The sequence below is a fragment of the Streptomyces sp. NPDC050211 genome (assembly GCF_040656035.1).
Classification (GTDB): domain Bacteria; phylum Actinomycetota; class Actinomycetes; order Streptomycetales; family Streptomycetaceae; genus Streptomyces.
The window spans coordinates 56,878-287,563 of sequence record NZ_JBFALC010000003.1 but is presented as its reverse complement, the minus strand read 5'-3'; the positions used below and the strand labels follow the sequence as shown (position 1 = coordinate 287,563).

The following is a 230,686-nucleotide window of genomic DNA, read 5'->3' as shown; positions in this document are numbered from 1 at the left end:
CCAGGGCGTTTACCGGGCCTCCCGGAGACCTACTCTGAAGATATGGGAGGGCCTTCAGACCCACACGAGGGGACACCCGAGGGCGGCCCCGGAGGTGGCGAGGACGAGTACCGGTCCGTCGTCTTCGACGAATCGTTCGTCAGGGCTGCCCGCCTTCAGGAGTTCTCCGCACAGGAGCGCATGGCCGACCACGCGCCCGCCGTACGGCGCCGTCCGCCAGTGCGCAGGGGCGGCCTGTCCCGGCAGGCGCTGATCCTGGTCCTGCTGATCGCGGTCGCCTTCGGCACCGCGATCTACATGGGCGTCCGACACCCCTACCAGACCCCGCAGGCCCGGCAGCCCGCCGAGCCCCTGCGGATGACCGTCATCCCGCTCGCCCCGCAGGGCAAGGTGCCCGGCGCCGCCGATCCCGAGGAGCTGTTCGCGCGCAGCCCCGCCGCGCAGTACCGCGTCGGCGCCGAAGGCATACCACTGCCCGCCACCCGGCGCACCGAGCACTTCTCGGACAGCCAGGTCGTGAGCGCCCTGAACACCGCCAAGGACTACCTCGTCCGCTCCTCCCTCTACCCCGAGGTGCTCACCGGCGGACAGATCCGGCCCGTGCGTGTCCTGGTCGCCCCGGATCAACTCGACCAGTTCGACCAGAGTTTCCGGCAGCCGACCGCCGACGGCAGGCATGCGCCGACCGGATGGCTGGTTCGCTTCGACCCGAACAGGACCGAGCTGGCCGACGACAAGATCCGCGTCCAGGGCAGCCTGCACGCGGCCGAGGCCGACGCGTCCACGCTCGAGGTCACCTCGGACCACACCTTCGTGTACGCGCTACGGCCCACCGGCGCCGGCGAGAAGGCCGAGGCGTCCCTGTTCACCGTCCGCCGTGAGCTGCACTTCCGCTTCGACCGCGACGACCTGCGCCTCCAGCAGGCCCAGCTGGCCGTCTCCTACGTCCAGGCCGGGCCGGTCTCCTGCGCCGGCGACTCCACCAACCATCTGCGCCCGCTGCTGGCCGGCCAGACCGCCAAGGGCGGCGCCCCGGCCGGCACGGACCCCTACGCCACGGGCAGCGCGACGGCGCTGTGCGGGACGCTGGCGCAGAGCGCGCAGCCGAAGGTGTGAACAACCGAAACCTGCTCCCTCCGTGACGTCAGCGGTTGTCGCCGTCCCGGCCCGTGCTGTCGTCGCCGTCCGGGCCCGTGCTGTCGTCGCGCGGCGGCTGGTCCTTCGGCGTGGACTCGGCCGAGCCGCCCGCCGGGCCGGTGAAGCCGCTGAAGCCGCGGCGCACCCGGCCGCCCAGGTCCCCCGCCCCGCCGGCGAGATCGCTGACCAGCTTCATCAGCGGGTCCTTGGAGGTCTTGACGTGCGTGGCGTAGTGCGACGCCGAGTCCCGGAACGAGTCCGAGACCGAGGTGTCCTTGTCCTCGCTGCGCCGCGGGTAGTGGCCGTCCATGATCCGCTGGTAGTCGCGGGACTCGGACCACTTCTTCAGCTCGGCCGCCCGGATGGTGGTGAAGGGGTGGGAGCGCGGCAGCACGTTCAGGATCTTCAGCACGGAGTCGCGCAGGTCGCCGCCCGCCTCGTACTCCTCGGCCTGCTTCAGGAACGCGTCCACGTTCATCTCGTGCAGGTGGTTGCCGCCGGCCAGCTTCATCAGGCCGCGCATCGAGGCCGTGAGGTCCTGGCCGACCAGCAGACCCGCGCGGTCCGCGGACAGCTCCGACTTGCGGAACCATTCGCGCAGCGCGGTCACGATCGCCATGATCGCCAGGTTGCCCAGCGGGATCCAGGCGACCCTGAGCGCGAGGTTGGTCAGGAACAGCAGGATGGTCCGGTACACGGCGTGGCCGGACAGGGCGTGGCCCACCTCGTGCCCGATGACCGCCCGCATCTCCTCCTCGTCGAGCAGCTCGACGAGGCCGGTGGTGACGACGATGATCGGCTCGTCCAGGCCGATGCACATCGCGTTCGGCTGCGGGTCCTGGTTGACGTACATCGGCGGGACCTTCTCCAGGTCCAGGATGTAACAGGCGTCCCGCAGCATGTCGTTGAGGTGGGCGAACTGCTGGTCCGAGACGCGCACCGAGTCGGACAGGAACAGCAGCCTGAGGCTGCGCTCGGGCAGCAGACCGCTGAGCGCCTTGAAGACCGTGTCGAAGCCGCTCAGCTTGCGCAGCGCCACCAGGGCGGAGCGGTCGGCCGGATGCTCGTACGCACGCGAGGAGATTCCAGGGAAGCGCCTGCGCTGCCTGCTCGGCACGTTCTCGTGCCCGTTGTGCTCGTGGCCGTCGGACATGTCTTCCCCCATGTGCGTGTGTGTGGCCCTTTGCGGACCCTTGTGCGGCCCTTTGCGCCCCCGAAGCAGTGCCCAGCCTAGGCGGATATACCGTGGACGGGCAGTACAGCGAAGGAGTCCGTCATGGAGCACAGCCCCGCGTCCGCCTGGCTCGCCGGAGCCGCGAACGCCGCCGAACAGCAAGGGGCGGGGAATCTGCTCCGGGTCGTACTGATCGTGATGGTGCTGGGCTGTGTCCTGACCGCGTGGTTCCTGCTGCGGGGGTACAAACAAAAGGACGACTGAGACGGCCGCGAAGTTCCTTCGTCCGGTCTGCCGCGTACCGACGGCGGAGTCGGCGTGAGGGCCGCCGGGCCGCCCGCTTACGATGGGCCGACATCTTTATCCCGCCCACACCGGATAGGTACTGCCGAAGATGAGCTTCCACAGCACCGCAGCCCAGTTGGTCACCCTCGCCGCCGAGGGCGAGGAGCACGGTGGCGACCACGAGAGCCTCAACGCCTATCTGACCGGCGGCGGCGCGCTCTTCATCCTGCTGCTCCTGCTGTGGATCACCACCCGCTTCAACCGCGACCGCTGAAGCCTCCGGCCGGAGTCCTCAGGACGGGCCGGTAGGGTCTGCACGCATGGGAGAGCAGGACATGCCTACCGGCCCGACGAACGCGGGCAAGCGCCGCCTCGGCGTCATGGGCGGGACGTTTGACCCGATCCACCACGGTCACCTCGTGGCGGCCAGCGAGGTCGCCGCGCAGTTCCACCTGGACGAAGTGGTGTTCGTGCCCACCGGCCAGCCATGGCAGAAGAGCCACCGCAAGGTCTCCCCGGCCGAGGACCGCTATCTGATGACGGTCATCGCGACCGCCGAGAACCCGCAGTTCTCGGTGAGCCGTATCGACATCGACCGCGGCGGGCCGACGTACACCGTCGACACCCTGCGCGACCTGCGCGCGCTCAACCCCGACACGGACCTGTTCTTCATCACGGGCGCCGACGCCCTCGCCCAGCTCCTGACCTGGCGGGACACCGAGGAGCTGTTCTCCCTCGCGCACTTCATCGGGGTCACCCGGCCCGGCCACCATCTGACGGACGCCGGCCTTCCGGAGGGCGGTGTCTCTCTCGTGGAGGTTCCCGCTCTGGCCATCTCGTCCACCGATTGCCGTGCGAGAGTCGCCAAGGGAGACCCCATCTGGTACATGGTGCCGGACGGAGTCGTGCGCTACATCGACAAGCGCGAGCTGTACCGCGGCGAGTGAGCCGAGAGGGGCACCGGTGAACGACCGATACGACGCGGGGTACCCCGGCGATCACGGCGACCAGTACGAAATCGTCGGCTACGACGAGTACGGCCGGCCGATGTACCGGCAGATCCCGGCCCAGCAGCTCCCGCAGCAGCAGTCGTACGACCCGTACGCACAGCAACAGCAGGGCGGCCAGCAGGGCTACGGCTACGACCCGTACAGCACGGGCCAGCAGCCGCCGGCGCCCTCCTACGACCCGTACGACACCGGCGTGCAGCAACCGGTTCCTCCCTATGACACCGGTTCACAGCAACCGGTTTCGCCGTACGACCCCTACGACACCGGTCAGCAGGCGCCCACCGCCTCCTCCTTCGACGCCTTCGGCAACCGCGGCCGAGGGGGCACCGGAACCGCCCCGCCGTACGACCCCTACGGCCAGGCCGCGACCAGCGGCCGGCAGCCGCGCGTCGAGCAGCGCACCGCCGAGCAGACCGCCTACATCCCGCAGCAGGCCGGTCCGGCCGAGCACGAGGCCGCCGCCTCCGCGCAGCCCGAACGGGACTACCACGAACGGGACTACCACACCGAGCAGTTCGCCTTCGTTGAGGAGCCCGACGGCGAACCCGAGGACGTCATCGACTGGCTGGCGTTCACGGAGAACCGCACCGAGCGCCGTGAGGAGGCCCGGCGCCGCGCCCGTAGCCGGGTCGTCGCCCTCGTCGTCGTCCTCGCCATGGTCGCGGTCGGCGGGGTCGGCTACCTCTGGTACGCGGGCAAGCTGCCCGGCCTGTCCTCCTCCGACGACTCGAAGACGGGCGAGGCGACGGCCGTGGGCGCCCAGAAACGGGACGTGATCGTCGTCCACCTGCACGACACCAAGCAGGGCGGCACCGCCACGGCGCTGCTCGTCGACAACACGACCACCAAGCAGGGCACCACGGTGCTGTTGCCCAACTCCCTCGCCATGACCGGCGACGACGGCACCACGACCACCCTCGCCAAGTCCGTCGAGGACGACGGCTCCTCCGGAACGCGCGACGCCCTCGACACCGTCCTCGGCACCCAGATCCAGGGCACCTGGCGGCTGGACACCCCGTATCTGCAGAACCTGGTGGACCTGGTCGGCAACATCGACGTCACCACCAACACCGACGTGCCCGACCCCGACGCCAAGAAGAAGGGCGCCGCGCCCCTGGTGAGCAAGGGCGAGGACCAGACCCTCAGCGGCAAGATGGCCGTCGCCTACGCCACCTACCGCGCCTCCGGCGAGGCTCAGAACGCCCAGCTGGAGCGGTTCGGGCAGGTCATGCAGGCCGTGCTGCGCAAGCTGTCCTCCGACGCGACGGCGGCCACGACCACCGTGCAGACACTGGCGCAGATCCTCGACCCGTCGCTGACCGACAAGGACCTCGGCACCTTCCTGGCCAAGCTCGCCGACCTCGCCAAGGGCGGCGACTACAAGACGGCGCTGCTGCCCGTCCAGACCGACGGCACGCTCAGCGCGCAGGCGAGCGACAGCGTCGTCAAGGACGTCCTCGGCGGCACCGCGAAGAGCCCCGACAAGGACGCGGCCGTCCGCGTCTCCGTCCAGAACGCCAGCGGCGTCAAGGACAACACCGAGAAGGCCCGCGTGGTGCTCCTCAACGGCGGCTTCACCTTCCTGGAGGGCGGTACGCCGTCCGGCGCCCAGGCGGCGTCCAAGGTCACCTACACCGATGCCGCCGACAAGGAGAACGCCACCGAGGTCGCCAAGACCCTGGGCCTGCCCACCAGCGCCGTCACCAAGGGCAAGGGATCCTCGAACGCGGACGTGTCGGTGGTGCTGGGCCAGGACTACGAGTGATCCTTTAATCACGTGGGGTGCCGTCGGCGGTCGTGAGACCCTTGATGTCAAGTGACCGCCGACCGAAAGCCACGTAGTGACCGCGACTGACCGCTCCACCGAGCTCATCAACACCGCCGCGCAGGCGGCCGCAGACAAGCTCGCCCACGACATCATCGCCTACGACGTCAGCGATGTGCTGTCGATCACGGACGCCTTCCTGCTGGCCTCCGCGCCCAACGACCGCCAGGTCAAGTCGATCGTCGACGAGATCGAGGAGCGCCTGCAGAAGGAGCTCGGCGCCAAGCCGGTGCGCCGGGAGGGCGACCGCGAGGCCCGCTGGGTCCTGCTCGACTACGTCGACATCGTCGTCCACGTCCAGCACAGCGAGGAGCGGGTCTTCTACGCCCTGGAGCGGCTGTGGAAGGACTGCCCCGAGCTCGAGCTGCCCGCCGACGCCAAGGCCACCCGCGGCAAGGCCGCCGAGCACGCCAAGCTGCAGGCCGAGGAGGACGCCGCCGAGTTCGGAGGGCTGCGGTGAGCGCCCCCGCCGACTCGAGGCCGGGCCGGGGCCGCCGCGTCATCCTGTGGCGGCACGGCCAGACCGCGTGGAACGTGGAGCGCCGCTTCCAGGGCACCACCGACGTCGCCCTGACCGAGGCAGGCCTCGCCCAGGCCCGCCGCGCCGCCCGGCTGCTGGCCTCCCTGCAGCCCGCCGCGATCGTCGCCTCGGACCTGAAGCGGGCCGCCCACACGGCCGCCGAGCTCTCCATGCTCACCGGCCTGGACGTGACCCACGACGAGGGGCTGCGCGAGACCTACGCGGGCGTCTGGCAGGGACTGACGCACGAGGAGATCATCGCCCGGCACGGCGAGGAGTACGCCGCGTGGAAGCGCGGTGAGCCGGTGCGCCGCGGCGGCGGCGAACTGGAGACGGAGGTCGCCGACCGCGCCGCCCCCGTCGTGCTCCGGCACGCCGAGAAACTGCCCGACGACGGCACGCTCGTGGTGGTCAGCCACGGCGGCACGATCCGCACGACCATAGGCCGTCTCCTCGGCCTGGAGGCCCACCACTGGGAGAGCCTCGGCGGCCTGTCCAACTGCTGCTGGTCCGTCCTCGGCGAGGGCGCCCGCGGCTGGCGGCTGCTGGAGCACAACGCCGGGACGCTGCCGGAGCCGGTGCTCGGCGACGACGACTGAGCCCTGCTCCAGGGCTCGTGACCCGGATTTCACTTTCCGGCAGGTCGCAGGCTAAAGTTCTTCTTGTTCGCCCCGCCCAGCTGGGGCAACACCAGGGGCTATAGCTCAGTTGGTAGAGCGCCTGCATGGCATGCAGGAGGTCAGGAGTTCAATTCTCCTTAGCTCCACAGCAAGGTCCCGTCCGATCGAGCCGATCGGACGGGACCTTTCCGTTGTGCGGGTCGTGCGGGTCGTGCGGATCTAGCGGGCCATCTCCTGGTGGTACAGGCTGCGCAGTCGGCTGCGGGCGCGGGTGAAGGCGCTCTCCGCCGATTTGTGGGTGATCCGCAGGGCGTGTGCTGTCTCGGCGTTGCTCAGGCCGCGGGCGCGGGCGAGCAGAACGTCGCGCTCACGGGTGCCGAGGGCGGTGGTCTGGGTCAACAGCCAGGCGCCGGCGGCCCGTTCGCAGACCCCGTGCTCGATGTCGGAGCCGGTTTCCGGCGGCCGGTGCAGGGTGCCCACCCGGCCGGCCAGCCGCCCGTCCCGCTGGACGCCGCGCTGGTGGTCGACGCACAGGCGCAGCGTGATGGTGGTGAGCAGCGCGGCGACCCGGGACTCGTCGAGGGCCTCGAAGGTCGCCGCCCGGATCATGGCCTCTTGGACACAGTCTTCCGCGTCCGCCGCGCGGCCGAGTCGGCTGGTGGCCAGCCGAAGCAGGCGCTCGCGCTCGGCGAGCACCAGGGTCCAGCGTGTTTGGTGAACTTCTTCCATGGAACGGTGGTGCAACGTGCGCGTCACTGCAGCTCCCCCTAGCCGAGGTCGTTGTGGCTGCAGCCAGCTTTGTCGGGGGCGGTGAGGCAAAGCTTGACGCGTTCATAGGACGAGTGGTCCGGAGCCGCGACCACGTATAGTCGAAATCAAGAAATGCCCAATCGAAACGAGCTTCGTTCACAGGAGTGGAGCAGAACGCTTCGGTTGCTCAATGTTCTGAGACAGCTCGCACACGGGGGAGTGGGCAGGCGTGGCTTTTGTGCAGTTGCAGTTGTTAGGGCCCATGGAGTACTGGGCTGAAGGAAAACCAGTGGAACTGGGGAGGGCCAGGCAGCGTTCCATCTTTGCGATGCTCGCGGTCAGTGCAAATGAAGTAGTCATGCCCGACGAGCTGATCGACTGGGCATGGGGTGCAAATCCTCCACGATCGGCGCGGAACATGATCCATTCCTACATTTCTCGACTGCGGGGGGCACTGGAGGAGACCGCCGACGGCGCGGGGGCCAAGGTGTGCCGTCGCCACGGCGGATATGTGCTGGAGGTGGACACCGAAGCGGTCGATCTGTACCGCTTCCGGCGGACCGTCGCGGCCGCACGGGCTGCGGGGACGGACACCCGCGCGATGGTCTCGCTGTTACGGGAGGCGCTCGGGATCTGGAGCGGGCGGTCCCTCGGCGGGGTCGCCGGGGACTGGGCCGCGCGGACCCGGCGGTTGCTCGAACAGGAACGGCTGTCGGCCCAGGTCGAGTGCCACGAGGGCGAGCTGCGGCTGGGCGGCCACGTCGGGCTCATCGACGAGCTGCACTCGCTCGCCGCTGAGCACCCGGACAATGAACTCGTCATCCGCAACCTGATGACCGCGCTGTATCGTTCCGGCCGCCGTGCCGAGGCGGTGGAGGCGTACGCGGCGCTGCGCCGCCGCCTCGCCGACCAGCTGGGGGTGGATCCGGCCCACCAGACGAGGGAGCTGCACGCCCGCATCCTGAGCGCAGACGCGGAGATCGGGGTGTGCGAGCCGGACACGATCACGGCCCCGTCGGTGCCGTCCGTGCCCCGCCAGCTGCCGCGCGGCCCCCGCTGCTTGGGGCGGGAGCAGGAGCTGGCGATGCTCGACAGCTTCGTCACCGCCGTCGACGGCCAGCCCGTCATCCGGGTGATCGAAGGGCCGCCCGGCATCGGCAAGACGGCCCTCGCGGTCCAGTGGGCGCACCGGGTGGCCCATCGCTTCCCGGACGGCCAGATCTTCGTCACCTTGCACGGCAGCCGCAGGACCGATGCCCGAGACGGGTGCGAGCACCTGGTGGGCCGGGCAGGGCCGCCCCGTGCGGACACGGTGCTGTCGACAGCCGAGGCGGCGTGGGGCCGGGCGGCGCCCCAGGCCCGGCCCGGTCCGGCCCAGGCCGTCCGGTCGGCGACGGGGCGGGACGGCGCGCCGTCCACCGACGACGTGCTGCGGTTCGTGCTGCCCAGCCTGGGCGTGTCCGTGCCGCGGGGAGAGGCCGACCTGCGCGGGCTCTACCGGGACGCCATACAGCATCGGCGGGTTCTCGTCGTGCTGGACGACCTGGCCTCGCCCGAGCTGCTGGCGGCGCTGCAGCCGGGCGCGCCCGCCGGTGCCTTCCTCGTCACCACCCGGGACGCCCGCCCGCTCGCCGGGCTGGGTGCGCTGCGCACCGTACGGCTGCGGGAGCTCAGTGACCAGCTGGCCCAGCGGATGCTCGCCGGGATCCTGGGGGAGAGCCGGGTGGAAGCCGAGCCAGGGGCCGTCGCCCAGATCATCGAGCTGTGCCGCCGCACCCCGCGGGCGCTGACCATGGCGGCGGAACAGGCGCTGGTCCGGCCGCGGCTGCCGCTCGCCGACCTGGCGGCAGCCATGGCTGCCCGGGCGCAGTGAGCCCGGGCGTCAGCGAGGCGCGGCCGCCAGGGCGTCGAAGAGGGTGCGCAGTTCGGTGATGCTCGCGTCGAGGGCCTCCTGTTGGTCCTCGGCGCGCACCACGGCCATCGCCGTCTCGCACAGGCCGCCGTACAGCAGGTGGGTGAGCGCAGTCACGGAGTGCGGTGCGATGTCACCGCTCTCCGCGGCGCGCCGGACGCCTTCCTGCATCATCTTCAGGCAGTCGGAGTTGATCTCCCGCATCTCCTCCGTGCCGAGCGCGCCGGGTGCGTCAAGCAGGTTGATGCGCTGCACATCGGGGTCGAGCACTTCGAGGAGGAAGGCCCGCGACCCGACGAACACGGCCTCCCAGGAGTCCGGTTTCGCCTCGCTGTAGGCGCGGGCCACGATGCGCGCCAGGCGGGTCTGTTCGCGCTCGTACACGGCCCGGAAGAGGTGCTGCTTGCCGGAGAAGTGGTGGTAGAGGGCGCCCTTGGTGACATGGGCGGCCTCCACCACGGCGTCCAGTGAGGTCGAGTTGTATCCGCGGTCGGCGAACAGCGCTCGGGCGGCCCGCAGCAGTTCCTCGATAGTGCTGTCGGACCGTTCGCGCTGCGTCAGACGTGTTGTACGAGTCGTGGGCATGTTCACACTTCCCGGATCGGACCCCGCTTGAGCTGGTCTTCCTAGGCTACACGCAGTTCCATTCCGTCCGTACGTATGTGTTCTGGCCCGTTCTGGACGCGGATCAGGGGGCACTCACCCGCGCCGCGAACCGGAGCACCCGGTTCCAGGCGTCCGCCGACTCCTCGGCATAGGTGTCGCGCTTGGCGTCGAAAAAGCTGTGCGGGGTGCCCGGGTAGGTGACCACCTCGTGGTCCAGGCCCGCCGCGGCGAGGGCCTCGTCGAAGGCCCTGACATGGGACAGCGGGATCCCCGGGTCGTCCCCGGCCATCAGTGCCAGCACCGGCGCCGCCAGCTCCGCGGCCCGGCTCGTCGGGCCGGGTGAGCCGTCAGGGCCGTCCGCGGGCCAGCAGTAGAACCCGATCACGCCGGCGAGATCGAAGCCCCCGGCCGCCGCCATCACGGCGAGCCGGCCGCCGATGCAGAACCCGATGGTGAGGACGGCGCGCGCGGCGCCGCCCTCGTCGGAGCGCAGGTGCGCGATGCCCGCACTCAGGTCGGCGTAGAGCTCGCGCGGACTCAGCTTGGCCATGTGCTCGGTGTACCGGAAGTCCTTCTCCCGTTTTCCCACGCCTGCCGTGCGCCCGTAGTAGTCGATGACGAGCGCGCGGATGCCGTTCTCCGCGAAGCGTTTGGCCAGCTCCGTGTAGAACCCGTACAGACCGCGTACGTCGGGCAGGATCACGATCGCCGTTTCGGTGCCGCCGGACGGGGCGGCGGTGAAAGCGGCGAACGTATTGCCGTCCGGCGCGGTCAATTCCATATATCGGCTCTCGATCGCGGCATCCGGAATTTGCGGCACCGGCGGTACGGCGTCTTCGTCAAAGCACATGGGCGGGGGATCTCCGTAGTTCTCGGGCTGTTCTTGGTCCCTGGTCGATTCGGTGTGCCGGGCGCGTTTGGTCGTTCGCTTTTCTACGAATACTGGGAACCGAGTTCCTCCAGAGTGAACGGAACCCGGAACGGAGGCACGCTCACGCCCTCGATCCGGTACCGGTTCCACAGGTCGAGCTCCGTGATCCGCCCCGCGGCGTCGCCCTCGGCCGTGCGCAGAACAACGCCGGCGCTGCGGTCACCGACGAAGCGGGTCAGCTCCTCGTGCGCCTCCAGTCGTCCGTACCAGCGGTAGTGGCCGTCCAGCGGCTGGAACTGGCCGATGAGCCGGACCCTGATCCGGAACTCGGCGCGGTCCTCCACGACCAGCACCGCCGGGCCGTCGTACCCGTCATCCTCCACGGTCAACTTCCCTTTCTCTAGTCGTCCTTGAGCCAGCCGGCCTCGCGCCAGACCTTCTCGGACCTGCCGCCGATCAGGCCGATCGACTTGTAGTAGGGGGCGATCCGCTCGGCCCCGTAGGCGCCGTTCACCTTTCCGGTGGGGTTGTTGCGGCCTGCTTCGACGGCCACCTTGGGGTCGAGGCCGGCCCGCTCGTACATCAGCGGGTTGTAGCGGTCCCGGCGGACCGACTTGACCACGCCCGCCAGGAAGTTGCGCAGCATCTCCAGGCGCCGCTTCGAGAGCGTCGGCACGAACCGCTCCAGCTCGGTGCGGGCGAAGCTGATGTGCCGGGCCTCCTCCACGACATGGATGCGGGCTACGGTGCGGACCAGGGGCTGGACCGTCTCGTCGGCCGCCTGCTCGCGCTGGAAGCGGTCGAAGAACTCCTCCGTGAGCAGCAGCATCGCCCACAGCGCGGGTACCGGTGCGAACGTTTTCAGGAGCAGGCCGCTGCGCTGGGTCTTCGGGTGGACGGGGTAGAACTCCGAGCCGATCTTCTCCACCAGCCGGGCGAACATGATCATGTGGCGCACCTCGTCCGCCACCTCCGTCAGTGCGAACTGCACCTGCGGGCTGGTGATGTCCCGCTTGTACGCGTACCGCGACACCAGGTGCAGCAGGATGTGCTCGGTCCACACACCCGCGGCGAGCGACGACGCCAGCTCCTCACGGCTGAGCAGCAGCTTCTGCTCGATGCTCAGGGAGTCGTACAGCTCCGTCCCGTACAGCGAGATCCGCTTCTCGGGCAGGAACCACTTGCCCTCCTCCAGCGGGTCGTCCCAGTTGACGTCGACACGTGGGTCGTACGAATGCTTGGCCGACGCGATGAGGAGCTGTGCGGCCTTCTTGGTCTGGCGTGCGGCCGGGTCCTGGTCCCGGCGGCTGGGGCGGTCGGTTGCGGTGGTCATCACGACTCCTTGTCCTGTGCTCGATGAGTGCTTTCCAGGTGTGCGGCCGGCCGGTCGGTGTCCGCGGAGACGAGTCGGTGCACGTCGACCGTGATCTGCTCGCGGACCGGGCGGCCGGCCAGGATCTCGACGACGTACCGTGCGGCGAGTACGCCGAACTGATCCGAGGCGTAGACGAGTTGGGGGACGCTGTACTCCGGTTCCGAGCGGTGCGCCTGCACGTCGGCGATCAGGTCGGCCGGGACGATCTCGCGCGGGATCACCTTCAGCAGCAGCGTCCACAGCGCCCGTTCGACGATGTCCGCTTCGGTGATCACGCCGGCGAGCGGGACCGGTTCGGTGCGGTAGTCGTAGTACCGCACGTGCTGGGTGCCCGAGAGGTCGTAGCCGGAGATCACGGGCAGGCCGCGGCGCGCCGACTCGACGTGCAGGGCGTACTTGGCCCGCCAGCCCGAGACCGTGGTGACGTCCACACCGTCGACGACCGCGTCCACCCCATCCAGGAGCGGACCCGCGTCGTCGGGCCGGACACCGGCCGTGTCGACCCGGGTCTCGGCGAAGGGGTTGACCGCCCTGACGCGCTCGGCCGCCACCTCGGCCTTGTTACGGCCGATGTCCGCGTACCTGGCGCTCTGCCGGTTGAGGTTGTTGAGCTCGTACTCCCCGGGCTCGGCGAGGACGAAGCGGCCCATGCCCAGCCTGGCGAGCGGTTCGACGACCGCGCCGCCCGTGGAACCGCAACCCGCCACCAGAACCGTGGCGGTGCGCAGCCGCTGCTGCACGGCGTCCGGGATCAGGCCGCGATTGCGTTCCGTCAGGGCGCGGTAGTACGCGTCCGGATCCCCCGGAACGCCGGCCGGGAGCGGCCGGGCAGGCGGGGCCGCGGCGGTGGTGGTGCTGCTCATATCCGCACCCTCCGGATCTCTCCTCCGACCCGGCCGACCAGCTGCTGGAAGCCGGCCAGGGGATTCGTCGCCGTCAGGGCGTGCCGGAGCCAGTGGACGAGCCGGTCCAGTTCCTCCCCCCGCGGGACACGCGCCACGAACGGCTTGACCACCGCGCGTTCCACGTAGGCCGGGAAGAGCAGGTCGTCCTCGGGCAGCGAGGGGCGAGTCCCCTCGATAACGGTGATGTCCCTCAGGCTGCGCGTCAGACGCCGAACGCCCAGGCCCTCCTCCCCGTCGCCGACCAGGAACGTCGGCTGGGGCGTCAGGTCGCCGAGGACCGTGTAGAAGCCGAGCATCAGCTCCAGCGACAGGCGCAGCCGCCGTTCGGGCGAGGTGTCGCGCTCGGAGGCGCGCTGCATCAGACGCTTGATCTCCCACACCTCGTCGGTGGTGACCGGATCGTCGAGCGGTATGTGGTCGAAGAGGTTGATCCGGTGGGCCACTTCGCAGGGGAAGGGGGCACGGTCCGGGTGTGTCACCGGCAGCGGTGTGCTGTCCGCCGAACCGGTGATCGACACATAGCGCAGGATCGCGCCGGTCGACTCCTCCAGGCCGATGACATGGATCTCCTCGCCGTGTTCCGCGCTGCGCGGTTCCGCGAACAGGCCGCGTGCGAAGGCGACCCGGTCGCTGGCGAAACGCGAACGCAGGTACTGGGCGAGCCGGAACCCGTAGATCACCAGCTGGTAGCGCTCGGGCAGCCGGGACTGTGGCACCGCGAGCACCGTCAGACCGTCCGGACGGCGGGCCAGGTACAGCGGATCCGTCTGGTCGGCCAGGCCCTTGAGGCTCATCCGGTCGTGCAGGGCCAGGACGTGGGCGACGTACCGTTCGCGGCGGGCGTCGTCGGTGCCCTGCGCCGCCGTGGCGGTGACGGTTTCGCCGGTCACGGCTGCCTCCTTCGGTTCGGGACGCGGGCCGGGGTCTTCAGGGCCCGGGGCGCGGGGTCCGGCACCGGGGCCAGCGCGAGCCGCGTGCAGCGGGCCGCGGAGGCCACGGTGGCCTCGATGAACGACGCGGCCGAGGACGCGGCGGCGGCCCGCGCCCCGGGCGTCGTCATCCGGTCGCTGCGCGGCGCCGTCCTCACGACCGCCGCCCGTACAGCGCACCGGTGATCGCCAGCGCCAGGACCTCCGGCGTGCCCTCGTAGATGCGGGCGCCGAACGACTCGCGGACCAGCTTCTCCACGCCGTACTCGCGGCAGTAGCCGCGCGCCCCGACGATGGACATGGCCTCCTCGGACACCTCGATCGCCGCGCGGTCGGCGAACATCTTGGCGACTGCGGGGCCGTAGACGGGGGCCGGCAGCATGTTGTCCGCCTGGTGGGCCGCCTGGAGGTAGAGCAGCCGCGACGCCTCGATCTTCGTGGACATCTCGGCCAGCTTGCGGGCTGTGAACTGGTGCTCGTACAGCGGCTTTCCGGCCTGTACCCGCTCGCCCGCCCACTCCTTGGCGATCTCGAAGGCGCCGCGGGCGACACCCGTGGAGATCGCGGCGACGATCGAACGGGCCTGGTTGGACTGGACGGTGAGGTAGTTCCAGCCGCCGCCCTCGCCGAAGACGATGTTCTCCTCGGGCACCCGGACGTCCTCGAAGGTGAGGGTGGTGCCCAGGCAGGCCCGGTAGCCCATCTTGTCGGCGACCGCGCCGCGCGTGACGCCCTCGCTGTCCAGCGGCACGATGAACACGGTCAGTCCGGTGGCGCCCGGGTGGCCCTCGATGTTGGCGAAGACGGCCGCCCACTCGGCGACCTTGCCGTTGGTGATGAAGCGCTTGACGCCGTTGAGGACGAAGTGGTCGCCACTGCGGCGGGCCGTCATCACGTCCTCGGCCAGCTCGGTGTGCTCCGGTATCAGCAGGTCACAGCCCGCGATCTCCTCGGTGATGGCGTTGCAGGCCAGGACGGGCGAGTCGCCCAGGAAGGGGGGCAGGAACCGGGCCTGGAGCTGCTGGTCGCCGGAGAACAGCACGGACGTCTGGCCGAGCAGCGACGCGCCGAAGATCAGCGCCGTGCTCGCGCAGACCGACGCGAGCTCCTCCATGGCCACGGCCACACCGAGCACACCCATGCCGCGGCCGCCGAACTCCTTGGGGATGGTCAGGCGCAGCAGCCCCAGTTCGTGACCCGCCCGGACGGTCTCCCAGTCGAAGTCGTCGGCGGGGGCGAGGTCGTTGTCGAGCACCCGCGGTTTGACCACGGTCCGCGCGAACTCGCGCACTTCGTCGCGGAGTTCCTCGACTTCGGGAGGCAGCTGGAACAGCGACGGCATCGCCGCGGCGTTGAGGGCGCTCAGGTCGGACAGGGTCGGGGCGTTCGGGACGGCGGTTGTGGTGGTCGCGATCACTGGGTCGGCTTTCTGTGTGACGGATGGTCGGGTGGTGACGCGGGCAGGGCGCGTCCGTCAGGCAGTGGCCGACGGCAGCGCGAGACGGGCGTACTCGCGGCCCAGCACCGGCATGAAGTCCGCCAGTTGACGCACCTTGGCGACGGGGCCCTTCACGACGAGGCTGCGGTCGACGATCGCGCGGGTCACGCCGAGCTGCCCGAGGAGGACGGAGTGCAGCGCGTCCGCCCGCACCTCCAGACGCAGACTCGCCGGGTGCGGCGCGCCGTCGTGCACACCGTCGGAGTCCAGCAGGAAGGCCGTGTGGTCGGCGTCGGCCGTCTGGGGCCGGGTGAGGACGAACTGGAAGGAGAAGTCGCGCTCCTTGAGCAGGGTGGCGAACTCGCCGTCTGCGGCGGCCGCTCGGAAGGCGTCGATGAACAGCTGCGGGTCCTGGACGGTCACAGTCGTGCTGCCTTTCGTGTCGGAGGCTCGGTGGGTGCCGGATGAGGCCGTGGGGCGGTGGCCGGCCGGTCAGTTGTGGGACAGTGCGCCGACCGCGGTGTCCACACCGTGCGGTGCGGCTTCGGCGAGGATCAGGTCGGCCGCGCGCTCCGCGAGCATCACCGTGGGCGCGTGGGTGTGGCCGCGTGGCAGGGACGGCATCGCGGAGGCGTCCACGACCCGGAGCCCTGCCACGCCCCGCACCCGCAGCCGTGGATCCAGCACGTCGTCGGGGCCCGGTCCCATGGCGCAGGTGCCGACCGGGTGGTAGAGGGTCTCCGCGTGTGCACGCACCAGGGCCCGCACCGTGCGCGGGTCGGGGTCGAGGGCGCCCGGCGTCAGTGGCTCACCGAGCCGCTTCGCCAGTGCGGGCCGGGTCAGCACGTGCTGGGCCCGGTGCACCCCCTCGGTCAGGACGCGCAGGTCGTCCCCGTCCGGGTCCGACAGATACCGAGGATCGATCACCGGGTGCGCCGACGGGTCGGTGGAGGCGAGCAGGACTGCGCCGTGGCTGCGCGGCCGCAGCAGCACCACGCCCAGCGTGACGCCGTGCGTGCGCGGCGCCCGTCCCTGGTCGAGGAACGGCACCAGCATCCACACGAACTCCAGGTCGGGCGCCGGGAGTCCGTGGTCGCTGCGCAGGAACGCCACGGCCTCCGCGAGGTTGGACGTGAGCCGCCCGCGCCGGCCGCGCAGGAACTCGGCGATCTCACCCTGGGGGTCCGTGACCCCGGGCGTCACCGGGCCGTGCGCGTCGAACGCGAGGGGAACGTAGAGGTGGTCGGCGAGGCCCAGCCCGACCTTGGGAGCGTGGGCGTGCACCGTGATGCCGTGCCCGCGCAGCGCGTCCGCGTCGCCCACGCCCGAGAGCATGAGCAACTGCGGGGACCCGATCGCGCCCGCCGCGAGGATCACCTCGCCGTCGGCGCGCAGCTCGGCCGGCCCGTCCGGGCCGGTCCAGGCCACGCCGACCGCGCGCCCGCCCTCGATCAGGATGCGGTCGACGCGGGCGTCGGTGACCACCGTGAGGTTCTCGCGGCCTCCGGCGGACCGCAGATACCCGTCCGCCGCGCTCCACCGACGTCCGCCGCGCTGGGTGGCCCGTACCGGTCCGGCGCCCTCCGGTTCCAGCGGGTGCCCGTCGTCCAGCGAGGGCAGCCCCGCCTCGGCACAGGCGGCCAGGAACTCGGCCGTGGCGGGGCTCGGGTCGCGCAGGTCCTCGATACGGATGGGCCCGCCGGATCCGTAGTCGCCGCCGCCGGACCGGTCCTCGGCCCGCAGGAAGTACGGCAGCACCTCCTGAGCGGACCAGCCCGTGCACCCCTCGGCCCTGGCCCAGCCGTCGAAGTCCGCCCGGTGCCCGCGGGTCCAGATCTGGGCGTTGAGCGAGGACGAGCCGCCGAGTGTACGGCCGCGTGGCCAGCGCAGACTGCGCCCGTCGAGCTCCGGCTGGGTGGTCGTGCGGTAGTTCCAGTCGGCCGACGTGCCGAACAGGGCGGGAAACGCGGCCGGGATGCTGATCTCGGCACGCCGGTCCGGGCCGCCCGCCTCGATCAGCACCACCCGGCCGTCGCAGCCGGCGCTGAGCCGGTCGGCCAGCACACAGCCGGCCGATCCCGCGCCGACCACGATGTAGCGCACGGTGTCCTCGCTCATCACGTCCCCGCGCGGTCGTTGATCCGGGTGCTGAGGGCCTTCACGATCTCTGCGGCGAGGGCGGCGTGCCCCTCGATCGTGAAGTGGATGCCGTCGGCGCTCATCAAGTTGGGGCGCAGCCGTACCGGGTGCTCCCACATCTCGATGAGGACGGCGCCGTGCCGCCGTGCCACCGCCCGGATGCGGTCGTTGAGGGCGGCCATGCGGTCGCTGAAGACCGCCAGTTCCGGGACCGTGTCGAAGACGTTGGCCACGGTGAACGCGAAGATGTCCGCACCCTGCGCGCGCAGCGCCGCGTAGATGGCGTCCAGGTCGGACTCGACGCCGTCCAGGTCGGGCTCGCTGTCGAACAGGTCGTTGCCGCCTGCCGCGACGTTGACCAGATCCGGCCGGAACGCGAGAACCTGCTCCAGCTGCTCGGCCCGCACCTCGCTCGTGCGCTTGCCCATGACCCCGGTGTTCAGATAGCCGAAACCCGGCTTTCCGGAGCCGAGCGCGGCGGAGATCCGCTCCGGCCACGGCACCTGGGCATAGCCCGGACTGGGGTCGCCGAGACCCTGGGCGAAGCTGTCTCCCAGCACGGCGAGCCGCTGCCACGGGGCGCCGCGCAGGAGGCGTACCGAGTCCTCGTGGGAGAGGACCAGTGGGTCGTCCGCCTCGCGCTGCAGATCGTGCGTTGTCATCTTCTCCTGGCCGCCTCTCTGGCTGCTCACGGGTGGGTCACGCGGCGTCGCTGGGCGCCGCCGCCTGCTGCTCTACGAAGTCCTCGATGTCCTTCACCGTGGTGATGTCGCGCCCGGCGCCCGGGCTGGGGTTCACGAGCGCGAACTCCTGCTCGATGCGGAGTGAGAGCTCGATGACGGCGAGCGAGTCGTAGCCGAGCTGCTCGACGAGGCGGTCGTCGGACTGCGCCTCGCGAGCGCCGAGCGGGCTCATCTCGCCGACTATCTGCCTGACCTTCGCGCGCAGTGTGCTGCTGTCCATGTCCTGTGCGTCCTCTTCTCTTTTTCTCTTTATCGCTGCTGATGTCCGTGTGGGCTTTCCGACGGTCCCTCAGGCCGCCGCGGCCCGGATCGGGTGCGGCGCGCTCCAGCGCTCCTCGTAGGCATCGAGCGCCTTGTCCACCGCGAGGTCCCAGGACAGGCCGGCCTTCTCGACCAGGTGCTCAAGGCCCACCAGGCGCAGCTGCTTGACCAGGCGTTCCCGGGCGATCTCGACGCTGCCGCGCAGCTGCGTGGCCCGGCTGAGCAGGGCCGCGCGGATCGTGGGCACCGGGTTGTGCCGTGAGGGGCCGATGAGCACCCAGGCCGCCGCGCCGAGCGATTCGAAGTGAGCGTCCTCGATCACCTGGGCGAACCCGCCGGCGACCCCGTCCTGCGCGGCGCGCAGACCGAAGGAGACGTGGCGCGACTCGTCGCGGGTCACGTTCGTGAGCCCCTCCTCCAGCGCGTCGAGCTTCAGCCGCTTGGCGAGGAAGCGTGTGGTGCGCAGCGCTGTCGCGGCGAGCACGCCCTCGGTGATCAGGTGGTAGTAGATGAGCGCCCGGTACCAGGAGTCCCGGTCCTCGTGGTTGGCGCGCACCGCGTCGGTGACCCGGGTGAGTTCGGGGGCGAACACCTCGGCATAGTCCGCGCCGTCCTCCGCCTCGTCGAGGGCGGTCCGACAGGCGTCCTCCAGGTAGGTCTGGAAGAACCGCACATGCCGTGCCTCGTCGGCCAGCTGGGTGCACAGGAAGATGCGGTCGTCCTCTGTCGGCGGGGCGTCGATCAGCGAGCCCAGGGTGTGGGTGACGGCCACCTCACCCACCTCGAGCTCGGCGAGTGAGCCGAGCATCTGGGAGCGCGAGAAGGGGCTCAGCTTGTCCCAGGTCGCCGCGTCCCGTGCGGGGTCGACCTGGGCGACGGCCCACTGCTGGCGCTCCCAGCGGCGGTAGAGGTCCGCGGAGCCGGCGAGCCGGCCGCGCTGTTCTGCTGTGCTCTCCGCGGCCGTCTCGGTGACGTCGAGGACGAGCCCGGCGGTCGTGGCGGTCATATCGCTGCCCCATCCAGTTGTGCTGCGGTCGGTTCGGTCAGGTGCTGGTCGAGGTGAGTCGTGTGCAGTACGTCGCCGAGTGGCGCGCCCTCGCCCGCCTGGCGCCAGAGCAGCCGGCGGCGCGGCTTGCCGCTGGAGGTGCGCGGAATGGTGCCGCGCCGGGCCCGCACCACGGTCACGGAGACCGAGGTGTCGAGCGCGGTGCGCAGCACGGCGGTGACGGGCTCCAGCCAGTCGTCGCCGGCGGCCTCCACGACGACGACGGCGCCGGACTGCCCGCCGCGGGCGCCGAGCGCCACGGCGCAGCGGCCCGCCGGTACCCCGGGCAGCGCGTTGAGCGCCGCCTCCAGGTCCTCGGCGTGCACCTTGCGGCCGCGGACCTTGAGGCTGTCGCCCACGCGTCCGACCACGTACAGCTCCCCGTCCAGCAGGAACCCGGCGTCGCCGGTGCGCAGTCCGTGCTCGGTGAAGGGCGCGCCGGCCGCGGGATCGGGCGACTGGTAGCCGTCGGCCACCGACGTCCCCCGGACCCGGATCTCGCCGAACGTGCCGTCGGGCAGTGGTGCTCCGTCGTCGTCGACGACATCGACGGCGGTTTCGGGCACCGGGGCGCCGCAGGAGGTGATCCAGCGGGCGGGGTCCTCAGGCCGGTCGACACCGAGGACGCCCGAGCCGACGACGGTCACGGGGGCGCCGACGGCCGGCGGGCCGTCGGGCCGGACGATGCGCGCGCCGACGCCGGGACGGACGCCGGTGACGGCGAGGGTCGTCTCCGCCATGCCGTAGCACGGGGCGAAGGCACGGGAGTCGAAGCCGTACGGGGCGAGCCGCGCGGCCAAGTCGGCGGCGACCCGCGCGTCCACGCGCTCGGCGCCGCTCATCGCGACCCGCCAGGTCGAGAAGTCGGTGCCGCGCAGCTCCTCGTCGCGGACGCGGGACGTGGCGTATCCGTAGCCGAAGTTGGGAGCGGTGGTGATGGTCACCCCGTGCCTGCCGTGGCAGTCGAGCCAGCGGGCCGGGGAGCGGATGAAGTCGACCGGGCTCATCAGCCACAGGTCGATCTGGGCCACGACGGAGCCGAGGAACGTCCCGATGAGGCCCATGTCGTGGTACAGCGGCAGCCACGACGAGCACGAGTCCTCGCCCGTCACGCCGAGCCAGCCGTGGATGGCACGGACGTTGGCGGTGAGGTTCTCGCCGGTCACCCGGACGCCCTTGGGGGTGCCGCTGGAGCCGGACGTGAACTGCAGCAGGGCGAGTTCGGCGTCGCGGCGGTCCAGATCGTCGGCGGCCGGCAGCGTGTCGGGGCTCGGGAGCACCAGGGGGGTGCCCGTCCCGGCCTTGGCGCACGCCGTGGCGGCGAGCGGTGCGAGTGCGTCGTCGGTGAGTACGGCGGCCGGGGCTGCGGTATGCAGCACGGCTGCCGCGTGGTCGGTGAACGCGTCGTGGCCTGCGAAGGAGACGGGCGAGGCGATCGGAGACGGGGTGGCCCCCGCGTACATCGTGCCGAGGAAGGCCGGGACGAACGTCTCGGGCTCCTCGATGAGCAGCGACACGACGCCCTTCGTGACCCCGTTCGCGTGCAGGAAGGCCGCCGTGCGGCGGGCGGCCGAGGCGATCTCTGCGTACTGGCGCAGGTGCCAGTCGCCGTTGCGGTAGTGGTGGATTCCGCGCTCCGGCGCGGGGGAGTCAAGCCAGTCGAGGACTGAGTTCATCAATTCCCCTCATCGGTTGGGCAGTTGAACGGTCCGATGTGGCTGCGACCGCGGCGGCGGTGCGCTGCCGACTGCCTGCTGCCCCCAGGCGATGGGTTCTCGTCCTGTGTTACGGGCTGGTGGACGTCCCCCCTCGCGGCAATCGCCGATTCCTTCGAAAATCTCCGGCGAGCGCTGTCGGGTACGGCGGCTCGGCGTCGCTCAGGCGGGCCTGCTCCCAGCACATTCGGCGGGGCCGCGGACTCCGAGGAGGCCGCGGCCCCGCCGGGACCGGCCGCGGCCGCGGGGGAGGAGACCGCGACCGGCGTCAGGGGATCTGGACGGTCAGGCCCGGTCCACCGCGGCGGCGCCGCCGGCGGACGGGCCGGCCGCCTCGGCCTGCTTCGCGGCGGCCTCGGCCTGGGCCTTCAGGTAGGCCTGGATCTGCCGCTGGGTCTCGGCGATCTGCGCCATCGACGACTTGGTGAACAGCCAGAACGCGGGGACCGCCGCGGCGGCGATGAAGATACCGGCGAGCAGGAAGGCGTCCAGATAAGCCTGCGGCTTGCCCAGATCGTTGGCCGCGAACACCGCCGCCATCGCGGCGACACCGACCGACCCGCCGAACTGCCGCGCGGTGGTGTTCATACCGGTGCCGGTCGCGAACTTCAGGGGGTGTACGGAGATGGAGGCCGCGGTCGTGACGCTGGTGAGCGCCGCGCCGAGCACCGCCCCGCCCACTGCGCCGTACGGCAGCCAGAAGGACCAGAACTCCGGCTCCGCGCCGAGACCCTGGTAGGCCCAGATGCTCAGCCCGAGGAAGACGAGGGTGCCTACGAGGACCACGGGACGCTGCTTCTCCGGTGGTACCCGGCGCCCCACTGCGATCGCGGCGACGGCGGACAGCACCGCGCCGGGCGTGACAGCGAGACCGGCCTTGAGTACCGAGTAGTGCCAGATGGTGGTGAGGTACAGCGGCCCGGACAGGAACCAGACGAACAGGCCCGCACCGAGCAGGAACGACGTGAGGTTGGCCGCCGCGAACATCGGCGTGCGCCACAGCTCGGTCTCCACCGCCGGGGCAGAGTGCTTGCGGGAGCGCAGGAGCGAGTACGCCACGAACACGACGCCGGCGCCGATCCACGCCCACGTCTGCCCCGCGTCCCAGCCCCAGTCGCCGCCCTTCGTGAGCCCGACGACGATGCCCGCGAGGCCGAGGGTGACGGTCGCGGTGCCGATGAGGTCGGGGAGCTTGGAGTCGGTGGCGGGCCGGTTGGGCAGGCGCAGCGCGGCGGCGATCACGGCGAGGCCGATCGGGACGTTCAGGATGAACACCGAGCGCCAGCTGATCTCGCTGACGAGCAGTCCGCCGATGGACGGTCCGGCGGCCGCGGCCATGGAGCCGGCCGCGCCCCAGATGCCGATGGCCTCAGCCCGTTTGTGGGCGGGTGTCTCGGCGAGGACGAGGCCGAGCGCGGCGGGAATCATGCCCGCTGCGCCGATGCCCTGGATCGCGCGCGCCGCGATCAGTAACTCGACGTTCGGCGCGACGGCGCAGAGGAGGGACGCGGCGGTGAACAGGGCGAGCGATCCGAGGAACAGCTTGCGCCGCCCGAGTACGTCGGCGAAGCGGCCCGCCGGTGTGAGCAGTGCCGCGAAGAGGATGCCGTAACTGGTCACCACCCAGGTCAGGTTGGTCAGCGATTCTTCCGGAAAGTCCTCGTGCAGGGTGGGGAAGGCCACGTTCACGATCGTCGTGTCGAGGAAGGCCATGAAGGTCGCTGCCGAGGTCAGCAGCAGCGTCTTCCCGGCGCTTGACCCCTCGGTGCGGCCCGCGGGCGTTGCTGAGGTCACTGTGGATCCCTCCAAGAAACATTCTTTTGGTATGTGAGTACATACCGTAGGTATGTGGCTGTCAAGTGGAACCCCACGCACACGGAGTTGCCGATCCGTCACGGGGGTGTGCGCGTCCTGGCGCGTAACCCCTGTGGAAGGGAGCACGACGCAACGAGCGATGTGACCGACAGGAGTCCCGTGTGAACACCACTCACACCGCGCACGTCACTGGGCCGGTTCGCCACCATGCGGCCCTGCTCGGCATCGGGGCCTACCGGCCTCGTCGGATCGTCACCAACGAGGAGATCTGCGAGACCCTGGACTCGACGCCCGAGTGGATCCGGCGGCGCAGCGGCATCAGTACCCGCTGCTTCGCCAAACCCGACGAGACGCTGGTGGAGATGGGCACTACCGCCGCCGGCAAGGCGCTCGCCGACGCCGGTGTCGCGCCGGACGAGGTCGACCGGCTGTTCGTCGCCACCATGTCGGACGTCGGCACATGGCGCGAAGGATCAGGTCCGGGCCCAGGGGCCGGTGACGACTCGGCGGCCGTGGAGATCGCCCGCCGGCTCGGCTTGCGGACACCTGCTGTGCAGGTGAGCGCCGCGTGCGCCGGCTTCACGGTGGGCCTCGCCCTGGCCGCCGCGTCCATCGCGGCGGAGGAGGCGCGCACCTGCCTGGTCGTCGGCGTGGAGCGGATGTCGGACATTCTCGACCCGCGGGACCGCTCGACCGCCTTCCTGTTCTCGGACGGGGCGGGCGCGGCTCTGGTGGGGCGCAGCGGCGAGCCGGGCATCGGACCGGTGGTGTGGGGAACGGACCCGGAGCTGCGGGACGCCATCACTGTGCGGACGGAGCCGGAGCAGGCCGGCCCGATCATCCGGATGCAGGGCTCGGCGGTCTTCCGGTGGGCCGTGACGCACCTGCCGGAGGTCGTACAGGAGGTGCTCGCCCGGTCGGGGCTCGGCCCTGCCGACGTCCAGGCCTTCGTGCCGCACCAGGCGAACCTGCGCATCATCGAGGCGGTCGCGCAGAGCGTGGGCTTCCCCGGGCACGTCGTCGTGGCGCGCGACGTCGTGGACCAGGGCAACACCTCGGCGGCGTCGATCCCCCTCGCACTCGACCGGATGCGCACGTCCGGGGCGCTGCAGAAGGGGGACCTGGCGGTGCTCGTCGGCTTCGGGGCGGGGCTGACCTACGCGGGGACGGTGGCACGGATGCCGTGAGCACAAGATCCAGATCCGGAACCACACCTCCCGCCTCACCCCTTGTCGTCCCTGTGACCCAGCAGCGCCCGCAGGGTGTCCGCCTCCGGCACTCCGAGGGGCTCTGCCAGGCGCAGGGCGCGGCGCCACGGGCGGTCCGGGCGGCCGTGCTCCGGGGCCGTCTCGGCGGCGCGGCCCCAGGACAGCAGCGCCCGCACCTCCCCCAGCGGGCTGCCCGACGCGTGGTACAGGGCGGCCGCCCGCCGGTACCCGGCGATCGCGGCCGCGCACCGGCCGGCCGCGAGCGCGCAGTCCGCCTCCGACTGGAGCGTCTGCGCCCTGGTCAGGCCCATGTCGCAGTCCTGCAGGATGCGCCGGGTGAGCCGGGCGGCCGCAAGCGCCTCCTCGTACAGGCCGAGTCGCACATACGCCGCCGCGCACTCGGCCCGGGCGCGCGCCGACCCCTGCCGGTAGTGGATCTTCTCCGTGATCAGCAGCGCCTTGCCGAAGTTCCGCATGGCCAGGTCCGTGTGCCCGGCCGCGGCCTCGACGCTGCCCAGCAGGATCAGGCAGTCCGTCTCGATGCGCGGATCGGACAGGTGCGGGATGGCGACATGGGCCTCGCGCGCGGACGTCACGGCACGGGCGTGTGCGCCCAGATCGCCGGCGAGCGCGGCCTGGCAGGTCAGTGCGATGGCCACGCCCTCATGGAAGCCCACCTCACGGCTGACCCGCATCGCCAGATCGCACCACTGCCGCGCCTCCGCGTGCCGGCCCAGGTGACGTAACGCCAGCGCGATATAGCCGGGCAGCCGGATGTGCCCGAACCGGGAGCCGGCCTGCTCCGCGAAGTCGAGCGAGCGCCGGTAGCCGTGCAGCGCCGACCGCAGATCACCGGCGTCGTAGGCGTTGCGCGCCAGCCGGCCCCAGGCGTTGGCCTGCCCCGCCGTGTCGCCGAGGCTCTCGTGGATGCGCAGCGCTGCGCGCAGATACCGGTTCGCCGGTTCCAACAGTCCCACCGACCAGTACGAACGGCCGAGGACCGCGAGGGAGAGCGCCTCCCCGGCCCGCCATCCCGCGTCGCGGCTGACGGCGAGTGCCTCCCGGGCCCGCTCCCGCTCGCTGAGGTACCGGCCCTCCCGGTACCGCGAGTCGGCGACGTTGAGCAGCATCGCCGTGTTCGCCCGCGGGTTGCCCGTCTTGGCGGCCGCGCTCTGGGCCGCCTCCACTGCCGTGGCCCAGTCGTCGCCGCCCGGGTGCAGCCGGATGAAGCCGAGCATCGCATCGGCCAAGCGCCAGCTCGCCGGGCCGAGCCCCAGCTCCGAGGCGCGCTTTATGGCCGCGCAGATGCCGGCCTTCTCGCGGTCGAGCCAGGCGATGTCGAAACCCGCGTCCCGCAAGGTACCCCCGTCCGCCTCCGCACCGGATGCCGGGTTCGGGGTCACCTCGGGGAGGGCGTCCCTCGCCCCGTCCGTGGCGGTGGGCCGCGGCCCGAGGGACGTCACGGCCACACCCCGGTGCACACCCGACATCTGGATGCCGTTGGCGAGGCTCGCCCGCTCCACCCCCTGGCGGTACCACTCCAGCAGCCGCAGAAGGACGTCCCGGCACACCTCCCAGGGGTCCTCGTCGGCCGCGCGGCCCGCCGCGTACTCCTTGACCATGTCGTGCATCCGGTAACGGCGCGGGGCGTACTCGGCCAGCAGGTTGGCCCGTACCAGTGCCCCGATCCGCTCCTCCAGGCCGGCGAACGAGCAGTCCGCCAGCGCCCCCACCGTGTCCCGGCCGAATTCCGTGCCGGGCACGATCCCCAGTTGCCTGAACAACTCCCGCTGCTCCGCGCCGAGTTTCCCGTACGACAGGTCCAGGGCCCGCCCCATCGCCGCCCGCGCATCGGCGCCGTCCGTCATCGGGACCTGCGCGAGCACCTGGCCCAGCTGCTCCTTGGGGCGGCTCGCGGCATAGGCGCCGTTCAGCCGCACGGTCAGCGGCAGCCGCCCGGAGACCTGTACGAGCCCGGCCGCGGCGTCCGGCTCCCTGGCCACGCGCGCGCTGCCGACCAGCGATTCCAGCAGGGCGAGAGCCGCCTCGTGGTCCAGGACGTCGAGAAGTACCTCGCCGGCGAAGTAGGTGGCGGTCAGTCCTGGCATCCGGTCGCGAGAGGTCACCACGACCGCGCTGCCGTCGACGCTGGGCGGCAGCAGATGCCGTACCTGCTCCGGTCCCGCCGCATCGTCCAGCACGATCAGGACGCGCCGGCCGACGAGCAACGTGCGGTAGAGCGCGGCCCGTTCGTCGAGCCCGAAGGGGAGGTCGGCGGCCGACAGGCCCAGCGCGAGCAGGACCCTGGCCAGCGTCTCGACGGGTTCGATGGGCGGCAGATGCCGGTCGTGGCCGCGCATCTCCACGAAGAACTGCCCGTCCGGGAACGACGCGCGGGCGCGCTCCGCCCATCGCAGCGCCAGGGTCGTCTTGCCGGCCCCGGCGATTCCGCTGACCACGGCGAGGTTGCGGCCGTGCGACGAGGCGGTCGGCGCCGTCGGCTGCGCCGGCGCCAGCAAGGCGTCCAGCTGCTGCAGTTCACGCTCCCGGCCCACGAAACACCCGGCGACGGCGGGCATCCGTAACTGCTCGCGGGCCTGCGCGGCGACGGAGCTCGTTGTGCGCCCGGCGCCGCGCCCCTCGTGCTGCAGCAGCCGCTCACCGGCCTGGCGCAGTGCGTCGCCCGGCCGCGTCGACAACTCGCGGGCGAGGCGCGCCCGGATCGCTCCGTACGCGCGCAGCGCCGCCGCGGAATTGCCGCTGTCGCGGTGGGCGAGGATCAGACGCAGCGCCAACTCCTCGTCGTACGGCCGCTCCTCGGTCAGCTGCTGCAGCTGTGGCAGGATCTCCTGAGGCCGGCCGAGCCGCAGCTGCGCGTCGAACAACTCCAGGAGCGCGGCCCGGCGTTCGTCCTCCAGCAGTGTGCGCAGCGACTCGACATGGGTGCCTCCCAGGTCGCTGAGCGCGGATCCCGACCACTGCGCAAGCGCCGACCGCAGCAGCGTGGAGCGCTCCTCGTCGTCCTGGGCAGCGGTTGCCTGCGCCGCCAGATCCCGGAAGCGGTACAGATCCACGGCCGACGAGTCGACTCTCAGCACGTACCCCCCGGCCTGGGACGCCAGGACCGGTTGCCCGGGCGCGGTGCCCAGGACCTTGCGCAGCCGGGTCGCGTACCCCGCCAGCGCGTTGCGTGCCTGCCGGGGCGGGCGCTCGTCCCATACGAGTTCGGCGAGCCGCTGGCTCGGTACCACGTTGTTCACATCGACCAGAAGCATTCCCAGCAGGCTGCGCTGCCGCGCGTGCCCGATGTCCAGTTCACGATTGTCCGAAAACGCCCGTACAGGTCCCAGCACTCGCAGGTCGATCACGCTGTGTCCCCTCGGTGCTTCTTGTGTGCCCGATTTGTGTGCCCGATTCAAGGATTCTGGTGCACTGGGGAGGGCGTACAAAGCTCTTTCTGTTCGGTATGACGAACGTAACCTTCATCGCGATGAGTGATGAGCGGGTGCCCGATCTTGTTCGGTAGATCGTTTCCGCGCGGCTTGAGTCACTCGGGCCTTCGTGGCGTATACCTCTGTGGTGGCGCCTTGGCGTGCGGGTACGTGCCGGCGAGGACGGGCCGCGGTGAGTGCCGTGTCCGGACTGGTACTGAGGCGTCGCTGACCGTATTGGTCCGGCCGTGGCAGAATCAAACGGCCGGAAGGGGGCGCGGCCCGACGGGAGGGAGCCAGTGATGCCTGCGAGCATCCGTGAGGCGGTCGGTGACCACCTCGACGCAGCGATGACTCGGGACACGGTGACCCGGCTCAGCTGCCCTTCCTGCGGTTCCCTCCATGTCGCTCAGGTTCTCGGCGACAACGGCGGAATTTCCTACGTGTGCACGGCCTGCGGCCACAGCTGGAGCTGATCGATGGGTGCACACAGGCGAAAGTGCGACTGGTGCGGCAGCGGGACGCCGATCGTCCGCGACATGGAGCCGGTCAATCCCGACTACCAGTACTGGTGCGAGGAGTGCGCGCGGGCGCTGATCATAAAAGGCGACCCCATTGAGACCTACCGTGAGCTGGAGGGCGAGCCGATCTACGGTCGGCTCCTGGAGGAGCACTGCACACTCAAGCGGTTCTACTCGTTCGTCACGGCTTGACGCCGTCGGCCCTGCTGTGACCGGGCTCTGGGCCGACGGAAACGATTTGGTGTTCCCCCCGGTGGACCGTGTAATGTTGTCGTCGCCGCCGGGGGAAACCGGCACGAGGGCGACGCGGGGCTATAGCTCAGTTGGTAGAGCGCCTGCATGGCATGCAGGAGGTCAGGAGTTCAATTCTCCTTAGCTCCACAGAAATCGAGGGCGGGCCATCCGATCGGATGGCCCGCCCTCGTCGTATCTCCCTGCTCAGCGGCCCAGCGCGCGGCGTCCGCGGCCCTGGGACAGGACCGGGAGGTTGCGGGCAGGCGCCTTGTCGCGCTGGGACTCCTCCTCGATTCGCAGGGCGAGGGCCGGGCAACGGCGCACCGCACGCACCGCCTTGGCCTCCGCGTAGCGCGGCACCTGGGCCTGCGCGACGGTCGGGAAGCCGTCCGCGCCCAGTTCGAAGACCTCCGGGAGGATGTCCGCGCACAGGCCGTGGCCGCGGCAGAGCGTCCAGTCGACGTAGATCTTCTGGCGGCTGGGGCCGTTCTCCTCGGACTCGCCCCCGCCCGGCAGGCCCGTCGGGGTCCTGCCGCCCTCGAAGAGCGGCAGAACGCCCTCCACGGGCCTTCCGCAGCCGTTTCCGAGGACGTGCGCGGCGAGGTCGTCGGTGAAGGCCTTGACGGTCGACTCGAGGAACATCGCGGAGCCGTCGGGGTGGGAGCACGCGCCGCGCCGCTTCACGTTCTTGGCGACCTGCTTGAGGGCCTCCAGGGCGGCCGGACCGCCGCCGTTGAGGATGTCCTCCATGCCGCGCGCCGCGGCCGGCAGACCGAGGTAGCAGGGACCGCACTGTCCCGCGCTCTCCTCGGCCAGCCACTGGGCCACGCGCAGCGACTCGCCCAGCGGGCAGGTCTCCTGGCTGATCGGCAGAATGGCGCCGGCGCCGAGCGAACCGCCCACCGCGTCCAGCGAGTTGCGCGAGACGATCGCCTCGTTGACCGTCGCGGCGTCGATCCACTTGCCGTGGTAGCCGCCGGTCAGCACGCCCTGCGGGACCGGCGGGGCGCCGGCGAGCTGGAGGACGTAACGCAGCGGCACTCCGGTGGGGACCTCGATCACCATGGGGCGGGCTACTGCGCCGGAGACCGTGAGCATGACGGTGCCGGGTTCGTCGTACAGGCCGGTGTTGCCGTAGCGCTCGGGGCCGATGCGGGCGGCGATGGCGAGTTGGGCGAACGTCTCGGCGTTGGACAGCAGGGTGGGTGCGCCGCCGACGCCGTTCTGGGAGGCGCTGACCTTGCGGCCGGGCGGGATCGCCGGGCCGCCGTCGATGGACCGGATCAGCGACGCTGCCGCTCCGGTGACCATCCGTACGGGATTGCGCTGCACGCGCGCGCGGAGCGCCGACCTGCGGCCGTTGCTCAGTCCGCGTTCGGCGAGTGCGGCTTCCATGGAGCGCTGGGTGGACTCCCGGGTGACCCCCACCACGAGCGTGCGGGCACCCAGGGCCTCGGCGCACAGCAAGGCGCCGTCCAGGATCAGATGAGGGGCACGGTTGATGAGCACCGTGTCCTTGCGGCAGGCCGGTTCGTCCTCGCTTCCGTTGACGACGACGACCGGGCGCACACCGCGCTTGATCGCCGCCTCGGCGACCGAGCGCAGCTTCTTGTGGAAGGGGAAGCCCGCGCCGCCGCGGCCCTTGAGGCTGATGTTCTCGGCGAGCTTGGCGAGTTGCTCGCCGCCCATGGGTTCAAGCGGCCCGTGCACCTTCAGGTGCATGGGCAGATCAAGTCTTTCGACAAGGTCGAAGCCAGACGTGAGCTGCGGAAGGCCGACCACGCGGACTTCGGGTACGTCGGGCAGGGCCTCGTTCACCTATAGCCTCCGGAAGGCGTGTTCCAAGGTTCGCCCGGGCCCGGTGAGTCGAAGTCGTACGAATCGCCGGGCGTTGGTTCATTGGCGGGACCGCTGTTGTACGTGTCATCGGGGTCGTACGTGCCGTAGGGGGTGTTCGTCTCACCGGTGTCGTACACATCACTCTGGCCGTACCCGCCGGTGTCCGGATTGCTATAGGCCGGGATGTTGTATCCCGTGTCGGTGAGCGGGTCGTACGCCGACGGGGGGGCCTCGCCGACGGGCGGCGGCATCGGGATCGGCCAGCTGCCCGAGGTGCTGCCGCCGCTGTCGACGCGCGGGATCGCCTCCGTGGCCTGCATGTCCAGCGGCAGATCCATGCGAGCGGTCTGGTCGGCCGCGTACGACTGCTGGGGCTGAGGGCGCGGGGGCGTGACGGCGCGGTAGGCGGCCGCGAAGCCGTTCGCGGGCTCCGGGGCGGGCTGCTCATACAGCGGCGCCGTGGGGGGTGCCATACCGGGGGTCATGCGCGGCTGGGGGCCCGTCGCGTCGGCCCGCTCGTAGCCGGGGAGGGTGGCGCCGCCGGCGACCCGGGCGCGGCTCTCCTCCAGGTTCTCGCGGCCCGGCTTCTCCTCGGTGCCGAGGAGTGCGGCGGCCTTGTCCATGACCTGGCGCTTGACCGGGCGCGGTGCCGCGCGCAGAGCGAGGGCCGCCATGACGCCGAGCACGCAGAGCGCGTACATGACCGTGAAGATCGGGCTCTTCACCGCGCGTCCCGCGTACAGGCCGTGCACCAGCGCGGCGCACCAGGCCGGATAGGCCAGCATGTGCATCGCCCGCCAGCGAGCCGCGATCGGTGCCGGGGACGCGAATCGGTTGCGCAGCGCGCCGGTGATCCCCACGAAGATCATGAGCTGACCGGCCAGCGTGCCGAGCCCGATGAGGGCGCCGCCGCCCTGGACTTCGTCGCCGCCGGAGAACACCAGCGCGAAGGGGATGAACACGGCGATCCAGCCGACGTGGTCGAGCGCCAGCTTCACTCCGATGTGCAGCAGCAGGAACGCGATCGAGCCCACGGCGGTCACCCGGTGGATGCCCTGCGCGATGATCCGCTGCCTGGTGTTGAGGATCATCCGGTCCTGGGCGACGAGGCCCCAGATCACGGAGCAGGTGAGCAGGACGAGCGTCAAGACACCCGCCCCGAAGTTGAGGAAGTCCTGGAGCCAGAAGCCTCCGTACACCACGACGAGGGGTATGGCCAGCAGAAAGACAGCCGATGCCACCCCATAGGCCGACCGGCCTGTCTGGGGGATCGAGCTGTTACTACGACGAGGGTTCATGGGGGCAACTCCGAGCGGTTCGGGAAAGCGGTCCCGCTGCCGCACTCTAAGTCCACTTCAAACTGACCGGTACGCCGTTTGAGTTATTGCGTTGTTATCTACGGGCCCTGCGGGGCCTGTGTTGTCCATTAGCGACTGTTACGCCGGGTAATAGTTGAACCTTGTTCAGCTTTTCGGAATCTTCACAAACGGCTGTGAGGCGTCAGTGTGCCCCATGGAAGCCCGTCGCGGCCTCCTCGGCGGCTGCGGTACCCTGACGCCATGCGTGCCGTACGCCTTCTGCTTAGCGAGCCGCGCTGATCAGTCCCGACCAAGGCGAGACCTGGTGGTCGGAATCGGCGCGGCGTCCCCTCCTGTGCGAGGGGATTTTTCGTTTCTTGAATGTCGCCGCTGGCAGAGACGATCGATGGAGCTTTGAGGATCATGAGCGAGACGAACCCCGCTGCCGCCGCCGAGGTGGCCGCGCCGCACCGCTACACCGCGGCCCTGGCCGCGGAGATCGAGGCACGCTGGCAGGACTTCTGGGACGCCGACGGCACCTACGCGGCGCCGAACCCCAAGGGTGATCTGGCGGGCGATGCCGAACTGGCCGCCAAGCCCAAGAAGTTCATCATGGACATGTTCCCGTACCCCTCCGGTGCGGGCCTGCACGTCGGTCACCCCCTGGGCTACATCGCCACCGATGTGTTCGCCCGGTTCCAGCGCATGACCGGCCACAACGTCCTGCACACCCTGGGCTTCGACGCCTTCGGCCTGCCCGCCGAGCAGTACGCCGTGCAGACCGGCACGCACCCGCGCGTGTCCACCGAGGCCAACATCGAGAACATGAAGATCCAGCTGCGCCGGCTGGGCCTGGGCCACGACAAGCGCCGGTCGTTCGCCACGATCGACCCGGACTACTACAAGTGGACCCAGTGGATCTTCCTGCAGATCTTCAACTCCTGGTACGACGACGAGGTGCGCAGGGCCCGCCCGATCGCGGAGCTGGTCGACCGGTTCGAGAGCGGTGAGCGCGCGCTGCCCGGCGGGCGCTCCTGGAACGAGCTGAGCGCCGTCGAGCGCGCCGACGCCCTGAGCGAGTACCGCCTGGCGTACGCCTCCGACGCGCCCGTCAACTGGTGCCCGGGCCTGGGCACCGTCCTGGCCAACGAGGAGGTCACCGCCGACGGCCGCTCCGAGCGCGGCAACTTCCCCGTCTTCAAGGCCAAGCTGCGCCAGTGGAACATGCGCATCACCGCCTACGCCGACCGGCTGCTGGACGACCTGGACGCGCTGGACTGGCCCGAGGCCATCAAGCTGCAGCAGCGCAACTGGATCGGCCGCTCCGAGGGCGCCCGCGTCGACTTCCCCATCGACGGCGAGCGCATCACGGTCTTCACGACGCGCCCCGACACCCTGTTCGGCGCGACCTACATGGTGCTGGCTCCCGAGCATCCGCTGGTCGAGAAGTTCACGCCCCAGGAGTGGCCCGAGGGCACGCACCAGGTGTGGACCGGCGGCCACGCGACCCCCTCCGAGGCCGTCGCCGCGTACCGCGCGCAGGCCGCCTCGAAGTCCGACGTCGAGCGGCAGGCCGAGGCCAAGGACAAGACCGGCGTCTTCATCGGCGCGTACGCCACCAACCCGGTCAACGGCGAGCAGGTCCCCGTCTTCATCGCCGACTACGTGCTGATGGGCTACGGCACCGGCGCGATCATGGCCGTTCCGGCGCACGACGGCCGTGACTTCGAGTTCGCGCGCGCCTTCGAGCTGCCGATCAACTGCGTGGTCGAGCCGACGGACGGCCGGGGCACGGACACCTCCGCGTGGGACGAGGCCTTCGTGTCGTACGACGCGAAGATCGTCAACTCCACCGGTGACGGTGTCTCCCTGGACGGCCTGGGCGTTGTCGACGCCAAGGCACGCATCACCGAGTGGCTGGCGCGCAAGGGCATCGGCGAGGGCACGGTCAACTTCCGGCTGCGCGACTGGCTGTTCAGCCGCCAGCGCTACTGGGGCGAGCCCTTCCCGATCGTCTACGACGAGGAGGGCATCGCCCACGCGCTGCCCGAGTCGATGCTGCCGCTGGAGCTGCCGGAGGTCGAGGACTACTCGCCGCGCACCTTCGACCCGGACGACGCCGACACCCAGCCCGAGACGCCGCTGTCGCGCAACGAGGAGTGGGTCAACGTCACCCTGGACCTGGGTGACGGCCGCGGTCCGCGCACCTACCGGCGTGAGACCAACACCATGCCCAACTGGGCCGGTTCCTGCTGGTACGAGCTGCGCTACCTGGACCCGCACAACAGCGACAAGCTGGTCGACCCGGAGATCGAGCAGTACTGGATGGGCCCGCGCGAAGGGCAGCCGCACGGCGGCGTCGACCTGTACGTGGGCGGCGCCGAGCATGCCGTACTGCACCTGCTGTACGCGCGCTTCTGGTCCAAGGTGCTGCACGACCTGGGGCATGTGTCGTCGGCCGAGCCGTTCCACAAGCTGTTCAATCAGGGCATGATCCAGGCCTACGTCTACCGCGACAGCCGTGGCATCGCGGTGCCGGCCGCCGAGGTGGAGGAGCGCGACGGCGCGTACTACTACCAGGGCGAGAAGGTCTCCCGGCTGCTGGGCAAGATGGGCAAGTCCCTGAAGAACGCGGTCACTCCGGACGAGATCGCCGCCGAGTACGGCGCCGACACCCTGCGTCTGTACGAGATGGCGATGGGCCCGCTGGACGTCTCCCGGCCGTGGGACACGCGCGCGGTGGTGGGCCAGTTCCGGCTGCTGCAGCGGCTGTGGCGCAACATCGTCGACGAGGCGACCGGTGAGGTCACCGTCGTCGACGCGGAGCCCGACGAGAACACCCTGCGCGCCCTGCACAAGGCCATCGACGGAGTGCGCGGTGACCTGGAGGGCCTGCGGTTCAATACCGCCATCGCCAAGGTCACCGAGCTGAACAACTACCTGACCAAGGCCGGAGGTGCGGTGCCGCGGTCCGTCGCCGAGCCGCTGGTGCTGCTGGTCGCGCCGCTGGCCCCGCACATCGCCGAGGAGCTGTGGCGCAGGCTGGGCCATGAGGACTCGGTGGTGCACCAGGACTTCCCGGTCGCCGACCCCGCGTACGTCGTGGACGAGACCGTGACCTGCGTGGTCCAGGTCAAGGGCAAGGTCAAGGCCCGCCTGGAGGTCTCGCCGGCCATCTCCGAGGAGGAACTGGAGAAGGTCGCGCTGGCGGACGAGAAGGTCGTCGCGGCGCTGGACGGCGCGGGGATCCGGAAGGTGATCGTGCGGGCGCCGAAGCTGGTGAACATCGTTCCCGCGTAGGCGTCGTTTCCGCGCAGGTGTCGTGCCGGGTTTGTGCCTCCGGCTAGGGGTGGTCCCCTACGGGCAGGTTCGGGGTTTTTCTGGAACTCCGGGCCTGCCCGCTGCGTTTACCGTTGAAGAGTGGCGCGGCGTGAGTGCTGGGCCCGTCCGGAGGAGGAGCGTCGTGGAAGCAGTCGTCGCAGTTTTCGCCCTGCTCTTCGTGCTCTTCCTGGGACTCGGCGCCTACGCCACGGTGAAGGCTGTCGGCGCGGCCAAGCGCGGCGTGGACCGCACCCTCACCCAGGCCCGCCGCACGGTGGAGGAGCACACCCTGCGGGCCAAGTCCTTCGCCCAGATCGGCCCCGCCGGCGAGATCGCCCAGCTCCGGCTGAAGCTGCGCACCTCGATGCGCGCCACCCAGGACGCGCTGCACGCACGCGTGGCGGAGGACGAGTCCCTCAAGGAGTCCATCGGCCTCTTCGAGCGCCTGAGCGTGCACGGCCATGAGCTGGACGACGACCTCAAGCGCCTGGAGTCCGAGCCCGACCGGGCGACCCTCGCCGAGCGGCTGCCCGCGCTGCGCGAGCGCACCAAGCGCATCATCGACTCGGCGGACTCACTGCGCTGGGCGGCCCGGGACCGGGCCCACCGCTTCGCCGACGACGACCTGGACTCGCTCAGCACCCAGATCGACGTGGAGACCGGCGCGCTGCGACACTGGACCACCTCGGAACCCGCGCCGCCGCCCCCGTGGCCCGAAGCGCCCGCCGCCGAGAGCCCCGCCGCCCAGCAGACCTGGCCGGAGACACCCCGGTCGGAGCCGGCCGAGGAGAAGCCGGCACGACCCGCCATCACCCCGCCGGCCCCGCGTCCCACGTATCCCTGGCAGAAGAAGCCCCGTCCCGAGAGCACCACTTGATCCGGTTCCGGCCGGCCCGGGTCAGCGGGGCCGGGCTGCCGCCAGGGCGCTACGCCAGGTAACCTCCAGCTCATGTCCCGCCATGTCGCGATCGTCACCGATTCAACGGCCTACCTGCCGCCGCGGACGATGGAGCGCCACGGCATCACATCGGTGCCCCTGACCGTCGTCCTCGGCGACCGGGCACTGGAAGAGGGCACCGAGATCTCCACCCGTTCCCTCGCCCAGGCGCTCCAGAAGCGCCGCCCCGTCACCACCTCACGCCCCAGCCCCGAGCTGTTCGCCGAGACCTATCGCAGGGTCGCCGAGTCCGGGGCCACCGGCATCGTCTCGCTGCATCTGTCAGCCGAACTCTCGGGCACGTATGACGCGGCGCTCGTCGCGGCGCGTGAGGCGCCGGTGCCGGTGCGGGTCGTGGACACCGGGATGGTCGCGATGGCGCTCGGGTTCTGTGCGCTGGCCGCCGCCGAGGCGGCGGAGTCCGGCGGCACGGTGGACGAGGCGGTCACGGCCGCGGAGAAGCGGGCCGCGGGCACGTCCGCCTACTTCTACGTCGACACCCTCGACTATCTGCGCCGTGGCGGCCGGATCGGCGCCGCGCAGGCCCTGCTCGGGTCCGCGCTGGCGGTGAAGCCGTTGCTGAAGCTGGAGGGCGGCCGTATCGAACTCCTGGAGAAGGTACGGACGGCGTCGAAGGCCATCGCCCGCCTCGAGGAGATCGTGGCCGACCGGGCGGGCGGCGCCCCAGTCGACATCGCCGTCCACCATCTGTCGGCCCATGAGCGTGCGGCGGCATTGGAGGACCGGCTGCGGGCGCGGGTGCCCGGGCTCGCCGACCTGCATGTGAGTGAGGTGGGGGCGGTGATCGGGGCGCATACCGGGCCCGGGTTGCTGGGGGTTGTGGTGTCGCCGCGGTGACGTCGGCTGCCTCACGCGTGTGGGTGATGGAGTTATCCACAACTGGGCGGTAATCCCCGGAATTTGACCAAGATCATCGCGAGCGGGCCGGGCTGCCCGATCCTCGTCGCATGGCACTTCGATCACGTTCACGCGCAGCGATTGCAAGCAGCGGTCCCGGCCGCGGCCCCGCCTCCGACGGCCGCACCCGCCATCGCCGCCGCCCTTATCCGCGGAGCCGGTCCCGGTACCGATACGCGTCGGCGGAGGAGCTTCGCCGACGCGCGGAGGTTCTGTTCGGCGAACGGGCTGTTCGGCGGCGGGAGTTGGGAGAGGGGGCGGCGAGTCGGGACGAGGAGGCGGCGGGCCGGGACGAGGGCGTGGGCGCCCCTGATGTCCCGTATGCCGAACCTCATATCCCGTACGCCGACATGGATGTCGGTGACGATGTGCCGCCCGTCGGCGGAGGAGGCGGCGACGATGCCCCGCCCGCTGCCGCGGACGTCGATGGCGGTGCCCAGGCCCGGCACGGCGCGAGGGCTTGGCGGGGGCGGGTCGGGCTGGTGTTGCGGGAACGGATGCCGGTGTGGCTGCAGGCGCGGTGCGGGCTGGAGCGCAGGAGCGTGGTCGCACTCACCGCGCTGCTGGTCGTCGCCGCGGCCTTCGCGGTGCAGCACTTCTGGACCGGCCGGACCCAGCCCGTGCGCCCGCCCGAGGTCGTACAGGCGGCGGCTCCGTTCGCGGCAGAGGCGCAAGCGGAAGGCGAGCCGAGCAAGGCTCCCGGCGGCCCCACCGCCGGAGGGACCGCGGCGGCCGAGATCGTGGTGGACGTCAGCGGCAAGGTCCGGGAGCCCGGAATCCAGCGGCTGCCCGCGGGTTCGAGGGTCGTCGACGCACTCCGCGCGGCCGGCGGGGTGCGTCCCGGGACGAACACCGACGGTCTCAATCGCGCCCGCTTCCTCGTGGACGGGGAGCAGGTGATCGTCGGCGCTACTGGCGCGGCCCCGGGCCCGGTGCCGGGCGGCTCGGTCGGCTCGGCCGCGGGGGCGGCTCCCGCGGCTCCGGTCTCGCTCAACACCGCAACCGTGGAACAGCTCGAAACCCTGCCGGGCGTGGGACCGGTGCTGGCGCAGCACATCATCGACTACCGCACCCAGCACGGCGGCTTCCGCTCGGTGGACCAGCTGCGCGAGGTGAACGGCATCGGTGACCGCCGCTTCGCCGATCTACGGGATCTCGTACAGCCATGAGTGCCACCCGTCGGCCCAGCGCAGCCACCCCCGACATCTCCGACGAGGCCGGCGTCGCCGGTCCCCGCGCCTCGGTGCACACCGCCTCCGGCAACCGGCTCGGCGCTGCCCACCCCCGACAGGAAGGACCGACGGACCTACGACTTGTTCCGCCCGCGCTCGCTGCCTGGGCGACGGCCGCGCTGGCGCTGGACGCGCCGCCGGAGTGGATCATCGGGATCACGGGAGTGTGCCTGGTCGCGGCGGGTGTGCTGGTGACGATACGGCGACGATGGTCCCGCGTCTCGGTCGCCGCGGTCCTCCTCTGTGTCGCCGCGGGCGCGGCCTCCGCCGGGCTGCACGGGGCCGATCTGCGGCGCGGGCCGGTGCCCGGGCTGGCGCGGGAGTACGCGACCGTGACGGCCGAGGTCGAGGTGACCGCCGATCCCCGGCTCACCCGGCCCCGGATCAGAGGGAACCACGCGGCGCCGAGTGCCGTGCTGATCGGCGCGGACGTGCGGCACGTCGAGAAGGCGGACGGGACGGCGGCGGAGACGCGGGCACCGGTGCTGTTGATCGTCGACGCGGGGCCACGCCCCACCGCCGAGGGGCCGAAGGCATCGCCGTGGCTGCGGCTGCTGCCCTCCACGCGGCTGCGCGTCACCGCACGGCTGGCCCCTGCCCTGGTGGGCGGGGACCGGGTCGCCGCCGTGGGGCGGGTGCGGGATCAGGCGGTGCCGTGGGTCGTGGGGGAGCCGTCGGCGGCGCAGCGGTTCGCGGGGCGACTGCGGGCCGGGCTGCGGGAGGCCACGGACGGGTTGCCGGCGGATGCGCGGGCGCTGTTGCCGGGGCTGGTCGTCGGGGACACCGCACGGATCACTCCGGAGCTGGACGAGGCCTTCAAGGAGACCGACCTCGCGCACACGCTCGCCGTCTCCGGAAGCAACCTCACGATCATCCTCGCCCTGCTCATCGGACCGCCCGGGCTGGCGCAGCGCGTCGAGCGGCGCGGACTCGCGCCCCGCTTCGGCATCCCGCTGCGGACGACCGCGCTGTTCGGCGGCGTGCTCACGCTCGGGTTCGTCGTGGTGTGCCGGCCTGACCCGAGCGTGCTGCGGGCCGCGGCCTGCGGGGCGGTCGTGCTGCTCGCCCTCGCGACCGGACGCCGCAGATCGCTGATCCCGGCGCTGGCGACGGCCGTCCTGCTGCTGGTGCTGTACGACCCGTGGCTGGCCCGGAGTTACGGCTTTCTGCTGTCCGTGCTGGCCACCGGCGCCCTGCTTACACTCGCGCCCCGCTGGAGCACCGTGCTGCAGCGACGCCGGGTGCCGCCGCGGCTCGCCGAGGCGCTGGCCGCTGCTGCCGCCGCTCAGGCGCTGTGCGCGCCGGTCGTCGCGGTGCTGTCGGCAAGGGTGAGCCTGGTGGCGGTGCCGTGCAACCTGCTGGTGGAGTTCGCGGTCGCACCCGCGACGGTGCTGGGCTTCGCCGCGCTGGCGACGGCGCCGGTGGCGATGCCGGTGGCCGAGGCGCTTGCGTGGTGCGCGAGTTGGCCGGCCGGGTGGATCGCGGACGTGGCCCGCACGGGAGCGGCGCTGCCCGGGGCGGGCGTGGACTGGCCGGGAAGCTGGACCGGGGCGGCGCTGCTGGCGCTCGTCACCGTGGTGGTCCTGCTCGTCGGCCGCCGGCTGCTGCGGCATCCCTGGTGGTGCGGTGCCTGCGGGGTGCTGCTTCTGCTGGCGGTCGTGCAGCCGCCGCCGCTGGCCAGGGTGATCACGGGTTGGCCACCGCCGGGCTGGCGGATGGCGATGTGCGATGTCGGACAAGGGGACGCGCTGGTGCTCGCGGCGGGTGAGGGCGCCGGTGTGGTCGTGGACGCCGGGCCGGATCCCCGGCTGGCCGACCGCTGTCTGCGCACACTCGGCATCACCCGGGTTCCGCTGGTGATCCTGACCCATTTCCACGCGGATCACGTGGCCGGTCTGCCCGGGGTGCTGCACGGGCGGGCGGTCGGTGCGATCCAGACGACGGGACTCGAAGAGCCGGAGGACCAGGCGGAGTTCGTACGGAGAGAGGCCGCGGCGCGGCGCATTCCAGTGACGAGAGCCGTCGCCGGGGAACAGCGGCGCAGCGGGGCGCTCAGCTGGCAGGTCGTCTGGCCGCCACCGCATGCTGCGTCGGTACCGGACACGGAGGGGCCGAACGACGCCAGTGTCAGCCTGCTCGTCCGGTCGGCGGGGCTGCGGCTCCTGTTGCTCGGCGACCTCGAACCCCCGTCCCAGCAGGCGCTGCTGAGGTCACCGGCGGGGGCGTGGCTGGGTGGCGTGGACGTGCTCAAGGTGGCCCACCATGGCTCCGCCTATCAGGATCCGGAGCTGATACGCCGGGTCGCGCCGCGACTGGCGTTGATCTCTTGCGGTCGGGACAACCCGTATGGGCACCCAGCACCAGGTACGGTCGCGGCGCTGCGGGCGCAAGGAGCGGTGGTGCTGCGGACGGACGAGGACGGGGCCCTGGCTGTCGCGGGTACGGGCGGGGAGCTGCTCGTGGCGCGAGACTGAGGGCATGAATTCCGCAGAGGTTGATGCCTATCTCGGTCGCCTGGGAGTAGAGCGCCCGGCGTGGCCCACCGTCGACGTCCTGCGCGAGCTGCATCTGCGCCATCTGCAGAGCGTTCCGTTCGAGAACCTGTCGATCCATCTCGGCGAGGAGATCGTGCTCGAGGAGAAGCGGCTGCTGGACAAGGTGGTGGGGGTGCGGCGGGGCGGGTTCTGCTACGAACTCAACGGGATTTTCGGGGCGTTGCTGACCGCGCTGGGATACGACGTCACGCTGCTGGCGGCCCGGGTGTACGGCGACGAGGGGCTGTTGGGGATCCCGTACGACCATCTCGCGCTGAAGGTGCGCACGGTGGACGGGGGTGAGTGGCTGGCCGACGTCGGGTTCGGGGCGCACAGTCACTATCCGCTGGCGTTCGAGGCGCGGGCGGAGCAGAGGGATCCCGGGGGAGTCTTCCGGATCGTCGAGGCGGGGCCGGATGCGGCCGGGGTGCGGGGTGATGCGGCCGGGGCGCCCGATCTGGACGTCGTCCGGAACGGCAGCCCGCAGTATCGGCTGGAGATGCGGCCGCGGGTGCTCGGTGACTTCGTGGCCGGGGCGTGGTGGCACAGCACGTCTGCGGCTTCCCACTTCGTGCGGTCGCTGGTGTGCTCGCGGGTCACGGAGGACGGCGGGAGGGTCACGCTCAGCGGGCGGGCGCTCACGGTGACGGCGGGGGACGGGGCGCGGGAGGTGCGGGAGCTGGGGTCGGATGCGGAGGTTCTTGCGGCGTATCGGGAGAGGTTCGGGATCGAGCTGGCTGCTGTGCCGGTGGTTCGGGGGGCCGGGCGGGAGGGTTGACCTGGTGCTTCGGGGGGCGGTCGGGAGGGTGACCTGGTGCTTCGGAGGCGGGGTGGGTGGCGGAAAATGGGGGCGTGAGTGATGTGAGACATGTGCTGGTGCTGCCTGACCGGGATGCCGCGGAAGAGGTGGTGGAGGCGCTGGGGGAGCGGTTCGGGGTGCGTGAGGAGCCGCAGGTGGTGCGGGATGCGTTGGCCGGTGAGGACGATGCGGAGGATGCGCAGTGGCTTGTGGTTCTGCGGGATGAGGAGGGGCGGTTGGATGCGGGGGAGTTGGATGCGTTTGTGGGGGAGTGGGAGGGGTGGCGAGAGGAGCCGTGACGCTGCGCTGCGGTGCCGGGTAGTGCTGGGCTCGCTTTGAGGGGTGCCCGGCGTTGGGGCTGGGCGGGGGTGGGTCGCGCAGCCCGGCGCTTGCGGGGTGCCGCCTGCGCCCACCCGTGCCGCCCCAGGCGGCACGCATGCCCGCAGCTTGGCTGCTCCCCCCCTTGTCAGTGGGGCGTGACATGCTTGGCGTGATGGCCAGGAAGAGTGTTGATGATGACCCGCTCGTGCCTGTGACGCTTGCTGTGGGGCAGGAGGATCTTCTGCTTGACCGGGCTGTGCGGGAGGTGGTGGCTGCGGCGAGGGCTGCTGATGCCGATACGGATGTGCGGGATCTGACGTCGGACCAGTTGCAGCCGGGGACGTTGGCTGAGTTGACGAGTCCGTCGCTGTTCGCGGAGCGGAAGGTCGTGGTCGTACGGAATGCGCACGATCTGTCCGCGGACACGGTCAAGGACGTGAAGGCGTATCTCGGGGCGCCCGCCGAGGAGATCACGCTCGTGTTGTTGCACGCGGGCGGCGCCAAGGGCAAGGGACTGCTCGACGCCGCGCGGAAGGCCGGGGCGCGGGAGGTCGCGTGTCCCAAGATGACGAAGCCGGCGGACCGGCTGGCCTTCGTCAGAGGTGAGTTCCGGGGGCTCGGGCGGTCGGCCACGCCCGAGGCCTGCCAGACGCTCGTCGATGCCATCGGGAGTGACCTGCGGGAGCTGGCCTCGGCCGTCTCCCAGCTCGTCGCCGATGTCGAGGGGACCATCGACGAGGCGGTGGTCGGGCGGTACTACACCGGGCGGGCCGAGGCCTCCAGCTTCACCGTCGCCGACCGCGCCGTGGAGGGGCGGGCCGCGGAGGCGCTGGAGGCGCTGCGGTGGTCGCTGGCGACCGGCGTGGCTCCGGTGCTGATCACCAGCGCGCTCGCCCAGGGCGTACGGGCGATCGGGAAGCTGTCCTCGGCACGCGGCGGCCGGCCGGCCGATCTGGCGCGTGAGCTGGGCATGCCGCCGTGGAAGATCGACCGGGTGCGCCAGCAGATGCGCGGCTGGACTCCGGACGGGGTCGCCGTGGCGCTGCGGGCCGTCGCGGAGGCCGACGCCGGCGTGAAGGGCGGCGGGGACGATCCCGAGTACGCGCTGGAGAAGGCGGTTGTCACGATCGCGCGGGCCGCTCGGTCCAGGGGGCGAGGCTAGCCCGAAGAGAGGAGAATCGGGCGTATCAGCCGTAGATCGCCGATATGACGGAAAGGTGGCATCTGTCATGGCTGAACACCCGCACGCAACTCTCGTCCGCAAGGGCTACGAAGCCTTCATACGCGGTGACATGGACTCCCTGCGTGAGCTGCTGACCGCGGACTGTGCGCACCATGTCCCCGGAAGTCACCCGCTGTCGGGCGACTTCAAGGGGCAGGATGCGGTCATCGACATGTACGGCCGCCTCTTCCAGGAGACGGGCGGCACGATGCAGGTCGAGCTGCGCAACATCCTCGTCGACGGCCGCGGGCACGCCGTCGCCGTGCATCACTTCAGCGCGGACCGTCAGGGCAAGCACATCGACGAGGACGGCGCCATCGTCTTCCGGATCGTCGGAGACAAGGCCAGCGATCTCGACGAGTGCGTCTCGGACATCGACAAGTCCAACGACTTCTGGACCTGACCCAGGCACACCAAAGGCCCCGCCGCCCGCCCTGGGGAAGGGCGAGGCGCCGGGGCCTTCGGTTCAAGACGGTGAGCCCGTACCCGCGTGGCGAACGCAGGCCGCGTACAGGCTCGGGGTGCCGGACGGGAGCGGATGAGAGAGGGCCCGCTCGATTCCCTCCGGCGGTCAAATCAAGTGTCAGCCCTTGAGGGACGCGACCTTGGAAGCCAGCGCCGACTTCTTGTTGGCGGCCTGGTTCTTGTGGATGACGCCCTTGGAGACGGCCTTGTCGAGCTCACGCGCAGCAGCGCGCTGGTACTCGGTGGCCTTCTCGACGTCACCCGCGGCAGCTGCCTCACGGGCCTTGCGGATCGCGGTCTTCAGGGAGGACTTGACGGCCTTGTTGCGCAGCCGGGCCTTCTCGTTGGTCTTGATCCGCTTGATCTGGGACTTGATGTTCGCCACGAATGAGCCTCTACAGGTTCTGGCGCGGGGCCGCAGGGGTCCCGCACCGATGATTTTCTTGGGGTGTGCCTCGCGCTGAGAGGGCATGAGACACAGCCACCCAGACTACCAGTGGCCCGGCCCACGGCCCAAAACGGTGTCCGGTCGCCGCCCGTGGGACCATGGAGCCTACGTATCGATCCGACCCGAGGCATAAGGCGCCTCAAGAGACAGGACCCTGCGTGCCCGCGACCCCTAACAATGTGCCCGAGCCGAGCCGTACCGCCCCGGCTCTGATCCGCAATTTCTGCATCATCGCGCACATCGACCACGGCAAGTCCACGCTCGCCGACCGGATGCTCCAGCTGACCGGGGTGGTCGAGCAGCGGCAGATGCGTGCTCAGTACCTCGATCGCATGGACATCGAGCGCGAGCGCGGCATCACGATCAAGTCCCAGGCGGTGCGGCTGCCGTGGGCCCCCACCCACGACAAGAGCAACACGCACATCCTCAACATGATCGACACCCCGGGGCACGTCGACTTCACCTACGAGGTCTCGCGGTCGCTCGCCGCCTGCGAGGGCACCGTCCTCCTCGTCGACGCCGCCCAGGGCATCGAGGCCCAGACCCTCGCCAACCTCTACCTGGCGATGGAGAACGACCTCAAGATCATCCCCGTCCTGAACAAGATCGACCTGCCGGCCGCCCAGCCGGAGAAGTTCTCCGAGGAGCTCGCCAACCTCATCGGCTGCCAGCCGGAGGACGTGCTCAAGGTCTCGGCGAAGACCGGCCTGGGCGTGGACGCGCTCCTGGACCGGGTCGTCCGAGACGTCCCGGCGCCGGTCGGCGTCAAGGACGCCCCCGCCCGCGCGATGATCTTCGACTCGGTCTACGACTCCTACCGGGGCGTGGTCACGTACGTCCGCGTCATCGACGGCCAGCTCAACAAGCGCGAGCGCATCAAGATGATGTCGACCGGCGCCACCCACGAGCTCCTCGAGATCGGCGTCTCTTCCCCCGAGATGACGCCCGCCGACGGCATCGGCGTCGGCGAGGTGGGCTACATCATCACCGGCGTGAAGGACGTCCGCCAGTCCAAGGTCGGCGACACCATCACCAGCAAGGACAAGGGCGCCACCGAGGCCCTCGGCGGGTACAAGGACCCCAAGCCGATGGTCTTCTCCGGCCTCTATCCGCTGGACGGCTCGGAGTACCCCGACCTCCGCGAGGCCCTGGACAAGCTCCAGCTCAACGACGCCGCCCTGGTCTACGAGCCGGAGACCTCCGCGGCCCTCGGCTTCGGTTTCCGCGTCGGCTTCCTCGGCCTGCTGCACCTCGACGTCATCCGTGAGCGCCTGGAGCGCGAGTTCAACCTCGAACTCATCGCCACCGCGCCCAACGTGGTCTACCGCGTGATCATGGAGGACGGGAAGGAGCACACGGTCACCAACCCGAGCGAGTTCCCCGAGGGTAAGATCGACAAGGTCTTCGAGCCGGTCGTGAGGGCCACGATCCTCGCTCCCAGCGAGTTCATCGGCTCGATCATGGAGCTCTGCCAGACCCGCCGCGGCACCCTTCTCGGCATGGACTACCTCTCCGAGGACCGCGTGGAGATCCGCTACACGCTTCCCCTCGCCGAGATCGTCTTCGACTTCTTCGACAACCTGAAGTCCAAGACCCGCGGCTACGCCTCTCTGGACTACGAGCCCACCGGCGAGCAGGACGCCTCGCTGGTGAAGGTCGACATCCTGCTGCACGGCGACCGGGTCGACGCCTTCTCCGCCGTCACCCACAAGGACGCCGCGTACGCGTACGGCGTACGGCTCGTCGCCAAGCTGCGCGAACTCATCCCGCGCCAGGCCTTCGAGATCCCCATCCAGGCCGCCATCGGCTCCCGGGTCATCGCCCGCGAGACCATCCGCGCCATCCGCAAGGACGTCCTCGCCAAGTGCTACGGCGGTGACATCTCCCGTAAGCGGAAGCTGCTGGAGAAGCAGAAGGAGGGCAAGAAGCGGATGAAGATGGTGGGTTCCGTGGAGGTTCCTCAGGAGGCCTTCATCGCCGTTCTGTCCAGCGACGAGAACGCCGGATCGGGCAAGGGCAAGAAATAGCCACCTGTCACCCGCGAAAATTGGGGCTCGTCGCGTCACAGCGCGACGGGCCCCTGTGCGTCCGTACGGTCGCCCGATCGGGGAAGTGACAGGCCGCAGCCCCTTACGCACCGGCCGGTCGCGCTCTACTCTGATCTCTGCTCGGTAGTTACTCGCGAGTTAAACAACCGATCTGCAACCGCTCGTGAGTGAATCAGCAGCAGTGAAAACAGCCGCAATGAGCCAGCCGCGCAGCCGCGGGCCCCGGAGGATGTCGTGAGCGACACACAGACTTTGATCGAGAACCGTCCGCCGTCCGTGGCGGGCCTCTTCCTGGAGCGCGTGGCCGCCACGCCGGATGCCGAGGCCTACCGCTATCCGGTACCGGCCGCGTCCGGGCAGGGCCCGGACGACTGGAAGTCGCTGACCTGGGCGCAGACCGCCGAGCGGGTCAACGCGATCGCCGCCGGACTGATCGAGCTGGGCGTGCAGCCCGAGCAGCGCGTCGCGCTCGCCTCCGCCACCCGGATCGAGTGGATCCTCGCCGACCTGGGCATCATGTGCGCGGGCGCCGCCACCACCACGGTCTATCCGCAGACCAACGCCGAGGAGTCGGCGTTCATCCTCGCCGACTCCGGCAGCCGGGTGCTCATCGCGGAGAACGCCGAGCAGCTGACCAAGGCGCGCGAGAAGCGCGCCGAGCTGCCCGAGCTCACCCACGTCGTGGTCATCGACCCGGAGGGTGTCGAGACCGGCGACTGGGTGCTCACCCTCGCCGAGCTGGAGAGCCGGGGCGCGGCGTATCTGGAGAAGAACCCCGACGTGGTCACGGAGCGGGTCGGCGCGATCACCAAGGACCAGCTCGCCACCCTCATCTACACCTCCGGCACCACCGGCCGGCCCAAGGGCGTCCGCCTCCCGCACGACAACTGGTCGTACATGGCGAAGGCGATCGCCGCGACCGGGCTGATCAACGCCGAGGACGTGCAGTACCTGTGGCTGCCGCTCGCGCACGTCTTCGGCAAGGTGCTCACGTCCGGCCATATCGAGGTCGGGCACGTCACCGCCGTCGACGGCCGGGTCGACAAGATCATCGAGAATCTGCCGGTGGTGAAGCCGACGTACATGGCGGCGGTGCCGCGGATCTTCGAGAAGGTCTACAACGGGGTCGTGGCCAAGGCCCGTGCGGGCGGTCCCGCCAAGTACAAGATCTTCCAGTGGGCCGCGGGGGTCGCCCGCGAGTACGCCAAGGTCACCCAGGACAACTTCCGCCGCACCGGCAACCACTCCGCGCCGTTCGGGCTCGCCGCCAAGCACAAGGTCGCCGACGCGCTCGTCTACGCCAAGCTGCGGGAGGCCTTCGGCGGCAATCTGCGGGCCTGCGTCTCCGGCTCGGTCGCCCTGGCGCCGGAGATCGGGTTCTTCTTCGCCGGCGCCGGCATCCACATCCTCGAGGGCTACGGCCTCACCGAGTCCTCCGCCGCGTCCTTCGTGAACCCCGGCGAGGCCTACCGCACCGGCACGGTCGGCAAGCCGCTGCCCGGCACGGAGGTCCGGATCGCCGACGACGGCGAGATCCTGCTGCGCGGCCCCGGCATCATGGAGGGCTACCACGGGCTGCCCGAGAAGACCGCGGAGGTGCTGGAGGCGGACGGCTGGTTCCACACCGGCGACATCGGCGAGCTGTCGCCCGACGGGTACCTGCGGATCACCGACCGCAAGAAGGACCTGTTCAAGACGTCCGGTGGCAAGTACGTCGCGCCGACCGAGGTCGAGGGCAGCTTCAAGGCGGTGTGCCCGTACACCTCGAACATCGTGCTGATCGGCGCGGACCGGAACTTCTGCAGCGCCCTCATCGCCCTCGACGAGCCGTCGATCATGGCCTGGGCGAAGGACAACGGCCTGGAGGGCAAGTCGTACGAGGAGGTCGTCGCCGCGCCCGCCACGGTGGCCCTCATCGACGGGTACGTGAAGGAGCTCAACGCAGGGCTTCAGCGGTGGCAGACCGTGAAGAAGTTCCGGCTGCTGCCGAGGGATCTCGACGTGGAGCACGGTGAGCTGACGCCGAGCCTGAAGCTGAAGCGGCCGGTTGTCGAGCGGGAGTACAAGTACCTCATCGAGGAGATGTACGAAGGCTCTCGCGAGGCGTAGCGCGGGAGCGGAGGGGTTGTGGGGGACTGCTTGCGGCTGCGGGTTCGTCGTGGCTGGTCGCGCAGTTCCCCGCGCCCCTCTAGGTCAGTTGACGCGGCCCTGGTTTACCAGTTGGCGTAGCTCCACTACCTGCCTCAGCAGGCTCGCCTTGTCCGGGGGGTTCTCCCCCGTCAAGTGCTCCTCGAGTACGGCCAGGCGTGCGCCCATTTCTCCGCTCAACTTCTCCAACTGCCGGTTCTTTCGGTGCAGGTCCAGGAAGACGCTCACCTTGGCCCGTAGCACCCAAGGATCGAACGGCTTCGTCAGGTAGTCCGCGGCGCCGGTCGCGTAGCCGCGGAAGGCGTAGCCGGAGTCGTCCTCCGCGCCGGTGAGGAAGATGATGGGGACGTCCTTGGTCTGGTCGAGCCGTTTGATGTTCGCGGCGGTCTCGAAGCCGTCCATGCCCGGCATACGGACGTCGAGGAGGACGAGGGCGAACTGCTGCCGCAGCAGTGCCTTCATCGCCTCCTCGCCCGAACGTGCCCGGACGAGCGGTTCGTTGAGGGACCCCAGGACGGCCTCCAGCGCTATCAAGTTGTCCTCCATGTCGTCCACCAGGAGGATGTTCGCGCGCTCGCCGGTCGTTACCTCAGCGCTCATGATGACTGTGCCTCACTCAGTGGTCGGCGGAACCGCGTCCTCCCTTGCCGGGTCCGGTTCCGGTACTGCTGTCCCCGTATCAGTGTCGGTGTGCTGCGCGTCCGTGCCCTCCGGATCCAGGAGGGCGCAGACGACGGTCAGCAGCTGGTCGACGTCGACGGGCTTGGGTACGTAGCCGTTGGCGCCCCGGGCGATGGACTTCTCGCGGTCTCCCGGCATCGCCTTCGCGGTCAGCGCGACGATGGGCAGGCCCGTCCAGCGGGGGGTGCTGCGGATGACGGCGATGGTCTCGTAGCCGTCCATCTCCGGCATCATGATGTCCATCAGGACGAGTTCGACGTCCGGGTTGCGCTCCAGGGTCTCGATGCCCTCGCGGCCGTTCTCCGCGTACAGCACCGGCATCCCGACCCGGCCCAGCACATGGGTGAGGGCGAAGACGTTGCGGATGTCGTCGTCCACGATCAACACCCGCCGTCCGGGCAGGACTTGACCCGCGCGACCGGATTTCCACTCCTCCAGTTTGGTGGGTGCCGGCCAGCTGTCGTCGGGCTCGTGCGCGGTGTACGGCTCGGCCGACAGCTGCTCGGGCACCGGCAGCGGGCGCTGCTCGAGGACCGGGCCGGTCGCCGAATGGCCGGGGCTGACGACCGGGACGTACAAGGTGAAGGTGGACCCCTTGCCGGGTTCGCTCTCGGCGGCGATACGGCCGCCCAGCAGGCCGGCGATCTCGCGGCTGATCGACAGTCCCAGTCCCGTGCCGCCGTACTTGCGGTTGGTCGTGCCGTCGGCCTGCTGGAACGCCTCGAAGATCACCGGGAGTTTCTCCGGCGCGATGCCGATGCCGGTGTCCGAGACGGCGAAGGCGATCACCTCGTCGGTGTCGCGGACGTAGTGGTGCTGGGGGTCCTTGACCCGGCTGACGCGGAGTTCGACCCGGCCGGTCGCGGTGAACTTGATCGCGTTGGAGAGCAGGTTGCGCAGGATCTGCTGCAGCCGCTGCTCGTCCGAGTACATCTCGCGCGGCACGTCCTCGCCGACCGCCACCTCGAAGGCGAGCCCCCGGTCGATGGTCAGTGGGCGGAAGGTGGCGTGGACGTAGTCGAGGAGCTTGATGAGGGGGAGCTTCTTCGGGCGTACGTCCATCCTGCCCGCCTCGATCTTCGACAGGTCCAGGATGTCGTTGATCAGCTGGAGCAGATCCGAGCCCGAGCGGTGGATCGTCGTCGCGAACTGTACTTCCTGGTCGGAGAGATGGCCGTCCGGGTTGTCCGACAGCAGCCTCGCCAGGATCAGCAGGGAGTTCAGCGGGGTGCGCAGTTCGTGCGACATGTTCGCCAGGAACTCCGACTTGTACTGCGAGGAGGTGGCCAGCAGGGCGGCCTTCTCCTCCAGTTCGGCGTTCGAGCGCTGCAACTCGGCCTGCTGCTCCTGGAGTTCGTCCGAGCGTTCCTGGAGCTGCATCGCCAGCCGCTGGGACTCGCCGAGCAGGGACTCGGTGCGGGAGTTGGCGATGATGGTGTTGATGGCGACGCCGATGGTGTTCACGAACTGGTCGAAGAACGCCAGGTGGACGTCGGAGAAGCGGGAGAAGGAGGCCAGCTCGATCACGCCGAGGAGTTTGTCCTCGAAGGGGATCGGTATGATGACCACGCTGGTGGGCGCCGCCTCGCCGAGCCCGCTGTTGATCTTGATGTAGTCCGGCGGGGCCTCCTCCACCAGGATCCGCTTCTTCTCGCGGGCCGCCTGCCGGACCAGGCCGTGTGTGGGGAGGCCACCGGTCTCGACGGTCGCGCCCTGTGCGGCGCCGTATCCGGCGATGAACGCGAGGCCCTTCGACGGGATGGTGGTGCGCAGCCCGGCGCCGTCCTCGTCCGGATCGGCCAGGTAGAAGGCGCCGTACTGGGCGTTCACCAGCGGGGTCAGCTCACGCAGGATCAGGTCGGCGACCTCCATCAGGTCGCGGTGGCCCTGCATCAGGGCGGCGAGGCGGGCCAGATTGGACTCCAGCCAGTCCTTGGCCCGGGTGGTCTCGCGGAGGTTGGCCACCATCAGGTTGATGTTGTCCTTCAGCTCGGCGACCTCGCCCTGGGTCTCCACGGTGATCGAGCGGGACATGTCGCCCTGGGCCACCGCGGAGGCGACCTCGGCGATGGCGCGGACCTGGGTGGTCAGGTTCGAGGCGAGTTCGTTCACGTTCGTCGTCAGGCGCTTCCAGGTGCCGTACACGCCCTCCACCCGTGCCTGGCCGCCGAGTTGGCCCTCGGAGCCGACCTCGCGGGCCACCCGGGTGACCTCGGAGGAGAAGGAGGACAGCGTGTCCACCATGGTGTTGATGGTGGTCTTCAGCTCCAGGATCTCGCCGCGGGCGTCCACGTCGATCTTCTTCGACAGGTCGCCCTGTGCCACGGCCGTCGCCACCTGGGCGATATTGCGGACCTGCGAAGTGAGGTTGTCGGCCATGTAGTTGACGTTGTCCGTCAGGTCCCGCCAGACGCCGGAGACGCCCAGCACCTGCGCGCGTCCGCCGAGCCGGCCGTCGGTGCCGACCTCGCGGGCCACGCGGGTCACCTCGTCGGCGAAGGCGCGCAGCTGCTCCACCATCGTGTTGACGGTGTCCTTCAGTTCGAGGATCTCGCCGCGGGCGTCGACGGTGATCTTCTTCGACAGGTCGCCGTTGGCGACGGCGGTGGTCACCTGGGCGATGTTCCGCACCTGCGACGTCAGGTTCAGTGCCATGAAGTTGACGTTGTCGGTGAGGTCTTTCCAGACGCCACTGACACCCCGCACCTGCGCCTGCCCGCCGAGGTTTCCTTCCGTGCCGACCTCGCGGGCCACGCGGGTGACCTCGTCGGCGAAGGCGGAGAGCTGGTCGACCATGGTGTTGAAGGTGGTCTTGAGCTCCAGGATCTCGCCCTTGGCCTCGACCGTGATCTTCTTGGACAGGTCGCCCTGGGCGACAGCTGTGGACACCAGCGCGATGTTGCGGACCTGCGAAGTGAGGTTGTCCGCCATGAAGTTGACGTTCTCGGTCAGGTCCTTCCAGACCCCGGACACGCCCCGCACCTGAGCCCGACCCCCGAGGTCTCCTTCGGTGCCGACCTCGCGGGCGACGCGGGTGACCTCGTCGGCGAACGCGGACAGCTGGTCCACCATCGTGTTCACCGTCGACTTCAGTTCCAGGATCTCGCCGCGGGCGTCGACGGTGATCTTCTGGCTCAGATCGCCGTTGGCGACGGCGGTGGTCACCTGGGCGATGTTGCGGACCTGGGAGGTCAGGTTCGAGGCCATGAAGTTGACGTTGTCGGTGAGGTCCTTCCAGACCCCGGACACGCCCCGCACCTGCGCCCGCCCGCCCAACTGCCCCTCGGTGCCGACCTCGCGGGCCACGCGGGTGACCTCGTCGGCGAACGCGGAGAGCTGGTCGACCATCGTGTTCACGGTGAGCTTCAGCTCCAGCAGCTCACCGGTCGCCTCCACCGTGACCGTGCGGGTCAGATCGCCGCGGGCCACCGCCGTGGTCACCAGGGCGATGTCGCGCACCTGAGCGGTGAGCCGGGACGCCATCGTGTTGACCGCCTCGGTCACATCCCGCCAACTGCCGGACAGGCCCGTCACTTTGGCCCGGCCGCCGAGCCGTCCCTCCGTGCCGACCTCACGGGCGACCCGGGTCACCTCGCCGGTGAACAGGGAGAGCTGGTCCACCATCTTGTTCACGGCCCGGCCCAGCCGCCGCAGATCACCGCGCAGCTGCCGGTTGCCGTCGTGCAGATCGACCCGCTGGGTCAGATCGCCGCCCGCCACGGCATCGAGCACGCGCGTGGCGTTCGCGGCCGGGGCGACCAGGGCGTCGAGCAGCTGGTTCACCTCGTTGACACGGGACGTCCAGTCGCCCTGGCCGGGGCTGGCCGAGAGGCGTTCGTCGAGCCGGCCGTGCCGGACCAGCTCGCGTCGTACGCGCTGAACCTCCGTGTTGAAGTGGTTGCTGCGGTCCATGATCTGGTTGAAGACGGCGGCGAGTTCGGCCACCAGGCCGCTGCCGTCGCCATGACCGGATTCCTGGCCGGATTCCGGCACCTTGGAGAAGTCCCCGTCGCGGGCTGCGGTCATCGCGGCGAGCAGAGGGCGCAAATCCGATGCTCGAATTTGTCCGTCTTCGAGCACACGCGTAGCACTGTTCTCACTCATGGCGGCCCACTTCGGTAACTCGGCGCTTATGGGCGTGGCCAGTCTGTCACTCTGTCCGCATCGACCGAGGTGTATTCGTCCGATCTGCTCGGGGAGCTGGACATGGGGGCCATTCCGATGCAACGGGAGACCGATCCCCGTGCCTCTGATGCACCTGCGCACGGGAGCGGGCACCGGAGCGCGGAGGTGAGTACGACCCTCTGCGGAAGCCCCCTCGCGCCCGGAGCCGCCCGCGCACTGCTGCACGCCGCACTCGCCGAATGGACCGAACTGAGCCTGCCCGGCACCGAACACGTCACGGAGCGGCTCGCCGACGACGCGGTGGTGGTCGTCAGCGAACTCGTCACCAACGCCGTCATCCACGCGGGCACCGACGTCGGGCTGGTGTGCCGGCTGGAGGCGCCGGCCGGCGACCTGGTCGTCGAGGTCACCGACCAGCACCCCTCGCGCGCCCCGCGCGACAGCGACACCGAACCGCCGTACGAGACACCGGAGTACGGCCGCGGCCTGCGCCTCGTCGCCACGCTCGCGGAGGACTGGGGCGTCACCTACCGCCGGGGCGCCAAGACGCTGTGGGCGCGGCTGCCCGCCGAGGCGGCCGGCGCGTACGCCGGGGAGTGCAGCCTCCGCGTCGCCGACTTCCTCGCCCCCGAACCGCAGCAGGCCGAGCGGGACCGGGAGTGGCTCAACCGCGGCGCCCTGTCCTTCCTCGCCGAGGCCTCCGACCTGCTCGCCGGACAGCTCGACGAGGATCTCGTCGCCGCGCTCACCGGACAGCTGATCGTGCCCAGGCTGGCCGAGTGGTGCGCGGTGTGGCTGGAGGACGAGGTCATGGGCCGCGGAGGCTGGTCCGAGGGCGTCGTCGGCACCGGCCCCCGGCTCGCCCGTGTCTGGCACAGCAGCGAGAACCGCATCGAGGAGCTGCGCCGGGCCCTGGAGAAGGACCCGCCGCGCGCCCCCGACCCGGTCCGCTCGGGCCCCGTCCCCTACCCCTGGCCCGGCGACGCGCTCGGCCCGCGCGCGGAGCACGGCTCGGCACTGGCGTACCGGCTGATCGCGGGCGGCCGTCCGCTGGGCACGCTCGTCATCGGACGGTCCGGGCTGATCCGCTTCCCCGACGAGATCACCGGGCTCGTCGAGGACCTCGGCCGCCGGGTGGCGCTCGCCATCGGCGCGGCCCGCCAGTACGCCCGCCAGGCCACCATCAGCGCCGTACTCCAGCGCGGACTGCTGCCCGGCGCGGTCGCGGAGATCCCCGGCGTGCACAGCGCCCTCGTCTACGAACCCTGCGACAAGGGCGGACCCAGCGGCGACTTCTACGACCTCTTCCCGGCCGGCGACGGCCGCTGGTGCTTCGCGCTCGGCGACGTACAGGGCAAGGGCCCCGAGGCCGCCGTAGTGATCGGCCTGGCCCGCCCGTGGCTGCGGCTGCTGGCCCGCGAGGGCTACCGCGTCGCCGACGTCCTCGACCGCCTCAACCAGCTCCTCCTCGACGACGCCACCGAGGCCGCGGACGCGGCGGCACGCGTGCTGGTCGCGGCGGGCGGCCGGCCCGACGACGGCCCGCAGACCCGCTTCCTCTCCCTCCTCTACGGCGAGCTGGCCCCCTTCGACGGCGGCGTACGCTGCACGCTCGCGTCCGCGGGCCACCCCCTGCCCCTCCTGCTCGGCCCGGACGGTTCCGTCCGCCCGTCCGCGCGCCCGCAGACCCTCCTCGGCGTCGTCGAGGACGAGACGTACACCAGCGAAACCTTTGAGCTGCGGCCCGGCGACACGCTGCTGTGCGTGACGGACGGGGTGACGGAGCGGCGCTCCGGCTCCCGCCAGTTCGACGACGGCGACGGGCTGGCGGAAGCGCTGGCGGGATGCGCGGGGCTCAGCGCGGAGCTGATCGCGGAGCGGATCCGGAGGCTGGTGCACGAGTTCGGCGGGCGGCCGCCGGAGGACGACCTGGCGCTGCTCGTGCTGCAGGCGGAGTGATCCGTACGGGTGCTGGACAATGGAAGGCATGCCTTCCGCACTCCCCGACGGCGAGCCCGTCCCCGACGACGGCGCGCTCCCCGCACCCGCGCTCGCCGACGCCGCCACCCGCCCCCTCGGGTTCTATCTGCACGTCCCGTACTGCGCCACCCGCTGCGGCTACTGCGACTTCAACACCTACACCGCGACCGAGCTGCGCGGCACGGGCGGCGTGCTGGCGTCCCGTGACAACTACGCGGACACGCTGATCGACGAGGTCCGCCTGGCCCGCAAGGTCCTCGGCGACGACCCGCGCGCCGTGCGGACGGTCTTCGTCGGAGGCGGTACGCCGACCCTGCTGGCCGCGGACGATCTCGTACGCATGCTGGGCGCGATCCGCGACGAGTTCGGCCTGGCACCCGACGCCGAGATCACGACCGAGGCGAACCCGGAGTCGGTGGACCCCGCCTATCTGGCCACGCTCCGGGAGGGCGGCTTCAACCGGGTGTCCTTCGGCATGCAGAGCGCGAAGCAGCACGTACTGCGCGTGCTGGACCGCACACACACGCCGGGACGCCCCGAGGCCTGCGTCGCGGAGGCCCGGGCGGCGGGCTTCGACCACGTCAACCTGGATCTGATCTACGGCACACCGGGGGAGTCGGACGACGACTGGCGGGCCTCCCTGGAGTCCGCGATCGGCGCCGGTCCCGACCATGTCTCGGCCTACGCCCTGATCGTCGAGGAGGGCACACAGCTGGCCCGGCGCATCCGCCGCGGCGAGGTTCCGATGACCGACGACGACGTCCACGCCGACCGGTATCTGATCGCGGAGTCGGTGCTGTCGGGGGCCGGCTTCGAGTGGTACGAGGTCTCGAACTGGGCGACATCGGACGCGGGGCGGTGCCTGCACAACGAGCTGTACTGGCGAGGGGCCGACTGGTGGGGCGCCGGACCCGGAGCCCACTCGCACATGGGCGGCGTGCGGTGGTGGAACGTGAAGCATCCCGGGGCCTACGCGGCGGCACTGGCCGCTGGCCGCTCGCCCGGCGCAGGGCGGGAGATTCTGACGGCCGAGGACCGTCGCGTGGAGCGGGTGCTGCTGGAGCTGCGCCTACGGGAGGGCGTACCGCTGGCTCTGCTCCGAGAGGAGGGCCGCAAGGCATCTCGGCGGGCGCTGGAGGAGGGGCTGCTTCAGGAACGGCCGTACGACGAGGGGCGCGCGGTGTTGACGCTTCGGGGGCGGTTGCTGGCGGACGCGGTGGTGCGGGACCTGGTGGACTGAAGCGAAGCCGCCCTACGCCGGTGCCGTGACGAAGTCGATCAGCTCCTCCACCCTCCCCAACAACTCCGGCTCCAGATCCCGATAAGACCGCACCCGCCCCAGAATCCCCTGCCAAGCCGCACCGGTGTTTTCCGGCCACCCCAGTGCCCGGCACACGCCCGTCTTCCAGTCCTGCCCGTGCGGCACCCTCGGCCACCCCGCGATCCCCAGTGACGACGGCTTCACGGCCTCCCAGATGTCGATGTACGGGTGGCCGACCACTAGGGCGTGCTCACTCGGCACCGACTCGGCGATGCGCCACTCCTTCGTGCCCGGCACCAAGTGGTCGACCAGTACCCCCAGGCGTGCGTCCGGGCCCGGTGCGAATTCGGCCACGATGGACGGTAGGTCGTCGATGCCTTCCAGGTACTCCACGACGACGCCCTCGATGCGGAGGTCGTCGCCCCAGACCTTCTCGACGAGTTCCGCGTCGTGCCGGCCCTCGACGTAGATGCGCCCGGCGCGAGCGACACGCGCGCGGGCGCCGGGGACGGCGACGGAGCCGGATGCGGTACGGGTGGGACGTACGGGACCGGCGGCGGGCTTGACCAGGGTCACGACTCGGCCCTCCAGGAGGAAGCCCCGTGGTTCCAGGGGAAACACGCGGTGCTTGCCGAAGCGGTCCTCCAGGGTCACCGTGCCCGCCTCGCAGCGGATCACCGCGCCGCAGAAGCCGGTGCCGGGTTCCTCGACGACCAGACCGGGGTCCGCCGGGACCTCGGGGACGGGCTTGGGCTTCTTCCACGGCGGGGTCAGGTCCGAAGAGTACTGGCGCATTCGGATGACGATAGGAGAAGCCGGAGGGGCGTGGTCACGACACGCCGAATCGGCGCGCGAGCGCGTTCCGCTGCGCGCGGACGAACGCCGCGTCCACCACCGCTCCGTGACCGGGCACATACAGCGCGTCCTCGCCGCCGAGGTCCAGCAGACGATCAAGTGCCGCGGGCCAGTGGGTCGGTACGGCGTCGGCGCCCGCCTGCGGCTCCCCGGACTCCTCGACCAGATCGCCGCAGAACACGACCTCCGGATCGCCGGGGATGAGGACCGCGAGGTCGTGGGCGGTGTGGCCCGGACCCACGTTGGCGAGGAGGACCTGCCGGCCGCCGCCCAGGTCGAGGGTCCACTCGCCGGAGACGTGATGGCGGGGCGGTGTGAGGGACACCACCGCCTCGTCCGCCGGGCCGGCGTCCAGACCGTGGCGTACCGCGTCCGCCCGCAGCTCCTCGCGCCCGGTGTGCGAGTACACCGTGTCGATGCCCACCGCGCCGTACAACTCCGCGCCCGCGAAGGCCCCCGCCCCGAAGACGTGATCGAAGTGTGGGTGGGTGAGCGCGAGATGAGTCACACGGTGGCCGGCGAGTTCCTGAGCCCCCGCACGCACACGTGCGCCCTCCGCGAGGCTCGACCCGGCGTCGATCACCAGAGCCGCGCCGGCCCCGACGACCAGCCCCACCGTGCAGTCCCAGACCGGCAGCCGGCACCGTCCCACCCCGGCCGCCAGCCGCTCCCACCCCAGCTCTTCCCAAGTCACGCTCATACGGCGACGCTAGCCGTACGACCCCGTCCTTGCCCCGTGAGTACCCGACCGCCGTACACTGGGCCGGGGAACTCTGGCACTCGGAAGCGAAGAGTGCCAGGCGAGGCGCCGAGAGGGACGACTTCTGGAGGTGTGCGCGAGATGCTGAGTGAACGCAGGCTTCAGGTGCTGCGCGCCATCGTCCAGGACTATGTCGGCACGGAGGAGCCGGTCGGCTCCAAGGCGCTGACCGAGCGGCACAACCTCGGTGTCTCCCCGGCGACCGTGCGCAACGACATGGCGGTCCTGGAGGACGAGGGGTTCATCGCCCAGCCGCACACCAGCGCCGGGCGCATCCCCACGGACAAGGGCTACCGCCTCTTCGTCGACAAGCTGGCCGGCGTCAAGCCGATGAGCGCGCCCGAGCGGCGTGCGATTCAGAACTTCCTCGACGGGGCCGTCGATCTCGACGATGTGGTGGCGCGGACGGTGCGGCTGCTCGCGCAGCTGACCCGGCAGGTCGCCGTCGTGCAGTACCCCTCGCTCACCCGCTCCACCGTGCGGCACGTGGAACTGCTCTCACTCGCTCCCGCGCGCGTGATGCTCGTGCTGATCACGGACACCGGGCGGGTCGAGCAGCGGATGGTCGACTGTCCGGCGCCGTTCGGCGAGGCCTCTCTCGCCGATCTGCGCGCGCGGCTCAACAGCCGGGTCGCCGGACGCCGGTTCACCGATGTCCCGCTGTTGGTCGAGGACCTGCCCGAGGCCTTCGACCACGAGGACCGCGGCACGGTCTCGACGGTGCTCTCCACACTTCTGGAGACCCTCGTCGAGGAGAACGAAGAGCGGCTGATGATCGGCGGCACCGCCAATCTGACCCGCTTCGGGCATGACTTTCCCCTCACGATCCGGCCGGTGCTCGAGGCGCTGGAGGAGCAGGTCGTGCTCCTCAAGTTGCTTGGTGAGGCCGGGGATTCGGGCATGACCGTACGCATCGGTCACGAGAACGCCTACGAGGGACTCAACTCCACGTCTGTCGTGTCGGTCGGCTACGGTTCGGGCGGCGAGGCAGTCGCCAAGCTCGGCGTGGTCGGACCGACCCGCATGGATTACCCGGGAACGATGGGAGCGGTACGCGCAGTGGCACGGTACGTCGGACAGATCCTGGCGGAGTCGTAAGTGGCCACGGACTACTACGCCGTTCTCGGCGTGCGCCGCGACGCGTCGCAGGAAGAGATCAAGAAGGCCTTCCGGCGGCTCGCACGCGAGCTGCACCCGGACGTCAATCCGGATCCGAAGACCCAGGAGCGGTTCAAGGAGATCAACGCCGCTTACGAGGTGCTGTCGGACCCGCAGAAGAAGCAGGTCTACGACCTCGGCGGCGACCCGCTGTCCCAGGCCGGCGGCGCCGGTGGCGCGGGCGGCTTCGGCGCGGGTGGCTTCGGGAACTTCTCGGACATCATGGACGCGTTCTTCGGTACGGCGTCCCAGCGGGGCCCGCGGTCGCGTACGCGGCGCGGCCAGGACGCGATGATCCGGCTGGACGTCGAGCTGGACGAGGCGGCCTTCGGCACGACCAAGGACCTCCAGGTCGACACGGCGATCGTCTGCTCGACCTGCAGCGGCGAGGGCGCCGCGCCGGGGACGAGTGCGCAGACGTGTGACATGTGCCGCGGTCGCGGTGAGGTGTCGCAGGTGACCCGGTCCTTCCTGGGCCAGGTCATGACGTCCCGGCCCTGCCCCCAGTGCCAGGGCTTCGGCACGGTCGTGCCGACGCCGTGCCCGGAGTGCGCCGGTGACGGCCGGGTCCGCTCCCGGCGCACCCTCACGGTCAAGATCCCGGCCGGTGTCGACAACGGCACGCGGATCCAGCTCGCGGGTGAGGGCGAGGTCGGTCCCGGTGGCGGTCCCGCCGGTGACCTGTACGTCGAGATCCATGAGCTGCCGCACGCGCAGTTCCAGCGGCGCGGCGACGACCTGCACTGCACGGTCACGCTTCCGATGACGGCGGCCGCGCTCGGCACCAAGGTCCCGCTGGAGACGCTGGACGGCCTGGAAGAGGTCGACATCCGCCCGGGCACCCAGTCCGGCCAGTCGATCCCGCTGCACGGCCGCGGCGTCACCCACCTCCGCGGCGGCGGCCGCGGCGACCTCATCGTCCACGTCGAGGTCCAGACCCCGAACAAACTCGACCCCGAACAGGAACGCCTCCTCCGCGAGCTGGCCAAGCTACGCGGCGAGGAACGGCCTACGGGGCAGTTCCAACCTGGGCAGCAGGGGCTCTTCTCGCGGCTGAAGGACGCCTTCAACGGGCGTTAGCTCTGGCATGCCGGTGGCCTATGCCAAGGGGAAGGCCGGATTCGGACTTGTTCGGAGGACGTGACAACATGCCGTCATGTCCTCCGCACTGACCGATCTCTTCCCTCATCCGATCGTGCAGGCCCCCATGGCGGGCGGAGTCTCCGTCCCGCATCTCGCTGCCGCCGTGTCCGAGGCCGGCGGGCTCGGGTTTCTGGCCGCCGGGTACAAGACCGCCGACGGCATGTACCAGGAGATCAAACAGCTGCGGGGCATCACGAGCCGCCCGTTCGGCGTGAACCTGTTCATGCCGCAGCCGGAGTACGCCGATGCCGCCGCCGTGGACGTCTACGCCCATCAGCTGGCGGGTGAGGCCGCCTGGTACGAGACCGAGCTGGGCGACCCCGACAGCGGCCGCGACGACGGCTACGACGCCAAGCTCGCCGTCCTGCTCGACAACCCGGTGCCGGTGGTCTCGTTCCACTTCGGCGTGCCCAGCCGGGACGTACTGGACTCACTGCGCCGCGTCGGCACCGTCACGCTGGTCACCGCGACCACCGCCGAGGAGGCCCTCGCCGTGCAGCGGGCCGGTGCCGACGGAGTGATCGTGCAGGGCGTCGAGGCGGGCGGCCATCAGGGCACGCACCGGGACATCCAGGAGACGGACGGCGCCGGCATCGGCCTGCTGTCGCTGATCGCGCAGGTCCGCGAGACCGTGTCGCTCCCGCTCGTCGCCGCCGGCGGCATCATGCGCGGCAGCCAGATCGCCGCCGCCCTGGCCGCGGGCGCCAGTGCGGCCCAGCTCGGCACGGCGTTCCTCGCCACCCCCGAGTCCGGCGCCAACGCCCTGCACAAGCAGGCGCTCACCAACCCCCTGTTCGTCCGTACGGAGTTGACGCGCGCGTTCTCCGGCCGCCCGGCCCGCGGCCTGGTCAACCGCTTCCTGCGGGAGCACGGCCCGTACGCGCCCGCCGCCTACCCGGAGGTCCACCACCTCACCTCGCCGCTGCGCAAGGCGGCGGCCAAGGCGGGCGACGCGCAGGGCATGGCGCTGTGGGCGGGACAAGGCCACCGGATGGCCCGCGAACTGCCCGCCGGACAGCTGGTGGAGGTGCTGGCCGCCGAGATCGCCGCCGCGAAGACAGCGTTGTCGGCCGCTCCGTCCATGGGAGGCGGTGCCTGATGACCGCCCCCGTCTTCGTGGTCGAGCACTTCGACGCGGGCAGCGGCGGGCGGTACGTCCTCGACGGCCCCGAGGGGCGCCACGCGGTCTCGGTGAAGCGGCTGCGGCCCGGCGAGGACGTGGTGCTCACCGACGGGGCGGGCCGCTGGGCGGAGTGCGTGGTGCTGGACACCGAGGGCAAGGACCGCCTCATCGTCCGGCTGGACTCGGTGGCCGAGCAGCCGCAGCCCGAACCCCGCATCACGATCGTCCAGGCCCTCCCCAAGGGCGACCGCGGCGAACTCGCCGTCGAGACGATGACCGAGGTCGGCGTCGACGCGATCGTGCCGTGGGCCGCCTCCCGCTGCATCACGCAGTGGAAGGGCGACCGCGGACTGAAGGCGCTGGCCAAGTGGCGGGCCACGGCGCGCGAGGCCGGCAAGCAGTCCCGCCGGGTGCGCTTCCCCGACGTCGCGGACGCCGCGACCTCCAAGCAGGTCGCGGCACTTCTCGCGAAGGCCGACTTCGCCGCCGTACTGCATGAAAGCGGCACGGAACCCCTCGCCGGTGCCGAACTGCCCGCCGAGGGTGAGATCGTGCTGGTCGTCGGGCCCGAAGGGGGCGTCTCTCCCGAGGAGTTGACGCTGTTCGCGGAGGCCGGTGCGCGGGCGTACCGGCTCGGGCCCAGTGTGCTGCGTACGTCCACCGCCGGTACCGCGGCGGCGGCGCTTCTTCTCGGCCGCACCGGCCGGTGGTCCTGAACACCCGGGAGTGGTCATGGAACTCGCTCAAGTACGGCTACTCGTCAGCGACTTCGCCGCGTGTTATCGCTTCTACTCCGAGGTCCTCGGGCTCAAGCCGCAGTCGGGGGCTGCCGAGGGGCCGTACGAGAAGTTCAGTCCCGCGACCGGCTCTGCGGGGATCGCGCTTCAGGACCGGGCGATGATGGCGGAGGTGCTGGGGGAGTTGGGCGACGCGGCGACTGGTCACCGTTCTCTGGTTGTCCTGCGCGTCGATGATCTGGACGCGTACTGCGAGCAGGTCGCTGCGCGGGGCGCCACGCTGTTGCACGGGCCGACTCATATGGCGGCGCGTATGCGTGTCGCGCATCTCAAGGATCCGGAGGGCAACCTGGTGGAACTTCAGGAGTGGCTGCTGCTGCGAACCTGAGCCAGGCTTCACTCGACTTCGACTAGGGGGAGGCGTGAGTGGCCGTATGCGCTCTTTCGTGTTGGGCGGGACAGTGGGAGGCTGCCGTCCATGGGGGTATTGCGGTGGGTTTGGGATCGTCCGCGCTGGGCGAGGGTCGTTGCCGTGGTCGGAGTCGTCGGGGTGGTCGTCGGCTGTGATCCGGCCGGGCTTAGTTCGGCGACGGTGGCTTACACGACCGACCAGACCGTCACCAAGGAACTGGAGCGGCAGAACGCGAAGGTGAGCTGGCTCACCTGTACGGCGTCCTTCGGGGATGGCAACAAGGCTTCTACGCCGGGGAGTTCGAGCCCGAGCGTGAACGCCGTCGCCAATGTCGACTGTCAGGGCCGCACCGACCAGGGGCAGGACATCACCGTCACCGGCAAGGTGACGCGGGCGGTCAACGGCAAGTGTGTACGTGGGGACCTCACGGCCAAGATCGACGGGAAGGAGTGGTTCCACGTCGAAGGGCTCGGCAACTGCGACGCGGCGAGCACTCCGCCGGTCAACAATCCGCAGCAGCCCGGGGCCACGGTCACGGTCACCGAGACGAAGACGCTGTGGTGCAAGGAGCAGCCGAACTGCTGGCCCGAGGGCAAGTGAGCCATGGTCGCGCGGAGCGGGCAAGTGATCCAAAGGCCTGTCCAGCGGCGCCGCGCCTGCATAGGGTGATCGGGTGACAGAGCCCGCATCCGCCGCGTATCTCCGCTTCCCGCACCTGCACGGCGACCTGGTCGCCTTCACCGCCGAGGACGACGTCTGGCTCGCGCCTCTCGACGGCGGCCGGGCCTGGCGGGTCAGTGCCGACAATGTGCCGGTCACCCTGCCGCGCATCTCGCCCGACGGTACGACGGTGGCGTGGACCTCCACCCGCGACGGCGCCCCCGAGGTGCACATCGCCCCCATCGACGGCGGTCCCGCCAAGCGCCTGACGCACTGGGGCAGTTCACGCACCCAGGTACGCGGCTGGACCCCCGACGGCCAGGTCCTCGCCATCACGACCTACGGCCAGGCCAACCTCCGCCGCAGCTGGGCCCACGCCGTCCCGCTCGACGGCGGACCGTCGACCGTCCTGCCGTACGGCTGGGTCGGCCATGTCGCCTACGGCCCGAGCGCGGTGCTGCTGTCCTCGCCGATGGGGCGGGAGGCGGCGTGGTGGAAGCGGTACCGGGGCGGTACGGCGGGCAAGTTGTGGATCGACCGTGGCGCCGAAGGTGAAGAAGGTGCCGGGGAGTTCGTACGGCTGCATGAAGACGTCGACGGCAACATCGAGTACCCCGTGTGGGCGGGGGAGCGGATCGCGTTCCTGTCCGATCACGAGGGGGTCGGGGCGCTGTACTCCTCCCTCGGGGACGGTTCGGATCTACGGCGGCACACTCCCGTCGACGGCTTCTACGCCCGGCATGCCTCCGGCGACGGCACCCGCGTCGTGTACTCCTGTGCCGGTGAACTCTGGATCCTGGACGACCTCGACGGCGCCGAGCCGCGCAAGCTCGACATCCGGCTCGGCGGGCAGCGCACCGACCGGCAGCCGTTCCCGGTGAACGCCTCACGGTGGTTCGGGTCGGCGTCCCCCGACCACACCGCGCGCGGCAGCGCGGTCGCGGTGCGCGGCGCCGTGCACTGGGTCACCCACCGCTCGGGACCGGCCCGCGCGCTCGCCGCCGAACCCGGCGTACGGGCCCGGCTGCCGCGCACCTTCCGCGCGGAGGGCGAGGAGTGGGTGGTGTGGGTGACGGACGCCGAGGGCGACGACGCCCTGGAGTTCGCGCCGGCGACCGGCCTGGCTCCGGGGGCGACTCCGCGCCGGCTCGCCGCCGGGCAGCTCGGCCGCGTGCTCGGGCTCGCGATGGCGCCCGACGGCAGCAGGGCCGCCGTAGCCTCGCACGACGGACGCGTGCTGCTCGTCGAGCGCGAGACCGGCGAGGTCCGCGAGGTCGACCGCAGCGAGGACGGCGACGCCTCCGGGCTGGTCTTCTCGCCCGACTCGGCATGGCTGGCCTGGTCGCACCCCGGCCCCCGCCCGCTGTGCCATCTCAAACTCGCCAACACCACCGACCTGTCGGTCACCGAGGCGACCCCGCTGCGCTTCCAGGACTACGCGCCCGCCTTCACCCTCGACGGCAAGCACCTCGCCTTCCTGTCGACGCGGGCCTTCGACCCGGTCTACGACGAGCACGTCTTCGACCTGGCCTTCGTCGTCGGCTCCCGCCCGCACCTGATCACGCTGGCCGCGACGACCCCGTCCCCGTTCGGCCCGCAGCGGCACGGCCGTCCCTTCGACGCGCCGGACAAGGACGAGACCCCGGACAGCGAGGGCGCCCCGACCACCCGCGTCGACCTGGAGGGGCTCGCCGACCGGATCGTGCCGTTCCCGGTGGAGGCCGCCCGCTACTCCGGGCTGCGCGCCGCGAAGGACGGCGTGCTGTGGCTGCGCCACCCGGTGCGCGGGTCGCTGGGTGCCACCCGGGCCAACCCGGACGACCCCGACCCCAAGTCGGAGCTGGAGCGGTACGACCTCGTCCAGCGGCGCCTGGAGCATCTCGCGGACGACGCCGACCACTTCCGGGTCAGCGGCGACGGCAAGCGGGTCCTGCTGTGGTCCGACGGCCGGCTCAAGGTCGTCCCCAGCGACCGGCGCGCCGCCAACGACGACGAGAGCGACACCAACATCACCGTCGACCTCGGCCGCATCCGCCAGACCGTCGACCCGGCGGCCGAGTGGCGGCAGATGTACGAGGAGAACGGCCGCATCATGCGGGACAACTTCTGGCGTCCCGACCTGGGCGGCACGGACTGGAACGGCGTCCTCGACCGCTACCGCCCCCTCCTCGACCGCGTCGCCACCCACGACGACCTCGTCGACCTGCTGTGGGAGGTGCACGGCGAGCTGGGCACCTCGCACGCGTACGTCATGCCGCGCGGCGGCCACGGCAGCGGGGACCGGCAGGGGCTGCTCGGCGCGGACATCTCCCGCCATGCGGACGGCAGCTGGCGCATCGACCGGATCCTGCCCTCCGAGACGTCCGACCCGGATGCCCGAGCCCCGCTCGCCGCGCCCGGCGTGGCGGTGCGCGCGGGCGACGCGATCGTGGCGGTGAACGGCGTCCCCGTCGACCCGGTGACCGGGCCCGGCCCCCTCCTCGTCGGTACGGCGGGCAAGCCGGTCGAGCTGACGGTGTCGCCCTCCGGCGGCGGCGAGCCCCGGCACGCCGTCGTCGTCCCCGTCGCCGACGAGGAGCCGTTGCGCTACCACGCCTGGGTCGCCGACCGGCGGGCCTACGTCCACGAACGTTCCGGCGGCCGTCTCGGCTACCTCCACGTCCCCGACATGCAGGCGCCGGGCTGGGCCCAGATCCACCGCGACCTGCGCGTGGAAGTAGCCAGGGAGGGGCTCGTCGTCGACGTCCGGGAGAACCGGGGCGGCCACACGTCCCAGCTCGTCGTCGAGAAGCTGGCCCGCCGCATCGTCGGCTGGGCCTCCCCGCGCGGCATGCGGCCGTACAGCTATCCCGAGGACGCCCCCCGTGGTCCCGTCGTCGCCGTCGCCAACGAGTTCTCCGGGTCCGACGGGGACATCGTCAACGCGGCGATCAAGGCGCTGGGGATCGGGCCGGTCGTCGGTACGCGTACGTGGGGCGGCGTGATCGGCATCGACAACCGGTACCGGTTGGTCGACGGCACGCTCGTCACTCAGCCCAAGTACGCGTTCTGGCTGGAGAACTACGGCTGGGGCGTGGAGAACCACGGGGTGGATCCGGACGTGGAGGTGGTCCAGCGCCCGCAGGACTACGCGGCGGGGAGGGATGTCCAGCTGGACGAGGCGGTGAGGCTGGCGCTGGCCGCACTGGAGGAGACGCCGGCGAAGGTACCGCCGAGCCTGCCGTGAGCCGGGGTGGGGGCTGGGCAGGGGTGGGTCGCGCAGCCCGGCGCTGACGGGGTGCCGCCTGCGCCCACCCGTGCCGCCCCAGGCGGCACGACTGCCCGCAGCTTGCGCAAGGTCTCCGACGATACGATGCCCACGTAAGAGATCACCCAGCGTGAGGAGGCACACGCATGGCAGGGGAACCGCAGGACGACTGTCTGTTCTGCAAGATCGTCGAGGGGCACATCCCGGCGACGATCGTCCGAGAGACGGAGACGACCGTCGCGTTCCGGGACATCAACCCCCAGGCGCCCACCCACGTCCTGGTGATCCCGAGGGCGCACTACCCCAGCGCCGCCGAGCTGGCAGCCGCGGAACCCATGATCGCCGCCGACATACTCCGCGAAGCGCACGCGGTCGCCGACGAGGACAAGCTGGAGAGCTACCGCATCGTCTTCAACACGGGAGCCGGCGCCGGCCAGACCGTCTTCCACGCGCACGCCCATGTCATGGGCGGTCGCGGCATGCAGTGGCCGCCCGGGTAACTCACCGTGTCCGTACGTGAATTGGTGGTCCTCGGCACGGCCAGCCAGGTCCCGACCCGGCACCGCAACCACAACGGCTATCTGCTCCGCTGGGACGGCGAGGGCATCCTGTTCGACCCGGGCGAGGGCACCCAGCGCCAGATGCTGCGCGCCGGGGCCGCCGCCCACGACCTGAACCGGATCTGCGTCACCCACTTCCACGGCGATCACTCCCTGGGCCTCGCCGGCGTCATCCAGCGCATCAACCTCGACCAGGTGCCGCACGAGATCACCGCCCATTACCCGAAGTCGGGCCAGCGCTTCTTCGACCGGCTGCGCTACGCCACCGCCTACCGGGAGACGGTCCAGCTCACCCAGGCACCCGTGGCCGCCGACGGGGTGCTTGCCACCACCCCCGCCTACACGCTCGAAGGGCGCAAACTCTCCCACTCCGTCGAGTCCTACGGCTACCGCCTCGTCGAGCCCGACGGGCGGCGGATGCTCCCCAACCGGCTCGCCGCGCACGGCATCAAGGGCCCGGACGTGGGCCGCATCCAGCGCGAGGGCGCTCTCGGAGGTGTCACGCTGGAGGACGTCAGTGAAGTCCGCCGCGGACAGCGGTTCGCGTTCGTCATGGACACCCGGCTGTGCGACGGGGCGTACGCCCTCGCCGAGGGCTGCGACATGCTCGTCATCGAGTCCACGTTCCTCGACGAGGATGAGCAACTCGCCGTAGAGCACGGCCATTTGACGGCCAGTCAGGCGGCGCGGGTGGCGAAGGAGAGCGGCGTACGGCATCTCGTGCTCACCCACTTCAGCCAGCGGTACACCGAGCCCGACGAATTCGAGCGGCAGGCGCGGGCCGCCGGGTTCGAGGGGGAGCTGACCGTGGCGCACGATCTGCTGAGGGTGCCGGTTCCGAAACGGCGATAAAACGCCCGTACGATATTTCGATGCCCCTCCCCACAGCGGAACTGCACCTCCACATCGAAGGCACACTCGAGCCCGAGCTGGCCTTCGAGCTCGCCGCGCGCAACGGCGTCGAGCTGCCGTACGCCGACACGGACCAGCTCCGCAAGGCGTACCAGTTCGAGGATCTCCAGTCCTTTCTGAACCTGTACTACGAGCTCATGGCCGTTCTGCGGACCGAGCGGGACTTCGAGGATCTCGCCAACGCCTACCTCGCGCGTGCCGCCTCGCAGGGTGTGCGGCACGCGGAGATCTTCTTCGACCCGCAGGCGCACATCGCGCGGGGCGTGGGCATGGGCACGGTCGTCGAGGGGCTGTCCCGCGCGCTCGACCTGAGCGTGGAGGCGCATGGCATTTCCACGCAGCTGATCATGTGCTTCCTGCGCGACGAGTCCGCCGAGTCGGCGATGGCGACGCTGGAGGCCGCGAAGCCGTATCTCGACCGGATCGTGGGGATCGGGCTGGACTCCGCCGAGGTCGGGCATCCGCCGGTGAAGTTCCGTGAGGTGTATGAGGCGGCGGCGGAGCTGGGGCTGCGGCGCGTCGCGCATGCGGGGGAGGAGGGGCCGCCGGAGTACATCACCGAGGCGCTGGACGTGCTGGGCGTCGAGCGGATCGACCATGGGCTGCGGTGTATGGAGGACCCGGTCCTCGTCGAACGGTTGGTGCGTGAGCGTGTGCCGCTGACTCTGTGTCCGCTCTCCAATGTCCGGTTGCGCACGGTGGACGTCCTCGCCGATCATCCGTTGCCGGCGATGCTCGATGCGGGGCTGTTGTGCACGGTCAACTCCGATGATCCGGCGTACTTCGGTGGGTATGTGGGCGACAACTACGATGCGGTGCGGTCGGAGTTGGGGCTTGGGGAGGATCGGCTGCGGGAGTTGGCGCGTAACTCGTTCCTCGCGGCGTTTCTTGGGCACGATGAGGAGCGGCGGGCGGGGTATCTGGCGGAGGTCGCGGCGTACGAGTTTGGCTGAGCGGGCTGGTTTGCTGCGGGCCGGTGGGGGTTGATCGCGCCCACGCGGCGGTAGCCGCAAATTCAACACAGCCCCGCGCCCCTAAAGGGGCGCTGTAGTCATGCTTACTCGACTTCATAGGAGCCGCCCTGTGGACCTCTCCATCACCGACGTGCGCCTCACCCCTGTCCTCGTTGCCGACCCGCCCCTGCTGAACACCCAGGGTGTCCATCAGCCGTACACGCCCCGGTTGATCGTCGAGGTCGTGACCGGTGATGGGATCACGGGAGTCGGCGAGACGTACGGCGACACCAAGTACCTGGAGCTGGCACGACCCTTTGCCGAGAAGCTGATCGGACGTCAAGTCTCCGACTTGAACGGGCTGTTCACGGTCGCCGACGAGGTCGCCGTCGACCAGTCGCGGGTCTCCGGGCAGGTCGACGTCGGCGGGCTGCGGGGTGTCCAGACCGCTGACAAGTTGCGGTTGTCCGTCGTCTCCGGCTTCGAGGTGGCCTGTCTGGACGCGCTCGGTAAGGCGCTCGGGGTGCCGGTGCATGCGCTGCTCGGCGGGAAGGTGCGGGACGCGGTCGAGTACAGCGCGTACCTGTTCTACAGGTGGGCCGATCATCCGGAGGGAGTGGCCTGCGAGAAGGACGACTGGGGGGCCGCCGTCGATCCGGCCGGGGTGGTCGAGCAGGCCCGGGTGTTCAAGGAGCGGTACGGGTTTACGTCGTTCAAGCTCAAGGGGGGTGTTTTTCCGCCGGAGGAGGAGATCGCGGCCGTACGGGCGCTGGCGGAGGCGTTTCCCGGGCATCCGCTGCGTCTCGATCCCAACGGGGCCTGGTCCGTGGCGACTTCGCTGACGGTGGCGGAGGAGGTGGGGGACGTTCTGGAGTATCTGGAGGATCCCACGCTGGGTACGTCCGCGATGGCCGAGGTCGCCGCCGGGACGGACGTGCCGCTCGCCACCAATATGTGTGTGACGACGTTCGGCGAGATCAAGGAGGCGTTCGCGAAGGACGCCGTGCAGGTCGTCCTCTCCGATCACCACTACTGGGGCGGGCTGCGGAACACGCAGCAACTCGCCGCGATCTGTCGGACCTTCGGCGTCGGGGTGTCCATGCACTCCAACACCCACCTGGGGATCAGCCTCGCCGCGATGACCCACGTGGCCTCGACGGTCCCGGACCTCCACCACGCCTGCGACTCCCACTACCCCTGGCAGTCGGAGGACGTGCTCACCGAGCGGCTGACCTTCGAGGGCGGCAAGGTCGCCGTCCGTGACGCCCCCGGCCTCGGCGTCGAGCTCGACCGCGACAAGCTGCGGTTCCTGCACCAGCGGTGGCTGGACGACGACGGCGCGCTGCGGGAGCGTGACGACGCGGCCGCCATGCGCATCGCCGACCCGGGCTGGGTCACCCCGGCGGTGCCCCGCTGGTGATGCGCGATCGAGGCGTTCCGGTGGACGCAATGACCGGATCCGTACGGAGCCGGCGAAGGCTCCCACGGCGACCGCGCCCGGCGTGACGCCGGGTGCCGCCCGCACCGTACGGCCGGGACCTGCGGCGGGCCCGCGCGGGGCGGTGGCTGCCGGTGAGCGACGGCGCGGTGTCAGTGGTGTGAGGCACACTGGCCTGATCCGCACCATGCCAGGGAGCTCACCGTGATCGTGTTCAACGGAGAGGGACACCGCTGCCAGGCCCAGGTCGACCCCCTGGGGCCCCTGCGCAGGTCAGACGACCCGCCCTGGGACGTGTACCTCACCGGCACCGTCTTCCTCGACATCATCTTCACCGGCCTCGACTCGGCGCCCGTGCGGGGCACCGAGTCCTGGGCCCGCGGGATGGGCTCCAGCCCCGGCGGCGTCGCCAACATGGCGACCGCGCTGGCCAGGCTGGGCCTGAGGACCTCCCTCGCGGCGGCGTTCGGTGACGATCACTACGGCGAGTACTGCTGGGACGCCCTGGCGCACGGCGAGGGCATCGACCTCTCCCTGGCACGCACCGTGCCCGGCTGGCACTCGCCGGTCACCGTCTCGATGGCGTACGAGGGCGAGCGCACGATGGTCTCCCACGGCCACGAGCCGCCGCCGGAGGAGCCCGCGCCGGACTGCCCGCCCCGCGCGCGTGCCGCGATCGCCTCGCTCACCCCCGGCAGATCCGCCCACTGGGTCGCCCAGGCCGCGGGCAAGGGCGCCCGGATCTTCGCCGACGTGGGGTGGGACGACACCGGTGCCTGGGACCTGGCGGGGCTGACCGACCTCAAGTACTGCGAGGCGTTCCTGCCGAACGCCGAGGAGGCCATGCGCTACACCGGCGCCACCTGCCCGCGCGCCGCCGCCCACGCCCTCACCGAGCATGTGCCGGTCGCCGTCGTCACCCTCGGCAAGGAGGGCGCGTACGCCGTGGACCGGCGCACCGGCGAGACCGCGGAGGTGCCCGCGATCGCCGTGGAAGCCCTCGATCCGACCGGCGCCGGGGACGTCTTCGTGGCCGGTTTCGTCACCGGCACCCTGGCCGGCTGGCCCCTCGCCGACCGCCTCGCCTTCGCCGGCCTCACAGCCGCCCTCTCCGTCCAGGAATTCGGCGGCTCCCTCTCGGCCCCCGGCTGGGCCGAGATCGCCACATGGTGGCGCGAGGTGCAGTCCCTGGAGAGACAGGACCGGGCGGCGCTCCAGCGCTACGCGTTCCTTCAGCCCCTGGTCCCCAAAACAGCGGCCCGCCCCTGGCCCCTACGCCGAGCCGTCCCGACGATCGGCTTCCGAAGGTCGGCCTGACAGCTCAGAAGCCGAGCTTGCGCAGCTGCTTCGGATCGCGCTGCCAGTCCTTCGCCACCTTCACATGCAGGTCCAGGAAGACCGGGGTACCCAGCAGCGCCTCGATCTGCTTGCGGCTCTTGATGCCGACCTCCTTCAGGCGCTTGCCCTTGGGGCCGATGATGATGCCCTTCTGGCTGGGGCGCTCGATGTAGACGAAGGCGTGGATGTCGAGGAGGGGCTTGTCGGCGGGGCGGTCCTCGCGGGGGAGCATCTCCTCGACGACGACCGCGATGGAGTGGGGGAGCTCGTCGCGGACGCCCTCCAGCGCGGCCTCGCGGATCAGTTCCGCGATCATGACCTGCTCGGGCTCGTCGGTGAGGTCACCCTCGGGGTAGAGGGCGGGGCCCTCCGGCAGGAGCGGGACGAGCAGGTCGGCCAGCAGGTCCACCTGCTGGTCCTTGACCGCGGACACCGGCACGATCTCCGCCCACTCGAAGCCGAGCTCCTTGCCGAGCTGGTCGATCGCGATCAGCTGCTCGGCCAGGGTCTTGGAGTCGACGAGGTCCGTCTTCGTGACGATGGCGACCTTCGGGGTCTTCTTGATCCCGGCCAGTTCCTTGGCGATGAAGCGGTCACCGGGGCCGAGCTTCTCGTTCGCCGGCAGACAGAAGCCGATCACGTCGACCTCGGCCCAGGTGGTGCGTACGACGTCGTTGAGCCGCTGGCCGAGCAGCGTACGCGGCTTGTGCAGTCCAGGGGTGTCGACCAGGATCAGCTGGGCGTCCTCCCGGTGCACAATGCCCCGTACCGTGTGCCGCGTGGTCTGCGGCTGGTTCGCGGTGATCGCGACCTTCTGGCCGACCAGAGCGTTCGTAAGGGTGGACTTGCCCGCGTTGGGGCGGCCCACGAAGCAGGCGAAGCCGGCGCGATGGGTGGCCTCGGACGGCTCGGATGACTTGATACGCACGCTCATGGCGCCCATTCTCCCTGATCCACAGGCCCCCGCCGCACCAGTGCACGCCCGCCTCCTTACGGTGCGCGCCCGGACCGCATACGATCGCGGCGTCCCGGGCCATGACGCCCCGGTCAGCGCGTCCCCCGTCCCCTCCGCCCAGAAGGTCAAGCCCCGGCATGAAGCTCATCACCGCGATCGTCAAGCCGTACCGCCTCGACGAGGTCAAGAACGCGCTCCAGGAGTTGGGCGTGCACGGTCTGACCGTCACCGAGGCCAGCGGCTACGGCCGGCAGCGCGGCCACACCGAGGTGTACCGCGGCGCCGAGTACCAGGTCGACCTGGTACCGAAGGTCCGTATCGAGATCGTCGTCGAGGACGCCGCCTCGGACGACGTCATCGACGCGATCGTCAAGGCCGCGCAGACGGGGAAGATCGGGGACGGGAAGGTGTGGGTGCTGCCCGTGGAGACGGTCGTACGCGTGCGGACCGGCGAGCGCGGCCCCGACGCGCTCTGACCCCGAGCACCACCCCGACGACCACCACGACCAGCAGCACCACGCCGATCAGCCACGGCAGCGCGAAGAACGACGCGCCGGCCGATTCGCGCGTGTCCTGCGCGCTCGCCGTCAACGTCACGTCGCCCCAGTCGAGTTGGGGCGCCCCGCGCCAGGGCTCGGTGAGCCGGACGCGCTGGCGCGGCAGCAGTTCCGTGGGGATACGCGACAGGTCGCGGGCCAGCAGCGTACGGCCGAACAGGCCCTTCGCGCGCAGCTCCACCTTCGGGTTCAGGGTGACGTTCCCGGTGTTGTGCAGCGTGTAGGAGATCGTCGCCGTGCTGTCGCCGAGGCCCGGGACGAGAGGCTGGTGATGGGTGACGCGGACGTCCTCGACGGCGATCGCGGGGAGCGTCGGACCGCCGACACGGAGGTAGATCCGGGCGGCGACGGCCCGCTGCACACCGAGCGCGAGTGAGCCCTCGCCCCGGTCCACGCGTTCGTCGAGTGCGACCAACCCGCCCGGGTGGTCGCCGGGTTCGGCGCCCTCGGGCACGCGGAGCGTGAAGGGGACGGTGACCTCGCCGTGCGCGGGGACGGTCACCCGGGACTTGGCGGGCCTGGCCCAGGCTCCGATTCCGCGCTGCTTCTCCTTGACCGTCCGCACCGCGAATCCGCCGTCGCGCGCGGTGTTGTAGGCATCGGCGGCGTACAGCCGGAACGTCAGCGGCCGACCCGTCTTGTTGGCGACGACGACCTTGTCCTCGACGGTCGTCCCGGGATCGGCGGAGAGATAGAAGTACGGGCGCGCGGCGACCTTCGAGGCGGCCGGGTAGACGGACCAGCTGCCGTTGTCGGCGGCGTGCGCGGGCGCGGCGACGGCGGTGAGGAGCAGGCCCAGGAGGAGGACGTACAGCTTGCGCATGGGTGCGGACCCCCACGTGGATGAGGTGAACGGGCGGGTGCGGACGCCCGTGCGGTCAGCTGAGCGTGAGGGTGAGCACTCCGGCGTACGAGCCCGGAGGCGTGAACGCCGGTACGTCCAGGGAGAGCCCGGCGTCGACGGTGAACTCGCCGCCGGTGAGCGTGCCGTTGGGCGTGGACGCCAGGGTGGCGCCCGCACTTCCGACCACGCCGGACGAACCGGTCTGGCACGTGCTCGGGCTGCCCGCCTTGGTGGCGCACGCGGGGGTCCACTTCAGCTTCCCGGCGTCGATCTTGGCGCCCGGCCCGGTGAAGTCGGTGACCTTGCCGGTGAGGGACCATCCTGCGGGCCCGCCCCGGAAGTCCTCGACGGTGACCGTCTGCAGCGAGCCCGTCGATGCCCCGCCCTCGCCGAAGTCCACCGCCGACAGCCGTACGGAGTCCCCGGCCTGGGACATGGACAGCGTCCCCGCCTTCACGGTCGTCGTCAGCTTCTGGCTTCCGTCGGGCACGGGCGTGTCGTCATTGACGACGTACGCGGCGGGCCCGGCCCCCTTCTCCGCGCTCCACGCACTCCCCTCGTACGCCACCACACCGGTCGTGGTCTTGTCGTTGACGACGAGCGAACCGCTGAAGGAGCCGTTCGCTGAGGCGGTGACGGTGGCCTGGTCCGCGGTCTGGGTGGAGCCGGACCGCCCGGCCAGCGTGACCGTCGCCCCCGGCGTGAAGTCGCTGCCGCTGACGGTGACGCTGTCACCCGGGTTGCCGGAGGCCGAACTCAGCGAGATGGCACGGTTGTTGGTGGGATTGCCGTCCGTCGCCGTGATGGTCTCGGAGACCGGGGCGGGCGGGGTGATCACCGTGCACGGGGTGTCCAGTTCAAGGATGTAGCTGGTGTGGATGTTGTAGTCGCCGGGCGAGAGCGTGATCGACCCCGGCGCGGTGACCCTGAACGTGCCGGTCATGGAGAACGACGGGAAGGGGCCGTTGCCCGGCACCGGGTCGTTCTTCTTCGGCCCGGCGACGGTCACGTCCCCGGTCTGTGCCCCGCCGAGGGTGACCTTGCCGGTGGGCGTCATGATGTCGGCCGGCAGGGCGATGGCGGTGGGGTTGTTGGCGGCGGGCTTGACGACCGTGTACGTGACGGTGACGGTGTCGCCGACTTTCGGACTGGCGTTGTCCACCGCGACACTGGCCGTCGTGGTGCCGTCGATCGGCGGGATGCCCGCGATGTCGGGCGGGATGCAGTGCGTGGCGAAGTCCACGTTCGTGGGCGCTGCATTGGCCGGACAGGCCAGTGCGCCGCCCCCGGTGACCGCGAGCGCGGTCACCCCGAGCAGCGATGACCAGCGGCGTCTTCGGGCTCTCGTAGCCATGGGTGCCCCCTCCTGAGCGATGGCTGAGGATGCGGGCGCGGCTGCTGACTCCCGCGCCCACTGTGGGGCATTGATGTGGGGATTGCGTGAGAAGTCAATGGAGACGCCGAAAAGAGCTGATGGATCGTCAGTTCCTTTGCCACTCCAGGGAACTGACGACCCATCGGCTATGTGACTGTCAGTCGAACACGAACGGACCCGGTGACTGCGGTCCCGTCGCCGTGCAGGTGATGGTGATGCCGAGGACCGACATCTTCAGCGATCCGCCGAACGCCTCCAGGCTGTCGCCGGAGGCCACGGTCCCGGGGAGCGGACCGACCTGGACGTCGTCGCCGGCCGCCATGGCCGGGTTCTCCTTGGCGGTGAAGGTGGTGGTGCCGCCGCCCGCCTTCACGAGGGTGAGAGTGGACGTGATCGAGTCCGCGCCCAGCCCGATCGGCGCTTTGACGGCGGACGACTTGAGGGTCATGGTCGCCGCGGTGCCGTTCTGCGTGGCCGTGAGCGTGGCCGCGCCGCCACCGAAACTGCCGCAGTCGGCGGTGAGCGTCGCCGTCGTCGGCGCGACGGCGAGGGCGGCCGGTGCGAAGGCCAGGCCGGTGACCGCGAGGGCCCCGACCGTCAGTGCCGCACCCGTTGCTATGCGTTTCATGGGGAATCCGGCTCCCTTCCCGTGTCTGGGAATGCCATGTGGGGATGGATGGGAGAGCCCGACGGGGCCGTCGACGCGCGTGGTGCGGGACGCTCGGTGGGGGGTGGAGCGATGAATCTGACGGTCCGTCGGAACTACGGGTCCCATTGATGCGTGGGAGACGCGGGTCGGCAAGGCTGAATTCCGGACGACTCTGAAAAGGGCGGTTTTCAGCCTGCGGGCACGGTCATCCTTACCGTGCCGTCGGGCCCGGCCACCAGCACCGGCGTGCCAGGACCGCCCAGATCCGCCACCGCCGCCCGGTCCTCGGCCGACGCCGACTCGGCCGCCGTGACCACGGCCGCCGCCTCCAGCGACGTCGCCCCGGACGCCACCGCCATCGCCACGGCCGTCCGCAACGCGCTCAGCTTCAGCGAGTCGAGGGCAACGGTCCCGGCGACGTACGTACGCCCGGTCTCGTCCCGTACGGCCGCCCCCTCGGGCACGCCGTTGCGGGCCCGCGCGGAACGGGCCAGGGTGACGATCTTGCGGTCCTCGGGGTCAAGCGCGCTGCTGTCGGTCATGCCCTGAGCATACGAAGTGGCCGTCAGGCCCGGTCCAGGCGGAGTCGATCGGCGCGCGGAAGTCCGGCGACGACGAGGTCGTAGGAGTCCTCGATGAGCTCGCGCACCAGCTGGTCCGGGAGTGCGCCGTCCACAGTGACCGTGTTCCAGTGGCGCTTGTTCATGTGGTAACCGGGGATGATCAGGCCCTCGTACTCGCCGCGGAGCCGGATGGCGTCCTCCGGGTCGCACTTGAGGTTGACGGTGAGCGGGCGGGAGTCCAGCCAGCTCAGGGCGAACATCTTGCCCAGGACCTTGAAGACCGAGATGTCCGGGGCGAAGGGGAAGTCCTCCACCGCCGCGTTGAAGGAAAGGCAGAAGCCGCGCAACTCCTCGGGGCTCACTCCTCTTCCTCCCCTTCCTTCGAGGCCCCCACCGGCTCCGCCAGCACCGTCACGATCTTGTTCCGGCGTCCCGCGGCGGCCTCCGCGGTCAGCCGCAGCTCACGGCCGTCGGGGAGTTCGACGACGGACGACGCCCCGGCGATGGGGACGCGGCCGAGGGCCTTGGCGAGGAGTCCGCCGACGGTCTCCACGTCCTCGTCGTCGTACGCCTCCAGGCCGTACAGGTCGCCTAGGTCGCCGATGTCGAGGCGGGCGGTGACGCGGTAGCGCTCCTCGCCCAGCTCCTCGACGGGCGGGAGTTCCCGGTCGTACTCGTCGGTGATCTCGCCGACGATCTCCTCGAGGATGTCCTCGATGGTGACGATGCCGGCCGTGCCGCCGTACTCGTCGATGACGACGGCGACGTGGTTGCGGTCCTGCTGCATCTCGCGGAGCAGATCGCCGGCGTTCTTGGTGTCGGGCACGAAGGCGGCGGGCCGCATGGCCGTGGAGACCAGCTCGGACTCGGCGTCCCGGCTGATGTGCGTCTTGCGGGCCAGGTCCTTCAGATACACGATCCCGACGATGTCGTCCTCGCTCTCGCCGGTCACCGGGATCCGCGAGAAACCGGAGCGCAGCGCCAGCGTCAGGGCCTGGCGGATGGTCTTGTAGCGCTCGATGACGACCAGGTCGGTGCGCGGGACCATGACCTCCCGTACGAGGGTGTCGCCCAGCTCGAAGACGGAGTGCACCATGCGGCGCTCCTCGTCCTCGATCAGCGACTCCTTCTCGGCGAGGTCGACCAGCGCGCGCAGCTCCGCCTCGGAGGCGAAGGGGCCGCGGCGGAAGCCCTTGCCGGGGGTGAGCGCGTTGCCGATGAGGATCAGCAGGGGCGGGATCGGGCCCATCACGCGGGCCAGCGGCAGCAGGACGTACGCCGCCGCCGTCGCGGTGTTCAGCGGGTGCTGGCGGCCGATGGTGCGCGGGGAGACGCCGACGGCGACATACGACACCAGGACCATCACGCCGATCGCGGCGAGCAGGGCCCGGGTGGTGCCCTCGATCTCGTTCAGACAGGCGTACGTCACCATCGACGCGGCGGCCATCTCGCAGGCCACACGCACCAGCAGCGCGACATTGAGGTAGCGGGTCGGGTCGGCGGCGACCTGGGCGAGTTTCTCGCTGCCGCGGCGGCCGGACTTGACGGCCTCCTCGGCGCGGAAGCTGGAGACACGGGCGAGACCGGCCTCCGCACACGCGGCGAGCCAGGCGACGACGACCAGGGCGACGGCGCCGGAGATCAGCGGGAGGCTCATGACACGGTCGGGGCCGGGGACGGGCCGGTGAGGCCCTTCTCCGCCCGCCAGCCGTCCACGATCGCCGCCTGGAGCCCGAACATCTCGGCCTTCTCGTCCGCTTCCTCGTGGTCGTAGCCCAGCAGGTGCAGCACTCCATGGACGGTCAGGAGCTGGAGCTCCTCGTCCATGGAGTGCTGCGTCTCGGCTTCCTTGCCCTGCTTCTCGGCGACCTCCGGGCACAGCACGATGTCGCCGAGCAGGCCCTGCGGCGGCTCGTCCTCGTCCTTCGCCGGCGGACGCAGCTCGTCCATCGGGAAGGACATGACGTCAGTCGGGCCCGGCAGGTCCATCCACTGGATGTGCAGCTGCTCCATGGCTGCGGCGTCCACGACGATCACCGAGAGCTCGGAGAGCGGGTGGATGCGCATCCGCGCGAGGGCGTAGCGGGCGATGTCGAGGATCGCCTGCTCGTCGACCTCGGTTCCGGACTCGTTGTTGACGTCGATCGACATGGTGCTGCTCGGTCTACTTCCCCTTGTGCCCGGACTTGCTGCGGCCGCCCTTGTGGGTGCCGTTCTGGGTGCCGTGCTGGTTGTCGTACTCCTCGTACGCGTCGACGATACGGCCGACGAGCTTGTGTCGAACGACATCGTGGGACGAGAGCCGGGAGAAGTGGACGTCCGGGACGCCGTCCAGGATGTCCTGGACCTGGCGCAGACCGGACTTGGTGCCGTTCGGGAGGTCGACCTGGGTGACGTCACCCGTGATCACGATCTTCGATTCGAAGCCGAGGCGGGTGAGGAACATCTTCATCTGCTCGGGGCTCGTGTTCTGGGCCTCGTCCAGGATGATGAAGGCGTCGTTCAGCGTACGCCCGCGCATGTACGCCAGCGGCGCGACCTCGATCGTGCCCGCCGCCATGAGCCGCGGGATGGAGTCGGGGTCGAGCATGTCGTGCAGCGCGTCGTACAGCGGGCGCAGATACGGGTCGATCTTCTCGTACAGCGTGCCCGGCAGGAAGCCGAGACGCTCGCCCGCCTCGACCGCGGGCCTGGTCAGGATGATGCGGGTGACCTGCTTGGACTGCAGGGCCTGCACCGCCTTGGCCATGGCGAGATAGGTCTTGCCGGTACCGGCGGGGCCGATGCCGAAGACGATCGTGTGCTTGTCGATCGCGTCGACGTACCGCTTCTGGTTGAGGGTCTTGGGGCGGATCGTGCGGCCGCGGGAGGAGAGGATGTTCTGCGTGAGGACTTCGGCGGGGGTCTCCTCGCCGTCGCTCTCCCCGTTCTCACTCGCCCGGAGCATGGCGATCGAGCGTTCCACTGCGTCCTCCGTCATCGGCTGTCCGGTGCGGAGCACCAGCATCATCTCGTCGAACATGCGCTGGATGAGGGCGACTTCAGAGGCGTCGCCGACCGCGCTGATCTCATTGCCCCGGACGTGGATGTCGGCCGCCGGGAAGGCCTTCTCGATCACGCGCAGGAGGGCGTCGCCGGACCCCAGGACGGTGACCATGGGGTGCTGGGCGGGGACGGTGAACTGTGCTCGTGCCTGCCCCTGCGCAGGGGTGTGAGCTGTGGGTGTCTGAGTCATGGGCCGGCTCTGTAGGCCTGCACGTCCTCCTCCATACGACTCGCCTGCCACAAGGGCGGCCTGGCGATTTCAAGGGTACGCCGGGAGACTGACAACGCCGTAGGTCTTTTCATCGGACCGGCTCAGGGCTTGCTCACCGACATGTTCTGCAGGCCCAGCACGCGCAGCAGCTGGAGGCGTTCGTGGGCCTCCGTGCCCGGGCGGGCGGTGTGGATGACCAGCAGCTGGTGGTGTTCGTGGCTGAGCAGGACCTCGCAGTCGAGGTCCAGCAGGCCGACCAGAGGGTGCAGGAAGCGTTTGGTCGCCCGGTGGCGCAGCGACACCTCGTGTTCGTCCCACAGGCGCGCGAACTCCTCGCTCGACGCACGGAGCTCGGCGACCAGCGCGGCGGGTTCCGGGTCGTCGGGACGGGCGGCGGCCACCGCCCGCAGATTGGCCACATGGGCGCGTGCGTGCTCGGCCCGGTCCTCCTCCGGGAACAGGGTGCGCGTCTGAGGGTCCAGGAAGTAGAGGCGGAGGATGTTGCGCTCGACCGGGGGCCGGGACATCACATCGCGGGTCAGCGCCCGCGCCATGGCGTTCTGGGCCAGCACCTCGCCACAGTCGGTCAGCACCTGCGCCGGTGTGTCATGCAGCCGGTCCAGGATCAGCATCAGGCCGGGCTGGACGTGCGCCGATGCCGTCTCGCGGCGCGGTGGCTCCTCGCCGGCCAGGTGGAACAGATGGTCGCGCTCGTCGGCGGTGAGACGCAGGGCACGGGCCAGCGCCGCCAGCATCTGCCGGGACGGACGGGGACCGCGGGACTGCTCCAGGCGCGTGTAGTAGTCCACCGACATACCCGTCAGTTGCGCCACCTCCTCGCGCCGCAGACCGGCCGTACGGCGCCGGGCGCCCGGCGCCAGGCCCACGTCCGACGGGGTCAGGCGGGCGCGGCTCCGGCGCAGGAAGTCCGCGAGTTCGGCTCGGTTCACGCGTCCAGCCTGCGGCACGCCGCCCGCCGTATCCAGGGACTGTCGGTCCCCTGATCGACGGGTCTCTCCCGGCCGGCGTCGCACCGTCCGAGGGTGGTGGCAGCAGAGCATCCGGTTCGTGAGGAGCAGATCATGTTGACACTGGTGACGGGTACGACGGGGCAGGTCGGGCGGCGGTTCGTGCCGAGGCTGCTGGCGCAGGCGCGGCCCGCGGAGAGGGTGCGGGTACTGGTGCGTGACGCGGCGCGGGGCGAGCCCTTCGCCGAGCTGGGCGCCGAGGTCGTCGTCGGCGACCTGCGGGACACGGAGGCGCTCGGCAAGGCCGTCGCCGGGGTGGACGCGGTCGTGAACGTCGCGGCGTCCTTCCGCGGGGTGCCGGACGAGGAGGCGCGGGCGGTCAACCGGGACGCGGCGGTCGAGCTGGGCCGCGCCGCACAAGCGGCCGGCGTGCGGAGGTTCGTGCAGGTCAGCACGGGTCTGGTGTACGGCGTCGGACGGGGGCGCCCGCTCACCGAGGACGACGAGAGCCGGCCCGGCGGGTCGATGTGGGGCGCCTATCCCGAGTCCAAGGCGGCGGCCGAGCGGGAGCTGCTCGCGTTGGAGGGCCTGGACGTACGGATCGGCCGGCTTCCCTTCGTCTACGGCGAGGGCGATCCGCATCTGGCCCAGTCGCTGATGTGGGCCGGCGGCTGGGCGGCGACGCAGCGGTTGCACATGGGCCATCACGCGGACGTTGCGCAAGGGCTGCTGCGGATTCTGTACGCGCCGGGGATCGCGGGCCGGGCGTACAACATCGCCGACGATGCGACCGTCACGGCTGTTGAGTTGCATCAGCTGAACGGGGTGGAGGTTCCTGAGGAGCTGTATTCGCGCAGCGATCCTGACCCGTGGCTGGCGGTCATGTCCACCGAGCGGATTCGGCGGGAGCTGGGGTATCGGCCGTTGTTCCCGAGTGTTTATGCGGCTCGGGAGGCGGGGGCGCTCTAACGGGGTGCTGCGATGGGTGGTTGAGCGGCTGCGGGGCTGTTGTGGCTGGTCGCGCAGTTCCCCGCGCCCCTGTCGGGGCGCTCTAGTCCACGCCCTTGATACGTCCAACCAGCACCGCCCCCGCCAACCCCACCGCCGCGGCTACCGCGTACAGCACCCGGTAGCCGCCCAGGTGCGTAACGATCGGGGCGGCCAGGGCGGGGGCCGCGACTTGGGGCAAGGAATTGGCCACGTTGATCACGCCGAGGTCCTTGCCGCGGTCCCGGGCCTCTGGCAGGACGTCCGTCATCAGGGCGAAGTCGACCGACATGAAGACCCCGAGGCCCACGCCCAGCAGGGCTGCCACGACGATTGCGCTCGGCCAGGTCTGCCAGGCGGCCAGGAGAGCTGTGGCCGCGGCCATCAGTACGCCGGACCAGCGCACGAAGGGCTTGCGGCGGCCCACGCGGTCCGACCAGGCGCCGCCGACCACGACGGTGGCCAGCAGTGTCACGCTGTTCACGGCGGTGAGGATCAAGACGCCGGACTCGGGGTCGTCGTGGTGCAGGCGGTCCCGCAGGTAGTAGAGCAGGTAGAGGATCACGAGGGCGTTGCTGAGGTTGATCAGGAAGCGGGTCAGCCAGGCCCAGCCGAAGTCCGGGTAGCGGCGCGGGCTCAGCCAGAAGCCCTTGAGGAAGGCGCTCGCGGACCAGGGCGGCCGGTCCGTGACCGCCAGCCGGAGATCCCCGTATCGCAGGACGTACGGCAGTACACCCGCCAGAGAGAAGAGCGCGCACGCCGCGTACCCCGCCGCGATCCCGCCCGCCGCCGTCGCCAGCCCCGTCCCGACCACCGCGCCCAGGATCTGCGCCGCCCCCAACCACCCGCCCACCGAACCCCGTTGCAGCCGCGGCACGCGGTCCGGGACCGCCGCCGTCACCGCCGCGAAGGCCGCGTTCAGGGTCAGCTGGACCAGGCACCAGCCCACCGCCATCGTCCACAGCCCGCCCGCGCCCGCGAGCAGCAGCAACGACAGCGCACCGCCCGCCGCTCCGGCCACGATCCACGGCGTACGGCGGCCCCAGTCGGCCGTGGTCCGGTCCGACAGTGCGCCGAAGAACGGGTTGGCCGCCAGCGACACCACCGCGCCCATGCCCGTCACCCACGCCAGCAGCGTCTCCTTCGACATGCCGGTGCCGGGCGCGAAGTCCTCCGCCTGCCGGGCCAGCAGGATCTGCAGCGGGCCGTACCAGCCCACCCAGATCGCCACGTTGGCCAGCGACAGGGCCGAGGTCCAGCCCCGGCCGACCCGCTCGACGGGCTCCGCGAGGGCGACCCCGGTCATCTCTGGGCCCGCAGCACATCCCGGAACCAGGCGTACGACGCCTTCGGGGTCCTGGCGAGCGTCTCGAAGTCCACGTGGACCAGCCCGAAGCGCCGCGCGTACCCCTCCGCCCACTCGAAGTTGTCCAGCAGCGACCACACGAAGTAGCCGCGTACGTCCACGCCCGCCTCCACCGCCCGGTGCAGCGCGCGCACATGGGCGTCCAGGTAGGCGATCCGTTCCTGGTCGTCGATCCCCTGGTACGAGCAGCCGTTCTCGGTGATCACGACGGGCGGGAGCCGGTCGCCGTAGCGCTCGTGGAAGCCGGTGAGCAGCTCGGTCAGGCCCTCCGGGACCACCGGCCAGCCGAAGTCGGTCACCGGGACGCCGTCGATCTCGTGGACGGAGAAGGGGAGTTCGGCCGGGATCGTCAGCCCGCCGAACTCGATGTCGGTGCCCTGCGGGGCGCCCACGCGCGTCGGCGCGTAGTAGTTGACGCCGTAGAAGTCCAGCGGCTCGCCGATGACCTTGAGGTCGGCCGCGACGTCCCCTGGCATCAACTCGCCGATCCCCTCGGGGTATTCACCGCGCAGGACGGGGTCGGCGAAGAGGCGGTTGAGCAGCAGGTCATAGAAGGCGGCCGCCTCCAGGTCCGCCTGTTCGCGGGAGGCCGGCCAGGTCGGGCCGTGCGAGTTGGCGATGCCGATGTCGGTGGCGCCACAGGCGCGCAGTGCCTGTACGGCCAGGCCGTGGGCCAGGAGTTGGTGGTGGGCGGCAGGCAGCGCGTCGAACATCAGCTGCTTGCCCGGTGCGTGGGCGCCGATCGCATGGCCGAACAGGGTGTGCTCGGCGGGCTCGTTGAGGGTGATCCACTTCGTGACCCGGTCGCCCAGGCGGTCGGCCACCGTCGACACGTACTCCGCGAAGTGCGCAGCCGTGTCCCGCTTCAGCCAGTCGAGGGACACCGGCAGGTCCCAGTGGAAGAGGGTCGGGACGGGACGTACGCCCGCCGCGCACAGCTCGTCGACCAGACGGTCGTAGAAGTCCAGTCCGCCCTCGGACCGGACCCGCGGCCAGGAGATCGAGAAGCGGTACGCGTCCACGCCCAGCTCGGCCAGGAGTGCCACGTCCTCGCGGTAGCGGTGGTAGTGGTCGCAGGCCACCGCCGCCGTCGAGCCGTCCTTCACCCGCCCCGGCTCGGCCGTGAAGGCGTCCCAGACGGAGGGTTCGCGTTGGTCGGCCGCCCCCTCGATCTGGTGGGCGGACGTCGAGACGCCCCACAGGAAGCCGGAGGGGAACTGAGGTATCGGATCGGTCGCCATGCGCCGGATCATCCGTACCGCCGGTAACGGAAGTCAACGGGCAGGCGTGAACAAGCAGTTACGCGCCTTTCCCCGACCTGTTACGCGCCTTCCTTGAGCACCCTGGAGATCAGCTTCCGCTGCTCCTCCGTGAGCCGGGGATCCGAGCAGTACACCGTCTTGCCGTCCACGGTGATCTGGTAGCTGAAGCCGTCCGGAACCCCTACGGGGGGCACGCCCCGGCCGGCCGCGACCGCGCTCTCGGCCAGGGAGTGCCACTCCTGGGCATCGGGCCGCCCCGAGGTCTCCACCTCGACGTGCCGCTCGATGCCCGCGAATCCGCCTGTGCGCCGCACCTGAATACGCATGGGTCCTGTCTAGTACGGAACTAGAGGGTGCGCACCCCGACCTGCTCCCAGGCCTTGAGTACGGCCTGAATCTCCTCGCTGCTGTCGCCGTACCGTGCCTTCGCGGCAGCGACCGTCAGCGTGGCGAAGTCGGTGAAGAGGGCCTGTTCCTTCAGCTCGCCCCCGGTCAGCACGTCGTACCAGATCTGCCCGGCCCGCTCCCAGGCGTGACCGCCGAGCGCGGTCGCGGCGAGGTAGAAGGCGTGGTTGGGGATGCCGGAGTTGATGTGCACACCGCCGTTGTCGCGGCCGGTGCGGACGTAGTCGTCCATCGTCGCGGGCTGCGGGTCCTTGCCGAGGACGTCGTCGTCGTACGCCGTGCCCGGCTCCTTCATGGAGCGCAGCGCCTTGCCGGTCACGCGCGGGGCGAGCAGGCCCGCGCCGATCAGCCAGTCCGCCTCGGCGGCGGTCTGGCCGAGGGTGTACTGCTTGATCAGCGAGCCGAAGACGTCGGACATCGACTCGTTCAGGGCGCCCGGCTGGCCGAAGTAGGTCAGGTTCGCCGTGTACTGGGTGACGCCGTGGGCCAGCTCATGGCCGATGACGTCGATCGGGATGGTGAGGTCGAGGAAGATCTCGCTGTCGCCGTCGCCGAAGACCATCTGCTCGCCGTTCCAGAAGGCGTTGCCGTAGTCCTCGTCGTAGTGCACGGTCGCGTCGAGCGGCAGTCCGTTGCCGTCGATCGAATCGCGCCCGTACGCCTTGAGGAACAGCTCGAACGTCGCGCCCAGGCCCGCGTAGGCGCGGTTGACGGTGGCGTCCTTGCCGGGCTCGTCGCCCTCGCCGCGGACCTTCTTGCCGGGCAGGTCGGTCTTGTGCTCGGCGTCGTAGATCGTGCGGTGCGGTTTGCCTGCGGCGGCTTCGGCGGGTGGGGCGACCGTGGGTGCGCCGAGGACGGTGGTCAGGCGGCGGTGGGTGCGCTGGTAGGCGTCGCGCTCGAGGGTCTTGCGAGCGGGGCCGGACAGCATGGGGTCCTCGGCCTGGGCGAGCTTGTCGAGGATGTGGGGTGGTACGACGGTGCAGAAGACGGGCGTGTAGCCCCCGTTTGTCGTCATGGTCCGCACGATGGCAGTGCGTTAGCTGGCTGTCACTATCCGCGACCTTGATTGGTGAAATGTGGGGATGTTTGGGGCGTACGCTGGTTGCGCTGTGTTATTGGCTGCGGGCTGGTGGGGGCTTGTCGCGCAGTTCCCCGCGCCCCTGACGGGGCGCTCTAGTCCCGCATATTGATACAGAGACCTGCATCCGGGAACGGTCCGCTAGCATGCTGCGCATCATGCGTTTCGGGCTGCTCCTCCTTAGCTGCCGCGGCGAGGGCCTGTAGTACAGGTCGACTCCCTCCCCGCGGAGCTTGGTGTTGCGTCGTCGGCCGTCCTTCCGGACATCCTGAGGAGCCCCGCACCATGGCAAATCGCCAGCAGCCCAGTTCTATGCCGATTCAGAAGTACGGCCGGTACGAGCAGGTCGACATTCCCGACCGCACCTGGCCCGAGAAGCGGATCACCACCGCCCCCCGCTGGCTCTCCACCGACCTGCGTGACGGCAACCAGGCGCTGATCGACCCCATGTCGCCCGTGCGCAAGCGCGCGATGTTCGACCTGCTGGTCAAGATGGGCTACAAGGAGATCGAGGTCGGCTTCCCGGCCTCCGGTCAGACCGACTTCGACTTCGTGCGCTCCATCGTCGAGGAAGAGGGCGCCATCCCCGACGACGTCACCATCTCCGTACTGACCCAGGCCCGCGAGGACCTGATCGAGCGGACGGTGGAGTCCATCAAGGGCGCCAAGCGCGCGACCGTGCACCTCTACAACGCCACCGCCCCGGTCTTCCGGCGGGTCGTCTTCCGCGGCTCCAAGGACGACATCAAGCAGATCGCCGTCGACGGCACGCGGCTGGTGATGGAGTACGCGGAGAAGCTGCTGGGGCCGGAGACCGAGTTCGGGTACCAGTACAGCCCGGAGATCTTCACCGACACCGAGCTGGACTTCGCGCTGGAGGTCTGCGAGGCGGTCATGGATGTCTGGCAGCCCGGTCCGGGGCGCGAGATCATCCTCAACCTGCCCGCGACCGTGGAGCGCTCCACGCCGTCCACGCACGCGGACCGCTTCGAGTGGATGGGCCGTAATCTCTCGCGTCGCGAGCACGTCTGCCTGTCCATTCACCCGCACAACGACCGCGGTACGGCGGTGGCGGCGGCCGAGCTGGCGCTGATGGCCGGCGCCGACCGCGTCGAGGGCTGCCTGTTCGGACAGGGCGAGCGCACCGGCAACGTCGACCTGGTCACCCTGGGCATGAACCTGTTCTCGCAGGGCGTCGACCCGCAGATCGACTTCTCCGACATCGACGAGATCCGTCGTACGTGGGAGTACTGCAACCAGATGCAGGTCCACCCGCGCCACCCGTACGTGGGCGACCTGGTCTACACGTCCTTCTCCGGCTCCCACCAGGACGCCATCAAGAAGGGCTTCGACGCGATGGAGGCCGAGGCCGCCGCGAAGGGTGTCACCGTCGATGACATCGAGTGGGCCGTGCCCTACCTGCCGATCGACCCGAAGGACGTCGGGCGGTCGTACGAGGCGGTCATCCGCGTCAACTCGCAGTCCGGCAAGGGCGGGCTGGCGTACGTCCTGAAGAACGAGCACAAGCTGGACCTGCCGCGCCGGATGCAGATCGAGTTCTCGAAGATCATCCAGGCGAAGACGGACGCCGAGGGCGGCGAGGTCACGCCGAAGGACATCTGGGCGATCTTCCAGGACGAGTACCTGCCGAACCCCGGGAATCCGTGGGGTCGGATCCAGGTCAAGAACGGCCAGTCGACGACCGACACGGACGGTGTGGACACGCTCCATGTCGAGGCGGAGGTGGACGGCGTCGAGACGACGCTGGTCGGCACGGGCAACGGTCCGATCTCGGCCTTCTTCCATGCGCTGCAGGGCATCGGTATCGATGCGCGGCTGCTGGACTATCAGGAGCACACGATGAGCGAGGGGGCGTCCGCGCAGGCCGCGTCGTACATCGAGGTCGCGATCGAGGACAAGGTTCTGTGGGGGATCGGGATCGATGCGAATACGACTCGGGCGTCGCTGAAGGCGGTTGTCTCCGCCGTCAACCGGGCGGGTCGTTGATCGGCTGACTCGCCGTTGTGGCTTGTCGCGCAGTTCCCCGCGCCCCTTTGGGGGCGCGGGGGCTGTCGTTTTCCGGCCAATCCCTGTGCAGGTCACGGGTGGGTCTCGTCCGGGGTACTGACTCTGCCTCGCCAATGTGGCTAACATCACGCGAGCGCGGCGATGTTGCCGTGGGGTTACGGAGGTGCGACGTGCTGCCAGGACGGGGACGAGACGGCCGTGCTGCCAGGCGTGCGCGCATTCTGGGCACCCGTACCTCGTGGAGTGCCGTCGGGGACGGTGAGTTCTTCTGTCCGGGGTGTGGGGGAGACCGGAATTATCAGCGGCTGACCGGGCGTCGCCGGTTCACGATGCTGGGTGTGCCCGTGCTGCCGCGGGGTGAGTCCGGGCCGGTCGTGGAGTGTGCGGCCTGCCGTCGGCACTTCGGTACGGATGTGCTGGATCACCCGACGACCACGCGGTTCTCCGCGATGCTCCGCGACGCCGTGCACACCGTCGCCCTCGCGGTCCTCGCCGCGGGCGGCACGTGCAGTCGTACGTCGCTGGAGGCGGCGGCGACCGAGGTGCGTGCCGCCGGGTTCGACGACTGCACGGAGGACCAGCTGAACGCTCTCGTGGAGGCGCTGGCCGCGGACACCGGCCGGGTCTACGGCGAGCCGTGCGGGGCGGGTCTGGCCATAGAGCTGCATGAGGCCCTCGATCCGCTGGCCCCGCACCTCGCCGCGGCGGGCCGGGAGTCGATCCTGCTGCAGGGCGCGCGGATCGCCCTCGCGGACGGGCCGTACACCCCGGCCGAGCGGGATGTGCTCAGCACGGTGGGGGCGGCGCTCACGATCTGCGGGGACGATGTGAGCCGGTTGCTGGCGGCGGCGCGTACACCGTCGTAGCCGTACTCCCCGGGGAGTAACGCGGCCTGCGGGCCGCCCCTGGCAGTACCCCTCAACTCGCCCTCACGCGCGACGAATCGCCCCCCTCCCGCCGGGAGTCTGGAGAACGACCCAGACACCCCGACCGGAGGGAGGCCCGTCATATGGGGGCCGCAAAGACATCCGTACGGCGGCGGCGAGCCGTGCCCTGGCTGGTGCTCGGGCTGTGGATCGCCGTACTGGCGATCGCCTCGCCGTTCGCCGCGAAACTCGGCGACGTCCAGCGTGACCGTGCCGTCGACTATCTGCCGGCCAGTGCCGACTCCACCCAGGCCGCCAAGATCGAGGAGCGGCTGCCCGGTGGTGAGGCCACCGAAATGGTCGTCGTCTATCACCGCGACGGCGGACTGACCGCCGCCGACAAGGCCACCGCTGCCGGCCAGATCGACCGGATCGCCGACGCGCACACCCTGACCGAGGAACCGGCCGGAGTGCCGTCCCGGGACGGCACCACCCTGATCTACCCGGTGGCCAGCACCGAGCCCGGCATGGACGAGAAGGCCCGGGAGGAGATGGTCCTCGACGTACGGGACATCGCGCAGGGCGGCGACGGGCTGAGTGTCGACGTCGGCGGTCCGGAGGCGCTCGACACGGACGCCTCCGAGGTCTACGACTCGCTCGACGGACCGCTGCTCTACACCGCCCTCGCGGTCGTCGCGCTGCTGCTGATCCTCATCTACCGCAGCCCGTTCCTGTGGCTGCTGCCGCTCTTCGTCGCCGGTTTGGCCGACTATCTGTCGATGGGCCTCGCCTACGGGCTCAACCAGTGGTTCGGGACGTCCGTGTCCGGCCAGAGTTCCGGCATCATGACGATCCTCGTGATCGGCGCGGGGACCGACTACGCGTTGCTGCTCGTCTCCCGGTACCGGGAGGAACTGCGGCGCATCGAGCGGCCGTACGACGCCATGGTCACCGCCCTGCGCGGCTGCGGGCCCGCCGTGCTCGCCTCCTCGGGCACCGTCGCCGCCGGACTGCTGTGCCTGCTCGCCGCCGACCTCAACTCCAGCCGGGGCATGGGCCCGCTCGGCGCCCTCGGCGTGGTGTGCGCGCTGGTGGCCATGCTGACCCTGCTGCCCGCGCTGCTGGTGCTGCTGGGCCGACGGGTGTTCTGGCCGCTGGTGCCGCGCTACGGCAGTACACCCAAGGTCCGCCGGTCGCTGTTCTCCGCGATGGGCAGCTCCGCCGGGCGACGCCCGCTGACCGTGCTCGCCGGCGGCGCGATCCTGCTCGGGGCGCTCGCGCTGGGCACACTGAACCTGCCCGGCACCATCAAGCAGGAGGACTCCTTCACCAACAAGCCCGAAGCCGTGGCCGCCATGGAGACCGTGGTCAAGGCCTACCCCGAGCAGGGCACGCAGCCCATCAGCGTCATCGCGCCCACCGACCGCGCCGACGCCGCCCTGGCCGACATCCGCGACACGGGCGGCGTGGAGAGCGCCGAACGCGGTCGCAGCGGCGACGGCTGGACCGAGATCTCCGTACTCGCCGCCGCCCCGCCGGAGTCCCCGGGCGAGACCCGCACCATCGAGGATCTGCGCGACCGGCTCGACGGCTCCTACGTCGGCGGAGTGAGCGCCGAGCAGATCGACCTGAAGGACACCAATGCGAGCGACACGAAGGTCGTCGTGCCGCTCGTCCTCGCCTCCGTACTGCTGATCCTGATCGCGCTGCTGCGCAGCATCGTCGCGCCGCTGCTGCTGGTGGCCGCCGTGGTCGCGGTGTGGGGCGCGGCGCTCGGCATCGGCGGGCTGGTCTTCGGGCCGGTGTTCGGCTTCGAGGGCACCGACCCCGGACTCGGGCTGCTGTCCTTCGTGTTCCTCGTCGCCCTCGGCGTCGACTACGGCATCTTCCTGATGCACCGGATGCGGGAGGAGGCGCTGAAGGGCGCCGACCCCGTGGCGGCCGCCCTCACCGCGCTGCGGACGACGGGCGGCGTCATCGCCTCCGCGGGACTGGTCCTCGCGGCCACCTTCGCGGTGCTCATCAACATGCCGCTCGTCCAACTCGTCGAGCTGGGCTTCGTCATCGCGGTGGGCGTCCTGCTCGACACCTTCCTCGTCCGCACCTACCTGGTCACCAGCGCGAGCGTCGCGCTGCGCCGCAAGGTGTGGTGGCCGGGCCGCCTGTCCCGCGAGCCCGAGCCGCCCATGCCGCCGAAGGAACCCGAGCCGGTGGCCGCGTCCGCCCACTGACCCGAACAGGCGCCCCTCCCTCCCGGAGGGGCGCCCTCCGCACGGAAGATGACCCTGTGCAGACATCCACCACCACGGCATCTCCCCGCCTCGGCGAGCGGGTCATGGCGGCGATCAACCGCGACCCCCGCACCGCCCCGCACGGCATGCGCAATGACGCGCTGCTGGCCGGGGCGCTCGCCGTCGTCGCCACGGCCCTCGCCCTGCTCGTCAACGACGGGCTGCGGCCCGACGCGATCGGCTGGAGTCTGCTGCTCGCCGCGCATGTGCCGCTCGTGTGGCGGCGCCGCCACCCCGTGCCGGTGCTGCTCGTGGTGCTGGCCTGCGTCGCTCCGTACCACGCCCTCGACAACAACCACACCGCGCCCATTCCGGCGACCATGGTGGTGCTGTACACGATCGCGGCGACCGGCACGGTGCGCCGTACGCTGCTCACCGGCACCACGGTCCTCGGCGTGACGCTGATCATGAACGCCCTCACCAACCCCGATGGGGCAGTGGAGCTCCTGCGGATCTCCGGCTGGGTCGTCGCCGTCCTCTTCCTCGGCATCGACGTCCGCTACTACCGCCAGTACGTCGCCGCCATCGTCGAACGCGCGGTACGCGCCGAACGCACCCGGGAGGAGGAGGCCCGCCGCCGCGTCGCCGAGGAGCGCCTCCGGATCGCCCGTGACCTGCACGACCTGCTCGCGCACAGCATCACCCTCATCGGCGTACAGACCTCCGTCGCCGCCCATGTGCTGGCCGCCGACCCCGAGCGCCTGGACCGGCAGACGCTCGCCAAGGCCCTCGACGACATCGCCGGGACCTGCCGCAGCGCACGGGGTGAACTGCGCACCACCCTGGAGGTGCTGCGCGAGCATGGCTCGGTCGACGCGCGCGGCCCGCTGCCCGGCCTCGACGGGCTGCCCGACCTGGTGGAGGCCGCCCGGCTCGCGGGCGCGAAGGTCCAGCAGACGGTGGCGATACGGCAGGCGCCGCCCGCCGTCGGCGCCGCCGCCTACCGGATCGTCCAGGAGGCGCTCACCAACGCCGTACGGCACGCGGGCCCCGAACCGTCCGTCGCCGTCGACCTGTACGAGAAGGGCGGCGCCCTGCACCTCGCCGTCACCGACGACGGCACCGGACCGACCCCCGGGAAGGCGCCGGGCTTCGGCCTCGTCGGCATGCGCGAGCGCGCCCGCAGTGTGGGCGGCACACTCGACGCGGGGCCGGGCGAACGGGGCGGCTTCCAGGTGACCGCCGTACTTCCGCTGGGAGGAGCCACGTGACCATCCGCGTCCTGCTCGCCGACGACCAGACCCTCGTCCGGGCCGCGTTCGCCATGCTCGTCGAGACCGCGCCGGACATGGAGGTCGTGGGACAGGCAGCGACCGGCCGCGAGGCACTGGAACTGGCCCGCAGCGAACGCGCCGACCTCGTGGTGATGGACATCCGCATGCCCGACCTGGACGGCATCGAGGCGACACGCCAGATCGCCGCCGACGAGGACCTGGCCGGCGTCAAAGTTCTCGTCCTCACCACCTACGACACCGACGAGCACATCATCGACGCGCTGCGGGCCGGCGCCTCCGGGTTCCTGGTGAAGGACACCCGTCCGGCCGAACTGCTGGACGCGATCCGGACGGTGGCGGCCGGGGAGGCGCTGCTGTCGCCGGGGCCGACGGCACGGCTGATCGAGCGACTTCTGCGCAGCCCTTCGGCTCCACCGGCGGCGGGTGGGCCCGAATGCCTGTCCGAACGGGAGCGCCAGGTGCTCACCCTGGTGGCGCGCGGGCTCAACAACACCGAGGTCGCCGAGGCGTTGGGACTCAGCCCGCTGACGGCGAAGACGCACGTCAGCCGGATCATGGGAAAGCTGGGCGCGAGGGACCGGGCGCAATTGGTCATCGTGGCGTACGAGTCGGGGATGGTCACACCGGGGACCATGTGACGGACCGCATCCGACGATCCGTCAGGGAGAGGGATGAGACTCCTGATCCGCACCCTCCTCGTCACCGCTGTACTCCTCAGTCCCCTGGCCGCTCCCACGGCCACCGCCTCCGCAGCCGCCTGCACCACCTCACTGCCGTACGTCTCCGGGAAGGGCGGCTACGACACCTACCGCATCCCCGCCACCGTCAGGACCGGCGAGGGCACGATCCTCGCCTTCGCCGAGGGCCGGCGCGACGGCGCCGGCGACACCGGCAACATCGATGTCGTCCTGCGCCGCTCCGGCGACGGCGGCTGCACCTGGGGCCCGCTCCAGGTCGTCGCGGCCGGCGGCGGGAACACCCGGGGCAATCCGGCGCCCGTGTACGACCCGCGCGCCGACGCGGTCGTCCTGCTCACCTCCTACAACAGCGGCGATGTGACGGAAAGTCAGATCATGCGCGGCGAGGTCACACCCCAGCAGAGCCGCCGGGTGTTCGTGCAGCGCAGCTGGGACGACGGCCTCAGCTTCACGCCCCCGCGCGACATCACCACCCGCGTCAAGCCGCGGAACTGGCGCTGGTACGCGACCGGCCCGGGCCACGCCGTCGCCCTGACCCGCGGCCCGCACGCCGGACGCCTGGTGGTCCCCGCCAACCACTCCACCGCCCCGCCCGCCGGCTCCGCCGACACCGGCCAGGAGCCCAAGTACTACGGCGGCCACGCCCTCTACAGCGACAACGGCGGCCAGACCTGGAACCTGGGCTTCGTCGACGCCACCTACAACGGCTACAACAACGCCAACGAATCCACCGCCACCCAGCTCCCCGACGGCCGCCTCTACTTCAACTCCCGTGACCACAACGGCACGAGCCCCGGCAACCGCCTCGACAGCTATTCGAGCAGCGGCGCGCGGAAGCTGGACCGCCCCTACCGGGTGCAGCCCACCCTCAACGACGTGCCCGTGGTGGAGGCCAGCGTCCTCCAGGTCCAGTCGGGCCCGCTGCTGTTCTCCGCCCCGTCCGTGCCCACCGCCCGGCGGTCCATGGCGATCTGGCGCAGCAAGGACGCCGGAAAGACGTTCAAGAAGGTCCGCACCCTGGACGGACGCCGCGCCGCCTACTCCGACCTGGTGCAGGTGAACCGGAGCACGGTCGGGATCCTGTACGAGACGGGGACGAGCGGGACGTACGAAACGATCGAGTTCCGCCGGCTTCCGGTCGGCGGGCTCTAGACGAGAGTCACTGGGGACGCACGTTGCGGAGGATCTCCGAGATTCTGGCGCGCTGTTCCTGGCTGAGCCTGTCGTCGCGCAGGGCTCCTTCCGCCTGGTCCGCGCACTCCGTCAGGACCTTGTCGAACACCGCTCGCAAGGTCCTGCGTTGCTCGCGGGAGGTGCCCTGGAGCTGCTTGCGCAGCTCCCAGGCGTGTTGATACAGCGCCTCGGCCAGCTGGCATTGGGCCTCGACGTGGTCGGGGTCCTCGTCGCACAGCTGCCGCAGGTCGGCGACCAGTTGGCCGACTCCGGCCGTTTCGGGGCGGGACCGGTGCGCGGTCACGACGAGGCTCAGGACCAGCCCGCGGCGCAGTTCGACGGTCTCGTCGTCCGTCCATCGGGAGAAGTGCTCGGCGACCGTCCGTGCCGACGGAAGGTCCTTTCCCGATTTGATCCAGCGGACGTACGCGTCGGTCAGCAGAGAGCGCAGCCGCTCGTCGTCTGGGTCGGTCTCCAGGAGCGTCCGCACGCGCCCGATGGCCTCGGCGAACTGTCCGCGGTCGATGCCGAGGCGGATGAACGACAGCGTCAGCTCCATCTGCCCGCGGGCGCCGAACGCCTCGTCCCGCGCTCTGGACAGCACCTCCTCGACCTCGTCGTGCCGGTCGAGGCTGCCCAGGAGCCGGGCCAGGACGACGGCCGGGCCGGTGGCTCCGGGCAGCCGTGCCACCCAGCGTTCCAGCGCGGTCACGGCGGCCGCCACGACGTTCCGCTCCTGTTCGTCGGTGGGGGCACCGGACCTGTTCAGGATCTCGAACGCCGATCTGACGGAGGGGTAGTAGAGCCCCCGCGGATCGTCGAGGAGGTCGGCGTAGCGGTCGGGCACGGCATGGCGGCCCCAAGAGCGGCCGATGCGCCGGAACCGGTCGGCGAACCGGTCGGTCGCGATGCCGGACGCGGACTCCTCGGCCGCCGCGAAGATCCGGCCCAGGGCGCACTCGCAGGCGAGTTCGGTGAGTTTGTTGTTCTGCTTCACGAACGCCACGGGATCGCCCTGGTACCCGAGGTGCCGGACGGCCGCCAGCACCATCTCGTCCGACGGGTCCAGGGGCAGCGCGTCGATGCGACGCAGGCTGCCGATCACGTCACCGGAGTACTCCGTGAGCGCCCACTCGGCCTCCGGGTCCTGTACGACGCTGTTGTAGATCGCCAGCTTCCACCGCACCCGGCCCAGGGCCCACTCCAGGTGCGCCTGTTCCTCGGCCTCGTCGCCGGGCCTGCGCGTGCGTCCCTTCGTCCGGGACGCCTCGCCGTATGCCTGCTCGAACAGCTCGACGCACAGCCGCTCGAAGGGCGCCCGCACCCGGACGGGAAGCGCCGCCACGGCCGTGGCGACCAGGGCCATACGACGGTCCCGGGCGGCGGCGAGTTCCTCCTCGCCCACGGAGCGGCGGACGCCGAGCAGGAGGGTGGGGCTGCGGAAAGTGAGGATGTGGTTGAGCTCCTCCAGGCACAGGTGGGCGGTGGCCGTCCCGACCCTTCCGGTGCCGGCCAGGACGGGCGGGATCCGGCGCGGGTCCTCCTCCTGTTGGCCGCGCGGCGTCATGCCCTGCAGCAGTGGGGCCGTGCCGAACGAACCGGCCAGGACGCGGTGCAGTCGGGCCCGTTCGGCAGCGCCGTGGCGGACATCCCCGTGGAGCAGGTCCCGCAGATACAGCGCTTCGAGGCAGCGTCGCCAGGCCTGGGTGGCATGCGCCAGGTCGCCTGCCGAGGTGTGGGCCACGGCGAGGTTCCGCAGGACGGCCGGGTGCAGCGGGTCGTCGGTGAGGAGGGTGTTCCAGCGCCGCCGGGCGTCGTTCGTGCGGCCCAGCCGCAGCTCGGACTCGGCCTGCTGCCCGCCGAGGTAGGTACGCAGCAGCGTGATCGCCTCCCGGTGCCGCAGCTCGGGCGGATAGGCGTCCAGCGTCGCCCAGGCCTCGGTGAAGTTGGCGTCCAGGCGTTCCTCGGCCGCGGCGAGGGCGTGGGCGACCCGTCCGCGGGCGTCGGCGTTTTCGGGCGGAGGGGGAGGGGCGGTGGGGCGCTGGACGGGGGCGGGCGTGCCGGGTGGGGCCGTCGTCGTCGGGGCGTCGGCCACCGCGTCGCCGGCTCGCCCCTCCCGTGCGGTCAGCCGTGCCAGGGCTCGCGCCGCCTGTGAAGGCGAGGGCTCGGCCGTCCCGAACTCCTGCTGCCGCGCCGCCAGTTTGCGGCCGACCCGCTTGTTCAGGATGTTCCGCAGACTGCCCGGTGACTGCTGGAGCCGCGACTCGCACGTCTCGAGCCGCTGCTGGAACTCCTCGAACGGCATGAGGAGTCCGGCCGGTTCGGTCGTCTTGAAGAGCCGCAGCTCCTCCAGCCGGTCCAGCCGGGCGCTGTCCCACTGGTCCGCCAGGTCCATCAGGACTCCCTGGTCGCCCAGGGCCCGGGCGAACCCGGCCGCGTCGTCGACCGCCTGCTTCTGCAGGGCCTTGGCATGGGCGAGAGCTTCCTCCAGCAGGCTGGTCAGCTGTGCGGCCGCCTCCTCGAACACGGCGAGCCGCTCGTCGGGACCCGGCCCCTTCGGGGTACTCACCGGGACGGCCGCCGCATCCCGGCCCTCCAGTTCGGTCAGGCGTGCCTGAAGGGCCAGCGCGCCGGGAGAGGGCGCCGGGTCGACCGTCGCGAACTCCTCGCGCCCCTTGGCGAGCTTCTTCTCGACCTTCCGCTTGAGGATGTTCCGCACCACCCCCAGGGGCTCCTGGAACTCGGCCTCGCACGCCTCCAGTTGGCGTTGAAACTGCTCGAACGGCATGAGGAGTCCGGCCGGTTCGGCGCCCTTGAAGCGGGCCAGCTCCGCCAGCCAGGACCGCCGTACGGCTTCCAGGCGGTCCATCGACGCGGCCAGGATGCCCTGGTCCCCTGACAAGCGCGCATAGTCGGCCCCGTCCGTCACCGCGCTCCCCGCCAGGTCTCGCGCGTGGGCCTGCGTGTCCTCGCGGAACTTCTTCAGCGCGGCGGCCATGTCCGCGAACACCGCCAGCCGCTCGTCGGGACCGGCCGCCCGCACGCCCTCGGGGCCGTCCTGGATCGGGACGTCCGCCATGGGGCCCGGGGGTTCCGCGCCGAGCGCCCGCCAGGCCGCCGCCAGGGCCTTCTCGTGCCGTGCCGGGTCGCCGTCGGTGAAAGCCCTGGCCGCCGCGTGGGCGCCGAGGTCGGGGAACCGCAGCGGACGCCGGAAGAGGCGCTGCCGGTGGATCAGCGCGATCAGTACGTCGGGGAGGGAACGCTCGGCGAGACAGGTCGCGAGCCGGGCCGGGAGAGCGGCCGGGTCGGTCTCGAACAGCTCGCAGACCAGGGACAGCAGACGGCTCGCCGGGCCGTCGTCGGCCGGCAGGTCCTTCGCCAGCCGGCGTACGGTCGCGGGCGGGTAGCCGTACACCATCCACTGCACGGCGAGGACGGTGAACGGGGCCGTCCCGCCCCGGCGGCGGTCCGTGAGCGCGGAGACGGCCGCCAGCTCCGTGTGGAGCGTGTCCCTCTTGCGCTCCGTCGTCCGCTCGCGCAGCCCGCCGTCGGCCGCCAAGTCCTGGACCCCGCTCCACCGGCACTCCCCGGGCCGCAGCAGGGCCTGTGCGGGCTCCCCGGCCTCCGGGTCGAAGTCGTCGCGGCCCTCGCGGATCGTGTCGGTGATCCGGTCGGCCCGGGCTCGATGCTCGTCGGTGTGGTCGGCGGTGTCCTTGTGCTGCTCGTGGAGACCTCGGTACGCGAGGCCGAGGTGGGCCCAGACGCGGTGGTTGACCGGGGACAGGTCGGTTGCCGTGGTCAGCCAGCGGACGGCGGCCTCCGGGCGACCGTGGCGCAGGTAGAGCAGGCCGACGTGGTACGGATGCTTGGGGTTGGCGCTGTCCAGGCGGTGGGCGCGGCGCAGCAGGGTCAGGGCGGTCCCGGGGTCCGTGCCGGGATGGACGGCGATCCGGAAGAAGGCCTCGACCACCGCGTCCAACTGGCCCTGGGTGACCGGCCGTCCCGCGTCGATCTCCGACCACAACGGCCCGACCAGGCGCGACAGATGGTCGGGACGGTTCTCCAGCGCCTTGCGGCGGGTCATCCCTGCGTCCCCTCTCCGCCCAGCTCCTCCACCGGCAGGATCAGCAGCCGCCGCCCGTCCGACACCGCCGCCCGGCGCCCGTCCGGGGAGACGGCCAGGGGATGCCCGCAGACGTAAGTGGTACGGCCGTCCCGGACCAGGGCGTGGGAGCCGTCGGGGTACTCCAGGACCAGCAGCCGCCCGTCGAGCGCGGAGCCCACCGGCCGGGCGCCCGGCACGGCGTGGAAACCGACGCGCACCGCCAGCTCGGCGTCGAAACAGACGCCCTGCCCCTTCGCGTCGACGATCGCCGTCAGTTCACGGCCCGGCAGGGCGCCGGTGACCGACGTCACCGGCTGCGTCGCCCGCAGGAGGTGACGGCTGGTCAGATCCAGGCGGTATGCGTGCTGTTCACCGACGACGAGGGCGAAGTTCCGTACCCGCGCGATCCCCAGCAGCACGGGCTCCAGGTCGTGTTCGTCCACGATCCGGTGTCCGGCGTACTCGGTGAGCCGCCCGTCCAGGCCGCCCACCAGCAGCCGCCCGCCCTCGGCCGCCAGCACCTGAACCCCGGCCGGGTGGTCCAGCACCCGCTCCGGATCCGCATCGCCGGAGGACAGGCGCCACACGGAGCCCGACCACATACCGGCGTACAGGATGTCTTCCTCGTCGAAGGCCAGCGCACCCGGCACATTGAGCCGCGAGCCGTCCGACGCCGGGAGGTCGTGGACCTGGACCCCGCCGGACGGGGACGCCGCCACCACCCGCCCCGACCAGTCGGCGACGGCCAGCCGGCTCCGCCCGTGCGCCCACAGCCGGGGCCGCTCCCGCAACTCCGCCGTACCGACGGCCTCGTACCCCGCCGTGCCCGGGTCGTGGACCGTCAGGGTCCGTTCGTCCAGCACGGCCGGCGTGCGGCCGTCGGGGAAGAAGACCGGCCGCCCGCGCACCGGGAGGACCGGCCGGTCGCCGGCGTCCCAGGACGGCTGCTCCTCCGGCGCCCCCACCTGGAAGGGCGCCGTCGTGACCGGTTCGCACCCCGGGGCCGTCGCGACCAGCCGGACCTCCGCCGCGACCTCCCGGAACGCGAGGTCGCCGAAGACGGCCCCACCCCCGCTGACCGGCACCGTGAGCGTGCCGGTCAGCGTGGCGTCGGGCGGCTGCGCGGAGACGGTGACCGTCCCCCCGGCGGGCCACGCGGCGGCGCCCTCCCCGGCGGTCACGGTCAGCGGCGGCAGGGTGTGCCCCACGACGGCGTCGCCGACCGGGGTGTCGAAGCGCAGCCCCGGGCGTGCCGCGCTCGTGCTCAGCCCCACGGCCTCGCGCACCTCGTCGATCCAGCGTGGCCTCGTCATCGGGATCCAGTTGATCCGGTGCACGACGTACGGCACCTTCTCGGCGGCCCCCGGATCGATCAGCAGCGGGATGAACCGGAGGCCCTTGGTCAGCCGCAGCTCGTTCGCCTCGTGGAGTTCCCACTGGCAGACGCCCTTCTCGAAGTACGTCTGCGAGTACAGCGCCACGACATGGCGGGTGTTGCGCAGCGCGTCCTCGAGGAAGTTCTGCCAGTCCGCCCCGACCGGAGTGCCCGTGCGGGACACATCGAGGTAGATCCTCGGTGTCCCGCCGCCCGCGGTCACACACTCCAGCAGTGCGTCGTGCAGATCCTTGGCCTGGATGTAGTCCTCGCGGGCGTAGCTGATGAACACGTCCCACTGACCGGCGGCCTGATCCGTCGTCATCCCATGGTCCTCGTGATCGTGCCGATCAGTTCGTCGAGCAGCTTGCGGGCGTCTGTGGGGAGGGAGCGGCCGTTCTCGTCGCGGATCCGACGGGCGTCCTGGAGGATCCCGTTGAGCTGGATGCGCATCAAGCGGGGGTTGCTGCGGCCCACTTGAGTCGCCAGTTCGTTGAAGCGCCGTACGAGACCGGACACCGCGACGGACATCTCGGCCTGGTCGATCTCCGCCAGCCGCGCCGCGATCGCCTCGTCGAGGTCGCGGACGACCTTCCTGCCCGCCTCGGTCCGTGTCTTGCCGCGCAGGTCCGGGAGCTTGTGCTGGAGGGCGGTCAGCCGGGTGCGCAGGGTCGCGAGGCCGTCGGCGGAGGCGCCGCCGCGTACGGCCTCCATGGCGTCGAGATAGGTCTTCACCGCGGCATTGACGACCGCGGCCTCCTGCCAGTTCCGGATCGCCTCCAGCAACTCCGGGGCCTGGGTGATGGTGGGGTCGCGCCGGGCGATCTCGGCGCAGGCGGCGGCCCGGTCGGGGTCGCGGCCGAGGCGCAGAAGGCAGACGGCGTAGAGGAAGTTGAGCCAGCGGAAGCCCGGGACGAGGGACAGGAGGTGCGCCATGAGCCGCGCCGCGTCCTCGAGACGACCCATCGCCATCAGAGCGGCGGCCTGCTGCGCGTCGGACTCCGCGATCAGTGTGTAGAGGTCCTCGGCACGGTCCTCGGGGAGCCCCGAGGTGCGCTTGCCTTCGATCTGGCTGCGGATGTGGCTGTCGAAGTCGTCGAGGACGGTGGTGCGGCGCCACCGGGGATCCATCGCGGCCAGCTCCGCGCGGGCCTGCCGCAGCCGGCCGTTCTTGAACTCCGCCACGGCCCGCGCGGAGTGCGGGATCAGCAGGGCGAGCTTCAGCCGGCAGGCGTAGGCCCGGACCCGTTCCTTGTCGGTGTCCGCCTCCCGGACGCCCCGCTCGGCGGTCTCCAGCGCCGACTCCAGCTGCCCGGCGCGGGCCTGGCCCAGGGCGAGGAGGTAGGAAAGGGTGCCCTCTTCCGGGGCCAGCTCCAGAAACGCCTCGACGCGGTCCAGGGCGCCCTCGGGATCGGACGTGGCGCTCTGGGCGTATGCGGCGATCTCCGCCGGGGTCAGCAGGCGGCGCAGTTCCCGCCGCAGCTCCTGGACGCGCTCGCGCAGGTCGGCCGGGAGTGGCTCGTCACGCAGCGGGCGCAGGATGCGCAGTGCCTGTGTGCGGTTGTCCCCGTCCAGGTGGAACAGGCAGAACGCGCGCAGGTAGCGGGCCTCCTGGTGGTCCGGGGCGGTGCTGAGATAGTCCTCCAGCAGCTCCAGAGCGGTCCGGTAGTCGCCGTTGCCGACATTCACGCGGGCGTCCACCAGCAGGTCCTCGCCGCCCAGGCCGAGATGCAGCTTCGTCTCGTCGAGCGCGACCGCGGGCGGCGCCAGCAGGTGCGCGGGTTCGGAGGCAGCGGCGGCCACCTGCTCGCGGAGGATCTCCTCGAGGCGCCGGTCGTGGTCGGCCAGGTCCGCGTGGCCCCGGTCCTCCTGGAGCTCGAAGGCCGGCGGCGGGACGTGCAGTGTCTGTGGGCGGCGGAACTCGTGGAACGTGTTGCCGGTCACGGGGCCCCTCCGGGTGCGTGGGCTGGTCAGGACGGGAGGTCGACGAAGGGGCCTGAGCCCGCCTCGCCCGGTTCGGGCACGGTGCCCAGGGCGTGTTCGGCCAGTTCACGGCAGAGCCGGTACTGGGCCTCCTGATCGGCCTGCACCAGGAGCAGCAACACCCGGGCGAGCGAGGCCTGTTCGAGCAGCCGGTCCTCGTCTGGGGCGGGCTTGTGCTCCACCGACGGGAGCCGGTCGAGCAGCGCCGCGTGGTCCGCCGTACGGCGCCGCCCGACGGCCGGTCGGCGGGGCAGGCGGTCACTCAGGGACATGGGGGCTCTCCTCCGGCAGGAGTGTCTGGGCGGTCCTGGTGACGACGGCGATCTCGGCGCGATGCAGGACCTCGGCGCCCTGGGCCGCCGTGGTGGCGGCCTCGTCGAGTTCGGCGAGCAGATGGCGCAGGGCTTCCTTGGCCGGGTCGCCGTCGGGCAGGTCGCGGATCCGCGGCCAGACGATCAGCTCGATGCGCCGGCGCAGCGCCTCCGCCTGCCGTTTGACGTCGTCCAACGGCGCCCGCTGGTGCGGTACGGCTCCCTCGTCCAGGTCGTCCGCCGACGCGTGCCGCTTGAACCGCTCCTTCAGGCGCAGGAGTCGGGCGCGGTCCTCGGCGGAGCGCCCGGGATCCGCCAGGAACTCCCCGAGCAGGACGAGATAGCGGGAGATGGCGTTGTCCTCCCCGCCCAGCTCACGCTCGCGCTCCATGAGGTCCAGCACCTCGGGGAGCATGATGGCCTTGGCCTTCCGCTGGCCCTCGTCGAGCACGGCGAGGGCCTGTTCACGCTCCGGCTGGTTCAGGGCGAAGTAGTAGCGGATCAGCCCCGCGACGAGATCGGCGTCCCCGAGCTCGGGATCGGCCTCGCGTACGGCGGCCACGCGCCGGTCCAGCTCCCCGAAGTCGTACTGCGACGGAGCCCCCGACAGCGCCGGTCTGCCCTGCCACTCGCGCAGCAGGGCGAGCAGGCGCAGCAGGGCGATGCCGGTGCGCAGCCGGACCGCCTTGTCGGCGTCGCCGGGCGGACCCTGGTCGAGCTGCTCGGCCAGCTCGCCCAGCCACTCGCCCAGTTCCATCGGATCGCCGTCCCGCCAGTCGCAGACCAGCAGGCCCAGATCCGCTTCCACAGTGGGCAGTTGCTGCTCGTCCGCACGCTTGCGTGCCGCGGCGAACGCGTCGCGGGCGTCGTCGGTCCGCCCGTCGAACACCGCCTGGACCCCCTTGGCGAGCTGGAGCTCGTTCAGGTCGGCCGGGACCCGGTCGGTCAGCTCACCGAGTTCGCGGACCCGGTCGAAGTGGTGCAGCGCCCCGTCGGTCTCCCGGCGTCGCCAGCGGCTCGTGGCCAGCTGGAGGTGGGAAATGGCGGCGATACGGCGGCTGTCGGGGCGGGCGTCGAGCAGGGCGCGGTGCTCGGCATGCAGGTCGGTGACGCGGACGTGGTTCTCCAGGCGGGCCTGGAGCCACAGTTCCAGGTAGGCGGAGTGCTCGGTGCGGCCCACCGCGGTGATCAGTTCGTCGAGGACGGTCGCGGCGGCGCCGTAACGGGACGGGTCGTAGGCACCCAGCATCGCCCGCACATACGCCTGTGCGAACCGGATCCGGTTCAGCGCCCGCCCCCGCGGCCCGGCGTTGACCGCCTGCCCGAGCAGCCCCTCGGCCCGCTCCAGTTCATCGCGGTCGTCGCTGTCGAGGAGCGCGAGGGCCTCCTCGTACGGCTTGCGCCAGCGTCCCGGCAGCACCACGAGGAAGTACGCCCCGCAGGCCAGCGTCGTCAGGAACAGCACCGGCAGGACGACCGTCAGCAGAATCGTGGTCATTCGTCGTCCCCCAGGCGTCGGTCGAGTTCGGCCAGCCGCATGCCGTGCTCGTGGATCTCGTCCGCGCTCATCTCACGGTTGTCCCGCATCCTGCGCAGCCCGGCCCTGACCTGCTCGGCGACCTTGGCGGCGTCGGCGCGGCGGCCGAGCAGCAGAAAGGTCTCGGCGTAGTCGAGCATCAGGTCGAACCGCCACCACATCAGGGTCTTCCCGCTGTCGTGCAGCCAGGTGTGCACATGCGCGTTGGCCTCGGCGTACGCGCCCTGGCCGATGAGGCAGCGGGCCATCTCATGGGCGTACTCGCGTTGTTGATCCTCGGGGAGCCGCTGGAACGCCGTGCGCGCCGTCGCGTTGAGGCGTTCCATGAAGGACCCCGCGGCGGCCTGGGCCAGGCGCCCCTGGAGGACCGACCACAGGCCGCCGATGATCGACAGCTGGGCGGCATAGGCCTCGGGGCGCCGTGGGTCTGCCTGCACCGCGCGCTCCAGAAGGGACAGCGCCTCCAGGGGTTCGCGCAGATCCTCGCGGGCGATCTCGGCGGCGAGGAGCAGCAGTCCGTAGTCGGCACGGTCCACCAGCGCGGCGTGGGCGAGGCCGACGGCCATGCGCGGGTTGGCGGTGGTGCGCAGGGTTCGTACGGCGGTGACGGGGTCCATCGCGCGCCGGGCCGCGTCGAGGGCGTCGGCGAGCCGTCCCGCTTCCTCGCTGCCGGGGTTCGCGGCACCCGGACCGGTCAGCTCACGCAGGCGGTCGCGTACGGCCCGTACCGGTTCCACCCGGCGCATCCAGGACGGCAGTCGCTCCTCGTCGGTGAACACGGCGGCACACGCGGCGCGTTGGAGGAGCCGCCCGGGTTCGTCCTCGGGCAGGTTCTCGAAGCAGCGGCGGGCCGCGACGACCAGGGCGTACAGGCCCGGGTCCCGGTCGAGAGGCAGCCGGCCGCGGGCTGCCTCGGGGGCGAGGTGGGCGATCCGGGCCGGCTCACCGAACAGCAGGCCCAGCGGCGGGGCGCCCCAGGGCGGCAGCGGCAGCAGCAGCGGACCGCGGTCCTCGGTCAGCACGATGTCCGCGGGCAGCGGCACCAGCCCGGTGCCGATCGCCCGGCGCCAGTCCGGGTACACCCGCAGCACGGCGGCCACCGCCGCGACCCGGTCCGCCGGTTCCGGGTCGCCGAGGGCGTCGGCGAGGCTGCGCCGCGCGTCGGTCTCGTAACTGACGACCTGGAACCAGTGGCCGCCGACCTGCCGCTGCTCGCCCCGCTCGCCGGACACCACCGGGACCAGCTCGCGGCGGCGCGGCCGGGTCTGCCAGGCGACCAGATCAGCGCGCTGCTCCCCGCTGATCTCCTCGGCCGGGATGAGCCGGTACCAGCGGCGCCGCCGGGGCGCGCGGTACACCGAGCCCCACCAGCCGACGCCGGCGTACTCGGCGTCCAGCTCCTCCTCGACGGCCTTCGTACGCTCGTCGACGGATGTCGTCACAGTTCGTCTTCGAGTCGGTCGGCCAGCTCGTCCAGCGTGTCCTCGTCCGCTCCCGCGCGCACGGCATCCGCGAAGGCGCCCAGCGCCTCGATAAGCGCCGGCCGCACCTGTCCGTCGCGCGCCGAGCGGAGTGCCTTCTTGACCATGCGGCGGTATTCGGCGGGGATCTCGGCGGGGTCGACGTCCGGCAGCGCGGCAGCTTCCGGGGCCGGGACGGGGTCGGGGAGCGTGACCGGGTCCGGTACGGCCACGGGCTCAGGGACCGTGAACTCCGGTACCTCAGGGGCTGTTTGAACGGGGGCCGCGGCCCGGGGGGCGCCGTCGGCGAACAGCCGCACCAGGGCGGCACGCCGCTCCGCCAGCTCGTCGATCTGCCCGATCGTCGTGCTCTGGTCGAAGGTCGCCTCGTACTCGCGGCTGGTGTTGGTGTGGGTGACCCGCACTCCGAGCAGTCCGTTCACATCGAGGGAGAACTCGACCTCGAACTGGTGGTAGCCCTCGGGGCGGGGCTCGATGTCGTCGAGGTGGATCGTGCCGATCAGGGTGTTCTCGTAGATGTAGTCGCGCTCGCCCTGGTAGATGACCGCCTCGATACGGTCGGCCTGTTCCGGGTTCGTGTACGTCCGCACATTGCGGGCCGGGATCTTGTCACCGCGGTCGATCAGCCGGTCGAACTTGCCCTGCTGGACGCCGACGCCGAGGGTGTGCTCGGTGATCAGGGTGACGGTGTAGTCCTGCTCGTCCGCGGAGCGTTCGGCGGTGGGCCGGGTCGCGAGGTCGAAGGCGGGCGTCGGCTCGAACCTGTTCGCGACGATGGCCGCGCCCCGGGCGACCAGGGTGTCGGGGTTGGCGTCCCCGCGCACAAAGCCCTCGTCCTGGTCGAAGTAGTCGAGCAGCATCTCCCGGACCCGCGGGATACGGGTGGAACCGCCCACGAGCAGCACCGCGTTGACGTGCTCGCGCTCCACGCCCCCCTTCTCCTTCGCGAAGAGCAGGGCCTCACCGACCTGGTCCAGCGACCGCTTCAGGATCGGCTGGATCTCCCGCTCGAAGCCGGCCCGGTCCAGCTCCAGGACGGGGATTCCGCCGCCCAGGTCGATGCTGGTGGTACTCCGCAGGGACAGTTCACGCTTGGCGGCCTCCGCCGCCGCCTTGATCCGCAGCCGTTCCATGTCCTTCGGCAGGGCGTCGCCGAGTTCTCGTACGATCCACTCGGCGACGGCGTCGTCGAAGTCGCCGCCGCCGAGGCGCTGGTCGCCGGCGGTGGCGATGACCGCGATCTGGTCGTCCCGGGTCTCGATGATCGACACGTCGAAGGTGCCGCCGCCCAGGTCGAAGACCAGGTAGATCTGCCGTTCCGACTCGGCTCGGTCGACGCCGTAGGCGATGGCGGCGGCGGTGGGCTCCGGGATGAGCTGACGCGGATAGAGACCGGCCAGCAGCGCCGCCTCCTCGGTGGCCTTCTTCTGCCGTTCCATGAAGTACGCGGGCACGGTCACCACCGCGTCATGGATATCGCCGCCCAGCGACTGCTCGGCGATCCGCTTCATCTGCATCAGCACCAGGGCGCTGACCTCCTGCGGGCGCAGCCACTCGTTGCCGAGCCTGGCCCGTACCGGATCGCCCTTCTTGTAGACGCCGGCCGCACCGAAGTGCGCCAGCAGTTCGTCGGTGAACTCCGCTCCCATCTCCCGTTTGATCTCCACCAGCGCGTCACCGGCTCCCGGCTCGCTGAGGGCGTCCTTGGCGTCGTGTCCGACGACGAGTGCGCCGGTGGCCGGGTCGAGCCGGACGACCGAGGGGGTCGCGACGGCGCTGTTCCCCTCGCGTTCGGGGTCGGCGAGAATGCGGGGGGCGTAGTCGTCGGGGTGGTAGGCGGCCACGGCCGAGTAGGTCGTGCCGAGGTCGATGCCGACGACCCGGTGCAGCTGGTCATCCATGAGAGCTCCTCCAGGTTCACTCGTCGGCGAAGCCGTCGAGCAGATGAGTGCGGGTGAAGTCGCCGGTGAAATCGGTCCGGGTGGTGTCCGAGGGGTGGTGCACGTCTTCGCCGGCGGCGGACAGGAAGGCCTCGATCTCCCGGCGCAGCACGGTCATTCCGACGTCCCTGTCGTCGAGCACCGGCTCCCAGGTCGGTTCGAGCCGCAGCAGCGGGAGCGGGGGGTGCCGGGCGTCGTGCGCGGCGCGGGCCTCGGCGTTCTCCAGGTTGACGGCGTGCGCGGCGGCGATCTCGTCCTCGCTCGCGCCACGTGCCAGGAGCAGGGCGTCATACCGGGCAGCTGCCGCGCGGATCTCTTCGGCGGTCGCCTCCGGCGGCACACCGAGACGGGTGTACTCCGTCGATCGGGGCACGACCAACGGCAGCGCGAAGAGCGTCCCGCCGTCCTCATCGACACCGGGCATGCAAAAGTCCCCCCGTTCGCGAATGCGACGCGACATTCGTGACACAGCACGGCGCGTTGGCAGCCGTGACGTTGCGCTGATTCTAGAGGTCCGCGAATCAACTCACGGTGGTTACTGGTGAGTTGAAACCTCGGTCGATCAAAATGGCCAGAATTGACCCACGCGGGTTCTGGCACCCCGAGCGCCGGACACGCCCCTGTTCGCAGTATGCGCAGGGCTTCCCATCAGGCTCAGCGCGATCGCTGCTTCTGCAACTGTTCTTTGCACTTCACCCACATGAAGCGGCCGGCTCAGCAACGCCCCGATAGGGGCGCGGGGAACTGCGCGACCAGCCCCCACGCCGCCGCAGACGACAAACGACCCACCGCGGAGCTCAAAGCAACCCCGCCGCAGCCAGATGCTTCCCCACCCGCTCCACCTCGTCCTCCGCCAGCGGCACCTGCGGCTCCGCCGTCGCCCCGCACGCGATGATGCCCCGCAGTTGCAGCGCGGCCTTGAACGCACCGAGCGCCGAGGAACTGCCACCCATCCGCGCAGGATCGCCGACGCCCACCATGCCGAACAGGGCGCACAGCCGCTCCTGTTCGGCACGGGCCCGGTCCCAGTCGCCCGCGCGGCAGAGCCGGTAAAGGCGGACGTAGCCGTGCGGGTCGACGTTGGCGAGGCCGGGTACCGCCCCGTCCGCGCCCAGCGCGAGCGCCGCGTCGACGATGACCTCGGAGCCGGTCAGCACGCTGAAGCCGGTGAGGCCGGGGTGGGTGCGGGCGCCGGTCACGACGGTGCGGAAGGCGCCCAGGTCGCCGCTGGAGTCCTTCAGCCCGGCCAGCACGCCGTCGGCGGCGAGCTCCAGGACCAGGTCGGCGGGGAGTTTCGTGTGGACGGCCATCGGGAGGTCGTACGCCACGACGGGCACGGGGGAGGCGGCGGCGATCCGCCGGTAGTGGCGGGCGATCTCCGCGCGGTGGGTGCGCGTGTAGAAGGGCGCCGTGACGACGACCGCGTCCGCGCCCTCCTCCGTCACCTCCGCCACATGGTCCAGCACCCGCGGTGTCGTCATGTCGATCGCGCCGGCCAGCAGCGGCAGCCGCCCGCCCAGATGCGCCGCCACGGACTTCACGACGAGCCTGCGCTGCCCGTCCGTCAGGAACGCGGCCTCCGAGGACGACCCGAGCACGAACAGCCCGTCCACCCCGCCGTCGATGAGATGGTCGACCAGCCTGAGCAGCGAGTCCACGTCCACCTCGCGGTCCGGCGTCAGGGGCGTGCAGACGGGCGGGACCACTCCGGTGAGCGGGGTGGGGAGGTTCATGTCGGCTCCTGGTGCTCTTCCGGTACGGCCGCCTGGCCCACGAGGTCGCGGGTCGGTCGGCCCTCCTCCACTGGATGGTGACACCGGAACCGGTGTACAGGAGTGGACGCAACGGAAAATTCGGGCATCGTGTCGGCGCACTCCCCGTCCGCCTTCCAGCAGCGAGTGCGGAACGGGCACCCGCTCGGCGGCTGTGTCGCCGACGGCACCGGCCCGACCAGGGGGATCGGGTCGATCGGGTGCAGCAGTCCGGGGGTCGCCGAGAACAGGGCGCGGGTGTACGGGTGCCGGGAATCCTCCGTCACCCGGTCGGCCGGTGCCTCCTCCACGATCCGGCCCAGGTACATCGTGATCACCCGGTCGCTCATCCGCCGTACCGTCTGGATGTCGTGCGAGACGAAGACCAGCGCGAGACCCAGGCGCTCCTTCAGGTCGAGCAGCAGATTCAGGATCTGGGCGCGCACCGACACGTCCAGGGCGCTGGTCGGTTCGTCCGCGATCACGAGATCGGGGTCGAGGGCGAGGGCCCGGGCGATGGCGACGCGCTGCCGCTGGCCGCCGGAGAGCTGGCCGGGGAGCGCGTCGGTGAGCGCCTTCGGCAGGCCGACCAGGGACATCAACTCCCGTACCCGCGCGTCCCGTTCCTTCGCGGTGCCCTGCCGGTGCACATCCAGCGGGTCGCGCAGGATCTGCCGGACCGTCAGGCGCCGGTTCAGCGCGGTGGACGGGTCCTGGAAGATCATGCCGGTGTGGCGGCCGACCGTCGCCCGGCGTTCGGCGGGCGCCATGCTCCACAGGTCACGGCCCCGGAAGGAGACCGTGCCGGACGTCGGCCGTTGCACGCCGACCAGCACCTTCGCCAGCGTCGACTTGCCGCACCCGGACTCGCCGACGACGCCGACCGTCTCGCCGGGCGCGATGGCGAGATCGGCGCCGGTCAGGGCGTACACCCGGTCCCGGGTGAACAGGCCGCCGCTGCGCGCCTTGTGGACGACATGTGTGTCGGACAGTTCGACGAGCGCGCTCACTGGGCGACCTCCACGTCCATCAGGTCGACGGCCGGATGGTGGCAGGCCGCCGTATGCGTGCGGGTACCCGCCAGCACGGGAGCAGTCGTACGGCAGATCTCGCTCGCCCGCGGACACCGGTCGGCGAACCGGCAGCCCGCCGGGAAGTCCGCGGGGGACGGCACGACGCCCTTGACCTGCGTCATCCGCTCGGCCGCGCTTTCCAGGGACAGCACGCTGCCGAGCAGCCCGCGCGTGTAGTGGTGGGCGGGTGCCTCCACCAGGTCGGCGGTCACGCCCGTCTCCACGATCTGGCCGCCGTACATCACGACCACCCGGTCGGTGATGTCGGCGATCAGCGCGAGGTCGTGCGACACGAGGATCAGCGCGAACCCCAGCTCCTCCCGCAGCCGGAGCAGCAGCTCCATGATCTGCGCCTGTACGGTCACATCGAGCGCGGTCGTCGGCTCGTCGGCGACGATCAGCTTCGGGTCGCGGGACAGCGCCATGGCGATCAGGACGCGCTGACGCTGGCCGCCGGAGAGTTCGTGCGGATAGCTGCGCAGGGTGCGGTCGGGGTCGAGGCCGACCATCGTCAGCAGTTCCTGCGGGCTACGGCGCCCTCCGCGTCGTACGACCTGTTTGAGCTGCGCGCGGATCGTCATCGCCGGGTTCAGGGAGGACAGCGCGTCCTGGTAGATCATCGCCATCTCGTGGCCGAGCAGCTTGCGGCGCACGCGCATCGGTTCGGCGAGCAAGTCCCGCTGGTGGAAGCGGACTTGGCCGCGCACCCGGGCGCCCTTCGGCTCCAGGCCCATCACCGTCAGCGCGGTCAGCGACTTGCCGCAGCCCGACTCGCCCACCAGGCCGAGGACTTCACCGGGCTGCACCTCGAAGCTGATCCCGTCGACGATGTCCACGCCCTGGTGCCGGGCCTCGAAGCCGATGGCCAGGTTCTCCACCGCCAGCACCGGCTGAGCCCCGCCGGGCAGTGGCCGGGCCCGTGCCCGCAGCCGCGCCGCCGCCTCCGTCAGCCCCGGCAGCTGCACGATCTCCCCGCTGCCCGGCTCCGGCGCCTCCAGCCGGTCGTCCTCGTCGCGGACCTCGACCTCCCGCGCCGACGGTGCCGCCCACGCGTCCGAGACGCCCTCGGAGAGGATGTTCAGCGACAGCACGGTCACCAGCATCAGCAGTCCGGGGAAGACGGTCGCCCACCAGCCGCCGGTCAGCACCATGTTCTTGCCGTCCGCGATGACACTGCCCCAGGACGGGTCCGGCGGCCGTACGCCCGCGCCGATGAAGGACAGCGACGCCTCGAAGACGATGGCCTCGGCGACCTGGACGGTGCAGAAAACCAGGACAGGGGCGGCACAGTTGATCGCCACGTGCCGCCAGACGATGTGCGGGGTGCGGGCGCCGATCACCCGCTCGGCCGTCACATAGTCCTCGCCGTACTGATCGAGGACATTGGCCCGTACGACCCGTGCCACCGGCGGCGTGAACAGGAACGCGATCGCGCAGATGAGGACAGTGATCCCGCCGCCGAACACCGCGACCAGTACGGCGGCCAGCGCGATCCCCGGGAACGCCATCACCACGTCCAGGCAGCGCATCAGCGTCTCGTCGACGGCCTTGCGCGAGGTCGCCGCGACCGCGCCGATGAGCGCGCCCACGACCAGCGCGAGCCCGGTCGCGCCGAGCCCGATGGCGAGGGACCAGCGGGCGCCGTACATCAGCCGGCTCATGATGTCCCGACCCAGGCTGTCCTGGCCCATCCAGTGCTCGGCGGACGGATGGCCGGTGCCGTCGACGGGCGGCTGCTGGTCGAGCGGGTCGTCCGGCGCGAGCAGCGGGGCGAACAGCGCCACCAGGACCACGACGGCCAGGAAGCAGACGGAGATCTTCGACAGCAGCGGCAGCCGGCGCCAGCCGCGCAGCCGGATGCCGGGCCGGGCTGGGGCGTGTGGCGAAAGTCCCGTCGTCCGCCCGGAGGGCGGGCCTGGCGGCGTCTGGTGCGTGCTCTCGGCGTGCCGGGCGGAAGCCCTCGTACTGGACGTACTTGGGCTTTCGCCCGGTGCGGCGAGAGTGCGTGCCAGGCGTCGCCAGGCAGACGGGACTTTCGCCGCACGCCCCAGGGCCTCGGTGAGCCCCTTGCGCGTGAACATCAGGAGGCTTCCCTCAGTCGCGGGTTGACCAGCAGGTAGAGGATGTCGATCACGAGGTTGATGACGACGAAGCCGGTCGCGGTCGTCAGGACGACGCCCTGGACGACGGCCGGGTCGCCGTTCTTCACCGCGTCGATCATCAGCTTGCCCATGCCGGGCAGCGAGAAGATCGTCTCGATGACCACCGCGCCGCCGAGCAGATAGCCGACGCGCAGGCCGAGCACGGTGAGCGGATTGATCAGCGCGTTGCGCAGGACGTTCCGGCCGACCACCACGCGCGGCGGCAGACCGCTGCCGATCGCGGTGCGGACGTAGTCCTTGTCCAGCTCCTCGACCACGGACGTCCGGACGATGCGGGTGAGTTGGGCCGCCACCGGCAGGGACAGCGCGAGCGCCGGGAGCGTCATCGTCTTCAGCCAGCCCGTGAAGGAGTCCGCCGGGTTGATGTAGCCGCCGGTCGGGAACCAGCCCAGGTCGACCGCCAGGTACTGGATCATCAGCAGCGCCAGCCAGAAGCCGGGCGCCGCGACGCCGGTCAGCGACACGACCCGGATGATCTGGTCCGGCAGCCGGTCCCGGTAGATCGCCGCGGTCACACCGCCGATCAGCGACAGCACCACCGCGATGCCCAGCCCCAGGAAGGTGAGCTGGAGCGTCAGCGGCAGCGCGGTCATGACCTGGTCGATCACCGGCGCCCGGGTCAGTGCGCTGATGCCCATGTCGCCGTGGAGCAGCGCGCCCACGAAGTCGACATAGCGCACCGGCAGAGGATCGAGCAGACCGTTCTCCTCACGGAACGCGCGCAGTTGCTCGGGCGTCGGATTGGCGCCCTGGAAGAACGCGGACGCCGGGTCGACGTCCGAGAACCGCATCACCAGGAACACGAACAGCACGATGCCGAGCATCAACGGCACGAGCAGGGCGACACGGCGGGCCAGGATCCTGGCGATGGCGACCACGGACCAACTCCCGTACGACGGTGGTGACTAGACCCACTTGGCTTGAAGCAGGTTGATTCCCGGGTACGGCTGCGCCCTTATCCCGGCGAGTTCGGTGGGGTCCCAGGCGGTCATCAGCTCGTTGTGGACGACCGGGTAGAGCACGGCCTGTTCGGCGACGACGTCGATGTAGTCCTGGATCATCGTCTTCTTCCGGTCCGCGTCCGGCTCCCGGGTCGCCGCGTCCATGTCCTTGAAGAGCTTCTTGGCGACAGCGTTGTCCGCCCAGCGCGTGTACCCCATCCACAGGTTGGTGGGCCCGTAGTTGTAGTGCATGATCAGGTCGGCGTCGAGGCCGAACTGGTTGGGGTTCGAGGCGGCGGCCACGACCTGGTAGTCCTGCTTCTGATCCATCTTGGTGAAGACGGCCGTGGTCTCCTGCGGATTGAGGGTCGTCTTGACGCCGATCGCGTCCCAGGACGCCTTGATGGTCGGCAGGCAGTCGACGATCCAACTCACGTTCACCGCAAGGATGTCGATCTTCAGCCCGCGGACCCCGGCCTGCTTCAGCAGCGCCTTCGCCTTCTCGGGGTCGTAGTCGTAGACCGTCTTCGCGCGCCGGTAGCTGGGGTTGCCCTCGTTGAGGAAGGACGACGACGGCTTCCCGTGTCCCTTCAGCGCCACTTCCACCATCTTCTCGGTGTCGATGGCGTAGTGCAGCGCCTGCCTCACCCGTACATCGTCGAAGGGCTTGTGCTTGGTGTTGAACATCAGGAACAGGTTGTTCATCCCGGCTCCGCCCGCGACCGTGAGCCCACCGCTCTTGAGCTGGCCGATATTGGCGTACGGGATGTTGTCGGCGATCTGCGCGCCCGCGCTGGCGCCGGAGATCCGGGCGACGCGCGGGGCGGCGTCCACGATCGTCAGCCAGTTCATCTTCTGGAAGGTGGCCTTGCGCGGGCCGTTGTAGTCGGCGTACGCCTCGAAGGTGGTGTTGGACTTCGGGTGGTGCGCGGTCTGCCGGTACGGTCCCGAGCCGATCGCCTTGCCCTTGATCGCGTCGTCGAAGGCGCCCGGCTCCGAGAACACGTGCTTCGGCATGATCTTGGCGAGGGTGAGCCGCGAAACCCCTTCCGGGAAGGGGTACTTGAGCACCAGCTCGACGTTCTGCGCGTCGATCTTGCGGACTTCCTTCAACCAGCTCGCGAAGAACCCCTTGGCGAGGGTCTGCGTCTTCGGGTCGAGGATCCGGTCGAAGACGAACACCACGTCGTCGGCGGTGACCGGCTTCCCGTCGTGGAACGTGGCGCCCGCCCGCAGCGTGAACTTCCAGGACGTGCTGCTCAGGTCACCCGGCACCTGCGTGGCGAGCGCCGCATACGGCTCGCGGGAGATCGGGTCGGTGTCGAGCAGCCCCTCGTAGATGTGGTTGTTGGCGGCCATGCAGAACGCCGACGCGGTCTGCGTGGGATCCCAGCTGCCGTCGTTGCCGTAGCCGATGACCGCGGTCAGGGTGCGGTTCTTGCCGGTGCCGCCGGTGTCATTGGTCGACTCCGGGCCCGCCGAACAGGCCGACAGCGACGCGGTGACGGCGGCGGACGCTCCCAGCGCGCCGGTGTACTTCAGGAACGTCCGGCGATGCAGCGCCGGCACGTCGTCGGTCACGTCGCGCACGGTTCCTCCAGCGAGATGAGGGTGGGGATACGAGAGGACGGGCGAAAGATATGAAGAGATACGACGTCCTACGTCCTGCCAGTCAGCGCGACCATAGGAGGGGCTGTGAGGGCGGTCAAGGGAACGCACACGAATGGCGTATATGCCAGAGGTCGGACCAATGGCGCTGTGCCATGCCGATGTTGACGAACCGTCATCGGCCAGACGTGGGACGTGGGACGTCCCGGGCGCGTACGATGCGGCGCATGTCCTCGGAGCCCAGGAACAGCCGGATACAGCGCGAGGTCGTACAGCTGATCCTCGACCGCAAGCTCCGGGTCGGTGCGCCGCTGCCCACCGAGACCGAGCTGATGGCCGACCTAGGCGTCAGCCGCAACTCCGTCCGCGAAGCCCTCAAGGCGCTCCAGGCGCTCGATATCGTGGAGATCCGGCACGGCTTCGGCACCTACGTCGGGCAGGCCTCCCTCACCCCCCTGGTCGACGGCCTGACCTTCCGCACACTGGCCCGGCACGAGGGCGACGCCGACGCCCTCGCCGACATCCTCCAGGTCCGCGAAGTGCTGGAGGAAGGGCTGATCCGGCGAGTGGCGCCGCTGCTCACAGAAGCAGACCTGGACCGCCTCGAGTCGGTGGTGGACCGTATGGAGGCCGCGGGCCGGGCCGGTACGCCCTTCGCGGAACTCGACCGGGAGTTCCACGAGTTGCTCTACGCCTCGCTCGGCAACGCGCTCGTGCCGCAGCTGCTCGGCGCCTTCTGGACCGTCTTCCGCCGCGTGGCCGGCGCCCTCGGCCGCCCCAACGAGCCCGCCCCGGAACTCACCGTCAGCCGCCACCGCGACATCGTCACAGCGTTGCGCGCCCACGACGTCGAGGGCGCGCAGCGCGCGATGGCCGTCCATTTCCAAGGGATCGAGGCGCGGACGGCGGCGCCGGCCGGGCCCACCGGGGCGCGGTGAGCCGGGCGGCGGCGGGGGCGCCGTCCCCTGTGCGGCGCCCCCGTGGACAGTGTTCGTGCCACGGAAGCTTCTGGATGTGATCGAGGCAGGACCTCATACCTTGGTTGCCGTGTCATAGACCTTCGGGCGACAGCCCTGCCCGGCCCCCGCTCGCCACAGTGAGGGCATGGAGAACACCAAGAACGGGATCAGCAGGGCGCGGTTCCTGGCCGGGGCCGTGGCCGCCGGAGTCGCGGGGGCGGTGCTGCCGGCCACCGGTGCACGGGCGGCGGAGGCGACGGGGGGCCGCCGCGGGCTGCGGCACCGGGGTGTCGTCTACACCGTCGGCGCGGGGGAGACGCCCGGTACGGCCTTCAGCGCCGCCCGCATGCGCAGGGACATCCGCGTCATCCGCGACGAGCTGCACGCCGACACCGTCGACGTCACCGGCGACGGCGTCGAACGCCTCAACACCACCGCTACCGAGGTCGCCGAAGCCGGACTGCACGTCTGGATGCAGCCCACCCTCGGCGACGCCCCCGAGCGGGACATCCTCGACCACATCGCGGAGACCGGCCGACACGCGGAACGGCTGCGCCGGCAGGGCGCGGGCGTCGACTTCAGCGTGGGGTGCGAGTTCTGGCTGTTCGTGCCGGGGATCGTGCCCGGCGAGACGGTTCTCGACCGCATCGAGAACCTCCTGAACGGCACCGTCGACTGGGAGAAGATGCAGCGCCGTCTCGACGCCTTCATCGCCAAGGCCGCCGCGGTCGGCCGCTCCGTCTTCCACGGCCGTCTCTCCTACGCCGCCGCGCAGGACGACAAGGTCGACTGGAACCTGTTCGACATCGTCGGCATCGACTACTACTCGTCCCACCCCGACCGCGCCGACTACGTACGGGAGTTGAAGCGCTACCTCCGCTGGGGCAAGCCCCTCGCCATCACCGAGTTCGGGACGTGCACGTTCGTCGGCGCCCCCGAAGCGGGCGGTATGGGCTGGAACATCGTCGACTACGACAAGACTCCGCCGGAGATCAAGGGGAACCCGGTTCGGAGTGAGCGCACCCAGGCCGACTATCTGGTCGAGCTGCTGGATGTCTTCGAGTCGATGGGGCTGTATGCCGCCATGGTCTTCGAGTTCGTCACCGCGGACTCCGAGCACCGGGCGGACGATCCTCGCTACGACATCGACATGGCGAGCTATGCCATCACGAAGCCGATCAAGGACCGGCCGGGGGATCCGGACTCGGACTGGCATTGGGAGCGGAAGGAGGCGTTCGGGGCGGTGGCGCGCCGCTGGGGGTGCCGGGTATAGGCCGTGAGCGTGTGCGGGTTCGTTGTGGCTGGTCGCGCAGTTCCCCGCGCCCCTGGCGGGGCGCGGGTGGTACCGCCAACTAGTCGCAGTACGTGTCCTTTCGCGGCCTCTCCCCGGTCGCCAGGAACCTCGACACCATGTCGTCGCCGCACGCCGTGCCGTTGGCCAGGTAGGCGTCGTGGCCCGTCGCGTCGTTGACGACCATGACCGCGCGCTTGCCCAGGGCGGCACGCAGCTTGAGGGCGCCGGTGAGGGGGGTGACCGGGTCGCGTTCGTTCTGGATGAGGAGGACGTTGGAGGGGCCGCGGTCGGTGATGCGTACCGGCGCCTCGCGGGGCTCGTTCGGCCAGGCGGCGCAGAGCATCGCGTTGCGGGGCATGCCTGCGGTCAGCGGGAACTCGGCCCGGCTCTTCGCGACGTCGTCCTCGTACGCGTCGGCGGACTCGGGCCAGTCGGCGTCGTTGCAGATGGTCCCGGCGCCGACCGCGGTGACGTTCTGCAGCACCTCCTCCGGCGGGGACGGCGGGGCGGGCGGCACGGTCCCCTTCCGGGCGGCCAGGATCAGCTGGGCGAGGCCCTGGAAGTCGTCCGGGTCGTCCAGGTCGTTCAGCATGGCCTGGCGCAGCTCGTTGCCGTTGAGTACGGGCGGGTTGGCGCCGGGCCAGGGGATCGGCTCGCGGTCGAGGCGGGCGGCCAGGCTCAGGAAACCGGCCCGCACCTTGGCCGAGGTCGAGGCGACCCGGTCCGGATTGCCGGGCGTGGAAGCCCACTTGGCGAACTCCGGGAACGCGTCCTCGACACCCTGCTCGTGGGCGGCCAGCCAGGCGCGCTGGACCTTGACGGGGTCGGGGTTGTCGTTGCTGTCCAGCACGATGCGGTCGGTGCGGTGCGGGAACAGCTCGTTGTAGATCGAGCCGACATAGGTGCCGTACGAGACACCCCACGCGGAGACCTTCCGCTCACCGAGCGCGGCCCGGATGCGGTCGAGGTCGCGGGCCTCGTTGACGGAGCTGAGGTGCTGGATGAGCTCGCCGCCGTTGCGGGCGCAGGCGTCCGACATGCGCTTCGCGGTGACCAGGTTCTCCGTGATGGAGCCGTCGGGGGCGGGCCAGGGCCGGGTCGCCGTGAGGGCGAGGTCGCGGCGTTCGACGCCGCAGTCGACGGAGGTGGACGGGGCCAGCCCGCGCGGGGCGAACCCGATCAGGTCGTAGGCGTCGCGCACCTTCTGCGGCAGCTGCCGGCCCTTGCCCGACGGGTCGTTGAGGCTGGTGCCGCCGGGTCCGCCGGGGATCAGAAGTAAGGCGCCCCGGCGGGCGGACGGGTTCTCGCTCGGGATACGGGAGACGGCGACGTCGATCGTCGGCCCGTCCGGGTCGGCGTAGTCCATCGGCACCTCGACCGTCGCGCACTGCTGTCGTGGATCGAGGCCTTCGCCCTCGCACTTCGTCCACTTCAGCGACTTTGGCGACTTTGGCGTGGGCCCGCTCGTGGCGGACGCGGTGAGAGGCGTCACGACACCGAACACGATTCCGGAGGCGGCGGCGATCAGGGCGAGGCTCTTGGTCATCGGCTTCATGGGTACGAGCCTCGCGGAGTCCGCCCCTCCCTCACATCCGGGCAACAACCCACTTCACACGGGGGATTACCCCAGTGCCCACGTCAGGGTCACCCCCGACTCACACATCCCGCCGGTCCACGACCACCACCGCGACCACGGCCGCCACCGCCGCCCACGCCGCGAACACCACCCAGCTGCCCGTCACCGTCGTCGGATAGTGCGGCGGATAGATCCGGACCGCCGACTCGCCGTACGTCACATCGACCAGCCGGGACCAGGCGTGGACGGGCAGGGCGTTGCGGACGGCCGCCGTCCAGGCGTAGCGGTCGGTGATGAAGGTCGGCAGGAGCAGCAGTACGACGGTGATGGCGCCCGTCGTCGTGGCCCCGTGCCGGATCACCGCGCCCAGCCCCATCCCGACCAGCGCGGAGACGGGGGCGAGCAGGGCGGAGGCCAGCAGCAGCGACAGCACGCCCGGGTGACTGACCGGGACGTCCGCGCCCCGGCCGGAGAGGATGCCCTGCGTGGCGGCGTACGACGTGCCGACGACCACGGCCCCGTAGCCGGTCATGACCCCCGCCACCACCGTCACCTTCGCCGCCATCAGCGCCCGCCGGTCCGGAACGGCCGCGAACGTCGTACGGATCAGGCCGGTCGCGTACTCGCCGACGATCGTGAGCGCGCCGACGCTCGCGCAGACCAGGATCAGGATCAGCGCCGCAGCGGCGGTGAAGGCGTCCTGCAGCGCCCACTCCACATAGCCCGCCTTCATGTCGGCGGGCATGTAGGGGTAGTTGGTGTAGTGGTTCCGGGCCGCGTTCGCGTTGAAGCCGACGACGGCCAGTGCGCCGATGCCGAGCGCCCAGTAAGTGGAGCGCAGGGAGCGGAGTTTGAGCCACTCGGCGGCAAGGAGGTCGGTGAAGCGGGCGTCCGTCATCGTGGGTCTCCGGCGGTGTACTCGACGCGGTCGGCGGTCAGTTCCATGAAGGCCGCTTCCAGGGAGGCGGCGCGCGTGGTCAACTCGACGATCAGAAAGCGGTGTTCGAAGGCCAGCTCACCGATCCGCTCGGTGCTGAGCCCCGCCACCTGGAGCGTCTCCTCGTCGTACGGCGCCACCGCCGCGCCCTGAGACGCCAGTACGTCAGCCAGCGCCCCCGCGTCCGGAGACCGCACGGTCACCGTCGGCGCCGTCCCCCGCGCGGCGAACTCGGCGAGGCTCTCGGCGGCGATCAGCTCGCCCCGCCCGATGACGATCAGGTCGTCCGCCGTGTGCTCCATCTCTGACATGAGGTGGCTGGAGACGAAGACCGTACGTCCCTCGGCCGCCAGCTTCCGGAACAGTCCCCGCACCCACAACACCCCTTCCGGATCAAGCCCGTTGAGCGGCTCGTCGAAGACCAGCACCGGCGGCTCGCCGAGCAGCGCCGTCGCGATGCCGAGCCGCTGCTTCATGCCCAGCGAGAACCCGCCGACCCGGCGCCGGGCGGCGGCATCACCGAGCCCCACCTCGGCCAGCACCTCGTCCACCCGGCGCGCGGGGATGCGGTTGCTCCGGGCCAGCGCCCCCAGATGCGCCCGCGCACTCCGTCCGCCGTGCACATCACCGGCGTCCAGGAGCGCGCCGACGTGCCGCAGTCCACGGCGGTGGCGGCGGAAGGCGTGGCCGTCGACGGTGGCGGTGCCGCCGCTCGGCTCGACGAGCCCCAGCAGCATCCGCAGGGTCGTGGTCTTGCCCGCGCCGTTCGGACCGAGGAAGCCGGTGACGCGGCCGGGGCGGACGGTGAAGGACAGATCGCGGACGGCGGTCGTGTCGCCGTATCTCTTGGTCAGTTCGTTGACTTCGATCACGGGAACACGGTCGCGCGGCGGGCCGGTGCGGCACATCGGCCGACCGCTGACACTCGTACGCGCCCGATGTCGACCGTGGTTGTACGTCTCCGGGCCGATGACCTTGGCCGCGTCGCCGACCTACGATCGCGGCATGCCCGCCACCGAACCGCCGCCGCCCCTGCACAAACGCGTACCGCCGGGCGCCTGGGTGGCGCTCGCGTGGTGCGCCGGGGAGCTGTTCACCCGCCTCGCGCGGGTGCGTCTGCCCGGCGAGATCGAGCCCGACGAGTGGCCCGCGGCCCAGCTGTACCGCTGGGAGGGGCTGCTGAGTCTGGCGCTGTCCGCCGCCCTGACTCTGTACGGCAGCCGCCTGCTGTCCCGGAAACCGCTCGCCGCCCTCACGTGGCTCCTGCTGGCGTCGGGTTTCTCGACGACCGCGCTGGGAGCGGCCGAGATACCGATGGCCCAGTTCCTCGCGCCGATCGTCGCCCTGTACTTCATCGCGGCCTCGCACGCCCGCCGGACCGCCGTGATCGCCCTCGCGATGGCACTCGGCACGCTGGCCGCCTGGCTGGCCGTGCGGCTGCTGTACGGCTGGACCGTCGGCACCTCGGCCGAACTGACCGTGGCCATGGTCGCCGTCATCGCCTGGCTGCTCGGCAACTCCTCCCACCAGGCCCGCGTCCACGCCGAACGGCTCGTGGCCGAGCACGCCGAGCAGGCCGTCACCGCCGAACGCCTGCGTATCGCCCGCGAGATGCACGACACGGTCGCCCACAGCATCGGCATCATCGCCCTCCAGGCCGGAGCGGCGGCCCGCGTGGCGACGGCCCGTCCGGAGGCGGCCCTGGAGGCGATGCGGGCGGTGGAGAACGAGGGGCGGGAGACGCTGGCGGGCCTGCGGCGCATGCTGGTCGCGCTGCGGGCGGCGGACGAGGGGCAGAGCGTGATCCCCGCGGGTCTCGCGGACGTGGACCGGCTCGCGGCCACGACGACGGCGGCAGGCGTCCAGGTCGAGGTGCGCCGGGTCGGCGACCCCAGAGCCCTGCCCCCGGACATCGACCTGTCGGCCTTCCGTATCGTCCAGGAGTCGGTCACCAATGTCGTACGCCATGCGGGCACGCGCGCGTGCCGGGTGACTCTCGACTACCGTGCCGACGACGAGCTGGCCCTGGAGATCACCGACGAGGGCCGGGGCAGCGGCAGTTCGACCGACACGGGCTTCGGACTCGCGGGCATGAGAGAGCGCGTCGCCCTGCTGCACGGCGAGTTCACGGCGGCACCGCGCCCCGAGGGCGGCTTCCGGGTGGCGGCGCGGCTGCCGGTGCCGGTGGCGGTCCGATGACCGCCCCGGTCCGGGTGGTCCTCGCCGACGACCAGCAGCTGATCCGCACGGCACTGAGCATGGTGCTGGCCGAACTCGACGACGTGGAGGTGGTCGGGGAGGCGGCGACGGGGGAGGAGGCGGTACGGCTGGTCGCCGAACTCGCCCCGGACGTCGTGGTGATGGACATCCGCATGCCCGGGATGGACGGCATCGAGGCCACGGACCACATCACCCGCGACGAGCCCGACACCCGGGTCGTCGTCCTCACCACCTTCGACGACGACGATTACGTCTACGGCGCCCTGCGGGCCGGCGCGTCCGGCTTCCTCGTCAAGGACATGGCCCTGGACGACATCATCGCGGCCGTACGCATCGTCGCGGCCGGCGACGCCCTCATCGCCCCCAGCGTCACCCGCCGCCTCATCCGCGACTTCGCGTCCCGCCCCCAACCGACCGGCACCCGCCGCGACTTGACGGCCATCACGGACCGCGAACGCGAAGTCCTCACCCTCGTCGGCACGGGCCTCTCCAACACGGAGATAGCCACCGAGCTCTGCATCAGCGTGGCGACCGCGAAGACGTACATGACCCGCTTGCTGACCAAACTGGACGCCCGGGACCGGGTCCAGCTGGTGATCATCGCGTATGAGGCGGGTCTGGTGTCGGTGAGCTGAGCTTCGGGACCCCTCCCGTCACAGGAGAGACACAGTATCTCCGCATTCGGCGCACCACCCCACGGTGTGCCACCTCACGGAATTGAGGGCCTATGAGACGCATGTGTCATGCGCTGTTAGTGGGTGCGGTCGCCGTCGGAGTCTCGGGTGTGTTCCACCCGGTCGCGTCGGCCGCCGACACCCCTCCGCTGGAGGTCAAGAACGTCACGGCGAGTCCCGATGACGGCAACGTTCCCGCCAACACCCTGGACAACAACCTGAGCACCCGCTGGTCGTCGCAGGGCGACGGGGCGTGGATCCGGTACGACCTCGGCTCGGCGCAGACCGTCGGGTCGGTGTCGCTCGCCTGGCACCAGGGGAACAGCAGGACGAACACCTTCGACGTCCAGCTGTCTGACGACGGATCGTCGTGGAAAACCGTGCTGGCCCGAAAGGCCAGCAACGGCAGCACACTTGAGCAGCAGAGCTACGACTTCGCCGACGCCTCGGCCCGCTACGTACGGATCGTCGGCCATGGCAACACGGTCAACGCCTGGACCAGCATCACCGAGACCGACATCTACGGAGCCGATGGCACCGGCGGCGGTGGCGGCGGCTCCTGCGCGTACCCGGCCGACGTACTGGACCTGACGAACTGGTACATCGGGCTGCCGGTGGGCGAGGAGGAATCCCCCACCAACGTCTACCAGCCGGAACTCGCGACATACGCCAACGACCCGTGGTTCGTCACGAGCGACGACTGCACGGCCGTGCGGTTCCGCGCCCCGGTCAACGGGGTCACGACCAGCGGCTCCAAGAACCCCCGCTCGGAGCTGCGGGAGATGACGGACTCCGGGGAGACCAAGGCGAGTTGGTCGTCCACGTCCGGCACCCACACGATGGTGATCGACCAGGCCATCACGACGGCTCCCAAGGAGAAGCCGGAAGTCGTGGCCGGGCAGATCCACGACGCCTCCGACGACGTCAGCGTCTTCCGCCTGGAAGGCGAGAAGCTCTACGTCACTGACGGCAACGAAAAGCATCACAAGCTGGTGGACGAGAACTACGAGCTGGGGGAGCGGTTCCAGGCGAAGTTCGTGGTCAGCGACGGCAAGATCAAGGCCTACTACAACGGCCAGTTGCAGACCACGCTGTCGAAGAAGTTCTCCGGCGCCTACTTCAAGGCGGGCGCGTACACCCAGGCCAACTGCACCAACTCGAAGCCGTGCAGCAGCGACAACTACGGCCAAGTGAAGATCTACGACCTGAAGGTCACGCACGGCGACGGCGGCGACGGCGGCAGCGGCGGCGACGGGGACTCGACCGAGGCCGCCAAGCGGTACGGCTGGGGCAACCCGCTGCCAATATCCGACGAGTTCAACTACACCGGCCCGGTCGACCCCGCGAAGTGGGACGTTCCGTCGGGCAGCGTCGGCGGCACGCCCCAATGCTGGGCAGGCCACAGCGAAAACGGCCGCCGGTGCGGGAAGAACAGCACCGTCGCCGACGGCATGATGACCATGCGCGGTGAGGCGAACGGCGACACCGGGTGGATCAGGCAGCACGAGCCCACCCAGTACGGCCGGTGGGAAATCCGGTCCCGCTCACGGAACACCGGATCCGAGGGAGTGCCCTACCATCCGCTGCACCTGATCTGGCCCACCGCGGGCAACCGGCTCGAAAACGGCGAGTACGACTGGGTCGAGTACTCGGACCCCGACGCGCAGTGCCTCGGGGCGTTCCTGCACTACCCGAAGAGCCCGTCGGACAAGAAGGAACAAGAAGACCTCTGCCCCGTGGACATGACGAAGTGGCACAACTTCGCGTTCGAGTGGACGTCCAAGGCGCTGGTCGGCTACGTCGACGGTGTCCAGTGGTTCCGGCTGGCCGACGGTGCCAACGCCGACCGGGGGAACATCCAGGACATGCCCCTGGGGAACCTGGTCATCCAACTGGACAACTTCGCTGAAGAGGGCAGCCCGCGCCCGGCCGTGTTCGAGGTCGACTGGGTCCGGACGTACGACGTCGATGCGGGCGAGGACCCCACGGACCCGACTGACCCCACCGATCCGACCGACCCCGGCGCGGACTCTCCGTTCCAGGTCGCGGGCGTCACGGCGAGTCCCGATGACGGCAACGTTCCCGCCAACACCCTGGACAACAACCTGAGCACCCGCTGGTCGTCCGAGGGCGACGGGGCGTGGATCCGGTACGACCTCGGCTCGGCGAAGACCGTGGGGTCGGCGTCGGTCGCCTGGCATCAGGGGAACAGCAGAAAGAACACCTTCGACATCCAGCTGTCCGACGACGGATCGTCGTGGAAGACCGTCCTGGCCCGGAAGACCAGCAGCGGCAGCACACTTGAGCAGCAGAAATACGACTTCGCCGACACCTCGGCCCGCTATGTGCGGATCGTCGGTCACGGCAACACGGTCAACGACTGGACCAGCATCACCGAGACCGACATCTACGGAGCCGACGGGGGCGGCGGCGGGGATCCGACAGATCCGACAGATCCGACGGACCCAACAGATCCAACGGACCCGACAGATCCCACCGATCCGGCCCCCGTCCGCACGGTCCGCGTCTCGGACTCCACCGCGCTGAAGAGCGCGTTCGGTGACGCGCGGCCCGGCGACCGCATCGTCCTCGCGGACGGCACGTACTCGATCGGCAAGATGACCGGCAAGAACGGAACGGCCGCACAGCCCATCACCGTCGTCGCGGAGAACCGCGGCAAGGCGGTGATCGGCGACGGGCAGCTGGAGGTGGCGAACTCCTCCTACGTCACCTTCCAGGGGCTGAAGTTCACGAACAGCAACACCCTGAAGATCACCAGCTCGAACAACGTACGGCTGACCCGCAACCACTTCCGGCTGACGGAGGGGGAGTCCTCGCTGAAGTGGGTGATCATCCAAGGTGAGAACAGCCACCACAACCGGATCGATCACAACCTGTTCGAGGAGAAGCACCAACTCGGGAACTTCATCACCATCGACGGATCCGAGACCCAGCAGTCACAGTACGACCGCATCGACCACAACCACTTCCGTGACATCGGCCCCCGCGCGACCAACGAGATGGAGGCCATCCGGGTCGGAGAGAGCAGCCTCTCTCAGTCGAGCGGGTTCACCGTCGTCGAGTCGAACCTCTTCGAGAGGTGCGACGGCGACCCGGAGATCGTCTCGGTCAAGAGCAACGACAACATCGTCCGCCACAACACCTTCCGCGCCTCACAGGGCGTGCTGTCCCAACGGCACGGGAACCGCGGTGAGTTCTACGGCAACTTCTTCTTCGGGGAGGGCAAGGCGGGAACCGGCGGGATCCGCATCTACGGCCAGGACCACAAGATCTACAACAACTACTTCGAGGGCCTGACCGGCACCGGCCACGACGCCGCGCTGCAGATCGACGGCGGCGACGTGGACACTTCGGGCGCGCTGAACGCACACTGGCGCGTCTACCGGGCCACCGTCGTGAACAACACCTTCGTGAACAACGTGTCGAACATCGAGATCGGCGCCAACTACAACCTCGCCCCGGTCGACTCGGTCATCGCCGACAACGTCATCACGGGCAGCAAGGGCAAGCTGCTCAACGAGGTCAAGAAGCCCGTGCGCATGACCTACGCCGGGAACATCGTGTGGCCGACCGGATCGGCGACCGTCGGCGTGTCCCTGCCCTCCGGCTCCGTCAGGGCAGTCGACCCGCTGCTCGCCTCCGACGGATCGCTGTACCGGATCGGTGCGGGCAGCCCGGCGATCGACACCGGCACCGGCGGCCACGCCTTCGTGACCGACGACATGGACGGCCAGGCCCGAGTCGGCACGATCGACGCCGGCGCCGACGAACGCTCGTCGGCCACGGTCAAGCGGGCCCCGCTCAGCGCGACGGACGTCGGCCCAGGCGCCGCGTAGGACGCCCCGCGCAAGGACCGGTGGCGGGGTCAGCCCTGCCACCGGTCGTTTCAGTTCCCGGAGCCGACGATGGCGGTGACGCGGATCTCCACGCGCATGGCGGCGAGGCCGAGGACCGTGACGCCGGTCTCGGTCCAGATCGGCGCGCGGCCCTCGAGGCGACGGCGGAACTGCTCGGCCATGACCCTGTTGTGGTCGTCGCCGATGGCCTCATCTCCCGGTGCGACCTTGTGGTACGAGTTGACGTGGATGACGTCCTTCCATGTCGCGCCGACCGTGGCGAGCGTGCGCTCCACGTTGTCGAAAGCCTGGATGATCTCGTCCTCCAGTGAGTCGGGGATGACCAGGTCGTCATCCACCCCGGCCTGACCGGATATCTCCACCCGGTCGCCGACGCGGACGGCCCCGCTGTAGCCGAGGGCGTCGTGCAGCTTCTCGCCGAAGCCCGGAACGACGCCGAAGGTGACGGTGCTCATGATGCTTCCTCTTCCCGCCCATAGGGGTGCGTTTCCTCGTGCATGAGTTCACGCGTAAAGTGAAGCTAGCACGCGATGACTTCAAGCGTGAAGTGAAGGCGGAGGGGTCCATGAGCGGCACAGGCGAACACGAGGACGACGAGGAGCTGCGGTGGCTCGACGAGCAGGAGAAGGCGGCATGGACGGGGCTGATCTCCCTTGTCCTGCTGCTGCCCGCCAAGCTGGAGTCGCCGCTGCGGCAGGAACACGGCCTCACCCTGTTCGAGTACCTCGTGCTCAGCCACCTCTCCGAGGCCCCGCAGCGCAAGCTGCGGATGGGAGAGCTCGCCTTCCTCGCCAGCGGGTCGCTCTCCCGCCTGTCCAACGTCACCAAACGCTGTGAACAGCGCGGCTGGGTCGTACGGACACCCGACCCGGCCGACGGGCGCTACACCCTCGCCGAACTCACCGACGCCGGCTTCGACCTCGTGCACCTGGCAGCGCCCACCCACCTGCGCTCCGTACGCCGCATCGTCCTCGACTCGCTCAACACAACCGACCAGAAGGCCCTCGCCCGCATCGCCCAAAAACTCCGCATCGTCCCCGACGACTTCGGCTGACAGCAACCGTGTCCGTGCCGTCTGGTCGGTACTAGCGCCTGGCGAGGTGGACCTCTGTGCCCTTGTCCGTGTAGACCAGCGCGGCGTAGGCGTTGACGCGGTCGGGGACGATTCCCGCGTCGGGACTGACCGTTCGTCCGGTACGTCCGTCGACGACGAAACCTCCGTCCTTGCCCTTGGCGTAGAACCGATCCTTGAACTCGGCTTCCACGGTGGCGTTCCACTTGCCCGGACCGTCCCCCGCCGCCCGGCGCCACAAGACCTTGCCGGTCTTGTCCACCGCGAGCGCACCGTCCTGCTTCGAGGAGCACAGCAGGACGGTGCCGCCGTCGCCGTGCAGGCAGCTCATGCCCTTGGTCAGCCCGGCCTGCTTGGACAGGACGAAGTCGCCGGTCGCGATCTCGATCAGCCGCGCCTGCTTGCTGTCGTCGTCGAGTTTGGCCAAGGGCGTGTCGTTCGATTTGACCGCCCAGGTGGCTCCGGCGGGCAGCCCCTTGACCCACAGGTCACGGCCGCTGGACGCGGCGACGCCGGCCACCGAGTACTGCTCGTCCGGCTCTTCGCGGAAGCCCAGAACGGCGTCGCCGTATCCAGCGACAGTCCAGAAGTCCGCACGCTGCCACAGCATTTGGGGCCGCTTGTCGTCCAGGGAGACCGCGAAGCTGCCTGTCGTGTAGTCGTCCTCCGTCCAGGTGACGCTCACCACGCCGTCCCCGGGCTCGACCACGAGCGCGCCGAGCTTGCCGGCCGGGTCACCGTAGATGTCCACGGGCAGCCGCCAGATCGGCTTGCCGTTGTCCGCCCGGGCGGCGATCACCTCGAACCCGTCCTGCGCCGAACCGCTGCCCTGCTTGGCGAGCTTGACCGGCACGGCGGCGACCACGGCCCGTACTCCGCCGATCTCCACCGGGACAGGGAACGACACGCGGCTGCGTATCATCTCGGCCTGCTTCTTGCTCAGATCGCCTGGCGCCGGCAGGTCGTACGTGGGCGTGTTCTGGGTCTTGATGTCGGTGACGGCCTTGCCCGTGGCCAGGTTGTACATCGTCAGGCCGGACGCGTGCGTGAGCCAGGCCGCACGCCCGTACAGAGTGAGGGGAGGGAAGCCCTTCGGGCCGGTCGGCAGGACATGGGCCGCCTTGCTGTCGAACGCCAAGGGCGCCGCGGCCCGTGGATCGCCGCTGAGGTCGAGGGCCTTCCGGGTGGGCGAGCCGGAGGCCTCCGGACTGTCGCCGTCCCCGGACGAGCCTGAGGTGCACGAGGCCAGCAGAGCCACTGCAGCCAGAGCGATGACACCTGCACGTACCGGACTTCGACTTCTCATCCGACTCTCCGCGTTCCGTGACCTGCATTCCTGATGTCGGCGGATTGCACCACGGGCGAGCCGGGACCGGTCCCGGCCTCCGAGTCAGGGCGTCGTGGTCCGCAGGTACTCCCCGAGGCGGGCGATGGCGGACGGGTTCCGCGGGCTCTCCACCAGGTCGACGTAGTCGAGCGTGAAGATCCGCTTGTGCTTGATCGCCGACACGTTCCGCAGCGGCGCGTAGGACAGCAGGAACTTCTTCTTCTGCTCCGCGCTGACGTCCCCGTAGTCACAGATCACGATCATGTCGGGGTTGCGCTCCACGACGGTCTCCCAGCCGACCGTCGTCCAGGAGTCCTGGAGGTCGTGCATGACATTGACCCCGCCGGCCTCGCTGATGATCTGGTCGGGCGCGGCGTAGCGGCCGGAGGTGAAGGGCTGGTCCTCGCCGCTGTCGTAGAGGAAGACCTTGGGGGAATCGGACGGGGCCTTCGCCTTCACCTCCGCCACCTCGCGCTTGAAGTCGGAGATCAGCGCCGCCGCCCGCTTCTCCACGCCGAACAGCTTGCCCAGGTTGGCGAGGTCCTCGTACAGCGCGTCCAGCGGCGGCATGATGCCCCGCGAGGTGTCCGTACGGCCGTTGCGGCAGGACTCGGTGAGGATGTACGAGGGGATGCCGAGCTTGGTCAGGGCGTCCGGGGTGAAGCCGCCGTCCTCGCGGAAGCCGTAGTTCCAGCCGGCGAAGACCCAGTCGGCGCGGGCGTCGAGGACGTTCTCCTTGGTGAGCTGGTCCTTCGACAGCCACTTCACCTTGTCGTAGCCGCCCTTCCACGGCACCCCGTCCAGGTCCCCCTTGTCGTCGGGCATCGCGAACCCGGCCATCCGGTCCTCCAGGCCGAGCGCGAACATCAGCTCGGTGATGCCGACATCGTTGGTGACGACCCGCTCCGGGACCCTGTGGTATGTCACATTGCGCCCGCAGTTGGTGAGCGTGACGGACGACGCGGCCTTCGACTCCGGCGAGGGCTCGACCTCCGCACCGCAGCCCGCGCTGAGCACGGCGAGGCAGACGGCGACGGCGACAACTGGCTTACGCATGCGGGGAGTTCCTTAGTCCGACGGCGGGAGAAGGTCGAAGAGCAGCTGCACGGCACCCGTCTCCGGATGCCGCACGGGATGCGCGCGCACGCCGAACACCTCGGCGAGCAGGTCCGGGCGCAGGACGTCGTGCGGCGGCCCGGACGCGACGACCCGGCCCGCCGAGAGGACGTACAGCAGATCGCAGTACGCGGCGGCGAGGTTCAGGTCGTGCAGCGCGGCCAGTACGGTCAGGCCGCTCGCCCGGACCAGGGACAGCACGTCCAACTGGTGGGCGATGTCGAGGTGGTTGGTCGGTTCGTCGAGCACCAGCACCTGGGGGCGCTGGGCCAACGCCCGCGCGATCAGCACACGTTGCCGCTCGCCGCCCGACAGGGCCAGGAAGCCACGGTCGGCCAGTTGCTCCACGCCGGTGGCCCGCATCGCCTCCGCGCAGATCGCCCGGTCGTCGGCCGCCGTACGGTCCCGGTGCGGCAGCCGCCCCATCCCGACCACCTCGGCGACGGTGAAGTCGAACTCCGACGACGACTCCTGCGGCAGCGCGGCGAGGCGCCGGGCGGCGGCACGAGGGTCCAGCGTGTGTACGTCGTCCCCGTCCAGCCGTACGACCCCGGCAGTCGGCCGCAGCGCCCGGTACACGCACCTCAACAGCGTCGACTTCCCACTCCCGTTGGGCCCGACGAGCCCTACGAACGCCCCGCTGTCCACGGTGAGCTTGATCTCGTCGACGAGCCGCTTCCCGGCCGCCTCGACCGTCACGCCCTCCACGTCGAGCCGCATCAGCGCCCCCCGAACGCATAGCCGCCGCGCCGCATCAGCAGCAGGAAGGCCGGGACGCCGACCACCGCCGTGATCACCCCGACCGGCAACTCCGCAGGCGCCAGCAGCAGCCGGGACAGCACATCCGCCCACACCAGCAGTACGGCCCCGGCGAGCGGCGCGACGGCCAGCACCCGCCGGTGATCGGCGCCCACCAGCATCCGTACGACATGCGGCACCATCAGCCCGACGAACCCGATCGCCCCACTGACCGCGACGACCGTCCCGGTCACCGCCGCCGTGACGAGGAACAACTCCCGCCGCAGCCGCCCGGGTTGCACCCCCAGCGTCGCCGACGTCTCGTCCCCCATCGCCAGCGCGTTCAGGGCCTCCGCCCGCCACCGCAGCCACACCCACCCGGCGACGACCGTCACGGCGGCGATCGGCACCCGCGGCCACGTCGCCCCGCCCAGACTCCCCAGCAGCCACATCATCGCCGACCGGGCCGCCTCGCCCCGGGCCGCGCCGAACACCATCACCGTGGTCAGCGCCTCGAAGCCGTACGCCAGCGCCGTCCCCGTCAGGATCAGCCGCAGCGGCGTCAGCCCGTGCGTCGCGGAACGCGCCACGCCGTACACGATCGCCATCGCGACCAGCGCCGAGCAGAACGCCGACACCGACAGCGCCCACACCCCGAGCCCCGCGAACGCCCCGAGCAGGATGACCGCGTTGGCCCCCACAGCGGCACCGGACGAAATCCCCAGCACGAACGGATCGGCCAGCGCATTACGCACCATCGCCTGCACGGCCACCCCAACCGTCGCAAGCCCCGCCCCCACGACGGCAGCGAGCACGACACGCGGCAGCCGGATCTCCCAGACGATCGTGTACGACGCCACGTCCGCGGAGTGAATGGTTCCCCCGGTGAACCCGGCCCCGAGGAAACGGAGGACGTCACCCCAGCCGACCCCGGCGGCACCCAACCCGACGCCGGCGACAAGGGAGACGAGGAGCAGGATCGCGAGGGCAGCGACGAGCAACGGCACGGTTGTTCGGCCTGGGGAGGGGCGCACGCTCGGCGGTCCTTCGCCTCGGCTCGCAGTCCTCGGCGAGCGGTCAATGGGCTGGCAACCGCCTGCGGGTAATCGGGCTTGCACGTCGGCCCAAGGGGCTCACGCACACACCGTTGCGGGTCAGCGCCGGACTCTCACCGGACTTCCCCCGCAGGAGGCTCGGGGAGACTAGCAGGCCCGGATGAAAGCCACCCAGGCGGCTTCGCCGATGAGGAGTGCGGGGCCGCCGGGGTTCTTGCTGTCGCGGACGGGGACGACACCGGGGACTCCGTCGGCGACCTCGACGCACTCGCCGCCGTTGTCGTCGCTGTACGTGCTTTTGCGCCAGCGCGCGTTGGTCAAGTCGTACTCGCGCATCGTCTGTGATCCTCCGCCACCGATTCGATCAGGGCCAGGGACGCCTCCGGCGGCAGCGCGGCGGCCCTGAGCAGATCGTATGCCCCCTGTACGCGCTTCACTAGGGCCGGATCGTCCAGCAGGTTCCCCGAATACACGGCCTCTGTATAGGCGGTTGGCGGTGCGTCCTCGAACTCCATGAGCTGCACCATCCGGCCCATGAGGGGGTACGCACCAACAGCGGTCGGGAGCACCTGAACCAGCACCTTCCGCTGCCGTACCAGCGCTGCGATGTGGTCCAACTGCTGAGCCATCTCGGCTGCACTGCCGACCGGAATGCGCAGCACGTGTTCGTGCAGGATCGCCCAATACACGGGCCCTGTAACGTCGTCCAGGATCTGCGCCCGTTCGATGCGCGCCGCGATCTTCTCCTCGATGTGGGCGTCGGTGGCGAAGGGGTTGCTCGCAAGCGTCACTGCTCGTGTGTACGCGGCGGTCTGCAGGAGGCCCGGCACAAGCGTCGGCGCGAACGTGCAGATCTTCGTCGCCAGCCGCTCCAACTCCGCCGCCCTCGCGAAGTAATCCGCATACCGCTTGTCGTCAATCAGCTTCCGGCACAGCCGCTCGAAAATACCGTCGGTTTGCAGCACCTCATCAATCCGCTGGGCGATATCCAACTGCGGCTTTCGAATCGCCTGCTCGAACTGCCCGATATAGGCGCCCGAGACGAAGACGCGCGCCCCCAACTCGACCTGAGTGAGCCCCCTATCCTCCCGGTGCCGCTTCAGTTCCGTGCCGAAGAACTCCCAGGCCGCCTGACGTGAACCGTTGGCCACAGTTCAACCCCCTTGTACTGCCCCACACTTGTAGAGCACAGACTCCTGCCGAGTGTAGATGTGGTGCGCCACCCTTGAGATGTGAAGCGTAAAACCCGAAAAGGGAGGGGAACCACGTGAAGGCACAGCACTCGGCGCTCTGCGTCGAAGAGGCGGAGGAAGCAGTGAAGGAATTGCGGGCAGCATTGAAAAACGCAGGAATCATTCTGCCGTCCCTGCGGATCGACCCGGCGAGTCTCGCGCGGGAGGCGCCCTGTCCGCTCGTCGAATTGGGCCGCTGTTCCGTGGAGGCCGCGCTGCGACTCACGGCGGCTGTGCGGTGAGGCCGCCGGTCGGGTCGTATGTCGTGGACACCCGCAACGGGAGGCTCGGCATCGTCATGGGGCATGAGGGGCCCTATGTCCAGCTGAGACCGTACGGCGGCGGCAGGGAGTGGGACGCGGAGCCGGGCGCGGTGCGCCAGGCCACCCCGGCCGAGCGGCTCAGCGCGGCGACCGCGTACGCCAACGCCCGCAGCCGGGGTGAGGTCCCTTGAATGGGGCTGCGGCTGCGAGAATGGGCTCATGAGTCTGTTCCGCGACGACGGCATCGTCCTGCGCACCCAGAAGCTGGGCGAAGCGGACCGGATCATGCTGTGCTCGCCCGGGGGACACCCCCCGGACCCCCGGCCGGAAACCCGCGGGGGTGAGCGATGAGTCTCTTCCGGGACGACGGCATCGTCTTGCGGACGCAAAAGCTCGGGGAAGCCGACCGCATCATCACCCTGCTCACCCGCGGTCACGGGCGGGTACGTGCCGTGGCCCGTGGGGTGCGGCGGACGAAGTCGAAGTTCGGGGCGCGGCTGGAGCCCTTCTCCCATGTGGATGTGCAGTTCTTCGCGCGGGGGAGTGAGCTGGTCGGGCGCGGGCTGCCGCTGTGCACGCAGAGCGAGACCATCGCTCCGTACGGTGGCGGGATCGTGAGCGACTACGCCCGCTACACCGCCGGGACGGCGATGCTGGAGACCGCCGAGCGCTTCACCGACCACGAGGGCGAGCCGGCGGTCCAGCAGTATCTGCTGCTCGTCGGCGCCCTGCGCACGCTCGCCCGGGGCGAGCACGCCTCCCACCTCGTCCTGGACGCGTTCCTGCTCCGCTCGCTCGCCGTCAACGGGTACGCGCCCAGCTTCAGCGACTGCGCGAAGTGCGGGCTGCCCGGGCCGAACCGGTTCTTCTCCGTGGCCTCCGGCGGCTCCGTCTGCGTCGACTGCCGGGTGGGCGGCAGCGTCGTACCCTCGCCGCAGACCCTGGAACTCCTCGGCGCGCTGCTTACGGGAGACTGGGAGACCGCGGACGCGTGCGAGCCGCGGTATGTGCGGGAGGGCAGCGGGCTGGTCTCCGCCTACCTGCACTGGCACCTGGAGCGCGGGCTGCGCTCACTCAGGTACGTAGAGAAGTAGAGACACAGGCGCACGGAGCGAGGAGACGAGAAACACATGGCCGTACGCGGGTTCCTGGGGCGTCAGCGCCGCGAGTACAAGACGCCGGAGCCGCACCCGTCCGGTGCCCGCCCGCCGAAGCTCCCGGGCGAGCTGATCCCCCGCCATGTGGCGATCGTCATGGACGGCAACGGACGCTGGGCCAAGCAGCGCGGGCTGCCGCGGACCGAGGGCCACAAAGTCGGTGCCGAGCGCGTGCTCGACGTGCTGCAGGGCTCGATCGAGATGGGCGTCCGATCGATCTCGCTCTACGCCTTCTCCACCGAGAACTGGAAGCGCTCGCCCGACGAGGTGCGCTTCCTGATGAACTTCAACCGCGACTTCATCCGCAAGTCCCGCGACCAGCTCGACGAGCTGGGTGTGCGGGTGCGCTGGGTGGGGCGGATGCCCAAGCTGTGGAAGTCCGTTGCCAAGGAACTCCAGATCGCCCAGGAGCAAACCAAGGACAACGACAAGCTGACCCTGTACTTCTGCATGAACTACGGCGGGCGCGCGGAGATCGCCGACGCCGCGCAGGCGCTGGCGGAGGATGTGAAGGCCGGGCGGCTGGACCCGTCCAAGGTCGACGAGAAGACCTTCGCGAAGTACCTGTACTACCCGGACATGCCGGACGTGGACCTCTTCCTGCGGCCCAGCGGCGAGCAGCGCACCTCCAACTACCTGCTCTGGCAGAGCGCGTACGCCGAGATGGTCTTCCAGGATGTGCTGTGGCCGGACTTCGACCGCCGCGACCTGTGGCGCGCGTGCCTGGAGTTCGCCTCGCGGGACCGGCGCTTCGGCGGTGCGATCCCCAACGAGGAGCTGCTGGCCATGGAGGGCAAGCAGGAGTGAACGGCTCTGGGGCGTCCCGTGCGGGGCGCCCCAGCTGCGTTACGCGGTGGCTGCCGCGCACTCCGCGCAGGTGCCGAAGATCTCCACCGTGTGTGCCACGTTGACGTAGCCGTGCTCCTCGGCGATCGCGTCCGCCCACTTCTCGACGGCCGGGCCCTCGACCTCGACGGCCTTGCCGCAGACGCGGCAGACGAGGTGGTGGTGGTGTTCGCCGGTGGAGCAGCGGCGGTAGACGGACTCGCCGTCGGAGGTGCGCAGGACGTCGACCTCACCGGCCTCGGCGAGGGACTGCAGGGTGCGGTAGACCGTGGTGAGGCCGACGGAATCGCCCTTGTGCTTCAGCATGTCGTGCAGGTCCTGCGCACTGCGGAACTCGTCGACCTCGTCGAGCGCCGCCGCCACGGCGGCACGCTGCCGGGTGGCTCGGCCCTTCACCGGCTGTCCAGCGGTCGTCACCGGTTCCTCCTTTTTGCTCGGTCGCCTCCGGGCGCTTGCGCCGGTGTCGACCGAGCGACTCACATCTGCGCTTGCCGTGCCCGGCCATTGTGCCAGTCCGACATGTGCGCGGTCAGACACCGACCTTTCCGTCGCGTTCCCGGCTGGCCGGAATCGCACACTCCGCGGGGTCTCCCACGGGGTGCGCCGCGGCCAGGGCCCGCGCGCGGCGCCGGGCCAGCGGAGCCGCCGTCGCGGTCAGCACGATGAACGCGCCGATGGTCAGCAGCACGATCGTCGCGCCGGGCGGCACGTCCTGGTAGTACGACGTCACGGTCCCGCCGATCGTCACGCTCACCCCGATCGCCACCGCGATGGCGAACGTGAGCGCGAAACTCCGGCTGAGCTGCTGCGCCGCGGCGACCGGCACCACCATCAGCGCGGACACCAGCAGCAGCCCGACCACGCGCATCGCGACGGTCACCGTCACCGCCGCCGTGATCGCCGTCAGCAGGTTCAGGGCGCGGACGGGGAGGCCCGTGACCCTCGCGAACTCCTCGTCCTGGCTCACCGCGAACAACTGGCGACGCAGGCCCACGGTGACCAGCACCACGAACGCCGCCAGCAGGCAGATCGCCGTCACGTCGTCCTCGGAGACCGTGGACAGCGAACCGAACAGATACGAGTTCAGGTTGGCGTTGGAGCCGCCCGGCGCGAGGTTGATGAACATCACGCCGCCGGCCATACCGCCGTAGAAGAGCATCGCGAGGGCGATGTCGCCGCGGGTGCGGCCGTACCAGCGGATCAGCTCCATCAGCACGGCGCCGATCACCGCGACCGCCGTCGCCATCCACACCGGCGAGGTGGAGAGGAGGAAGCCGAGGCCGACGCCGGTCATCGCGACATGGCCGATGCCGTCGCCCATCAGGGCCTGGCGGCGCTGGACGAGGTAGATGCCGATCGCGGGGGCGGTGATGCCGACCAGGACGGCGGCGAGCAGGGCCCGCTGCATGAAGGCGTAGTCCAGGATCTCCATCAGCTCAGCAGTCCCGTGCGGATCGGTTCGGCGTCGTGGGCCGAGTGCGGGTGGACGTGGTCGTGGCCCGGCAGTGCGTGCTGGCCGACCGCCTTCGGGGGCGGGCCGTCGTGCAGGACGCAGCCGTCGCGGAGGACCACCGCCCGTTCGATCAGCGGCTCCAGGGGGCCCAGTTCGTGCATGACCACCAGGATCGTCGTGCCCTGGGAGACCTGCTCCCTCAGCGTCTGCGCCAGCACCTCCTGGCTGGCCAGGTCGACGCCCGCCATCGGCTCGTCCATGATCAGCAGTTCGGGGTCGGAGGCGAGCGCGCGGGCGATCAGGACCCGCTGGTGCTGGCCGCCGGAGAGCGCGTTGACGGAGTCCTTGGCGCGGTCCGCCATGCCGACCAGCTCCAGGGCGTGCCCTATCGCGTCCCGGTCGGCCTTGCGCAGGACACCGAAGCGGGTGCGGGACAGGCGGCCCGAGGAGACGACCTCGGTCACCGTCGCCGGGACACCGCCCGCGGCTGTCGTGCGCTGTGGGACGTAGCCGACCCGCGCCCAGTCGCGGAACCGGCGCCGCGGGGTGCCGAAGATCTCTATCTCGCCGCCGGACACCGGGACCTGGCCGATGATCGTGCGCACCGCGGTCGACTTGCCGGAGCCGTTGGCGCCGAGCAGCGCGACGACCTCACCGTGGCCCACGGTGAGGTCGATGCCGCGCAGCACGGGGCGCGAGCCGAGCTCCGCCGTCACGCTCCGCAGGGATATGACGGGGTCGCCGGCTTTACGTGCCGTCATTGCGTGCGCCTCCGAACTGCTGGGTACTGCTGGTCACTTCGCGCCGAGCGCCTTCTCCAGGGCCGTCAGGTTCGCCTGCATGACCTCGAAGTAGTCGTCGCCCTTGGACTTGTCGGTGATGCCCTCGAGCGGGTCGAGTACATCAGTTTTCAGCCCGGCGTCGTCGGCCAGGGTCTTGGCCGTCTTGTCGGAGACCAGGGTCTCGTAGAAGACGGTCGTCACGCCGTCGGCCTTCGCCTCCGTCTGGAGCTCCTTGATCCGCGCGGCGCTCGGCTCGCTGTCCGGCTCCAGGCCGGAGATGGCCTCCATGGTCAGGCCGTAGCGCTCGGCGAGGTAGCCGAAGGCGGCGTGGTTGGTGAAGAACACCTTGGTGTCGGTGTTCTTGAGGCCGGTCTCGAAGTCGGTGTTCAGCGTGTTCAGCTTCGCGACCAGGGCCGCGGTGTTCTTCTTGTAGTCGGCCGCGTTGTCCGGGTCGGCCTTCTCCAGGGCGGCGCCGACGCCCTCGGCGACCTCGGCGTACTTCACCGGGTCCAGCCAGATGTGCGGGTCGAGCGCCGACTCCTCCTCCGCGTGCTCTTCCTCCTCGGCGTGCGCTTCCTCGCCCTCATGGGCGTGGCCGGTCTCGCCGTGGTCCTCGAGCTTGGTGAGGGTCGCCGCGTCGATCTTCGTCTTGACGGCGGACTGCTCCACCGCCTCGTCGACGGCGGGCTGGAGGGTCTTGAGATAGACCACCGCGTCGGACTCCTGGAGTGCCGCGGTCTGCTTGGCGCTGATCTCGAGGTCGTGCGGCTCCTGGCCGGGCTCGGTCAGCGTGGAGACGTTCACATGGTCCCCGCCGATCTGCTCGGCGAGGAACTGCATCGGGTAGAACGACGCGACGACGTCGAACTTGTCCGTGGTGCCCGCGTTCGCGGCGGTGTCACTGCCGCTGTCGCTGGAGCAGGCGGAGAGGGCCGCGAGACCGAGGGCGGTCACCACGGCTGTGGGTATCAGACGACGACGTGCGTTCATGACAGTCATTTTCAACAGTTCTGGAAACGATTGTCAACAAAGGTCCGTGGTGGCACTGAGCACAACCCGATTTGGTTGAGGGGGAGCCTCCGCCGGTAACCTGAAGCATTCGCTGGAAGCACCTCGCTTCGTCGCCCGTCGTCGTAATGAAGAGAGCACCGTGGCCGCCGACAAGATCGACACCATCGTCAGCCTGAGCAAGCGCCGTGGCTTCGTATTTCCCTGCAGTGAGATCTACGGCGGACAGCGCGCCGCCTGGGACTACGGGCCGCTGGGTGTCGAGCTCAAGGAGAACCTCAAGCGCCAGTGGTGGCGCTACATGGTGACCTCGCGCGAGGACGTCGTCGGTATCGACTCGTCCGTGATCCTGGCCCCCGAGGTGTGGGTCGCCTCCGGCCATGTCGCCACCTTCACGGACCCGCTCACCGAGTGCACCTCCTGTCACAAGCGGTTCCGCGCGGACCACCTGGAGGAGGCGTACGAGGCCAAGAAGGGCCACCTCCCCGAGAACGGCCTCGCCGACGTCAACTGCCCCAACTGCGGCAACAAGGGCCAGTTCACCGAGCCCAAGCAGTTCTCGGGCCTGCTCTCCACCCACCTCGGCCCCACCCAGGACTCCGGCTCCATCGCCTACCTGCGTCCCGAGACCGCGCAGGGAATCTTCACCAACTTCGCCCAGGTGCAGACCACCTCGCGCCGCAAGCCGCCGTTCGGCATCGCGCAGATGGGCAAGTCCTTCCGCAACGAGATCACGCCCGGCAACTTCATCTTCCGCACCCGCGAGTTCGAGCAGATGGAGATGGAGTTCTTCGTCAAGCCGGGCGAGGACGAGACGTGGCAGGAGTACTGGATGGAGCAGCGCTGGAACTGGTACACCGGCCTGGGCCTGCGCGAGGAGAACATGCGGTGGTACGAGCACCCGAAGGAGAAGCTCTCCCACTACTCCAAGCGCACCGCTGACATCGAGTACCGCTTCCAGTTCGGCGGCAACGAGTGGGGCGAGCTGGAGGGTGTGGCCAACCGCACCGACTACGACCTCGGCGCCCACTCCAAGGCCTCCGGCCAGGACCTCTCCTACTTCGACCAGGAGGCCGGGGAGCGCTGGACGCCGTACGTCATCGAGCCCGCCGCCGGTGTCGGCCGCGCGATGCTGGCCTTCCTCCTCGACGCCTACATCGAGGACGAGGCGCCCAACGCCAAGGGCAAGATGGAGAAGCGGACCGTGCTGCGCCTGGACCACCGTCTGGCGCCCGTGAAGGTGGCCGTACTGCCCCTGTCCCGCAACCCGGAACTGTCGCCCAAGGCCAAGGGCCTCGCCCAGGCGCTCCGGCAGAACTGGAACATCGAGTTCGACGACGCCGGCGCCATCGGCCGCCGCTACCGCCGCCAGGACGAGATCGGCACGCCGTACTGCGTGACGGTCGACTTCGACACCCTGGACGACAACGCGGTGACGGTGCGCGAGCGCGACACCATGAAGCAGGAGCGGGTGTCGCTGGACCAGATCGAGGGTTACCTGGCGGGCCGCCTGATCGGCGCGTAAGTATCGGCAAAAACCCCGGTTTCGTTACGGACGTAACAGACGTAACGGAACCGGGGTTTTTCCCATCCAGTGCCCATCCGGCTCCGAAGAGGGGACATGCGCGGCCCGCAGCGGGCGGGTCGCGGTGAGAACCTTCACGGGGGCACCAATGCGTAAGCAAGCAGTCATCGCCGCGTCCGTCATGGCACTGGCCATCGGCACCGTCGGGTGCGGAGCGATGAGCGACGGGGCGGCGAAGGCCGAGTCCTCCCCCGCCGCCATCGAGAACAAGGGCGGCCTGATCGGCGCCGGCGCGGCGCAGAGCGACCGGCTCACCGCCATCGGCCTCACCGCCGACCAGCGGCTCGTCAGCTTCCGCACCGACCGTCCCGACCGCGTCCTCCCGCTCGGCAAGGTGAACGGCCTCCACGGCGACACCAAGCTCGTCGGCATCGACTACCGCGTCCAGAACGGCAAGTTGTACGGCGTCGGCGACCGCGGCGGCGTCTACACCGTGCGTGAGATCGGCGCGAAGGCGAAGAAGGTCAGCCAGCTGAGCGTGGCGTTGCAGGGCGGGTCGTTCGGCGTCGACTTCAACCCGGCCGCCAACCGGCTGCGCGTCATCAGCGACACCGGCCAGAACCTCCGCCACAACATCGACGACCCGGCGGGCGCCCCGGCGGCGGGCACCACGGCTGTCGACGGCACCCTGACAAACCCGCCGGTCCCGCCCGCGACGGCGGGTGCCACGGCACAGGGCGTGACCGGAGCGGCGTACACGAACAACGACCTCTCCCAGACCACCGCCACCACCCTCTTCGACGTGGACACCGTCAACGACCAGGTCTCCATCCAGTCCCCGGCCAACGCGGGCAACCTCGCCCCCACCGGCAAGCTGGGCGTCGACGCGGGCCCGAGCGCGGGCTTCGACATCTACACGTCCACGAGGAGCGGCTCGAACACGGCGTACGGCGTCCTCAGCGTCGGCGGTGAGCAGCGGCTGTACCGCGTGGACCTGCTGAACGGCTCGGTGACGCGATCCGGGACCTTCGACGGCGGCCGGGCCGTGGTGGACCTGGCGCTGCCGCTGAAGCAGGGCTGAGTGGTCCCCGTACGGGACGTGTGATTGGTCCTGTACCGGTCCGTGGCGTCCCGACAGGGTGGGCGGCATGAGCATCGCGTTCCTGCTGACCACCCTCGTCGTGGTCGCCACTCCCGGTACCGGCGTCGTCTACACCCTCGCGGCCGGGCTGTCGTACGGCCGGCGGGAGAGTGTGGTGGCCGCCTTCGCCTGCACCCTCGGCATCGTCCCGCACATGGTGGCCACGATCACCGGCGTCGCCGCGCTGCTGCACGCCAGTGCGACGGCCTTCCAGATCCTGAAGTACGCCGGTGTCGCCTATCTCCTGTACATGGCGTGGGCCACCTTGCGGGACAAGGAGGCGATCACCGTGGAGCGCACGGCGGCGCCGGTCTCGGCGAGGCGGATGATCGTCCGGGGCGTGCTGATCAATCTGCTCAACCCCAAGCTCACGATGTTCTTCTTCGCCTTCCTGCCCCAGTTCGTCGACCCGGCCGGGCCGCGTGCGATCCCGCGGATGCTCGCGCTCAGCGGCGTCTTCATGCTGGCGACCTTCGTCGTCTTCGCGGCCTACGGCGTCCTCGCCGCGTCCGTCCGCAGCCACGTCACCTCTCGGCCGAGGGTGATGACGTGGCTGCGGCGGAGCTTCGCTGGGTCGTTCGTGGCGTTGGGGGCGAAGCTTGCGTTCACTGGGCGGTAGCAGTCTGGGGGGCGCTGTTGTCAACGTCCTTGGAGTGTCCTGACGTTGTCGCCGAACGTCCAGTTCTTTGAGCCGTCCCAGTTGATGGACCAGGTCATCAGGCCCTTGAGGCTGGTGCCGTAGTGGCGCCAGGCCTCGGCGACCAGGGACGGGGACATGTGGCCGCCGCCGGCGCCGGGCTGGGCGGGCAGGCCCGGGACTTGCTTGTCGTACGGCACCTTGATCGTCGTACCTTGGATGACCAGGCCCTTGTTCAGGCAGTCGGTCTGCGCGACGAGGCCCGCGACGGTGCCGGCGGAGTAGGAGTCGCCGGAGCAGCCGTACATGCTGCCGTTGTAGTACTGCATGTTTAGCCACCACAGGCGGCCGTTGTCGGCGTACTTCTTGATGACGGGGAGGTACGCCCCCCAGATCGAGCCGTACGTCACGCTGCCGCCGGTGACGTATGCCGTCTCCGGGGCCATGGTGAGGCCGAAGTTGGACGGCATCTGCGCGAGGATGCCGTCGATGATGCGGATCAAGTTGGCCTGGGACGTGGAGAGTTGGCCGATGTTGCCGCTGCCCGTGAGGCCGGTCTCGATGTCTATGTCGATGCCGTCGAAGTTGTACTGCTTCAGGATCGGGACGATGGTCGCGACGAACCGGTCCGCCACGGCCGTCGAGTTGAGGTCGATCCCGGCCGTCGCGCCGCCGATCGAGAGCAGGATCGTCTGGCCGGAGGCCTTCGCCGCGCACATCTCCGCGGGCGTCGTGACCTTCACGCCCGTGTCCATGCCGTCCTCCCACAGCGCGGTGCCGTCGGAGCGGATGACGGGGAAGGCCGCGTTGATCACGTTGTAGCCGTGCGCGGCGATACGGGAGTCGGTGATCGGGGTCCAGCCGAAGGGCGGGTGGACGCCGTTCGCGGCGCCGTCCCAGTTTTCCCAGTAGCCCTGGAGGACCTTGCCGGCGGGCTTCGACTTCACGGCGCAGGTGTCGGCGGCGGAGGCGGTGGGAGTGAGCGGGATCTGGACGAGACAGGCGGTGGTGACTGCTGCGGCCAGCAGGCTGAGGGCGCGGCGGACCATGCGAGGCCTCCCGGTGGGGGGTGCGGTGAGGTGTCGTAGGCATGACAGTCGCGCGGTCCAGACCTTTAGTCAATAGGTCTGGACCACTTGCTCCCGGCGGATGGCTGGCTGCAATGGCTGACGAATGACAGGTGACAGATATTGAAATCTGTCACCTGTCATGCCATGGTGGGCGGCATGACGATGCAAACCCGAACCCTCGGAACCACCGGCCCCCAGGTCTCCGCCCTCGGCCTCGGCTGCATGGGCATGTCCGCGCTGTACGGCGACGCGGACCGGACCGAGTCCCTCGCGACCATCCATGCCGCACTGGAATCCGGCGTGACCCTGCTGGACACCGGCGACTTCTATGGCATGGGCCACAACGAGATGCTGATCGGCGAGGCCCTGCGCACCGCGCCCGCGGCCCGGCGTGAACAGGCGCTCGTCAGCGTGAAGTTCGGCGCACTGCGCGACGCGGACGGCGGCTGGAACGGAAACGACGGCCGTCCCGCCGCCGTGAAGAACTTCGCCGCGTACTCGCTCCAGCGCCTCGGCGTCGACCACATCGACGTGTACCGGATCGCCCGGCTCGACCCGGCCGTCCCCATCGAGGAGACGGTCGGCGCGATCGCGGAGCTGATCGAGAAGGGATACGTGCGGCATGTCGGCCTGAGCGAGGTCGGCGCGGACACCATCCGCAGGGCGGCCGCCACGGCCCCCATCGCCGACCTGCAGATCGAGTACTCGCTGATCTCACGCGGCATCGAGGACGAGATCCTGCCGACCACGCGTGAGCTGGGGATCGGCATCACGGCGTACGGCGTGCTCTCCCGCGGACTGATCTCCGGCCACTTCTCCGCCGACCGCCGGCTCGCCGCAAACGACTTCCGGTCGGTGTCGCCCCGCTTCCAGGGCGAGAACCTCCGGCACAACCTGAACCTGGTCGAGGCCCTGCGGAAGATCGCCGAGCAGAAGGGCGTCTCGGTCGCGCAGATCGCCATCGCCTGGGTGCTGTCGCGGGGCGCACAGCACAACAACGACATCGTGCCGCTCGTCGGCGCCCGCACCCGGGACCGGCTCACGGAGTCCCTCGGCGCGCTGGACGTCACGCTGGACGAGGCCGATCTGCGGGCCGTCGAGGAGGCCGTACCGGCGGACGCGGCGGCGGGCGACCGCTACCCGGCAGCGCAGATGTCCCACCTGGCCACCAAGTGACGACCGGGCCGCCAGGTACGGTCTGACCATGTCACCCACCTCCGAGACCCTGACCGCCGAGCGCATCCTCGAAGCGACCGAGGAGGTGCTGCGCCGTCACGGCCCGGCCAAGGCAACCGTGGTCGACGTGGCCCGCGCGCTCGGCGTCAGCCACGGGAGCGTGTACCGGCACTTCCGCACGAAGGCCGCGCTGCGGGAGGCCGTGACGAAGCGGTGGCTGGACCGTACGTCGGCGTCCCTGTCCGGCATCGTCGCGGCGACCGACCGCGACCCGGAGTCCCGGGTCCGCGACTGGCTGCAAGCCCTGTTCGACGCCAAGCGCCACAAGGCAGGCGACGACCCCGAACTCTTCGCCACCTACACCGTCCTCACCAGCGAGAACAGCCACACCGTCGACGAACACCTCACCGACCTGACCGGCCAGCTCACGGACATCGTCCGCGCCGGCACCGAGTCCGGCGCCTTCACCACCACCGACCCGGCAACCACCGCCACCGCCCTCTTCCAGGCCACGGCCCTCTTCCATGACCCGCGGTACCACCGGGAGTGGGAACGGGCGGGAATCCAGGGCGAGTTCGAGGCGATGGTGGATCTGCTGGTGCGCGGACTCAGGGCCTAACCTCCCGCCGTACACCGCCAGAAGTCCACCAGCAACCGCACCGGTTCCGGGCTCTCCACGCCCACCTGGGTCAGCAGGATCGTGATCGTGCCGGTGGGTGGGATGAGGTAGGCGGTGGTGCCGGTGCCGCCGACCCAGCCGTAGCGGCCGGGGGTGTTCCAGGGCTGGCCGGGGGTGACGTCGACCTGGCCGCCGTAGCCCCAGCCCTGGTCCTGGAGGAAGAGGGTGCCGAGTTCGCGTTGGGCGGCGGTGAGGTGGTTGGTGGTCATGCGGCTGACGGAGGTGGGGGTGAGGAGGCGATGGCCGCCGGATTCGCCGGATTCCCCGGGGTCGCCGGAGGAGCGGAGGAGGCGGAAGAAGGCCAGCAGGTCGTCGGCCGTGGAGGCCAGTCCGCCGCCGCCCGACGGGAGGGCGGGCAGGTGGCTCCAGTCGCCGTCCGGGGTGTCAGCCGGTTCGAGGGCGCCGGTCGGGTCCGTGCGGTAGTAGGTCGTGAAGCGGTCCCGCTTCGTCTCCGGGACCTCGAAGGCCGTGTCCTTCATGCCCAGCGGTTCGAAGATCCGTTCCGCGAGGAAGTCCGGGAGGGTGCGGCCCGAGGCCCTGGCGATGAGGATGCCCTGGAGGTCGGACGCGGTGTGGTAGAGCCAGCCCTCGCCCGGCTGGTGGAGCAACGGGATCTGGGCCAGCTGCCGTAGCCAGGTGTCGGGGTCGGGATAGGTGTGCGGCTCCCGGCTGTCCTTCTGGACCGCGGAGAGGGCCTGGACCGCGGGGAGCGAGAAGTCGGACGCGTAGCCCCAGCCCGGCCGGGAGGTGAGCAGGTCATCGACCGTGACCGGGCGGACCGCCGGAACCACGTCGTCCACGGGACTCGACGGCGTACGCACCACCATCGGCTTCGACAGCTCCGGTAGCCATTCGTCGACGGGGTCATGGAGCCCGATCCGCCCGTCCTCCACCAGCATCAGCACCGCCGCCGCGGTGATCGGCTTGGTCAGCGAGGCGATCCGGAAGATCGCGTCCCGGGGCAGCGGTTCGGTGCCGCCGGCGGTCAGGGAACCGACGGTCACCACCTCGACGTCGTCGCCGCGGTCCACCAGTCCGACCGCTCCGGGAACCGATCCGGCGTCGACGTGGCGTCGCAGGGTGTCGCGCAGAGCGCTCATCGGCCGGCCTTCCGCGTTGATCGTCGTATGCCTTCGTACGTACGACCGCTGCCGCCACGGAAAGTCATCGCCGCCGCGCCCCCTACGCCGCCGACGGATCCACCGTCGCCTGATGCGCCTCCGCCAGATGCTCCTCCGCCTTCAGCCAGGGCAGAAACTGCGCCGGCTTGCGCCAGCCGCAGGTGTCGCACTTGATCGTGCGCTGCACTCCGGTGCGCTGCACCCGCACCACGTGCTCACGGCCGTGCTGGTCCCAGCGGCTTACCTTGCTCGAGTCAATCTGCGGCATGACGCCTCCAGCGTCCTGGGAAAGTCGTCCCGGGAAAGTCAAGGAGGAGTGTGCAGCAAGACCAACATCAACAGGTGGTCCTTCACACCGAGTTGTCCAAGCTGTGGCCGAGTCAGCTGATCGTGCGCGGAAGGCGCAGGCTGAGCAGACCCGTCAGCGCCACCCCCGCCAGCTGCACCACCAGCGTCGTGACCAGGGCGTCTCGCATGCCGAGGCCGGGGACGAGAGAGAGGAAGAGCGTGCCGAGGGTGGCCACGCCGAGGGCCAGCGCCGACTGCTGAGTGGTGATCATCACGCCGCTGCCGACGCCCGCGCGAGCGGTCGGCACCTCGGAGAGGACGACGCGGAAGATGATCGGGAGCTGGAGGGCCTGACCGGCTCCGGCGATCGCCGCGCCCGGCAGCAGTCCGACGATGCCCAGGTCCGGCCAGGAACGCCACGCGGCCAGCGCCATCAGCGCCACGCCCACCGCCTGGAGCCCGGCGCCCGCCGTCACCACGCGGGTGCCGTACCGGGTGACCAGCCGCGGCCCGGCGAGCGAGGTGAAGAAGAACACCACCGCCATCGGCGCGAGCGCGAGTCCCGCCGCGACCGGACCCCGCCCCGCGCCCTGCTGCAACGCCACCGCGATCACGAACATGAACCCGCTGAAGCCGATGGAGAAGGGCACGATCATCACCAGCCCGCGCCGCAACGACGTGAGCGCGAACAGGCTCGGCGGGACGAGTGGCGTACGGCCCTGCCGGTCCGCCCGCCGCTCCACCGCGTAGAACGCGCCTGCCAGCAGCGGGAACGCGGCCAGCGACAGCCACGTCCACAGCGGCCAGCCCGCCGCCCGGCCCTCGGTGAGCGGCGCCAGCAGCGCGAGCAGGGAGGCGGCGAGCAGAACCGTGCCGGGGGCGTCGATCGGCTCCGGGTGCTGCGAGCGGGTCTCCGGGACGGCACGGGCGGCGAGGACCAGGCCGACCACCACGACCGGCACGTTCACCAGGAACACGGCACGCCAGCTGGTGCCCGCGAGGTCCGCGGCGACCAGCACGCCGCCGAGGATCTGCCCCGCCACCATGGACAGTCCGGCCGTCGCGCCGTACAGGCCCATGGCCTTCGCCCGGCGCGGTCCTGAGGTCGCCGCCTGGATCGTGGCCAGCACCTGCGGCAGCATCGCCGCGGACGCCACGCCCTGCGCGACCCGGGCCGCGACCAGCGTCCACGCGGTGGGCGCGAGCCCGCACGCCAGGGAGGTCAGCCCGAAGGCCGCCATGCCGCCCAGGAAGAGGCGGCGTCGGCCGAAGAGATCGCCCAGCCGGCCGCCGAGGACGAGCAGCACGGCGTAGGCGAGGCCGTACCCGGAGACGACGAGCTCCAGGACGGACTCGCTCGCCGCAAGGTCCTGGCCGATGGTGGGCAGGGCGACATTGACGATGAAGAAGTCGATGAGCGGAAGTGCCGCACCGAGCAGCACGGTGAGAAGTCCGAGACCGCCGAGTACGGGTGGCGCGGCGGGGGAGCGGACCGTGGTCGTGGACATCGTGGTTTCGGTCACGAACATGAGCCTGCGCCTCCCCTCAAACGGGTACCAGAGTCTCCCTGTCCTGGTAGTAGGCGAACCTGGCAACAGGGTCCGCACTCGCGCACGCTGGAGGCATGACGACAATGGCCCAGGAGGCGGCGGTACGACAGCCCCGGCCGGCCCGCGAAGCGGAGATCCGCCGGCACGAGCTCGCCGCCTTCCTCCGCCACCGCCGCGAGGAGGTCGCCCACCTCTCCGCCGTCGGCGTCACCTGGTACACCTGGCTCGAACAGGCCCGCGACATCCAGGTCTCCGTCCAGGTCCTGGACGCCCTCGCCCGCACCCTGCTCCTCGACCCGAGCGAGCGCGCCCACCTCTTCCAGCTCGCCGGCGCCGTGGACCCGACCCCGGCCACCAGTTGCGCGTCGGTCACTCCCGCCCTGCGCGCCGTACTCGAACAACTGGAGCCGTTCCCGGCCTGCCTCCAGAACAGCCGCTACGACATCCTCGCCCACAACCGCACCTACGGCCTGCTCCTCTGCGACCTGGACGCCGTCCCGCCCGAGGACCGCAACTGCTTGGTCCTCTGCTACACCCACGACGACTGGCGCTCCTCGATCGTCCACCTCGAAGAAGTCCAGCGCGTCATGGCCGCCCGCTTCCGCGCCGCCATGGCCGGCCATCTCGCCGAGCCCGCCTGGAAGATGCTCCTCAAACGCCTCCGCACCGAGTCCCCCCAGTTCTGCGAGGCCTGGGACCGTCACGAGGTCAACACCCACCGCAGCAAGCGGAAAGAGTTCGACAACGCCTACGTGGGCCGACTCACGGTGGACCACACGGACTTGTGGCTGGGTCCGCGGCAGGGGCCGAGGATGGTGACGTACGTACCGGCGGACGACCGGTCGAGGCAACGACTGGAGAAGCTGCACGCCATCGCGCTGGAGCGGGCGCGGGACTGACTCCGCCGTGAGCGAGATCTCAACGACGGTCCCCTACGTCTGTGACCTCGCCCTATGCGGCAGATGGATGCAACATGCACTGGACGTATTGGCCTGAGCTCCGGCCCGCTCGGTCTACTTCCCCCCGTGGATGACGACCGCGCCACAAGCGCGGCACACCAATTCGGGGAGAGCGAGAACGTGTACGAGGAATTCCTGTCGGCGAAGCTGCGTGCGCTGCGAACCGGCGGGCAGTACCGGGAGTTCGTGGACATCAACCGGCGTGCGGGGGCCTACCCGAAGGCCGTGCGCCGGCTGCCCGACGGCGGCCGGCACGAGGTGACCGTCTGGTGCAGCAACGACTATCTGGGCATGTCCCAGCACCCCGAGGTGCTGGCGGCGATGCACCGCGCGATCGACGAGTACGGGGCGGGCTCGGGCGGTTCGCGCAACATCGGCGGAACCCACGCCCACTACGCGGCGCTTGAGAACTCGCTCGCCGAATGGCACGGCAAGGAGGCGGCCCTGGTCTTCCCGACCGGCTACGGCTCCAATGACGCCACTCTCCAGTGCCTGCTGCGGCTGATGCCCGACACGCTCGTCCTCTCCGACGAGCTGAACCACGCCTCGCTGATCAACGGGATGCGCAGCACGCCGGCCGAGCGCGCCGTCTTCCGGCACAACGACGTGGGCCACCTGCGGGAGCTGCTGGCCGGACAGCCCCTCGACCGCCCGAAGATCGTGGTGTTCGAGTCGGTGTACTCCATGGACGGAGACGTCGCCCCGATCGAGGAGATCGTGCGGCTGGCCCGTGAGCACAACGCGCTGACTTTCCTCGACGAAGTGCACGCGATCGGCATGTACGGGCCGCGCGGGTCCGGCATGGCCGCGGCCCGCGGGGTGGACCACCTCGTCGACATCGTGCAGGGCACCATGGCCAAGGCCATCGGCGTGATCGGCGGCTACATAGCCGGCTCCGCGACGCTCGTCGACGCGGTGCGCAGCTTCGCCTCCGGGTTCATCTTCACCACCTCCCTGCCGCCCGCCGTCGTGGCGGCCTGCCATGCCAGCGTGGAGCACCTGAAGACCTCCGAGACCGAGCGCCGGGCCCTGCAGGACAAGACCCGCCTGCTGCGGGCCGCGCTCGCCGCGGCCGGCATCTCCGTGATGCAGTGCAGCACGACACATGTGCTGCCGGTGCTGGTCGGCGACGCCACCGCGTGCAAGCGGGCCGCCGTACGGCTGCTGGACGAACACCACGTGTACCTCCAGCCGATCAACTCTCCGACCGTGCCCGTGGGGACGGAGCGTTTCCGCGTCAACGTCACCCCGAACCACACCGACGCCGACATCGCCCACCTCGTCGAGGCACTCGCGGAGACCTTCGCGCACGTCGGCCTCGACCGGCGGGCCGAGGCGATGGCGGCATGACGGTCGTCCGACCCGCCGGTATGGCGGACATCGAGGAACTCGTGCGGCTGCGCGCCCATCTGCTGGACGCGCCCGACGCCAACCTGCCCTACAGGGCCGGGAGTTCGGCGGAGAGGGAAGCCTGGCGGCGCGACTACCGGGCCTGGCTGGCTCAGGAGCTTCCAGAGGCGGACGGCATCCGGGTCGCCGTCATCCCGCTCTCCGACGGGACCGGCCTCGCCGCGTGCGCGACCGCGATCGTCGACCGGCGTGCCCCCTCACCGGCCTGCCCCTCGGGCCGGACGGGCTGGCTCCAATCCGTGGTCGTCGACCCGGTCGCGCGCGGTAAGGGGCTCGGGGCGCGGCTCCTCAACCATCTGCTGGGCTGGTTCGCCGGGGAGGGCGTGGACGAGGTGCTGCTGCAGACCACAGAGAATGCGACCGGCTTCTACAAGCGGTTCGAATTCGCCTCCAGCGGCGAGGAGTTGCTGTTCCGCACACTCCCCGTGAGGAGTGCGGCCGCGTGAAGATCCTCATCGTCGGCATGGGATACGCCGGCTCCCGTTTCCTGAGCGCCTTCCGCAGCCTGGACCGGTCGCTCCGACTCGCCTACCACGCACGCCACCGCACCCGCGAGGACATCCCCTACTTCCCGACCCTGGAAGGCGCCCTCGCCGAGTACGCCCCCGACGTGGTGGTCGTGGCCGCCACCGACTCCGCCCACGCGGACATCCTCACCCGGCTGGGCGGCTACCGGGGTTTCGTCCTCGCGGAGAAGCCCCTGACCTCGCCCCACGACGACCTGGACGCCGTGGCCAAGGCCCTCACTGATGCCGGCGGCTTCGCCCTGGATCTCGTCGAGCGCTACTCGGACGCCACCGAGGCCCTGCGCGCATACGTCGGCGAGCACGAACTCCGGCTCGTGCGCGCACACTTGACGTGGGGCAAGGACCGGATCAACGACCACCGTCCGACCGTCGGCGTGACCAGCGAGGTCATCCACAGCCTGGACCTGGTCCGCTACGTCATGGGAGGCGACGAGCCGCTCCGGGTGCGGGACGCCCTCGGTGTCACCTCCGACTTCTCGGTCTCCGGGCCCGAGGTCCTCGACAGCGTCGCCCTCACGGCCACGCTCGGCACGGCGCCGGTGACGGTGTACAGCAGCTTCACCAACATCGTCCGCCAGCGCACCGTCGACCTCGCCTTCCGCGACCGCGAGGGCGGGCTCGTCCACGTGAGCTGCGTCTACGACACACCGGTCTGGGACGCCGACCACCTGCGCGTCTGGCGCCGCCGGGACGGCCAGGAGCACACCCTGTGCGAGGTCGACACCGGTGACACCGCCTGGCCCGACGAGCAGCGTGGCGTCGTCAAACTGCGCCGCCTCGCGCTGGATGTCGTACGGCATGTAGCCGACGGGACGCCGCCCCGGGTGCCGTTCGCCGGGCTCGCCGAGTCCGTGGAGACACAGCGCCTGCTCAACGACATCGAAACCGCCGCCCAAGTCACCGGACCAGCCAGCTACTTCCCGGGCGGCCGGACCCCGGTGACCGAAGTGGACTGGGAGCGCCTCGGATGACCCACACGAAAATGAGCCGCCTGTACATCCTCGTCCTCGGTGCCTTCGCGCTCGGACTGGATGCCTACGTCATGGCCGGACTGCTGCCCAAGGTCGCCGCCGACCTGCACACCAGCGAGTCCGCGGCCGGGCAGATGGTCACCGTCTTCACCCTCTGCTACGCGCTCGCCGCGCCCGTGTTCGCCACGGCGCTGGCGGGCCGGCCCGCCCGGACGATCCTCACCACGGCGCTGCTGCTGTTCACCGCGGCCAACGCGCTGACCGCCCTGGCCGGCAGCCTCGCGGTACTGCTCGTGGCCCGTGCCATCGCGGGCATCGGCGCGGGCGTCTACTCGCCCATAGCCGCGGCGACCGCGGCCTCGCTCGCCGGCGAGGAGCGGCGCGGCCGGGCCCTGGCGCTGGTCATGGGCGGCATGAGCATCGGCACGGTGATCGGCGTCCCGCTGGGCGTGCTGCTCGCCGACCAAGTCGGCTGGCGCGGCACACTCTGGCTGATCACCGCCCTCGGCGCACTGGCCGTCGTCGGCGTGCTGCTCGGCCTGCCCCGGCTACCGGCCGCCCCTCCGCCGCCCCTGCGCGAGCGCGTCCGCATCCTGGCCCGCCGCCCGGTGGCCGCCATCGCCGGTGTCTCCCTGCTCAGTGGTGTCGCCAGCCTCGGTCTGTACACCTACCTCGCGCCCTTTCTCGCCGACGCCGGCGGCATCCACCAGACGCTGGGCGCCATGTGGGCGTGGGGCGCGGGCGGAGTGGCCGGCAGCCTGCTGATCGGCCGGATCGTGGACCGCACGGGCAAACCGTACGCCGTCGTCACCGTCATCCTCGTGCTGCTGTGCCTGGCCCATCTGCTCCTGCCGAGCGCGGCCGGAGCCTCCTGGGCGCTCACCTTCCCGCTGATCGTGTGGGGCGCGGCCGGCTGGGCCCTCCAAGTGCCCCAGCAGCACCAGCTCATCGCCGCCCGCCCTGACCAGGCGCCGGTCGCCGTGTCCCTCAACAGCTCGGCCGTCTACCTCGGCAGCGCGCTCGGTTCCGCCCTGGGCGGCGTCACCCTCGCCGCCGGAGTGGCCCCCGCCGACCTGCCGTACTGCACCGCCGCGCTCGCGGCCGTGGGCCTGCTGCTGCACCTCGTCCTGGTACGCGCTCCCCGGCGGGCCCGCGCACCGGAGTGCCTCCCCCGCGAAACCGCCCCGGCCGGTGACCAGTAACGTCGTACCAATGGACGTAGGACTGCAACAGTTGCGCTGCTTCCTCACCTTGGCGGAGGAGCAGCACTTCACCTGGGCAGCGGAACGCCTCGGCATCCCGCAGCCCACGCTGAGCCGGACGATCCGGCGGCTGGAGGAGCACGTCGGCCGTCAGCTGCTCGACCGCACCACCCGCCATCCCCGGCTCACTCCGGACGGCGAACGGCTGCGGTCCGAGCTGCAGACTCTGCTGCCCCGCCTGGAAGCGGTCCTGCGTCCCGGCCCGGCCGAGGAGCCCCTGAGCCTCGGCTACACCTGGGGCTTCCCCCTCAAGCGCGGACGCGAGGCCATCGACCTGCTGGAACGCCGGCATCAGGTCATCGTCCAGCCGGTCCGCCGGGACGAGCGGCTGGCCGGCGTGCACACCGGGGCGGTGGACGCGGCCCTGCTGTGGGGCCAGGTCGACGACCCCCGCCTGCACACGGTGGAGATCGCCCGCGAGCGTCGCGTCGCGGTGATCTCCACCCGCTCCACCCTCGCCGCCCGTCCCCGCGTCACCTGGCGCGACCTGGGCCGCCGCTGCCTGGTCCTCAACACGGTCACCGGCACCCTCACCCCCGACGACTGGTCGGCCGACACCCGCCCCGAGATCGGCGCGGAGGCCACCAACATCGACGAGTACCTGCACGCGGTGGCGGCCCGCAGAGGCGTGGGCGTCCTCCCGGCCTCGGTGGCCGCCCAGCACCCGGACCCGGACGTCCGCTACCTCCCCCTCACGGGAGCCCCCGAGGCGGTCCTCCACTACGCCTATCCCCGCACCAACCCACACCCGCACACCCAGAACCTGGCCAACGCCCTGTGCAGAAGCGCCCCAAAGGGGCGCGGGGAACTGCGCGACCAGCCACAACGGACCCGCACTCACCGACGTTCAGAAGCCCCTACGGTCTGACGTACTTCCGCGGCGTCCAGCTGCTCAGCCGTGCGTTCGGCAGTTCCCCGAGCCCACCGCCCGCTGCTCAACAGACCCACCACGAGTACGGCCACCCCGCACCCGGTCAGAATCCACCACCCCGGCACGGCGGCAGCCACAAACGCGTTCTTGTACGCCGCCGCCCCCACACCAGCGGCCAGCACCGCCCCCACCACGGCGACACCGAGCGTCTGCCCCAACTGACGGCTCGTCGAGGCGACGGCGGCGGCCACGCCGGCTTGTGCTCGCGGCATCCCGGACACCGCCGTATTGGTGATCGGCGCGTTCACGAAGCCGAACCCGATACCGAACAGCGCGTACCCCAGGAACAGCGTGACGTCAGAGGTCTCCGCATCGAAGACCGCGAACAACAGCGAACTGCACGTCATCGCCACTCCCGCGATCAGCAACGGCAACCGCGGCCCCCGGCCACCGACCAACCGCCCGGCCAGCGGAGCGCACACCAGCGTCGGCACGGCCATCGGCAGCATCCACAGCCCCGCGTGCAGCGCGTCCAGCCCCCGCACGTTCTGCAGATACAGCGTCGACAGGAACAGGAACCCGCCCAGCGAGGCGAACGCGCTGATCGCGATCACGGTCGCCCCGCTGAACGGCGCCGACCGGAAGAACCGCAGATCGATGAGGGGCTCGGCGCGACGAGGCTCGTACCGAAGGAGCCCGATCAGCGCGGCGACCGCGACCACCGCGAACGGCAGCACCGTGGCGAGCGACGCGTGCGGCGCCTCGATGATTCCGTACGTCGCGCTGCCGAACAGCGCGATCACCAGGATCTGGCCGACGGGGTCGGGACGGCGGGCCCGGTCCGCGCGGGACTCGGGGACGTAGCGGAGGGTCAGCAGCAGCGCGGCCAGCCCGACCGGCAGGTTGACCCAGAAGATCGACCGCCAGCCCACGGACTCCACGAGCAGTCCGCCGACCAGGGGGCCCGCGGCCATCGATATACCGACGACAGCGCCCCAGACGCCGATCGCCCGGGCCCGCTCACGCGGATCCGTGAAGGTGTTCGTGATGATCGACATGGCGACCGGGTTCAGCATCGAACCGCCCACCGCCTGCACCATGCGGAACGCGACCAGCGTTTCCAGGTTCGGCGCGACCGAGCACAGCGCCGAGCCGATCGTGAAGACGACGAGCCCCGCCATGAAGACGCGCTTGCGGCCGATCCGGTCGGCGGTGGAGCCCGCGAGCATCAGCAGCGAGGCGAGTACGAGGGTGTAGGCGTCGATGGTCCACTGCAGGCCCGCCGTACTCGCGTGCAACTCGCGCTGCATCGAGGGCAGGGCCACGTTGAGGATCGTGTTGTCGAGGCTCACGATCAGCAGGCTCATACAGCAGATCGCGAGCACCAGCATGCGGCGACGGGGGGTCAGCTCGGGCATCCATCAATAGTACGCCTAACTAATGAATCTGGCCGCACCCCCTTCGGTACGTGACAATGGGTGAATGCCCACGCCCACGTCCACGATGAACTCGACCCTGCGGATCGGCCCGCACCCCGTCCAGCCGCCCGTCGTCCTGGCCCCCATGGCCGGGATCACCAACGCGCCCTTCCGCACGCTGTGCCGGGAGTTCAGCGGTGGCAAGGGGCTGTTCGTGAGCGAGATGATCACGACGCGGGCGCTGGTCGAGCGCAACGAGAAGACCATGCAGCTGATCCACTTCGATGAGAGTGAGAAGCCGCGGTCGATCCAGCTGTACGGCGTCGATCCGGCGACGGTCGGCAAGGCCGTGCGCATGATCGCCGAGGAGGGGCTGGCCGATCACATCGACCTGAACTTCGGGTGTCCGGTCCCGAAGGTGACGCGCAAGGGCGGCGGTTCCGCGCTGCCGTACAAGCGGCATCTGCTGCGGGCGATCCTGCGGGAGGCGGTCAGCGGGGCGGGGGACCTGCCGGTCACGATGAAAATGCGCAAGGGCATCGACGACGACCACATCACGTACCTGGACGCCGGGCGGATCGCCGTCGAGGAGGGCGTGACGGCCATCGCCCTGCACGGGCGTACCGCGGCCCAGCACTACGGCGGCACCGCCGACTGGGACGCCATCGCGCGGCTGAAGGAGCACGTGCCGGAGATCCCGGTGCTCGGCAACGGGGACATCTGGTCGGCGGAGGACGCGCTGCGGATGGTGCGGGCAACTGGATGCGACGGGGTGGTTGTCGGCCGGGGTTGCCTTGGGCGGCCGTGGTTGTTCTCTGACCTGGTGGCGGCGTTCGAGGGGCGGACGGACTTCAGCAGGCCCGTCCTCCGCGAGGTGGCCGACGTCATGGTCCGCCATGCCACGCTCCTCGGCGAGTGGATCGGGGACGAGGCGCGCGGCGTCATCGACTTCCGTAAGCACGTGGCCTGGTATCTGAAGGGCTTTGCTGTCGGTTCGGAGATGCGGAAGCGTCTTGCGATCACGTCGTCGCTTCAGGAACTCCGGTCCGGTCTGGATGAGTTGGACCTTGACCAGGCTTGGCCGACCGGTGCGGATGGCCCTCGTGGGCGTACGTCCGGGAACAACCGGGTCGTTCTGCCGGATGGGTGGCTGAAGGATCCGTACGACTGTGCGGGTATCGGTGAGGACGCGGAGCTGGATACGTCCGGTGGGTGAGTGGTCCCGGTCCGGTCGTCTGCGGAGCCGTGAGGGCTGGTCGCGCAGTTCCCCGCGCCCCTTTGGGGCGCTGCCGAACCGCTCAGCCCTTGCTGGGGCCGGGTGTTGAGCCGTATGCCATCAGGAAGCGGTCGCGGAAGGCGTCCATTTTCCAGACGGGGGCCTTCTGGGCTGGCTTGATGCCGTCGGTCCAGTTCCAGGAGGAGATCTTGTCGAGGACCTTGGGGTCCTTGGCGACGATCGACACCGGGACGTCGCGGCTGGCGTTGTTGCCGCTGACGCGGGCGATGGGCTGGTGGTCGCCGAGGAAGACGAGGACGGTGTCGTCGGTGCCGTAGCGCTCGAGCCACTGGGTGAGGGAGGTGACCGAGTACTCGATCGACTTGCCGTATTCCTCACGGGACTTGGCGCTGTCGGACATGACGTCCGACGGGTTGTTGCCCGCTTTCTGGATGCTGTTGAAGATGGAGCCGTCGCCCAGTTCGTCCCAGCCGACCATCTTGGGGATCGGGGCCCAGGGCTGGTGGCTGGAGGTCAGGATGACCTCCGACATCAGCGGCTTGTCGCGCTTCTTGCCGTGCACCTGGCGCTGGAAGGCCTCCAGTGCGTACTGGTCCGGCATGGTCGACCAGCTGAACTTCGGGCCCTTGTAGCCGAGTTCGAAGGCGTTGTAGACCTTGTCGAGGCCGTAGAACTTCTCCTCCGGCCAGCCCTTCTGGATGCCCGGCATGATGCCGACCGTGTCCCACGCGCCGGTCTTCTGGAACATCTTGGTGAGGGAGAGCCGTTCGCTGGACATGACGGTGCGGAAGCGCTGCTGGTTGTCGATCCACAGGCCGGACAGGAACGTGGAGTGGCCGAGCCAGCTGCTGCCGCCGTAGGTCGCCGACGTCAGCCAGCCGCTCTTGGCGGCGAAACCGGCTTTCGTGAGCGCCTCGTTGCTCGTGTCGAGCGTCTGGTTCACGCCGGGCGAGATGTCCGGGTCCTCGAGCGCGCTGCGGCCGTAGCTCTCGATGAACGTGAAGATGACGTCCTTGCCCCGCAGATCCGGCACCAGCTGAGCGCCGGGCGTACTGCCGAACCGGTCCGCCTTGGCCTCTTTGGCGAACGCCGCCTCGTCCCGCAACGTGTCCTTCACCCGCCGCGCCTGGACCGCCAGCGCGCTCACCGCCCGGTCGGAAGCCACCGGCACGCCCAGCAGCTGGACCCCCATCGCCGAGCACATGATCCAGACGGTGCCCGCGATCAGCGTGCCGCGCGTCGCCAGCGCGGTGTTCCGGCCGAGGAGATTCGCCAGCCTGACCGTCGCCAGCGCCATCACGGCGATCAGTACGACGACGAGGAGTACGGCTCCGATGGCGGCGACCGTCGCGACCGTACCGCCCATCGAGTCCGCCATGTACGACTGCGCGTCGTCCAGCAACTCCCAGTCCAGGACCAGGTTGAAGCCCCGGCCCAGATACTCCCGGAAGCCCATGTCCAGGAAGTTCAGCACGGTCAGGACACCCAGGCCGGCTCCGATCAGCGCGGCGACGATGGTGCGGGGGCGGCGGGGGAGTGCGAGCAGGAGCACCGCTCCTACGATCGCCTCCGCCGGGATGCGCATGAACCTGTTCGGGCGCAGGGCGGCCCAGGCGTTCGGGAGGAGGAAGGCGGCGATGACGAGGGCTGCGGCGAGGATGGTCGTGGTCCAGCTGAGGAGGGTGCGTGGCTTGGCGGCCTCGGCTTCGCCTTCGGCCTTGTCGTTCCCACCCGCACCACCCGTACCACTTTCGTCGTCGGGTGCGGGTGGCCCCTCCAGCGGTTTCTCGCCGTCGGCGGCTGCCGGCTCGTCAGTCGTGGCAGGCAGTTGACGTTGGCGCGTGAAGACGGGCACCCGAAGTCCTTCCGTGCAAGGCCCAGGATCTACGTCATCCCGTACGGTCCTGCCCCGGCCCATGTTCAGCTATTTCGCCCAGTACTCGGCAAACACACGGCAAACAAGGCGCCCTATAGGGGCGCGGGGAACTGCGCGACCAGCCCCCACACACCCGCACCCGCAACACAAACCTCACGCGCCCCCAACAGCAGTCAACAGCGCCAATGGAGCCGCGGCTGACCGGGATTCCCGCACGCACGCATGCGGATACGGCACCGGCTCCCCATGGGTATCCCGCCCGTACCCGGCAAGCACCTCCGGCAACCGATGCCCGGTCGCCGCCGCCGCATCAACCAGCGCATGCGCCACCGTCCGGGCCTCGTCATGAAGCCCATACCGCGCGAGCCCCAACGTGATCAGCGCGTTGTCATGCGGCCACACAGACCCCCGGTGATACGACAGCGGATGGTACGCAGGCTGGCCGGAGGCCACCGTGCGGACGCCCCACCCGGAGAAGAAGTCCGGTTCCAGCAGCCGCCGGCCGACCATCGCGCCGTACTCCTTGTCGAGCAGCCCCGACCACAGCAGATGCCCGGCGTCGGAGGCGAGCGCGTCGACATGTCGGCCCTCGCCGTCGAGCGCGAGGGCGGGGAAGGAGCGGTCCCGCATCCAGAAGTCCCGCTGGAAACGGTCGCGGAGATCGCCCGCCGCCTGCTCCAGCAGCGCCGCATACACCTCGTCGTCCCACACCGTGCGGGCAAGCCACGCGGTGCGGCGCAGGGCGTCGTACGCATAACCCTGCGCCCCCGCCGCCATCACCGAGCCGGAGGCCCTCGTGCCGTCGGCGGAGCAGATCGCGCCGGGGGAGTCCTTCCAGTTCTGGTTGGCGAGGCCGCCCTGGTCGGCGCGGTAGACGAGGTAGCCGCGGGAGGTGAGGCCGCCGTGGTCCAGCATCCAGCCGATCGCCGCGCGGGCGTGCGGCTCGAGGCGACGGGCCAGCTCCGCGTCGCCCGTCTGCTCGACGTACGCGCCGAGCAGCACCAGGAACAGCGGCGTCGCATCCACCGACCCGTAGTAGCGCCCGTACGGCACCTGCCCGAAGTGCGCCAGCTCGCCGTGCCGTACCTCGTGCACGATCTTGCCGGGCTGGGCGACCGAGCCCGCGCCGGTCTCCGTCGCCTGGGCCGCGGCGAGCGCGGGGAGGGTGGCGGCGGCGAGCTGGGGGCGGTAGGGGAGGGCGAACAGGGACGTCAGGAGCGCGTCGCGGCCCAGCAGCGTCAGGAACCAGGGCGCTCCGGCCGCGGGAACCCGTACCTCCTCGCCGTCCAGGCCCGCCGCCGGGATCTGGAGCGAGGCCAGGTCGGCGAGGCCGCGCGCGCAGGCCGCGGCCAGCTCCGGCCAGCCGGTCGGGAAGGCCACGCCTTCGACGAACTCGCCCTCCATGGCCAGGAGTTGATCGGTCAGCGCGGCGGGGGAGCGGGGCACCCTGCGCGCCCGCTTGTCGCCGTGCGGGCGGGCCATGACCCGCAGGGACAGCTCCGCCGTGCCGTGCGGTTCCAGTTCCAGGGTCCAGACGAGGCGGCGCGCGCCCGTGCCCGTCTCCTCGACGCCGTCCGGCACCGGCTCGGCCGTCACCGTCGTCAGGGAGCGCCATTCGCCGCGCCGGTAGGTGAACTCCACGCCGCCGTCGAGGACTTGGCGGGTGCGGGTGGCGCCGGTCTTGGTGTAGGTGCGGTGGTCGGAGCGCAGCTCGAACTGGTCGGTGAAGTCGGCGTCCGCGGTGACCGCGAGGCGGACCGTCGTCGGCACCGGCCGGTTGCTGGTCACCCGCAATAACTCGACGAACGCGCCGTCCCCCACGGCCTGTTCACGGAAGATCGTGTACGCCGGTGGCTCCTGGCGGCCCCCGCGCGGGACCAGGACACAGCGCGCGGTGTCCCCGTCGGCGACGGGACTGAGGGCCTCGGGTACGGCCCCGTCGACCGTCAGCTGCCAGCGGCTGAGGTGCCGGGCGTCGCGCACGAACAAGCCGTCCGGGGATGTGCCGCCCCGTACGCCGCTGATGTCGCCGCCGTCGCCCACGGCGGCGAACGTCCCGCCGTGCACGAGCAGATGATGCCGGTCCGTCATCCCTGATCCCCTCCCTTGGTCGCCGCGCTGGCCATCACTGAGGTGCCGCTGACTGAGGTGCCGTTTACTGCGGTATCGCTGACTGAGGTGTCGCTGTGCAGCAGGTCGAGCGTGAGCGCGGCGGTCCAGCCGAAGCCGGTGGCTCCGCAGGCCTCGCCGGTGTACGGGTCGACGTACTCCGCGAAGTCGGACGTGTCGGCCAGCTCCAGCACCGCCTCGCGCAGCGCACCGGCGCGCTCCCGCTCGCCGTACATCCGCAGCCCGCGCTCCAGCAGCCAGCTCGTGTTGAACCACGCCGGGCCGCGCCAGTAGCGGTGCCGGTCGAAGGCCTCGCCGAGGAGGTCGTACGACGGGACGAGGCGGGTCGTGTCGCCCAGGCCGAAGTGCGGTCCGCTCGCCGTGCGGACGAGGGCGGCGGCGATGTCGCGCGGGAGGCCGGGCAGGAGGAGCGGGACGAGGCCGGAGACACCGCGCTCGGGGATCAGGCCGCCGCGCAGGGCCCGCCCTGGCTCCCCGCCCCGCAGATCCCGGCCGGACTCTCCGCCCCGCAGATCCCGGCAGAAGAACATGCCCCGCGCCGGGTCCCACAGCCGGTCCACCAGCGCCGCCGTCAGCCGTTCCGCGCGTGCGTGCCGGGCTGTCCCCGTCGCCCCCAGCTCGTGGGCGATGCGGGCGAGGGCGTGTTCGGAGGCGATGAGCAGGGCGTTGAACGCGGGGTCCTCCACCGCGAAGTCGCCGGCCCCGTCGGCGTACCCCCGGTCCCGGTAGTCCGTCGCCAGCCGCACATACCGCCCGTAGTCCAGATCCGTCGGCCGGTCCTCGGCCGCCCCGTGGTCGAGGTCGGCGCGGCGGAAGGAGCGGGCCGGGGCGGGCGTGATGCGGCTCAGCGGCGCGTCCCAGGCGGGGGAGTTGTCCATGCCCTGCTCCCACGGGTGCACGACGGACGCGAGACCGCCGCCGCCCAGGTCCCGCCGGTGCAGCAGATAGCGGTGCCAGGCGGCCAGCCGGGGATACACCCGGGAGAGGAAGCCGCGTGCGCGGGACAGGCCGGGGTCGGCGCAGTGCACCAGCCACGCCGCGAGCGCGTGCACGGGTGGCTGCACGATGCCGGACGTCTGTACGGTGCGCGGGGCGCCCGCAGCGCGCCCCGCGGTCGAGGAGCGCCAGAAGTCGGGGCTCGGGAAGTAGGCGTCGAGCGGTACGGAGGGGTTGAAGACGATGTGCGGGATCCGGCCGTCGCCCCACTGGGCGTCGAGCAGCGTGTCCAGCTCCGTCTGCGCCCGTAACGGCGAGATGTGCCGCAGGCCGATCGCGATGAACGCGGAGTCCCAGGACCACTGGTGCGGATACAGGCTGCGCGAGGGCACCGTGTTGGTGCCGGTCCAGTTGGTCTCCAGCACCCGCGCGGCCCTGAGGTGCAGCGATGGTTTCGTGAGGGGCGGATCGTATACGAGCTCACGCTCGGTGCGGCGTGCTGTGAGTTGGGCAGTGCGATCCACTCGGGGCTCCCCGAAGACGTCCGGCCGACCGGTTCGGCAGTGGCTACCGTAGAGTTACGTCTATTTAACACGCAAAACTCAATATGTAATGCAAGCTTGAGAAACACAAGGGGGTGTGCATGGCCGGTCGGACTCAGGCGAGCGCCGGAGAGCTGCTGGAACTGGTGCGCAGCGGCCGTGCGACGACCCGTGGTGCGCTCCAACAAGTGACGGGTCTCTCACGCGCGACCGTCGGCCAGCGTCTCGACCGCCTCTTCCGCGCGGGCTGGCTGCGCGAGGGCGCCGGCGGCCCGGTCGACTCTCCGCTCGGCGGGCGCCCCTCGATCACCCTCGAATTCGACGACGAGCACGCCGTCGTCCTCGCCGCCGACCTGGACACCCGGCACGCCCGCGCCGCCGTCCTCTCGCTCACCGGCGAGATCCTCGCCGAGCACTCCGGCACGCTGGTCGTCGAGGACGGCCCGGACGCCGTACTCGGCGACCTCGGCCACTGGTTCGCCGAGCTGCTGGAGAAGGCCGGTCACCGGGCCGACGAGGTCTGCGGCATCGGGCTCGCGGTGCCCGGCCCCGTCGACAGCGACACCGGCCGCGTCGTCCAGCCGCCGATCATGCCCGGCTGGGACGGCTACGACATACGGGGCCGCCTCGCCCGAGCCTTCACCGAGCACACGGGCGCCGCACCCGTCCCCGTCCTCGTCGACAACGACGCGAACCTCATGGCGTACGGCGAACAGCGCACCGGATACCCGGGCTGCTCGGCCTTCGTGCTGGTCAAGGTGTCCACCGGTATCGGCGCGGGCGTCGTCGTCGACGGCTCGGTCTACCGGGGCATCGACGGGGGCGCGGGCGACCTCGGGCATATCCGGGTGGGCGCGGAGGCGCTGTGCCGGTGCGGTTCGTACGGCTGTCTGGCCGCCGTCGCGAGCGGTGGCGCCGTGGCCCGGCGGCTGGCGGAGACCGGGGTGCCGGCCGCGTCCGGCTCGGACGTACGGGATCTGCTGGCGGCCGGGCATACGGAGGCGGCGGCGCTCGCGCGGGAGGCCGGGCGGGCGGTCGGGGACGTACTGGCGACGGTCGTGACGCTGCTGAACCCCGGGGTTCTGATGATCGCAGGGGATTTGGCCGGAACTCCCTTCCTCACGGGCGTACGGGAGCTGCTGTACCAGCGGGCGCTGCCCCGGTCCACCGCTCATCTGGAGGTCGTGACCTCGCGGCTCGGGGAGCGGGCCGGGCTGGTGGGGGCGGGGGCGCTGGTCGTCGAGTATCTGTATGCGCCGGAGCGGGTGGAGGAGCGGTTGCTGGCGCTCGGCGTGTAAGCAGCACGTTTCGGTCCGGATACCTGTCCGCGGGTCGTCCGCATGGTGAAATTCCGTCGCCTGTGGCAGCGTGATTCTCGCCACCCTTGATAAGGGTTGCGCTCAGATGAGCGGATCTTGAGCGACTGCACTTCTCCAAGGGGTGGCACTGAGTGCCACCCCTTGATCGTTCATCGATCGAAATCAGACGTGCCGAGAGCCGCTCAGGTGAGCGAAAAGAACGACCTGCGGGACTGGGCCCGTTCAAGAAGTGAACACATGGCCGGGCTATTCCTTGCCAAGCCTTGACTTTCGATCCTGTGGCGGACGGCTGGTTACAGGCTCATGACGCACAAGTGGACGTACCCAGGCGCCTTCGAACTGGGTATGTTCCTCGCCGTCAGGGCAGCCACCGCGTCCTCGAGGAGTTGGGACCCGTGTCGGAAAATCAAAAGTTCGTTTACGACTTCACCGAGGGCAACAAGGAGCTCAAGGACCTCCTCGGCGGAAAGGGTGCGAACCTCGCCGAGATGACCAATCTGGGTCTTCCCGTCCCTCCGGGCTTCACCATCACCACCGAGGCCTGCAAGGTCTACCTCGACAGCGGCGAGGAGCCGGTGGCACTGCGTGACGAGGTGAGTGCGCACCTCGACGCCCTCGAAGCGACCATGGGCAAGAAGCTCGGACAGGCCGATAACCCCCTCCTCGTATCGGTACGTTCCGGGGCGAAGTTCTCGATGCCCGGCATGATGGACACGGTCCTCAACATCGGTCTCTCCGACAAGTCCGTGCAGGGCCTCGCCAAGCAGGCCGGCGACGACCGGTTCGCCTGGGACTCCTACCGCCGCCTCATCCAGATGTTCGGCAAGACCGTCCTCGGCGTCGACGGCGACCTCTTCGAGGACGCGCTGGAGAAGGCCAAGGAGGCCAAGAAGGTCACGGTCGACACCGAGCTGGAGGCCGCCGACCTCAAGAAGCTGGTCACCCGCTTCAAGAAGATCGTCAAGACCGAGGCCGGCCGGGACTTCCCGCAGGACCCGCGCGAGCAGATGGACCTCGCCATCCACGCCGTCTTCGACTCCTGGAACACCGACCGCGCCAAGCTGTACCGCCGCCAGGAGCGCATCCCCGGTGACCTGGGCACCGCGGTCAACATCTGCTCGATGGTCTTCGGCAACCTCGGCCCGGACTCGGGTACGGGTGTGGCCTTCACCCGCGACCCCGCCTCCGGCCACCAGGGCGTGTACGGCGACTACCTGCAGAACGCCCAGGGCGAGGACGTGGTCGCGGGCATCCGTAACACCGTCCCGCTCGCGCAGTTGGAGACGATCGACAAGAAGTCGTACGACCAGCTGATGCAGATCATGGAGACCTTGGAGAACCACTACAAGGATCTCTGCGACATCGAGTTCACCATCGAGCGCGGGCAGTTGTGGATGCTCCAGACGCGCGTGGGCAAGCGGACGGCGGGCGCGGCCTTCCGTATCGCGACCCAGCTGGTGGACCAGGGGCTGATCGACGAGGCCGAGGCTCTTCAGCGCGTCACGGGCGCGCAGCTCGCGCAGCTGATGTTCCCGCGCTTCGACGAGGACACCAAGGTCGAGACGGTCGGCCGGGGCATCGCGGCCTCGCCGGGTGCGGCGGTCGGCAAGGCGGTCTTCGACTCGTACACCGCCGTAAAGTGGTCGCGTTCGGGGGAGAAGGTGATCCTGGTCCGCCGGGAAACCAACCCCGACGACCTGGACGGCATGATCGCGGCGGAGGGCATCCTGACCTCGCGCGGCGGCAAGACCTCGCACGCGGCCGTCGTGGCGCGCGGCATGGGCAAGACGTGCGTGTGCGGCGCGGAGGAGCTCGAGGTCGACACCAAGCGGCGCCGGATGACGGTGCCGGGTGGTCACGTGGTCGAGGAAGGCGACGTGATCTCGATCGACGGTTCGTCCGGCAAGGTCTACCTGGGCGAGGTCCCGGTGGTCCCGTCCCCCGTCGTGGAGTACTTCGAGGGCCGGATGCACGCCGGCGCCAACGACGCCGACGAACTGGTCGAGGCCGTGCACCGGATCATGGCGTTCGCCGACCGCAAGCGGAGGCTGCGGGTGCGGGCCAACGCGGACAACGCGGAGGACGCGCTGCGGGCGCGGAGGTTCGGCGCGCAGGGTATTGGCCTCTGCCGTACGGAGCACATGTTCCTCGGCGACCGCCGCGAACTGGTGGAGCGGCTGATCCTGGCCGACACGGAGACGGAGCGCGAGGAGTCCCTGAAGGCCCTTCTCCCGCTCCAGAAGCAGGACTTCGTGGAGCTGTTCTCGGCGATGGACGGCCTCCCGGTGACGATCCGTCTCCTCGACCCCCCGCTGCACGAGTTCCTTCCCGACATCACCGAGCTGTCGGTCCGCGTGGCGCTCGCCGAGTCCCGCCAGGAGCCGCACGAGAACGAACTGCGCCTGCTCCAGGCGGTCCACCGCCTGCACGAGCAGAACCCGATGCTGGGTCTGCGCGGTGTGCGCCTGGGCCTTGTGATCCCCGGCCTGTTCACCATGCAGGTACGGGCGATCGCCGAAGCCGCGGCCGAGCGCAAGAACGCCAAGGGCGACCCGCGCGCCGAGATCATGATCCCGCTCGTCGGCACGGTCCAGGAGCTGGAGATCGTCCGCGAGGAGGCCGACCAGGTCGTCGCGGAGGTGGAGGCGGCGACGGGCACGGAGCTCAAGCTGGCGATCGGCACGATGATCGAGCTGCCGCGTGCCGCGCTGACGGCGGGCCAGATCGCGGAGGCGGCGGAGTTCTTCAGCTTCGGCACGAACGACCTGACCCAGACGGTGTGGGGCTTCAGCCGGGACGACGTGGAGGCCTCGTTCTTCACGGCGTACCTGGAGAAGGGCATCTTCGGAGTGTCGCCCTTCGAGACGATCGACAGGGACGGCGTGGGTTCACTGGTGAAGCTGGCCGCCGAGGCGGGCCGTGCGACCCGCCCCGACCTCAAGCTCGGCGTCTGCGGCGAGCACGGCGGCGACCCGGAGTCCGTCCACTTCTTCCACGAGGTGGGCCTGGACTACGTCTCCTGCTCCCCGTTCCGCATCCCGGTGGCGCGCCTTGAGGCGGGGCGGGCGGCGTCTCAGTCCCAGGGCAGCGATCACCGGTAGCGCTCCGCGGGACGTGGCGGGTAGGCCGTCGGTCGTCTACGGCGCCGTTGTGGCTGGTCGCGCAGTTCCCCGCGCCCCTTCGGGGCGCGGCCGAACTGTAGTCGACATGGCCCGACGCGCTTAGCCAACAAACCCCGGAGCCGTCGTTCGTCCCCGACCCTCACCGATGGGCGGCGGCTCCGGCGCACGACGAGAGGGCGGCACCCCGTGCGGGGGGAGCCGCCCTCTCGCCCTTCCTATTCCCCTTCGCCCAGGTCGGTGAAGAGGGTCAGCTGGAGCGCACCCGGCGCTTCCAGCCGGGAGTTCAGCGAATTCCACGGCGTCTGTGTCGGCTCGGCGACCACCTCCGCACCGGCGGCGGCCAGCTTCGCCGTGACGGCGGCGGAGTCACCCACCTGGAACGCCACCCGGATATGCCCGGCCACCCGCCGCCCGACCTCCACGTCATCAATGAACGCCGCATGTTGCGGATCGGTCAGCTCCAGCGTGGCCCGCCCGGCATCAAGGATCGTGACGCGTCCGCCGGGTGAGGAGAACGCGGCCTGTTCGGTCAGGCCGAGAACGTCGCGGTAGAAGTGCAGGGCGGCGTCGTAGTCGTCCGCTGTGACGACGAGGCGGAGTTCACGGACGGCGGGTTCGTCGGACATCTCGGCCTGCTCCTTGAAGATCGCGGATACGTTCTCGTCAACTCGCCGACAGACGCGCCGATTCCGCGGATCAGCTGGCCTCGCGACGCCGACGTACCACAACCAGCAGTCCGCCCCCGGCGAGGAGAACGGCGGCACCGCCACCCGCGAGGTACGGCGTGGCGCTGTTGCCGCCGGTCGCCGCGAGGTCGGTGTCGTCCTGCCCCGCAGCGTCGTCGGCGCCGTCGGTGCTGTCGGTGCCCTCGTCCTCGGCGGGGACGAAGCCCGCGGGCGGGTTGTCGCAGCCGATGCCGTCCTGGTCGCGGTCCAGGTGCTCCCCGTAGTGCTCGTCGCCCTCCTTGATGTTGGAGTACCCGTTCTCGTACGCCTCGGAGCAGTTCTCGAACGGGTGATTGCCGTCATGCGCCTCGGCAGTGACAGGCAGAGCGGCCAGCGCCAGCGCGGCGACAGCCACGGCGGCAGGTCTGCGGAACAGCTTCATGGAGAGAGCCCCCTCAATGTGCGCGGATATCCATACGCCTGATCACACAGAGGCAATCGGCCGGATATGAGGTGACGAAAGTATTGGGGGGCTGCTGATGCCGCGGCGAAATGCCGGACCCGTGATGCGAACGTGACGTGACCGGACGGTAGCTCTCCGCTCATGGACTCGGGTTCTGTAAACCCGACGCGTCACCGCCGGGCTCACGTTCGGACCGGTGGAGGCCCCGCACTACGTCCGGGACGCGACCTTCGCCTAGGCCCTGCCGCTCCTACGAGTTGTTCGCCTCCGATTCGATTGCTTGCAGGCACCTCTCGATGGCGGCCACCATGTATCGGCGCCAGAGTGGAGCGAAAGGACCGGCGAGAATCCAGCGACGCCCCGGAAGCGGCTTGAATTCGTATGTCCACCGAATGAGGGTGCCATCGCCGTCTGGATTGAAGTTCCATTCGCCCCGAACGCCGACCGCGAGTCGGGAAAGGATGTTCGTGAATCCCGTCAGCTGATACGCAAAACTCGAGCCTTCCGTGTACTCGGTCAACCGTTCGTCGGCCTGCGACCCGTCGTCGAACTGCGGGTTCCTGGTAGGGCCGACGTGATCCCATGCTTCGGTCTGGTTTGCCACACCCTTGACGCCGGGAAACGGAGCCACCCGGTGGAAAACGCTCGTCAGGTCGATGGGGACGATCAGCCGGAACGCGATGGCGGGCGCCACCGAGGTTCGCCGCTGAACTGTGATCGGAACAGTGTTGTCGGCTGAGGTGATGAGGAGCGGTATCGCAGACATCGATGTTCTCCTGCCTCAGATCGACTTGAGCACTCGGACCCGATCGGCGATGGCACGCCGCGCGACGTCGGTGTCGAAGGCGATGGAGTCGAACTCGTGCGGGACGCCGGGGTGAAGGTGGAACTCCACCGGCACGCCGGCGCGGCTGAGTTTGGTCGCGTAGGCGGTGTCCTCGTCGCGGAATACGTCGAGTTGGCCGACCTCGATGTAGGCCGGCGGCAGGCCGGTCGCATCCTCGAGACGGGCGGGAGCTGCCGTGGGCGGGACATCGGGGCCGCCGGCGGCCCCACCGAGCAGTGCCGGCCATGCGGTGCGGCTGTCGTCGTAGGACCACAGCAGGTAGGGCTCGATGTGCGGGTCGGGCGTGGTGGTGCGGTCGTCGAGCATCGGCATGAGCAGGATCTGCCGGGCGATCCGCGGGCCGCCGCGTTCCCGGGCGAGGATGGTCAGGGCGGCTGCCATGCCGCCTCCGGCGCTGTCGCCCATCACGCCGATGCGGTTGACGTCGACGTCCAGTTCGGCGGCGTGCTCCTGCAACCAGCGCAGCGCGGCGTAGGCGTCTTCGAGCGGTGTCGGGAAGGGGTGCTCGGGGGCGCGGCGGTACTCGACCGACAGCATCGGCACGCCGCTGGAGGACACGTAGCGGGAGACCGGGCCGTCGAACAGGTCGATGTGGCCGAAGATGTATCCGCCGCCGTGGAAGAACAGCACGGCGGGGCCGGGCTTGGCGCCGTCCTTGACGTACCAGCGCATTTTGATCTGTGTGCCGTCGTCTGCGGTCGTGTAGTGCTCGTGGGTCGTCACGTCGGCCGGGATCGGCTGCGCGGTTCCCGCGGCGCCGATGATCGGTTCCCACATGGCGCGGCGGCCCGCGATGTCGCCCACAGCCGGCGGCTTGGCCTCGGCCATCGCGCCGGCCATCGGGGCCAGCGCCTCGGCGATCTCGGGATCCAGGGACACAGTCATGGTCGTTTCCTTTCGAGGCTGGTCGCTCGGTGTCAGGCGGCGGGCGCGACGATGACGACCTTGCCGTGCAGCTCGCCCGTGGCGGCCTGGGCGTGGACTGTCGGCAGCTCCGCCAGCGGCACTCGCTGCGCGACGTCGACGCGCAGCTCACCGGAGTCGATCAGCGCCACCAGCCGCGACAACTGGTCGGCGTCGCTGCGGACGAACAGGTCGATGCCGCGCACGCCGCGCTGTTCGTCGCTGGGTGCCGGCATCCACACCGTGGTGTTCACCAGCACTCCACCGGGAGCGATCAGGGCGGGCAGCGCGGCCAGCTGCGACGGGTCGATCGGCGCGAGGTTGAGCACGACGTCGACCGGCCCGGTCACGGCCTCGGTCACCCCGGTGGTGGTGTGATCGATGATCTCGTCGGCGCCCGCCGTCTTGACCTGCTGGCTGCTGCGCGGGCCGGCGGTGGCTATCACGTACGCGCCGGCGTTCTTGGCCAGCTGAACGGCGTAGCCGCCGACCGCTCCGCCCGCGCCGTTGATCAGCACGCGCTGACCCGCCGTCAGCTTGGCGTGATCGAACAACGCCTGCCAAGCGGTGAGACCCACCAACGGCAGCGCGGCGGCATCGGGAAGCGGGACGCTCGCGGGCGCCGGCGTCAGAATCCCGGCCGGAGCCACCACGTACTCCGCGGCCGCGCCATCGCCGGCCATCGGCAGGGAACCGACGACCCGGTCGCCGACTTTGCGGTCGACCACACCCTCACCCAGCGCTTCGACCGTACCGGAGACGTCGATGCCGGGAGTGTGCGGCAGCGTCACCGGGATGGGGCCCTGCATGAAGCCCCCGCGGATGTTGCCGTCGACGCCGTTGAACGATGTCGCGGCGACCCGGACCAGAACCTGCCCGGCACCGGGGACGGGCTGCGCGACGTCCTCGTAACGCAGGACGCTCGGGTCGCCATACTTGTGGAAACGCACTGCCTTCATGGGAAAACCTCGTCTTTCGACATTTGGGGGGTGCTTCACATTCGATACAGCCGACGAGGCCTGATCGCCTACGACTGCTAGGAATTGGATCCCGTGCTCGACTGATCAAGCATCGCGTGAACCAGAACCCGGATGAAGGCCGTACTTATCCACGGACAAGTTGTCCGTGGCAAAGATGTGAGCGGCGGTGTGTCTCTCTTCAGATGCGCCGGGGACGTTCCTCGGGCACAAATGCGCGAAGGCGGCTCGCAGTGCCTCGTATCCGCGGTAGGAGGAGGCATGGTCAGGTCTTCCGTGCGAGCGCTTCGCGGACTGCTGGTACGACTTCGGCGGCGAACGCGTTGATCTGTCGGGTGTGGTCTCGTTCGGGCCAGATGACGAAACCGTTCATGCCGACGGTGCGCACGAGCGCGACAAGGTGCTCGGCCCACTGGGCGGCGGGCCCCTGGAACGGGCCGGCGGATCCCGGTTGGATGACACCGGAGATGTTGTAGACCCGGCGGATCGTGTCGGGATCTCGGCCCGCCAGCAGGGCTGCGTCGTCGATGCGGCGGACAGCCGTGGGCAGTGCGTCGAGTCCGAGGTAGGCATGCGAGGGAAGCCAGCCGTCCGCCTTCGCACCGGTCAGAGCCAGCGTGCGGGGCCCGTACGAGCCCAGCCACAGCCCCAGGCCGGGGGTCGGCGCCGGACCGGGGTGGACGCCGGCGAGCGAGTAGTGCTCGCCGTGCGTCCGCACACTGCGCTCGCCACTCCACATGGCCCGGATGACGGTGATCGCCTCTTCAAGCGCGTCGACGGCCTCTCTCGGCGTGCGACGGGAGCCGCCCATGGCCTCGATGGCTTCCCAGAAGGCGCCGGCACCCAGGCCGAGCTGGACCCGGGAGCCGGTCAGTCTGTCCAAGGTCGCCACAGCCTTCGCCAGCACCGCCGGCGGACGCAACGGCAGGGAACTGACCGTCGGGACGAGCGTGACATGTCGCGTCCGCGCGGCCAGGAAGGTGAGCAGTGTCCAGGTGTCGTCGAACGCCGCCTGATACGGATGGTCCTGGATGGTGAGAAGGTCAAGGCCGAGACTGTCGATGAGTAGTGCCTGCTCACCGGAGCGGCCGACGGGGAGAGCGTTCGGATCTACGTTCGCGCCGAACAGGACAGGAAGGGGCATGAAAGTCTCCTGAGCAACCGGCGCTTGCTTGACGTCGGCCGCGGTCGTCGGGAGCGGGCAAAGGGAACGGGTAGGTGACGGCTGTTCCGGCACGGGCACTCGGGTCCGTGAGCGGTTCAGCGCGGCGGGCCGAGGATGACGCCGCCGTAGAGTTCGGATGCTTCCGCCAGGAGGGATATGGGGATCTCGAAGCCGTCGGGGCGCGGGGTGGTGAGGTCGCGTCCGGCGTGGCGGAACATGCCCTCGATGCCGCCGGGCGTGGCGATCATCAGGAGGTCGGCGCGGTCGGAGGTGATGCGGTAGGCGTGCGGGACGTTGCGGGGCAGGTACACGATGCCGCCTTCGCGCAGTTCGTGCTCCTCCTCCCCTGACCAGACCAGGGCCGTGCCCTTGACCAGCATGAACACCTCGTCCTCGCGGGTGTGCAGGTGTAACGGCGGGGCTTCGCCCTTGGCGACGTCGAAGCGGCCCACGGTCAGCTTGCCCTCGGTGGCTTCCTTGTCGAGCAGCACGGAGAACGTTCCCCCGTCGAGCCATTCGAGCTTCTGCTGCTGCTCGGGCCGCGCCAGATAAGCCATCGTCATGAGAAGTCCTTTCTTGGAGTTCGGCGGGAAACTGGTCCGGCCCGCCCCTCGTAGGCAGAGCCGCTGCCGAGAGGGCAGCAGCGGGGTGGCGCCGTCGAAGAGGGTGCGGTCTGGACGCACGGGGCCCGGCCCGGCAGGCGTGCGGGCCGACTCGTGCGAGAGGGGGTCAGTCGACGGTGAGGACGAGCTTTCCGCGGTTGTGGCCGGCGTCGCTGGTCTGCTGGGCCTTGGCCGCGTCGGCGAGCGGGTAGGTCGCACCGACCGTGGTCACCAGCGCGCCGTTGGCGGCCTGCTGGGCGAGTTCGGCCAGCCGGGCGGCCGAGCGCCGCGCCGGGCCCTCGGCGAAGACGACGCCGAGTTCGCGGGCCCGGAAGTCGGCGGTGGTGACGATCCGGTCGGTGCCGCCGCGCAAGGTGATGGAGTCCTCCAGCGCGCCCTTGCCCGCGGCGTCGAGCACGGCGTCCACGCCGCTCGGGGCGAGAGCGCGGACCCGCTCGACCAGGCCCGGTCCGTAGACCAGCGCGGTGGCGCCCAGCGAGATCACGTAATCCTGGTTGGCCGGGCCGGCGGTGCCGATGACGCGGGCGCCGCGAGCGACGGCGAGTTGGACGGCGACGGTGCCGAGTGCGCCGGACGCGCCGTGGATCAGCAGGGTCTCGCCGGCCTTGACGTCGAGCAGGTCCAGGACCCGGTCGGCACCGTCGCTCGCCACCGGCAGCGCGGCGGCGTGCGTCCAGTCCAGGCCGGCCGGCTTGGGGGCGAGGACGGCCGCGGTGGCCAGTGCGTACTGGGCGTAGGCGCCGGTGTCGGACCAGCCCAGCACCTCGTCGCCCACCTTCAGCCGGTCGACGCCTTCGCCGAGGGCGTCGACGACCCCGGCGATCTCCCCGCCGGGGACGGCGGGCAGCGTGGTGGGGAAGATGGCCTCCATGATCCCGGAGCGGATTTTTCCGTCCACCGGGTTGACGCCGACCGCCCGGACACGGACGCGGACCTGGCCGGGGCCGGGCTCGGGGATCTCGGTCTCCGCCTCGTGCAGGACCTCGGTGCCGCCGAACGTATCGAAAACGATGGCCTTCATGACTGTTGTCTCCTTCGATGGTTGAGCCGATGACACTGGTTAAGTGGCTGGCCACATAAAACGTAGCACCAATTATGTGGCTAGCCAAGTATCTGGACAGGCATGCGCCCGATCTGACTCTGCGGAGCCTCGGGCCGCCTGCCCGAGAGAGCCTCTCGGGCAACGAGGGCGATCCCGTGTTCGACTGATCAAGCGTCGCGTGAACCGCCACCCGGATGAAGGCCGTACTTATCCACGGACAAGTTGTCCGTGGCAAACCACGCGAGGGGGAGGGATGGGTCGCTGCAGCGCGAACGCGGCGGGCGCGGCGGAGCGCCTGCTGGTCTAAGCGTCTACGGCTGTCAGGAGTTGAAGCTTTTCGTAACTCGGTGTGCCGGGTACGGCAGAGAAGACCAACAGTTCCTGGGCCTGGTCGGGGTCCACCAGCCGCTGGCAGTACAGCTCCATCTCGCCCAACTCCTCATGCCGGTAACGCTTGAGGTCCTGATGGTGGGTGACGTCGACCTCGTGCAACCGCCAGAGGTCGGCGAACTCGGGGCTGATCTCCAGCAGCGCTGCGACGATCTCGTCGGCCTTGCCCGTAGGGTCCGCCGTGTGCGCCGCCCGGATCTCCACGGTGAAGACCCTGCCTCGTAGGGCGTGGTCCTCGACGGGATAGAGCTCGCGCTGCGCTGGGTCGGTGAACCAGCGGTAGACCAAGTAGCGGGACAGTCCGCTGAACCGGGTGTAGTCACCCAGCAGAGCAACCGCCGGACGGGTCTGCAGCAGCGTTTCACCGAACCGGGACATCACCAACGCGGGCGTGTCCGAAAGCCGCTCCAAGATGCGCATCATGGTGGGGCTGACGTGATCCTCACGCAGTACCCGCCGCGGGGCAGAGTGCCCGGCGAGGTCGAAGAGGTAGTCCCGCTCACTGAGGCTGAGATGCAGCCCCCGGGCGAGCGCGGCGAGCACATGCTCGGACGGCACCGGACCACGCTGCTGCTCGATCCGGCTGTAGTAATCAACCGACATGCCGGCCAGCGCGGCCACCTCCTCACGCCTCAGCCCACCGGTACGACGCCGAGAGCCGCGGGGAAGTCCGACGTCCTCTGGTTGCAACACCTCCCGACGTGCCCGGAGAAAGTCGGCCAACAACGCCCGGTCCATCTCACCTCCGCGAACGAAACGCATGCCAAGAAGTGGCAGGTCGGTGCAATCCACCGTATCGGAGAAGGCGTTATCCGGAGCCGGATCATCCTGACTTGATCTTTAACTGTGGTCGGCGTCGAGCAACTCCCCATGCACATACGTCGTCTCGCGCGGCGCCACGCAGAACAGGTGGCCGGCGGGGTCGGTGAACACGCGGAACTGGTCGCCGCCGGGCTGGTGTTCCTGCAGGGTCGCGCCGAGTTCGTGGAGGCGGCGTTCCATGGTGGCCATGTCCTCGTCGATGGCGAATTCCAGGTGATGGCGGCGCGGGGCGGCCGGGTCCGGCCAGTGGGGCGGTTGTGGGTTGGCTGCCTGCTGGAAGTCGATGCGGACCTCACCGCCGTCCGGGACGAGCACGGCGAAGTCGCCTTCGTCGGAGACGGCCCGCTTGCCGCCGAGGAAGCCCTGGTAGAAGCGGGCCAGTGCCTCGGGGTCGGGGCAGTCGAGGGTCACGGCGAAGAAGGTCACGGTCATGGCAGAAGCCTAGGCACGTCGCGGGGGCGCCCGCACGGCACGGACGCCCCCAACGGACGGGCCGCTACGAGCGGAAGGGCCCCGTCACCTCGTACGTGATCCCACCGGACGAACTCCCGCTCGTCCCCCGCTGGCTGGAGAAGTACAGCCGGGTTCCGTCAGGTGAGAAGGCCGGGCCGGTGATCTCCGAGCCGGACTGGCCGTCGATGCGCAGGAACGGTGCGATGACGTCGTCCGGGGTGATCACGCAGATGTCCATGGAGCCGCCGTCCTCGGCGACGAAGAGGTCGCCGGAGGAGGAGCCGGTGATGTTGTCGACGCCGGTGAGGGGGGCCGTGCCCGAGGTCACCAGGGAGTCGTCGTACGCCAACTCGTAGGTGTTCGACGTCAGGTTGAGCTGCCAGACGCGGTTGTCGCCCTTCGTGGTGAACCACACCATGTCGTCGGCGTAGTGGCAGCCCTCGCCGCCGTTGAAGGACTTCGAGCCCGAGACCTGCGTGCGGGTGGACGTCGGGGAGCCGTCCGGGTCGGGGACGTTGGCCCAGGTGAAGGAGCCGGACGTACCCGACCCGGCGACCATGACCTGGAGGGTGCCGGAGGAGAGGTTGCCCCAAGTGGTCGGTACGAAGCGGTAGAAGCGGCCGTTCGACTCGTCCTCGGTCAGGTAGATGACCTTGCGCACGGGGTCGGCGGCCGCCGCCTCGTGCTTGAAGCGGCCCATGGCGTCGCGGCGCACGGCCGCGTTCACGCCCCACGGGTCGGTCTCGTAGACGTAGCCGAGGGACACCTCCTCGCAGGACAGCCAGGTGTTCCACGGGGTCTTGCCGCCCGCGCAGTTCTGACGGGTGCTGGACAGGATGCGGTACGCGCCCGTGATCGCGCCGGTCGACGAGAACTTCACCGCGCTCGCGCCGCCGGACGGGTTGATCTCCGAGTTGGATACGTAGATCCAGCCGCTGCCGTCGGCGTAACAGGCGCCGCCGTCGGGGGCGTTGTGCCAGGTGTACGACGTGCCGGGGACCGTCTGGCCGGAGCGGGCTATCACTCGGCTGGTGAAGCCGCTGGGGAGTCTGATGCCGCGGGCGTCCGGCGAGCCGAGCGCTCCGTACGGGCCGGTGCCGGGCTGCGCGGGCGCGGCGTACGCGGCGCCGCGCCACAGGGTTCCGCCGAAGACGGCGGAGGACCCGCCGAGGACGGCCGCACGCAGGACAGTACGACGTTCCACTCTCGCTCCAAGGGTGGCATGACCGCCCCGTCACCGATCGGCGACGGGGTCGTGCGGTCACGGAACCTATGGGCGCGGGTTACCGCCCTCGGGGACCCTGGGTTGACGTGTCATGGACAGGTTGTGACGGGGCTGTGCGGCGGCTGTGGTGGGCTCGGGCGCCCTTGCGATCAGACCGATCAGATCGATCACGGCGGGATGACCGCCCGCAGACGGGTCCGCGGAGGGCAGGCGGACCACCGCGTCGAGCCCTCCCGTCGCCGCGGCCTGCAGCCTCGCCTCGCCGCCGCTCGCGTGCGCGAGCCGTTGGACCAGCGAGAGCCCGAGGCCCGTACCGCCCTTGGGTGCGCCGGGCGCGCGCCAGAACCGGTCGAAGGCGCGGTGGCGCTGGTCCGGGGTCATGCCGGGGCCCTCGTCGGTGACGTGCAGGTCGACCCAGCAGGGGCGGCTGTCGCGCAGCGCCCGGCGGGCGGGCACCAGGAGCCGTAGCTCGATGGTCACCGTGCTGCCGGACGGGGAGGCCCGCAGGGCGTTGGACAGCAGATTGTCCAGGATCTGCTCGACGGCCCCGGGCACCGCGAGCACCGGGCCCACACTGCCGGCGAACAGCACCAGCGCGACCCCCTGCTGCTCGAACAACGCCCCCCAGGTCCGGTGCCGCTCCGCGCAGACCGCGCCCACGTCGACCGGCCCTGGAGTGACCGCGTCCTCCTCCAGCCGGGCCATCGCCAGCAGGCCCTCGACCATCCGGGACAACCGGTCCGTCTCGGTGACGGCGGCGGCGAGGCTGCCCTGGCCGCGCGCGGAGACGTTCGGCTCCAGGTTCTCCAGTCGCAGCCGCAGTGCCGCGAGCGGCGTCTTGAGCTGGTGCGAGGCCTCGCCCGCGAAGGCGTGCTGGGAGTCGAGGAGATGGGCGAGCCGGGCCGCCGTACGGTTGAACGCGGCGGCCAGCCTGCGTACTTCGGGCGGGCCCTTGGTGATCGTCACCGGCTCGGCGCAGCCGCCGTCCGCCAACGCATGCGTGGCCCGCTCCAGTTCACGGATGGGGCGGCCGGTCCAGCGGGCGATGCCGAAGCCCACCAGGGTGACCGCGGCGAGAACCCCGAGCCCTCCGAGAGCGAGCAGCAGCCACACATGGTGGACGCGCTCATGCACCGTCCGCGTGGGCACCGTGAGCCATACGGCACCCCGCGCCCCCTCCCCGACGGGCGCGGCGACGGAGAGGTATTCCACTCCGCCGATGGTCGACGTACGGACGTCCACCGTGGGCGTGCCCCGGAGCGCCGCCGCGATCCCGGGGCGGGTCGGCAGTGCGCGCACCGCCTGCCCGGTCAGCGGGTGCGAGGTGGCGAGCAGGGTGCCCGAGGCGTCCACGATCACCACCTTCCCGCCGACGCGTGCGGCGCAGTGCACCGCCCGGCCGGGCAGGTCCCGCTCGGCCCGCCCGGCCGCCACGGACAGCGCGGCATACGCGGACACCGACTCGGCCTCGTCCCTCGCCAGGCCCACCACCCGCTCCCGCTCGCCCCGCGAGTACACGAAGCCCAGCGGGACCTCCAGGCAGAGCAGCACCAGGGCGGCCAGGCTGAGATAGCTGAACAGCAGCCGACGTGTCATGTCGGCTCGTTCGGTTCGGTCTGCACCGCCAGCCGGAAGCCGATCCCGCGCAGGGTCTGGATCCACGCCGGGTGTCCCAACTTCCGCCGCAGCGCGGCGACATGGACGTCCAGGGTCTTGGTCGGGCCCTCGTAGTGCGGGTCCCACACCCGGTCGAGGATCTGCTGCCGGGAGTAGACGGCGCCCGGATCCTCGGTGAGCAGCGCCAGCAGCTCGAACTCCTTGGGAGTGAGGGGGATCTGCACCTCACCGACCCAGACCTGGCGGGTACGGCGGTCCACCACGAGCGGGCCGGGCGCGTACCCGGGCTCCGGCGCCGGTTCCGGCGCGGGCTCCTGCGTGCGCTGCGTCCGCCGGGTCACCGCCCGCACCCGCGCCACCAACTCCCGTACGCTGAACGGCTTCGCGAGATAGTCGTCGGCACCCAGCTCCAGGCCCAGCACACGGTCGGCCTCCTCGCCGCGCGCGCTGAGGATGACGATGGGGACGTCGGAGGTCTGCCGGATGCCCCGGCAGACGTCGATGCCGTCCATGTCCGGCAGCCCCAGATCGAGCAGGACCACATCGCCGTACGGACCTCTCAGACCCTCGGTGCCGGTGGCGACGCGATCGACCGTCAGCCCGAAGTGCCCGAGCCCCTCGGCGAGCGGCTCGGCGATCGTCTCGTCGTCCTCGATGAGCAACACGCGTAGGCCCATAGGTCCCGTCTCTCCGTGAATCCGGACAACAACACGACAATGCGTATGACGTGCCGTGGAGTTGACACGTTACGAGGGATGTCAACCGTGCGTCGAGCGAATGCGGCTCAGTGTGACCAGCCGCTCAGAAAGCGTTTGTCCGCTGCCATTTCCGCGCGCGTCACCGGCCCCGGGACAAAGAATGTCCGGCTGCTGGCCGGGCTCTGGTGTTCGCTTAACCTTCCTCTGGCCATCGCCCCTCTACGGTGTCGTGCACTGACCGAACTCCCAGTAGAGGAGGCATCGTTGAAGGCGTTGCTGGACCGTGCCCGCTCGTTCAAACGGCGCGTGGATTTCGAGAGCGTCGATTACCGGAAACTGGCCGAGGGGCAAAATCCCGAGGCCCTCTTCATTACCTGCTCGGACTCCCGGGTCATACCGGCGCTCATCACCGGAGCCCGCCCCGGAGAGATATTCGAGTTGCGCAACGCGGGCAATATCGTGCCGTCGTACGGGCAGCACGGCGCCGGTGGCGAGGCCGCCACCGTCGAATACGCGCTGGAGGTGCTCGGAGTTCAGGACATCGTGGTGTGCGGTCACTCACACTGCGGAGCCATGGGCGCGCTCATGTCCGGCGAGGACCTGACCGCACTGCCGGGCGTGGACGCCTGGCTCCGCACGGCCCGCCCCGAGCTGGCGCCGGTGCTGGCCGGCCCGTCCGACGACCCGTCACTGCCGGAGGTGGCGCAGCGCAACGTCGTCAACCAGCTTGCCGCGCTCCGGAGTTACCCGGTAGTGCGGCAACGGCTCGACGCGGGCCGGCTGCGGCTGCACGGCTGGTACTACGAGGTAGACACAGGCCGGGTGGCCGAACTGCACGACGACGGCCACTTCCGGGTGCACGCCGCATGAGCGGCGCACACGCACGGAGCCGAAAACCGACGGCGCGGGGCAGCGCCCCGAAGGGGCGCGGGGAACTGCGCGACCAGCCACAACGAACCCGCACCCGACCGACAACACCCAAGGGCAACCCCAGCGGACCGCTCAGCACCGAGATCACCGCATCCCTGGTCGTCTTCCTGGTCGCCCTCCCCCTCTGCATCGGCGTCGCAGTCGCATCCGGCGTGCCCCCCGAGCTAGGCATCATCTCCGGCGTCATCGGCGGCCTGGTGGTGGGCGCAATCCGAGGCAGCACACTCCAGGTCAGCGGCCCCGCCGCAGGCCTGGCCGCACTGGTCGCGGAGACCGTCGCGGAGCACGGCGTGGCCATGCTCGGCGTGATCGTCCTGTGCTCCGGGCTGCTTCAGATCATCCTCGGCCTGGTACGCCTCGGCCGGTTGTTCCAGGCGATCTCCCTCGCCGTCATCCAGGGCATGCTGGCCGGCATCGGACTGCCGCTGATGTTCAGTCAGGCCTATCCGATGGCAGACGCCAAGGCCCCCGGCACCCCGATCGAGAACATGGCCGGCATCCCGGGGCTGCTAGGCGACATCCTGACGGACCGGCAGGCGATGACCGCCGCCCTGCTCGGGGTCGTCACCATCGCGCTCAGCTTCCTGTGGAAGAAGGTGCCGGGGCCCCTGCGGAAGATCCCGGCCGCTCTGATCGCCGTGGGCATCGGCATCGCGGTCGCCGCACTGCCCGGCGTCGATGTGAAGACCCTTCAGGTCGGCAGCCTGCTCGACTCCGTGCGACCGCCGGGCGGCGAGCAGTTCGCGGGCCTCGCCGACGCGGCGATCATCACGTCCGTCCTCACCTTCACGGTCATCGCCTCCGCGGAGAGCCTGTTCACCGCGGCGGCCGTGGACCGTATGCACAGCGGCCCGCGCACCCGCTACAACACCGAGCTCATGGCGCAGGGCGCGGGCAACACCGTCGCCGGCCTGCTGGGCGCGCTCCCGATCACCGCGGTCGTCGCCCGCAGCTCGGCGAACGTCCAGGCCGGCGCGAAGACCCGGCTCTCCCGCACCCTGCACGGCCTGTGGCTGCTCGCGTTCGCGCTGCTGGTGCCGCAGGTCCTCGCCCTGATCCCGGTCTCGGTGCTCGCCGGGGTCCTCGTGCACAGCGGCTGGAAGCTGTTCGCGCCCGAGGAGTTCCCGAAGATGTGGCGGCAGGACCGGGGCGAGTTCGTGGTGATGACGGTGACCACGCTGGTGATCGTGGCGACCGCGCTGCTCGAAGGCGTGATCGTCGGACTCGGCGCCGGGATCGTGCTGGCCGCGCTGCGCATGTCGCAGACGGTGATCCGGCAGCACATCGAGGAGGACACCGCCAAGGTCGTCATGGCCGGCAACGCCACCTTCCTGCGGCTGCCGCAGGTCATCGAGGCGCTGGAGGCCGCCGCCGCGTCGGGCAGGCCGCGGATCCGGCTCGACCTGACCGGCGTGACCCATCTGGACCATGCCTGCCGCAATCAGATCGAGGAGTTCACCGCCCAGCAGCGGGGGACGGGCATACGGGTGGAACTGCTGATGCCGGGCCCGGTGAGAGGGGCAGACCCCGCTCCCACTCCCACCAAACCCGCCCTCGCCGACGCCGACACGGCCGCGCTGCCCGCCCCGGGCCCCGGAGCCGAATGGTTCTACCTGGACACGCGCCCCCTTCCGGCCGATTACGCCGACCGCCCGCCGCTCGTAGGCTGAGCCCCAGCCGTCAGCGGAGGGAGCTCGGCCATGGCCGGCTGGAACACGATGGAGATTCCCGATCAGCACGGCCGCGTCGCCGTCGTCACCGGCGCCAACAGCGGCCTCGGATACGTCACCGCGCGGGAGCTGGCCCGCAAGGGCGCCCGCGTGGTGCTCGCCTGCCGCAGCGAGGCCCGCGGCACCGAGGCCGGCGACCGGCTGGTCACCGAAGCGCCGGGCACGGACGTGGAGTGCGGTCGGCTGGACCTGGCGGACCTGGGTTCCGTACGGGATTTCGCGGCCTGGTATCCGTACGACCGTCTCGATCTGCTGATCAACAACGCCGGAGTGATGGCGCTGCCGTACGGGACGACGGCGGACGGCTTCGAGACGCAGTTCGGGGTCAATCACCTGGGCCACTTCGCGCTCACGGGACGGCTGCTGCCGGTGCTGCTCGGCACGCCCGGGGCGCGGGTGGTGACCGTCTCCAGCACCATGCACGCGCTGTCCAACATCGACATCGACGACCTCAACAGCGAACGCCGCTACAGCCGTTGGATCGCCTACGCCCGCTCCAAGACGGCCAACCTGCTCTTCACGCACGAGCTGGCCCACAGGGCGGCGGCCGCCGGCGCGGACCTCCTGGCCGCCGCCGCGCACCCCGGTTACGCCGCCACCAACCTCCAGACCGCCGGCCCCCGAATGGCGGGCAGCAAGCTCAGCGAACGGTTCATGCTCCTCGGCAACCGCATCTTCGCCCAGCCCGCCACCGCCGGCGCCCTGCCCACCCTCTACGCCGCCACCGCCCCCGACGTGAGCCCCGACTCCTTCACCGGCCCGTCGTTCGCGGGCCGGCGGGGCGCGCCGGGCCGGGCCTGGCGAGCGCCCTGGACGCTCAACGACCGGGCGGGGGAACGCCTTTGGGAGGCGTCGGAGCGGCTGACCGGGGTGGCGTACGACGGGCTGAAGGCCTGAGCACGCCGTCCCGGGCAACCCCTCTGGTTACAGCGACGCGCCGCCGTCGATCACCAGGTCCGTGCCGACGACGGAGGCCGCCGCGTCGGAGGCCAGATACAGGACGGCCTCGGCCACCTCCTCGGTCGAGGAGACACGGCCCAGCGGCGACTCCTCCTTCATGCGCGCCGTACGTTCGTCCACGGTCTCGCCGGGCCGCAGCGACATGGACGTGGCCGAGGCGCCCGGGCTGACGGCGTTGATACGGATGCCGTCGGCGATGTGGTCGAGCGCGGCACCGGCGGTGAGCGCGGACACCGCGGCCTTGGACGCGGCGTATGCGGTCGTGCCGGGCCACTGCTGGTGCGCACCCAGGTTGGACGAGACGTTGACGATGACCCCGCCGTCCGGCTGGGCCCGCATCTGGCGCACCTCCGCCTGCAGGGAGAGGAGCACGCCGGTGACATTGATGCCGAGGAGGGTCTGCCAGTCGGCCTCGGAGAGGTCGGCGACGGGCCGGCCGCCTCGGAGGACCCCTGCGTTGTTCACGGCGATGTCGAGGGAGCCGAAGCGGTCCACGGCCGTCCGGACGAGCGCCTCCACGTCCGCGGCGTGGGCCACGTCGGTGATCTGTGCGACCGCGGTGCCGCCGGCCTGCTCGGCGAGGGCGACGGTCTCGTCCAGCGAGGTCCCGGTACGGCCCGCGACGACGACGGACGCCCCTTCGGCGGCCAGCGCGAGCGCGATGGCCCGCCCGAGGCCGGATCCGCCTCCGGTGACGAGTGCGGTGCGGCCTGAGAAACGGTTTCGGGACATGGGTGACTCTCCTTTTGCAGGATGGTGTGGTGTACGGACCCGCCCGGCCGGAGCCGGGAGCGGGGAGGTCAGAAACGGGCGAGGCGCAAGCTAAGGGCGGCTGTGGCGAACAGGGCCGCGGTCGCGGTGAGGCTCGCCGTGTCACCGCCGACCGCGAGCACCAGGGCGAAGACGACGGTCGGCCCGGTCTCCATCGCCGTGTTGTGCACCCCTCCCGCGAGGCCGCTCCGCTCCGCCGGCACGCGCTCCGTGGCCAGCACGGCGGCCCCCGCGAAGGAGACGGCGGCCCCGGCGGCCAGCAGGACGAATCCGGGCAGCATCCCGTAGGCGTACGGGACTGAGCCCCCGACTCCGAGGAGCGCGAGGAGCATGAGGCCGACGGCCCCCGTGGCCAGCCCGCCGCCGGTGACGAGAGCCGCCCCGTACCGCCCGATGAGCCGCCCCGCCACCCGGCTCGCGATGATGAGCGCGGCGGCGAAGGGTACGAACGCGGCCGACGTACGCAGCGCCGACCAGCCGCGTTCGTCTTGCAGGTGGAGCGAGAACAGCACGAAGACCGTCGCGGTCCCGGCCGCGGTCAGCGCGGTGGCGGTGAGCCCGAGCGCTCGCCGCCTGTCGAGGAGGAAGCGCGGCGGCAGCAGCGGATCGTCTGCGCGATGCTCCGTCGCGACGAAGGCGGCCAGCAGGACGGCTCCGGCGGCGAGCGGCGCCAGCACGCGGACGGAAGTCCACGGCCAGGCATCGGTGAGGACGAGCCCGTAACTGGCGGAGATGATGCCGGCCGTGACCAGGAACGCGCCGGTCAGGTCGAGGGCGGGGCGCCGCTGTCCGGGCACGTGCTCGGCGCCGAGGGAAGCCGGAGGAGCCGGCGGCAGCACTCGGGGCGCGAGGGCGAGCGCTGCCGCCGTCACGACGAGCGGCACGGCGAGGGCCCACCGCCAGGACGCCAGGGCGGAGACGACCCCGGAGAGCAGGTTGCCCGCGGTGGCGCCGAGAATCGACAGGCCACCCCAGGTGGCGATCGCCCTGCGGTGGGCGGCCGGCGCGGGGAAGACCGACCGCAGCAACGCCATCGCGGCCGGGGCGACCAGGGCCGCGCCGACGCCCTGAGCGAACCGGGCCACGAGCAGCGCGGCGTAACCGGGCGCGAGCGCCGCGGCGGCCGACGAGCTGCCGAACACCAGCAGTCCGGCCGTGAGTACCCGGCGTCCGCCGTGCCGGTCCGCGAGCCGTCCGCCGAACAGCAGCAGACCGGCGAACGTGAGCCCGTATGCGGCACTGAGCAGAAGCAACTCCTCGCGCCGCAGCCCGAATTCGTGCCCGATGTGCGGCAACGGCACGGCCACGGCGGCCAGCGTGAAGATCAGCGTGATCTGCACGGCGCCGAGCAGCGCGAACGGCGCCTTGGTGGAGCGAGGTAACGCCGGTTTCGCCGCGGTGCCGTCGACCGTGGTCATTGCGCTCCTTTTTTGACTGATCGGTTCAGTATGAGGTCGTGGGAGAGGAGGGGCGTGGGGGCACGGGGTGCCTCGAGCGGCGCGCGGGTGTCAGTCCAGCAAGCTCAGCGCCTGCTCGGTCGCGTCCCGCACGCGTGCCGGGTCGGTCGACGCCTTGCCGACCACCCGCAGGCCCTGCATGAGGACCAGCAGCATGCGGGCCAGGGCTCGCGGATCGCGGTCTTCCGGGAGCTCGCCCTGCGCCTGGGCGCGCACGAGGGCGGAGTGGAGAGGTGTTTCGAGATGCTCCCAGCTGAGCTCCACGCGGCGGGCCGCCGCCGTGTCGTGCGGTGCCAGCTCGGCCGCCGTGTTGGTGATGAAACAACCGGCCCTGCGGCGGGCCTCGTCCGCGGCCTCCGCGGCGAACCGCCGCACCACCGCGCGCACGGCGGGCAGCGCCGGCCCCGGCTGGGACAGCTCGCGCAACAGCCGCGGATCGCGCATCTCGGAGTACCGGTCCAGCGCCTTCAGATACAGCTCGTGCTTGTTGCCGAAGGTCGCGTAGATGCTGGCGCGGCCGATGCCGAGGTGCTCGACGAGGTCGGACATCGACGTCGCTTCATAGCCGCGCTGCCAGAACAGCTCCAGGGCTGCCTGCAGCGCGGCGTCCGGATCGAACTCCTTGGTCCTGGCCACGTGGTGCAGCCTAGGCTCAATGAGAACGATCGGTCAATAAAGCTTCTTCGGGGGACGGGGAAGACTCTCTCAGGAAGCGGCGCGCACCTCGTACGCCGTGATCCGTACCGTGTCGTCGTCCAGGCACTGCCCGGTCGCCAGGTCGAAGCGCTGCTTCAGCAGCGGGGAGGCGACGAAGGGGCGGCCTTGGTGGGAGCCGATCAGGCCGCGGGAGAGGACCGCCGCGCCGCCGAACGGGTCGCGGTTGTCGACCGCGTAGAGGTTGCCCGCCCGGTCGCGGAAGACGGCTGCCTGCCGGCCGTCCGGCAGCAGGGCCGCCACGCCGCGGCCCGGCAGCAGGAGGTTCAGGTCGCAGACGGTGAACCAGCTGTCGTCGAGGCGGAGTTGGACCTTCAGATCGGTCGTCTCGGGGGCCAGGGTCATCGCTGGGCGGTTCCTTCCAGGACGTCATCGGCGGGGCGCAGGCCGATGGACAGCAGCGGCAGGTCGGGCTTGATCTGGTCGCGCTCGGGGACGAAGCCGACGACCGGGTCGGGGGTGTCCGGCGCGTTCACGAAGGACACGAACCGGGCGAGCTTCTCCGGGTCGTTGATGGTGTCGGACCACTCGTCGCGGTAGTTGGCGACGTGCGCGGCCATCAGCGTCTCCAGCTCCTCGCAGATGCCGAGGGAGTCCTCGACGACCACATCGCGTACGTGGTCCAGGCCGCCCGGGATCCGCTCCAGCCACGTCGAGGTGCGCTCCAGGCGGTCGGCGGTGCGGATGTAGAACATCAGGAAGCGGTCGATCAGCCTGATCAGCTCGGCGTCGGTCAGGTCCTGCGCGAGCAGGTCCGCGTGGCGCGGGGTCGCGCCGCCGTTGCCGGCGACGTACAGGTTCCAGCCGTTGGACGTGGCGATCACGCCGAAGTCCTTCGACTGGGCCTCCGCGCACTCGCGGGCGCATCCGGAGACCGCGGACTTCAGCTTGTGCGGGGACCTGAGCCCCCGGTAGCGCAGCTCCAGGTCGATCGCCATGCGGACGGAGTCCTGGACGCCGTAGCGGCACCAGGTCTGGCCGACGCAGGACTTCACCGTGCGCAGGGACTTGCCGTAGGCGTGGCCGGACTCGAAGCCGGCGTCCACCAACCTGGTCCAGATCAGCGGGAGTTGCTCGACCCGTGCGCCGAACATGTCGATCCGCTGGCCGCCGGTGATCTTCGTGTAGAGGCCGAAGTCGCGGGCGATCTCGCCGATGACGATCAGGCCCTCGGGGGTGATCTCACCGCCGGGGATGCGGGGGACGACCGAGTACGAGCCGTTCTTCTGGAGGTTGGCGAGGAAGTGGTCGTTGCTGTCCTGGAGGGCCGCCTGCTCGCCGTCGAGGACGTAGCCGCTCGCGCCGATCGTGGGGGCGAGGGAGGCGATGATCGACGCCACCGCGGGCTTGCAGATCTCGCAGCCGTCGCCGCCCCGGGCGTCCTCGCGGCCGTAGCGGTCCAGCAGATCCTGGTAGGTGTTGATGCGCAGGGCGAGGACGATCTCGTACAGCTCCTCGCGGGTCTGTGAGAAACAGCCGCACAGGCCCTTGTCGACCTCGACGCCGCTGGCCTCCAGCTCCGCGGTGATCAGCTGGCCGAGCACCTTGACGCAACTGCCGCAGCCCGTACCGGCCTTGGTGCACTTCTTCACCTCGGGCACGGTCGTGCACTGGTGGTCGGTGACCGCGCCGCGGATCGTGCCCTTGGTGACGTTGTGGCAGGAGCAGACGACCGCGTCGTCCGGCAGCGCGGACGGGCCGAGCTGGGCGCCGCCGCTCGCGCCGGCCGGGAGGACCAGCGACTCGGGCGAGATCGGCGGGACCGAGCCGGTCAGGGCGCGCAGGGTGCCGTACGCGTCCGCGTCGCCGACCAGGATGCCGCCGAGCAGCGTGCCGTCGCGGCCGATGACGAGCTTCTTGTACAGGCCCGCGCGGGAGTCGGAGTAGACGACGTCGAGGCAGTCGTCGGTGGAGCCGTGCGCGTCACCGAAGGACGCCACGTCCACGCCGAGCAGCTTCAGCTTGGTGGAGAGATCGGCGCCGGTGAACTCCGCCTCGTCCTGCGCGATGGTCGCGGCGGCCGTCTCCGCCTGCTCGTAGCCCGGCGCCACCAGGCCGTACACCCGGCCGTCCGACGCCAGCGCGCACTCGCCGATCGCGAACACATGCGGGTCGGAGACCGTACGGCACTGCTCGTCGACCGTGATGCCGCCGCGCTCGCCGACCGTCAGACCGCAGTCGCGGGCCAGCTGGTCGCGGGGGCGGACACCGGCGCTGAACACGACCAGATCGGTGGCGAGTTCGGAGCCGTCGGACAGCTTCATGCCGGTCACGGCGCCGTCCGCGTCGACCACGATCTCCTGCGTGCCGACGCCCGTGTGGACGCTCAGGCCCATGTCCTCGATCGTGCGCAGCAGCGCCGCGCCGCCGCCGTCGTCCACCTGGACGGGCATCAGTCGGGGCGCGAATTCCACGATGTGGGAGGTGAGTCCGAGGCCCTGCAGCGCGCCCGCCGCCTCCAGGCCGAGCAGACCGCCGCCGACGACCGCGCCGGTCGTGGCCGTCTTCGCGTACTCCTCGATCGCGAGCAGGTCCTCGATCGTGCGGTAGACGAAGCAGCCGGTGGCGTCCTTGTTGGGGACGGGCGGCACGAAGGGGAAGGAGCCGGTGGCGAGGACGAGGGTGTCGTACTCGAAGACCTCACCGGACCTGGCGGTGACCTTCTTCGCCTCGCGGTCCACGGAGACGGCCGGGTCGCCGACGCGCAGCTCGATCGAGTGCTTCTCGATGAACTCCATGTCGGTCATCGACAGGTCCTCGGGCGTCTTGCCCGAGAAGTACGAGGTGAGGCCGACGCGGTCGTACGCGGGGCGCGGCTCCTCGCACAGCACGACCACGCGGTGCGTGGCGGTCAGGCCGCGCTCGGCCAGCGCTTCGAGGAAGCGCTGGCCGACCATGCCATGGCCGACGAGCACGATCGTGGGGGTGGCCCCCAGGGTGGCGGTCATCAGGAGCCTCCATCGTTGGTGAGCAGGTGGAGCAGGGGGGCGCCGTCGGCGGGAAGCGGCTCTGCTCCCTCCCAGGCGCGGGCGAGGGCGCCGACGGTGCCGAGTTCGCCGACCAGTACGCCGCCGACCACGCGGTCGTCGCGGACGACGACCTTGCGGTAGGTGCCGCGGGTGGCGTCGGCGAGCTGGACGACGTCGTCGCCCGGCAGCGGCACGGTCTCGCCGAACGCGGCGAGGTCGAAAGCGTCCGTCCCGTTGAGCGTGAGCCGGGTCAGCGAGCGGGTGCCGGTGTAACGGGCGCCCGCGTTCCCCGCCAGCATCTCGGCCAGTACGTCGGCCTGGTCGAGAGCCGGAGTGGCGAGCCCGTACAGGACGCCGTCGTGCTGGGCGCAGTCGCCGATCGCCCGGATGTGCGGGTCGGACGTCCGCAGTTCGTCGTCGACGATGACGCCCTTGCGCACCGCGAGCCCGGCGATCTGCGCGAGGCCCACACGGGGGTGGACCCCGCAGGCCAGGACGACGAGGTCGGCGTCGAGGGCGTATCCGTCGGCCATCTCCACCGACCGGACCGCGCCGCCGACACAGCGCACGTCGCGCACCCGGCACTCGGTGTGGACCTCGACACCGAGATCCTTCAGGTGCCGCAGCACCAGCTTCGAGGCGTTCGGGTCGAGCTGGCGTTCCATGAGCCGCTCGGACTGCTGGGCGAGCACGACCTGGGCGCCGCGCATGGCGAGCGCGCGGGCCGCGGAGACCCCGAGGAGCCCGCCGCCGATGACGACCGCGCGCACACCCGGCCGTACCGCCTTGGACAGGCCGAGGCAGTCGTCCATGGTGCGGAACGCGTGCACGCCCTCGGGCAGCACATGATCGGGGGTGAACAGGCCGCGCAGCGGTGGGAGCACCGGGTTGGAGCCGGTGGCCAGGACCAGCGTGTCGTAGGGGACCGTCGAGCCGTCCTCGCACTCCACCTGCCGCCCGGCACGGTCGATCCCGGTGACCCGGGCCCGGACAAGACCGGCCGGGGAGGGCAGCGCGATCACCTCGGGGGCGTACCGGCCGGCCAGCACCTCGGCGAGCAGCACCCGGTTGTACGGCCGGTGCTCCTCCTCGCCGATCAGCGTCACGGGCGTGCCGAGCTCACCGAGCCGCCGGGCGAGACGTACGCCCGCGAGGCCGGCGCCGATCACCACCACACGCGTATTCGAGGTCATGCCCTTGAGCGTGCGGTGCCGGTGTTACCCGGCCGCATCACGTCTGTTTCCCGTGAGGAACGCTGCCCTCAGCGGCGGCCGGGGGTGGGTGTGAGGGTTCGGAGGGTGCGCAGGTCGCGGGCTGTGAGGCGGGGCCGGTACGGGTGACCGAACCGGCGGTTTCCGTGTTGCCACCATCGTCTACGAAGCGGGGGCGGGCCGGGCCGGAGGGGGCGGCTTTGAGCAGCTCACGCGCGGGGAGGCAGGCGATGGGCACTGCCTTGCCCAGGTTGCTGTCCGCTCGCTTATGTCGGGTTTGTGTCGGCAGTGGCTCGCGTGGGTGGAGCGAGGGCCTGGGCTACTGATGCTGTGTGGTGGTAGGCGCGCTCGGCGGCGGCGAGGACGCGGGCCTCGGTGTCCGGGTCGGTCATGGCTTCGTTCAGGCGGATGGTGAAGCGTGCCCAGCGGGCGCGATCGCCGCTGCCGTAGTAGGCGAGGCCGTACGGGACGGTCAGGCGGTAGGCCTCGCTGACGTACCGGTGCAGGAGCAGCGCGCCGAGGGTGGAGCCCTCCATGACGTAGAGGAAACCGAGCAGGGCGTCGGGGTCCGCGGCCGCTGTGCGCCGTATCTCCTCCGCGAACGCCCGTCCCGCCACCCTCGCCTGGGGCGGCGGGTGGATGCCGGACTGCGTGAAGTACCTCAAGTCCCGCTCCAGGAGCGGAAGTTTGGCCAGATCCGGTGACCAGACGTGGGTGACGGACGGGCTGGTGGCGCGGGAGAGCTCGCCTTCGAGTGCTGCCAGCGCCTCCCGGTAGGCGGCGAGCTGGCCGACGTAACGGTCGAGCGGGAGCGTTCCGGAGAGCATCGCGGTGGCGAAGGCGGTGGTCTCCAGGGCGTCGTGCCACGCGCGCGTGGCGGCCCGCAGGCGTTCCACGGGGGTCGCCGTCACACGCCCGCCCGTTGCCGGACCGTCTCGTGGAGCCGGTCGATGAGGTGGCCCTTGCGCTCGATCGTCACATCGAAGTACGCCGCACTGCGCGCCGAACGGCACACGCGATGTACGGCCTCCTTCGCGGAGTGCTTCAACTCCACTGCTTGGCCGGAGAGTTCGAGAAGGGTCTGCTGAAGTCCCGGATGACCGAGGACGAACGCCTTCAGCTGCTCACCCTGCGCGGGCGGCCCAGTCCGAGTGGAATCGACCAGCTCCAGGAAGACCCGGTTGCTCAAGCCGTCGAAGTCCTCGTGGGTGTTGGCGCCGCCGAGCTCCGGCACGACGTCGGTGAGGTCGTTGAACAGCTGGCTCGCCAGCCCGAGCCGGCGCATCGCGTCGTCCAGTGTGCGCCGCTCGTCCTCGATGACACCGAGCCCGGCGACCGCCGCGTCCAGCGGCATCCGGAACAGCGTTCCGGTCTTCAGCGCCGCCACCGACTCCCAGAACCGCACCCGCTCCCCGTGCGGCGCGGCGAGCAGCTCGGCGCGGGTGCGGGCGGTCCGTGTCGACATGTCGCCCGCCTGGCCGGTGAAGCCGTTGCCCACAGCACGGACGAAGCTGGCCACCACCGCCGGCTCGGCCGCGTGCCGCAACGCCGCCATGATCAGCCACGAAGCGGTGTTGAGGGCGAGCGGTATCCCATGGGTGATGTGCAGTGCGGGCTCGCCGTACCGTACGTCGCTGCCGTCCTGGATGTCGTCGAGCACGACCGCGGCCTTGAGCAGGATGCGTACGGCTACCGCGGTGCGGCGGATCAGGGCGAGGTCGGTGGCGTCGTCGCTGGTCGCGCGCTGGAAGCCGCGGTAGTTGCGGTAGGCCCAGTAGACGATCGAGGGCCGTAAGGGGGACCCGCTGTGGCCGGGTGCCTGTGGAGCCGGAGGCAGGGCGGCCTGCCCCACCTTGGATGCGAGGGCATCGGCGACCGGTGCGTAGAGGGAACGGCTCAGGGCCGCGCCATAGAGGTCCCCCTCGGTGGGAAGCGACCCGATGAACTCGCGCAGGTCGTCCTCCAGCAGCGTGGCATCCTGCCGCACCACCGCCTCGACTCCGGCGGTCCCCGTGGTCGTCGTCGCCGTACGTGCCGTGTCAGCCACGTCCACCTCCCCGCCCTGACTGCCACGGTCCGCCGCGCCGACGGTTCCGGCCAGGTCAGCTTTTCGCCATAACTGTGGGGGCATGTGGCGGCATGTGAGGGGAGACCGGTTTTGCTCTGCGCGATGAGTCGCGCCCGCGAAGGGGCGCGGGGCTGTGACATCAGCGGCTCCGCCGCGGGGCGCGACCAGCCCCCACCGGCCCGCGGGCTCATCACCGCGCTTCCAGCGGAGCGCTTTAGCGGCTGCCCGTCAGATGTGCGAAGACGACCACGTTCCCCTGATAACCGGTCGCCCGTGAGTAGCCGCCGCCGCAGGTGATCACCCGTAGCTCGGGCCGGTCCGCCGCCCCGTACACCTTCTCGTCGGGGAAGTCCTTCGCGTCGTACACCTCGACGGCGTCCACGGTGAACACGGCGACCCCGCCGTCGCGCCGGTCCACCTCCACCGTGCTGCCCCGCTTCAGCGCACCGAGGCCGTAGAAGACGGCGGGTCCGTCGGCGTTGTCGACGTGCCCGGCGACGATGGCGGTGCCCGTCTCGCCCGGGGTGGTGCCGGCCTCGTACCAGCCGGCGAGGTTCCTCTGCCCGGCCGGCGGAACCTCGAGACTGCCGGTCTTGGTCAGCCCGAGGCCCATCAGGGGGGCGTCCACGCGGAGCGACGGGATGCGGATGCGGTCGGGCGGGGAGGGGGGCAGCGCGGGCGCGGCGGACTGCCGTACGGACGCTTCGGCGTGTGCTTCCTGTGCTTCCCGGGCGGACGGCTGAGGAGGGGCGTGCGTCCGGGCGCCGCTGCTCAGCAGCCAGGCGCCGGTGCACAGGGAGGTCAGAGTCACGGTCGCTATCGCGGCGTTGGCTATGACGGCTTTGCCCGACCTGCGCATACGACCTCCTGAAGCGACCTCGTAAAGCGCCCCCGTGAAACGACCCCGTAAGACGACCCCGTAAAGCGACCCTGAAGCGGGCTGGCCCGCCCCGATCCCCCTCCGGGCCGCGAGGGGCGTCGGACCCGGAGGGGGAGGGGACGTGCGGTACCGGCGGACGGACAGCGGAGGGTGTCCGTCAGATCCCGTCGCCTCTCGCCCGGCGATGCAGGAGCCAGGTACCGCCCGCGGCGGCGACGGCCAGAGCCGCGATGCCGGCCGCGGTCTGCACGGGATCGGGGCCCAGGGCGCCGCCGACCCCCGTCTTCACACTGCCTCTGGGGTGTACCTGCTGGGGCGCCGTCAGCGTGACCACCAGGTCGCCGGTGATCCGCTTGCCGTCCTCGGCGCAGGTCGCGACGATCTCGTACGTCCCCGGCTGCGCGCTCGGCGGCACCCTGAACTGCCCGATGGCGTTGCCCTTGTGTGTGCTGGGCGCGAGCGTGAACGAACCGGCGCCGACCGCGCTGGCGTCCCCCGCCGCCGTGCCCGTGTCGCCGCATGCCGTCGTGTTCACCGAGACCTGGCCGCCCGGCACGACAGAGGACGGAAACACCTCCAGACTCCCGGCGTCCGCCGCGTACGCGGGCACGCTGCCGAGGCCTGCGGCGGCTACGGCGAGTGCGGCACCGGACAGCAGGCGGGCGGTACGTCGCATTCGGTGCTCCCTCGAGATCAGCGGTGGTTTCCCTTCCGAGGAAAAAGGCAGGACGCCGAGCGCGCTTCCTGAGCGGGTGGCGGAAATGGGGTGAACGGGTGCGGTGAGGGTCGTCCGGGGGCTTCCCGGGCCGGCATTTCGGCAGGTCACCGGCGTGTGGGAGGCGGCCTTCGGTAAAGAACCGGAAGGGGGCGGGACGGGGGTGTGAACGGGTGACCCGGAGACGCCGGGCGGCCGGACCTTGACCTCAAGTTAGGTTGAGATATGAGGCTGGGCGCCATGCAGACGAATTCCACTCCTGAATCCGCTCCTGAATCCGCTCTCGAGTCCGCTCAGGACATTCCCCTGAACCTGACCCTCGTCATCGGCAGCAACCGCCACGGCCGCTTCGGCCCCGTCGTCGCCGACTGGCTACTCGCCCGCCTCCGGGACCGGGACGACCTGATCCCCCAGGTCGTGGACGTAGCCGAGATCTCCCTCCCGACATCCCTCGCCCCGACCCCGCAGGCCACCGCCGAACTGTCCACGGTCACCCCGAAACTGGCGGCCGCCGACGCGTTCGTCGTCCTGACCCCGGAGTACAACCACTCCTACCCGGCCGGCCTCAAGAACCTCATCGACTGGCACTACACGGAATGGCGCGCCAAGCCGGTGGCCCTCGTCTCCTACGGCGGCCTGGCAGGAGGCCTCCGCGCCGTCGAACACCTCCGCCAGATCTTCGCCGAACTCCACGCCGTCACGATCCGGGACACCGTGTCCTTCCACAACGCGGGCGCGTCCTTCGACGACAACGGACGCCTGAAGGACCCGTCTGCGGCGGATGCGGCGGCGAAGGCGATGCTGGATCAGTTGGTGTGGTGGGGGAGGGCGCTGCGGGAGGCCAAGGGGCGGTGGCCGTATGCGGGGTAGTGGGGCTGGGGGTGCCCCTATGCGGTTCGTCAAGGAAATCGGGCTGCATCAGAGACGTGAACCAAGGCAGCATGGCGGTGTGTCTGATCTGCTGTGGGGCGACGTCCAGTACTTCTTCGACCTGGATGAGATGGGGACGCTGCCGGACGTGCGCGTCCCTGATACCTCGGTGGAGGACTGGCAGGCGGTTCTCGACCTAATCAGCGCGAGTGGCTGGAAGTGCCAGTACTCCGAGGGCGAAGTCGTGATGTCGGTGCCCCGGGCGGAGGCAGTGCTGTCCCGCCCGGCTGACGCCGAGTGCCCGGACCTGCGGGTCTGGCCGACAGCAGACGTGCTGGCGATTTTCCGCTTTCACGCGCCGGAGGAGATCGACTTCGATGTTGATCTGCGTGAGCTGCAGGGCCAAGAGCGACTCGATGTGTTCTGCGGCTTCCTGCGGGCGATCGGGCGACGGCTGGGCAAGCCGGTGCTGATGGATCCGGAGGGCGATTACGGGCATCCGGTTCTCGGGTTCGATGTTGAAGCCGATCGGGTCGTTCTCCTGGCTGAACTCCCGGTCAGCTGACCGCTGATGCCGGCTGCGATTCGTAGAAGGTTCCGTCTCGGAGCACCGCGAAGAGCACGTCGGCCCGGCGGCGGGCGAGGCAGAGCAGTGCCTGAGTGTGGTGCTTTCCCCGAGCGGTCTTCTTGCCGTAGTAGGCCCGTGATGCCGGGTCGGCCAGGGAGACGAACGCGGCGCAGACCGTGGAGGACAAGGGTGACGACGCGGTCTCCGATGACGAGACCTGCACCCGCACCTGGTCGCCCGCAATGCGTCCGCGGGTCTGACGTCTGACTCCATCAAGTCTCGACGCCGATCACCTCCACCTACAGCGAGCCACAAGATCGTGTTACGAGTTCTAAGCGCTGGCATCGCATGTTCCCGCGCAACCCATGACTGTGGCTGCGGGTATACGGAAACCTTCGGATCAGGATCTGGCGGCGGCCGCACCGGCCTTGAGCATGACACGACCGGTCCTCGCCACACTCGGCTGTGCACCGGCTTCCACCTGCGGGGACCGGCCTGTACCTACCTTGAAGGGACTCGTATGAAACGCCGATCGCTCAGCATCCTGTTCGCGGCAGCTCTGACAGCACTGTTCGTGACGAACACGTCGACGTCGGCCGAGGCGGCCTACGAGGACTGCGCGGTGTTCCCCGGGTTCTGCCTGTGGGAGAACCAGGACTTCACCGGGCGCATGCACGTACTAGCGGAGCGCGGGTGCCACAACGCGTCGGAAGTAGGACTCGCCGCCATCGGCTCGGCGCGCAGCGGTTATGGCTGGATGTCCGTCTACACGGGCGAGAACTGCACAGGCACGGAGATCTTCGCCGCCTCGGAGGGCACTGTGTTCGACCCGCCGGGGAAGAGCTTCAGGTTCTGGAGGATGGCGTGAGCCGGACGTGACCCGGGCGGCGACGCCGAACGTCGGCAGCCGACGACAACGCCGGAGTTCGGCGTATCAGGCCCCGCGACGGCGGCATGATCCTCCGTACAGCCCCTAAGGCTGGCTGTGATGAGGTTGGTCTGACGTGTGCGCAGAGGCCGGCGGTATACCGATGTGGGCGTGGCCGAAGACTTCCGACGACATGTTCGGGCGAGGCCATGCTCATCGTGCGGGAGGTCGCCGACCGGTGGGGCGTGTGCGAACGGGCCGTGGGTAAGGCGGTTTGGTGCGAGCTGGACGTCGTACGAGAAGCGGCGTCGGCGATGACGGCCGAACCGCTCAAGACCTTCGTCAACGGCGTAGAGGTCAACGTTCCCAACAGCATCCCCGACATCCGCGCGGCCCTCCCGGACGAGCGGCGCGAGGAGTTCGACCGGGCCATCAACGAGGCCGGCGTGCATGACATCCACGCTGTTATGCGGCACTGGATGCTCCAGGCCGCACCCGACTCGGAGGCCGATGCGCTTCTGGAGCGGCTGGCATTGGACGAGGCTGAGAGGCGGGGCGTCGCTTGAGCCACCGCGCCGCCTACGCACCGCCCGCAGCCTGCCATCCCTGTCCTCCGCCGGTGCCGTGGTCGGCTCCGGCGACGGCACCCTGACCGTGGGCGAAGTAGGAATGCCCCCAACTTTGCCGGGGTCCTACGTTTGGAGCCGCTCCCTACCCCGCCCGTGCTGCTCCCGCGGCCGTCCCGCTGCTCTGAACGAAACGGCCGCCCCCCAACCACCTCACCCCACGTTCACAGCCCCCCAAGCCGCAGCCACGGCGTCGTGCTCAACACCCCCAGCCCCATAAAGATCCGCAGCCGCCCTCAACGTAGCCCTCCGAGCCCCCGCATAATCCGTCGACGACGTCATATACACCGTCAGCGCCCGGTACCAGATCGCCCCCAGCTTCTCCTGCCCGATCCCGGCGACCGAAGACCCGTCACACGTAGGCGAGTTATGAGCAACCCCGCCGATCGCCTTCGGCCCGCTCCCCTCCGCCAGCAGATACGCGAAGTGGTTGCCGACGCCCGACGAGTAGTGGACGTCGAGCTTTCCGGTCCCGGCGCTCCAGCAGTCCACCGAGTTGCCGTCCTTGGACGGCTGGTCCATGTACCTCAGCGCATCCCGCCCAAGCCCCGGGCGGACGATCTTCTCGCCGATCAGCCAGTCACCGGGGTCCTTGGCGTTCCCCGCGTAGAACTCCACGAGCGTCCCGAAGATGTCCGACGTCGCCTCGTTCAGTCCGCCCGACTCGCCCGAGTACGTCAGCGCCGCCGTCGCCGATGTCACCCCGTGCGACATCTCGTGCCCTGCCACATCCAACGACACCAACGGACCGAGCTGCGTCCCGTCGCCGTCTCCGTATGTCATGCAGAAACAACTGTCGTCCCAGAAGGCGTTGTTGTACCGGGTCCCGTAGTGCACGCGGTTGTACGAGCCGACGCCGTCGCCGCGGATGCCGGAACGCCCGTGCATGTTCTCGTAGTAGTCCCAGGTGACGTCGGTGCCGTACTGCGCGTCCACCGCCGCCGACGCGCGGTCGGTCGTCGTGCCCGTGCCCCAGTGGTTGTCGGTGTCCGTGAACACCGTGGAGGGGGCGCGGCTGAGGCAGATCGTCGTCAGCAGGCACAGGTCCGTCTTGTTCGCCGCGTCGCCGGTGTACGTGTTTCCGCGCGTCGGGTCCTTGAGTGCGTACGTCGATCCAGACGCCGTCGTCTCCAGCGGGACCGTGCCCGAATACAGCGACTCCCCGTCTCCGGTCGCCGTCTCCAAGACATCCCACGCGTCGATCTGCTCGCCCGTCACGGCATCGGTCAGCACCGTGCGCGCGACGGGGTTGCCGAGAGAGTCCTGGGCCGTCGCGTCCGTGCGCCAGGCCAGCTTCGGGGCGCCGTGCAGGGCATCGACGACCAGCTGCGGCCTCGACGTCAACTTCCGTAGCGTCTCGCCCAGGTTGGCCGCCCGCAGCGCATTCGCCGCCAGGTCCGCAGCGCGGGGGCCCGACAACTTGGGTGTCACGCTCGGCAGGGCCACCGCCTGCCGGGTCGCGCGCGACACGCTGCGATACGTGCCGTCAGGAGCCAGGTGGACGACGAAGTCGCCGCCCAGGACGGGGAGATGACGGTACGTCCGGTCGTAGCGGACATGCTGCGTGCCGTCCGGGTCGACGATCACGTCCCGGACCTTCGTGTCCGTCGCGGAGGTCAGGCCCAGCGCCGTCGCGTGCTGAGCGAGCGCTGCTGCCGCATGCTCCAGCGCCTTGGCCCGGGTCGGTCTGTCGGTGGCGTCCGCCGTGGGGGAGAGGACGGCGGCCAGCAGAGCGGCTGCGGTGGCCGCCGTGCCGGCCGCGGCGAGACGGGAACCTCGGATGTTCCGGGTCCGGGTCCGGGTCCGTGTCCGTATGCGTATACGGCTCATGGGTCTCCTCAGGGAGGCGCCTGGGGCTGGCGCGTGGGGACGGGGGCGTGATCGTTTCTGCGGTCCTGCGATTCAAGGGGCCGCTGACCTGCCATGTCCATGGCGCTGATGAGGAGATGTGTGAGGAGAGAGAATCGTTTCTGTGAGACCCGCGAGACTTCCGTTCTTCGTCTACGGCACCCTCCGCCCCGGCGGGCCCAACCACGACCTCTTCCTGTGCGGCCGCACCGAGGCAGAGGAGCCCGGACAGCTCATGGGCGCGCTGCTGTACGACGGGCCCGGCTACCCGTATGCCGTGGAGAACCCACATGGCGGCCCGGTGCACGGCGAACTCGTCACCGCCCTCCCTGAGGCGTACGGCGAACTCCTCGCCGCCCTCGACCAGTTGGAGGAGTACGCCCCCGGCGACCCGCGCAACCTCTACGAGCGCGTCGCGCGTGATGTGGCGCGGGAGGCGGACGGGACGGCCGTATGCGCCTGGGTGTACGTCGCGGCGCCCGCAGTCGCCGTACGACTGCGGGCGCGCGGGAAGGTCATCGAGGGCGGGGACTGGCGGGCCGCCCGGCGCTGAGCCGGGTTACGGCTTCACCGTCTCCAGACGAACTGCACACGCCTTGAACTCCGGCATGCGGGAGGTCGGGTCGAGGGCCGGGTTCGTCAGCGTGTTGGCGCGGCCCTCGCCCGACCAGTGGAAGGGCATGAAGACTGTGTCCGGGCGGATCGTCGTGGTGATCCGCGCGGGGGCCACCGCCCGCCCCCGCCGGGACACGACCGCCAACCGGTCGCCCTCCTTGGCGCCGAGCCGCTCGGCCAGCCGCGGATGCAGCTCCACGAACGGGCCCGGCGCCGCGGCGTTCAGCTCGTCCACGCGCCGGGTCTGGGCGCCGGACTGGTACTGGGCCACGACCCGGCCGGTTGTCAGGAGCACCGGGTACTCGGCGTCGGGCTCCTCCGCGATCGCCCGGTGCGAGACGGGGACGAAGCGGGCGCGGCCGTCCTCGGTGGCGAAGCGGTCGAGGAAGAGGCGGGGGGTGCCGGGGTGCTCGCCGGCGTCGGAAGTGTCCGCCGGGGTCGGGCACGGCCAGAACACCCCGTTCTCGTCGATCAGCCTGCGGTAGGTGATGCCGGAGTAGTCCGCGGGGCCGCCCGCGCTCGCCCGGCGCAGCTCCTCGAAGACCTCCTCGGGGTCGGTCGGGAAGCCCTTCTCCACGCCGAGCCGGTCGGCCAGTTCGTGCATGACGTCGAGGTCGCTGCGGATGCCGTCGGGCGGGGTGATGGCCTGCCGGCGCAACAACACCCTGCCCTCGAGGTTGGTGGTGGTACCCGTCTCCTCCGCCCACTGGGTGACCGGGAGGACCACGTCGGCGAGGGCGGCCGTCTCGGACAGTACGACGTCACATACCGCAAGGAAGTCCAGGGACTTGATGCGCTCCTCGATATGCGCCGCCCGTGGCGCCGACACCACCGGATTCGACCCCATCAGCAACAACGCCCGAATATCCGTGCCCAGCGCGTCCAGCAGCTCGTACGCACTCCGCCCCGGTCCCGGCAGCGAGTCCGGGTCCACGCCCCACACCTCCGCCACATGCTGCCGCGCCGCCGGGTCGGTCAGCTTGCGGTAGCCGGGCAGCTGGTCGGCCTTCTGGCCGTGTTCGCGCCCGCCCTGTCCATTGCCCTGCCCCGTCAGACAGCCGTACCCGGACAGCGGGCGGCCCGCCCGGCCGGTCGCCAGGCACAGGTTGATCCACGCGCCCACCGTGTCGGTGCCCTTGGACTGCTGCTCGGGCCCGCGCGCGGTCAGCACCATCGCGGCCTCGGGCTCGCAGAACATCCGTACGGCCTCGCGGAGTTGGGGCACATGGACGCCGGTGATCCGCTCCACGTATTCCGGCCAGTGCGCCATCGCGGCGGCCCGGGCGTCCTCCCAGCCGGTCGTCCGCTCGCGGATGTACTCCTCGTCGGTGCGGCCCTCGGCGACGATCAGGTGCAGCAGGCCCAGGGCGAGCGCGAGGTCGGTGCCGGGCCGGGGCGCCAGGTGCAGGTCGGCCTGCTCGGCGGTCTTCGTGCGGCGCGGGTCGATGACGATCAGCGTGCCGCCGTTCTCGCGCAGCTCGCTGAAGAACCGCAGGGCTGGCGGCATCGTCTCCGCGAGGTTCGAGCCGACGAGGATCACGCAGCCCGTCTTCGGGATGTCCTCCAGGGGGAAGGGGAGGCCGCGGTCCAGGCCGAACGCCTTCATGCCGGCTGCCGCCGCCGAGGACATGCAGAAGCGCCCGTTGTAGTCGATCTGGGAGGTGCCCAGCACCACCCGCGCGAACTTGCCGAGCGTGTACGCCTTCTCGTTCGTCAGTCCGCCGCCGCCGAAGACCCCGCACGCGTCCGGACCATGTTCCGTGCGCGTGCGGGACAGCCCCTCGGCGATCCGGTCCAGTGCCTCGTCCCAGGAGGCGGGCACGAGCTTGCCCTCGGAGCGCACCAACGGGGAGGTCAGACGCACCCGGGACGAGAGCACCGCTGGCGCCGTACGGCCCTTGCCGCACAGCGCACCCCGGTTCACCGGGAAGTCCGCGCGCTCGGTCACCTCGACGGTCCCGTCAGGGGCCGGCGTCAGATTCATCCCGCACTGCAGGGCGCAGTACGGGCAGTGCGTGGGCGTCGCGGAGTTCTGCATGTCATTCAGCATGCTTCGTCCTTGTTACGGGTCGGGACGGCTCTTTGTTACACGGCCGGGACGACGACCTCCCCGCCGCCGCCGGAGCGACGTGAGGCGCACGGCAGCCCGCCCCTGAGCCGCCGCCGGGCGGTGCGCAAGGTGCCTTTGGTGTGAAAGGCGCCACATGTGGCTCGTTCCGTACTGTAGTTGGCCGGTCGCAGGTTGTTGAGTATTGGAGGACCCGGCTTCTACAGTCGGGCCTTCGCGCGACTCCGTACGGCGTTCGACATACCGGGCATGCCCGCCGCTCATCCCGGATCCGGCAAGGCAGTAACCGCCATCGAAACAGCCCGTCAAGCGAAACAGCCAGGAGGTCCCCGAGTCATGCCCCTGCGCCATTTAACCCCTCGTGACCAGCACCTTTTCCGGCACTACGGTCGCGGTCCCACGGTTCTGGTCCCGGACCCCCTCGTCCACCGTGCCGTCGAGCGGCACGCCGCGGCCACCCCGCACGCCGTCGCCGCCGAACACCAGGGCGCGCTGATCACCTACGGCGAGCTCGACCGCCACGCCGACGCACTCGCCGCCCGCCTGGCCCGCGAGGGCGTACGGCCCGGCGACCACGTCGGCCTCTTCGTACGCCGCTCCCTCCCGATGCTCGTCGGCCTGCTCGGCATCCTGAAGGCGGGCGCCGCCTATGTCCCCCAGGACATCGGGCTCGCGCCCCCCGCCCAGCTCGCCCACGTCGTCCGCACCGCCCGCACCCGCGTCGTCCTCACCGTCGCGGAACACGCGGCCCGCATGCCGCGGGGCCCGCGCGTGATCGCCCTGGACACACCCCTGCCCGCTGCGGCCTTCCCCCGCCCGCACATCAGCCCCGACGACGGCTGCTACGTCCTGTTCACCTCCGGCACCACCGGCCGCCCCAACGGCGTGAAGGTCACCCATCGCAACGTCGCCAACATCCTCCTCACCGCCCCCGGCGACCTGGGCATCCGCCCCGGCGACCGGGTCGCCCAACTCCTCAACATCGCCTTCGACATGGCGGCCTGGGAGATCCTCGGCTGCCTCGCCCACGGCGGCACCCTCGTGATCCGCGGCAAGGACATCGCGGCGGCGGCCCGTACGGCCGACGTCCTGATCGCCACGCCGACCGTCCTGTCCGGCATCGACCCGGCGGCCTGCCCTCGTGTCCGCACGGTCGCGGTGGCGGGCGAACCCTGCCCGCGTCCGCTCGCCGACGCCTGGGCCGCCCGCGCCGCCTTCCACAACTGCTGCGGCCCCACCGAGACGACCATCGTCAACACGATGCGCCGCCACGACCCGGCCGACCCGCTCCTCACCATCGGCCGGCCCACCCCCAACAACACGGTGTACGTCCTCGACGCCGCCCGCCGCCCGCTGCCCATCGGCGAGATCGGCGAGATGTGGGCGGGCGGTGACTGCGTCTCGGCGGGATATCTCGGCGATGACCGGCTCAACGCCGAGAGATACGCCCCCGACCCCTTCCTCGGCGGCGGCCGCCGGATGTTCCGCACCCGCGACCTCGGCCGCTGGACCCCCGACGGCGAACTGGAACACCTCGGCCGCACCGACGACCAGGTCAAGGTGCGCGGCTTCCGCGTCGAGCTCGACTCCGTGTCCTCGGTGCTGGAGTCGGTGCCGGGCTGCCGGCGCGCGGTGACCCTGAAGCGCGACGCCCGCACGCTGGTCTCCTTCGTCTGCCCCGCCGACGTCGACCCGGACACCGCCCGCGGCGCCGTCGCCGACGCCCTGCCGTACTACTGCGTGCCCGAGGAGGTCCTGCCGCTGCCCCTCCTCCCCGAGACCGACCGTGGCAAGATCGACAAAACGGCGCTGCTCCGGATGGCCGAAGAGCGGATGGCGGTGGCCCGATGACCACCTCACCTCCGCGGACCCGGCAGGACACCACCGAGCTGCCCCCGCTCATCTCCGGCCCCCGCCGCCTGCTCAAGCACCCACGCCTGATGCACTACAACCGGCTCGCGGCGCTGGTGATCCTGGCCAACCTCGTCTTCCTGTGCGCCCGTTGGCCCCTGTCGACCGAGACTATCGGCCACGCGGCCCTCGCCAACCTCGCGCTCGCCGTCCTCGTCCGACAGCAGTACGTCATCAACCTCTTCTTCCGGCTGGCGACCTGGGCGCCGACGAACTGGCCGCTGAAGATCCGCTGGACGCTGGGGAAGGTGTACCACTTCGGCGGGCTGCATGCGGGCGGGGCGCTGGCGGGTGCGGGCTGGTTCCTGGCGCTCACGATCAGGACGACCCATGGGCCGGCCAGTGCGCCGCTCAGGACCGTGAGCTGGACCCTGATCGCCCTCCTCGCGGTCATCGTCGCCACCGCCCTGCCGCCCTTCCGCTCCCGCCATCACGACCACTTCGAGAAGATCCACCGTTTCGGCGGCTGGACCGCCCTCGCCCTCTTCTGGACGCACACGCTCCTGTCGTCACCGGGCCCGGCGGAAGTCACGGTCCTGTCGGTCGTCAGCTTCAGCGTCGCCCTGCCCTGGCTACGGCTCCGCAAGGTCGGCGTCCGTCTCGAACGCCCCTCCCGACACGTCGTACTGGCCCGCTTCGATCACGGCGAGACCCCGTTCGCGGGCTCCTCGACCGCGATCAGCCGCAGCCCGCTACGGGAATGGCACTCCTTCGCCAACGTCCCGGCCCCCGGTGAGCCCGGCTTCCGGCTCACCATCTCGCGGGCCGGCGACTGGACGGGCTCGTTCATCGACGACCTGCCGCCCAGGGTGTGGGTGAAGGGCATCACCACGGCCGGGGTCGCCAACATCGAGGTCCTGTTCAAGAAGGTGATCTACGTCGCGACCGGCAGCGGCATCGGCCCCTGCCTGCCCCATCTCCTCGCCGCCGAGGTCCCCTCCCGCCTGGTCTGGGCGACCCGCGACCCCCGTACGACGTACGGCGACGCACTCGTCGACGAGATCCTCGCCGTCCAGCCCGACGCCGTCATCTGGGACACCTCCCGGCACGGCAAGCCCGACATGGTGCGCCTCGCGTACGCCGCGTACCGCGACTTCGGCGCCGAGGCGGTGATCTGCATCTCCAACAAGAAGCTCACCTGGCAGGTCGTACACGGGCTGGAGCGGCGCGGGATTCCGGCGTACGGCGCGATCTGGGACTCGTAACCCTCGAAGGGACTCCCCATGAGCAACCTGAAAGTCGAACAGCACGGCGGCGTGGTGATCGTCCGTCTGTACCGCCCGCATGTGCTCAACGCACTGAACACCGAGCTGCTGACCGAACTCCTCGACACCCTGCGCCCCTTGGATGCGGACCCCGAGGTCGGCTGCTTCGTCGTCACCGGCTCGGAGAAGGTGTTCGCCGCCGGCGCCGACATCAAGGAGATGGCGGGGAAGTCGGCCGCGGAGATGGCGGCGGAGGACTACTTCGCGGAGTGGGAGGACTTCGCCGACCTCCGCACGCCGAAGATCGCCGCCGTCAACGGACATGCTCTGGGCGGCGGTTGTGAGCTGGCGATGATGTGCGACCTCGTCATCGCGGGCGAGTCGGCGGTGTTCGGCCAGCCGGAGATCAAGCTGGGGGTGATCCCGGGCATCGGCGGCACCCAGCGCCTGACCCGGCTGGTCGGCAAGGCCAAGGCGATGGACCTGATCCTCACCGGTCGCACCATGGACGCACGGGAGGCTGGACGCTGCGGTCTCGTCTCCCGTGTCGTACCCGACGACCGGGTCCTGCCGGAGGCCCTCGAAGCGGCCGCGACCATCGCCTCGTACGGACGCGCGGCGGTCACCGCGGCCCGTGAATGCGTGAACCAGGCCCTGGAAACCGGCCTGCGAGACGGCATCCGCTTCGAACGCCGGGTGTTCCACGCCCTGTTCGTGACCGCGGACCAGAAGGAGGGCATGAGCGCGTTCCTGGAGAAACGCGCCCCGCACTTCACCGGGCGCTAGCGAGCGCCCGAGCCACCCCCGGTTCCCGTGGTCCGAGGAACCGGGGGTCCGGCTCGAACACGGCGTCCACCGCGGCCTTCCCGGCGGCGATCAGCTCCCGGACACCGCCGTAGTACCAGGTCGCGTCGTGCACGGCGTCCACCCCGACGCCGTACGACGACACCCCCGCCTCCTGACACAACGCGACCGCGCGCCGGATATGGAAGCCCTGACTGATCAACACAGCCCGGTCCACCCCGAAGATCTTCTTCGCGCGGACACAGGAGTCCCAGGTGTCGAACCCCGCGTAGTCACTCACGATGCGCACGTCCGGCACGCCCCGCCGGGTCAGGTAGGTCCGCATCGCGTCGGGCTCGTCATAGTCCTCGCGGCTGTTGTCGCCGGTGACGAGGACGACCTCGATACGGCCCTCGCGGTACAGCTCGGCCGCCGCGTCGAGCCGGTGCGCGAGATACGGCGACGGCTCGCCGTCCCACAGACCCGCGCCGAACACGACCGCGACCTCGGTGCGGGGCACGTCCGCCGTGGTCCGCAGCCGGTCGCCGGCCACCACGTACATCCAGGTCGCGGGAAGCAGCGCCAGCACACACCCGAGCATCACGGCCTGCACCAGCCGCCGCTGCCCGGTACGGGTACGCGGCAGACGTGGTCTGCGCACCTTCACGGTCCCTCCCTGGTGGGTTCTCGACAGTCACAGACGTCCTGTACGGCCGCTCCGGTTCGGTCCAGGCCATGTGACCAGCTTCACGCTCCCCGCCGAATCCGCAGGTCACGCCACCTCACACACCCCATGCCCCTCACCGTGAACCCCGCGAAAAGACCCGTGACGCCCATGCAACGGGGCGGCAACCTCCCGCCGCCACCATCGGTTCATGACGGCGTCGAAACCACTCCACGACGAGTCCACGACCCTCCCGCACGGGGCCCACCTCGACAGTACGGCGCACCTCATGAACCGGATCACCAGCCAGCTCGCCGACCAGCTCAGCCTCGTCTCCCGCGACGGCAGGCGACGCCCCGAGCCGCCCACGCTCGTTCTTGTGGCCCACGGCAGCCGCGACCCGCGCACCCTGCGCACGGTCACCGCCCTCGTCGACCGCGTCCGCGAACTGCGCCCCGGCCTGCCCGTCCGTCTCGGCCACATCGAGCTGAACGAGCCCCTGCTCCCGGACACCCTCGCCGCCCTCGGCACCTCCGAAGCCGTCCTCGTACCGCTCCTCCTCAGCCGCGGCTACCACGTCAAGCGCGACATCCCCGACATGGCCGCCGCGGCCCCGGCCCGCACCCGCGTCGCCACCGCCCTCGGCCCCCACCCCCTCCTCGTGGACGCCCTCCACGACCGCCTGACCGAAGCAGGCTGGCGCAAGGGCGCGGAAAAAACCGGAGTGGTCCTGGCCGCGGCAGGCTCCCGCGACCCCGACGCGGCAACAGACACAGGCCGCACGGCACAACTCCTGGCCGACCGCCTGGGCGTACCGGTGATCCCCGCGTACGCGTCGGCAGCGAAGCCGACGGTCGAGGAAGCCGTACAGACGCTTACGGCCCGAGGCTGCCGCAGGGTGGCCGTAGCGAGCTATTTCACGGCCCCCGGCTACTTCGCGACCCAGTGCGCAGAGGCAGCCCCCTGGATAGCGTCGGCCCCCTTGGGCACCCACCCGGCGATGGCCCGCTTGGTCCTGCACCGCTACGACGAGGCACTGACAACGCAGGACGAGCGGACGTACGTCAGGGGCGCGGGGCTGCATCAATCTGCGGCTCCGCCGCGGGGCGCGACCAGCCACCCACAACCCGCACTCGCCAGCTAACCGCACTCGGCAGACGCAAAGGCGCACACCGTTCGCCACCACCGGCGATTACTGTCGACACATGCCGTACGACCTGCAGTCAACCGAACGCTGGGCCCTCGAACCGGACAAGCGCCCCGGCCGAACCGCCTTCCAGCGCGACCGTGCCCGCATCCTGCACTCCGCCGCGCTCAGAAGGCTCGCGGGAAAAACCCAGGTCGTCACGCCAGGCAGCTCCTCGGTCTGGGACGCCAGCCCCCGCACCCGCCTCACCCACTCCCTGGAGTGCGCCCAGGTCGGCCGAGAACTGGGCGCAGCCCTCGGCTGCGACCCCGACCTGGTGGAAGCCGCCTGCCTCTCCCACGACCTGGGCCACCCCCCGTTCGGCCACAACGGCGAACAGGCCCTCAACGAATTCGCGGAAGACTGCGGCGGCTTCGAGGGCAACGCCCAGTCCCTGAGACTCCTCACCCGCATCGAGCCCAAACGGTTCACCCCCGAGGGATCCGTCGGCCTCAACCTCACCCGAGCCGCCCTCGACGCGGCCACCAAGTACCCCTGGCCCCGCGGCGCCCACCCCGCCGACCCCAAGTCCCGCAAGTTCGGCGTCTACGAGGACGACCGCCCCGTCTTCGACTGGGTCCGCAAGGACGCCCCCGGCAGCCGCACCTGCTTCGAGGCCCAGGTCATGGACTGGTCCGACGACGTGGCCTACTCCGTGCACGACGTCGAGGACGGCCTGCACGCCGGCCACATCGACCCCAACTGCCTGCACGCCGAACCGGAGCGGCAGGCGGTCTTCTCGGTCGCCATCGGCCGCTACGTCCCCTCGGACACCGACCCCGCCGAACTGGCCGAGGCCCTCGACCGTCTCCTCGACGAGGACTGGTGGCCGCACGGCTACGACGGCACGGCCGTGGCCCAGGCCCGCCTCAAGGACGCCACCAGCCAGCTCATCGGCCGCTTCTGCCTCGGCGCGGAGGCCGCCACGCGCGCGGCGTACGGCACCGGCCGCCTGACGAGATACGACGCCGAACTCGTCGTACCGCGCGAGGTCCGTCTCGAATGTGCCGTCCTCAAAGCCGTCGCCGACCGGTACGTCATGCAGCGCGCCGAACAGGAACGTCTCCGCGCCGACCAGCGCATCGTCGTCGCGGAACTCGCCGCCGCGCTCACCACCCGCGCGCCCGACGGACTCGACCCCCAGTTCCGCGCGCTGTTCGACCGGGCACCCGACGACCGCGCCCGCAAACGCGTGATCGTCGACCAGATCGCGTCGCTCACGGACGCGTCGGCGCGATCGTTGCACCAGAGGCTCACGGGGCGGCAGTGAGGTGAATCAAGCCCGAATGTGACCCTCCGTGGCCTGATCGGGCCACTCCCTCTTCCCCCATCACGCTGCGTGCGGGACGCTCGCATGTGGCGGCTTCGTTACGAGGAGGCATCAAGTGGTCGACGCGGATCAGACATTCGTCATCGTCGGAGGCGGTCTCGCCGGCGCGAAAGCGGCCGAGACGCTCCGAGCGGAGGGCTTCACCGGCCGCGTGATACTGATCTGCGACGAACGCGATCACCCGTACGAGCGCCCGCCCCTCTCCAAGGGCTATCTGCTCGGCAAGGAGGAGCGCGACAGCGTCTTCGTGCACGAGCCCGCCTGGTACGCCCGCAACGACATCGAGCTGCACCTCGGCCAGACCGTCGACGCCATCGACCGTACGGCGAAGACGGTCCGCTTCGGCGAGGACGGCACCGTTGTCCGCTACGACAAGCTGCTCCTCGCGACCGGCGCCGAACCCCGCCGCCTGGACATCCCCGGCACGGACCTCGCGGGCGTCCACCACCTGCGCCGCCTCGCCCACGCCGAACGCCTCAAGGGCGTCCTGGCCTCGCTCGGCCGCGACAACGGCCACCTCGTCATCGCCGGCGCCGGCTGGATCGGCCTGGAGGTCGCGGCGGCGGCCCGGGAGTACGGCGCCGAGGTCACCGTCGTCGAGCCGGAGCCGACCCCGCTGCACGGCGTCCTCGGCCCCGAACTCGGCAACCTCTTCGCCGAGCTGCACCGCGAGCACGGTGTCCGCTTCCACTTCGGCGCGCGGCTGACGGAGATCACCGGCCAGGACGGCATGGTGCTTGCCGCCCGCACCGACGACGGTGAGGAACACCCCGCGCACGACGTCCTCGCGGCGATCGGCGCGGCCCCGCGTGTCGCTCTCGCGGAGTCGGCCGGGCTCGAAATCGCCGAGCGCGCCTACGGCGGTGGCGTGCTGGTCGACGAACAGCTGCGCACCTCCGACCCCGACATCTACGCGGCCGGCGATGTCGCCGCGTTCCCGCACGCCCTGTTCGGCACCCGCGTACGCGTCGAGCACTGGGCCAACGCCCTCAACGGCGGCCCGGCGGCGGCCCGCGCGATGCTCGGCCGGGACGTCACCTACGACCGTGTGCCCTATTTCTTCTCCGACCAGTACGACCTCGGGATGGAGTACTCCGGCTGGGCGCCCCCGGGCACGTACGACGAAGTGGTGATCCGGGGAGACGCCGGAAAGCGGGAATTCATCGCCTTCTGGGTGAAGGAGAACCGCGTGCTCGCCGGGATGAACGTGAATGTGTGGGACGTCACAGACCCGATCCAGCAGCTGATCCGGTCCAGCGCCCGCGTAGACACGGAGGCACTGGCGGATCCACACGTTCCACTGGAAAACCTCGTCCCTTAAGTGTCAGCGCACCCCCGTAGAATTCACGCGTGGCAGGACGGATCAACGACGAGGACGTGAAGGCGGTTCGGGACGCGGTCCCGATCGATGCCGTTGTGTCCGAGTACCTCCAGCTGCGCCCCGCGGGCGGCGGCAACCTGAAGGGCCTCTGCCCGTTCCACGACGAGAAGTCACCGTCCTTCCAGGTCAGCCCGAGCAAGGGGTTCTTCCACTGCTTCGGCTGCCAGGAGGGCGGCGACACCATCACGTTCGTGATGAAGGTCGACCACCTCTCCTTCTCGGAGGCGGTCGAGCGCCTCGCCGGCCAGGCCGGCATCACCCTGCGGTACGAGGAGGGCGGCTACAACCCCTCCCACCAGCGCGGCGAACGCATCCGCCTGGTCGAGGCGCACAAGATCGCCGCGCAGTGGTATGTGGAGCAGCTGGCCACCAGCGCGGAGGCCGACACCGGCCGGAAGTTCCTCGCCGAGCGCGGCTTCGACCAGTCCGCCGCCGAGCACTTCTCCGTCGGCTACAGCCCCCAGGGCTGGGACCACCTCACCCGCTACCTCCGCGGCAAGGGCTTCTCCGACAAGGAGCTGCTCCTGTCCGGCCTCGCCCAGGAGGGCCGCCGCGGCCCCATCGACCGCTTCCGCGGCCGGCTGATGTGGCCGATCCGCGACATCGCCGGCGACGTGGTCGGCTTCGGCGCCCGCAAGCTGTACGAGTCCGACAACGGCCCCAAGTACCTCAACACCCCCGACACGGCGATCTACAAGAAGTCCCAGGTCCTGTACGGCGTCGACCTCGCGAAGCAGCACATCGCCAAGACCAGCCGCGCGGTCGTCGTCGAGGGCTACACGGACGTCATGGCCTGCCACCTCGCCGGTGTCACCACCGCCATCGCCACCTGCGGCACGGCCTTCGGCGGCGACCACATCAAGATCCTCCGCCGCCTCCTGATGGACAACGGCTCGGCCCGTGTGATCTTCACATTCGACGGCGACGCGGCCGGCCAGAAGGCGGCGCTGCGCGCCTTCGAGGACGACCAGAAGTTCGCCGCCGAGACGTACATCGCGATCGCGCCCGACGGCATGGACCCCTGCGAGCTGCGTCTGGCCAAGGGCGACGAGGCGGTGGCCGACCTGGTCGAACCCCGCACGCCCCTCTTCGAGTTCGCGCTCCGCCAGATCGTCAGCCGCTACGACCTTGACACCCCCGCGGGCCGCGCCTCGGCGCTGGACGAGTCGGCGCCGATCGTCGCCCGCATCAAGAACACCGGCGCCCAGCACGAGGTCGCCGTCCAGCTCGCGGGCATGCTCGGCATCCTCGACACCCAGTTCGTGGTCAAGCGGGTCGCCCAGCTGGCGCGCTGGGCCAGGGACCGCGGCGGCAAGGGCCCGGCCCCCGCCCAGCAGCGCCACACGCAGCAGTACGACGCGGTCCGCGCCCCCTCCGGCCCGGCCCTGAACCTCCGCAACCCGGTGTACGCCACCGAACGCGAACTCCTGAAACTAGCCCTCCAGCGCCCCGAGTTGGTCTCCCCGGCCTTCGACGCCTACGGCATCGACGAGTTCACCGCCCCGCCCTACGCCGCCGTACGCCAGGCCGTCATGGACGCGGGCGGAGCGGAGTACGGCATCCAGGACCCGCAGGAATACCTGGTCCGCGTCCGCGAGGCCGCCCCCGACGACCAGGTCCGCGCGATGGTGACCGAGCTGGCGGTCGAGGCGATCATGCGCCGCACCGTCGACGAGATCTACGCCGGCGACCAGCTCGTCATGGTCCGCCGCCGCGCCGTGGACCGCCGCATCCAGGAGATCCAGGGCACCCTCACCCGCCTCACCAACGGCGGCGACCCGGCCCAACTGGCGGCCGTACAGAACGAGTTGTGGGTGCTCCAGCAGTACGGGCAGGCGCTGCGGGAGCGGGGCGTGGCGGCGCTCTAGCCCGCCGCCCCGTTCCTCTTGCCCCCGGGCCGGTTCCCCGGCATATGACGGGGAACCCGACAAGAGGGCATCGGCCGGTCCCACAAGGAACCGGACGCCCTCGGATCGTCGCAGATCAGGGCGCGAACGAGCACCCGGGTTTTCCGCGAGGGTAACCACGCGGTCACGGACCGGACTCAAAAAGTCACCGCACGCCCCTCGTGGCGGCGATGTGTCGTACTCCACACTGGGTTCCGGTGCCTGAGTCCTCGGAGCGCGGCCGATCCGTCCCCAACGGATCCCACACCCCCGCGGTTCCGCTCATCGCGTACGGGACGGACAGCGGCGTGGCCGCCGACTCCGCCCCTGAAGCAGCGCTGCCGCACACCTCAGCAGCGATCATCCTGGAGGTCGCCCCCGTGCAGACCCAGACCCTGACCCAGACCGACGTCACGGAGCCGGACGCGGAGACCGACGTGCTCGTCGCCGTCCCGCCGCAGAGCCGTGTCGTACACCACCCCGAGGCGGAGCCGGAGGCCCCGCAGGAAGCGGCGGAACCGCAAGTCGAAGCGGTGGAAGAGCCCGTGGAACCTCCGCGCGGCCGCGCCGACACCAGCGGTCCGTCCTCGGACCTGTTCCGCCAGTACCTCCGCGAGATCGGCCGCATCCCCCTGCTCACCGCGGCCGAGGAGGTCGAACTCGCCCGCCGTGTCGAGGCCGGCCTGTTCGCCGAGGAGAAGCTCGCCAGCGCCTCCGACCTGGACAGCCAGCTCGCCCTCGACCTCGACAAACTCGTCGTCATGGGCCGGATGGCCAAGCGCCGCCTCATCGAGGCGAACCTGCGGCTCGTCGTGTCCGTCGCGAAACGGTACGTCGGCCGCGGGCTGACCATGCTCGACCTCGTCCAGGAGGGCAACCTCGGACTCATCCGCGCGGTGGAGAAGTTCGACTACGCCCGCGGCTACAAGTTCTCCACGTACGCCACCTGGTGGATCCGCCAGGCCATGTCCCGCGCCCTGGCCGACCAGGCCCGCACGATCCGTGTGCCCGTCCACGTGGTGGAGCTCATCAACCGCGTCGTCCGCGTCCAGCGCCGCATGCTCCAGGAACGCGGCTACGAGCCCACCCCCGAAGAGGTAGCCGCCCACCTCGACCTCCCACCCGAGCGCGTCAGCGAGGTCCTGCGCCTCGCCCAGGAACCGGTGTCCCTGCACGCCCCCGTGGGCGAAGAGGACGACGTAGCCCTAGGCGACCTGATAGAAGACGGCGACGCAGCAAGCCCGGTGGAATCGGCAGCGTTCCTCCTCCTCCGAGAGCACCTCGAGGCCGTCCTCTCCACCCTCGGCGAACGCGAACGCAAGGTCGTCCAACTCCGCTACGGCCTGGCAGACGGCCGCCCCCGCACCCTGGAGGAAATCGGCCGCATCTTCGGCGTGACGAGGGAACGAATCCGCCAGATCGAGTCGAAGACCCTGAACAAGCTGAGGGACCACGCGTTCGCGGACCAGCTGAGGGGCTACCTCGACTAGCTGAGCTGCGGGCAGTCGTGCCGCTGGGGCGGCACGGGTGGGCGCAGCGGCACCCCGTCGCGCCGGGCTGCGCCACGCCCCCGCCCCAGCCCCCACGCCGCGCACCCGCTCAGTCCACCTCAGCCACCGCCTGCGCGAACTGCGCCTTGTACAACCGCGCATAAGCCCCGTCGGCCGCCAACAACTCCCCGTGCGCCCCCTGTTCCACGATCGCCCCGTTCTCCATCACCAGAATCGTGTCGGCATCCCGAATCGTCGACAGCCGATGCGCGATGACGAACGACGTACGCCCATGCGCCAGCTTCGCCATCGCCTTCTGAATCAGCACCTCGGTCCGCGTGTCCACAGAACTCGTCGCCTCGTCCAGCACCAGGATCACCGGATCGGACAGAAACGCCCGCGCGATGGTGATCAGCTGCTTCTCACCCGCGCTGACCCCCGTCCCCTCGTCGTCGATCACCGTGTCGTACCCGTCGGGCAGCGTCCGCACGAACCGGTCCGCGTGCGCCGCCCGAGCCGCTTCCTCGATCTCGCCCCGGGTGACCTCCCTGGACGCCCCGTACGCGATGTTCTCGGCGATGGTCCCGCCGAACAGCCAGGTGTCCTGGAGCACCATGCCGATCCCGGCGCGCAGTTCGTCCCGGGACATGCGAGCGATGTCGACGCCGTCGAGGGTGATCCGCCCGCCGGAGACGTCGTAGAACCGCATCAGCAGATTGACCAGCGTGGTCTTGCCCGCGCCGGTCGGCCCGACGATCGCGACCGTGTGCCCGGGCTCGACCTTCAGCGACAGATCCTCGATGAGCGGCTTCTCGGGGTCGTACCGGAAGGACACATGCTCCAGCGCCACCCGCCCGCGCAGTTCCTCCGGCCGCTCGCCCGGCATCGGATCGGCCTCCTGCTCCTCGGCGTCGAGGACTTCGAAGATCCGCTCGGACGAGGCGACCCCGGACTGCACGAGGTTCGCCATTGACGCGACCTGCGTGAGCGGCATGGAGAACTGCCGGGAGTACTGGATGAAGGCCTGCACATCACCGATGGACAGCGAGCCGGACGCGACCCGCAGGCCACCGACCACCGCGACCAGCACGTAGTTGATGTTCGACACGAACATCATCAGCGGCTGCATGATCCCGCTGTTGAACTGCGCCCGGAACCCGGCCTCGTACAACGCGTCGTTCTGCTCGGCGAACTGCTGCGCCGACTCGTCCTGCCGCCCGAACACCTTCACCAGCGCGTGCCCGGTGTACATCTCCTCGACGTGCGCGTTGAGCTTCCCGGTGGACCGCCACTGCTGCACGAAGTGCGGCTGCGACCGCTTCCCGACCCGGGTGGCGACGACGAACGACAGCGGCACGGTCACGAGTGCCACCAGCGCCAGGATCCAGGACACCCAGAACATCATCGCGAGCACACCGATGATGGTGAGTACGGAGTTGATGAGCTGCCCCATCGACTGCTGCAGCGTCTGCCCGATGTTGTCGATGTCGTTGGTGGCACGGGAGAGCACCTCACCGCGCTGCCGCTTGTCGAAGTACGACAGCGGCAGCCGGGACAGCTTCGTCTGTACGTCCTCCCGCATCCGGTACATCGTCCGGTTCACGGAACGGTTCACCAGCCGCGTCGCCACCAGCATCAACAGCCCCGCCACCACGAACACGCTCAGCGCGAGCAGCAGTACGGAGCCGACCGCCTCGAAGTCGACGCCCTGGCCCGGCGTGAAGTCCGTACTGCGGAGCATGTCGGCGACCGAACCGTCGCCCCGCATCCGCATGGCCTCGAGCACCTGCTCCTTGGTGGACCCGGCCTGGAACTGCCGCCCGACGATGCCCGCGAAGACCAGGTCGGTCGCGTGGCCGAGGATCTTCGGCCCGACCACCGACAGGCCGACGCTCACGACCACGCACAGCAGGAGCGCGCAGATCGTGAGCCGCTCGGGTCTGAACTGGGCGACGAGCCGTTTGCCCGACCCCTTGAAGTCCATCGAGCGGTGTTCGGGCCCCGTCCCGGCCATCATCCGCCCTGCAGGCCCGGCCATCAGGCAGCCTCCGCTTCCGTCAGCTGGGAGAGCACGATCTCCCGGTAGGTCTCGTTGTCCGCCATCAGCTCGTGGTGCCGGCCCGTCCCGACCACCCGCCCTTCGTCGAGTACGACGATCCGGTCCGCGTCCCGGATGGTCGCCACCCGCTGGGCGACGATCACGACGGTCGCCTCGGCGGTCTCCTGGGCGAGCGCGGCACGCAGCGCCGCGTCGGTCGCGTAGTCGAGCGCGGAGAAGGAGTCGTCGAAGAGATAGATCTCCGGCCGCTGGACCAGCGTGCGCGCGATCGCGAGCCGCTGCCGCTGACCACCGGAGACGTTCGTGCCGCCCTGCGCGATCGGCGAGTCGAGCCCGCCTTCGAGCCGCTCCACGAACTCCTTGGCCTGCGCCACCTCCAGCGCGTGCCACAGTTCCTCGTCCGTCGCGTCCGGATTGCCGTACCGCAGATTGGTCGCCACCGTGCCCGCGAAGAGATACGGCTTCTGCGGGACGAGCCCGACGGTCTTCGCCAGCAGCTTCGGTTCGAGGGAGGCCACCGCGACGCCGTCGACGAGCACCTCCCCTTCGGTCGCGTCGAACAGCCGCGGCACCAGCCCCAGCAGCGTGGACTTGCCGCTGCCGGTCGAGCCGATCACGGCGGTCGTCTCACCGGGCCGGGCCACCAGGTCGACGGCCTTCAGCACCGGCTCCTCGGCACCCGGGTAGCGGAACCCGGCCCCGCGCAGCTCCAGATGCCCGTGCCGGAGCAGCTTGACCACGGGCGCGGTCGGCGGAACCACGGACGAGGAGGTGTCCAGCACCTCCTGGATGCGCTCGGCACACACCTCCGCGCGCGGCACCATCATGAACATGAAGGTGGCCATCATCACGGACATCACGATCTGCATCAGATAGGCGAGGAACGCCGTCAGATCGCCGATCTCCATCCCACCGCTGTCGATGCGATGCGCGCCGAACCACACCACCGCGATCGACGACAGGTTCACCACCGTCATCACCATCGGGAACATCAGCGCCAGCAGCTTGCCGGTGGCCAGGGACATCTCGGTGAGCTCGGCGTTCGCGTGCCGGAAGCGCTGCTGCTCGTACTCGTCGCGGACGAAGGCGCGGATCACCCGGTTGCCGGTGATCTGCTCGCGCAGCACCCGGTTCACGGTGTCCAGCCGCTCCTGCATCGTCCGGAACAGCGGCCGCAGCCGCCGCACGATCAACGTCACACAGATGCCCAGCACCGGCACCACCGCGACCAGCACCCCGGACAGCGGCACATCGAGCCCGAGCGCCAGCACGATGCCGCCCACGCACATGATCGGCGCCGACACCAGCAGCGTGAACGTCATCAGCGCCAGCATCTGCACCTGCTGGACGTCATTGGTCGTCCGCGTGATCAGCGTGGGCGCCCCGAAGTGACCGACCTCACGGGCGGAGAAGGACTGCACCCGGTCGAAGACAGCACCCCGGACGTCACGGCCGAGCGCCGCCGCCGTACGGGCGCCGTAGTACACGGCACCGATGTTGCAGACGACCTGCACCAGCGAGATGCCGATCATCAGGGCGCCGTAGGAAAGGATGTAGCCGGTGTCTCCGTTCACGACACCGTTGTCGATGATGTCCGCGTTCAGCGTGGGCAGGTAGAGGGTGGCGCAGGTCTGCAGGAACTGCAGCAGCACCAGCACAGCGATGGGTTTCCGGTAGGGCCTGAGATAGGTCCGCAGAAGTCGTATGAGCACGCTATGTCTCTCGGAGTCGGCGGTGGGGGCGGTGGTTGCCCCTGGCCCCTATCGTCGAACACTCCACCCGCGTTACCTCAACCGATTAAGCCGTCAGCAGTGCTTCGTACGGCCTTATGGGTACGGATCGAGCCGACTCCTACCGGTCTCTTACGTTCCGCAAGGCCGGACTCACACCCGGAACACCCCGGGAGACTCACACCCGGAACGCCCCGGGATGCGTCTGCTCCCGCACCGACACGAACTGCTGCCGCACCGCCTGTCCCACCGCCAGTTCCTCGCCGGGCTCCAGGATCTGCGCGGCCGGTCCCTGCCAGGCCGGCGGAGTGCGCGGGTCGAGAGTGCCCTGCGACGTACCGAGCGCCCACGCCGCCTGCCGGGCCGCACCGATCGCCCCGTAGTCCGCGGGCTGCGGTACGACGACCTGCGCCCCGAACAGCGAAGGCGCCGCCGCCTGCACGGCGGGCAGCTCGGCAGCGGCCCCGAGCAGAAACACCCGCCGCACCTCGACCCCCCGCCCCCGCAGCACATCCAGCGCATCCGCCAGCCCGCACAGCATCCCCTCGAACGCCGCCCGCGCCAGATGCTCCGCCTTCATCGACTCCCGCCTGAGCCCCGCGAGCGTCCCCGCGGTGTGCGGCAGACTCGGCGTCCGCTCACCCTCCAAATAGGGGAGGAGTACGAGTCCATGGGCGCCCGGCGTCGACTTCATCGCCAGGTCGGACAGGCTCTCCAGGTCGGGCAGCCCGAGCAGTTCGGCGGTGCCGCGCAGGGTCCGTACGGCATTCAGGGTGGTGACGACCGGCAGGTGCATGCCGGTCGCGTCGGCCAGCGAGGTGATCATCCCGGTCTGGTCGACGAGCGCCCCGGGATGCACGGCCATCACCGACCCGGACGCACCCAGCGACACGACCGCGTCGCCGAGCCCGATCCCGAGCCCGAAGGCGGCGGCCATCGTCTCGCCGGTCCCGGCGGAGATCAGCAGCCCCTCCGGCGTCGTACCGGCCGCATCGGACGGCCCGATCACCTCGGGCAGCATCGCCTGATGCCCGAGCGCCAACTCGACGAGATCACCCCGGTAGGCCCCGGTGGCGGCGGACCAATACCCCGTCCCGGACGCCCCGCCGCGATCGGTCGTCCTGCGCACCGGCCGCCCCAGCAACTGCCACACCAGCCAGTCGTGCGCCTGCATCAGCACAGCGGTGCGTACGGCGTTCTCCGGCTCGGTCTTCGCCAGCCACCGCAGCTTGGTCACGGGCTGAGCGGCCTGCGGCACACACCCCACCGCCTGCGCCCACGCCTCACGCCCGCCGAGCGCGTCGATCAGATCGGCCGCCGCGACCTGCGCCCGCTTGTCACCCCCGACCATCGCCGGCCGCACGGTGTTGCCCTGCGGGTCCAGCGGCACCAGCGCGTTCTGCTGCGCCGACACACCGATGGCCTGCACGCCCTCAAGGAGACCGCCCCCTGCCGCCTCACCGAGGGACAGCAGCCAGGCCTGCGGATCGACGTCGGACGGCCGCGAGCCGCCTTCGGCGCCTTCGACCGGATGCGGGGCGTACCCCTGCCGGAGCACGGCTCCGGTGTCCGCGTCGCAGACGACGATGCGAGTGAAATCGGGCGCACTGTCCAGCCCGGCGACTATCCCCATGACACAAAATTCTGCCGCACCGTTCCACTGGGTGTGGCCATCGGCGCCGTAGGGGTGCGGGTGGTCTTGCTGGTGCGGGTGTGTTGTGGCTGGTCGCGCCCCGCGGCGGAGCCGCAGATCGATACAGCCCCGCGCCCCTTAGGTGCCTCGACTCGCCGCATGTTTACGTGTTGCTCGTGCCCCAGTCGTCCTCTACTGCGCCGTTGGTGTTGCGGTCGCGCAGGGCGCGGACCCGTTCGGCCACTGAGTCGGGGACGTGGACCTTCTCGGTGACTGTGTGGTAGGCCTTGCCGGCGAACTGGCGGCCCTGTTGGGCGGCTGATTCGGCGGTGTTGCGGACGGCGGGGTTCTGGGAGATCTGCTGGGCGGACTTCTTCAGCTGCTCGTAGCGCTCGCGTCCGGCCCGCGTGCCCAGCACGTAACCAAGAGTGAGTCCGGCGACGAACGTGAGCCGGTAGCGCATGGTGGCCACCCTTCCTTGACGAGTCCCTGGTGTCGGCGTCGGGCCGGGGGGAACCGATTGGCGGAGCACCCCCCTGCTTGCGCTAATGTATGTGTCGCAGCGAGCGCGCGCCCCCTGGCGAATACCCAGGGAGGTACGTTCGATGCAACGAGGCGATCCTCCGTAGCTCAATTGGCAGAGCAGCCGGCTGTTAACCGGCAGGTTACTGGTTCGAGTCCAGTCGGGGGAGCTTCGATCTTCCGTAGCTCAATTGGCAGAGCAGCCGGCTGTTAACCGGCAGGTTACTGGTTCGAGTCCAGTCGGGAGAGCAACCTGAAGAGGACCCCCTTGGGGTCCTTTTTCATGTCCGGTGGAACCGCCCAGGCCAGGCCGAAGTCCTCATGGGCGTGCGAAGTCGACCATCCGAGGCAGGAGATCGTATGAGCGGCTATGCTGCGGCAGACGGCGCGCACAAATGTGCGCGACACGCCGCTATGGGGCGGTAGCTCAGCCGGTTAGAGCAGCGGACTCATAATCCGTCGGCCGTGGGTTCGAGTCCCACCCGCCCCACCACTCGCTACGCGTGCAGAATCGATCTGACCAGCAACTTCGCTGGTCGGGGCGAGGGTGTGAGGGTCCTGGCGACCCCGCGGTGATCATGATTTCATGATCGTCTGGACAAATTTCTGGACGCTGATTCCGGTCAAGTCGGGCATGGCGCCTATGCGGTATTTCGTGTCGCCGTTGCGCAGGTCTCCGCCGGCTCGCCTCGTGGCGGGAAGCGGCCCATGGGAACGCCCCGACATCCAGCGCACTTCCCTCGCCTGCTCTGTTTGTGATCGATGGCTGCGTCCAATGTTGGTGATGTATCTTGGGTACATACATCGTGGATGTTGGAGGTGCAGGATGTCCGTCACGCAGATTGATCTCGACGACGAGGCGCTGGCCGAGGCCATGCGGCTCATGGGCGTCACGACGAAGAAGGAGACCGTCAACGCGGCCCTTCGGGACTATGTGGCGCGGATCAAGCGGCTTGAGGCTGCGGAGAAGCTGGCCGCGCGGGGTGCGCGTGGAGAGTTCGAGCAGGCCGCGGCGGCGCATGACGCGGAGAAGCATGCGCGACGCGAGGCCTTCGAGTGATCACGTATCTGGTGGACACCTCGGCTCTGTGGCACCTGTTTCGCACCCCAGGCGCGTTGCGCCCTTGGGAGGGGCACATTGCCGCCGGGGTGTTCCACCTCTGCGAGCCGACACGTGCCGAATTTCTCTACTCGGCAACCAGCCCGTCCCATCGGGATGAGCTCGCAGAGGAACTGGACGCGCTCTGCTTGCTCTCTCCGGTTCCGAAGAACGCCTGGCGTTGGGTCGACACCGCCCAGTACAAACTGACCCAGCGGGGCCAGCATCGGGCGGCTGGTGCGATCGATCTGTTGGTGTGTGCGACAGCTGTACACCATGGGCACACCGTTCTCCACGTGGACAACGACTTCGTGACGGTGGCCGGAGTGCTCAAGGAAGTTCAGCAGCGGGACGTACGAGCCTGATCTCCTGGAGCCGGTTCACGTTGTCGGCCTGTTGGCCCCTCGATGATCGATGCCCAAGTCACTGCCCCAGAACTGTGAACCTGGTCGGTCCTCTGAGCGCAGCTATTGCGCCGTCCAGATCCGCGAGCCGTGCGGCAAGGGTGGCCTCCGCGAGCCGGGTCGGCAGTGCGGCGTTGAACTTGAGGCCGTTCAGCGCACGCGCATCCACTGCCGGAAGGCACAGCTGATCGGCGGCCTCCGAAATGACCTTCCTCCATTCTGTGGGCGTCACGTCCTCGCGAAGTCGGATGCAGGTGTCTGTCGGCCTCTGGAGGGGATCGGCGATCGTGGTGAGTGTCGCGGTCAGGGTGGCGTTGGCCCGGTAGCCGGCCCAGGTCCACCAGCGCACACTGGTGTCGCGCCCGCCCCTTACGACCACCGTCCCGTCGGGGTGGACCAGTTCCGAGTTGCTCTCGCGTGCCTGGGTGAGCGCGGCCTTGGCGCGCCCGGTGAGGGTGACCGGTGGGTCGACGCCGAGGAGCACTTCCCGTGCCGCGCGCGTCAGTTCGTACGAGGCGGTCCGGCCGGAACCTGCTCCTCCCCAGCGCGCCTTGCCGCCGCCGTCGACCGGTTCGACGAAGCATCGCCGCCGGGACCAGTCGATGTACGTCACCTGCCAGCTCTGTCCGGCGAGGAGCAGGCGCCGAGGACCCGCCACCTCTTCGGTCAGCAGCGCGGGATTGGTCGTGCCGATCTCGGTACGGCCCGAGAGCACCGTGAATTCCGGAGCTGCGGTGAACACCGCGGTGAGGTCCATGAAGTGCCGGTAGCCGAAGCGGCGTTCCGCCTCGGGGCCGATGAACAGCATCCCTCCGTCCCGGTCCAGGAACCCCTCCTCGATCAGGTGGCGCACGATGGGCTCGGCCGAAGTTCCGAAGGGGCCGAGCCCTCCCCACCATTCCTGCCACAGTCGGTCCCCGACCCGATGCTCCTGCAGGCAGAGGGCCAGTACTTGTTGGGCGACGATGTGCCGAGGCTCCGGCGGGGCCACCACTGGCTCCACCCAGCCGCGCGACCACAGAAGCAGCAGGGCTGCCGTGCCGATCAGTCCGTCCTCGTCGACGGTGAGGAACAGGCAGTTGCGGGTGGAACCCGGCCGCCGGCCGGTACGGCCAAGACGCTGAAGGAAGGAAGCCACGGTGGCGGGTGCGTCGATCTGGATGACGCGGTCCAAGTCGCCTACGTCGATGCCGAGTTCGAGGGTGCTGGTGGAGACGATCACGCAGTCGCGTGCTTCGGCGAAGGCTTCCTCTGCCCGCCGCCGTTCATCCACTGACAGGGATGCGTGGGACAGGAAAGTGGTCACGCCCTTGGCCCGCAGGCTCTCTCCGAGCTTCTCGACCTGTCGGCGCGATTCGCAGAACACGAGCCGCTTCTCGCCGCGGTGCAGGGCAGCGATCACCGTGGCCGCGTTCTCCAGGGAGCCCACATAGTCGACCTGGATGTCGCCGGGCGGCGGCAGTACAGGGGATTCCTCGCGCAGGTGCGGGGCGACGACCCGCGCCGCGCGGTGCCCGCTCCCTGATCCCTGCAGCCAGGTGAGCAGGTGATCCGGGTTACCCACCGTCGCGGAAAGCCCGATGCGTTGTACCGGTCGTCCCACGATCCGTTGAAGGCGTTCGAGCACGGCCAGCAGGTGCCATCCCCGGTCGTCCCCCGCGAAGGCGTGCACCTCGTCGACGACGATGGCCTGCAGTCCTGAGAAGAACGCCCGGTGATCGACATTGGTGCTGACGAGCATCGCTTCCAACGACTCCGGAGTGGTCAGTAGTACGTCCGGCCGGCCCCGCAGGATCTTCTTGCGGCGCGGCTGCGACACGTCTCCGTGCCACAGGGCGGCGGTCCGCCCCAGCCAGGAGGTGTACGTCTCCAGGCGCGGCAGAAGGTTGTTCAGCAGCGCCTTCAGTGGACAGACATACAGCACCGAGGTGCCGGTCCAGTTCTCCTGCGCCATCTTCGAAAGCAGCGGGAAGGAGGCGGCCTCGGTCTTTCCGCCGGCGGTCGGGGCCAGAAGAACAGCGTCCGAGCCGTCGAGCAGCGGCTCGATGGCCTCCTCCTGGAGAGGACGGAGCTCGGGCCATCCCAGGGTGTTGACGATGTGATGGACCAGTCCGGGATGTAACCGGTCGAGCGGTTCGGGGGCGCCGGTCATGGCAGCTCCAGCTCGATTTCGTCGGCGCTGTCTGCTGCCGCGTTGCGCTCGACCTCGCTCAGCTCAGTGGCGTTCACTGTCAGCGCGTAGTGCTTGCGTGGGTCGAAGTCGTCGAATTCGTCGACCCGGTCCAGTACGTCCGCGACCAGCTTGCGCAGGAACAGCCGTGGGGCGATCCCGGCCCGCCCGCCGAGCTTGCCCGTCATGGCGGTGGCCAGCTCGGCGACGTATGCGTCATCGACCCGTGCCGCGATGCGCTCAGGGTGCTTGGCCGCGCCCGCGTACAAGTTCCTTACGGAACAGCCGAGTTCGCCGAGTCGTACGAGATCGAAGCCGGTCAGCCGCAGCTGGACCGCCCGCGGTGAATCGAAGCGCGGATCGGTCGAGAAGTCCGTCGTCAGCCGCTGGGCGAGTGGCGGGAGCCGCTGTATGCCCTGCTGTCCGTCGTAGAAAGCGGGGGTGCCGGTGATCACCAGGAAGAGTCCGGGAAAGCGGCCCGCGTCGATCTCGTCGAGAAGCTGACGCAGTGCGTTCAGCCCCTTCTCACGTACGTCGCCCCGGACCCGCTGCAAGGTCTCGATCTCGTCCAGGACCACCAAGAGCCCGGGATGCCCGCAGTCCTTCAGTACGGTGAGCAGACCCTGGAGGAAGCCGAGCGCCGCGAAGTGGTCCAGGTCTCCGCGTACTCCTGCGGTTCGTCGTGCGGAGGCGGCCACCGACTTCTGGCCGCCGAGCCAGGCGATCACAGCCTCGGCGGTCGCCGAATCCCCGGCAAGCGTGGCCTTGCGGTAACCGCGCAGAGCTGCTGAGAACGCCGGCGTGGTCCGGGCGACCGCACGCAGACGTGTCTCCAGCAGGTCCTCGACCGCCTCCTCTAACGCCTCGTTGTCCTCGGCGAGTTCGGGATGCGCCTCGTCCACCTCTTGCTCAAGGGTGTAGAACCATCCGTCGACCACCGAACGCAGCGCACTGGCCGGTTCGGTCGCGGTGGTCAGCCGCTCGGTGAGCCGACGGTAGACGGTCTCCAGCTTGTGCAGCGGGGTTTCCGTCTCAGAGATCTGGATCTCGGCGGTGGCGAGCCCGGACCGCTTGGCCCGTTCGGCGAGCCAGCGTGCGAAGAACGTCTTGCCGGACCCGTACTCTCCGCGGATCGCGTGGAAGGACGCGCCGCCCGACGCGATCGTGGAGATCCGCTCATCCAACGCGGGCGTGAAACGGTCCAGACCGACCGCGAACAGGTCGAGTCCCGACTGTGGCACGGTCCCGCGCCGCAACGCGTCGATGACCTCGCGGCGGCGGGCCGCGCTGACGGATGCGGCGCTCACACGCTCTCCTGGGACAGCTCGAACTGCTCACGCAGCGTCTCACGGTTGAGCCGGACCCTGGTCCGGGAGTCGATGAGGCTGATGACCTCGTAGCCCTCGATGTTCAACAGCCGGGTCAGCACGGTCACAAGGCCCTCGGTTCGGGTGTTCGTACGGCCACCCGAACCGAGGGCGGCCGCGGCGACCGCCGCGAGCGAGAGCGTGCCGCCCGCGTGGTCGAGCGCGTCGATGACGGCGGCCACCACCTTGTGCTCCGGCGGCTTGCGGACGAACTTGCGCTGATGCTTGTAGACGGTGGTGTCGAGGACCCGCTGACCGAGCGTGAGCACGGACGGTTCCGCCGGTGGGGTGGTGGCGGGCACCTCGACCGCGTCGTCGGCAAAGAGCTCACCTTCCTGCGGCCGTGGCTTCGGCTTGACCTTCGCTGCCCTCTTCGCAGGCTTGACAGGGATGGGCACCGGCAAGGATGTGGCCTCCGCCTCCCACCACGACGGCTGTACGGTTTCGCGTGGCAGCTCGCGCCACTCCGCGGGTGCCAGCTCTGCCGACGGCGCCAGGACCAGCACCGGCACCGTCATCTCGGCGAGCGCAGCACCGCCGTGGTACCCGGACTTGCGCGGGGTGTAGCGGATCTCCTCCGACCAGGGCATGGTGACCCGGCCGCCGTTCTCCAGCACCCGGGGCCCGGAAAGCGAGACCTCGCCTTCACCGACCTCCGGCCCTGTACGCCAGCGGGCCGACTCCACGCCCTCGGCGGTCGACGGCCCGGCCTCGGCTCCTGTTCGGTCCAGCACATGCCCGTGGTCGGACACCAGTACCACCGGACGCCCTTGCCCACGCGCGGAATTGAGGAGCTCGGTGAGGTACTTCACCCGGCTCACCGACCAGTCGGCGAGTGTGCTCCGCTGCCCGTGATCGAGACTCTCGCCGATCGTGCTCAATACGACGCCGACCACGTCGTCCGAGGCGATCGCTGCGACCAGCCTCGGGTCGAGCAACTGCCCGGGCGGTCCAGGGATTTCGTTCTTGTGGAAGAGGACCGCCGTATGCCGGTGCTGTTTCCAGAAGTCGGCGAACCCCTCCTTCTCCACGCTCTGACCGCCCGAAACCGGCCGTCCGCACAACAAGGTCGCCCGGCTGATCGCCGTGACCGAAGGGACCATCGCGACAGCTGCAGACCGGCGTCCGTCGCCGGACAGTTCACTCCATCGTCCCGCCCCGGTCAGCTCCTCGCCGAGTTGGGCCGCGACCGCGCTGCTCATCCCGTCCAGGACGAGCACCAGCGGCGGCCGCATCTTCGCCAGCGGCAGTGCGATCGTCCGAAGGACATCCTCAACGAGCAGCGCCCCACCGGACTGCGCGGCGGTGGCGCGCTTGACCCACGGACCGAGTCGAGCCGCGAAAGCCTCGTCGAGCAGCGCCCGCCGCCCTCGCACCGCGTCGTGCACCGCACGATACGCCAGCGCCAGCGCGGGACCGGCCTCACCGCCGCCCACCCATAGCTGTGCGAGTGCCCGGTCCACCCACCCCCAGTCGGCCACATGCGTACGCACAGCCTGACCGACCGAGGACACGGCCGGTTCCGGCGTGTCCAGCCAGCGCCGCAGCCGTACCGCCATGCGCGCGAGCTCGACCTGCTTCGGGTAGAGGACGGCGGCGAGTTGATGCTCCGCCACATGCTCCCAGGCGGCTTGAGCGGCCTGCGGCCCTTTGGACAGGGCGTCGGCCAGCCTGCTCAGCCGCGCCTGGAAGCTGGATGGCAGGAAGGGGTTGCCGGCCAGCGCGGCGGTCAGATGGGCCTCGTCTGCCAGCCGGTCCGCCTGGTGCAGCACGTCGACAACCCGCTGCAGGGCCTCCTCGCTCTGGGGTCCCCGGCCCGATGCCTCGCCGATCCAGCGGGTCAGGGTGCCTTCCACCGCCCGCGCGTAGGCGCGCAGTTCGGAGGGCCGGGATCCCCGCCCGAACACCGAGCCCAGTGCGACAGCCGCATCGGCCGATGCCGTGTCCCCGGTCATGACGGACGCCAGCACACCCAGTGCGGTGGCCTCGGCCCCCCGCCCCTGGAGTGCGAGCCGCAGGAGCACAGGCGCAGCCTCGCCCGCACTCTGCGCCAGCCATTCGGTGATGCCCCGGCGTTCGGCCTCCGACAGCGCGGCGAGGCGCTCGGGACCGCCCGGTGTACGGGACCAGGCCAGCAGCGCGTCGACGTCCACCGACGCCCCGCCCTCGAAGAGGCCCTCAAGCCCGAGCCGCACCCCGACCAGCGCACGCATCGCCGCGTCCAGGGTGAGCACGGCGCCGTGCTGCGGCCAGCCGCCCCGCGCCGCATCAGGCTCGGCGTCGATCAGCGCGGCCGGCAACCACAGCCACGGATCTCGCCGCATGCGCGGGTCGAGGTCGGAGGCGCCGAAGAGCTGCTTGACGATATCGGCCTCGTCTACGGCGATGATCTGCGAGCGCACCATCTCACCCAACAGATCGAGACTGATCCGTTCCCCCGGCACATCCGTGGTGACCACCAGCAAGTCCGCATCCTCGGTGGCCAGATGGGCTTGCCAAGCGTCGGTGAGTCCGAGTACCGAGGTGGTATGGGCGACCCGGACCTTGCGCCGTGTCCCGTCGCCGACCGGCACACTGAACTCTTCGGGTCCACCCGCCGCGTACTTCCCGTGCACCAGCAGCAGTCGCCGACCCTTGGTGCGGGTCAGCCGGGTGGTGAGCAGCCCGGTGATGACCCGCTGGTCGAGTTCGGGCACGAGGGCTCCCATCAGTGATCACCTTCCGGCAGGCTCAAGCCGTGCCCCTCGTCGGCCTGCACCACCTGCCATTTGATCTCGATCTCGACGTCCGGATGCGCGGCGGCGTAGTCGCGAATCTCGTCTTGTACGTCTGTGAGGGCCCGGTTGAGTGCGTGTTCCTGTACGCGCCCGCCCTCCGCGGCCTTCACCCGCCGCGAGCGACGAGAGGCCGTCGCCGCAGTGGTCGGCGGGGAGGGCAGTGGTGGCTGGTAGTCCGTGGTCGGGCTGATACCGCTGTGACCGGTACTGGAACCGGGGGAGTTCACCTCGGGCGTGACGGTCAGCGGCGACGCGGGCGGGAGCGGAGACGGAGGCGACACAGGCGCGACGGTGCTCAGCCGGGCTGCCTCGCTTATCAGAGCCACCGCTTGACCGCGGGCCCCGTTGAGGACCGGCTTCAGGCTGGTGTCGTACTCATTCTTCGATGCGGCGTCCGCGATCTCCGCGAGCAGTCGCTCGGACCGGTCGGCGAGGCCGTCCCCGCGGTCGGTGTACTTCCGTACGCTGTCGATCAGTTCCCAGTCGGTGCTCTCCAGCGCGTCCAGCACTTCCTGGGCCGAGGAGATCACCTTGCCCAGTTCGAAGTACGTGCTCTCATACGTTGCAGCCGCCAGGTCCCGGGCGAGCGGTGTCGCCTCCGGAGTCTGCTTGATCCGCGCGAGGAGGTCGGCCGCGTCCCGCACCGCCTGCTCGCGAGCCGTCGGCGCCTCGCCGGTGATGCCGAGGGCAGAACGGTAGCGGGCCAGCGCCCGCCGCAGCCCGTTGACGGCCTTCTCGCGCGCCTCCGCTTTGGTGCGGACATCCGCCGCGAGCGCGTTGACGTTGCGGGTGTACAGCACCGTCGGCACGCTCGTGCCGAACAGCGCCGCGGCCCGCTCGTGCGCCCTGGTGTACTCCTCCTCGCTCGGCCGTTCCTGTGCCCGCAGCGCCCAGCCAGGGCCTATCTGGTCCAGCGCAGGCGCCTTTTCGACCTTGCCGTTGTAGACCCAGGAACGGTCCGCGAGAAGGGCGTACGTCGCGATCACCAGATTGGAGACCAGCCTGTCCAGCCCCGTCCAGCCCAACTCGGCGATCCAGATGCGGATGTCCTCGACCCGGAAGTCGCCCTTCGCGCCATGCTTGCCCGCCTGTTGGTCGATGTGACGGCGCCAGTCCGTGGAGACGTTCAGCGGCCCGTCGTGCACTTCGCCCAGCTCCAGCGGGTGCACGATCCGCGCCACATCGCCGAGGTCTCGGCTGTCGACGACGACTCGGCGCGAGCTGTCGTCCATGGCCTTGACGATCCAGCCGTATGCCATCTTGAACTTCGCGGCGGTGACCGGCTTGCGGCTTTCCTGACGGTCGAAGTTCGGATGCTTGGGATACATCGCGTCCAGCAGCCCGTCGGCGAGCTTCAGCAGGTTGTACTCGAAGGTCCCGCCGCCCTGAAGCTGCGGACTGTGCCCGGCGTACAGCGCGTGGACGTGCTTGCCCTCGGTGACCTGGGCGCCTAGGTCACTCTCGTTGGCCCTGGCGATCCCGTACGCCTGATGCAGCACCTGCCCCAGCTGTGCGACGAGAGTTTCGCGCTGTGCCTCCAACTGATGCCGCACCCGTACCTGGTCGTCAGAGCCGAGATGAGTCGCGAAGTCCTTCAAGCGGTCACGATCGAGCAGATAGTTGATCTTCAGTAGGCGGCCGAGCTGGGTACCCCGCTGGCTGGAGATGAAGGACGGCAGCCAGACGACGGTCGCCGCGTCCGGCTTCTCCCGCTGCAGGCGGTAGACCCGGTTTTCGTCTGCGCTGGGTGTGCCCTTCTCGTCCTCGTCGAAGGGGTAGTCGATGACCAAGCGGATCCGGTCAGGAGTGGACGGATCGAACTGCGCGTCGGGCAGGATCTGAGGATCGCGTACGTTCTCGAAGACGAACTCCGCGGTCCGGCGCGTTCCGTGCCAGACGATCTCACGGTCGGCGACGAGCGTGCCGTTGTCGGCGATCTTCAACTCCCGCCACAGCCACTCCTGCACCCACCGCTTGCGTGCCCCGAGGGTGTCCTTCTCGCCGACGCTGTCCAGGATCGGCTCCACATCCAGATCGGACAGATGCAGCGTGAACACCGGGTCCAGGGCATGTCCGTCGCTGCGCAGCTCTCCGGGGAACTGCGCCTGGAGCTCCTGCATCCGCCTGACCACGATCCGGTCCTCCTGGCCGGTACGCGAGCGGATCGACCCGTGGTTCAGCGCGTTCAGCCGCGGCCCGGTCAGCCGGGCGAGAGCCGGCACTTCGGGTGCGAGGTAGGCGAGCAGCATCGTCTTGACGAAGCGTTCGTCGGCCTTGTACTTGGTGTCTTCGGCGGACCCGTACTTCTCCAGCAAGTGGTCCTTCACCTTGCCGTGGAAGCGCGTCGCCGCCTCGGCCTCACTGCGCAGCCGGTCGGTGAACGCCTCTCCCATCCCCTCGGCCAGTACGTCCCACAGGTCGCCCAGCGGGATCAACTCGCCGACCTTCATGTCCTCGCGCCGCTGGTAGAGCATCTGCTGGAGCAGCTTGAGACCGGTGCGCTCGCGCTGGAGCGCGCCGGAGAGCGCGACCAGGACGTTGAGGAGGACGGGCGAGACCGGGTAGAGCGCCTTGAAGTCCTTCCAGTCGGCGTGGGTGACGCCATTGGCGTCGAGGAGCACGTCACGAACCGACTGGTTCGAGGTCTCGATCCGGGCGAAGGCGGCTTCGAGAGCGGCCTTCGCTGCGTCGTCCTTGGGCTTGAGGACGCGCTCCTTGATGATCTCGGGGAGGTTGCGGTCCTCCAGACTGATCGGGTCGATACGCCCTGCCAGGTACTTGACCTGCTGTTCAAGGTTCTTGGCCTCGGCGCCGACGGCGTCCGAACCGATCAGCTCGGACAGGTCGCGCTGGCGGGATATGAAGGAGATGACTGGCAGCGCGCGGCCGCCCGTGCCCGACTCGATCAGTTTGACCAGCTTGTTGACCTCGTCATTGACGAAGGTCCGCTCACGCAGGTGAGCCTGGAGCCAAAGGATCAGCTCGTCGAGGAAGAGGACGAGACCGTCGTAGCCGAGGGACTTGGCGTGCCGGCTGATGATGTCCAGGCCGTTCTCCAGCGGCAGGAAAGCGTTCTTGGCGCCGAGAGCGCCACGGGAGTACGAGGAGTACGGACCGGACAGCAGCGCGGACGCCAGCCACTCGCGGACCTTCGGATCGGGGGAGGCGGCGAGGGCTTGGTCGAGGAGAGCCGGGGACCAGGTCTCCGGGGCCTCCTGGACGTCGAGGTCGACCAGGTCGTCCTCGTCGTCGGCTTCTGGGGTCTGCTGGGCGGGTGTCTCCTCCTCCTTGGGCAGCGCGGGATTGCCGAGCCAGCGGACGAACTGCTCGTCGTCGGCGAAGAACTCCCGCTGGCGGCGGGCGTCGTCGAACATCGCGTCAGCCCGGTAGACCGGCGGCACGGGTGCGTCCGGGTGTAACTCCCGGACTGTACGGACATAGCCGCCGAGGATCGCCGAGTCGAGATCGGTCGCGCCGACCAGGTGGAACGGCACCATCAGGAACTTCCGGTTCCGTAGCCATGCGTCGTGATCCGCGATGATCGTCTGGAGCGTGGGTTTGGCGCGAGCAGCCGGGTCGTTCGAGAGGATCGCGTGCAGCACGGTCATGAAGTGGCTCTTGCCGGAGCCGAAGGAGCCGTGCAGATAGGCGGCGTCGGACGTCCCCGCCCGTACGGACGCTTCGACGATCTTCAGGGCGCGGCGCAGTGCCTGTTCCAGCTGCGGGGTGACTACGTATTCGGCCACGCGCTTGGCGGTCTCGTCGAAGCCCCCGGACAGCTCGATCTTGAACGACCCGGCACGGACCACCTCGGACAGGTCCAGTACGTCGCGGAGATAGAGCTCGCCGCCGCTGCTACTCATGGTCTTCCACCATCTTCGTCGTGCCCGTTGTCTTCGTCTGTGTTGCCGTGGCTGTCGTCTTACGCGCTCGGGCCTTCACCGGACGCCAGTCGCTGAGCGAGCTCGGGGTGAGTTGTGCGCTCGCCAACTCCCCGTCCAGGAAACTCTGGAACTCCTCGGCTGCAGACTCCTCGCCCCACTCCTCGTCGACCTCCCCGAACCATTGCCGTAGCCACGGCAGGAGCTCCGCGATCCCGGAGAGCAGCGGTACGAGCCGCTCGGCCGACCAGTCCTGCTGCTTGCGGCGCTCGCTGACGATGTTCAGCAGGGCGGTCGCCTGGTCCCGCTGGTCCCAGCCCGCCCAGCCGAGGAGGAGGGTCGGGTCGGAGTCGGGGTTCGCGTCCGGGTAGGACACGAAACGCTCCTTGGGAACGTCGAGTTTTCCGCGGTTCGACCAGTACGACTGCTTGGCGAAGTCCGCGGAGGTGTACTTCGGCGGTACGGGTATGTCGAGCCGCTCCCCGGTACGGTCCTCCTCGCGCTGCAGCTCCCATACGGCCTCCCACTGCGCACGCTTGCGCAGGCCGGTGTCCTTGTAGCGGTACGCGGCGAGGTAGGGGACGTGCTCGGCGTCGACTACGTCTGCCAGGACCTGGGTGAGGGAGAGGTTCGGCTTGCCGAGGTGGGTGGCGTAGAGGTGGGCCGTGTTGAGGATCGCTTTCGCATCGGGCAGCTTTTCGAGTTCGTCGGCGAGCTGAGCGATGGTGAGAGTGCGGGGCTGCACGAAGTCGTTTAGGACGTGGAACCAGAGGGTTTTGTCCTCGCAGCGGTCGAGTAACCAGGCGCGGAGCGCGGCCCTTTCGCGCTTCTCCCAGGGGTCGGTGGCCCAACGACGCTTGCACTCGGGGCGCTCGATGAGCGCGAGGTCGCGGCGGGCGGAGATGGTGTCGATACGGGCCTGGACGATGGCCTGGTACCAGTCCGGCCAGTGGGCTGGGATTTTGGTGACGGGGGTGGAGTTGTGCCGGTTGAACCAAGCGGTCTCTAACTCCCCGGCGTCCTGCTTGCGCGCGAGGACGATCTCGAACGCTCGCTCCCCGAGCTTGACTTGGGGGATGGGGGTGGGTGCGGGGGAGGGGGCGGTGAGGCGGGCCTTCTCGGCGTCGGTGAGGAGTCCGTAGGAGTGGTAGACCTCCCAGTCGAGCTCCTCCTGGAGCGCGATCATGTGCTGGCGGGTACGGGTCCAGGAGTCGTGGGCGGTGTCGAGACGGGAGCGGGTGGGCGGCTCGGCGGCGGCGCAGATGGCGGAAGGCTCGTAGGTGGCGAGCTCCTGGGCGAGGGTGTCGAGGGAGCGGCTGAGTGGGACGGGGAGCCGGGCGGGGAGGGGGAACTCCTGAAGCTTGGTGCCGGTGAACTCGTAGCGCTCTTCCCATGCCTCGTCCTGGTGGCCCCGGCCGAGGCCACTACCGCCCTTGCCTTGGCTGACCTGCTTGAGCCAGAAGCACGCCGACGACGAGTTGAGGACCCCTAAAAGAGGGATTGGTTCGCCGGTGTATTTTTCCTTTTGAAACTGAACTACTGGCGCATGCTGGTTGTGTAAAATAGAGCTCCTGCTAAGGGAGAAATGATTGTGCGTCGCCACGCAAGAGAAAGCAATGAGGACGTCATTAGCTTTGACGGTATTCGATAGCATGGCATATTCGTTCCATGCCATGTCCCTTTCCTCGCGTGTTTTGCCGAAGATCAGGCCGTTCCGTAGCTCGGTCCTGCAGGGCCAGTACGCTGGTGATGTGCGCAGGCGCTCTGCCTCGACATTCTCTGAGTAGGGCCACAGAGCATATCGAGTGGACGCTGACCAGTCTCGAATGTTGTCGCCTGCGGAAATTTCCTTGAACGGTGCCGACTCAGTCGCCCATTGGGGAGTCGGTCGATCGGCCATGAAAACGTCATTATTTCCGAGGACAGCGTGA

The 230,686-nt window shown here is 70.3% G+C and carries 196 protein-coding genes, 5 tRNA genes, 1 pseudogene and 1 riboswitch (1 of these 203 cut by a window edge); of the genes and pseudogenes, 92 read left to right on the top strand and 110 right to left on the bottom strand.

Features of this window, described 5'->3' with window-relative positions; all coding sequences use genetic code 11:
- The first annotated feature begins 42 nt into the window (after positions 1-42).
- On the top strand, positions 43-1,116 hold the full coding sequence (locus AB0I98_RS05260) for a hypothetical protein (protein ID WP_362935539.1): 1,074 nt from the start codon (positions 43-45) through the stop codon (positions 1,114-1,116).
- Positions 1,117-1,144: 28 nt separating this feature from the next.
- On the opposite strand, the gene AB0I98_RS05255 is transcribed toward AB0I98_RS05260, so the two are convergent.
- Positions 1,145-2,290, bottom strand: a complete 1,146-nt coding sequence (locus AB0I98_RS05255; RefSeq protein WP_362935737.1) for a M48 family metallopeptidase — start codon at positions 2,288-2,290, stop codon at positions 1,145-1,147.
- Between the two features lie 123 nt (positions 2,291-2,413).
- On the opposite strand from AB0I98_RS05255, the gene AB0I98_RS05250 reads away from it, so the two are divergent.
- The 7 genes from AB0I98_RS05250 to AB0I98_RS05220 all read left to right on the top strand — a co-directional run bounded on the left by AB0I98_RS05250 (position 2,414) and on the right by AB0I98_RS05220 (position 6,717).
- Positions 2,414-2,575: a hypothetical protein gene (locus tag AB0I98_RS05250; RefSeq protein WP_210574540.1), complete on the top strand. Its 162-nt coding sequence runs from the start codon at positions 2,414-2,416 to the stop codon at positions 2,573-2,575.
- A gap of 130 nt (positions 2,576-2,705) precedes the next feature.
- Positions 2,706-2,870 carry a hypothetical protein gene (locus AB0I98_RS05245; RefSeq protein ID WP_362935536.1) on the top strand — a complete coding sequence of 55 codons (165 nt, stop codon included), beginning with the start codon at positions 2,706-2,708 and terminating at the stop codon, positions 2,868-2,870.
- 46 nt (positions 2,871-2,916) lie between these two features.
- Positions 2,917-3,543 carry a nicotinate-nucleotide adenylyltransferase gene (gene nadD, locus AB0I98_RS05240; protein ID WP_362935533.1) on the top strand — a complete coding sequence of 209 codons (627 nt, stop codon included), beginning with the start codon at positions 2,917-2,919 and terminating at the stop codon, positions 3,541-3,543.
- 16 nt (positions 3,544-3,559) lie between these two features.
- Positions 3,560-5,371 carry an LCP family protein gene (locus tag AB0I98_RS05235; protein WP_362935530.1) on the top strand — a complete coding sequence of 604 codons (1,812 nt, stop codon included), beginning with the start codon at positions 3,560-3,562 and terminating at the stop codon, positions 5,369-5,371.
- 76 nt (positions 5,372-5,447) lie between these two features.
- On the top strand, positions 5,448-5,891 hold the full coding sequence (rsfS, locus tag AB0I98_RS05230) for a ribosome silencing factor (RefSeq protein ID WP_210574534.1): 444 nt from the start codon (positions 5,448-5,450) through the stop codon (positions 5,889-5,891).
- Positions 5,888-6,550, top strand: coding sequence for a histidine phosphatase family protein (locus tag AB0I98_RS05225; RefSeq protein WP_362935527.1), 663 nt, complete (start codon positions 5,888-5,890; stop codon positions 6,548-6,550). Before rsfS ends, AB0I98_RS05225 begins: the two co-directional genes overlap by 4 nt.
- A gap of 94 nt (positions 6,551-6,644) precedes the next feature.
- A tRNA-Ala gene (locus AB0I98_RS05220) sits at positions 6,645-6,717 on the top strand.
- 73 nt (positions 6,718-6,790) lie between these two features.
- On the opposite strand, the gene AB0I98_RS05215 is transcribed toward AB0I98_RS05220, so the two are convergent.
- Positions 6,791-7,300: an RNA polymerase sigma factor gene (locus AB0I98_RS05215; RefSeq protein ID WP_362935524.1), complete on the bottom strand. Its 510-nt coding sequence runs from the start codon at positions 7,298-7,300 to the stop codon at positions 6,791-6,793.
- A 283-nt stretch (positions 7,301-7,583) separates the two neighbouring features.
- Between AB0I98_RS05215 and AB0I98_RS05210 the strand changes: the two genes are divergently transcribed.
- Positions 7,584-9,194: a BTAD domain-containing putative transcriptional regulator gene (locus AB0I98_RS05210; protein ID WP_362935521.1), complete on the top strand. Its 1,611-nt coding sequence runs from the start codon at positions 7,584-7,586 to the stop codon at positions 9,192-9,194.
- Positions 9,195-9,203: 9 nt separating this feature from the next.
- Here the strand turns inward: AB0I98_RS05210 and AB0I98_RS05205 are convergent, their stop codons facing one another.
- The 15 genes from AB0I98_RS05205 to AB0I98_RS05135 form a co-directional block, all read right to left on the bottom strand.
- Positions 9,204-9,818, bottom strand: a complete 615-nt coding sequence (locus tag AB0I98_RS05205; RefSeq protein ID WP_362935518.1) for a helix-turn-helix domain-containing protein — start codon at positions 9,816-9,818, stop codon at positions 9,204-9,206.
- 103 nt (positions 9,819-9,921) lie between these two features.
- On the bottom strand, positions 9,922-10,689 hold the full coding sequence (locus AB0I98_RS05200; protein WP_362935515.1) for a dienelactone hydrolase family protein: 768 nt from the start codon (positions 10,687-10,689) through the stop codon (positions 9,922-9,924).
- A gap of 83 nt (positions 10,690-10,772) precedes the next feature.
- Positions 10,773-11,093 (bottom strand): DUF4873 domain-containing protein, encoded by a 321-nt coding sequence (locus AB0I98_RS05195; RefSeq protein WP_362935512.1) that lies wholly within the window; start codon positions 11,091-11,093, stop codon positions 10,773-10,775.
- 17 nt (positions 11,094-11,110) lie between these two features.
- Complete coding sequence (locus AB0I98_RS05190; RefSeq protein WP_362935509.1) at positions 11,111-12,043, bottom strand: diiron oxygenase; 933 nt, start codon at positions 12,041-12,043, stop codon at positions 11,111-11,113.
- The gene (locus AB0I98_RS05185) at positions 12,043-12,948 is read right to left on the bottom strand and encodes a ThiF family adenylyltransferase (protein ID WP_362935506.1); all 906 of its coding nucleotides are present in this window, start codon (positions 12,946-12,948) and stop codon (positions 12,043-12,045) included. The genes AB0I98_RS05190 and AB0I98_RS05185 overlap by 1 nt, the downstream gene beginning before the upstream one ends.
- Entirely contained in the window at positions 12,945-13,880 is a 936-nt protein-coding gene (locus tag AB0I98_RS05180) for a hypothetical protein (protein ID WP_362935503.1), read from the bottom strand. Before AB0I98_RS05180 ends, AB0I98_RS05185 begins: the two co-directional genes overlap by 4 nt.
- Positions 13,877-14,077: a hypothetical protein gene (locus tag AB0I98_RS05175; protein WP_362935500.1), complete on the bottom strand. Its 201-nt coding sequence runs from the start codon at positions 14,075-14,077 to the stop codon at positions 13,877-13,879. Before AB0I98_RS05175 ends, AB0I98_RS05180 begins: the two co-directional genes overlap by 4 nt.
- Positions 14,074-15,336, bottom strand: a complete 1,263-nt coding sequence (locus AB0I98_RS05170; protein WP_362935497.1) for an acyl-CoA dehydrogenase family protein — start codon at positions 15,334-15,336, stop codon at positions 14,074-14,076. The genes AB0I98_RS05175 and AB0I98_RS05170 overlap by 4 nt, the downstream gene beginning before the upstream one ends.
- 57 nt (positions 15,337-15,393) lie before the next feature.
- On the bottom strand, positions 15,394-15,780 hold the full coding sequence (locus AB0I98_RS05165) for an SCP2 sterol-binding domain-containing protein (RefSeq protein ID WP_362935494.1): 387 nt from the start codon (positions 15,778-15,780) through the stop codon (positions 15,394-15,396).
- A 69-nt stretch (positions 15,781-15,849) separates the two neighbouring features.
- Positions 15,850-17,475, bottom strand: a complete 1,626-nt coding sequence (locus AB0I98_RS05160) for a GMC family oxidoreductase N-terminal domain-containing protein (protein ID WP_362935491.1) — start codon at positions 17,473-17,475, stop codon at positions 15,850-15,852.
- Positions 17,475-18,158: an SGNH/GDSL hydrolase family protein gene (locus AB0I98_RS05155; protein ID WP_362935488.1), complete on the bottom strand. Its 684-nt coding sequence runs from the start codon at positions 18,156-18,158 to the stop codon at positions 17,475-17,477. The genes AB0I98_RS05160 and AB0I98_RS05155 overlap by 1 nt, the downstream gene beginning before the upstream one ends.
- Positions 18,159-18,195: 37 nt before the next feature.
- Positions 18,196-18,459 (bottom strand): acyl carrier protein, encoded by a 264-nt coding sequence (locus AB0I98_RS05150; protein WP_362935485.1) that lies wholly within the window; start codon positions 18,457-18,459, stop codon positions 18,196-18,198.
- A gap of 69 nt (positions 18,460-18,528) precedes the next feature.
- A complete protein-coding gene (locus AB0I98_RS05145) occupies positions 18,529-19,506 on the bottom strand; it encodes a ribonucleotide-diphosphate reductase subunit beta (protein ID WP_362935482.1) in 978 nt (325 codons plus the stop codon).
- Entirely contained in the window at positions 19,503-21,221 is a 1,719-nt protein-coding gene (locus AB0I98_RS05140) for an AMP-binding protein (protein ID WP_362935479.1), read from the bottom strand. Before AB0I98_RS05140 ends, AB0I98_RS05145 begins: the two co-directional genes overlap by 4 nt.
- 324 nt (positions 21,222-21,545) lie before the next feature.
- Entirely contained in the window at positions 21,546-23,054 is a 1,509-nt protein-coding gene (locus AB0I98_RS05135; RefSeq protein ID WP_362935476.1) for a DHA2 family efflux MFS transporter permease subunit, read from the bottom strand.
- Positions 23,055-23,236: 182 nt separating this feature from the next.
- Between AB0I98_RS05135 and AB0I98_RS05130 the strand changes: the two genes are divergently transcribed.
- Complete coding sequence (locus AB0I98_RS05130; RefSeq protein WP_362935473.1) at positions 23,237-24,262, top strand: beta-ketoacyl-ACP synthase 3; 1,026 nt, start codon at positions 23,237-23,239, stop codon at positions 24,260-24,262.
- Positions 24,263-24,297: 35 nt separating this feature from the next.
- On the opposite strand, the gene AB0I98_RS05125 is transcribed toward AB0I98_RS05130, so the two are convergent.
- Positions 24,298-27,651, bottom strand: coding sequence for a BTAD domain-containing putative transcriptional regulator (locus tag AB0I98_RS05125; protein WP_362935470.1), 3,354 nt, complete (start codon positions 27,649-27,651; stop codon positions 24,298-24,300).
- Positions 27,652-28,016: 365 nt separating this feature from the next.
- On the opposite strand from AB0I98_RS05125, the gene AB0I98_RS05120 reads away from it, so the two are divergent.
- The 3 genes from AB0I98_RS05120 (at position 28,017) to AB0I98_RS05110 (ending at position 28,616) form a co-directional block, all read left to right on the top strand.
- Positions 28,017-28,190 (top strand): hypothetical protein, encoded by a 174-nt coding sequence (locus tag AB0I98_RS05120; protein WP_210574530.1) that lies wholly within the window; start codon positions 28,017-28,019, stop codon positions 28,188-28,190.
- A gap of 3 nt (positions 28,191-28,193) precedes the next feature.
- Entirely contained in the window at positions 28,194-28,427 is a 234-nt protein-coding gene (locus AB0I98_RS05115; protein ID WP_003976229.1) for a hypothetical protein, read from the top strand.
- Positions 28,428-28,543: 116 nt separating this feature from the next.
- Positions 28,544-28,616 (top strand) — tRNA-Ala (locus tag AB0I98_RS05110).
- Positions 28,617-28,673: 57 nt separating this feature from the next.
- Here the strand turns inward: AB0I98_RS05110 and AB0I98_RS05105 are convergent.
- Positions 28,674-30,287 (bottom strand): NADH-ubiquinone oxidoreductase-F iron-sulfur binding region domain-containing protein, encoded by a 1,614-nt coding sequence (locus tag AB0I98_RS05105; protein WP_362935467.1) that lies wholly within the window; start codon positions 30,285-30,287, stop codon positions 28,674-28,676.
- Positions 30,284-31,549 (bottom strand): cytochrome b/b6 domain-containing protein, encoded by a 1,266-nt coding sequence (locus tag AB0I98_RS05100; RefSeq protein ID WP_362935464.1) that lies wholly within the window; start codon positions 31,547-31,549, stop codon positions 30,284-30,286. The genes AB0I98_RS05105 and AB0I98_RS05100 overlap by 4 nt, the downstream gene beginning before the upstream one ends.
- Before the next feature lie 480 nt (positions 31,550-32,029).
- Here AB0I98_RS05100 and leuS point away from each other — a divergent pair, with 480 nt between their 5' ends.
- From leuS to AB0I98_RS05055, 9 genes are all read left to right on the top strand, one after another.
- Positions 32,030-34,906, top strand: coding sequence for a leucine--tRNA ligase (gene leuS, locus AB0I98_RS05095; RefSeq protein WP_362935461.1), 2,877 nt, complete (start codon positions 32,030-32,032; stop codon positions 34,904-34,906).
- Positions 34,907-35,069: 163 nt separating this feature from the next.
- The gene (locus AB0I98_RS05090) at positions 35,070-35,804 is read left to right on the top strand and encodes a hypothetical protein (protein WP_362935457.1); all 735 of its coding nucleotides are present in this window, start codon (positions 35,070-35,072) and stop codon (positions 35,802-35,804) included.
- A 72-nt stretch (positions 35,805-35,876) separates the two neighbouring features.
- Positions 35,877-36,722, top strand: a complete 846-nt coding sequence (locus AB0I98_RS05085) for a DegV family protein (RefSeq protein WP_362935454.1) — start codon at positions 35,877-35,879, stop codon at positions 36,720-36,722.
- Positions 36,723-36,832: 110 nt separating this feature from the next.
- The gene (locus tag AB0I98_RS05080) at positions 36,833-37,951 is read left to right on the top strand and encodes a ComEA family DNA-binding protein (RefSeq protein ID WP_362935451.1); all 1,119 of its coding nucleotides are present in this window, start codon (positions 36,833-36,835) and stop codon (positions 37,949-37,951) included.
- A 74-nt stretch (positions 37,952-38,025) separates the two neighbouring features.
- Positions 38,026-40,488, top strand: a complete 2,463-nt coding sequence (locus AB0I98_RS05075; RefSeq protein WP_362935734.1) for a ComEC/Rec2 family competence protein — start codon at positions 38,026-38,028, stop codon at positions 40,486-40,488.
- A gap of 4 nt (positions 40,489-40,492) precedes the next feature.
- A complete protein-coding gene (locus AB0I98_RS05070) occupies positions 40,493-41,326 on the top strand; it encodes an arylamine N-acetyltransferase (RefSeq protein WP_362935448.1) in 834 nt (277 codons plus the stop codon).
- A 74-nt stretch (positions 41,327-41,400) separates the two neighbouring features.
- A complete protein-coding gene (locus AB0I98_RS05065; protein ID WP_362935445.1) occupies positions 41,401-41,646 on the top strand; it encodes a hypothetical protein in 246 nt (81 codons plus the stop codon).
- Between the two features lie 194 nt (positions 41,647-41,840).
- The gene (holA, locus tag AB0I98_RS05060) at positions 41,841-42,830 is read left to right on the top strand and encodes a DNA polymerase III subunit delta (protein WP_362935442.1); all 990 of its coding nucleotides are present in this window, start codon (positions 41,841-41,843) and stop codon (positions 42,828-42,830) included.
- Between the two features lie 67 nt (positions 42,831-42,897).
- Complete coding sequence (locus AB0I98_RS05055; RefSeq protein ID WP_362935439.1) at positions 42,898-43,293, top strand: nuclear transport factor 2 family protein; 396 nt, start codon at positions 42,898-42,900, stop codon at positions 43,291-43,293.
- A 180-nt stretch (positions 43,294-43,473) separates the two neighbouring features.
- Here AB0I98_RS05055 and rpsT read toward each other — a convergent pair whose 3' ends face one another.
- Entirely contained in the window at positions 43,474-43,740 is a 267-nt protein-coding gene (gene rpsT / locus AB0I98_RS05050; RefSeq protein WP_301980956.1) for a 30S ribosomal protein S20, read from the bottom strand.
- Between the two features lie 221 nt (positions 43,741-43,961).
- Between rpsT and lepA the strand changes: the two genes are divergently transcribed.
- Together lepA and AB0I98_RS05040 are read left to right on the top strand one after the other, a co-directional pair.
- Positions 43,962-45,830, top strand: a complete 1,869-nt coding sequence (gene lepA / locus AB0I98_RS05045) for a translation elongation factor 4 (protein WP_210574512.1) — start codon at positions 43,962-43,964, stop codon at positions 45,828-45,830.
- Between the two features lie 255 nt (positions 45,831-46,085).
- Positions 46,086-47,960, top strand: a complete 1,875-nt coding sequence (locus AB0I98_RS05040; RefSeq protein WP_362935436.1) for an AMP-dependent synthetase/ligase — start codon at positions 46,086-46,088, stop codon at positions 47,958-47,960.
- Positions 47,961-48,044: 84 nt separating this feature from the next.
- On the opposite strand, the gene AB0I98_RS05035 is transcribed toward AB0I98_RS05040, so the two are convergent.
- Together AB0I98_RS05035 and AB0I98_RS05030 are read right to left on the bottom strand one after the other, a co-directional pair.
- The gene (locus tag AB0I98_RS05035; RefSeq protein ID WP_362935433.1) at positions 48,045-48,599 is read right to left on the bottom strand and encodes a response regulator; all 555 of its coding nucleotides are present in this window, start codon (positions 48,597-48,599) and stop codon (positions 48,045-48,047) included.
- Positions 48,600-48,611: 12 nt separating this feature from the next.
- The gene (locus AB0I98_RS05030; RefSeq protein WP_362935430.1) at positions 48,612-52,706 is read right to left on the bottom strand and encodes a HAMP domain-containing protein; all 4,095 of its coding nucleotides are present in this window, start codon (positions 52,704-52,706) and stop codon (positions 48,612-48,614) included.
- Between the two features lie 180 nt (positions 52,707-52,886).
- Here AB0I98_RS05030 and AB0I98_RS05025 point away from each other — a divergent pair, with 180 nt between their 5' ends.
- Both AB0I98_RS05025 and hemW read left to right on the top strand, forming a co-directional pair.
- Positions 52,887-54,764 carry an ATP-binding SpoIIE family protein phosphatase gene (locus AB0I98_RS05025; RefSeq protein ID WP_362935427.1) on the top strand — a complete coding sequence of 626 codons (1,878 nt, stop codon included), beginning with the start codon at positions 52,887-52,889 and terminating at the stop codon, positions 54,762-54,764.
- Between the two features lie 28 nt (positions 54,765-54,792).
- Positions 54,793-56,025: a radical SAM family heme chaperone HemW gene (hemW, locus tag AB0I98_RS05020; protein WP_362935424.1), complete on the top strand. Its 1,233-nt coding sequence runs from the start codon at positions 54,793-54,795 to the stop codon at positions 56,023-56,025.
- A 12-nt stretch (positions 56,026-56,037) separates the two neighbouring features.
- Here the strand turns inward: hemW and AB0I98_RS05015 are convergent, their stop codons facing one another.
- Complete coding sequence (locus AB0I98_RS05015) at positions 56,038-56,841, bottom strand: DUF3097 domain-containing protein (protein ID WP_362935421.1); 804 nt, start codon at positions 56,839-56,841, stop codon at positions 56,038-56,040.
- A gap of 34 nt (positions 56,842-56,875) precedes the next feature.
- A complete protein-coding gene (locus AB0I98_RS05010; RefSeq protein WP_362935418.1) occupies positions 56,876-57,601 on the bottom strand; it encodes an MBL fold metallo-hydrolase in 726 nt (241 codons plus the stop codon).
- Between the two features lie 141 nt (positions 57,602-57,742).
- On the opposite strand from AB0I98_RS05010, the gene hrcA reads away from it, so the two are divergent.
- The 12 genes from hrcA (at position 57,743) to AB0I98_RS04950 (ending at position 71,321) form a co-directional block, all read left to right on the top strand.
- Entirely contained in the window at positions 57,743-58,759 is a 1,017-nt protein-coding gene (gene hrcA / locus AB0I98_RS05005; RefSeq protein ID WP_362935415.1) for a heat-inducible transcriptional repressor HrcA, read from the top strand.
- Positions 58,760-59,899, top strand: coding sequence for a molecular chaperone DnaJ (gene dnaJ, locus AB0I98_RS05000; protein ID WP_328364605.1), 1,140 nt, complete (start codon positions 58,760-58,762; stop codon positions 59,897-59,899).
- A 76-nt stretch (positions 59,900-59,975) separates the two neighbouring features.
- Positions 59,976-61,061 (top strand): nitronate monooxygenase, encoded by a 1,086-nt coding sequence (locus tag AB0I98_RS04995; protein WP_362935412.1) that lies wholly within the window; start codon positions 59,976-59,978, stop codon positions 61,059-61,061.
- On the top strand, positions 61,061-61,801 hold the full coding sequence (locus tag AB0I98_RS04990) for a 16S rRNA (uracil(1498)-N(3))-methyltransferase (protein ID WP_362935409.1): 741 nt from the start codon (positions 61,061-61,063) through the stop codon (positions 61,799-61,801). The genes AB0I98_RS04995 and AB0I98_RS04990 overlap by 1 nt, the downstream gene beginning before the upstream one ends.
- Positions 61,802-61,817: 16 nt before the next feature.
- Positions 61,818-62,210, top strand: coding sequence for a VOC family protein (locus AB0I98_RS04985; RefSeq protein WP_362935406.1), 393 nt, complete (start codon positions 61,818-61,820; stop codon positions 62,208-62,210).
- Between the two features lie 90 nt (positions 62,211-62,300).
- Entirely contained in the window at positions 62,301-62,834 is a 534-nt protein-coding gene (locus AB0I98_RS04980) for a hypothetical protein (protein ID WP_362935403.1), read from the top strand.
- Between the two features lie 73 nt (positions 62,835-62,907).
- Positions 62,908-66,120, top strand: a complete 3,213-nt coding sequence (locus AB0I98_RS04975; protein WP_362935400.1) for a S41 family peptidase — start codon at positions 62,908-62,910, stop codon at positions 66,118-66,120.
- Between the two features lie 167 nt (positions 66,121-66,287).
- Positions 66,288-66,641 (top strand): histidine triad nucleotide-binding protein, encoded by a 354-nt coding sequence (locus tag AB0I98_RS04970; RefSeq protein ID WP_362935397.1) that lies wholly within the window; start codon positions 66,288-66,290, stop codon positions 66,639-66,641.
- 6 nt (positions 66,642-66,647) lie between these two features.
- A complete protein-coding gene (locus AB0I98_RS04965; RefSeq protein ID WP_362935394.1) occupies positions 66,648-67,553 on the top strand; it encodes a ribonuclease Z in 906 nt (301 codons plus the stop codon).
- Between the two features lie 20 nt (positions 67,554-67,573).
- Positions 67,574-68,566 (top strand): adenosine deaminase, encoded by a 993-nt coding sequence (locus AB0I98_RS04960; protein ID WP_362935391.1) that lies wholly within the window; start codon positions 67,574-67,576, stop codon positions 68,564-68,566.
- Positions 68,567-68,696: 130 nt separating this feature from the next.
- The gene (locus AB0I98_RS04955) at positions 68,697-69,986 is read left to right on the top strand and encodes a glucarate dehydratase family protein (RefSeq protein ID WP_362935388.1); all 1,290 of its coding nucleotides are present in this window, start codon (positions 68,697-68,699) and stop codon (positions 69,984-69,986) included.
- A 222-nt stretch (positions 69,987-70,208) separates the two neighbouring features.
- Positions 70,209-71,321, top strand: coding sequence for a PfkB family carbohydrate kinase (locus AB0I98_RS04950; protein ID WP_362935385.1), 1,113 nt, complete (start codon positions 70,209-70,211; stop codon positions 71,319-71,321).
- Positions 71,322-71,325: 4 nt separating this feature from the next.
- Here the strand turns inward: AB0I98_RS04950 and era are convergent, their stop codons facing one another.
- Positions 71,326-72,285, bottom strand: coding sequence for a GTPase Era (gene era, locus AB0I98_RS04945; protein ID WP_362935382.1), 960 nt, complete (start codon positions 72,283-72,285; stop codon positions 71,326-71,328).
- A gap of 149 nt (positions 72,286-72,434) precedes the next feature.
- Between era and AB0I98_RS04940 the strand changes: the two genes are divergently transcribed.
- Positions 72,435-72,773, top strand: coding sequence for a P-II family nitrogen regulator (locus AB0I98_RS04940; protein ID WP_362935379.1), 339 nt, complete (start codon positions 72,435-72,437; stop codon positions 72,771-72,773).
- Here AB0I98_RS04940 and AB0I98_RS04935 read toward each other — a convergent pair.
- The 9 genes from AB0I98_RS04935 to AB0I98_RS04895 form a co-directional block, all read right to left on the bottom strand.
- Entirely contained in the window at positions 72,667-73,677 is a 1,011-nt protein-coding gene (locus AB0I98_RS04935; RefSeq protein ID WP_362935376.1) for a DUF916 domain-containing protein, read from the bottom strand. The two genes, AB0I98_RS04940 and AB0I98_RS04935, sit on opposite strands and share 107 nt — an antisense overlap.
- A gap of 55 nt (positions 73,678-73,732) precedes the next feature.
- A complete protein-coding gene (locus AB0I98_RS04930; RefSeq protein WP_362935373.1) occupies positions 73,733-75,052 on the bottom strand; it encodes a beta-xylosidase in 1,320 nt (439 codons plus the stop codon).
- Positions 75,053-75,230: 178 nt separating this feature from the next.
- Entirely contained in the window at positions 75,231-75,701 is a 471-nt protein-coding gene (locus AB0I98_RS04925; protein WP_362935370.1) for a hypothetical protein, read from the bottom strand.
- A 209-nt stretch (positions 75,702-75,910) separates the two neighbouring features.
- A complete protein-coding gene (locus AB0I98_RS04920; protein ID WP_362935367.1) occupies positions 75,911-76,264 on the bottom strand; it encodes a cytidine deaminase in 354 nt (117 codons plus the stop codon).
- 23 nt (positions 76,265-76,287) lie between these two features.
- Positions 76,288-76,647, bottom strand: a complete 360-nt coding sequence (locus AB0I98_RS04915; protein WP_362935364.1) for an MmcQ/YjbR family DNA-binding protein — start codon at positions 76,645-76,647, stop codon at positions 76,288-76,290.
- Positions 76,644-77,942, bottom strand: a complete 1,299-nt coding sequence (locus AB0I98_RS04910; protein ID WP_362935361.1) for a hemolysin family protein — start codon at positions 77,940-77,942, stop codon at positions 76,644-76,646. The genes AB0I98_RS04915 and AB0I98_RS04910 overlap by 4 nt, the downstream gene beginning before the upstream one ends.
- Positions 77,939-78,436 carry an rRNA maturation RNase YbeY gene (gene ybeY / locus AB0I98_RS04905; protein WP_210574466.1) on the bottom strand — a complete coding sequence of 166 codons (498 nt, stop codon included), beginning with the start codon at positions 78,434-78,436 and terminating at the stop codon, positions 77,939-77,941. The genes AB0I98_RS04910 and ybeY overlap by 4 nt, the downstream gene beginning before the upstream one ends.
- Before the next feature lie 13 nt (positions 78,437-78,449).
- On the bottom strand, positions 78,450-79,520 hold the full coding sequence (locus AB0I98_RS04900) for a PhoH family protein (protein WP_362935358.1): 1,071 nt from the start codon (positions 79,518-79,520) through the stop codon (positions 78,450-78,452).
- A 122-nt stretch (positions 79,521-79,642) separates the two neighbouring features.
- Positions 79,643-80,491, bottom strand: coding sequence for a helix-turn-helix transcriptional regulator (locus tag AB0I98_RS04895; protein ID WP_362935355.1), 849 nt, complete (start codon positions 80,489-80,491; stop codon positions 79,643-79,645).
- Positions 80,492-80,623: 132 nt separating this feature from the next.
- Between AB0I98_RS04895 and AB0I98_RS04890 the strand changes: the two genes are divergently transcribed.
- Positions 80,624-81,478, top strand: a complete 855-nt coding sequence (locus tag AB0I98_RS04890) for an NAD(P)-dependent oxidoreductase (protein ID WP_362935352.1) — start codon at positions 80,624-80,626, stop codon at positions 81,476-81,478.
- Positions 81,479-81,560: 82 nt separating this feature from the next.
- Here AB0I98_RS04890 and AB0I98_RS04885 read toward each other — a convergent pair whose 3' ends face one another.
- The 4 genes from AB0I98_RS04885 to AB0I98_RS04870 form a co-directional block, all read right to left on the bottom strand.
- Positions 81,561-82,802 (bottom strand): MFS transporter, encoded by a 1,242-nt coding sequence (locus AB0I98_RS04885; RefSeq protein WP_362935349.1) that lies wholly within the window; start codon positions 82,800-82,802, stop codon positions 81,561-81,563.
- Positions 82,799-84,103, bottom strand: a complete 1,305-nt coding sequence (locus AB0I98_RS04880) for a GH1 family beta-glucosidase (RefSeq protein WP_362935346.1) — start codon at positions 84,101-84,103, stop codon at positions 82,799-82,801. The genes AB0I98_RS04885 and AB0I98_RS04880 overlap by 4 nt, the downstream gene beginning before the upstream one ends.
- A gap of 80 nt (positions 84,104-84,183) precedes the next feature.
- The gene (locus tag AB0I98_RS04875) at positions 84,184-84,450 is read right to left on the bottom strand and encodes a protealysin inhibitor emfourin (protein ID WP_362935343.1); all 267 of its coding nucleotides are present in this window, start codon (positions 84,448-84,450) and stop codon (positions 84,184-84,186) included.
- A gap of 20 nt (positions 84,451-84,470) precedes the next feature.
- Positions 84,471-85,544 carry a M4 family metallopeptidase gene (locus AB0I98_RS04870; RefSeq protein WP_362935340.1) on the bottom strand — a complete coding sequence of 358 codons (1,074 nt, stop codon included), beginning with the start codon at positions 85,542-85,544 and terminating at the stop codon, positions 84,471-84,473.
- 348 nt (positions 85,545-85,892) lie between these two features.
- Between AB0I98_RS04870 and leuA the strand changes: the two genes are divergently transcribed.
- The 6 genes from leuA to AB0I98_RS04840 all read left to right on the top strand — a co-directional run bounded on the left by leuA (position 85,893) and on the right by AB0I98_RS04840 (position 93,877).
- Positions 85,893-87,614 carry a 2-isopropylmalate synthase gene (gene leuA, locus AB0I98_RS04865; protein ID WP_362935337.1) on the top strand — a complete coding sequence of 574 codons (1,722 nt, stop codon included), beginning with the start codon at positions 85,893-85,895 and terminating at the stop codon, positions 87,612-87,614.
- A gap of 191 nt (positions 87,615-87,805) precedes the next feature.
- Positions 87,806-88,501, top strand: a complete 696-nt coding sequence (locus AB0I98_RS04860) for a TerB family tellurite resistance protein (RefSeq protein ID WP_362935334.1) — start codon at positions 87,806-87,808, stop codon at positions 88,499-88,501.
- 143 nt (positions 88,502-88,644) lie between these two features.
- Positions 88,645-90,732 carry an MMPL family transporter gene (locus AB0I98_RS04855; RefSeq protein ID WP_362935331.1) on the top strand — a complete coding sequence of 696 codons (2,088 nt, stop codon included), beginning with the start codon at positions 88,645-88,647 and terminating at the stop codon, positions 90,730-90,732.
- Positions 90,729-92,003, top strand: a complete 1,275-nt coding sequence (locus AB0I98_RS04850) for a sensor histidine kinase (protein WP_362935731.1) — start codon at positions 90,729-90,731, stop codon at positions 92,001-92,003. Before AB0I98_RS04855 ends, AB0I98_RS04850 begins: the two co-directional genes overlap by 4 nt.
- Positions 92,000-92,665, top strand: a complete 666-nt coding sequence (locus tag AB0I98_RS04845) for a response regulator transcription factor (protein WP_362935328.1) — start codon at positions 92,000-92,002, stop codon at positions 92,663-92,665. The genes AB0I98_RS04850 and AB0I98_RS04845 overlap by 4 nt, the downstream gene beginning before the upstream one ends.
- A gap of 33 nt (positions 92,666-92,698) precedes the next feature.
- Entirely contained in the window at positions 92,699-93,877 is a 1,179-nt protein-coding gene (locus AB0I98_RS04840; protein WP_362935325.1) for a sialidase family protein, read from the top strand.
- A 7-nt stretch (positions 93,878-93,884) separates the two neighbouring features.
- On the opposite strand, the gene AB0I98_RS04835 is transcribed toward AB0I98_RS04840, so the two are convergent.
- The 13 genes from AB0I98_RS04835 to AB0I98_RS04775 form a co-directional block, all read right to left on the bottom strand.
- Complete coding sequence (locus tag AB0I98_RS04835) at positions 93,885-97,982, bottom strand: hypothetical protein (protein WP_362935322.1); 4,098 nt, start codon at positions 97,980-97,982, stop codon at positions 93,885-93,887.
- Positions 97,979-99,703, bottom strand: coding sequence for a toll/interleukin-1 receptor domain-containing protein (locus AB0I98_RS04830; protein WP_362935319.1), 1,725 nt, complete (start codon positions 99,701-99,703; stop codon positions 97,979-97,981). The genes AB0I98_RS04835 and AB0I98_RS04830 overlap by 4 nt, the downstream gene beginning before the upstream one ends.
- Positions 99,700-101,322, bottom strand: a complete 1,623-nt coding sequence (locus AB0I98_RS04825) for a tetratricopeptide repeat protein (RefSeq protein WP_362935316.1) — start codon at positions 101,320-101,322, stop codon at positions 99,700-99,702. The genes AB0I98_RS04830 and AB0I98_RS04825 overlap by 4 nt, the downstream gene beginning before the upstream one ends.
- A gap of 26 nt (positions 101,323-101,348) precedes the next feature.
- Positions 101,349-101,633 (bottom strand): hypothetical protein, encoded by a 285-nt coding sequence (locus AB0I98_RS04820; protein WP_362935313.1) that lies wholly within the window; start codon positions 101,631-101,633, stop codon positions 101,349-101,351.
- Positions 101,620-103,170 (bottom strand): hypothetical protein, encoded by a 1,551-nt coding sequence (locus tag AB0I98_RS04815; RefSeq protein WP_362935310.1) that lies wholly within the window; start codon positions 103,168-103,170, stop codon positions 101,620-101,622. The genes AB0I98_RS04820 and AB0I98_RS04815 overlap by 14 nt, the downstream gene beginning before the upstream one ends.
- Positions 103,167-104,651 carry a hypothetical protein gene (locus AB0I98_RS04810; RefSeq protein ID WP_362935307.1) on the bottom strand — a complete coding sequence of 495 codons (1,485 nt, stop codon included), beginning with the start codon at positions 104,649-104,651 and terminating at the stop codon, positions 103,167-103,169. The genes AB0I98_RS04815 and AB0I98_RS04810 overlap by 4 nt, the downstream gene beginning before the upstream one ends.
- Positions 104,648-106,591, bottom strand: a complete 1,944-nt coding sequence (locus tag AB0I98_RS04805; RefSeq protein ID WP_362935304.1) for an Hsp70 family protein — start codon at positions 106,589-106,591, stop codon at positions 104,648-104,650. Before AB0I98_RS04805 ends, AB0I98_RS04810 begins: the two co-directional genes overlap by 4 nt.
- Before the next feature lie 16 nt (positions 106,592-106,607).
- Complete coding sequence (locus AB0I98_RS04800; RefSeq protein ID WP_362935301.1) at positions 106,608-107,054, bottom strand: hypothetical protein; 447 nt, start codon at positions 107,052-107,054, stop codon at positions 106,608-106,610.
- Between the two features lie 373 nt (positions 107,055-107,427).
- On the bottom strand, positions 107,428-108,363 hold the full coding sequence (locus AB0I98_RS04795) for a dihydrodipicolinate synthase family protein (protein ID WP_362935298.1): 936 nt from the start codon (positions 108,361-108,363) through the stop codon (positions 107,428-107,430).
- Positions 108,360-109,391: an ABC transporter ATP-binding protein gene (locus AB0I98_RS04790; protein WP_362935295.1), complete on the bottom strand. Its 1,032-nt coding sequence runs from the start codon at positions 109,389-109,391 to the stop codon at positions 108,360-108,362. The genes AB0I98_RS04795 and AB0I98_RS04790 overlap by 4 nt, the downstream gene beginning before the upstream one ends.
- Positions 109,388-111,535 (bottom strand): dipeptide/oligopeptide/nickel ABC transporter permease/ATP-binding protein, encoded by a 2,148-nt coding sequence (locus AB0I98_RS04785; RefSeq protein WP_362935292.1) that lies wholly within the window; start codon positions 111,533-111,535, stop codon positions 109,388-109,390. The genes AB0I98_RS04790 and AB0I98_RS04785 overlap by 4 nt, the downstream gene beginning before the upstream one ends.
- Positions 111,535-112,494, bottom strand: coding sequence for an ABC transporter permease (locus AB0I98_RS04780; protein WP_362935290.1), 960 nt, complete (start codon positions 112,492-112,494; stop codon positions 111,535-111,537). The genes AB0I98_RS04785 and AB0I98_RS04780 overlap by 1 nt, the downstream gene beginning before the upstream one ends.
- Before the next feature lie 27 nt (positions 112,495-112,521).
- On the bottom strand, positions 112,522-114,147 hold the full coding sequence (locus AB0I98_RS04775) for an ABC transporter substrate-binding protein (protein ID WP_362935287.1): 1,626 nt from the start codon (positions 114,145-114,147) through the stop codon (positions 112,522-112,524).
- Between the two features lie 236 nt (positions 114,148-114,383).
- On the opposite strand from AB0I98_RS04775, the gene AB0I98_RS04770 reads away from it, so the two are divergent.
- Positions 114,384-115,103: a FadR/GntR family transcriptional regulator gene (locus AB0I98_RS04770; protein WP_362935284.1), complete on the top strand. Its 720-nt coding sequence runs from the start codon at positions 114,384-114,386 to the stop codon at positions 115,101-115,103.
- A 166-nt stretch (positions 115,104-115,269) separates the two neighbouring features.
- Positions 115,270-116,397, top strand: coding sequence for an abortive phage infection protein (locus tag AB0I98_RS04765; RefSeq protein ID WP_362935281.1), 1,128 nt, complete (start codon positions 115,270-115,272; stop codon positions 116,395-116,397).
- 79 nt (positions 116,398-116,476) lie between these two features.
- On the opposite strand, the gene AB0I98_RS04760 is transcribed toward AB0I98_RS04765, so the two are convergent.
- The 3 genes from AB0I98_RS04760 to AB0I98_RS04750 form a co-directional block, all read right to left on the bottom strand.
- On the bottom strand, positions 116,477-117,973 hold the full coding sequence (locus AB0I98_RS04760; RefSeq protein ID WP_362935278.1) for an alpha/beta hydrolase: 1,497 nt from the start codon (positions 117,971-117,973) through the stop codon (positions 116,477-116,479).
- 100 nt (positions 117,974-118,073) lie between these two features.
- Entirely contained in the window at positions 118,074-118,892 is an 819-nt protein-coding gene (locus tag AB0I98_RS04755; protein WP_362935275.1) for an ABC transporter permease, read from the bottom strand.
- Positions 118,889-119,803 (bottom strand): ATP-binding cassette domain-containing protein, encoded by a 915-nt coding sequence (locus AB0I98_RS04750; protein ID WP_362935272.1) that lies wholly within the window; start codon positions 119,801-119,803, stop codon positions 118,889-118,891. The genes AB0I98_RS04755 and AB0I98_RS04750 overlap by 4 nt, the downstream gene beginning before the upstream one ends.
- 133 nt (positions 119,804-119,936) lie before the next feature.
- Between AB0I98_RS04750 and AB0I98_RS04745 the strand changes: the two genes are divergently transcribed.
- The 3 genes from AB0I98_RS04745 to AB0I98_RS04735 all read left to right on the top strand — a co-directional run bounded on the left by AB0I98_RS04745 (position 119,937) and on the right by AB0I98_RS04735 (position 125,682).
- Entirely contained in the window at positions 119,937-121,130 is a 1,194-nt protein-coding gene (locus AB0I98_RS04745; RefSeq protein WP_362935269.1) for a sensor histidine kinase, read from the top strand.
- Positions 121,127-121,786, top strand: a complete 660-nt coding sequence (locus AB0I98_RS04740) for a response regulator transcription factor (RefSeq protein ID WP_362935266.1) — start codon at positions 121,127-121,129, stop codon at positions 121,784-121,786. Before AB0I98_RS04745 ends, AB0I98_RS04740 begins: the two co-directional genes overlap by 4 nt.
- Before the next feature lie 92 nt (positions 121,787-121,878).
- Complete coding sequence (locus AB0I98_RS04735; RefSeq protein WP_362935263.1) at positions 121,879-125,682, top strand: chondroitinase-B domain-containing protein; 3,804 nt, start codon at positions 121,879-121,881, stop codon at positions 125,680-125,682.
- A gap of 50 nt (positions 125,683-125,732) precedes the next feature.
- Here AB0I98_RS04735 and AB0I98_RS04730 read toward each other — a convergent pair whose 3' ends face one another.
- Positions 125,733-126,158: a Rid family hydrolase gene (locus AB0I98_RS04730; RefSeq protein WP_362935260.1), complete on the bottom strand. Its 426-nt coding sequence runs from the start codon at positions 126,156-126,158 to the stop codon at positions 125,733-125,735.
- Between the two features lie 110 nt (positions 126,159-126,268).
- Between AB0I98_RS04730 and AB0I98_RS04725 the strand changes: the two genes are divergently transcribed.
- Positions 126,269-126,757 carry a MarR family transcriptional regulator gene (locus AB0I98_RS04725; RefSeq protein WP_362935258.1) on the top strand — a complete coding sequence of 163 codons (489 nt, stop codon included), beginning with the start codon at positions 126,269-126,271 and terminating at the stop codon, positions 126,755-126,757.
- A 31-nt stretch (positions 126,758-126,788) separates the two neighbouring features.
- Here the strand turns inward: AB0I98_RS04725 and AB0I98_RS04720 are convergent, their stop codons facing one another.
- The 6 genes from AB0I98_RS04720 to AB0I98_RS04695 form a co-directional block, all read right to left on the bottom strand.
- Entirely contained in the window at positions 126,789-128,033 is a 1,245-nt protein-coding gene (locus AB0I98_RS04720) for a hypothetical protein (protein ID WP_362935256.1), read from the bottom strand.
- 132 nt (positions 128,034-128,165) lie between these two features.
- Positions 128,166-129,158, bottom strand: coding sequence for an ABC transporter substrate-binding protein (locus AB0I98_RS04715; RefSeq protein WP_362935254.1), 993 nt, complete (start codon positions 129,156-129,158; stop codon positions 128,166-128,168).
- Positions 129,159-129,170: 12 nt separating this feature from the next.
- Positions 129,171-129,938 (bottom strand): heme ABC transporter ATP-binding protein, encoded by a 768-nt coding sequence (locus AB0I98_RS04710; protein WP_362935251.1) that lies wholly within the window; start codon positions 129,936-129,938, stop codon positions 129,171-129,173.
- Entirely contained in the window at positions 129,938-130,990 is a 1,053-nt protein-coding gene (locus AB0I98_RS04705; RefSeq protein ID WP_362935248.1) for an iron ABC transporter permease, read from the bottom strand. Before AB0I98_RS04705 ends, AB0I98_RS04710 begins: the two co-directional genes overlap by 1 nt.
- A gap of 45 nt (positions 130,991-131,035) precedes the next feature.
- Positions 131,036-131,182, bottom strand: a riboswitch (cobalamin riboswitch).
- Positions 131,159-131,347, bottom strand: a complete 189-nt coding sequence (locus AB0I98_RS04700; RefSeq protein ID WP_362935245.1) for a DUF397 domain-containing protein — start codon at positions 131,345-131,347, stop codon at positions 131,159-131,161. (Overlaps the previous riboswitch by 24 nt.)
- Positions 131,329-132,162, bottom strand: coding sequence for a helix-turn-helix transcriptional regulator (locus AB0I98_RS04695; protein WP_362935242.1), 834 nt, complete (start codon positions 132,160-132,162; stop codon positions 131,329-131,331). Before AB0I98_RS04695 ends, AB0I98_RS04700 begins: the two co-directional genes overlap by 19 nt.
- A gap of 116 nt (positions 132,163-132,278) precedes the next feature.
- Between AB0I98_RS04695 and AB0I98_RS04690 the strand changes: the two genes are divergently transcribed.
- From AB0I98_RS04690 to AB0I98_RS04670, 5 genes are read left to right on the top strand one after another with little or no spacing between them, the layout of a single operon-like run.
- Positions 132,279-132,485, top strand: coding sequence for a hypothetical protein (locus AB0I98_RS04690; protein WP_362935240.1), 207 nt, complete (start codon positions 132,279-132,281; stop codon positions 132,483-132,485).
- Entirely contained in the window at positions 132,482-132,697 is a 216-nt protein-coding gene (locus tag AB0I98_RS04685; protein ID WP_362935237.1) for a hypothetical protein, read from the top strand. The genes AB0I98_RS04690 and AB0I98_RS04685 overlap by 4 nt, the downstream gene beginning before the upstream one ends.
- Before the next feature lie 28 nt (positions 132,698-132,725).
- Complete coding sequence (locus AB0I98_RS04680; RefSeq protein WP_362935746.1) at positions 132,726-132,857, top strand: hypothetical protein; 132 nt, start codon at positions 132,726-132,728, stop codon at positions 132,855-132,857.
- Positions 132,854-133,600 (top strand): DNA repair protein RecO, encoded by a 747-nt coding sequence (gene recO / locus AB0I98_RS04675; RefSeq protein ID WP_210574333.1) that lies wholly within the window; start codon positions 132,854-132,856, stop codon positions 133,598-133,600. The genes AB0I98_RS04680 and recO overlap by 4 nt, the downstream gene beginning before the upstream one ends.
- A 36-nt stretch (positions 133,601-133,636) precedes the next feature.
- Entirely contained in the window at positions 133,637-134,470 is an 834-nt protein-coding gene (locus AB0I98_RS04670) for an isoprenyl transferase (protein ID WP_362935234.1), read from the top strand.
- Between the two features lie 39 nt (positions 134,471-134,509).
- Here the strand turns inward: AB0I98_RS04670 and AB0I98_RS04665 are convergent, their stop codons facing one another.
- From AB0I98_RS04665 to AB0I98_RS04650, 4 genes are all read right to left on the bottom strand, one after another.
- Positions 134,510-134,926: a transcriptional repressor gene (locus AB0I98_RS04665; RefSeq protein ID WP_362935231.1), complete on the bottom strand. Its 417-nt coding sequence runs from the start codon at positions 134,924-134,926 to the stop codon at positions 134,510-134,512.
- A 112-nt stretch (positions 134,927-135,038) separates the two neighbouring features.
- Entirely contained in the window at positions 135,039-135,941 is a 903-nt protein-coding gene (locus AB0I98_RS04660) for a metal ABC transporter permease (RefSeq protein ID WP_362935228.1), read from the bottom strand.
- A complete protein-coding gene (locus AB0I98_RS04655; RefSeq protein ID WP_362935225.1) occupies positions 135,941-136,723 on the bottom strand; it encodes a metal ABC transporter ATP-binding protein in 783 nt (260 codons plus the stop codon). The genes AB0I98_RS04660 and AB0I98_RS04655 overlap by 1 nt, the downstream gene beginning before the upstream one ends.
- 33 nt (positions 136,724-136,756) lie before the next feature.
- Positions 136,757-137,734, bottom strand: coding sequence for a zinc ABC transporter substrate-binding protein (locus AB0I98_RS04650; RefSeq protein ID WP_362935222.1), 978 nt, complete (start codon positions 137,732-137,734; stop codon positions 136,757-136,759).
- Positions 137,735-137,894: 160 nt separating this feature from the next.
- Between AB0I98_RS04650 and AB0I98_RS04645 the strand changes: the two genes are divergently transcribed.
- The 3 genes from AB0I98_RS04645 (at position 137,895) to AB0I98_RS04635 (ending at position 141,037) form a co-directional block, all read left to right on the top strand.
- Entirely contained in the window at positions 137,895-139,277 is a 1,383-nt protein-coding gene (locus tag AB0I98_RS04645; RefSeq protein ID WP_210574321.1) for a glycine--tRNA ligase, read from the top strand.
- Positions 139,278-139,425: 148 nt separating this feature from the next.
- On the top strand, positions 139,426-140,358 hold the full coding sequence (locus AB0I98_RS04640) for a DUF4394 domain-containing protein (protein ID WP_362935219.1): 933 nt from the start codon (positions 139,426-139,428) through the stop codon (positions 140,356-140,358).
- A gap of 67 nt (positions 140,359-140,425) precedes the next feature.
- On the top strand, positions 140,426-141,037 hold the full coding sequence (locus AB0I98_RS04635) for a LysE family translocator (RefSeq protein ID WP_362935216.1): 612 nt from the start codon (positions 140,426-140,428) through the stop codon (positions 141,035-141,037).
- Positions 141,038-141,057: 20 nt separating this feature from the next.
- On the opposite strand, the gene AB0I98_RS04630 is transcribed toward AB0I98_RS04635, so the two are convergent.
- A complete protein-coding gene (locus tag AB0I98_RS04630; RefSeq protein WP_362935213.1) occupies positions 141,058-142,104 on the bottom strand; it encodes a chitinase in 1,047 nt (348 codons plus the stop codon).
- A 177-nt stretch (positions 142,105-142,281) separates the two neighbouring features.
- Here AB0I98_RS04630 and AB0I98_RS04625 point away from each other — a divergent pair, with 177 nt between their 5' ends.
- Both AB0I98_RS04625 and AB0I98_RS04620 read left to right on the top strand, forming a co-directional pair.
- Complete coding sequence (locus AB0I98_RS04625) at positions 142,282-143,301, top strand: aldo/keto reductase (RefSeq protein ID WP_362935210.1); 1,020 nt, start codon at positions 142,282-142,284, stop codon at positions 143,299-143,301.
- 28 nt (positions 143,302-143,329) lie between these two features.
- Complete coding sequence (locus AB0I98_RS04620; protein ID WP_362935207.1) at positions 143,330-143,920, top strand: TetR family transcriptional regulator; 591 nt, start codon at positions 143,330-143,332, stop codon at positions 143,918-143,920.
- Here AB0I98_RS04620 and AB0I98_RS04615 read toward each other — a convergent pair.
- The 3 genes from AB0I98_RS04615 to AB0I98_RS04605 all read right to left on the bottom strand — a co-directional run bounded on the left by AB0I98_RS04615 (position 143,917) and on the right by AB0I98_RS04605 (position 146,918).
- Positions 143,917-145,080: a serine hydrolase domain-containing protein gene (locus tag AB0I98_RS04615; RefSeq protein WP_362935204.1), complete on the bottom strand. Its 1,164-nt coding sequence runs from the start codon at positions 145,078-145,080 to the stop codon at positions 143,917-143,919. The genes AB0I98_RS04620 and AB0I98_RS04615 overlap by 4 nt on opposite strands.
- Before the next feature lie 82 nt (positions 145,081-145,162).
- Positions 145,163-145,369, bottom strand: coding sequence for a hypothetical protein (locus AB0I98_RS04610; protein ID WP_210574306.1), 207 nt, complete (start codon positions 145,367-145,369; stop codon positions 145,163-145,165).
- 112 nt (positions 145,370-145,481) lie between these two features.
- Positions 145,482-146,918, bottom strand: a complete 1,437-nt coding sequence (locus tag AB0I98_RS04605; protein ID WP_362935201.1) for an MFS transporter — start codon at positions 146,916-146,918, stop codon at positions 145,482-145,484.
- 95 nt (positions 146,919-147,013) lie between these two features.
- Between AB0I98_RS04605 and AB0I98_RS04600 the strand changes: the two genes are divergently transcribed.
- The 6 genes from AB0I98_RS04600 to AB0I98_RS04575 all read left to right on the top strand — a co-directional run bounded on the left by AB0I98_RS04600 (position 147,014) and on the right by AB0I98_RS04575 (position 152,936).
- Positions 147,014-147,838, top strand: a complete 825-nt coding sequence (locus AB0I98_RS04600) for a helix-turn-helix transcriptional regulator (RefSeq protein ID WP_362935198.1) — start codon at positions 147,014-147,016, stop codon at positions 147,836-147,838.
- 126 nt (positions 147,839-147,964) lie between these two features.
- The gene (gene hemA / locus AB0I98_RS04595; protein WP_362935195.1) at positions 147,965-149,248 is read left to right on the top strand and encodes a 5-aminolevulinate synthase; all 1,284 of its coding nucleotides are present in this window, start codon (positions 147,965-147,967) and stop codon (positions 149,246-149,248) included.
- The gene (locus tag AB0I98_RS04590) at positions 149,245-149,754 is read left to right on the top strand and encodes a GNAT family N-acetyltransferase (RefSeq protein ID WP_362935192.1); all 510 of its coding nucleotides are present in this window, start codon (positions 149,245-149,247) and stop codon (positions 149,752-149,754) included. Before hemA ends, AB0I98_RS04590 begins: the two co-directional genes overlap by 4 nt.
- Positions 149,751-150,806 (top strand): Gfo/Idh/MocA family oxidoreductase, encoded by a 1,056-nt coding sequence (locus AB0I98_RS04585; protein WP_362935189.1) that lies wholly within the window; start codon positions 149,751-149,753, stop codon positions 150,804-150,806. Before AB0I98_RS04590 ends, AB0I98_RS04585 begins: the two co-directional genes overlap by 4 nt.
- Positions 150,803-152,008 (top strand): MFS transporter, encoded by a 1,206-nt coding sequence (locus AB0I98_RS04580; protein WP_362935186.1) that lies wholly within the window; start codon positions 150,803-150,805, stop codon positions 152,006-152,008. Before AB0I98_RS04585 ends, AB0I98_RS04580 begins: the two co-directional genes overlap by 4 nt.
- Before the next feature lie 10 nt (positions 152,009-152,018).
- The gene (locus AB0I98_RS04575) at positions 152,019-152,936 is read left to right on the top strand and encodes a LysR family transcriptional regulator (protein WP_362935183.1); all 918 of its coding nucleotides are present in this window, start codon (positions 152,019-152,021) and stop codon (positions 152,934-152,936) included.
- Here AB0I98_RS04575 and AB0I98_RS04570 read toward each other — a convergent pair.
- Complete coding sequence (locus tag AB0I98_RS04570; RefSeq protein ID WP_362935180.1) at positions 152,906-154,357, bottom strand: MFS transporter; 1,452 nt, start codon at positions 154,355-154,357, stop codon at positions 152,906-152,908. The two genes, AB0I98_RS04575 and AB0I98_RS04570, sit on opposite strands and share 31 nt — an antisense overlap.
- A 64-nt stretch (positions 154,358-154,421) precedes the next feature.
- On the opposite strand from AB0I98_RS04570, the gene dusB reads away from it, so the two are divergent.
- Positions 154,422-155,573 carry a tRNA dihydrouridine synthase DusB gene (gene dusB / locus AB0I98_RS04565; RefSeq protein ID WP_362935177.1) on the top strand — a complete coding sequence of 384 codons (1,152 nt, stop codon included), beginning with the start codon at positions 154,422-154,424 and terminating at the stop codon, positions 155,571-155,573.
- Between the two features lie 82 nt (positions 155,574-155,655).
- On the opposite strand, the gene AB0I98_RS04560 is transcribed toward dusB, so the two are convergent.
- The 3 genes from AB0I98_RS04560 to AB0I98_RS04550 all read right to left on the bottom strand — a co-directional run bounded on the left by AB0I98_RS04560 (position 155,656) and on the right by AB0I98_RS04550 (position 161,060).
- Positions 155,656-157,449 carry a CDP-alcohol phosphatidyltransferase gene (locus tag AB0I98_RS04560; RefSeq protein WP_362935174.1) on the bottom strand — a complete coding sequence of 598 codons (1,794 nt, stop codon included), beginning with the start codon at positions 157,447-157,449 and terminating at the stop codon, positions 155,656-155,658.
- Positions 157,450-157,623: 174 nt separating this feature from the next.
- The gene (locus AB0I98_RS04555) at positions 157,624-159,561 is read right to left on the bottom strand and encodes a glycogen debranching N-terminal domain-containing protein (RefSeq protein ID WP_362935171.1); all 1,938 of its coding nucleotides are present in this window, start codon (positions 159,559-159,561) and stop codon (positions 157,624-157,626) included.
- A complete protein-coding gene (locus AB0I98_RS04550; protein ID WP_362935168.1) occupies positions 159,558-161,060 on the bottom strand; it encodes a hypothetical protein in 1,503 nt (500 codons plus the stop codon). The genes AB0I98_RS04555 and AB0I98_RS04550 overlap by 4 nt, the downstream gene beginning before the upstream one ends.
- A gap of 119 nt (positions 161,061-161,179) precedes the next feature.
- Here AB0I98_RS04550 and AB0I98_RS04545 point away from each other — a divergent pair, with 119 nt between their 5' ends.
- Positions 161,180-162,376, top strand: a complete 1,197-nt coding sequence (locus AB0I98_RS04545) for an ROK family protein (protein ID WP_362935165.1) — start codon at positions 161,180-161,182, stop codon at positions 162,374-162,376.
- Positions 162,377-162,792: 416 nt separating this feature from the next.
- Positions 162,793-165,498: a pyruvate, phosphate dikinase gene (gene ppdK / locus AB0I98_RS04540; RefSeq protein WP_362935162.1), complete on the top strand. Its 2,706-nt coding sequence runs from the start codon at positions 162,793-162,795 to the stop codon at positions 165,496-165,498.
- Between the two features lie 236 nt (positions 165,499-165,734).
- Here the strand turns inward: ppdK and AB0I98_RS04535 are convergent, their stop codons facing one another.
- From AB0I98_RS04535 to AB0I98_RS04475, 13 genes are all read right to left on the bottom strand, one after another.
- Positions 165,735-166,145 carry a VOC family protein gene (locus tag AB0I98_RS04535; protein WP_362935159.1) on the bottom strand — a complete coding sequence of 137 codons (411 nt, stop codon included), beginning with the start codon at positions 166,143-166,145 and terminating at the stop codon, positions 165,735-165,737.
- A gap of 70 nt (positions 166,146-166,215) precedes the next feature.
- Positions 166,216-166,626, bottom strand: coding sequence for an LAETG motif-containing sortase-dependent surface protein (locus AB0I98_RS04530; protein ID WP_362935156.1), 411 nt, complete (start codon positions 166,624-166,626; stop codon positions 166,216-166,218).
- Between the two features lie 271 nt (positions 166,627-166,897).
- Positions 166,898-167,413 carry an SRPBCC family protein gene (locus tag AB0I98_RS04525; RefSeq protein WP_362935153.1) on the bottom strand — a complete coding sequence of 172 codons (516 nt, stop codon included), beginning with the start codon at positions 167,411-167,413 and terminating at the stop codon, positions 166,898-166,900.
- 15 nt (positions 167,414-167,428) lie between these two features.
- Complete coding sequence (locus tag AB0I98_RS04520; RefSeq protein WP_362935150.1) at positions 167,429-168,379, bottom strand: alpha/beta hydrolase; 951 nt, start codon at positions 168,377-168,379, stop codon at positions 167,429-167,431.
- 32 nt (positions 168,380-168,411) lie between these two features.
- A complete protein-coding gene (locus tag AB0I98_RS04515; RefSeq protein ID WP_362935147.1) occupies positions 168,412-169,356 on the bottom strand; it encodes an NADP-dependent oxidoreductase in 945 nt (314 codons plus the stop codon).
- A gap of 283 nt (positions 169,357-169,639) precedes the next feature.
- Positions 169,640-170,518, bottom strand: coding sequence for an LLM class flavin-dependent oxidoreductase (locus AB0I98_RS04510; RefSeq protein WP_362935144.1), 879 nt, complete (start codon positions 170,516-170,518; stop codon positions 169,640-169,642).
- 116 nt (positions 170,519-170,634) lie between these two features.
- Positions 170,635-171,102 carry a cupin domain-containing protein gene (locus AB0I98_RS04505; RefSeq protein ID WP_362935141.1) on the bottom strand — a complete coding sequence of 156 codons (468 nt, stop codon included), beginning with the start codon at positions 171,100-171,102 and terminating at the stop codon, positions 170,635-170,637.
- 166 nt (positions 171,103-171,268) lie between these two features.
- Entirely contained in the window at positions 171,269-172,183 is a 915-nt protein-coding gene (locus tag AB0I98_RS04500; protein ID WP_362935138.1) for an NADP-dependent oxidoreductase, read from the bottom strand.
- A 324-nt stretch (positions 172,184-172,507) separates the two neighbouring features.
- Entirely contained in the window at positions 172,508-173,332 is an 825-nt protein-coding gene (locus AB0I98_RS04495) for a helix-turn-helix transcriptional regulator (protein ID WP_362935728.1), read from the bottom strand.
- A 102-nt stretch (positions 173,333-173,434) separates the two neighbouring features.
- On the bottom strand, positions 173,435-173,848 hold the full coding sequence (locus tag AB0I98_RS04490) for a VOC family protein (RefSeq protein ID WP_362935135.1): 414 nt from the start codon (positions 173,846-173,848) through the stop codon (positions 173,435-173,437).
- Between the two features lie 64 nt (positions 173,849-173,912).
- Positions 173,913-175,073 carry an alkaline phosphatase PhoX gene (locus AB0I98_RS04485; RefSeq protein ID WP_362935132.1) on the bottom strand — a complete coding sequence of 387 codons (1,161 nt, stop codon included), beginning with the start codon at positions 175,071-175,073 and terminating at the stop codon, positions 173,913-173,915.
- A 66-nt stretch (positions 175,074-175,139) separates the two neighbouring features.
- Positions 175,140-176,690, bottom strand: a complete 1,551-nt coding sequence (locus tag AB0I98_RS04480) for a HAMP domain-containing sensor histidine kinase (RefSeq protein ID WP_362935129.1) — start codon at positions 176,688-176,690, stop codon at positions 175,140-175,142.
- Positions 176,687-177,388: a response regulator transcription factor gene (locus AB0I98_RS04475; RefSeq protein WP_362935127.1), complete on the bottom strand. Its 702-nt coding sequence runs from the start codon at positions 177,386-177,388 to the stop codon at positions 176,687-176,689. The genes AB0I98_RS04480 and AB0I98_RS04475 overlap by 4 nt, the downstream gene beginning before the upstream one ends.
- A gap of 285 nt (positions 177,389-177,673) precedes the next feature.
- Here AB0I98_RS04475 and AB0I98_RS04470 point away from each other — a divergent pair, with 285 nt between their 5' ends.
- Genes AB0I98_RS04470 through AB0I98_RS04460 form a run of 3 tightly spaced genes read left to right on the top strand, consistent with a single transcriptional unit; the run spans position 177,674 to position 180,966 of the window.
- On the top strand, positions 177,674-178,279 hold the full coding sequence (locus AB0I98_RS04470; protein ID WP_362935124.1) for a carbonic anhydrase: 606 nt from the start codon (positions 177,674-177,676) through the stop codon (positions 178,277-178,279).
- Entirely contained in the window at positions 178,276-180,009 is a 1,734-nt protein-coding gene (locus AB0I98_RS04465) for a SulP family inorganic anion transporter (RefSeq protein WP_362935121.1), read from the top strand. The genes AB0I98_RS04470 and AB0I98_RS04465 overlap by 4 nt, the downstream gene beginning before the upstream one ends.
- Before the next feature lie 30 nt (positions 180,010-180,039).
- A complete protein-coding gene (locus AB0I98_RS04460) occupies positions 180,040-180,966 on the top strand; it encodes an oxidoreductase (protein WP_362935118.1) in 927 nt (308 codons plus the stop codon).
- Positions 180,967-180,993: 27 nt separating this feature from the next.
- Here the strand turns inward: AB0I98_RS04460 and AB0I98_RS04455 are convergent, their stop codons facing one another.
- From AB0I98_RS04455 to AB0I98_RS04410, 10 genes are all read right to left on the bottom strand, one after another.
- A complete protein-coding gene (locus AB0I98_RS04455) occupies positions 180,994-181,761 on the bottom strand; it encodes a glucose 1-dehydrogenase (RefSeq protein WP_362935115.1) in 768 nt (255 codons plus the stop codon).
- Positions 181,762-181,829: 68 nt separating this feature from the next.
- Positions 181,830-183,218, bottom strand: coding sequence for an MFS transporter (locus tag AB0I98_RS04450; RefSeq protein ID WP_362935112.1), 1,389 nt, complete (start codon positions 183,216-183,218; stop codon positions 181,830-181,832).
- Between the two features lie 90 nt (positions 183,219-183,308).
- Positions 183,309-183,893 carry a TetR/AcrR family transcriptional regulator gene (locus AB0I98_RS04445; protein WP_362935109.1) on the bottom strand — a complete coding sequence of 195 codons (585 nt, stop codon included), beginning with the start codon at positions 183,891-183,893 and terminating at the stop codon, positions 183,309-183,311.
- Between the two features lie 69 nt (positions 183,894-183,962).
- Complete coding sequence (gene nirD, locus AB0I98_RS04440; protein WP_362935106.1) at positions 183,963-184,316, bottom strand: nitrite reductase small subunit NirD; 354 nt, start codon at positions 184,314-184,316, stop codon at positions 183,963-183,965.
- Positions 184,313-186,919, bottom strand: coding sequence for a nitrite reductase large subunit NirB (nirB, locus tag AB0I98_RS04435; protein ID WP_362935103.1), 2,607 nt, complete (start codon positions 186,917-186,919; stop codon positions 184,313-184,315). Before nirB ends, nirD begins: the two co-directional genes overlap by 4 nt.
- A complete protein-coding gene (locus tag AB0I98_RS04430) occupies positions 186,919-188,133 on the bottom strand; it encodes an FAD-dependent oxidoreductase (RefSeq protein ID WP_362935100.1) in 1,215 nt (404 codons plus the stop codon). The genes nirB and AB0I98_RS04430 overlap by 1 nt, the downstream gene beginning before the upstream one ends.
- Positions 188,134-188,417: 284 nt before the next feature.
- A complete protein-coding gene (locus AB0I98_RS04425) occupies positions 188,418-189,062 on the bottom strand; it encodes a biliverdin-producing heme oxygenase (protein WP_362935097.1) in 645 nt (214 codons plus the stop codon).
- The gene (locus AB0I98_RS04420; protein WP_362935094.1) at positions 189,059-190,198 is read right to left on the bottom strand and encodes a polyprenyl synthetase family protein; all 1,140 of its coding nucleotides are present in this window, start codon (positions 190,196-190,198) and stop codon (positions 189,059-189,061) included. The genes AB0I98_RS04425 and AB0I98_RS04420 overlap by 4 nt, the downstream gene beginning before the upstream one ends.
- Before the next feature lie 235 nt (positions 190,199-190,433).
- Positions 190,434-191,078: a class F sortase gene (locus tag AB0I98_RS04415; RefSeq protein ID WP_362935091.1), complete on the bottom strand. Its 645-nt coding sequence runs from the start codon at positions 191,076-191,078 to the stop codon at positions 190,434-190,436.
- Positions 191,079-191,256: 178 nt separating this feature from the next.
- Positions 191,257-191,775, bottom strand: coding sequence for a hypothetical protein (locus tag AB0I98_RS04410; RefSeq protein ID WP_362935088.1), 519 nt, complete (start codon positions 191,773-191,775; stop codon positions 191,257-191,259).
- Positions 191,776-192,054: 279 nt separating this feature from the next.
- On the opposite strand from AB0I98_RS04410, the gene AB0I98_RS04405 reads away from it, so the two are divergent.
- Entirely contained in the window at positions 192,055-192,684 is a 630-nt protein-coding gene (locus tag AB0I98_RS04405; RefSeq protein WP_362935085.1) for an NAD(P)H-dependent oxidoreductase, read from the top strand.
- Between the two features lie 79 nt (positions 192,685-192,763).
- Positions 192,764-193,249, top strand: coding sequence for a hypothetical protein (locus tag AB0I98_RS04400; RefSeq protein WP_362935082.1), 486 nt, complete (start codon positions 192,764-192,766; stop codon positions 193,247-193,249).
- Here the strand turns inward: AB0I98_RS04400 and AB0I98_RS04395 are convergent.
- Positions 193,242-193,421: pseudogene (locus AB0I98_RS04395) on the bottom strand (IS110 family transposase); the annotation flags it as partial. The gene AB0I98_RS04400 and the pseudogene AB0I98_RS04395 overlap by 8 nt on opposite strands.
- A gap of 351 nt (positions 193,422-193,772) precedes the next feature.
- Between AB0I98_RS04395 and AB0I98_RS04390 the strand changes: the two are divergent.
- Both AB0I98_RS04390 and AB0I98_RS04385 read left to right on the top strand, forming a co-directional pair.
- Positions 193,773-194,120 carry a peptidase inhibitor family I36 protein gene (locus AB0I98_RS04390; protein ID WP_362935079.1) on the top strand — a complete coding sequence of 116 codons (348 nt, stop codon included), beginning with the start codon at positions 193,773-193,775 and terminating at the stop codon, positions 194,118-194,120.
- Positions 194,121-194,434: 314 nt separating this feature from the next.
- Positions 194,435-194,686: a hypothetical protein gene (locus tag AB0I98_RS04385; RefSeq protein ID WP_362935725.1), complete on the top strand. Its 252-nt coding sequence runs from the start codon at positions 194,435-194,437 to the stop codon at positions 194,684-194,686.
- A gap of 213 nt (positions 194,687-194,899) precedes the next feature.
- On the opposite strand, the gene AB0I98_RS04380 is transcribed toward AB0I98_RS04385, so the two are convergent.
- A complete protein-coding gene (locus tag AB0I98_RS04380) occupies positions 194,900-196,576 on the bottom strand; it encodes a M4 family metallopeptidase (RefSeq protein WP_362935076.1) in 1,677 nt (558 codons plus the stop codon).
- 142 nt (positions 196,577-196,718) lie between these two features.
- On the opposite strand from AB0I98_RS04380, the gene AB0I98_RS04375 reads away from it, so the two are divergent.
- On the top strand, positions 196,719-197,147 hold the full coding sequence (locus AB0I98_RS04375; protein ID WP_362935074.1) for a gamma-glutamylcyclotransferase family protein: 429 nt from the start codon (positions 196,719-196,721) through the stop codon (positions 197,145-197,147).
- A gap of 6 nt (positions 197,148-197,153) precedes the next feature.
- Here AB0I98_RS04375 and AB0I98_RS04370 read toward each other — a convergent pair whose 3' ends face one another.
- The gene (locus AB0I98_RS04370) at positions 197,154-199,247 is read right to left on the bottom strand and encodes a molybdopterin oxidoreductase family protein (protein ID WP_362935722.1); all 2,094 of its coding nucleotides are present in this window, start codon (positions 199,245-199,247) and stop codon (positions 197,154-197,156) included.
- A gap of 366 nt (positions 199,248-199,613) precedes the next feature.
- Here AB0I98_RS04370 and AB0I98_RS04365 point away from each other — a divergent pair, with 366 nt between their 5' ends.
- The 3 genes from AB0I98_RS04365 to AB0I98_RS04355 are packed head-to-tail and all read left to right on the top strand — an operon-like array spanning position 199,614 to position 203,179.
- Entirely contained in the window at positions 199,614-201,128 is a 1,515-nt protein-coding gene (locus tag AB0I98_RS04365; protein ID WP_362935072.1) for an amino acid adenylation domain-containing protein, read from the top strand.
- On the top strand, positions 201,125-202,393 hold the full coding sequence (locus tag AB0I98_RS04360; protein ID WP_362935070.1) for a hypothetical protein: 1,269 nt from the start codon (positions 201,125-201,127) through the stop codon (positions 202,391-202,393). Before AB0I98_RS04365 ends, AB0I98_RS04360 begins: the two co-directional genes overlap by 4 nt.
- A gap of 18 nt (positions 202,394-202,411) precedes the next feature.
- Positions 202,412-203,179: an enoyl-CoA hydratase-related protein gene (locus AB0I98_RS04355; RefSeq protein ID WP_362935067.1), complete on the top strand. Its 768-nt coding sequence runs from the start codon at positions 202,412-202,414 to the stop codon at positions 203,177-203,179.
- Here AB0I98_RS04355 and AB0I98_RS04350 read toward each other — a convergent pair.
- On the bottom strand, positions 203,166-203,843 hold the full coding sequence (locus AB0I98_RS04350) for an ElyC/SanA/YdcF family protein (RefSeq protein WP_301980807.1): 678 nt from the start codon (positions 203,841-203,843) through the stop codon (positions 203,166-203,168). The two genes, AB0I98_RS04355 and AB0I98_RS04350, sit on opposite strands and share 14 nt — an antisense overlap.
- 208 nt (positions 203,844-204,051) lie before the next feature.
- On the opposite strand from AB0I98_RS04350, the gene AB0I98_RS04345 reads away from it, so the two are divergent.
- The 5 genes from AB0I98_RS04345 (at position 204,052) to AB0I98_RS04325 (ending at position 211,113) form a co-directional block, all read left to right on the top strand.
- Positions 204,052-204,984: a sirohydrochlorin chelatase gene (locus AB0I98_RS04345; RefSeq protein ID WP_362935064.1), complete on the top strand. Its 933-nt coding sequence runs from the start codon at positions 204,052-204,054 to the stop codon at positions 204,982-204,984.
- Between the two features lie 61 nt (positions 204,985-205,045).
- Positions 205,046-206,296, top strand: coding sequence for a deoxyguanosinetriphosphate triphosphohydrolase (locus AB0I98_RS04340; RefSeq protein ID WP_362935061.1), 1,251 nt, complete (start codon positions 205,046-205,048; stop codon positions 206,294-206,296).
- Positions 206,297-206,411: 115 nt separating this feature from the next.
- The gene (locus tag AB0I98_RS04335; RefSeq protein ID WP_362935058.1) at positions 206,412-207,677 is read left to right on the top strand and encodes an FAD-dependent oxidoreductase; all 1,266 of its coding nucleotides are present in this window, start codon (positions 206,412-206,414) and stop codon (positions 207,675-207,677) included.
- Between the two features lie 29 nt (positions 207,678-207,706).
- Positions 207,707-209,605 carry a DNA primase gene (gene dnaG, locus AB0I98_RS04330; RefSeq protein WP_362935055.1) on the top strand — a complete coding sequence of 633 codons (1,899 nt, stop codon included), beginning with the start codon at positions 207,707-207,709 and terminating at the stop codon, positions 209,603-209,605.
- A 236-nt stretch (positions 209,606-209,841) separates the two neighbouring features.
- Positions 209,842-211,113 carry an RNA polymerase sigma factor gene (locus AB0I98_RS04325; RefSeq protein WP_362935052.1) on the top strand — a complete coding sequence of 424 codons (1,272 nt, stop codon included), beginning with the start codon at positions 209,842-209,844 and terminating at the stop codon, positions 211,111-211,113.
- 109 nt (positions 211,114-211,222) lie between these two features.
- Here AB0I98_RS04325 and AB0I98_RS04320 read toward each other — a convergent pair whose 3' ends face one another.
- From AB0I98_RS04320 to AB0I98_RS04305, 4 genes are all read right to left on the bottom strand, one after another.
- Positions 211,223-213,151 carry an ABC transporter ATP-binding protein gene (locus AB0I98_RS04320; protein WP_362935049.1) on the bottom strand — a complete coding sequence of 643 codons (1,929 nt, stop codon included), beginning with the start codon at positions 213,149-213,151 and terminating at the stop codon, positions 211,223-211,225.
- Positions 213,151-214,884 (bottom strand): ABC transporter ATP-binding protein, encoded by a 1,734-nt coding sequence (locus AB0I98_RS04315; RefSeq protein WP_362935046.1) that lies wholly within the window; start codon positions 214,882-214,884, stop codon positions 213,151-213,153. The genes AB0I98_RS04320 and AB0I98_RS04315 overlap by 1 nt, the downstream gene beginning before the upstream one ends.
- 196 nt (positions 214,885-215,080) lie before the next feature.
- Entirely contained in the window at positions 215,081-216,535 is a 1,455-nt protein-coding gene (locus tag AB0I98_RS04310) for an FGGY family carbohydrate kinase (protein ID WP_362935043.1), read from the bottom strand.
- Positions 216,536-216,698: 163 nt separating this feature from the next.
- The gene (locus tag AB0I98_RS04305) at positions 216,699-216,998 is read right to left on the bottom strand and encodes a YtxH domain-containing protein (protein ID WP_362935040.1); all 300 of its coding nucleotides are present in this window, start codon (positions 216,996-216,998) and stop codon (positions 216,699-216,701) included.
- Between the two features lie 156 nt (positions 216,999-217,154).
- On the opposite strand from AB0I98_RS04305, the gene AB0I98_RS04300 reads away from it, so the two are divergent.
- The 5 genes from AB0I98_RS04300 to AB0I98_RS04280 all read left to right on the top strand — a co-directional run bounded on the left by AB0I98_RS04300 (position 217,155) and on the right by AB0I98_RS04280 (position 218,521).
- Positions 217,155-217,227, top strand: a tRNA-Asn gene (locus AB0I98_RS04300).
- Between the two features lie 6 nt (positions 217,228-217,233).
- A tRNA-Asn gene (locus tag AB0I98_RS04295) sits at positions 217,234-217,306 on the top strand.
- A gap of 167 nt (positions 217,307-217,473) precedes the next feature.
- Positions 217,474-217,550, top strand: a tRNA-Ile gene (locus AB0I98_RS04290).
- A 333-nt stretch (positions 217,551-217,883) separates the two neighbouring features.
- The gene (locus AB0I98_RS04285) at positions 217,884-218,117 is read left to right on the top strand and encodes a type II toxin-antitoxin system VapB family antitoxin (RefSeq protein WP_362935037.1); all 234 of its coding nucleotides are present in this window, start codon (positions 217,884-217,886) and stop codon (positions 218,115-218,117) included.
- The gene (locus tag AB0I98_RS04280; protein ID WP_362935035.1) at positions 218,114-218,521 is read left to right on the top strand and encodes a PIN domain nuclease; all 408 of its coding nucleotides are present in this window, start codon (positions 218,114-218,116) and stop codon (positions 218,519-218,521) included. The genes AB0I98_RS04285 and AB0I98_RS04280 overlap by 4 nt, the downstream gene beginning before the upstream one ends.
- 58 nt (positions 218,522-218,579) lie before the next feature.
- Here the strand turns inward: AB0I98_RS04280 and AB0I98_RS04275 are convergent, their stop codons facing one another.
- The 5 genes in view from AB0I98_RS04275 to pglX are tightly spaced (each overlapping or abutting the next) and all read right to left on the bottom strand, a layout consistent with a single transcriptional unit that may run on beyond the window.
- Complete coding sequence (locus AB0I98_RS04275; RefSeq protein ID WP_362935032.1) at positions 218,580-220,712, bottom strand: DEAD/DEAH box helicase; 2,133 nt, start codon at positions 220,710-220,712, stop codon at positions 218,580-218,582.
- Complete coding sequence (gene brxD, locus AB0I98_RS04270; RefSeq protein WP_362935029.1) at positions 220,709-222,037, bottom strand: BREX system ATP-binding protein BrxD; 1,329 nt, start codon at positions 222,035-222,037, stop codon at positions 220,709-220,711. The genes AB0I98_RS04275 and brxD overlap by 4 nt, the downstream gene beginning before the upstream one ends.
- A complete protein-coding gene (pglZ, locus tag AB0I98_RS04265; protein WP_362935026.1) occupies positions 222,034-224,805 on the bottom strand; it encodes a BREX-2 system phosphatase PglZ in 2,772 nt (923 codons plus the stop codon). Before pglZ ends, brxD begins: the two co-directional genes overlap by 4 nt.
- Positions 224,805-228,737, bottom strand: a complete 3,933-nt coding sequence (locus AB0I98_RS04260) for a PglY protein (RefSeq protein WP_362935023.1) — start codon at positions 228,735-228,737, stop codon at positions 224,805-224,807. The genes pglZ and AB0I98_RS04260 overlap by 1 nt, the downstream gene beginning before the upstream one ends.
- Positions 228,730-230,686: the 3' portion of a BREX-2 system adenine-specific DNA-methyltransferase PglX gene (gene pglX, locus AB0I98_RS04255; RefSeq protein WP_362935719.1), read on the bottom strand. Its footprint extends 1,742 nt past the window's final position; the window shows 1,957 of its 3,699 coding nt (coding positions 1,743-3,699); its start codon lies beyond the right edge, outside the window; its stop codon occupies positions 228,730-228,732. The genes AB0I98_RS04260 and pglX overlap by 8 nt, the downstream gene beginning before the upstream one ends.

What these genes read in the sequence shown, in the direction of transcription:
- AB0I98_RS05260 (WP_362935539.1), top strand. Translation starts at nt 43, where the DNA reads ATGGGAGGGCCTTCAGACCCACACGAGGGGACACCCGAGGGCGGCCCC.
- AB0I98_RS05255 (WP_362935737.1), bottom strand. Translation starts at nt 2,290, where the DNA reads ATGTCCGACGGCCACGAGCACAACGGGCACGAGAACGTGCCGAGCAGG.
- AB0I98_RS05250 (WP_210574540.1), top strand. Translation starts at nt 2,414, where the DNA reads ATGGAGCACAGCCCCGCGTCCGCCTGGCTCGCCGGAGCCGCGAACGCC.
- AB0I98_RS05245 (WP_362935536.1), top strand. Translation starts at nt 2,706, where the DNA reads ATGAGCTTCCACAGCACCGCAGCCCAGTTGGTCACCCTCGCCGCCGAG.
- nadD (WP_362935533.1), top strand. Translation starts at nt 2,917, where the DNA reads ATGGGAGAGCAGGACATGCCTACCGGCCCGACGAACGCGGGCAAGCGC.
- AB0I98_RS05215 (WP_362935524.1), bottom strand. Translation starts at nt 7,300, where the DNA reads ATGGAAGAAGTTCACCAAACACGCTGGACCCTGGTGCTCGCCGAGCGC.
- AB0I98_RS05210 (WP_362935521.1), top strand. Translation starts at nt 7,584, where the DNA reads ATGGAGTACTGGGCTGAAGGAAAACCAGTGGAACTGGGGAGGGCCAGG.
- AB0I98_RS05205 (WP_362935518.1), bottom strand. Translation starts at nt 9,818, where the DNA reads ATGCCCACGACTCGTACAACACGTCTGACGCAGCGCGAACGGTCCGAC.
- AB0I98_RS05200 (WP_362935515.1), bottom strand. Translation starts at nt 10,689, where the DNA reads ATGTGCTTTGACGAAGACGCCGTACCGCCGGTGCCGCAAATTCCGGAT.
- AB0I98_RS05190 (WP_362935509.1), bottom strand. Translation starts at nt 12,043, where the DNA reads ATGACCACCGCAACCGACCGCCCCAGCCGCCGGGACCAGGACCCGGCC.
- AB0I98_RS05185 (WP_362935506.1), bottom strand. Translation starts at nt 12,948, where the DNA reads ATGAGCAGCACCACCACCGCCGCGGCCCCGCCTGCCCGGCCGCTCCCG.
- AB0I98_RS05160 (WP_362935491.1), bottom strand. Translation starts at nt 17,475, where the DNA reads ATGAGCGAGGACACCGTGCGCTACATCGTGGTCGGCGCGGGATCGGCC.
- AB0I98_RS05155 (WP_362935488.1), bottom strand. Translation starts at nt 18,158, where the DNA reads ATGACAACGCACGATCTGCAGCGCGAGGCGGACGACCCACTGGTCCTC.
- AB0I98_RS05150 (WP_362935485.1), bottom strand. Translation starts at nt 18,459, where the DNA reads ATGGACAGCAGCACACTGCGCGCGAAGGTCAGGCAGATAGTCGGCGAG.
- AB0I98_RS05145 (WP_362935482.1), bottom strand. Translation starts at nt 19,506, where the DNA reads ATGACCGCCACGACCGCCGGGCTCGTCCTCGACGTCACCGAGACGGCC.
- AB0I98_RS05140 (WP_362935479.1), bottom strand. Translation starts at nt 21,221, where the DNA reads ATGAACTCAGTCCTCGACTGGCTTGACTCCCCCGCGCCGGAGCGCGGA.
- AB0I98_RS05120 (WP_210574530.1), top strand. Translation starts at nt 28,017, where the DNA reads ATGCCTGCGAGCATCCGTGAGGCGGTCGGTGACCACCTCGACGCAGCG.
- AB0I98_RS05115 (WP_003976229.1), top strand. Translation starts at nt 28,194, where the DNA reads ATGGGTGCACACAGGCGAAAGTGCGACTGGTGCGGCAGCGGGACGCCG.
- leuS (WP_362935461.1), top strand. Translation starts at nt 32,030, where the DNA reads ATGAGCGAGACGAACCCCGCTGCCGCCGCCGAGGTGGCCGCGCCGCAC.
- AB0I98_RS05085 (WP_362935454.1), top strand. Translation starts at nt 35,877, where the DNA reads ATGTCCCGCCATGTCGCGATCGTCACCGATTCAACGGCCTACCTGCCG.
- AB0I98_RS05080 (WP_362935451.1), top strand. Translation starts at nt 36,833, where the DNA reads ATGGCACTTCGATCACGTTCACGCGCAGCGATTGCAAGCAGCGGTCCC.
- AB0I98_RS05070 (WP_362935448.1), top strand. Translation starts at nt 40,493, where the DNA reads ATGAATTCCGCAGAGGTTGATGCCTATCTCGGTCGCCTGGGAGTAGAG.
- holA (WP_362935442.1), top strand. Translation starts at nt 41,841, where the DNA reads ATGGCCAGGAAGAGTGTTGATGATGACCCGCTCGTGCCTGTGACGCTT.
- AB0I98_RS05055 (WP_362935439.1), top strand. Translation starts at nt 42,898, where the DNA reads ATGGCTGAACACCCGCACGCAACTCTCGTCCGCAAGGGCTACGAAGCC.
- AB0I98_RS05035 (WP_362935433.1), bottom strand. Translation starts at nt 48,599, where the DNA reads ATGAGCGCTGAGGTAACGACCGGCGAGCGCGCGAACATCCTCCTGGTG.
- AB0I98_RS05030 (WP_362935430.1), bottom strand. Translation starts at nt 52,706, where the DNA reads ATGACCGCAGCCCGCGACGGGGACTTCTCCAAGGTGCCGGAATCCGGC.
- AB0I98_RS05025 (WP_362935427.1), top strand. Translation starts at nt 52,887, where the DNA reads ATGGGGGCCATTCCGATGCAACGGGAGACCGATCCCCGTGCCTCTGAT.
- hemW (WP_362935424.1), top strand. Translation starts at nt 54,793, where the DNA reads ATGCCTTCCGCACTCCCCGACGGCGAGCCCGTCCCCGACGACGGCGCG.
- AB0I98_RS05015 (WP_362935421.1), bottom strand. Translation starts at nt 56,841, where the DNA reads ATGCGCCAGTACTCTTCGGACCTGACCCCGCCGTGGAAGAAGCCCAAG.
- AB0I98_RS05010 (WP_362935418.1), bottom strand. Translation starts at nt 57,601, where the DNA reads ATGAGCGTGACTTGGGAAGAGCTGGGGTGGGAGCGGCTGGCGGCCGGG.
- hrcA (WP_362935415.1), top strand. Translation starts at nt 57,743, where the DNA reads ATGCTGAGTGAACGCAGGCTTCAGGTGCTGCGCGCCATCGTCCAGGAC.
- AB0I98_RS04995 (WP_362935412.1), top strand. Translation starts at nt 59,976, where the DNA reads ATGTCCTCCGCACTGACCGATCTCTTCCCTCATCCGATCGTGCAGGCC.
- AB0I98_RS04990 (WP_362935409.1), top strand. Translation starts at nt 61,061, where the DNA reads ATGACCGCCCCCGTCTTCGTGGTCGAGCACTTCGACGCGGGCAGCGGC.
- AB0I98_RS04985 (WP_362935406.1), top strand. Translation starts at nt 61,818, where the DNA reads ATGGAACTCGCTCAAGTACGGCTACTCGTCAGCGACTTCGCCGCGTGT.
- AB0I98_RS04980 (WP_362935403.1), top strand. Translation starts at nt 62,301, where the DNA reads ATGGGGGTATTGCGGTGGGTTTGGGATCGTCCGCGCTGGGCGAGGGTC.
- AB0I98_RS04970 (WP_362935397.1), top strand. Translation starts at nt 66,288, where the DNA reads ATGGCAGGGGAACCGCAGGACGACTGTCTGTTCTGCAAGATCGTCGAG.
- AB0I98_RS04960 (WP_362935391.1), top strand. Translation starts at nt 67,574, where the DNA reads ATGCCCCTCCCCACAGCGGAACTGCACCTCCACATCGAAGGCACACTC.
- era (WP_362935382.1), bottom strand. Translation starts at nt 72,285, where the DNA reads ATGGGCGCCATGAGCGTGCGTATCAAGTCATCCGAGCCGTCCGAGGCC.
- AB0I98_RS04940 (WP_362935379.1), top strand. Translation starts at nt 72,435, where the DNA reads ATGAAGCTCATCACCGCGATCGTCAAGCCGTACCGCCTCGACGAGGTC.
- AB0I98_RS04935 (WP_362935376.1), bottom strand. Translation starts at nt 73,677, where the DNA reads ATGCGCAAGCTGTACGTCCTCCTCCTGGGCCTGCTCCTCACCGCCGTC.
- AB0I98_RS04930 (WP_362935373.1), bottom strand. Translation starts at nt 75,052, where the DNA reads ATGGCTACGAGAGCCCGAAGACGCCGCTGGTCATCGCTGCTCGGGGTG.
- AB0I98_RS04925 (WP_362935370.1), bottom strand. Translation starts at nt 75,701, where the DNA reads ATGAAACGCATAGCAACGGGTGCGGCACTGACGGTCGGGGCCCTCGCG.
- AB0I98_RS04920 (WP_362935367.1), bottom strand. Translation starts at nt 76,264, where the DNA reads ATGACCGACAGCAGCGCGCTTGACCCCGAGGACCGCAAGATCGTCACC.
- AB0I98_RS04910 (WP_362935361.1), bottom strand. Translation starts at nt 77,942, where the DNA reads ATGAGCCTCCCGCTGATCTCCGGCGCCGTCGCCCTGGTCGTCGTCGCC.
- ybeY (WP_210574466.1), bottom strand. Translation starts at nt 78,436, where the DNA reads ATGTCGATCGACGTCAACAACGAGTCCGGAACCGAGGTCGACGAGCAG.
- AB0I98_RS04900 (WP_362935358.1), bottom strand. Translation starts at nt 79,520, where the DNA reads ATGACTCAGACACCCACAGCTCACACCCCTGCGCAGGGGCAGGCACGA.
- AB0I98_RS04890 (WP_362935352.1), top strand. Translation starts at nt 80,624, where the DNA reads ATGTTGACACTGGTGACGGGTACGACGGGGCAGGTCGGGCGGCGGTTC.
- AB0I98_RS04885 (WP_362935349.1), bottom strand. Translation starts at nt 82,802, where the DNA reads ATGACCGGGGTCGCCCTCGCGGAGCCCGTCGAGCGGGTCGGCCGGGGC.
- AB0I98_RS04880 (WP_362935346.1), bottom strand. Translation starts at nt 84,103, where the DNA reads ATGGCGACCGATCCGATACCTCAGTTCCCCTCCGGCTTCCTGTGGGGC.
- AB0I98_RS04875 (WP_362935343.1), bottom strand. Translation starts at nt 84,450, where the DNA reads ATGCGTATTCAGGTGCGGCGCACAGGCGGATTCGCGGGCATCGAGCGG.
- AB0I98_RS04870 (WP_362935340.1), bottom strand. Translation starts at nt 85,544, where the DNA reads ATGACGACAAACGGGGGCTACACGCCCGTCTTCTGCACCGTCGTACCA.
- leuA (WP_362935337.1), top strand. Translation starts at nt 85,893, where the DNA reads ATGGCAAATCGCCAGCAGCCCAGTTCTATGCCGATTCAGAAGTACGGC.
- AB0I98_RS04855 (WP_362935331.1), top strand. Translation starts at nt 88,645, where the DNA reads ATGGGGGCCGCAAAGACATCCGTACGGCGGCGGCGAGCCGTGCCCTGG.
- AB0I98_RS04840 (WP_362935325.1), top strand. Translation starts at nt 92,699, where the DNA reads ATGAGACTCCTGATCCGCACCCTCCTCGTCACCGCTGTACTCCTCAGT.
- AB0I98_RS04835 (WP_362935322.1), bottom strand. Translation starts at nt 97,982, where the DNA reads ATGACCCGCCGCAAGGCGCTGGAGAACCGTCCCGACCATCTGTCGCGC.
- AB0I98_RS04830 (WP_362935319.1), bottom strand. Translation starts at nt 99,703, where the DNA reads ATGACGACGGATCAGGCCGCCGGTCAGTGGGACGTGTTCATCAGCTAC.
- AB0I98_RS04820 (WP_362935313.1), bottom strand. Translation starts at nt 101,633, where the DNA reads ATGTCCCTGAGTGACCGCCTGCCCCGCCGACCGGCCGTCGGGCGGCGC.
- AB0I98_RS04815 (WP_362935310.1), bottom strand. Translation starts at nt 103,170, where the DNA reads ATGACCACGATTCTGCTGACGGTCGTCCTGCCGGTGCTGTTCCTGACG.
- AB0I98_RS04805 (WP_362935304.1), bottom strand. Translation starts at nt 106,591, where the DNA reads ATGGATGACCAGCTGCACCGGGTCGTCGGCATCGACCTCGGCACGACC.
- AB0I98_RS04800 (WP_362935301.1), bottom strand. Translation starts at nt 107,054, where the DNA reads ATGCCCGGTGTCGATGAGGACGGCGGGACGCTCTTCGCGCTGCCGTTG.
- AB0I98_RS04795 (WP_362935298.1), bottom strand. Translation starts at nt 108,363, where the DNA reads ATGAACCTCCCCACCCCGCTCACCGGAGTGGTCCCGCCCGTCTGCACG.
- AB0I98_RS04785 (WP_362935292.1), bottom strand. Translation starts at nt 111,535, where the DNA reads ATGTTCACGCGCAAGGGGCTCACCGAGGCCCTGGGGCGTGCGGCGAAA.
- AB0I98_RS04770 (WP_362935284.1), top strand. Translation starts at nt 114,384, where the DNA reads ATGCGGCGCATGTCCTCGGAGCCCAGGAACAGCCGGATACAGCGCGAG.
- AB0I98_RS04765 (WP_362935281.1), top strand. Translation starts at nt 115,270, where the DNA reads ATGGAGAACACCAAGAACGGGATCAGCAGGGCGCGGTTCCTGGCCGGG.
- AB0I98_RS04760 (WP_362935278.1), bottom strand. Translation starts at nt 117,973, where the DNA reads ATGAAGCCGATGACCAAGAGCCTCGCCCTGATCGCCGCCGCCTCCGGA.
- AB0I98_RS04755 (WP_362935275.1), bottom strand. Translation starts at nt 118,892, where the DNA reads ATGACGGACGCCCGCTTCACCGACCTCCTTGCCGCCGAGTGGCTCAAA.
- AB0I98_RS04745 (WP_362935269.1), top strand. Translation starts at nt 119,937, where the DNA reads ATGCCCGCCACCGAACCGCCGCCGCCCCTGCACAAACGCGTACCGCCG.
- AB0I98_RS04740 (WP_362935266.1), top strand. Translation starts at nt 121,127, where the DNA reads ATGACCGCCCCGGTCCGGGTGGTCCTCGCCGACGACCAGCAGCTGATC.
- AB0I98_RS04735 (WP_362935263.1), top strand. Translation starts at nt 121,879, where the DNA reads ATGAGACGCATGTGTCATGCGCTGTTAGTGGGTGCGGTCGCCGTCGGA.
- AB0I98_RS04730 (WP_362935260.1), bottom strand. Translation starts at nt 126,158, where the DNA reads ATGAGCACCGTCACCTTCGGCGTCGTTCCGGGCTTCGGCGAGAAGCTG.
- AB0I98_RS04725 (WP_362935258.1), top strand. Translation starts at nt 126,269, where the DNA reads ATGAGCGGCACAGGCGAACACGAGGACGACGAGGAGCTGCGGTGGCTC.
- AB0I98_RS04715 (WP_362935254.1), bottom strand. Translation starts at nt 129,158, where the DNA reads ATGCGTAAGCCAGTTGTCGCCGTCGCCGTCTGCCTCGCCGTGCTCAGC.
- AB0I98_RS04710 (WP_362935251.1), bottom strand. Translation starts at nt 129,938, where the DNA reads ATGCGGCTCGACGTGGAGGGCGTGACGGTCGAGGCGGCCGGGAAGCGG.
- AB0I98_RS04700 (WP_362935245.1), bottom strand. Translation starts at nt 131,347, where the DNA reads ATGCGCGAGTACGACTTGACCAACGCGCGCTGGCGCAAAAGCACGTAC.
- AB0I98_RS04680 (WP_362935746.1), top strand. Translation starts at nt 132,726, where the DNA reads ATGAGTCTGTTCCGCGACGACGGCATCGTCCTGCGCACCCAGAAGCTG.
- recO (WP_210574333.1), top strand. Translation starts at nt 132,854, where the DNA reads ATGAGTCTCTTCCGGGACGACGGCATCGTCTTGCGGACGCAAAAGCTC.
- AB0I98_RS04670 (WP_362935234.1), top strand. Translation starts at nt 133,637, where the DNA reads ATGGCCGTACGCGGGTTCCTGGGGCGTCAGCGCCGCGAGTACAAGACG.
- AB0I98_RS04660 (WP_362935228.1), bottom strand. Translation starts at nt 135,941, where the DNA reads ATGGAGATCCTGGACTACGCCTTCATGCAGCGGGCCCTGCTCGCCGCC.
- AB0I98_RS04655 (WP_362935225.1), bottom strand. Translation starts at nt 136,723, where the DNA reads ATGACGGCACGTAAAGCCGGCGACCCCGTCATATCCCTGCGGAGCGTG.
- AB0I98_RS04650 (WP_362935222.1), bottom strand. Translation starts at nt 137,734, where the DNA reads ATGAACGCACGTCGTCGTCTGATACCCACAGCCGTGGTGACCGCCCTC.
- AB0I98_RS04640 (WP_362935219.1), top strand. Translation starts at nt 139,426, where the DNA reads ATGCGTAAGCAAGCAGTCATCGCCGCGTCCGTCATGGCACTGGCCATC.
- AB0I98_RS04635 (WP_362935216.1), top strand. Translation starts at nt 140,426, where the DNA reads ATGAGCATCGCGTTCCTGCTGACCACCCTCGTCGTGGTCGCCACTCCC.
- AB0I98_RS04630 (WP_362935213.1), bottom strand. Translation starts at nt 142,104, where the DNA reads ATGGTCCGCCGCGCCCTCAGCCTGCTGGCCGCAGCAGTCACCACCGCC.
- AB0I98_RS04625 (WP_362935210.1), top strand. Translation starts at nt 142,282, where the DNA reads ATGACGATGCAAACCCGAACCCTCGGAACCACCGGCCCCCAGGTCTCC.
- AB0I98_RS04620 (WP_362935207.1), top strand. Translation starts at nt 143,330, where the DNA reads ATGTCACCCACCTCCGAGACCCTGACCGCCGAGCGCATCCTCGAAGCG.
- AB0I98_RS04615 (WP_362935204.1), bottom strand. Translation starts at nt 145,080, where the DNA reads ATGAGCGCTCTGCGCGACACCCTGCGACGCCACGTCGACGCCGGATCG.
- AB0I98_RS04610 (WP_210574306.1), bottom strand. Translation starts at nt 145,369, where the DNA reads ATGCCGCAGATTGACTCGAGCAAGGTAAGCCGCTGGGACCAGCACGGC.
- AB0I98_RS04605 (WP_362935201.1), bottom strand. Translation starts at nt 146,918, where the DNA reads ATGTTCGTGACCGAAACCACGATGTCCACGACCACGGTCCGCTCCCCC.
- AB0I98_RS04600 (WP_362935198.1), top strand. Translation starts at nt 147,014, where the DNA reads ATGACGACAATGGCCCAGGAGGCGGCGGTACGACAGCCCCGGCCGGCC.
- AB0I98_RS04590 (WP_362935192.1), top strand. Translation starts at nt 149,245, where the DNA reads ATGACGGTCGTCCGACCCGCCGGTATGGCGGACATCGAGGAACTCGTG.
- AB0I98_RS04580 (WP_362935186.1), top strand. Translation starts at nt 150,803, where the DNA reads ATGACCCACACGAAAATGAGCCGCCTGTACATCCTCGTCCTCGGTGCC.
- AB0I98_RS04575 (WP_362935183.1), top strand. Translation starts at nt 152,019, where the DNA reads ATGGACGTAGGACTGCAACAGTTGCGCTGCTTCCTCACCTTGGCGGAG.
- AB0I98_RS04570 (WP_362935180.1), bottom strand. Translation starts at nt 154,357, where the DNA reads ATGCCCGAGCTGACCCCCCGTCGCCGCATGCTGGTGCTCGCGATCTGC.
- dusB (WP_362935177.1), top strand. Translation starts at nt 154,422, where the DNA reads ATGCCCACGCCCACGTCCACGATGAACTCGACCCTGCGGATCGGCCCG.
- AB0I98_RS04555 (WP_362935171.1), bottom strand. Translation starts at nt 159,561, where the DNA reads ATGACGGACCGGCATCATCTGCTCGTGCACGGCGGGACGTTCGCCGCC.
- AB0I98_RS04545 (WP_362935165.1), top strand. Translation starts at nt 161,180, where the DNA reads ATGGCCGGTCGGACTCAGGCGAGCGCCGGAGAGCTGCTGGAACTGGTG.
- AB0I98_RS04535 (WP_362935159.1), bottom strand. Translation starts at nt 166,145, where the DNA reads ATGTCCGACGAACCCGCCGTCCGTGAACTCCGCCTCGTCGTCACAGCG.
- AB0I98_RS04530 (WP_362935156.1), bottom strand. Translation starts at nt 166,626, where the DNA reads ATGAAGCTGTTCCGCAGACCTGCCGCCGTGGCTGTCGCCGCGCTGGCG.
- AB0I98_RS04525 (WP_362935153.1), bottom strand. Translation starts at nt 167,413, where the DNA reads ATGTCTGCGATACCGCTCCTCATCACCTCAGCCGACAACACTGTTCCG.
- AB0I98_RS04520 (WP_362935150.1), bottom strand. Translation starts at nt 168,379, where the DNA reads ATGACTGTGTCCCTGGATCCCGAGATCGCCGAGGCGCTGGCCCCGATG.
- AB0I98_RS04515 (WP_362935147.1), bottom strand. Translation starts at nt 169,356, where the DNA reads ATGAAGGCAGTGCGTTTCCACAAGTATGGCGACCCGAGCGTCCTGCGT.
- AB0I98_RS04510 (WP_362935144.1), bottom strand. Translation starts at nt 170,518, where the DNA reads ATGCCCCTTCCTGTCCTGTTCGGCGCGAACGTAGATCCGAACGCTCTC.
- AB0I98_RS04505 (WP_362935141.1), bottom strand. Translation starts at nt 171,102, where the DNA reads ATGACGATGGCTTATCTGGCGCGGCCCGAGCAGCAGCAGAAGCTCGAA.
- AB0I98_RS04500 (WP_362935138.1), bottom strand. Translation starts at nt 172,183, where the DNA reads ATGAAGGCCATCGTTTTCGATACGTTCGGCGGCACCGAGGTCCTGCAC.
- AB0I98_RS04495 (WP_362935728.1), bottom strand. Translation starts at nt 173,332, where the DNA reads ATGGACCGGGCGTTGTTGGCCGACTTTCTCCGGGCACGTCGGGAGGTG.
- AB0I98_RS04490 (WP_362935135.1), bottom strand. Translation starts at nt 173,848, where the DNA reads ATGACCGTGACCTTCTTCGCCGTGACCCTCGACTGCCCCGACCCCGAG.
- AB0I98_RS04480 (WP_362935129.1), bottom strand. Translation starts at nt 176,690, where the DNA reads ATGACACGTCGGCTGCTGTTCAGCTATCTCAGCCTGGCCGCCCTGGTG.
- AB0I98_RS04475 (WP_362935127.1), bottom strand. Translation starts at nt 177,388, where the DNA reads ATGGGCCTACGCGTGTTGCTCATCGAGGACGACGAGACGATCGCCGAG.
- AB0I98_RS04465 (WP_362935121.1), top strand. Translation starts at nt 178,276, where the DNA reads ATGAGCGGCGCACACGCACGGAGCCGAAAACCGACGGCGCGGGGCAGC.
- AB0I98_RS04460 (WP_362935118.1), top strand. Translation starts at nt 180,040, where the DNA reads ATGGCCGGCTGGAACACGATGGAGATTCCCGATCAGCACGGCCGCGTC.
- AB0I98_RS04455 (WP_362935115.1), bottom strand. Translation starts at nt 181,761, where the DNA reads ATGTCCCGAAACCGTTTCTCAGGCCGCACCGCACTCGTCACCGGAGGC.
- AB0I98_RS04450 (WP_362935112.1), bottom strand. Translation starts at nt 183,218, where the DNA reads ATGACCACGGTCGACGGCACCGCGGCGAAACCGGCGTTACCTCGCTCC.
- nirD (WP_362935106.1), bottom strand. Translation starts at nt 184,316, where the DNA reads ATGACCCTGGCCCCCGAGACGACCGATCTGAAGGTCCAACTCCGCCTC.
- nirB (WP_362935103.1), bottom strand. Translation starts at nt 186,919, where the DNA reads ATGACCGCCACCCTGGGGGCCACCCCCACGATCGTGCTCGTCGGCCAT.
- AB0I98_RS04430 (WP_362935100.1), bottom strand. Translation starts at nt 188,133, where the DNA reads ATGACCTCGAATACGCGTGTGGTGGTGATCGGCGCCGGCCTCGCGGGC.
- AB0I98_RS04415 (WP_362935091.1), bottom strand. Translation starts at nt 191,078, where the DNA reads ATGCGCAGGTCGGGCAAAGCCGTCATAGCCAACGCCGCGATAGCGACC.
- AB0I98_RS04410 (WP_362935088.1), bottom strand. Translation starts at nt 191,775, where the DNA reads ATGCGACGTACCGCCCGCCTGCTGTCCGGTGCCGCACTCGCCGTAGCC.
- AB0I98_RS04405 (WP_362935085.1), top strand. Translation starts at nt 192,055, where the DNA reads ATGCAGACGAATTCCACTCCTGAATCCGCTCCTGAATCCGCTCTCGAG.
- AB0I98_RS04390 (WP_362935079.1), top strand. Translation starts at nt 193,773, where the DNA reads ATGAAACGCCGATCGCTCAGCATCCTGTTCGCGGCAGCTCTGACAGCA.
- AB0I98_RS04385 (WP_362935725.1), top strand. Translation starts at nt 194,435, where the DNA reads ATGACGGCCGAACCGCTCAAGACCTTCGTCAACGGCGTAGAGGTCAAC.
- AB0I98_RS04380 (WP_362935076.1), bottom strand. Translation starts at nt 196,576, where the DNA reads ATGAGCCGTATACGCATACGGACACGGACCCGGACCCGGACCCGGAAC.
- AB0I98_RS04370 (WP_362935722.1), bottom strand. Translation starts at nt 199,247, where the DNA reads ATGCAGAACTCCGCGACGCCCACGCACTGCCCGTACTGCGCCCTGCAG.
- AB0I98_RS04365 (WP_362935072.1), top strand. Translation starts at nt 199,614, where the DNA reads ATGCCCCTGCGCCATTTAACCCCTCGTGACCAGCACCTTTTCCGGCAC.
- AB0I98_RS04360 (WP_362935070.1), top strand. Translation starts at nt 201,125, where the DNA reads ATGACCACCTCACCTCCGCGGACCCGGCAGGACACCACCGAGCTGCCC.
- AB0I98_RS04355 (WP_362935067.1), top strand. Translation starts at nt 202,412, where the DNA reads ATGAGCAACCTGAAAGTCGAACAGCACGGCGGCGTGGTGATCGTCCGT.
- AB0I98_RS04345 (WP_362935064.1), top strand. Translation starts at nt 204,052, where the DNA reads ATGACGGCGTCGAAACCACTCCACGACGAGTCCACGACCCTCCCGCAC.
- AB0I98_RS04340 (WP_362935061.1), top strand. Translation starts at nt 205,046, where the DNA reads ATGCCGTACGACCTGCAGTCAACCGAACGCTGGGCCCTCGAACCGGAC.
- AB0I98_RS04320 (WP_362935049.1), bottom strand. Translation starts at nt 213,151, where the DNA reads ATGGCCGGGCCTGCAGGGCGGATGATGGCCGGGACGGGGCCCGAACAC.
- AB0I98_RS04310 (WP_362935043.1), bottom strand. Translation starts at nt 216,535, where the DNA reads ATGGGGATAGTCGCCGGGCTGGACAGTGCGCCCGATTTCACTCGCATC.
- AB0I98_RS04305 (WP_362935040.1), bottom strand. Translation starts at nt 216,998, where the DNA reads ATGCGCTACCGGCTCACGTTCGTCGCCGGACTCACTCTTGGTTACGTG.
- AB0I98_RS04285 (WP_362935037.1), top strand. Translation starts at nt 217,884, where the DNA reads ATGTCCGTCACGCAGATTGATCTCGACGACGAGGCGCTGGCCGAGGCC.
- AB0I98_RS04275 (WP_362935032.1), bottom strand. Translation starts at nt 220,712, where the DNA reads ATGACCGGCGCCCCCGAACCGCTCGACCGGTTACATCCCGGACTGGTC.
- pglZ (WP_362935026.1), bottom strand. Translation starts at nt 224,805, where the DNA reads ATGGGAGCCCTCGTGCCCGAACTCGACCAGCGGGTCATCACCGGGCTG.
- AB0I98_RS04260 (WP_362935023.1), bottom strand. Translation starts at nt 228,737, where the DNA reads ATGAGTAGCAGCGGCGGCGAGCTCTATCTCCGCGACGTACTGGACCTG.